Source organism: Alteromonas sp. 5E99-2 (genome assembly GCF_017368475.1).
Classification (GTDB): Bacteria; Pseudomonadota; Gammaproteobacteria; order Enterobacterales; family Alteromonadaceae; genus Alteromonas_F.
Genome location: NZ_JAFNJE010000002.1, coordinates 1 through 230,686, shown reverse-complemented (window position 1 = coordinate 230,686; position 230,686 = coordinate 1). Strand labels below are relative to the sequence as shown.

Below are 230,686 nucleotides of genomic sequence, written 5' to 3'. Positions count from 1 at the left end.
AGGCAGAATTTGCATAAACCGAGCGAGTACCGTTAAATCAACCTTGTATTCTTCAATTAAGGTTTCAATTTGTTGGAAAGCCGCCTCTTTACCTAAAGATTTGAAGTCGACCCAATGAAACGGCACCTTGTACCAATCGGCAAATTGTTTCATTTGCGGGTGGTTACCAATAATGCAGGGGATGTCGCAGTTCAACTCTCCGGTATGCCAGCGATGAAGAATGTCTACCAAGCAATGAGATTCTAAACTAGCGAGTAGGGCAACTTTGGGTTTGTTACCTGAATCAGAAATTTTCCATTGCATGTTGTATTTATTTGCGACAACAGCAAAGGCTTCGACAAACTGTTCGTAATTTAATGCTAAACCATCGGCGTTAATTTCGTGGCGCATAAAAAATTGACCGGTTTTTAAGTCGGTGTGATGGCTCGCTTCAATGATGGAAGCGTTATGCTGAGCTAAAAATTGAGAAACGTGAGCCACAAGACCAATTTGGTCTGGGCAATCAATAACAAGGCGGTAAGTTTGTGACATGCAAAAAAGCAATTCGTGTTTTATTTTACGGTCTGTCTTTTTAACGCCTGACAGCGGTAATGTAAAGCTGATTAACACTGAAATTAGCGATTTTGGTCATGATCTCGCTTTTTAATGGAAATTTTCGGTAGGTCGGTGTCAAAACTATGTAAAAAACGCAGAAATGCCAAACTGAATCTCGTACAAGAGAATGCTAAACTCCTTGTAATGAATAACTCTACGCAAGAATATAGTAGTGACGTTACACTTCCCTGTTGATGATATTTGCCCTCAATTATGTGAAGCATTTAAGCATAAAGATATCGTTTTGAGTGCGCCGCCAGGTGCTGGTAAATCAACACGTGTACCTCTGGCGTTGTTAAAGCAATTTCCTAATAAGCGTTTTTTACTACTTCAGCCAAGGCGAGTGGTGGTAAAACATTTATCCCAGTTTCTTGCAAAGCAATTAAATGAGCCTTTAGGCAAAACTATTGGTTTCCGTATGCGCGGCGAGTCTAATGTTTCGTCCTCTACACGGTTAACCATAGTGACCGAAGGTGTATTAACTCGGATGTTGCAAGACGACCCCGAATTACCGGACGTCGATGGTATCGTATTTGATGAATTTCACGAGCGCAGTGTACATGCAGATTTAGGCTTAGCGTTTGCCATTGAATGCCAGCAACAGCTGAGAGAAGACTTACGCCTTTTGGTTATGTCTGCCACTTTGGATATTAATGCACTGACGTCTTTAATGCCCAGTGCACAAGTACTTTCAAGTGATGGGCGAATGTTCCCAGTGGAAGTTTCTTACAGAGGTGATTGCACATTAGACGACCTATGCCATCGTGTTGTGAGCACAGTTCGCCATGCAATATTGCAACACCCCAAAGGCAATATCTTAGTGTTTTTGCCCTCCGCAAAGTTCATTCGTCAATGCCAGCGATTACTATTGAATGAAGATGTACTTGTTTTATCTTTGCATGGGGGCTTGTCGTTACAAGAACAGTCCGCTGCTATTCAACCCCAGGCTAACCTCCGAAGTGTGATTTTAGCGACCAATATTGCTGAAACCAGTTTAACCATTGAAGGTGTAACTGTGGTGATTGATTCTGGACGAGTGCAAGAAGCAAAATTTGAATCGCTAACTGCGTTGACGGCCTTAACTACGAAAATGGTGTCTCAGCCTTCAACCATTCAGCGCATGGGACGAGCAGGGCGCTTGAGCGACGGTTATTGCTATCGGTTGTGGTCAGCGTCAAGTCAAGAACGCTTAAATAGGACTACGCGTCCAGCAATCAAAGAAGTGGATATTACGGCCCATTTATTAGATGTGCTGGTGTGGGGAACACACTTTGACCAGTTGGCCTTGATTGACCAACCTGATAAAGCACAGCTTGACCGTGCATATCATATTTTGTCCTTATTGGGCTTTTTGAACTGCGACAATGTTCTGACTTCTGCGGGACGAGCCGCTCATCAATCTGGATTTCATCCTCGAGTGGCTGCTATGTTGTTAGCTTCCATACATCATTCGCCTGAAGTGATAGTGGCAAGTTGTGTTGCAGCTTGTTTAATTGAACACGGCAATGATGTGAATATTGAGCTTGATTCTGTTGTTTCTTTGCTTAATTGGGTGCAGTTAAAAGGGACTGTGCAGCGCAGGACATTATTAAAAAGTATTGGGTTTTGTAAGTTAGTATTCGATGGAAATACCCAAGCGATATTAGAAAATTTAACTCTTAGTGATATTGCTGCAAGTTTTGCTATGGCCTATCCAGAGCGAGTGGCTTTTCGACAAAAAGGCAATCAATACAAACTGGCTTTTGGGCCTCGTTTCAATAGCGAAAATCTCCCGTTAACCAGTGAATGGTGTGTGTTAGTAGAAGGTATATATCAATCTACTGGCTCGTTATTGCCTTTTAAAGCCCTGCCTTGCGATGAAACGACACTAAAAGAGCGAGTTCCCACTTTATTTTCAGAGTATCAGTCACTTTCTGTTAACCCCCAAAAAGGTACTATAGAAGCTAGGTTAATTAGTAAGTTTGGTGAAAGTGAGTATTTACATAAGCCGATACAAATTACACCTGATTTCGATTGGGCTGGGGCATGGATAAAAGCAATTCAATCGGGCTCGCTAAATAATGTCCCCGGTGAACTGCCGCTAGATTCAGCAGGAGAGCAATGGCTGTATAGAGCTAAAATAGCGGTGAATTTAACGTTGGAAGGTTTTGAGAACGAAGACTTTTCAAATCAAACACTGTTAGATCGCAGTGAAGAGTGGCTAAATCACTCATTGTCACACTGTAAAACCTTGAAACAGGTTCACGCATTACCTTGGGATCGTATGCTAAATAATATGATTTCATGGCAACAGCAACAGGTACTCGACAGCCAATTGCCCTTGACTTTTAAAGGACCAACGGGTCACCAACACGCCATTGAATACCGCCTTCACACTCAAACAGAACAGGCACACTTTTCAGTGCACTCTTCAGCACGCTGCGGGGTAAAGCTGCAGGCCATGTTTGGTGTTAGGGCGCCGATTATGTTAGCCAATGGCAAATTAACACTTACCGTGGATTTACTGTCTCCAGCAGGTCGACCACTACAAACAACCCAAGATTTAGGTGCGTTTTGGCAAGGTAGCTATCAGGAACTGGCAAAAGAAATGCGCGGCCGCTATCCAAAACACCCTTGGCCGGAAAACCCAGCAGAAACTAAAGCTATGATGGGAACAAAACGGGCTCACGGTATATGAGCCCACAAGGTTAATAACCTGCGCGGCGCATTTCTCGTGTCGCTATTTTTTGCGCCCGATCTAAGGCTTGCTCGACAGTGATTTCACCCTCTAACGCTTTAGTTATTTGCTGCCCTGTGAAGCCTGCAATAGAAACAAACTCGGGAATAGGCACAAATTGAACACCTGAATAGGGCGAGGGTTTAAGCGTATTTTTATTTGGATCTGCACTATTAAGAGCGGCCAGTTCAGCACTCGCAAAATCCCCCACCGTATTTACATAAGCAGGTGTATTATAGGTAGATGAACGGGTACCTGTAGGCACGTTTTCCCACCCATTATTGGCGGCAACTAGTTGTATATAATTTTTTGACGTCGCCCAGTTTATAAAGGTTTGTGCTGCGTCGACGTGTGCTGCTTTTTTCGGAATAGCTAAAGACCACGCCCAGAGCCAACTTGCTCCGTTTGTTGTTTCTTGATACGGAGCTTCAACATATGACCATGAATTGGCAAATTTACTTTGTTGCGGATCAGTTAAGAATGAAGCCGCTACTGACGCATCGACCCACATGCCACATTTACCTTCTCTTGATAACGCGAGTATTTCTGGAAAGCTATTTTGTGCTGGGTTTGGTGGACCGTACTGATTAAGTAGGTCAACATAGAAGTTAACGGCCTTGTTCCATACATTGCTATTGATTTCGGGTTGCCAACTCATATCAAACCAGCGGCCCCCAAAGCTATTAGCAATAGTCGATATTAATGCCATATTGTCTCCCCAACCTGGCTTGCCCCGTAGACAAATTCCATATACGCCATTGGTTGGGTCGTGTATTGCTTCGGCTACTTTTTTGACCTCGGTCCAAGTAGGTCTACTATCAAAAGAAACTCCTGCTTTTTTAATTAAATCCTTACGGTACATTAGCATTGAGCTTTCACCGTAAAAGGGCGCGGCATAGAGGTCATTTTTATATGATAAACCACTGCGAATAGCTGGCAATAAATCGCCTACGTCGTAGTTTTTTTCCAGTTGTAGCGGAATAAGCCAATCGCGCTTAGCCCAAATTGGGGTTTCGTACAAACCGATTGTTACTACGTCGTAGTTGCCTCCCCCAGAAGCAATATCAGCCACAGCTCTCATACGTAAACTGCCCTCGTTGAAGACATGCCATTTTAGCTTAATATCAGGGTATTCCTGTTCAAATTCAGGTGTTAATTTTTGCATTTCTATCATATGCGCATTATTAACAGTGGCGATATTTAGTTCTGTGGACAATGCCGGTTTGCTAAGCCAAATGGACAAAAATGTAGCGATATAAGCAGATGTTTTTTTCATTATTTCAATCCTAAAGGCTTAACAAGCATGTATTTTGTGATAGCAAAAAAGAGCAATATACATCTAAATAATATGTTTTTTAGATAACGTTTGATAAATAATCTAAGTTATTGATCTTTCAAAAGCTGTCAAATTAAATAATCAATACTAATATTAAGAGAGAATTATTTTTTTGCCACTGATTGGCCGAATTATTACACCTAGATGGGAAATAACGTTATGAGCCGTATATTCAATATTAATTTATCAACCAAGATCACCTTGAGTTTTTCTCTAATAGGGGTTCTTTTCATCGCTATGGTGTTATTCAGTTACATTAATGGTAAGCAGGTTATTTCAGGCCTTACACTAATTAACGACGAATCATCTCCAGTTATTCTTTTTTCATCTAAGACAAACGAGTTAGTTAAAGCAACAGAACCATTAGTGCTAAAGTTATTATCAAGTGAATCAGCGGATGAGTACGACATAGCAGCAAAGCAGTTGAACTTGAATAACGAACGCATTGGCTTGTCGTTGTCGGAATTTCAAAGTCTGAGCCTACATGGTGATTTTGCTAATACAGTTAATGGCACTGTTTCACAATTGAAAGTGGAAATGGACAGTGTTGATGAAAGCACAAAGCTGATGATAGCAACTCAACTAGACATAGTTAATGCTATAGAAAAATCACAGAAAATAATTACGACTCTTGATACGTTAAGAGAACAAATTTCGCCACTCCTTTCAGGAATTCTAATTGAACTAGAAGACGAGTCGGTATTGTCTGTAGTTAATGAAATAAACGCGTCAGTTATTTCTGGAATGTTGGTTATTGAGAGAACAGCGAATGCGGAATCAATAGCTACGTTGAACGAAAGTAGAAGTCAATTTGTGAGTTGGCAAAATCAACATTCAAACTTATTACCAGCACTTATCTTTGCATCTGAAGAGGCCCAATTTCAAAATTTCGTTCGTGAATTATCGAAACTAACTTTGTCGTTGTTGAACGCAGTAGAAGGTAATGATGGATTACTAGCAATTCAAAAAAGCAGATTAGAATTAATTGAGCAGCAAAATGAAGACTTTACTAAATTACAAGCGTTAACGAGCAATGGGAGTGGTTTAACTGGGCTACTATTAGAAAAGTCATTTTCTCAAAACCAAGAGCTTTCTACGAGTATCAATAAAAATACAAAAGAACAGAATAACTTAGCGGCTATTGTTGGGATCTGTATTCTTTTGGGTATTATTGCATTGTCTATTTCTATGACTCGCTTTATTAAAAAAGCAATTAGTAAGTTCATGGATGAATTAGATGCGCTATCTAAGGGGGTTTTAAGAACAATGGAGCCTTCTAAATCGAATGATGAGTTTGGTCAATTAAATGGATACCTGATACAGGTCGTGAATAGTTTGAAGCAAACTGTTTTAGACATTGAAAGCTCTTCCCAGAAGGTTGAGGCGTCAGTGGATTTAGTTGTAAATAGTTCTAAAAGTACTCTTACCATAGTAAATCAACAGAAAACAGAGTTAGATATGGTTGCTGCGGCGTTGGTAGAAATGAGCTCTACGGCTAGTGATGTTGCTCAACACACTGAGAAAACACATGAATCAGTCGTCGAGGCAGTAAGTTTAGCAAACGATGGTCGTGACAAAGTTCAGAAAAACTACCACAGCATTGAGCAAGTATCTTCACAAACAAACGAGACGCTTTTAGCTATTCAAAATCTGAACGAAGGTGTTAAAAACATCGAAAGTGTGGTTGATACAATTACCGGAATCGCCGAACAAACTAACCTATTGGCGTTAAATGCCGCTATTGAGGCAGCTCGTGCGGGGGAGCAAGGTAGGGGGTTCTCTGTCGTTGCTGACGAAGTAAGAACATTAGCGACTCGAACCCAAACATCTACTTTAGAGATCCAGCAAAAAATATCCTCAATGGTGTCGGATTCTAAATTGGCAGTAGAAGTGACTGAAAAAAGTGAGGTATTGGTAGATGAGAGCCTGAAGCAAGCTAAACTTGCAGATGAGATTATTGCTAACTTCGAAAGTAAAATGTCAGACGTGCAGGATCTTAGTTTTTTAATTTCAACTGCTGCTGAAGAACAAGCATCGACCGTTAATGAACTTGATAAGAATATTAATCAAATTGCGTGCTTGGCTGATGAAACCAACAACAAAGCAGAATCGGCAAAAAATGAAGCTATATCTCAAATAGCGATTGCTAAGAACTTAGAAGAAAATGTGTCAAAATTCGTTTTTGAACGATGAGTTTAGTGCTTTACAAAATCTTGCTCGTTTCGATCGCCATATGAGTGATCAATTTTCAAAGTGGTAGAGAAAGGGATTGAAGAAGAGTAATTGTCATTATGCCAATATTGCGACGTTGCTCTTCTTTAAGGGGATAATTTTTTAAATCTCTTTGTGAAGCATACTTTAAACCTTATTTTATTCGTTAGGGCATACTAACTTCTTGGCGGGATATTATTTAACCAATAAGCCATATCAATGAACTCACCAGATATTGCACTAATTGAACGAATTCGTACTTTACTTGATTGTTATGAACTGGAATTTGACCAGCATGTTCAATCGTTGTGGAGCGGCTATGGGCAAATCGTAAAGCTTGTAAACCCGACTTCGAAACAGCGCTACATTGTAAAGTGGGTTGCTCCCGATGGGGCTGAAGAACACCCTCGTGGGTGGGATGGGGCTGTGGGTCATGACCGAAAAGTAACGTCTTATCAGATGGAAAGTCATTTTTATCAGTATTATTCCCCACATACTGATTCATACTGTCAGGTCGCTAAATTACACGCTCATGATGTCTGTGGCAGCACTCGATTAATTATTATGGATGACTTAGATGCCGCTGGGTTTTCAATTCGGTTAGCCGAGGCAAACTGGTCACAACTAAAAATAACACTGCGTTGGTTAGCGTATTTTCATGGATGTTTTATGAATACAGATGCCGATGGCTTATGGCCTGTAGGAACCTATTGGCATTTGGCGACTAGGCGAGATGAATGGCAATCTATGACTGATAGTCCATTTAAAAAATATGCTGCTGATATTGATAGTGCATTGAATAATGCGAAATTCCAAACCTTGGTACATGGCGACAGCAAGTTGGCTAATTTTTGTTATCACACAAATAGTAAAGACGTGGCAGCGGTTGATTTTCAATATGTAGGTCGCGGATGTGGCGTAAAAGATCTCGCTTATTTAGTAGGCAGTGCTTTACATGAGGATGACCTTGCGGTTTACGGAGATAGAATTTTAAACGAATATATTCATCAGCTAAAACTGGCTGTGAAACATTACAATATAAATCTCGATATTGATGAATTAGAACAGGAGGTGCGTTTTTTGTATCCAATCGCTTGGGCTGATTTTTATCGCTTTCTTCTTGGGTGGAATCCGAAAAGCTGGAAGATTTGCGGATTTATGAGGCATATGTCCAAGGTTGGCTTGTCTCGTGTAATCTAACTAGATTGCTTTTTACCCAGGGCTGATATTATCGAGCCAAATACGACTAACAAACCACCGCAATAAGCCCATATATCCAGTTCTGGCTGGTGAAAACTTTCTGGCATTATGTTTTCTGCAATTCGCATACTGATATAAGTAAAAATGGGCTGGGTCGCCAAAACAGCACTGACTTTGGACGCATACCAAACGCGAATGGCTTCAGTGAATGCGCCATAAGCAAATAAGGTATTTAGACAGCAAAACACTAACGCGTAAAATTGTATGGAAGATAGTGATGTAATACTACTAAGCTGGCTGAATGGAAGCAGCATTAAAGCGCCGATAGAATAAATAATAACGGTTAACTGTTGCGCGCTTAATGTTTTTAATAGTGGTTTTTGGATAAGAGCGTAACATGCCCAAACGATGGCAGAGCCTACAAAAATAACAATGCCTAGTACGCTTTCAGTTTCTGATTCAAAAATAGCAGGGAGTCTTTGGTTAAAAAATAAAGCTAAACCCGCTATTAACATCAAAGCGCCGATAAGTTGAGGCCGAGTAAAGTGTTCTTTATATAGGATTATGCCACCGAGCATTAAAGAAAAAGGAGCGAGTTGTAATACAACTTGAGCACTCGATGCATTGAGGAAGCGAAGGCCTATGACGTTAGAGATATAATTTGCTAATAAGAAAACCGTTGCACCTGTAATGAGATACAAAGTTCGTTTAGTGAGGATTTCTTTTTTTGGCAATGAGCGTTTTGAAAGTAATACTATAAATACAATTAAAGCTGCAAAGCCAAATCGGAAGAAGGTGATTGTTATACTGTCCATGCCGGATAAGCATAACAATAAACCCAAGGGCAAAAGGCCCCACAAAACGGCGGTTAGTAAAGATAACAGGAAGCCGTATAGGGGGCGTTGGAGTTGGTTCACAAGTGATACTCGTTTAAATAAATCTTATTATCCTTTATCTCTCTTTTGGTTTTCTCCGTGGCCAGGTTCTGGGGCTACGCTTTTGCCTACTATTAAACGAGAAAAGGTGACACTTGAATAGTTGCCGTTGGCTTTATCTTCTTCCCAGTTACCCGTTCCAGGACAAGCAGGATACCAAAAGCCGGGATCGTCTTTTGTACTGCACTGGTTATACGCACCAGCTTTAAAGTAATTATAGTCCAGTGTGTATCCATAGGGGTGGTCGTATTTATCTACATCGCCATAGGCATCAATAGCGTTGCCTAGGTTTATTCTGTATTTCACAGTCTCATGGCCTTCAGCTTCAAAGGTTAAATACATAACGTCTTCGTGCACGTTTACAACGTAACTAAATTCTTCGCCTAGCGAGATACCTTGTTCACCGGGTTCGTTAGGATCTAACCACGTATTACCAAAAACAGGGTAAGCAATGTCTATACGGTTTTCATCGGATTTTGGAAGATTGCGCTCGTAGGTCCAAAAAACCGATCCCTTTTCATGGTTAGGGTGCTTTTTAAAGTAAATTTTGAGAGGTTCGTTTCCCCAGCCAAAGCCTTTAATGGGTTTTTTCCACTTAGTTGCATGTATTTGCCCTACTACTACAGAGTAAGCTGGGCCTTTCTCTGGGTATTTTGCATTTAATGAAACATGGTTCACTTTTAAAGTGGCTTCCATCTTTCCACCAATTCGCTTGAATTTTTTTGCGATAGGGTTACTTGCAATGGTGAAATTATTTTTTGGATCGTGGGTTTTTATCCGTGAGGATTTGCCACGAAGCATGTGACGAAGTTCACTACGAGTATTCGTTGTATTTTTAGTAGTTGTGGCTTTATTTGGAGTAGAAAAGACCATCCCACCATTTTCATCTAGATAGAAAAAATCCGAATGTTCAAATTTTTTGATATCTTTAACAGAAACCTGATCTGGCTGACCGTCGTTATTATCGTCTGAGGGTAAGGTGATATTCCATTCGCTCAAATCAAATTTATCTGCAGGAACATCGGCAATTGCTGTTCCAATCCCGCTGGTTAAAAACACAATGGAAACTGCTATTTTACTGTGCTTTAGGTAATTAGAAAAAGACCTCATAAAACCTCATTTATTTGTTTGAGTTAATACATTGAACACTTCATTTACGTTTTTTAGTTTTGGAACAAGTCAAATTAATATTCTTAGAATTATATTAACAAATAAAACGATATAGCCCTAGCGTCCATTATGCAAAAGCAAAGCGATAGGTGAAATTAGGGGGTATTCATTTCGTATGATTTTTTAGTTCAGAATAGTTTTGAATTCAATCTATATCTCCTTGAGGTGTGGCTTTTAGAGCTTATAACACTGCTTAATATTAATGCTTTAATTAAGCGAAGATTAAGATGAAAGTTTGTCTCGTTATTTGTAATAAACAAAGAAAGTTAAAGACTAATATTGAATAGTTAACTTCAGGAGCAATACGACGGAATGCGAAAAGCCAATAAACTTAGATTGTATCATCTCATATTTGTGGTTTTTATTTATACCTTGGGCTTTCAATATATGCCTACTGAAATTCAAGCTCAATCAGAAAAACTACTTTTTATTTTGTTTTCTATTGCCTTTTTTCTTGTTATTCCGGTGGCACATTGGTTCTGTATAATTAAAACTGGAAAGCAACAGCTGTGGCGGACTATCGTACCCTTTTCGCTGAGTTCTTTCGTTGCTCGATATACATTTCCAGAAGAAATAGCGACCTATTTCGAATTTATTACTTGGTTAAGATACCCTTTAATGGCAATGCTCTTGGCCATAGAGTTTTATCTTATGTATGTTGTTATTAAAGGGTTGTGGCAGGCAAGGCACTTAAAAGGCGACCCTAGAATTATTGCGTTAAGTCAGCATTCTGACGATAAAAAAAGAAGTATGGCATTTATGTTAGCGACGGAGCCTGCCAGCTGGTTTTACGCCATTCCGCGCTTTTCAAAAAATCACCCTGAAGCCTTAGCAAATTTGAACTTATTGTCAGCAAAGCGTTGGCATTTTTTGGGAGTTTGTTTGGCTTTAGTGGCTATCACTTTTATGTCGTACTGGCTTGTTTCTAGTTTTAGTCAATGGGGAGCAGTTGCGCTGGCGGCATTTGTTCTTTATGGCTTAGTACTGCTAACAGCCAACTACCGTATCTCTCGTCACTTCAGTTGTTATATATCGGAATATGACAATCAAGATAAGCAGCTAGTTATCAATAACTCTGTTTGGGGCTTGTTGTGTGTACCGATAGCACAATGTGAAAAAGTAGAGAAAGGCCAATTCGAATCTAAAGACAACCAAGATTCGCTATTTTTAGGACGTGGTGAAATAGCGAATGTAAAAATCACATTTAGTAACGAACAAGTTTATCAAGGAGCGATGGGACAAATACCAGAAGCTATTGAAGAGGTTTTTATACACCTAGATGAGCCGTCGTTCTTATTAAAACGAATTTCGGAATCATCACGACCATAATTAATGCGAAATACGCACAAGTTAAATGCATTTAGGGCCATTTGAAGTGAACTTTGCCTATGGGATATTAGCCGAGTTAACACTCTGCTAGAACTATGGTTCAAACAAACATATATTTAAATTTGATAGGAAAGTAATTATGAAGACGTTAAAACTATTTTGTATTCTGGTGTACATCATAAGCATGCTGATTAGCCCAATGAGTTTTGCAGCTGAGGAAAATCTGCTAGATGAAAATGGGGTGATTTTGCAAGGATATGATACCGTTGCTTATTTTACTAAAAACGAGCCAGTTAAAGGGGATGCAGGTATTTCTGCGCTATATGATGGTGCTATTTACCATTTTAGTTCTGAAAAAAACCGAGACTTGTTTAAATCAAACCCAGCTCAGTATGCGCCTCAATATGGCGGATATTGTGCTTATGGTGCTGCCATTAATAAAAAGTTTCCAATTAATCCCTCTGTGTTTGCAGTTGTTGATGGCAAGCTTTATGTTAATGCCACTGAAGATGTCGCAAAACTATGGGGTGGAAAGCAATCAAGTTTTATTGGCGACGCAGACAAGGCATGGCCAAAAATTCGTGAAATAGCAGCAGATAAACTGTGAATTAGACTGCCCTTCGTGCTTTAGCAAGAAGGGCGTTTTTAACGTCACTTAAAGTCATTTCTTGTTTTGCATGCGTCTCAAAAAATATGAGCATGGAAAATAAACGATTACCGAGTTTGGGTTACAACATCCATAAGATCTTTCGATGGAAAGCCATCAGCGGTTAAATTCAATTTCTGTTGTGCTTGGCGTATACCATTTCGTGTCATTGGACCCATTATGCCGTCTGGCTTACCGACTTCAAATCCTTGTGTATTCAAGTAAGCCTGTAGAGATTTAATGGTTTGACGGGTATATACAGGTAAGTCTGGCAATGTAGCTTTCAAAGGTGAACCACCGATAAGCTGATCGGCCAAATTACCTACAGCAATTGCGTAAAATTCCGAGTTATTCCAGCGCATGATCGTTCGAAAGTTCTTATAGACTAGAAATTTAGGACCTGTATGCCCAGCTGGTACAACTAGATAACCCTCAACGTCGGCATTACCTAGTTCACTGCCATCCGCTTTTTTTAGTCCCAATTTGGCCCATTCGGTAATGCTTTGTTTGTGTTCTCTGCCCATTAAGCCGTAATTAAATTCTTTTGGCAGTTGTACTTCTCTGCCCCAACGCAAACCGGGCGTCCAGCCAAGGTTAGCGAGAAAGTGAGCGGCACTTGCTAGTGCGTCTTGTTCACTATTCCACAAGTCTATTTTATTGTCGCCATCACCATCTATTGCGTAATGCTTGTAAGCTGATGGCATAAATTGCGTGTGGCCCATTGCTCCCGCCCATGAACCCACCATTTGTTCGGTTGTGAGTGATTCTCGTTGCATAAGTTCCAGCGCCACAACAAACTCTTGAGTAAAGTAGCTCGACCTTCTTGGGTCGCAAGCCAAAGTCGCGAGTGAATCGAGAACGGGCATTTTTCCTTTATAATTACCAAAATTTGTTTCTAGTCCCCAAAAAGACAGTATGTAATGGGCAGGTACGCCATACTCGTGAGTTAATGAAGCCAAAAAGGATTTGTGTTTGGCGTACATTTCTTTTCCTTTATTAATACGCCAGTCATTAACTCGCTTAGAAAAATAAGAAGGGAAGGTTTGTACAAATTCTGGTTGTTTGCGGTCAAGCTCGATAACTCTAGCTTGGTACTGTAAACCATCAATAACGGGTGCTGCTAATTGTTCATTTACACCAGCCTGAGTGGCTTTTGATAATAGCTCAGGTTTACACGTGTTGAAGGCGAGTTCAGCTTCGGTTTGCTCCGCACTAACAGAAAAGCAGATAAAAGATACAACAATGGCAGAAAAATAATGACGCATAAATAATCCTGATAATATAGAACCATTGTGGTTCTATTAGAGTCCCGTTTATCATAAGCAAATAAACGCCGTCAGTGAAGTAATACAAGATGTATTGGAAGGAAATATTTTGAGTAAAAAGCCTTGGAAGCGAAAATTGTTTGTTCGATTGTGTATTGTCGGTTTTACATTGTTGGGTGCCTACGGACTGTATTTAGACGCACAAATTAAACATCGCTTTAGTGGCAGTATTTGGCAAGTTCCGGCGCAGGTTTACGCTCGACCAATGCAATTGTCGGTTAATGCCGAAATTACCCGAACTGAAGTTAAAGATGAATTGGCATTATTGGGGTATCGAAAAGCATCAGATGTGACAAGTAGCGGCACTTATTTTTTTACGACCAATACCTTAGTTATTTATCGTAGAGCTTTTCATTTTCCGAATGGCTACGAATCAGCAAGACGTTTAAAGGTGTCCTGGAACGGAAATCGTATTGTCAGTATTGTTGACTTGTCCTCTCAGGTGTCTATTAAACAAACTCAACTGGAACCTTGGCTGGTTTCGCGTCTGATTACTAGTAACAGAGAAGATCGGATGTTGTTAGATCAACAAAGTGTTCCCGAGACGTTAATTGACGCGCTAACACTCACTGAAGACAAAGATTTTTATCATCATCATGGGATAGCACCGAAATCTATCTTACGTGCACTTGTGGCTAATGTGGTTGCAGGTAAAACGGTTCAAGGAGGAAGTACGCTTACTCAACAATTAGCTAAAAACGTGTTTCTTACCAGAGAACGCTCGTTAGTAAGAAAAGCGAAAGAGGCCATGATGGCCATAGCGATTGATGCTAGGTACAGTAAAGATCGCATTCTTACGGCCTATTTAAATGAAGTGTATTTGGGTCAAAATGGCGATAATGCGATACACGGTTTCGGTTTAGCAGCGCATTATTTCTTTGACCGACCTTTAAATGAGTTGCCCATTCAAAATTTAGCGTTACTGGTAGGCATGGTGAAAGGGCCATCTTATTATAATCCTCTGCGTTACCCAGAAAGAGCATTAGAACGAAGAAACTTAGTGTTACGTATTTTGTTCGAGAACAATGCCATTGCTAAAAATGATTATGAGCAAATGATTTTATCGCCTTTAGGTTTAGACCCTTCAGGTACGCTAGCCAGTGGTAAATTTCCTGCTTTTATGGAAAAGGTTCGAAGTGAATTGGCAGATATATTAGCCCAGCCGTCACTTCGGGAATCAGGAGTGAAAGTGTTTACCACTATCGATATCAATGCGCAGCGTAGGGCAGAAAAAGCACTGGTATCTACATTAGATAACAAACAAAGCAGTGTTGGAGTGGAATTAAACGGGGCGATAATCGTTTCTGACAATCAAACAGGCGAAATTCGCGCTATGGTTGGTGGTCGAAGAGTTGGCTTTAAAGGCTTTAATAGAGCCTTAAATGCATATCGACCTATCGGTTCTTTGGCTAAGCCCATTGTATATTTAACCGCGCTTGAAGATCCTATTCAGTATAACCTTGCAACACCTTTAACCGATTCGCCTTTGAGCTTACCTGATAAAGATGGACGAACTTGGCAACCGCAAAATGCAGATAAAAAATTCAGGGGGCGAGTTCCTCTGATAACCGGACTGACTGACTCTTTAAATGTACCTACGGTGCGTTTAGGTGTTGAAATTGGGCTAAAACCGATTATTGATAATTTTTATCGTATGGGCGTGAAAAGCGCCATTCCTAACGTTCCTTCGATTACTTTGGGGGCCATGGCGCTGTCAGTTTTTGAAGTTAATCAGGTATATCAAACGCTTGCGAATGCAGGGGAATACGCACCATTACATACGGTGAATTCCATTGTTTCTGCGAAAAATGCATTATTGTGGAAACACGCTGACTTCAAAGCTCAAGTTGTGGATGAAGACGCAACATATTTGACAAATTATGCGTTACACCAAGTGACTCAAACAGGCACTGCAAAACGCGTTGGGAGCACTTTTGGTAATACCTTTATGGCGGGTAAAACGGGCACAACTAACGATTATAGAGACAGTTGGTTCGCAGGCTTTGACCGCCGAAATGTGGTCACCGTTTGGGTTGGCAATGATGATAACAAAACAATTAACCTGTCCGGCGCGTCAGGTGCAATGCCAGTGTTTATTGCATACCAGAAGCTGCAAGAGCCCAAATCGCTAACCCAGCGCTTCCCTAGTAGCTTGGGCATTGCACATTTTGATTCACACACCGGCGAGCGTATTTTCCCAGGGTGTGGGTCCACATTAAGTGTGCCGGCCATATTAGATGTTCTTCCCACTGAGGCAACGAGTTGTAATGTTTCATCACCGAGCACTAATCATGCAAAGAAAGAAGAGAAGGTTTCGTGGTGGGAAAGAATTTTTGGAAATTAGTTAACCTGAATCCTGTTTAAGGAATGGTGCAAGTGTTTGTTTGAAAGTGCTAATTTTAATCTTGACACTCGGTGCTGTTAGAATTGTGAAGTGCAAGGCGTAAAAGTCACGTAATAGTTATTCTATTGCTGGCTTTTACAACGCAGTAATTCGCAATTCTAGCAGTATTGAGCGCCGTTTCTTAAACAGGATTCAGGTTAGTTAAAAAAAGGCGGGTTGAAAAACCCGCCAAAGCTAGCGTAACGACAGGGAGGCATATGCTAGTAATATGTATATAGCGAAAGTTATGCCATGATGAGAAGATTCTCTAAATTATTGATATTTAACGCTAATTACAAGTTTGTTTATTCTCAAATTTTAAAGCTGATGTTTTTTCGTCAGGAATTTGGCGAATTATTTAGCTTTTTGGTCAAATTTATCATCTATTCTTCTTTGTTGGGTTTCTTTGTTTAAATGCTTGTTAATATAGCTATTAATTTGCTCATTGCTGTTCTTACGACACTTCAACCTACCTCCCGTAAAATTAGATGCAATTGCCAATGCTTTTTTGGCTTTGCTCTGACAATTTATATCAACAGGCTGCGGACGATGTCTATTTTCTAATTGCTCTTGGGTATACCTTGGGGCATTTTCGATAATTTGCGTATCTTGGTTATCAAATTCAGCCTTTTCTTCTTGGTAGATTGATTCGATAGATTCGCTTTGCAAAACAGAAAGCGCATTTCTAGTTGCATCAGCAATGCTTAATTTGGATTTTACTGGTGAAGGCGCAGTCACCTCGGCAGTTGAATTTTCATTTGAAATTTGTTCTTGCTCAAAAGGTTCATCGATTGTGATTTTTTCAGGTAATGGCAAAACAGTTTCAATTGGAGTTTCAGCTTTAGCCTTAGCTTCAGGTACAACAAGCTCAGTATTAGAGGGAACTTCTTCAATATCAAAGGTGGCTTCCTCTGTAATAGTTTCAGGAGGTTCTTGGATATCTTTTGGCACTGAAAGAAAATATAAAACTGCTTTTAAAGGAGACGGTTTTTTTGGCTCCAATGGTATCGTAAGTTCGCTTTTCGCAATGAAAAAAAGAACTACCCCATGAAACAAGAGAGAAAGGGTAATTGGAACCCATTTTTTCATTTTAACTTTGTCCTTAAACTTTTATTAATAGGAGAGCGCAATATGAATGAAAAGTTCAAAGAATTGAACCATAATCGCCATGCTCTATTTTGGTGCAAAATTTTAATTTTGCACTGAGGTGGAGTTAAAATGGTGCGACATTCTCAACATTGTAAATTATAAGTTACGTAATATTACAGCTTGCATTTATGGACTGATAATTGCATTTAGACTCGATTAGTACATAACTACAAGTGCACACTGGAGTAAATAATGAAACTAGTCACAGCAATCATTAAGCCTTTCAAGCTAGATGATGTCCGTGAAGCCATTTCAGAAATAGGTATAGAAGGTCTTACTGTTACTGAAGTTAAAGGTTTCGGACGTCAGAAAGGACACACGGAGCTATATCGCGGTGCGGAATATCAAGTCGATTTCCTGCCTAAAGTTAAATTGGAAATCGCTGTTCAAGACGAGCAAGTCGATCGTCTTGTAGAAGCAATAGTAAGCGCTGCTAAAACCGGAAAAATCGGTGATGGTAAAGTGTTTGTATTTGATTTGGAAGGTGCTGTACGTATCCGTACCGGCGAATCCAACAGTGATGCCTTGTAATTAGGCACAGTTTCCAACCGGAGAGAAATAATGGAAATAACATTTGAACTAGGGTACGCGTTAGATACCTTTTACTTTTTAGTTTGTGGTGCGCTTGTAATGTGGATGGCTGCGGGCTTTGCAATGCTTGAAGCGGGTTTAGTAAGAGCTAAAAATACCACAGAGATTCTTACTAAAAACGTTGCTTTGTATGCAATCGCTTGCACAATGTACATGATTTGCGGTTATGGCATCATGTACGGTGGCGGTGAATGGACTGCATTCCTTGGCGGTATTACTGGTGACGGCGCAACAGGCGTTGCAGCTGATGATGCTGCAACTTATGCTCCTTCAGCTGATTTCTTTTTCCAAGTAGTTTTCGTCGCAACAGCCATGTCAATTGTGTCTGGCGCAGTTGCTGAACGTATGAAGCTTTGGGCTTTCCTTGCATTTGCGGTTGTAATGACTGGTTTCATTTACCCAATGGAAGGTTCTTGGACTTGGGGTGGCGAAGCCGTATTTGGTTTATACACACTAGGTGATCTTGGTTTCTTAGATTTCGCGGGTTCAGGTATTGTACATATGGCTGGTGCAGCGGCTGCGTTAGCAGGTGTTATTGTACTTGGCGCTCGTAAAGGCAAGTACACTGCTGACGGTAAAGTAAATGCAATTCCTGGCTCTAACTTACCTTTAGCTACATTAGGTACATTCATTTTATGGATGGGCTGGTTTGGTTTCAATGGCGGTTCTGTTTTAGCTACAGCAACTGTTGAAAGTGCAAATGCGGTAGCCGTAGTATTTATGAATACTAATGCGGCAGCGGCAGGTGGTTCTATTGCGGCGTTAATTGTTGCGCGTATCTTGTTCCGTAAAGCTGACCTAACAATGGCATTAAACGGTGCTTTAGCTGGTCTAGTTGCCATTACTGCTGGTCCTGATACACCAACTCCTGGTCTAGCTACTTTATTTGGTGCGCTAGGTGGTGTGTTAGTTGTATTTAGTATTATTACTTTAGACAAGTTGAAAATTGATGATCCAGTAGGTGCGATTTCGGTTCACGGTGTAGTGGGTTTACTAGGTCTACTTCTAGTACCAATTACAAACAGTGATGCCAGCTTCAGTGGTCAGATTATTGGTGCGCTTACGATTTTTGCTTGGGTGTTTGTAGCGAGCTTGATTGTTTGGATAGCGATTAAAATGCTTATTGGTGTACGTGTTTCTGAAGAAGAAGAATTCGAAGGCGTAGACATTAGCGAATGTGGTTTGGAAGCATACCCAGACTTCACTAAATAAGATTTTACTTTTCGTAAAATACGTTTTGAAAAAGCCCTGATTTATCGGGGCTTTTTTTTATCTTTCTATATACCTTCAAAGCCAAGTCGATACGGGTTATATTTAAGTTTATTCGTCTCAATCCAATGGTATTTCATGTTTAAAGCTCTTGTTGTTTTACTATTTATCTCTCACATATTTTCAGCTTATGCATATGACAGAGTATCGGGGAAGTTGTTTGCTAGTCGTTCAGAGGTTTATGGGCAAAATGGAATGGCTGCAACAAGTCATCCACTGGCAACACAAACAGCAATTGATGTTTTAAAAAAAGGTGGTACTGCGGTAGACGCAGCAATTGCTGCAAATGCAATGTTAGGGTTAGTTGAACCTACTGGCGCAGGGATTGGTGGGGATCTATTCGCTATAGTCTGGGATGCAAAAGAAAAAAAGCTTCACGGTTTGAATGCATCAGGTCGCTCTCCACAGTCTTTAACGCTTACTGAATTAACTAAGCGAGGGTTGACTAAGATACCCTCTTTTGGCCCGCTTCCAGTTTCTGTACCTGGCGCTGTAGATGGTTGGTACGAACTACACGGTAAATTCGGTAATTTACCTATGGCAGAGCTACTGACACCGAGCATTCATTATGCTAAAAATGGGTTCCCAGTTAGCGAAGTCGTAGCTCATTACTGGAAGTTAAATGCACAACGAGTTGGCCATTACGATGGGTTTGCAGATACCTACCTTATTGATGGAAAAGTCCCTAAAACAGGAGACATATTTAAAAACCCTCACTTAGCTGCAACTTATGAAAAGTTAGCAACGGGGGGGCGGGATGCATTTTATAAAGGCGACATCGCTGCGCGTATTGCTGCCCATTTGAAAGAACAAGGTGGGTTTTTAACTAAAGAAGATCTCGCATCTCATACGTCAGAATGGGTAGAGCCGGTTTCAACAAATTATCGAGGATATGACATTTGGGAACTGCCGCCAAATGGGCAGGGGATCGCAGCGTTACAGATCCTAAATCTGCTTGAAGGGTTTGATATCCGTAACATGGGTTTTGGAAGTACTGAGTATATCCATACCTTTATTGAAGCTAAGAAAGTCGCATTTGCAGATAGAGCTAAGTTTTACGCGGATCCTGCATTTAATAATCTCCCCGTAGAGTCGTTGATTTCAAAAGATTACGCCAATGAACGTCGTGCCCTTATTGATAAAAAGAAAGCGGCTTTGTCTGTTAATGCGGGACCAGTAGATGGGGATACTATCTACCTTACCGTTGCGGATAAAGATGGCAATATGGTGTCGTTAATTCAAAGCAATTATCGCGGTATGGGCTCAGGTATGGTGCCACCAGAATTGGGCTTTATGCTTCAAAATAGGGGGGAGCTGTTTATCCTTGACCCAAGTCACTACAATACTTATGCACCGGGTAAGCGTCCTTTTCACACTATTATTCCAGCATTTGTGACCCAAAATGGTGAGCCGTGGATGAGTTTTGGTGTTATGGGAGGCGCAACACAGCCCCAAATGCATGCACAGATTTTAATAAATATGATAGATTTTGACATGAATGTGCAAGAAGCTGGCGACGCACCTCGAGTGATACATTCAGGCTCATCTAGCCCAACTGGCGGTATGATGATTTCAGGTGGGAAAGTGCATATTGAATCTCAAATACCCATGCAAACCAAACGTGAACTAATAGACAAAGGGCATAAAGTCGAAGAGAGTATTGGGGTGTTTGGTGGGTACCAAGCTATTCGCTATGATGCTGAAAGACAGGTTTATATTGGTGCGTCTGAATCGAGGAAAGATGGATATGCTGCAGGGTATTAATTAATGTCTCAGCCACAAAAAGGTGTATGTGCTGAGCCTAACCTTCATGCGCAATATTTGCTTTTTAATGTTTCAGATGATGACGCAACCGAAGTTAGGGCGAAATTAGCACGTATACTCGATATCTTTGATCATTACGATAAAGAGCATTATGAGGCAATGGTGACGGGAATGATTGCTGTTGGGGAATCGTATTGGCAAGAGTTGTATCCAGGCCCTGTTCCCTCAGAGTTAAGTGCGTTTCCTGATGTGCAATGTGACGATCGCAGTGCACCCGTTACTCAATGTGATTTATTCATACAAATTAGAACTGATCGCGTAGACATATGTTATGCGATCGGTTTAGAAGTAATGGAATTAATGCGACTTCATGCCGAATTAGTGGAGTCTGTGTCTGGTTTTCGCTATTTAGATGGCAGAGATTTGAACGGCTTTGTGTATGGAGCCAATAATCCTCGAGGCCTTAAAAGGCGAGAAATGGCGATTATTGGTGACGAAAACCCTTTGTTTGCTGGAGGAAGTTACATTCACGTTCAGTGTTATAAACACGATCTAAGGCGTTGGCATAGTCTGTCTGAGCGACAACAAGAACAAGTAATGGGAGTTACCAAAGAGCATAACCTTGTTAGTCCTGAATGTTCTGACTCTTCTCATGTCATTAGAGCGGCGACGAATTGGAGCGATGAATCCCATGAAAATTTAATTTTACAAGGGATGCCTTATGGCGATATGACCACCCAAGGTTTGTTTTTCGTATGCTGTGCAAACTCTCCTCGTATTTTTAAATCCCGTCTTTACTCTCAAGTAGTAGGGACCAGTGAGGGGGATTATGATCGCTGGTTAGATTTTACAAGTGCTGAATCCGGTGGAGCCTATTTTGCGCCCTCGGTTACCTTTATTCAGGAAAGTGTTAGCCGTTTCTAAAAAATGGACCAATGGCTTGGTCCATTTATTCTTTTTATGCTTGTTAAGCACCTAGTAGCTTTTCAACGATATCGTTCATTTCTTTAGGCATTTGTCCAAGAATAAGTTGATCACTATTTGCTAGTGTTACTTTTTCTTCAATAAAATTAACGATCTCATTTTTTTCAATGTCAATGATACCACCAAACGCAACAACCTTTTTAACACCTAGTTTAGTTCCTGGAATAGAAAGGCTGCCTTTTGCTGAATCAACGTGTAAAACAATAGCATATTTAAATTGATAATCGTCTGATACCGCGCTGACTTTCTTTAGTGCTGTGGTCAACTCATCAATGGATGATGTTAATTCATCGGCAGAACTGTCCATTGAATATTTTTTCTTCTTAGCTCGTTTGCGCATGCCTTCAGCTAATGAGTAAGACATGTTCCCAACCATACTGTAAAGTTGTTGTGATGAAATCACGGATTTACCATGCTTAGAGGCGACGCCTGCTGTAATTGCAAGACCAACTTCCTGTGAGTCGCCCGGCACGCCGTGGAGCGTGATTGGAAAGATGATGGCGGGAGCTGCCGCATCAACTTCAAGAGGAAAGCTATAATCCGAGTTCTTCTTTAGAGATGCGGCGGATGCAATACTTGAGATAAGAAAAAGAGTGGTTAGTGAAATTATTTTAAGTGTACAGTTTTTCATATTGTGATTTTTTTGTGATAATTTAAAAAAAAGAATTTAGTCCACAAAAGTAAGTTCTGCAATATTAGGCTGTAATACTTAGGTATAAATTTAAATGACTATATATATCGTCTATTTTCTGCTAAAAAACCGAGTAATAAAAAGCTAAAAATAATACTGATACCACGATAAAGGTAAGGGATTAACAGTAAAATATCTTTTATAAAAGGGGTGATAAAAAGCATTAACGCACCATAACCAAATGCACACATGATTACAAAAGCAAAGGTTCGCACAATAAAATGATAGGGGCTGACCATACGTTTAATATGCTTGTTGATTACATCTCCATAAATAACTAATAAGGTTGCTAGTAAGGTGAGTGCAATTTGGCTTATATGAGGCTGACACCATTGACTTAATTGCGACAAAATATCTGTTACAAATTTCATAAACACAGCTTTTTTCAATGAAAATACTTTTGATAAAGTATAGAGGAAACTTCCATAGATCTTTGATATTTTTTATTTATCTTTCAGTGTTAAGTGAATTTGTACTGCTAATTAGCGTCGTTTTAAGCAGGGGAAGTCATCGCGCCATCCCAGTTATCCGGTAGTGCCATGCTTTGGCACCGATGGCACATTTCGATATGATGGATGATCAGGCGATCGTCAGGAGATTTATTTAACGCTGCACTGAAGTAAGTGAGTGCTTGCTCCCAGTCTTTTTTCATGCGACATGCGAGTCCTTTTTCAATATCACTTTTCGTGCAGAGCTTGCTTTGTTTTTGAGCGTCACTGAGATGTTCAAGAACTTCATAAATTTTTACGGGTTTTGACCGACCTTTTACTCGCACAAAATCTAACATTCGATGCTCAACTTGGTAGTCATCTCCTGCAGATTTTAATACTTGTTCGCTGACTAAAATTCCCGCCTGATATTTTGGTGCCAAAGACTCTATTCGAAATGCAACATTCACATTGTCGCCGATAACGGTTGTGTCCATACGATCATCGGATCCCACTGTACCTATGATAACCGAACCATAGTGAATACCAATCCCAACCGATACGGGATCATAGTGGCAATTTTTTCTATGTTCATTGTACAAATTGACCGTTTTTTGCAGGGCTATTGCTGCATTAATCGCATCTTTGGCCTTATCAGATTCAGTTCCCCCAGGGTGATCAAAAAGTGCCATAATGGCGTCACCAATGAACTTATCTATGAAACCATGGTTTTGTTGAATTGGGCCATTCATACGTAAAAAATACGAATTTAAAAAACGCATAAGTTCATGAGGCGTAAGAATCTCAGACATACTGGTAAAGCCTCGTATGTCACAGCACAGAATGGCAACTTCGTCTTCTACCGCATAGCCTAGCTCCAGATTACCCACACCATTTTGTTCGAAATGGTCCATAAATTGGCGAGGTACAAACTTTTGGATGACATTGCTTAAGCGCAGGGCTTCATCTGTTTTTTGTTTAAACGCTTCGTCTTCTGCCGCTTTTAATAATGAATTTGAAAGCGTTAGCTCAGCTCGAGCGCGTTTTGCTTTTTTTACTTTTTCACAGCGTATCAATACTGCGGTCACACCTATTGCGTAAACACTTAAAGGTAATACAATAAAATTTATGACCGCGGTTGCGTCCATGTATGTCCATCCGTTATTTTAGCGTGCTGAAAACCTTATCTGCAGCTCGTAAGGTCAGCTCTACAATTTCTTTGGTATGGGCTTTAGATACAAAGCCAGCTTCATATGACGCTGGTGCCAAATAAACACCTTCATTAAGCATACCATGATAAAATTGATTAAATTGCGTTGTATTGCAATTTATAGCTTGTTGGTAATTAGTAACCTGCTCAACACCGGTAAAGAATAGCCCAAACATACTTCCCGCGATGTTAATTGTCATTGGAATATTATGACTATGGGCAAGGTCGCGGAAACCTTCAGCGAGTAACTGAGTATTTTCAAAAATACTGTCATACAGCGACGCATTTTGTAATTGATTTAGTGCTGCAAGCCCCGCCGCCATGGCAACAGGGTTACCTGATAGTGTACCCGCTTGGTAAACGGGGCCTGTTGGAGCAATATGGGTAAGTATGTCTCTTCTTCCGCCAAATGCACCTACGGGCATGCCACCGCCAATAACTTTACCCAAGCAGGTTAAGTCGGGTTTAACCGAATACTTTTCTTGTGCCCCACCTCTGGCGACGCGAAAGCCGGTCATGACTTCATCAAAAATAAGTACACTATTGTAGTCGTCACAAATACTGCGCAAGCCTTCGAGGAAGCCCGGAACCGGAGGAATACAATTCATATTTCCAGCAACAGGTTCAACAATAATACAGGCGATATCGTCACCGTGTTCATTGAAAGCGTGCCGTACTGATTCCAAATTATTAAATTCCACCGTTAAGGTGTGTTTTGCATAATCTTCAGGTACACCAGGAGAGCTTGGAACACCCAATGTCAACGCGCCAGAGCCTGCTTTTACTAATAACGCATCTGCATGGCCGTGATAACACCCTTCAAACTTCAAAATCTTGTTTTTACTTGTATAGCCACGAGCAAGCCGGATTGCAGACATGGTGGCTTCGGTTCCTGAGTTCACCATGCGAACCATTTCCATTGAAGGCACTAGATCGGTAATTTTTTCCGCCATGATAATTTCGGCTTCAGTAGGTGCGCCAAAACTCAAACCATTTTGTGCCGCCGCAACGACAGCGTCTCGTATGTCATTGTTGTTATGGCCCAACACCATGGGCCCCCATGATTGCACATAATCAATATATTTATTGCCATCTACATCCCAAATGAAGGGGCCATCGGCTTTAGTGATAAATCGGGGTGTTCCACCCACAGCTTTAAATGCACGAACAGGAGAGTTTACGCCTCCAGGGATGGTTTTTTGGGCACGAGCAAAAAGAGTTTCTGACTGAGTCATATTAACCTTGTTCTTTATTGTTAAACCATACGACATCTTTATCGTATTGTTGGACTAAATTCTCAACCCCTAGGGTTAGGGCAAATAATGCCATACGTACTAAAACACCATTGTCGGTTTGTCTGAAAATGGCAAGATTAGGGTTTACGTTCAAATCATTATCTAGTTCATTGGCTTCCATTCGAGAATCTCTTGGAAGCGGGTGCATAATGACAGTTTTGGATTGAAAATGACGGGTATAAATGGCTTGGTTTAAACGAAACTTCCCACGAAATTTATCGGCTTCTTGTTGAGACGGGAAGCGTTCTTCTTGGATGCGAGTTTGATAGCAAATATCGGCATCATGGCTTCCTTCTATTTGTTCTACAATATGCCATTTGTGCCCTGCATTTTCTATGTCGTCCAATACCTTTTGCGGCATTGAAAGCTCGTTTGGCGCTATTAGGGTAAACGTAATATTCTTAAATAGACACAATAACTTCGATAAGGAGTGTACAGTTCTTCCGTAACGCAAATCACCAATCATGGCGATATGCAGACCATCAATGCCTTTCCCATGAAAAGCTAATTCCCTTTCAATGGTAAATAGGTCTAATAATGCCTGAGTAGGGTGTTCATTGGCGCCATCACCACCGTTTATAACGGGAACACGGCTGCCTTTGGCAAATTCTGATACGGATCCCGCGTCTGGGTGACGCATGGCAATAATATCGGAATAACCACTTAATACTCGTGCGGTATCAAACAATGATTCTCCTTTTGCAAGGGCTGAATTTTGCTTACCTGTGGTTTCCCTAACATGACCACCGAGTAAATTAAACGCGGTACCAAAACTGACTCTCGTCCGAGTACTGGGCTCAAAAAACAAGTTACCTAAAATCGCGCCATCTAAAACGGTAGTACGTTTTTGCCTGAGCGCATAGGGCTCCATTTGACGAGCGACATGGAAAATATGGTTGAGTGTTTCTCTGTCGAATTGATCAACGGACAATACGTGTTGGCCAACAAGTTGGTTCATGGTTTAAACGCCGATAAATACACTATGGGTATAGTTTAACAAATGCTGACGCTATGCTGTAGATTATTGATAGGAATAGTTAGAGGATTGAACTTTACAGTCATGGTATTCAAATAGATACCTGTTGTAATTTACCAACTCGTGAGCATCGACTAGTATCTATAGTCTACTTATTTTCTAGTTTCGTGGCTAATTAAAGGATCGTGCTCTGTGAAACGACCTATAAATTTCAAATTGATACTGCTTACTCTAGCTGGATTCGGAGGACTTGCAGGATTAATGGTAACTGCTGGTCTAGGCAATGCGCAATCGATCAACCTTCCTTTGCAGGTTGCCCCAGTTACAGTTAAAAATGTGGTCTTGCAACCTTCGTATAGTTATTCTCAACGGGTTTTAGCGAGAGTTGAAGCACTGCAATCTTCTGCAGTAGGGTTTGATTTAAGCGGGCTTGTTACTCATGTTTATGTTGATGAAGGGAGTGTTGTTAAAAAAGGGGATATCTTAGCAAGACTTGATATTGAACGGTTGGAAGCTAGTAAGAATGAAATAAAAAGCAGCCTTGCACGGGCAAAAGCTGAGCAACGGTTAGCGGAATTGTCGAAGAATCGATTATCGAAAGTTGTCGCAAAAGGCTTAGAGCCTGAACAAGTGCTAGATGAGGCAATGGTTAATCTAGACGTTGCGAAAGCCAGTGTCGCACAAATTAATGCTCAGCTTTTGAGTTTGAATGTTGATATTGAAAAATCTAATTTAGTTGCGGCATTTGATGGCACTATTATTCAGCGTCACCTAGACCCAGGCGTTAGCGTTACTGCAGGGCAAGCGGTGGTTTCGATTCAAAGTGATGGTCAGTTAGAATTAAGAGCCAGCTTACCAATAAATTTAGTGAACTGGTTACAGCGCGGCGACCTTGTGGATTTCGCAGATAACTCACAATCTGCTGTATTGGACCGGTTTATTACGTCTCAGAACACGCAAACTCGAACTCAAGATGCTTTTTTTCGAGTGAATTCATCGTCATGGGAAGGTAGGTCAGGGCAAATTGTTAATTTAGTCGTGCCAGTTAGCCAATCAGCTAATGGTGTTTGGATACCCGTATCAGCACTAAGTGGTGGTATTCGAGGAATGTGGACGGTATATGTTACCGAAGGCGACAATGAACTAAATGTAGTCCCTCGTATTGTAGAAGTTGTTTACTCTGATGAGCAACGAGCATTTGTTAGTGGCGCGTTGCAAAATGGGGATAAACTTATCATTGAGGGCACACAGCGCATTGTGCCAGGACAGCGTGTACGCATAATGGAAGTAGAATAATTAATGGGTGCGTCTTTATTCTTCCGACATGGGCATTTACTTGTCTTGAGCATTTTAGTGCTATTAGTGGCCGGATTTTCAGCGGTTACCAATTTACCTCGACTTGAAGACCCTAGAATAGATTTACGTAATGTATTGGTTCTTACGCCTTATCCCGGTGCATCAGCTGAAAGGGTAGAAGCCCTGATCACCGATGTCATTGAAGATGAATTGCGTACGCTACATGAGATTAAGAAAATTGATTCAACTTCAACGGCTGGCTATTCTTCTATTTCTATCGAGTTGCAAGATTGGACTGATAACTCTACGAACCAGCAAATTTTTGGAAAGATTCGAGATGCTATTGGTGAGGCTTCGGCTAATTTCCCCGTAGGGGCGTCAACGCCCGTTTTAGATGATAAGCGTGGGGCTACTGCGTTTACTCAAGTCGTTGCATTGAAAGCTAAATCTGAGCATAACCTGTCATTGGGTATTGTATCCCGTTTGGCTGATGAATTAGCTGATAGGATAAGGAATATTTCAGGTACTGAATTAGTGCGTATTTTTGGAGCGCCTGAAGAAGAAATTCTGGTGGAAATTGATCCACAACAAATGGCTATGGCAAGGCTGACATTAGCTGAGGTAAGTACATTAATTGGGCAAGCAGACCCAAAACTACCTGCGGGTTCCGTGTTCAGTGAAAGCTATGACATTCGTATTCAAGTCGCCCAAAGTTTGGATACCTTAGACACCATTAGAAACATTCCTTTAGTTAACCAGCAGGGTGACACATTGCGCTTGGGAGATATTGCGCATATTAAAAAGTCATGGTTAATGCCAGAAAGTAGCATTATGTTAGTTAATGGCACTCGTGCAATTTCGGTATCTGCCAGAATGCAAACCAATGTTCGTGTAGATCAATGGACTGAAAAGACAAATGCAGTTATAGCGCAATTTCAGCAAGAATTTGGCCATAGCGTAGAAGTCGAGGTTACCTTTGAACAAAACGAGTATACCGAAACTCGTCTACAGGACTTAACTAACAATTTGTTATTAGGTTCTTTGGTTGTAATGGTGGTAATTCTGTTTTTTATGGGGTTAAAAGCGTCGTTAATTGTTGGTTTGGCGCTTCCTCTTTGTGCTTCTTTTGCGTTGTTTTCACTGAGCTTTTTTGGCGAACAAATTCATCAAATGTCTATTTTCGGCATTATCATCGCTGTGGGCTTGTTAATTGATAATGCCATAGTGATCACTGATGAAATACGTCTTAACTTACTCATTCCCGGAACGAGCCGTATTGATGCAATGAAAAAAAGTGTGAGTCACTTATTTGCTCCCTTGTCGGCGTCAACCATTACTACTGTTCTTGGTTTTATGCCTATATTCCTTTTGAATGGCAACATAGGTGACTTTATTGGGCCCATTGCAATCAGTGTAGTGATGGCCTTGCTTGGGTCATTAGTGATATCACTTACGATCATTGCAGCCTTAGCCGCGCGCTACTTGCCTAAATCTGAGTTTTCACCGAGAGAGAAATACGTTGCAAGAGAGCGGAATCCTAATGCGCAATGGCTGTTTAAGGGAATTGATTTACCTTCTGTTTCTTTTGGCTTTGAATTTTGTGTGCTCTGGGCGGTAAAACATCCTAAACGGGTAATTACAGTTATTCTTTTATTTTGTTTAAGTGGCTTCTTTTTAGCAACGCAGTTGGCCAATGTGTTTTTCCCCAGCGCAGATAGAAATCAGTTTCAAATTTATGTGTGGAGTAACGCAGGTCAGAGTATCCATGAAACTTACGAAGCGGTTAAAAAACTGGATAGTAAGATCGAAGGGTATGAGGGGGTCGAGCAAGTGACTTGGCTGGTTGGTGGATCTGCACCTACTATTTATTACAACCAAGTCATGACCACCGAGAACCAAGCTAACTACGCAAATGGTGTGATTACCACTGATTCTGTTTCAAGAGCTGCTGAACTAACGGCCCAATTGCAGTATGAATTACAAAATACACACCCGGAGTTGCGCATTGTTGTAAGAGGGTTTGGTCAAGGACCTCCTATATTCGCACCAATAGAAATAGAAATATTTGGGCCTGATTTAGCGGTTCTAGACGAATTAGGACAGAAAGTTCGTCTTGCTATGTCAGCAATACCAGGAATAACACAATCAGTGGCGAGTGTGACGTTTTCTGAACCCGAATTTGTTTTGCAGACCGATAGAGACATTTCTGCAACCCTAGGTTTAGGACTCACTGAAATTTCACAACAACTTAATACTGCATTGCGAGGAACAACCAATGGGTCAGTGTTGCAAGGTACCGAAGATATTCCTGTTAGAGTGCGTATCTCAGATGATGAAAGAGGCGCACCTTCTTCCATAGGTGGGTTACCTATTTTGTCTTCTGAAAGAATGGCTCAATGGGCAAGTATAGATACGATTGGCCAGCTTGATTTAAGACCGTCTATTAGTAGCATAACCAGAGAAAACGGAGAGCGCTTAAATCGAATTCAAGCTTATTTATTGCCAGGCGTTCCTGTGATTGACGTTAGTAATCATTTGGAAAAAGAGCTTCGCACTTCATTGGCGTTGCCTCCGGGTTATCATTTGTCATTGTCTGGAGACGCAGATCAGCAAAATCAAGCTATTGGTCAGCTCGCAACTTATTTACCCGTGTTGCTTATTTTAATGGTAACTACACTTATTCTTACCTTTTCCAGTGTCAGACTTGCTGTAGTTATTGGCTCAGTTGCTGTGCTGTCAGTGGGTTTGGGCTTTTTCAGTCTTTGGCTATCTGGGTTACCGTTAGGCTTTAATCCAATACTGGGGAGTGCAGGTTTGATTGGGGTAACCATTAATGGCTCGATTGTAGTGATTGCTGCTATTAAAGCGAATAAAGTAGCAAACAGCGGCGATCATGTGGAAATTGTAAGAGAAACCATGGGGTGTAGTCGCCATATTTTATCAACAACGCTAACTACTGTAGGCGGTTTAATACCTTTGCTACTGTTTGCGGAAGGCTCGTTTTGGCCTCCTCTTGCTGTTGTTATTGCCGGTGGCGTAGGTTTTTCTGTTATTCTATCTTTATTTTTCACACCTGCGGTTGTTGCCTTGATAACGGGTAGTAAAAAAACCGTTCAATGATAAATTAAAGCTTGTGCGTAATAATAATATATTCAAAATACTAGGTCGGATTTTGCATACAGAGTGCCCTCGTTGCCGTCGGATGAGGTTGTATGTTATTTGGACAATTATTATGTTCGTGGTGCTATACGATTATGTCGGGTTCTGAAAAGCAAGTAATACAAGTTCGAGCCAATGCCAAACGCAATGGATTAACCACTTTGTTAATTGGTTTTGGAGTTATTTTAGTGAGTGCCTTATGGTTAGCCTATGGACCTAATGCTCTTAATTTACCCGGTTTTTTTCTTTGCAGTGCAGGGATAGTCACCGTTCTGATTGGATGGTTTAAATTAAGAGAGCCAGATTACAGTATAGAAATAACCCCTCAACACATTACCTACCACCACAGGTTAGGCTTATGGCAGGTGGCATGGGATGATATCGTTCGTTTTGATCAACCTACCGTTACCCACGGAATTGAGTACAAAAAGTTAGACGTAGTGGGTGTTAAAATAAGTAATTACGAAGGGTTTCTAAAGAGTATTTCTCCTCGTTTAGCGACCCACCTTTTGATGGAACAACGACCACTATTATTTCAAGCACCAGATAGAGCTTGCACGTCCGGTAGTTGTGCCGGAGACGATATTTTACACCATACTAAGTTTACTTTACCTTCTGGTAAGGTTTTAACGGGTGTTCAAGCAATGCTAGCGAATAGAATGAAACAACTTCGAGATACACTCGGTTACGATATTTTTATTTCTGCTAGTGAGCTAGATCGCGAACCCGCTGCGTTCATTGGGTTACTTAGAGAATGCCACCAAAGTCGCATGTCACCTTCTTAAATAGAGTATTTAAGAGAGTAAATTCTGACTTTCCCCTTTGAAATCGGCAAGGGCATTGTATAGTTTAGGTAGTAAAGCAATGGCCTTGTCATGTTGTTTTTGCTTTATTTCTATTTCCACTGCTTCAGCCAGTGACTGAATTACCGGTGCTCCTGTGTAGCAGCTGGCACCATGTAGTTTGTGAACTTCGTCTTTTAAACTTTTCATATCAGAACTGGCTACTGCGTTTTCAATAGCGAGCTGAGCCTGAGGTAAATAATGCAGAAAATCATGCATTAGTTTCATTGCAGTTTCTGTATTTTGATTTGTTCGGGAAAGGGCTAAATTCCAGTTGACTGCTAGCTCTTTAATTTCTCTATCAGAGTCAATGCCGTCGCACCATTGTTTGATTGTGTCGATGAGTGCTTCTAAAGATAAAGGTTTGGGCAAATAGTCGTCCATGCCAGATGATAGTAGTCTGTCTTGTTCTTCTTTAAATGCATGAGCGGTGACGGCAATAATGGGCGTACCCATGTTTAGATCTATTTTCCTAATCGCTTTACTTGCTGCGACCCCATCCATATTTGGCATTTGTACATCCATTAGAATGAGATCATATACGTGCTGTTGACACAAGCCTACAGCTTGTTCTCCAGAGTAGGCTTTAGTTAATGAAATAGGTGATGATTTCAACCAAGCATCCAAAAGAGACAGGTTCATAGGCATGTCATCTACGGCCAGCAAGGATATTGCTGGTAGCTCGTCTTGAGGGGAGCTTACATTGTTAGGTGTAGGTATTAATTGATGCTTGCTAGTCGGCATTAAATCAATCGCAATAATTTGGGCCAATCTGCTCGGTGTCGCAGGTAAGCTCATACTTTTATCAAACTCTTCATTGAAATGGGAGACTGTCTTCAGTGGGTCGTCGTTGCAATACCATACAATTTTCGCTTTTGCCTTTATGTTCATTGCACAGCGCATAACATCTATTTCACTGAAAGGTGATTGGTTGGGTAAAAACACCATTAAAAAATTGGGGGCTGTTTGTATTTTCTGCAAATCATCGAGTGTACTCACAGGAACAACAAAGGCGCCTAATGCTTCAAGCATCTTGGTTGTTGCTTGTCTTGATGTAGGGTGTGGGTCGAAGATGACTACGTTAATATTGGATACTTTGTAAGGATATGAAAACGCAGAACGTTGGTTAATATGGCTGGCCCTGACCATAACGGAAAACGTCGTACCTACGCCGGGTTCACTTTTTAATTCGATGGAACCATTCATTAATTTTACTAGTTGTTGGCTAATGACTAAGCCTAAACCAGTGCCCCTGAAGCTTCGATTAGTTGAGTCGTCGACTTGGGAAAATGCAGAGAATAACTTCTTCCTGTCTATTTGGCTTATACCTATGCCCGTGTCGGTAACATCAAAAAAGAGTTCGATAACACCGTGTTGTCTATGTTTAGCAGACACAGTCAATGTAACGCTACCTTTAGAAGTGAATTTAAGTGCATTACCTATCAAATTGGTTAATACCTGCTTGAGGCGAATACTGTCACTGATTATTTTGTCGGGTAAAGGCGATGAATCGAATATGAAATCAAGGTTTTTTGAGTGTGCCGTTTTGGCCATTATGGCGACCATTTCCTCAAAGACTTCAAGAGGAGAGAATGGGGAGTTATTGACGTGTAACTTCCCTGCCTCTATTTTTGAGAAATCGAGCACGTCATTGACAATTAGTAACAAATTTTGCGCTGCGGAGTTTACTATTTTAACTTGTTCGTGTTCTGTTAGTGCTAACCCAGCATTTTCCAATTCACGGCCAAAGCCTAAAATAGCATTGAGCGGGGTTCTTATTTCATGACTCATATTCGCTAAAAATTGAGATTTAATATTACTGGCTTTTATTGCATCTTTTCGCGCTATGTCTAATCTCGCATTTTGTTCTTCTATGACTTCCATATTATTACGCAAATCATTGGTGGCGTGTTCAACGTCGTTTTGCAGTTCACTTTGTGTTTTAGCCATAATGGCGAATGAAAACAGTAGCACTTCAAAAAACACGCCTGCTTGAAAGCAATTAATAGTAATGTTGTTCGATGGTAAAACGCCAATTAAGCTGAACATGCCTGCAATGAGGCCGGTAACAACAAAAGACCATGCAACAATAAAGTATAAAGCGGGTTTAAAGCGATTAAAGAAAGCTTCAAAGCCAGCTGAAATATAAGTGAGCGATGCAATTGAGCCTATATAGTAGACAAGGTTATGTTTTATTACTGGGGGAATAAAGTCGAAGGCTGAAATCACGCCTAATACAAATAAAAAAAAAATAGAAATTTTGACTGCTAAGGACGCTTTAGGCGCATTACTATCGGTATCTAAAAATGACAGAGTAAAAAAACCAGAACTAATACCGATGAGTATAAATATCCACTCAGTATGGGCAACAAACCAGAGGGGTTGACCATCTGTAAAAATTAATTGTATGTGGCCACCCCATACAAACTGCCAAAATATTATGGTACCAATATAGGCGATGTAGCAAAGTATACTGATGTGCCTGACATTATAATATAGCGCGAGGTTATATACGGCTAATATCAATAATGCTCCATAAAAAGCACCCCAGATAATAGTATCTAGTTGTGCTGCAAAAGAAAACGTATCGATGGATTGGAAAAAGGTGGGGACGATAAGTGGTGAAGAGTCACTCTGAACACGAAGATATAAATTTATAGAGTCCCCAGGGTTAGACGAAAATAGTACAGCGGGCATTCTAAAGCCTTGTTCGCCTTGTGACTTTCCCTGTTTACTGGTGGTAACTGAGCCGTTTTCTCTTTGTATGTAAAAATCCACATAGTCGATTTGGCTAAAATTAAGACTCACGGCAAATTGGTTGAGCTGACTTAAGTTGTCAATAGTCACTCTTAACCAAAGGCCCTGTTTTGATAAGCCAAAGTTAGCGTTGTTGTCTGTGTAAGCGGTAAATTCGCCTCTTTGACTTAGCATTTGTTCAAAGGTGAGCTTTCCCTTTGATTCCCAGAGGTATTCGAAGTGTGATGACAGTGGGACTTTGTTCGATTCATTATAATATTGTACGTATGTTTGCCCCAATGCGCTGCTTTGCGATATTGCACCTAACAATACAATATACAAAACGGCTATCCATCTATTTAACACAAGCTAAACCTATACCCTTTATCGTCCACTGGACCACAGTAACTTAAATGATGCCAAAATAACATTTGTAGATAGAATAGTTAAGATTGCAAGCCAACCTTCTTTCCGACACAATGTTATTTAATAAACAAGACACTACGCTGAACTATGACTGATATAACGATTAGCCGCGATGGAACTGAACAACTTCCCATTCGACAATTTACAGAAGATGCTTATCTGAATTACTCCATGTACGTCATTATGGATAGGGCATTGCCTCATATCGGAGATGGGCTAAAACCCGTTCAGCGTCGTATTATTTATGCTATGTCTGATTTGGGCTTGAGCGCCACAGCAAAATATAAAAAGTCAGCACGTACCGTCGGTGATGTATTGGGGAAGTTTCATCCTCATGGTGATTCAGCTTGTTATGAAGCTATGGTGTTAATGGCTCAACCTTTTTCTTATCGTTATCCGCTGGTGGATGGGCAAGGAAACTGGGGAGCGCCAGATGATCCTAAGTCCTTCGCCGCAATGCGTTATACCGAAGCACGTTTAAGCCGTATAAGTGAATTACTATTAAGCGAACTAGGCCAAGGAACCGTTGATTGGCAGCCTAATTTTGACGGTACTATTCAAGAACCTAAAACTTTACCCGCCCGTTTACCGCATATTCTGTTAAACGGCGTAACCGGCATTGCTGTGGGTATGGCAACGGATATTCCGCCGCATAACATGCGGGAACTTGCAAAGGCATGTGAACATCTACTTGATAACAGTAAAGCAGAGCTCAGTGACTTATTAACGTATGTCAAAGGGCCTGATTACCCAACAGACGCAGAGATCATTACTCCTACAGATGATATTGCCAATCTCTATAAAACCGGTAGAGGTTCGGTACGTATGCGTGCAACCTATTTTGATGAAAGTGGTGACATTGTGATCAATGCTTTGCCTCATCAAACCAGTGGCGCAAAAGTATTGGAGCAAATTGCAGGGCAAATGCAAGCCAAAAAATTGCCAATGGTTTCCGATTTGCGAGATGAATCAGATCATGAGAATCCAACTCGCTTAGTGATTACACCGCGTTCCAATCGCGTGGATGTAGAGCAATTAATGCAACATCTATTTGCGACCACTGATCTAGAAAAAAGTTATCGTGTTAATTTGAACATGATTGGGTTAGATGGGCGTCCGCGAGTAAAAGACTTGCGAGAAATCCTTACTGAATGGTTAACTTATAGAAAGCAAACCGTTGTTAATCGGTTACAGTATCGCTTAGACAAAGTGCTGGCTCGTTTACATATTTTAGAAGGTTTACTGATTGCCTTTTTGAATATTGATGAAGTTATTGAGATTATTCGCCACGAAGAAAAACCGAAAGTGGAATTGATGTCTCGCTTTGGTTTAAGCGACACCCAAGCGGAAGCCATTTTAGAGTTAAAATTAAGGCATCTTGCCAAACTAGAAGAAATGCGGATCCGAGGCGAGCAAAATGAATTAGCCGAAGAGCGTGATAAGTTACAACAGTTGTTGGGTTCAGACCGCCGCTTAAAAACACTGATTAAAAAAGAAATATTAAGTGATGCAGATAAATACGGCGACGACAGACGATCGCCCATTGTTTCTCGCGTGGAAGCGAAAGCGTTAAGCGAAAAAGACCTAATGCCATCAGAGCCCGTTACTGTGGTGTTGTCGGAAAAAGGCTGGGCTCGTTGTGCCAAAGGGCATGATGTTGATGTTGAAAAATTAAGTTACAAAGCAGGTGATGAATTCTTAGGCAGTGCAACGGGTCGAAGTAATCAACCTGCCGTCTTCATTGATAGTTCTGGCCGCACTTTTGCGTGCGATGCACACACCTTACCTTCCGCCCGAAGCCAAGGCGAACCTCTTACCGGCCGATTTAATATTGTCGGTGGCGAAAACATAGAGCATGTTTTAATGGCCGATGACGAACAACTTTACTTAGTGGCGTCTGACGCTGGGTATGGCTTTGTTGGAAAGTTTGGTGACATGGTAAGTAAAAATAAAGCGGGCAAGGGGTATTTAAGTTTACCTGCTGGAGCCAAAGCGTTATCACCGTCAGCCATTGCGAAAGTCGACAACGCCAAATGCTTGTGTATTTCCAATGAAGGACGTATGTTACTTTTCCCTCTTGCTGATTTACCTACGTTAGGTAAAGGAAAAGGTAACAAATTAATCAGTATTCCTTCAGCAAAAGCGAAAGCCAGAGAAGAGTTTATTACGCAAATTTTAGTCGTACCTGAAAACGCATCGGTGAAGATTGCTGCGGGTAAACGCGCAATGACATTATCATCATCAGACCTAGAACATTATGTTGGTGAACGAGGACGTAGAGGTAATAAATTGCCCAGAGGTCTACAGAGAGTCGACAGTATTGAAGTAATTACCGTTTAATCTATTAGGAGAAATCAAATGCGCCCACCTTTACCCCCTTTTACCAAAGAATCAGCTGCACAAAAAGTGAGAGCGGCTGAAGATGGATGGAATGGTAAAAATGCAGAAAAAGTATCATTAGCTTACAGTGAAGACAGTGTCTGGCGTAACAGAGATACGTTTGTTTCTGGCCGAGCAGAAATTGTTGAGTTCTTAACAAATAAGTGGAATACCGAGCGAGATTATCGTTTAGTGAAAGAACTTTTTGCCTTTACCGATAATCGAATTGCAGTGCGTTATGCGTACGAATATCAAAATGAACTTGGACAGTGGTTCAGAGCCTATGGCAACGAGAATTGGGAATTTAATGCTGAAGGGTTAATGACTCGCAGATATGCCAGTATTAATGATTTAGCTATTCAGGAATCAGAGCGTTTACTTGTATGGGAAGAGGGCCCTCGACCACAAGATTATGCAAGTTTGAGTGAATTAGGCCTTTAATTAAGAATCTAAATACCCCCAGTAATTGGAACATTCAACTATTGGGGGATTTCATCGGTTAGTATTTTGTTAAATCAGAGCTTAATAATATGTGATTATTTCGCGTTGGTACTTTCAAAAATTTTGTCAGCAGATGCTGCAACAAAACCTTGGTATAAATTACCATCGGCCATTTCGAAGCGCTCTGCAAATTCATAAAAGCAACTGGGTATATCTGCACTGACATCGTTAAATTTCACAGATGCTTTATCTGCCATGGTAGACGATTGTGCCAAATGAACTGCTTTACTGCCTTTTATTTCTCCGCCAGCTGTATTAAGAAGAAAAGCCTCTTGCTTTAGCAAATTATTCACTGCTTGAAGGTTATCAAAGCGGCTTAAATGGTTCACACTAACGGTAAAGTGATTGGCTCTAAACCCCCATGCTGCCATCCAAGCAGCGTATTCACTTTCGCTCAGTAGCGTATCGTAATCTGCTTTATTGATATTCCAGTGGGGGCCAGAATATAAGAAATTAGACTGTTCAACTACTGCCTGATCAATACTTTTCACCATATTTTTAATAATAGTTTGAGCTTGAGCTGACAGCTCTTCAACCCGCAATTCACTAATGAATATTTTAGGCTTAGTTAGATCTGTATGTTGATAGTGTTTGGCGGTGAGCTTTTTGGCTTCAAAGTTGTAGTCACCTTTGGCTTCGTATCCAAGTGACTCAAAATGTGCAGCCAGCTTACTGAGTTTGGTTTGATCTAGGTTAAATGTCCTAAATGCAACATGGTCATTGATCAGTTCTGCATCACCAGATACCGATTTCAGCAGGGAATGTATTTTTTCCGCTGAGGGCGTAATGGTAACGTAATTATCCCATAAATGGGTAAATAGCGTATCGATATCGGTGTGCATAATAGCTCCTTTAAAAAACTAATCCGGGATTTAAGCTTTCTGGCAGCGAAACAGCGTCTAATTCCACAGATGCTACTGGGTAAGCGCAATAGTCGGCGGCATAAAAAGCACTGGCTCTATGGTTTCCACTATCGCCGATACCACCAAAAGGAGCTGCGCCACTTGCACCAGTAATCGGTCGATTCCAATTGACGATACCGGCTCTAATTCGAGCGTAAAAATAGCGGTACTCTTCTTCGCTGTCAGCGAGCAACCCAGCTGATAAACCAAATTTTGTGTTGTTCGCTTCAGCAATGGCATCATTAAAATCATCGTATCGTATAACTTTTAACAAAGGACCAAAATGCTCTTCATCAGGCATTTGCGATAAGCAAGAGGTCATATCAATAATACCTGGTGTGACTAACCCTGTTGAGTCATCAATATGGCGTAAAGGGACTAGAACTTCGCCGCCAATAGAGACCAGTTCATTTTGTACTTCAACCATTTGTTTTGCGGCATGTTTGGAAATCATTGCGCCAATAAAAGGTTGAGGCGTCGCATCATAATGGCCCACATTTATTTTTTTAGTGACTTCAACAAGACGAGCTAAAACTTGATCTCCAAAGGCGCCTTTAGGTAAGAATAATCTTCTGGCACAAGTACAGCGCTGGCCACTACTAATAAATGCAGATTGCACTATGTCGTGAACTGCGCCGTCGATATCATTCAAGGTAGAGACGATAAGCGGGTTGTTACCTCCCATTTCAAGGGCGAGTATTTTACCCGGGTGACCTGCGAACTGCTCGTGCAATAGTTGCCCTGTTCTTGAACTCCCTGTAAAAAACAAACCATCTATATCAGGGTGAGACGCTAAACTTTTACCTGTAGTAACTTCACCTTGAACAAGATTTAGAACGCCTGTTGGAAGACCACTTTTCTCCCATAGTTGAACCATAAATTCAGCCACCGCTGGCGTTAGTTCACTGGGTTTGAATACTATAGTGTTTCCTGCGATTAAGGCGGGAACAATATGACCATTCGGCAAGTGCCCTGGGAAGTTATAAGGGCCAAAAACTGCAACAACACCATGAGGTTTATGTCGAATAAAAGCTTGTCCGACGGGCATTGGATTTTCAGTTGTTCCTGTTCTTTGGAAGTAGGCTTTTTCAGACAGCCCTACTTTCCCAATCATGGCTCCAGCTTCTGTCGCCGTTTCCCATAAAGGTTTACCTGTTTCTTCAGCGATTAATTTGGCTAACGCGTCTTTCTTTTCTTGTAGCTTTTCCGCGTAGGCTTTGATGTACTCTAAGCGAGATTCGACATCCAGCATTGCCCATTGAGGAAGAGCGGCCCTAGCCGCTTGAATTGCACTTTCAATTTGTTCCGCAGACGCACTTTTGCCTGCCCATAAAACGGTATTTTTTGCAGGGTTTATTGATTGAAATGAAGAACCTTCACCTTCCAACCATTGGCCGTTGATGTATTGAGTTTGCATAAAGTAATCCTTAGTCGAATCGAACGGCGGCAGAGAATCGTACTATGTCACCGTTTTGAATATTTAGCGCTGCGGCTGTTTCGTTTGATATAATGGCGTGCTGTGTTTTCTTGCATATAGACAGTGCTGCTGCAACTGCACGGAAATGTTCAACGCTGGTATTAATGATAAAAAATAAATTACCTTCGCTTGCTGCGTCATCGTTAATTGTTACTGGTAAACGCTGACTTTGCTGAGCCGTTCGAATATTGCAAAGATTAGCTTCCACTGTTGGGCCTGCATCAAAGATATCGATATAACCCCTATTTACAAAGCCTTCTTGTTCTAACAGGCGTAGAGCAGGTTTGGTTTTCTCATGTACCTTACCAATTACTTTTTGAGCGTCTTTACTCAACAAGTTGACATAAATTGGGTATTTAGGCATAAGTTCGGCGATGAACACCTTGTTTCCAATTCCGGTAAGGTGATCGGCCGTAGGAAAATCCATAGAAAAAAAGTGCTCGTCTAACCATTCCCAAAAAGGCGACCGGCCTTGCTCGTCACTCACACCACGCATTTCTGCTATGATGGTTTCGGAGAAGCGCTGGTTATGTTCCATCATAAACAAGAATCTTACTTTAGATAAAAATCGACCGTTGATACCAGAACGGGCCGACTCTTTTAAAAACAAGGTGCATATTTCCGATACACCTGTGTAGTCATTGCAGAGGGTTAGCAGCTCTACGGTATTGTGCACTTTTAGTTCTCGTGAAGCGTGTACGACTTTACCCACGTGATAGTGATAAAACGCATCTTCGATACCTACCGATGATTCAATACCGCTAGTCCCTACAACGTTGCCTTTTTCGTCTTCCATTACAAACAGGTAGGAGCCCTGTTTTAATTCTGTATTTGACGGAGAAAAAGAACTAACTGCATTACTAATTTTATTTTCAAGCAGTTTCTTATTGACAGGAAGGGACGTAAATCCCACTCCAGATTCGTTCGCAATTTCGTATAAGGCCGAATAGTCGGCCTCTGAAATGGGTCGAATGATATTCATTGTTTTATTGCTCGCCAATGACTGAACTTATCGCTTGCTCAAAGCGCAATAAACCTTCTTCAATGTCACTATCTGGAATAACTAAAGACGGAGCAAAGCGTATAACATCAGCACCGGCTACAAGGCACATTAATTCTGCCTTGGTTGCCGCAATTAAAAAGTCTTTAGCTCTGCCTTTGTATTTATCATTCAAGGCACAGCCAAGCAGTAACCCTTTACCTCTGATTTCTTCAAAAACGTTATGTTTTTCATTTATCTCGTTCAGTCGAGCCCGGAAAAGTGCTTCTTTTTGTTTAACACCATTAAGGATCTCTGGTGTGTTGATAATGTCTAGGGTACGTTCAGCTATTGCACAACCTAAAGGGTTTCCACCATAGGTAGAACCGTGTGTGCCTACTTTCAGGTGAGATGCAATGGTTTCTGTGGTTAACATCGCGCCAATTGGAAAACCACCGCCAAGAGATTTTGCACTAGTTAGAATGTCGGGTGTTACCCCTAGCCCCATGTAGGCAAATAAATTTCCGGTTCTTCCTGCTCCTGATTGTACTTCATCAAAAATCAGTAGGGCATTATGTTTATCACAAAGCGCCCGAACGCCTTTTACAAATTCTTCTGTTGCCGGAACAATACCGCCTTCGCCTAACATAGGTTCCATCATGACGGCACAGGTTTTACTCGACATGAGGGCTTCAAGTTGAGCTAAGTCGTTATAATCACAGTGGTCGACTTGTCCTGGTTTGGGACCAAAACCATCTGAATACGCAGCTTGGCCACCCACAGTTACTGTGAAGAAGGTGCGACCGTGAAATCCTTTGTTAAACGCAATAATTTGATTTTTTTCTTCGCCATAGGTACCCAGTGCGAAACGGCGAGCTAGCTTAAGTGCTGCTTCATTGGCTTCAGCGCCTGAGTTAGCAAAAAAGACACGCTCAGAAAAAGTGGCATCATTCAGTTTTGTTGCCAACCTTAAAGCAGGTTCATTGGTCATTACATTACTGACATGCCATAACTTACGCCCCTGCTCCTCTAACGCCGAAACAAGTTCAGGATGACAGTGACCTAGTACGTTAACTGCAATACCACCAGCAAAGTCAATGTATTCGACATCGTTTTGATCCCAAACGCGAGAACCTTCACCTCGGACTGGAATAATTTCAGCTGGTGCGTAGTTTGGAACCATTACATCGTTAAATGTTGCGCGTGTTACTTTCATGTCGAATACCTCTATATAAACTGATGGGCGAGTATGCCAGAAACTTGTTCGGCGAACAAAACTCTAATATTTGATATTAGAATGCGTTTATAAAAAGGGTAGTGGAAAAGTCGTTAACTTTCGTACTATTTTATTTACATTATTTACAGGAGTTGACTAGGCTTATACATAGCAGCACTGAAATGATTAGACTTGCATGAGGTTTAATTTAACGTTTTCTAAAGGAATTATGGATGTCTCTAAAATTACGTTTGTTGTTTACTATGGTCTCGACTATCGTGGTCGCTCTAGTTGTAATGGCTTATATGTCAGTTTCTATCGCAGTTAAAGGCTCTACCGAAGCATTAACTAATTCAGTTTCTGAAAGGCTAAGTTCTCAAACTATTCAAACCAAAGCACTTATTTCCGATTACTTTTCGTTTATTGAATCACAGATCAGAGCAAAATCTTACGCCTTAGATACTGTTGAAGCGTCGTCTGCATTTAGTCTGTCATTTTCGGGATATAAAGACGAAAGGGAAGAATTGAGTAATAGTGAGATGCAAACATTAGTGGATTACTACGATGTTGATTTTACCGGCCAATATAACAGCAGCCATAAAATTAAATTGGCAGGTGTCTCTGGGTTAATCGACCAATTCACATCTACAGCTCAAGCCTTGCAACATGATTTTATTGCAGCCTCTCCTTATCCATTGGGAGAAAAAGACAGTTTGATAGACCTAGATAATGATACCTTGTATAGCCAGCATCACAATAAATTCCATGATAGTTTTAGACAATTTTCACAAGAATTTGGTTATTACGATATTTTTATTGTTGATGCAAAAACGGGCAATATTGTCTATAGCGTTTTTAAAGAGTTGGATTTTGCGACTAACTTGATATCGGGGCCTTATGCCGATACAGGAATAGGTCAAGTATTCGCATCTGCTGTCGCTGCCTCAGATCCAAGTGCTGTTTTCTTTAGTGACTTTAAGGTGTACAGACCTTCTTATGATGCGTTAGCCGGATTTGCGTCAACTCAAATCGTTGAGAATGGTGAAGTTACAGGCGTGTTGATTTTTCAAATGCCACTTGACCGAATTAGCCGTATTATGACCCATGAAGGAAAGTGGACGGATAGTGGGTTTGGTGCTTCAGGAGAAACTTACCTTGTGACGAAGGAAGGTAAATTACTCAGTGAAAGCCGGTTCTTCCTAGAAGATAAGCAAGGTTACATAAATGCGATTAAAAACAAATACCCTTTGGCTGCTGACAAAGCAAATGCGTTAGATACATCGGTGGGAGTACAGCCCGTAGAATCGAGTTCTGCAAAAAATGCACTTGCTGGAAAAAGCGGGTTTCATTCTATTCTTGATTATCGAGATATTGAGGTTTTTTCAAATTATACTCAACTAACTATTGGCGGAGTGAATTATGCTTTGATTGCTGAAGTGGATGTAGCAGAAGCATTAGCCCCTGCGAAAGCGTTAGGAAGTAACCTAATAATTAATGCGATAAAGCAATCATTAATATTAATTCTTGTCGGTGTATTACTGTCGTTTTGGTTTTCAGCAAAAATAATTCGGCCATTAAATCAGCTAGCGAAAGCGTGTCATAATTTAACGAAAGGCGAAGGGGATTTAACCGCTAAATTACAATCTTCAAAAATTCCCGAGATTGACAATATATCCACTGAATTTAATCAATTTATTGAGCAAATACGTGTCATCGTCAAACAGATGAAAGATAATGCCAATGCAGTAAAAGTGTCTTCAGGTAAACTTTCTGAAATTACGCTTAAAACTCTTGAAGTAACTAAGCAGCAAAAACAGGAAACGCAAAGTGTGTCAGCTGCAATGAGTGAATTAGTTGCAACAGGTGAAGGTGTACAAAAATCGACAGCAGATTCACGCAAACAAAGTGGTGTAGCATTAGATGGTTTGAATGAGAATATGGAACGAGCTGAGTTAGCTGCGTCGAATATTAAATTACTCATTCAATTAGTTGGCGAGTCCAGTCATGTTATTGACCAACTAAAAGGCGAAGTGCATCAAATCACTTCATCCCTTGGAGTGATAACGAGTATTGCCGATCAAACCAACTTACTGGCGTTAAATGCTGCTATTGAAGCTGCCCGTGCGGGTGAAGCGGGAAGAGGTTTTTCCGTTGTTGCTGATGAAGTAAGAACACTAGCGACTCGATCTCGAGAAAATACCAAGGAAATTGGTAAAGTGGTTGAGGGTATGAACCAGTCATCAAGTAGTTCGGTTGGTGCTATGGAACGAGCCTCTCAAGCTGCTGATGGCGGCGTGCACTTAGTGGACGTGCTAACGACTGCAATGAACGAATTAATGGAAACAATGAACGAAATGCTCGTGTTGACTGAAAATGTTTCAGAAGCGGTAGTGCAACAGACAGCTACATCTAAAGCTGTAGAAGGAAATGTTGTGACGATTGATGGCTTATCAGTGGCTATTGAACAAAGCACCTCGGAAATTAATGAGTCAGCGACCGAACTTCAACGCCTTGGGCAAAGCTCTCATCAACTGATTGAGCGCTTTAAAGTATAGCGAAAGGTGAACATTCAATGTCCAGTATATTGTACTGCGAGTTTGAACAGATCTGTCTTGTTTAGTTCCTCTAACCATTGCAGAGGGAGATTTAAACTCATTAAGTAGTTTTTTGCTTCATCCTTATCAATTAGGCGATAACGAATGAGCATCTTTAATTTGGTGTAACGATGAGCAGACAATAATGCTTGATAGTCTGTACTTTCGCGGTCTTCTAAAGGTCGTAACAAGTTTAACCGCTTGAATGAAAGAAGCTCTAGAGCTTTCACCGTGAGAGCCGGAGCATGCGATTTATAAAGTTGCGCAAGGTCTACAGGCGATGCTTTAGTAGTTTGTAGCGCGCTATAAGACTCTTGATCTTTAGCAGTCATGACTTCTTGGGAATATTCGAGGTGAATTTTATCATAAGCTTTAAAATAGCCTCGAGTACTGGCACATATGCCTAAATTACTTAACATACCCAATAAATACGCATCGAATTTTTTGAGCTCTGCCACTCCAGCTAAATTATGCATAGCGTTAGCTACCCCAAGAGTGTATTCGGTGAGTTTTACTTTAATTTCAGGGTATGGGTCGGTAATTTGAGGAATACAATAACGAAACAGGAAATAGGGGATGAGCATTTTTAAGTTTTCAATACCTATAGTGCTTAATGCTGTGCGTATAGAATCAACGATTATAGGCTTACCGCCGCCATCTATACGTCTATTCTGAGGTGAATTTATATCTTTTAATATTGCTTCGTGTAACCAAGGTAGGCCAGCAACTATTGGCTCTAACAGAGAAACAGAACAGGCCCGAGTTGAGAGTGTATCGAGTAAATGAGTAATATCTTCACTTAGACCTAGAATACTAACAGCTACATTATGATGACTAGAAAACTGGGGAATGAGGGATTCAATGATTCTTTTGTTTAGTTCGTCGCTTACTGCTTTGTGTTTTTTTGCTTGAGTCTCTGCTAAAAGTGCATTTTGCTCTGCAGTAACCTTTTCCACATGTAACAGTCGTCTGCGAGCATCACCTTGTTCCGACTCCTCATAAGTTACTTCTCCAAGAGGGAGTTTGCCGATAACCTGATTAGCAAATTCGGTAGAAATGAGTAGTGCGTCAAACCTTTCTTGTAACGTCGGTTTGCTGTTAGCAAATTGCTTCATATTTTAGCTATTACCCCTTAAGACCATGTTTTACGCTAATGCCATTGTCGATTTTTTTAAGAACTGGCGTAATACGTCATACCCGTATTCTGTCAACAAAGATTCAGGATGAAATTGTACACCCCATGTGGGGTGAGTTCGATGAGAAATACCCATTATTTCTCTTTTCCCTTCCGTAGAAATACACCAAGCATCACGTTGTAAGCATGTTGGGAAGTTTCTTTCTTCCAATACAAGCGAATGATAGCGAGTAACATTATATTGAGTTGGTAGGCCTTCAAAGAGACCGCTACCATTGTGTTGTAACTGGCTTGTTTTACCATGCCTTATTTCTGTGGCATGAGCAACGTTTGCTCCAAAGGTTTGCCCTATTGCTTGATGCCCAAGGCAAACGCCTAACATTGGGATTTGCCCAGAAAACGTTTTAATTGCAGGCAAAGTAATGCCTGCTTCATTGGGGGTGCAAGGTCCTGGGCTGAACACTAATTTAGAAGGTGACAAAGCACGGATATCGTCTATTGATATAGCGTCATTACTTATTACTTCTACTGTTTCACCTAATTCTACGAAATAACGAGCAAGGTTATGAGTAAATGAATCAATATTATCAATCAGTAGTAGCACGTATAATTTCGCTAATGTTATTGTTATTTGGGAATAAATCCGACTGACTCATATACAGATGCAAGGGTTTTATTTGCTCGTAAACTTGCCTTTTCAGCACCTACTTTCATTGTATCGGCTAAGTATTGGCGATCTGAACGCAATTCACTGAATTTCTTTTGAATCGGTTCAAGCAAGGCGACAACAGAATCAGCAACGTCGCCTTTTAAATGGCCATACATTTTATCTTCATACTCTGGTACTAGTGCGTCTATCGACTTTCCAGTTGTTAAAGACAGTAAAGACAACAAATTAGATACGCCTTGTTTTTCTTTTTCGTCATAGTAAATGCGGGCTTGCTCATCTGAATCGGTAACCGCGCGTTTTATTTTTTTTGTTATTTTTTTAGGATCTTCTAATAAACCGATAAAATTATTGGGATTGCTATCAGATTTAGACATTTTTTTATCGGGTTCCTGAAGGCTCATTATGCGCGCGCCTTGCTTAGGAATAAAAGGTTCTGGCATTGTGAGTACGTCGCCATACAAATTGTTAAATCGAGTTGCGATATCACGCGTTAATTCTAAGTGCTGTTTTTGGTCTTCGCCTACAGGCACTTGATTGGCTTGATACAACAGAATGTCGGCAGCTTGAAGTACAGGATAACTGTATAAGCCGACATTTATATTGTTTTCGTTTTTAGCTGACTTATCTTTAAATTGAGTCATTCTGTTTAGCTCACCCATTTGCGCATAGCAATTGAGTACCCAGCTTAATTGAGCATGTTCTGGCACATGAGATTGTAAAAACAATGTACTTTTAGTTGGGTCGATACCACAAGCCATATAAAGGGCTAAGCCATCTAAACACGCTTCTCGTAATGCGCTAGGGTCTTGTCTAACTGTAATAGCGTGAAGATCTACAATCATGTATAAACAATCGTGAGTGTCTTGCATTGACACCCACTGTTTTAGTGCGCCCATGTAGTTTCCGAGAGTAAGTTGACCTGAAGGTTGGCAGCCACTGAGTACGATTGGTTTTTGCATTTTTAGTCCTTAGCCTCACTCAGGGCATTGCGGAGATCTGAGATAGCAGTAGTGTAATTGTCAGCATTGAATATAGCAGAACCTGCAACAAACATTGTTGCGCCAGCGTCTGCTGCGTCGCGGATATTATCTGCTTTTATGCCTCCGTCAACCTCTATCGCAATATTCGCCTGTCTGTCGAAGGCGTATTGCTTCAATTCACGAATTTTATCAAGCATGTGAGGAATAAATTTTTGCCCCCCAAAACCGGGGTTAACCGACATGATTAATACAAAATCGAGCTTGTGAATGACATGATCTAATACGCTAAGCGGTGTACCTGGATTCAATGCCAGACCTGGCTTACAACCTTTATCAATGATGAGTTGAATACTTCTATCAAGGTGTTTCGAAGCTTCCGGGTGAAAGCTAATGTAAGTCGCACCAGCATCGGCAAATGAATGGATGAGGTCATCTACCGGTTCGACCATCAAATGTACGTCTATAGGAGCCTCAATACCGTAATTTCGCAGTGCAGAACAAATCATAGGGCCAAAAGTAAGATTTGGAACATAGTGATTGTCCATCACGTCGAAGTGAACTATGTCGGCACCTGCGTTTAACACCGAAGCAACGTCTTCTCCAAGACGAGCAAAATCGGCTGATAAGATAGACGGTGCTATTAGAAATGACATAAAAGGCCTTAATGGATGCTATAAAACGCGGAGTTTAACGAAAAGTAAGGTATGAAAAAAGAGTGAGGATAAAAAATGTACTACACAGATGAAGAATTGTGATTTATAATTCAGTAAAGTCGCTTTTAGAAAGGAAAATCGATGTTTAGGAACGAACACAATAAAACTTTACCCTTAAGCAACAAAAGACGCATAACGTCACTTTTTTTTATTGGCTTATTGTTAGTTAGCGTTTTTTTGGTTGTTAGTTCTGTCAATGAGCCTACTCAAGTTAATTGGACTTCATGGATTACAGGACAGTCTTTGTCCTCGGACTTTCATTATTTGGACTTGGTCGAATTACTTTTTCGTTTAGGTCAATAGGCGAGAAAAGCGCTAACACTTCCTTTACCCGCGTGCGTTTAGCACCATTTCTACTAATCGTTCTTTTTACTTCGAAACTTTTAACTTTCGCTCCCGTGTAGAGCTTTCTAACATCTGGCGTGTCATGGTTTGAAAGTAATACAGGTACACCTGTTTCTGAAGCCGTTTTTTTTGCGAGATTGGCAAGTTTGGACTGTGACTCGAAGTTAAACCCAGCTTTAGCATATGATGTAAAGGAGGCAGATTGACTTAGAGGGAAGTAGGGGGGATCGCAATAGATCACTTGACCTTTTCTAGCCTGTTTGAAAATGTCTTCAAAGGGCAAACAGGTAAAGGTCGCAGACTTTGATTTTTCTGAAAAATACCACATTTCTTCTTCAGGGAAATAGGGGCGTTTGTAACGCCCAAATGGCACATTAAAACGTCCTTTTGAGCTATATCTACACAACCCGTTGTAACCGTGTCGGTTTAGATAGAGAAAAAGAACAGCTCTCGTCCATGGATCTTGAGTTGTATTAAATTCTTCGCGTAACAAATAATATTGATTTTCTTGGTTGTTAGACGAACAAAAAAGTACTTTTGTTGCCTTTATTAGCTCTGCAGGCTTGTTTTGGATGAATTGGTAAAGAGAGATTAAATCGGGGTTGATATCATTCAATATGTAGCTATCGAAATCGGTGTTAAGAAATACCGAGCCAGCGCCCACAAAAGGTTCAACAAGTTGATCTGCCTTAGGTAAGTTTTTATTAATAGTTTCAGCGAGGCTGTACTTTCCTCCAGCCCACTTTAGAAATGCTCGATGTTTTTTAGTTTTCAATGCTGCCGCTGCGCGTATTATTTTGCAGAGGAGAGTGTATCTGTTGCATCAGCGAGTCTCAACTCTTTGATGATATCGTCAGTCGATTTTATGAAGACATTATTTTTATTTGCAAAATCGGGCAGTGTAGTAATGGCTTCACGAGCTTCAAGCGTTGAATCGAATAATGTAGAGTGGGTGAGCACATACCAATTCCCGCCGTATCGTTTTGTTGTGTAAACAAGGGAAATAGCTTCAAGTTTATTTTCACGGCGAAATGTCACAAGCGCATCTTTATTTTTAAAACCTGCAAATTGAATGACAAAATGCCCCGAAGGATACAATTTGGTATCTGTTAACATTACATCCTTAGGAGTTTGTTCAACCTCTAATGGAGGCTGTTCTTGATTTACAATCTCTGGTTTTACTTCTAATAGAGGTTGAGGCAATGCGGTTTCGGGTTGAACTTCTAGAACCACTGCTGCTGAGTCTATTATCTCTTCAGCATTTAAGGGGTCTTTGGTTCGTTCGATTACATTGTTGCGTGATGGTGTGTTCCCTTGATTGTCCCACTGAGTTACAGTGACTTTTGTTGTGCTAGGTATTACATTTGCAATATCTGAGGCTTGTTCATCTAAAGGCGCAAACAAGGCGGACAATTTGTCACCTTGTTGCCACACAGCGACCCCAATAAGCACACACAATAAAAGTAATACCACTGCAGCCCAAAACGCGCCCATTGCCAGCAATGGGCGTTGCTCAATTTGTTGTTCTTGATGGCGCTCAGTTGGTATGAATGGGTCTGGCGTTTCAGCTTCGGGAGTAAAAGTGTCGTGATCAGCCTGATACAATGACGCTTGTTGCGTACTCAAAAGTAAAGGGGAGCCTGAGTTGTTCTCGGGGAGTTTTCCTTTGGCTTTTTTCGCCCATTGTTTTTCACCGAATAAAATAACATTTAGGTGTTGTTTGTTTCCGGCAAAGCGAGATTGAAGGACGAGTTCCCATAACTCTTGCAGCAACTGTCTTGGTAGTCGCTCTGCTCGAGTGATGGCTATCATTACAGGCCCCTCAAAACTGTTTAGCGAGGCTAAGCATTCATTTAAAGGGCGATGGTAAAAATGGGAATTTTCACCTAGAAGCTGATGACATAACTGTTGTCTTACATCGCTAATTTCCATATTGGGCTCTGCAGCGATATAGGCAATTTCGGTGCTTTCTCCCTGCTGAAAAAGAAAGCCCTCTAATGCTTTTGTTTGTGATGACAGCGTTTCTCCACCCACAAATATAAGTTGGGATGAATAATTAACTAAATAGTTTAGTTTCTCTTGCAAACTTGCTGCCACGTATAATACTCGTCATTAATTTAACACGATTTTTAATACATCATTAGGTACATCGCTTGTGACACAGGCTTTACCAATACCTTGTGGCATAATAAAGCGAATTGCGCCTGCTTGAACCTTTTTATCGTGTTGCATGTGTTTTAAATAGTCATCGTAGCCCATGTTTTTCGGGCCACAAATCGGTAAATTAAATGCGTCGATTAAATTGGTGGCGCGACAAACTTCTGACGCTGTCATCCAATTTAATTGTTCTGATACTTGACAAGCAATAACCATACCTGCACCGACGGCTTCGCCGTGTAACCAGTTGCCATACCCCATCTCTGCTTCTATGGCATGGCCAAAGGTATGTCCTAAATTTAAGAGCGCACGTAGGCCGTGTTCTTTTTCATCTTGAGCTACAATTTCAGCTTTAATCTCACAACAACGCTGTATAGCGTAATTTAATGCTTCGGGGTTAAGTGCAATTAATTCACTGGTATTGTTTTCTAGCCAGCTAAAAAAATCCTTATCGTAAATGATGCCATATTTAATGACTTCGGCCATACCTGCCGCAAATTCTCGCTTTGGTAATGTTGATAAGGTTGTTGAGTCAATAATAACGGCTTTAGGCTGATAAAATGCGCCTATCATGTTTTTACCCAAAGCGTGATTGACTGCGGTTTTCCCACCCACTGATGAGTCTACCTGAGAAAGCAAGGTTGTCGGTATTTGAACAAAAGGAATACCTCGCTGAAAAGTCGATGCTACAAAACCACACAAATCGCCCACTACACCGCCACCTAGAGCAACTAAAGTTGTATCTCTGGCGCAACCAAGTTTAAGCATCTCGCCTATGACAGACTCTAATTGGGTTAGCGTTTTGTACTCTTCACCATCGGGGATGATTATTTCTTTGACGCTAAATTCGCTCAATGATGTTTTTAATTTATCTAAATACAGGGGAGCGATGGTTTCGTTGGTTAAAATAACCAGATTTTTATGTGAGATATTTTGCGTGAAAAGATCTGATTTATCGAGATTTGATTCACCAATATATATAGGGTAGCTTCGCGCCCCTAGCTCTACGGTTAGTCTAGTCATGGGCGCGTACTCCTAAATATTAAAGGCCGATTTTACTAATTATTTGATTTGCTACTGAACGTGCTGATTGGTCATCTGTTTGAACAACATAATCTGCAACTTCTTCGTACATTGGATTGCGTTCGTCAGCCAGATCACGCAATACTTTTTCTGGATCATCGTTTTGCAAAAGAGGACGTCGCTTATCTCTTTGTGTACGTGTAACTTGTTTATCGATTGTCGTTTGAAGATAAACCACAATGCCACGAGCAGAGAGTCTATTTCTAACAGCTTTAGTGACAATAGAACCACCACCGGTTGCTAAAACGATGCCTTGCATGTCAGTGAGATCATTAATGACGGTTTCTTCTCTATTACGGAAACCTTCTTCGCCTTCAAGATCAAAGATCCAACTAATGTCAGCGCCTGTACGCTTTTCTATTTCTTGGTCTGAGTCGAAAAATTCTAAATGAAGTTCGTCTGCTAGGTGGCGACCAATGGTACTTTTACCGGCGCCCATTGGACCTACTAGAAAGATGTTACGTTTTTCAGCCATATTTGCTTGTATCACAACTATTGATGTTTAGGGGGATGTGCAGTGTTTTTATCCGCCCGACTATGTGCTTTATCACTGCTATAACACTTGCAGATAAGCACCCAAAAAAGCCTCGCTAAATTTTCGAGGGCGGGATTATCTCAGGTAATGCAGCTGGTATGCAAGTTTGTTGTTTGTATTATATGTAAATTTGTATTAACTCGACCATTAATTTCTTTAAAATTAATGGTCGAAGACAACATTTATAATGATTCTGTCATTATTTTAGGTGTAACGAAAATCAGTAATTCTCTTTTTTCAACCGTATTTGATGAATTTCTAAATAACGCACCTACAACTGGTAAGTCGCCAAACAAGGGGATTTTATTTACATCACTGGTTGTAATTTGTTGGAAAATACCACCAAGCACAACTGTTTGTCCGTTTTCTACCAGAACTTGGGTTCTAAGTTCTTGGGTATTAATCGCAATTGCGTTACCAGTAGAGGTGGAAACAGTATCGCCTTGAGTATCTTGTGTAACGACTAGATCAAGGATAATTCGATTATCTGGTGTAATTTGTGGTGTAACTAACAAACTCAACACGGCTTTCTTGAATTCAACCGCTGTTGCACCACTTGAAGCTGCTGACACAAAGGGAATTTCCGTACCTTGTTCTATGTAAGCTTCTTGTTGATTGGCAACAGTGATCCTTGGACTGGCAATGATTTCGCCTTTATTTTCAGCTTCTAATGCAGACAGTTCTAAATCTAGAATGGTACCGTTCGCCAAACTGGCAACTTGGAAAGCTAAAAAGCCCGCATTTTCATTTGTAACAGGCAGATTCACATTAAGGCGATTATCTAAGTCCCCCACGAGTCCAGTATTTGCAGTATCAGCCCCTATTAAGGAGCCCGATGTCGCGAAGTCATCTTGCTGGCCAGTAAACCCCCAACGAACGCCTAGCTCTTCATCTACGCTGTCGTTAACCGTGACCATTCTTGATTCGATGAGCACTTGTTTAACGGGCACGTCTAGTAGTTCAACCATTGCCCTAGCGCCATCAATAGATTCAAGTGTATCGCGAAGTAATATAGTATTGGTCCTTTCGTCTACTGTGACAGACCCTCTTCCACTAAGGATCCCACCGTCTTCACTGCTTAGAATGTTGGCTAAATCTATTGCTTTTGCATAGTTCACAGTAATTGTTGTGGTTCTTAAAGACTCTAATTCAGCTACTTGTTGTTTAGCTTCAAGTTCTTGGGTTTCTCTTGCGGTTAGTTCTTCTGCAGGCGCGATAAGTAAAATGTTACCTTGAAGTCTCTTACCAAGGCCTTTGATTTGTAAAATCATATCAAGTGCTTGATCCCAAGGCACTGCGGATAAGCTAATAGTAATATTGCCTGAAACTGTGTCAGTAGTGACTAAGTTGAAGCCGTTGACCTGAGCAATAATTTGTAAGACTTGCCTAACCGGAACATCTTGAAAATCAAGGGAAATTGGAGAACCAGTATAGGCATCTTGTTCCAGTGCTTGCTGCTCAATTTCTCGATTTATTTCAGTAATAGAAACAAGAATTTCATTGTCAGATTGGATAAATCTTGCTGAGACATTTCCGCTATAAGTAAAAACGACTTTGGATGCTGTTTCTTCTTGAAATGTTTCGATTTTTGACACTGGCGTTGCAAAATTTACAACGTCTAACTCTACGTACTGATCTTCCGCTAGTGCCGTGGCGGGTAGCGTTAGGGTTACTTTGCCTTTAGCTTCAATAAGCTGGGGTTTAACAGTACCAGCACTAAGGGTTAATTTAGTCTCTGCGCCGCCATTGGCATTTCGATTAAAGTCAATATTGTCTAGGGTATTGTTGTAGGCACTATTCACTTTTTCATAAGGGTCAACCAGAGCTGGAGATAATGTCTCTTGCGCTGTTGCCGTTATCCCTGAAAGTGCAATGAAAGAAACCAAGCACCGTACCACATTTTTGCATATTAAATTATTATACGTATATCGCTTAAACATTATTGTTTTCTCCAACGCGTGACTTTATTGCCAAGACTGTTTCTTGGCGTTGCCAACATCCAGCGCCATCAGGTACAAGTTCTTCTATTGTTACTTTGGAACCGTCAATTGCAATTATTTTTCCAAAAAATAACCCTAATCTGCTTCCTTGAGTTGCTTTGTGTAACGCACCATCGTTGGAGCTAAATAATACCCAACGAACTCCATTAGAGGTGAAGGTTCCGGTTAAAGACAAAGCATCGATACCAAACTGTTCCAATGGTTGCTTTTTTCGGTCAAAGTTTGGCTGTAAGCAGCTTGACTGACTTTGTGTTTCAACCAAGGTATTTGATTTTCCATTTGGGTTAAACGGGCTTCGTTTATCTTCTGATGTATAAACGAAAGCAGGTTGAGGTTGAAATTTTCGATAAGGTTCTACATTTGCTTTAGGCCGACTTTTAACTTCCTCGGTGTAGGCGATAAGGTCGTCTAGTTTTGGCGTACAAGCTGTCACTATGACACACAATAGGAGCATCAGAGGATAACGCATTTATTGGCCTCCTTCAGAAGTAGTGAGTAGTTCACTATCACGGGACGCTGTTCGATAAGTTTTAGCTTGCATTTCCAAAGATAGCTTAGTGCCCGCTTTGGCTACTGAAAAATTGTGAACTGTAACAATACGAGGAAGATCTGCCATTTTTGAAACAAATTCGCCAAACTCATGATAAGTCCCAGATACCTCTATGCGAATAGGCAGTTCAGTATAAAATTCTTTAGGTACTTCTTGTTGCCAATTCAATAATTTAAATGTTAAGCCTGAGCTCGTTCCTGCGTAGGTTATATCGTCTAAAAGGCCAGGAGTCTCATTACTTGTTGGCAACGATTTTAACATAGTAGAAAAGTCTTCTTCTATGCTGCGTAATTGTTCTTGGTAACCAGCGAGGTTACTCGCGATTCGAGATTTCGCTTCAAACTTCAGCTTGAGCTCACTTTCTTGCAGTTCGGCGGCTTCTAAGTTAGGTAATTTGGGAGTCACTATTAAATAATAACTTAGTGCACCCACTACAATAGCTACAAATAAAGCGACAACGACCTTTACTTCAAAAGGCCAAATTGCTGCTTGCTCGAAGTCTAATTCGTTGAGCTCTTTTAGCTTTTTTACATCAAACTTCACTGAGCTTGCTCCTTCTCAACATGGGCATTGTTATTGAGCCTTACTGTTAATCTGAATGTGCTCACTGCATCGCTTGCGCTGGTATCTGCAACAATTGACGATAATTCAGGATTAATAAATACTTTGCTGTTATCTAGTTGTCTCATGAATTCAGAAAGGCGATTGTTGGAATCGCTAACACCGTCAATTTCAATATTGTTTTCGCTGCGTTGCATTTTTACAAAAGATACGCCATTTGGAATAAGCCTAACCAACTCATCCATAATAATTGGAGTTAGGTTTCGACTAAGCTGCAGTTGCTCAATAAGCGACATGCGTTTTTCAATTTCTTCTTTACTATCTTTAACTTTTTGGATTTCTCCAATGATTGCATCTAGACGGGCAATTTCTGTTTGTAAAAATTGGTTTCGCGCATTTTGGTTACCAATTTGTTGGTCAATCGCTTGCCCAATTAACCAGAATATTGTTGTACAAATAATAGCAGTGCTTGCCAGAATGACTAAATAATCTTGCTTTTTTTTCTGGCGAAGAGACTCTCGCCAAGGCAATAAATTTACATGTGCCATGGTGAAAAACTCCTCGTAGCTAAACCTGCGGCAATACAGAATTGAGGGGCTAAACTATTCACTAGCTCTGTATTAATGTTTTTACCAATAGCAATATTTTTAAAGGGATTAAAGGCACTCACTTCCATATCTAGCTCTTTATCCAATGCGCTTACTAATTCTGGAATGCAAGCACCACCGCCAGTAAGTAGCATCTTTTCTGGGGGAGGTGAATGTGTTGTTGTTGTGTACATTTGTATTGCGCGGTTTATTTGCTGCTGACAATTAGCAAGGAAAATAGGTAGCGTATCTGTCTTCCAAGAATCTGATAAAGAACCATCGATTAACCCTTTTTCAACATCTTGTTTTTCCATCATATGCATCATGGATATATCTTGTAGTAGCATATTCATCCCAAAATTATGTTCTTTGGAATATAGGACTTCATTGTCTTTAACTACACTAACTTGCAATGCTGAAGCGCCTAAATTTATGCAACATATTTGACCTGAATATGATTTGTCATAGAAATGGGATATTGCATTACCTAAAGCATAACCTTCTACATCGACAACCCTAGGTTCAAATGGAATTTCTCTGACTAAAGTTAAGCGGCTATCAACAATATCTTTGTGTGCTGCACTGAGTAGAATATTAACTTTCCCAACATGGGTATTACTTGGCCCAAGTTCTTCAAAGTCGAGATAAACTTCTTCTAGTGGATAAGGAATAAGGCTATCTGCTTCGATCTCAATTTGTGACTCTAATTCAAAATCAGTTTGACCGGGATTCATATATACAATTTTGCTGATAACTGACGACCCAGACACCCCAATTACAACGTCTTTGAGCTTTGTTCTCAAAGATTTTTGGACCTTCCTAAGGGCTAAGCTAACCGCTTCGAAATCTTTTATTTCTCTTTCAGCAAAGGCTTCTTTATGTATAGGTTCGCAGACCGCTGAGTGAACAGTGTATTCGTCTTTCTTCTTCTCGATTACCACAGCTTTTATAAAACGGGTCCCTATATCGAGGCCAATCATCAATGGAACTTTCTTGGACAGCAATCCTTTCATATAAATACCGCTCTTTTTTACTTAGGATAGTTCAAGTCTATATAATTTGGATTTTTTCGAACTTTTTAGTTTTTTTAACCAACTGTAAGTATAGAATATACCATTCTGGCAACATTACACGGCATTCGTCAATTTTGTGAAGTATTTAAAAGCGATTTTTATTTTTACACTGATAAGTTTTGTGATTGGTTTGGCTGCACTTTTTGGCTTGTATCGATACATAGAACCGGATTTACCTAGTGTAGATGTATTAAAAGAAGTTCGATTACAAACGCCCATGCGTATTTATACTCATGATGGCAAGCTTGTGTCGCAATACGGTGTTAAAAGACGAATTCCTGTAAAACTCGACGAAGTGCCAGAGCAGTTAATTCAGGCGATTATTGCAACTGAAGATAGTCGTTTTTATCAGCATGTCGGTATAGATCCTATTGGTTTAACTCGGGCCGTAATTAATCTCCTCATCACTGGCGAAAAACAACAAGGCGCAAGTACCCTTTCAATGCAGTTGGCACGTGGTTTTTTCTTATCTAGAGAAAAAACTTACATAAGAAAAATAAAAGAAATTTTTATTGCGTTGCATATGGAAAGTGAGCTAAGTAAAGATGAAATTCTCGAACTTTATTTGAACAAAGTTGAATTAGGTCATCGCTCATTTGGGGTTGGTGCGGCTGCCCAAGTTTATTATGGAAAGCCTCTAAAAGAATTAACCCTAGCTCAAATTGCCACAATAGCGGGTTTACCTCAAGCGCCTTCGGTGTTGAATCCGATTAGCCGGCCAGAGCGATCTAAACAGCGAAGAAGAATTGTTTTATTGAGAATGCTAGATGAAGGCTTTATTGATCGTGAACAATTCACTCAAGCGTTAAATGCACCTGTAACGGCAAAGCGCCACGGTGCTGAAATAGAAGTAGATGCGCCCTACTTAGCAGATATTATCTACACAGAAATGGTTGGCATATATGGTAAAGAAGAAGCTGAAACTGGGGGGTACCAAGTTTTCTCGACAGCGACTTCATCTATGCAGTTAGCAGCACAACAAGCGACTATTCGAAACTTACACGATTATGATGAACGACATGGTTATCGTGGGCCGATTGGATACCTTTGGAATGCGCCAATTGAAGACGAGAACAACGAGGATGAGCAAACGATCATTGAGGTACCACCTGATGACGAAATCATAGAATACTTACAAGCCGTTCAAAACATAACTCCACTTGTTTCTGGAATAGTGACTCAGGTTGATGAGCTAAGTATTGACGTTTTAGTGGGCTCAGGAGAGCGGATCACAATTTCATGGGAAGGCCTTGATTGGGCGAGAGAATACATTACTGACAGTCGACAAGGAAATGCACCTAAACAAGCTGACGATATCTTGAGAGAAGGGGCGATTGTTTGGATACGTCAACAAGAAGGACAATGGCGCCTTTCACAATTACCTAGTGTAAGCGGTGCTTTTGTGGCGATTGACCCACGGAATGGAGCAGTGCAAGCTGTTGTTGGAGGGTATAATTATTATCAGAGTCAATTTAACCGTGTTACTCAAGCTAAAAGGCAAATTGGCTCAAATGTAAAACCCTTTGTCTATGCTGCGGCATTAGACAACGGGTATACCGTTGCGAGTGTGATCAACGATGCGCCAATTAACCAGTGGAATGCTCGGAGCGGTGTGGCATGGCGCCCACAAAATTCTCCTAATGAATACGACGGCCCAATACGCATGCGAAAGGCTCTGGGACGATCGAAAAACGTCGTTTCAATTCGACTGCTAAGAGGCGTTGGTCTTGATCGAACTGTAGATTACTTAACGAATTTCGGTTTTCTTAGGGATGAAATTCCAAGGGATGAAACCCTGTCTCTTGGTTCAGGCTCCCATACTCCTTTGGAAGTTGTTAGAGCAATGAGTGTTATTGCTAATGGAGGGTTTCTAGTTAATCCTCATTTTATTTCTCATATCGAAAATGAGCTGGGTGAAGAATTGTGGAAAGCAAACCCCGTAGAGGCTTGTAACCCGTGCAACCAAGTTGAAACAGTTCAAGATATAGAAGCTCAATTAGCAGCGGAGCTTGAAGGTGTTAGCTTTGAAGCAAGTGCGGATGAGCGAATACCAGCACCTCAGGTTATTTCACCGCAAACAGCATTTTTAGTGGCTGATATGATGCGTACGGCAGTAAGAGCAAATGGAAATTGGAATAAGAAAACGTATTGGTTAGGGACCGGATGGCGCGCTAGAAATATATTAGGTCGCACAGATATAGGTGGAAAAACAGGGACAACAAATGACGCTAAAGACACTTGGTTTAGTGGCTTTACTCATAACCTAGTGGCAACCTCTTGGGTGGGGTTTGACGACCCAAGTCGTCAATTAGGCAGGGCAACAAGAAACCAAAATATTGTAAATCGAAACCCTGAGAAATTTAATTGGGTTGGGAATGGTCTAATTGGATCGGAAGACGGTGCTAAAGCAGCGCAACCTGCATGGATTCGCTTTATGCAACAAGTGTTAGCTGATAAACCGAACCAGCCTTTAATTGTGCCAGAAGATATTGTTCAGGTACGCGTTGATAGAAATAGTGGCTTCTTGACTAGACGCAGTGACCATACCACACTGTTTGAGTACTTTCGTCGTGGCACTGAGCCTTCGCAGTTTGTAAAAGAAGAAGATATTATTGATCCTGCCACCCTTGGCGATCAGAAAACCGAAGAGTCGGATGATATCTTTTAACGTGTAAATGAGGATAAAATGTCAAAAAATAATAATCAGTTTTTATATATACCTCATGCAGGTCCGGCACTATTAGAAACTCCATTACTTAATAAAGGTAGTGCCTTTACTTCCAGAGAAAGAGAAGCATTTAATCTAAACGGTTTGCTTCCACCGAGATACGAAACAATAGATGAGCAAGTAGAGCGAGCCTACATGCAATACTGTAGCTTCGAAGAAACACTCAATAAGCATATCTATTTGAGAGCGATTCAAGACACCAATGAAACTCTTTTTTATCGATTGATTCACGATCATATCGATGAAATGATGCCTATCATTTACACGCCAACAGTAGGGGATGCTTGCGAACAATTTTCTGATATCTATCGCAGTTCGCGAGGCCTATTTATTTCCTATGAAAATCGCCATCAAATTGATGATATTTTACGTAATGCCACTAAGCAGAAAGTAAAAGTCATTGTGGTTACTGATGGTGAACGCATATTAGGTTTAGGAGATCAGGGAATTGGTGGCATGGGCATTCCTATTGGAAAGCTGAGCTTATACACAGCTTGTGGCGGTATTAGCCCTGCCTACACTATGCCTGTGATGCTTGATGTGGGAACAAACAATGAAAAGTTGTTAAATGATCCTATGTACATGGGGTCAAGGCACCCCCGTATTACAGGCAACGAATACAATGAGTTTGTAGACACTTTCATTCGTGCTGCCCGTAAACGTTGGCCAGAAGTTATGGTGCAGTTTGAAGATTTTGCACAACCCAATGCAATGCCAATATTGAGACGCTACAGAGAAGAAATTTGTTGTTTTAATGATGATATTCAAGGCACGGCAGCGGTCACTCTAGGGACTATACTTGCTGCGTGTAAAGTGAAATGCCGTAAGCTTTCGACTATGAAAGTGGTGTTTGTCGGTGCAGGATCGGCTGGTTGTGGTATTGCTGAAATGCTCATCCAACAAATGGTGAAAGAAGGCTTAGATGATTCCGAAGCACGTAAACAGGTGTTCATGATTGATCGCCATGGTTTAGTGACAGAAGGAATGGAAGAATTACGAGACTTCCAACAAGCGTTACAGCAAAATAAAGATGACTTAATAGAATGGTCTTTTAGTGGTGAATATGCCAGTTTGAACGATGTGGTTAACTGCGCCAAACCGGATATCCTTATTGGCGTTTCAGGTCAGGCTGGACTGTTTACAGAAGAAGTTGTGCGCAATATGAGCAAGCACTGTAAACAGCCTATTATTTTTCCATTAAGTAACCCGTCGAGACAAGTCGAAGCCCGTCCCGAGCAAGTTATTGAATGGACAGATGGAAATGTAGTGATTGCAACGGGAAGCCCTTTTCAACCAGTAGAATATAAAGGTGAAACCTTTACAGTAGCGCAATGTAATAACAGTTACATATTCCCTGGCATAGGTTTAGGTGTACTGGCATCTAAGGCTAAGTTAATTAGTGATGATATGCTAATGGCTGCGAGTAACGCCTTGGCTGATAGCTCGCCTCTGGCTAATTTGGGAAAAGGGGAGTTGCTGCCAAGTTTAGGTAACATAGCTCAGCTCAGTAAAGAAATTGCGTTTGCCGTAGGTAAAGTTGCAATTGATGAAGGCTTGGCGTTACCTATTTCTGACGAAAAACTGCGTGATAAAATTGAGTCCACATTTTGGCTAGCAGAATACCGACCTTATAAACGTGTCAGTATTTAATTTTTTAGAGAGACTCATATTTATTAATGTGAGTCTCTAATTCCGAAAATTTTTTTGAAACTAGATTATATTAGCGGAAGTTATTCTATTCTGTTTGATCCTAAGTAAAGGAATAGTCTATTATCATGTTAATAAAGCATCATTCATTTACTGTATACAGGCGATATGGCTCATTTACCTTCTAACGTTATTTCATGCCATTTTAATAATAAGACCTCATGTGAAAATTGTCGTTTAAATCAGCTTTGTCTACCCATCAGTTTGCAAATCAATGAAATTGATAAATTAGATGCCATTATTAAACGTAAGAGGCCTATTGGTAAAGGGGATGCTGTTTTCCACCTAGGCGAGCGTTTTAGTGCTATTTATGCGGTGAGATCTGGAAGCTTGAAGACAGTAAATGTAACTGTTGATGGGCAAGAGCAAGTGACAGGTTTTTATTTGCCTGGAGAAATTTTCGGTTTAGATGGTTTAGGCAATAATATACATACTAACTCTGCAGTTGCACTAGAAACGTCAGCAATCTGTGAAATTCCATTTTCGAGACTAGAAGAGCTGACAATAAAAATACCTAGTCTCCAGCGACACATTTTCCAAGTTCTAGGTCAAGAAATTGCTTCTGAGCAGTCGCTTATTACTCATTTAAGTACAAGTACTGCCGAAGAACGAGTGGCAGCATTATTAATTAGTATTTCGTCTAGAAATCACCGCCGTCAGCTATCGGGTACAGATTTCCGTTTACCAATGTCTCGCACAGATATGGCGAGTTATTTGGGGGTGACAATAGAAACAGTCAGTCGTATTCTCAGTCATTTCCAAAAAAAGAAGCTTGTTACGATCAAAATGAAAGACATAATCATCACCGATATGCAGGCGTTGAGATCCCTCGCTAAAGTTTCATGACGATTCGCTATTGCTGTAGCGGATTCTGTTCACTAAATTACTTTTAATATTTCATCAAAGAAGGAAGTTGTACTTTATGAAAAGCGAACAATGTCGCCCTGTATTATTTGATCACGACGGGGGAATAGACGATTTACTTTCTCTTTTATTACTTGTGCGTATGCCTAACATCAACTTGTTAGGGGTAACTATTACGCCTGCCGATTGTTATGCCGATGACGCGGTAATCAGCTCCAGAAAATTGCTGGCGATGACAGGGAATAGTCATGTACCTGTTAGCGAAGGAACCATAGCGGGTCCGAACCCTTTTCCACCTGAATGGCGAGCTCAGCCTAAGATGTGTCACGCTATGCCTGTCATGCTGCGTACTGATGAAACGGACGTGCCGGTTAGTACAGATCCTGCTCATGTGTTTATTCAAAAACAATTAGAGCAAAGTGATAAACCCGTAACAGTTTTAATGACCGGGCCTGCGTCTAACCTCGCTCAAGCTTTGAAAGAACGACCTGATTTGATTGAGAAAGTAGAGAAGGTAGTATGGATGGGTGGTGCTGTTGAAGTCAACGGTAACGTTGCCATGCACGACCATAACCGCTCCGCTGAATGGAATGCTTACTGGCATCCTCAGGCAACAAAAGAGCTATTATCTTGCGGTGTAAAGGTGTGTATGGTGCCTTTAGATGCGACCAATGCCTTTCCTGTTGATAGGTCATTGCTACACACACTAGCAGAAAAAAATACGCCTGTTTCCGATTTGGTAGGTCAGTTTTGGGCTGCAACCACAACGGCTATTCCATCCTATGAATTTACCTATTTTTTATGGGATATATTGTCTACGGCAGTGTTAACCATACCGGAAGATAAAATGACTATTGAAACTAGCCTTATTTCCGTTAGCGTGAACACGCCAAACGCGGGACAAACTTATCTTGATGCAGAAAAGGGTAGTTCAGTAAGTTGGTTGAAATCAACGGATGTTGATTATGTGAAGGCCATGGTTGTTCACTATTTAAGTGGTGAATTTCTAGTTCAGCCTGAAAGGTTTTAAAACTATCCTGACTTTAGCAACATTTGAACTTGTCTTCTCAATTATACTTCAACAATATGAAATCTTATTTAAATCAAATGAGAAGTAATGCATTATGAAAAAACACAAACGTATAAAACGAATTATCAAGATCGCTAATGAGTTGAAGTATAGAGTTTTAAAAAGGTGTTGGTACCTGACAATAGCTTTTGCGTTTGGAAATCTCGTATCCAGTAATGGACTATTGAATCAAAATCCACATTTAGTAAATATAGCCAATGTGAACTCTCAATGTGAGCTGATTAGTTCTTCAAAAGATACATGAATAAAGGCTAGCTTAATCTAAAGCTGTGGTGGCATATTCGAACAATGAATGAAAAGCGTCAGTCAAACAGACTATGTCACCATCAACCAACTACAATTGCATATCAAATACTTTGGAGTTGCGCTGGAAGTTGTAGAGCTCTTGTTTCCCTTGAGGAAGGGAATTGATGTTCGCCGGTGTAAAACCTTGCTCTAAAAACCAGTGTGCGGTGACTGTTGTCAGTACGAATAAACGGGTTATCCCTTCTGCTAAAGTCCGAGACTTTATGGCTTCTAGTATGCGTTCACCACGGTTTCCACCGCGATATTCTCTGTGTGTTGCCACGCAGGCGAGCTCGGCACAATTATCCTTTGGATAAAAATTGAGTGCGGCACAACCAATGATCATTCCGTCTCTTTCTATCACAATAAATTGTTCAATTTCTCGTTCTATTCTTTCACGAGAGCGCTTCACCAAAATACCGCTTTCTTCTAACGGCTTAATTAATTTTAAAATACCACCAACATCGTCAATGGTTGCACTGCGCAATTGTTCGTAATCATGCTGAGAAATAAGCGAACCAGCGCCATCTCGGGTAAACAACTCTTGCAACAATGCCCCATCTTGCTGATAACTCACGCAGTGTGCTCTAGGAATACCGGCACTCACGGTTTCGGATAGCGCATAACTGACGGTTTTTTCTATTTCTAATTCGTTGTTGTGTACAAGGGAATTAAATATAGGGATTTCTACATTACGCAGCAATTTCCCATCGTTTTTTAAAACGCCTACGTGTTCAGAAAAGGCGATGAATTTGTCGGCATCAAGAGCGATGGCTGCTTGTGCGGCTACATCTTCATGGCTTAAATTAAACACTTCGCCTGTTGGCGAATATCCAATAGGTGACAGCAGAACTATAGAGCCGTCATTTAAATGATCGTGTACAGCGTCAGTGTCAATGCGTCTGACTACACCGGTATTTTCAAAATCAACCCCTTGCTTAACTCCCATAGGCTGAGCAACCACGTGGTTGCCACCCACAACGCGAATTTGTGCGCCGTGCATAGGGGAGTTAGGCAAGCCCATGGTTAGCAGAGCTTCAATTTGTGCTCTTACTGAACCTGCAGCATCTTTTACCGCTTCTAATGTGGGCTTATCAGTAACACGTACGCCATCAATAAACCGAGACACCATATTGCGTAACGCAACACGTTCATCAATTTGTGGACGGGCGCCATGTACCAACACCAGGCGAACACCCAAAGAGCTTAACAGTGCAATATCGTGAATGATATTGGCAAAGTTATTATGGTCAAAGGCTTCACCACCAAACATTAATACAAAGGTTTTCCCTCTGTGGGCATTAATGTAAGGCGCTGAGCTGCGAAATAACCGTACACTTTGTGATTGTGAAAAATCAGGCATTGCCATGGTGTTACTGAGTCCTTTATTTAGCTTGGGCTTTTAGTGCCGCGTCTAACGCTTGGTTAACCGTTTCTTGCGATGTACCGCCTAACGCGTTGCGTTTACTGATACCGTAGTTGATGTCTAATACAGCATATACATCGTCACCGATATTACTGTTAACAGACTGCATATCAGCAAGAGGCAATGCTTCAAGTGCGCAAGATTTCTCAATGGCTAACATCACGAGCTGGCCCGTTATGTCATGAGCGGTTCTAAATGGAATGCCTTTTTCTACTAAGTAATCCGCTAGCTCAGTTGCGTTAGAATAACCTTGTTGGGCAGCTTCTTTACAGCGTTCCGTATTGAGTTTAGCGCTATCTAAAACGTCAGCGGCAATACGTAAACATATATGCCATTGAGTCACTGCGTCCATTACCCCTTCTTTGTCTTCTTGCATGTCTTTGTTATACGCAAGAGGAAGGCCTTTAAGGGTAACTAACATACCTTGCAGGTGGCCGAATACACGACCACATTTGCCTCGCATTAGCTCTAGTGCATCGGGGTTTTTTTTCTGCGGCATAAGCGAAGAACCCGAGGTCACTGTATCGCCTAGCTGCATAAACCCAGCTTCACCTGTGTTATAGAAAATTAAATCTTCTGCCATGCGAGACATGTGCATCATGCTGGTACTGGCACAATACAAAAGGTCCAGTACGAAATCTCGGTCTGAAACCGCGTCTAAACTGTTCAAGCAAGGTCCGTCAAAGCCTAAATCTGATGCAATTTGATGGCGATCTACAGGGTAGGTGGTACCGGCTAGAGCGCCACTGCCTAAAGGACATTGGTTTAAACGTTTTATAGCATCGGTTAAGCGAGAAATATCGCGATTAAACATTTCAACATAGGCTAAGCACCAATGGGGCCATAAAACAGGCTGAGCCCGCTGCAAATGGGTATAACCCGGTAAAATCGCCTGTTGATATTTGCTTGCGCAGTTCAATAAGCTTTTTGTTAAATGGTTTAAGTCTTCTAGCAACTCTTCAGCATGACGACGGCACCACAATCTAAAGTCTGTGGCAACTTGATCGTTTCTGCTGCGACCTGTGTGGAGTTTTCGTCCGATATCACCTAGTTTTTCGGTGAGAAGAGCCTCTACTACAGAATGAATATCTTCTTCGTCTACGGTTGATACGTCTAACTGACCGTTTTCGACTTGTGCGATCATATCAGTCAACGTGTCTTCCAACTGCTTTTGTTCATCAGCGGTAAGCACATTCACTGATAACAATGCACGGGACCAAACGATAGATCCGGTCATGTCATCGACTGCCATGACGTTGTCAAACGGTAAAGAATCATTTACTTGGCGAAAAAGGCCACTGCTGCCTTGGCTAAAACGTCCACCCCACAAAGCCATTACTTAGACTCCTCGCCTTTCATTGCCGCAATACGGCTAGACAAGCTGAACAAACGGATAAAGCCTTCAGCGTGTTTTTGGTCGTATACGTCGTCTGCTCCAAATGTAGCAAAATCTTCTGAATACAAGCTATTTGGTGATTGACGTTGAACAACGGTAGCATTGCCTTTGTATAGTTTAATCACTATATCACCAGTGATACCTGCACTTAGCGATTCAGCACCGGCTAACAAAGCTTGGCTTAGTTGAGTAAACCAACGGCCGTCATACATTACATGAGAGAACTCTAAACCTAATTGTTCACGGTATTTCAGTGCCGCTTTATCAAGTACTAGTGCTTCTAGTGCTTTGTAGGCTTTCATAATAACTGTGCCGCCCGGTGTTTCGTAACAACCACGGCTTTTCATTCCTACTAAACGGTTTTCAACAATATCGATACGGCCAACACCGTGGGCTGCAGCGATGGTGTTTAGTTCTACTAATGCTTGATAGGGAGATAAGGCTTTACCGTTTACTGAAACTAGCTCGCCTTTATCAAATGACACACTCACGAGTTCAGAGGCATCAGGTGCTTGCTCTGGTGATACCGTCATTGTCCAGATTTGGTCAGTAGGTGCTTGCCACGGATCTTCTAGCTCGCCACCTTCGTGAGAAATATGCCATGCGTTTGCATCACGGCTATAAATTTTAGTCGCTGAAGCGGTTGTTGGGATGTCACGTTCTGCTAAATAAGCCAGTAAGTCTTCTCGTGAAACCATATCCCATTCACGCCAAGGTGCAATAACCGTAAGCTCAGGAGCAAGGGCTGCAAAAGTACCTTCAAAACGCACTTGATCGTTACCTTTACCAGTACAACCGTGGCAGAGTGCATCAGCACCTACTTTACGTGCTATTTCTACTTGTGCTTTGGCAATAACAGGGCGAGCCATAGACGTACCCAATAAATACTCACCTTCGTATACCGCACCAGTTTTAATGGTTGGATAGATGTATTCTTTTACGAATTCTTCTTTTAAGTCAACAATGTGGCACTCAGATGCACCTGATGCGATTGCTTTTTCGTGAAGACCTTCTAATTCTTCATCACCTTGACCAACGTCAGCGGCAAAAGCAACAACTTCACAGTTATAGTTTTCTTTTAACCACGGCACGATCGCCGAGGTGTCTAGTCCGCCAGAATAGGCTAGAACAACTTTTTTAATATCAGACATAAACTTTCCTTTAAGCGAATAATGTAGTGAGTACAGCGTTTTGAGCGTGCATGCGATTTTCGGCTTGAAGCATAAGTAAAGACTTCTCGCCGTCAATCAACTCACTGGTAATTTCTAAATCTCTATGGGCGGGTTGGCAATGCATAACATGGCTCGCCCCGGTTAACTTCATCATGGCTGAATTGACTTGGTAGGGCATAAAACGCGCCTTAATTTTTTCAAGAGGGGTGTCGTCACCCATTGATAACCAAGTATCAGCATAGATAATATCTGCGCCCTTTGCGGCGTCGACATCGTTACTTGTTGTAATTGTTGTTTGGGTTTGTTCAGCTAATGAACGAGCATGAGCTAGAATATCCTCATCCACTTCGTGACCCTCAGGTGTTACCACGACTTGATGGCAACCCAATAGTGCGCCTAATAGAAGAAGGGAATGAGTCACATTGTTACCGTCGCCTACGTATGCGAGGGTTTTCCCTTTTACGGTGCCAAAAGTTTCATACATCGACAGGTAATCAGCAATCGCCTGGCACGGGTGGTATTTGTCGCAAAGCGCATTAACCACAGGTACAGAGGCATTTTCCACAAAGGTTTCTAACGTAGTGTGGGAAAATACACGGGCTACAATACCGTCGGCCCAGCAACTCATATTGGCAGCCATATCTACAGCGTCTTCACGCCCACTTAATTTACTTGATGCAGTATCAACATAAATAAAATGACCACCTAGTTTTTGCACACCGATATCAAAACTGAGACGTGTGCGCAGTGATGGCTTTTCAAAATAACCAATGATATTTTTACCACGTAAAACGTCAGTGTAATCTTGGGGCTGCTGCTTTACTTTTAATGCAAGCTCCAGCAATGATTGCGCCTGTTCAGGCGTCCAATTTGAAAATGTAAGCAAGCTGTTCATATTAAAGGTCCTTTATGAGCATGAACTTGCGTACCAAGCCGCCCATTGATAATGTCATTTATATTGTCTTTCCAACCCGCGATTGTAACGCTTCTATTGGTTTTTTGCGCTGTGTCCATAGCCGATTCAACTTTTACTTTCATTCCTTCAACGATAACTTTTGCATTAATTAGCTCTTGCATATCGTTGGGCGAAATAGTGGCTATGCGCTCTTTGTTTTCGTTTAGCACCGACGATACATCCGATAACAAAACTAGCGGGCATACCATGGCTACAGCTAGCGCTGACGCTGCGTGGTCGGCATTGATATTCAATAGTTGCCCTTTACTGTCAGAGCCAATGGAAGAAACAATAGGAAGCCAATTATTTTCAACGAGCTCAGATACAAGTTTAGGATTTACTGTGGTCGGAGCGCCAACGCACCCAAGGGATTCACTTACTCGCTCACAGTGCATTAAATTGCCATCTAAAATACTAATTCCCACGGCTTTGCACGATTTAGCCTGAGCCATAGCAACAAGTTGTTTATTGACTGAACCCGCTAAAACACCTGCAACTACAGGCATATGTGCATCGGGAGTGATACGCATGCCTAAGTGTTTCTGTGAAGTAAAGCCAAGGTCTTTTAACATGGCTTGTACTTGTGCGCCGCCACCATGTACAACTATGGGATTTACACCTTTTAGTAAACTAAGCTGGGTAAAAAATTGAGACGCAGCTGATTCTGACTCTAGTAACGCGCCACCTACTTTTATAATAATCGGTTTTGTCATGCAACACCGCCAACGAGACCGGTTTGGTCAGGCCAACCATGACTTAAATTAACGCACTGAATTGCTTGTGTAGCAGCGCCTTTTAACACGTTGTCGATTGCGCTAGACACAATGATATAACCTTTTGATGTATCAATATGCCAATGTAAATCGCAAAACGGTGTATTTACCACGTCGTCCAATTTAGGGTTAGTGGCTTGTAATCTAACAATGGGATTATTTTGATAATACTGAGTAAATATCTCATTTACCTGCTCGGCTGTTACATCCGGTGATAATTTTGCAGTAATCGTAGCCAAAATACCCCGTTTGAAGTTACCTAAGTGAGGCGTAAAAATTACATCTTGACCCAAGTGTTGAGATATTTCTGGCGTGTGCCTGTGTGAAAACACACCATAAGCTTGCAAGCTAACTTCACAAAAGCTATTGCTAAGCGCTGCTTTTCTTCCTGCTCCACTAACACCGGACACTGCGTTAATAATAGGAGGAATAGTACTGTCGAGTACTCCGGCTTTTTTTAGAGGTAATAAGCCGCACAATGAAGCTGTCGGGTAGCATCCCGGAACAGCAACTAACTTTGCATTAGCAATAGCATCAGTATTGTGTTCCGCTAAGCCATATATAGCCTTGTCTAGCCATTGTGTGTGTTGGTGTTTGAAACCGTAAAAGTTTTCGTAATCTTCGCTACTTGCTAGACGAAACGCGCCCGACAAATCAAAAACTCTGGCCTTGCCATTGAGAAGATGAGGGGTCCAGTCGTGGCTTGCTTCGTGAGGCGTCGCAAGCAGAATAACGTCGTTTTCATTGGCGATATCGGCTAGCATCGATTCATCAGCCGCAATTAAGGTATGGGACGACAAATGAGACAAGCTAGGATGCAATGATGCGATAGTTTTCCCTGCATCGTTACTGTTTGTAGATACATAAAGATTATTCAGCTCTAAAAAAGGGTGCTGAATGACTTTTTCTACGAGTGCTGCGCCTGTGTATCCACTGGCACCAAATATTGCTGTTTTAACCATGAAAAACTATTTATGCTATAGGCAATTAAAAATAAGCAGACGAGTTTAACCTTATAGAATATTTATGCAATAAAAATGTATAAATATTTTCAATGGGAGGTGGTTTTATTAAAACACTAGCATTAGTTGCCCACGATCATAAAAAAGAAGCGTTAATTGACTGGGCTAACCAACATAAAGATATGTTGTTAAAACACAATATCATAGCCACCGGAACTACGGGTAAACGGCTTCAAGACGAAGTAGGGCTTACGGTAACTCGGTTAAAGAGTGGACCTTTAGGTGGCGACCAGCAAATTGGCGCACTTATCGCTGAGGAAAAGCTATCAGCTTTGTTTTTCTTTTGGGATCCTCTAAGTGCTCAACCACATGATCCTGATGTAAAAGCGCTTTTGCGTCTTTGTTCTGTATACGATACACCCGTCGCTTGCTCTCGGGCGACAGCAAATTTAATTGTGACTTCACCCTTATTTTTGGCAGATTAATGATTTTTCATTCACTTTTATTAGAATTTAATTCAAAGGACTTTATTTAATGGCAGAACGTAACCCTCTTGTTATCGCGAATTGGAAACTGAATGGCGGTATTGATTTACTTTGTACGTCAGTAGCGGCGTTTATTGGTAAACATTTTGAAACTGACATCGCGATATGCCCGCCTTATATCTATATGCGAGACATGCTGAATTTTCTTCAGCATTCAGAAATTATTGTTGGTAGTCAAAATATCAGTAAATACGCTTCTGGGGCATATACCGGAGAGACTTCAGCAAAAATGGTAAAACAAGCCGGCGGTGGTTTGTGTTTGATTGGTCACTCTGAGCGTCGCCAAATGTTTGGTGAAAGCAATGCGAGTTGCCAGATTAAAGTCAACCAAGCTCTTGAAGTCAATTTAATGCCAATATTGTGTATTGGTGAAAATCTACAGCAAAGAGACGCAGGTGTTACAAAAGATGTCTTATTCAAGCAATTAGAAGAAACCTTGGGCGAAATTGAGTGTTCAGGAGAGCAACTTTGTGTGGCTTATGAACCCGTATGGGCCATTGGCACAGGTAAGGCCGCTAGCCCTGATGATGCGCAGAATATTCATGCTTATATTCGTTGCCAATTGGCATCAATTAAAGGGGAAGATTTTGCTGAAAAAGTGCGTATTTTGTATGGCGGAAGTGTAAACAAAGACAATGCAGCAGATTTGTTGAAAAATAAGGACATTGATGGGTTGCTGGTTGGTGGCGCGAGCTTAGATGCAGAACACTTTATGCAAATCTGTAAAGTAGCCGATGCAAATTAATTAAACTTTGCGTAGTGCACTAGCTCATAAATATAGTGATTGAGCCCTGAGCGTGTTGAACTTTGCTGTGAGAATACACAAACAAGTTCAATACGCCCTAGCTCAAATGTTCTAACTGTGTTTTTTGTTCTTTGGTTTCTTTTTCTGCATTCCACGTTTAATTTTTAGTTGCTGCTGCTCATCCAGTGCTAAGTAAATTTGATGCATATTTGTTGCAAATGCGGTGGCGTTAGTTTTCATTTGCGTTGCGTTAGTATTGAATTGCGTTAACCAGGCTTCGGCATCAAATGTTTCTTGATTTAGTAAGTTCTTTTCGAACTCTTTAAACGTCTTACGTTGCTCTCGAGCGACTTGATGAAGGGCGTCGAGTTCAGCTAGCTCAGTTTGTATTGAGTCTAATTGTGCCTCAGTCAGCGCTAACCGTTTCGTAAGTTTTTGCTCTAAAGAAGACTTTTCAGAGCGAGAGCTTCGTTTTTCCAGTTGTTTTTCTTCTAGCTGTTGTTTTTGCTCATCAGTGAGAATGGCAAGCACAGCATGCTTTCTTTTAGCAGAAGCGAGCCCCTGATGCTTTTTAACTGCAATATTTGCCTCAACAGCCAGAACTAATTGTTGTTCATCTAACTCAGAAGTGAAGGCAATGGGAGCAAAGTACTTGAATGGGCTGCCTTTACGTTTATGCTTCATTGGTGAGCGACCAATATCGTTAATCTGTGATTCTTGTTCGGCGCTCAACGATAGACTTTGTAGAGGGTTAGCATGGCTGCGCTTTTGATGTTCCTTTGCAAATGCGGTTTGAGAAACCAAAAGTGTATAGCTAATACATGCTGTAAGTAAGATTGGCTTAATGGATAACGACATAACAATGGTACCTTTTATTTTGAGTTCAAATAAATAGTACACAATGCAGTGCAAAGGAGTGTGTGTAACACGTAAAGTTTATGTAAAGTGATCTTGTTACTGCATTAGTCTTAGTTATGATTCGATGTGTCGAATATGTAGAGGTAAAAAAATGGCTAAAGCGACAATATTAATTATTGATGATGACGCTGAACTGACGTCCATGTTAGAAGAATATCTATCTTCAATGGATTTTGATGTGGTAGTCACTTCGGATGGGGAGGAGGGGTTAGCCCATGCGTTGTCAGATCACTCTTTTGATATGATCTTACTCGATGTAATGATGCCTAAAAAAGATGGTTTTGAAGTCTTAAAATCACTCCGAGAAACCAAAGTTACCCCTGTCATTATGCTAACGGCGAGAGGCGATGATTATGACCGTGTTCTAGGTTTAGAATTTGGCGCGGATGATTATTTACCTAAACCTTTTAACCACAGAGAGCTGATTGCTAGAATTAATGCAATTATACGTCGTAGAACTCAATATGATGATAAAGCAGCAAATTCAGAAATAACGGCAGGGGAGATTACTATTAATGTGGCTTCTCACAGTGCACATTATTGCAGCGAACAACTTAACCTTACTGGAACCGAGTTTGCGACGTTAAAATTACTTGCTCAGAACCATGGAACATTAGTGAGTAAGAATCAAATCAGCGAAGATGTGCTAGGTAAAAAATTAATGGAATACGATCGAAGCATTGATATGCATGTTAGTAACATTAGGAAAAAAATGTCTACCATCAACGAAGAAAACAAAATAAAAACAGTACGAGGCGCTGGGTATATTTTATTATGCGACTAACAGCTAAACTCGCTTCAAGTGTTGGATTTCGTTTACTAGCAGGGTTTTGGGTAACAATTGCTCTGGCTCTATTATGCGTATGGTTAATTAGTCGTTGGTCCATACTGGAACTAGGGATTGCCAATGCAGAACAGGACAATATTGACCGTTTATCTCGAGTAGTGAAACGAGTAGAAAGAGAATACGCTCAGCATATGCCATTGGCAAGGTTAGTTCGTCCTATAGGAGGGCGAGGCGATGCGTCAGCTGTTTTAGTGGATATTGAAAAAGACAAAGTGATAGGCAGAAGAGGGCCTTTTCGCGAGCGTATTCAAAGAGACGTTTCACTTTTGTCAGGTCAGTCTCTCCCTCAAGTACTTAAACGACGGCAGTACACTATTATTGGACCACAGCGAGTCCAGCTAGGTAGCGATAATTACCTTTTATTTATTTTGGAAAATACACCAAATCGGCGTAATTCGAATTTTATGATTGCGGCGCTATTGTTAGCATTGTTTGGATTGTCACTGGTTTTTAGTGTTATTTTTACCAAGTCGTTATTGCGCCCTATTCGTGCTCTAAGGCATACCGCCCTAGAGCTAACGAATGGGCAGTGGGATGCGAGAGTTGATGAAAAAGTCATTCAAAGTGATGAATTAGGCGAGTTGGCCAATACATTTAATTCTATGGCTAAAAAGATTGAAGATAATTGGCATTCACAAAGAAGATTATTAGCCGATGTTTCTCATGAGCTTAGGTCTCCGTTAGCGAGATTGAATATGGCAGTGGCCTTAGCTGAAAATGCTACGAAAGAATCTACTTCTGCCCAGCAGTCTTTACAAAGAATTGAAAAAGAAACCCAAAAAATGGATTACCTTATTCGGGATGTCCTTACTTTATCGAGGACAGAAGCCGGTATGGCTGCAAAAACTAAGATAAGTGTAGAAGCGTTACTCGATGAAGTTATTCAAAATGGAAAGTTTGAAGCCAGTCAAACTGGCGTCGAGCTTAAGGTCGCAGGTTTGCCTACAATGGATGTTTTGGTACAAGTTGATGCGATGGAAAGTGCGATTGAGAATATACTAAGAAATGCTATTCGATATGCTTATGCCCACGTTGAATTCAGTGTTATTCATAGTTCATCGAGCTTGAAATTCATAATATCTGACGATGGCCCGGGTTTGCCAGAAAGTGATTTAACCGCGATTTTTGCTCCGTTTTTCCGCGCTGATAGTGCTAGAAATAGTGAAACTGGTGGTATAGGTTTAGGGCTAGCTATAGCAAAAGCCGCAGTGAGTATTCACGACGGGCAAATTGAAGCAAAAAACAACCCTGAAAAAGGGTTGCAAGTGGTGGTGACGATACCGGTATTATCGCTGTGATAAATACGAAGCAATCATGGAAAGTGAGCGGTGAAAATGAAGGTGTTCACTCTCTTGATAGTGAAGCCCAAAGTTTTTGGGCTAGTTCTGTTAATATGGGCGTTTTTTCTGGTGTAGGCGGCGTACCGATTGCCTACGCGTGGACTATTCCAGCCAATGCTCATAGCGCAATAGTATTGTTGAATGGCAGAGTTGAAACCTTTTTAAAATACAAAGATGTTATCTTTGATTTGTTTAATAATGGATTTGCCGTATTTACTTTAGATCACCGAGGCCAAGGGCTTTCTGGAAGAATGACCGCAGATACACAACAAGGATATGTTGAACACTTCGATGATTACGTTGATGATGCGCTTTGCTTTATACAAGAACATGTCATCAAGTATTGGCACAAACCATTATCCTTGATGTGTCATTCTATGGGTGGAGCCATTGGTACTTTGGCATTATTGAGGGAACCGCATTTATTTCAGTCTGCTGTTCTGTGTTCACCCATGTTTGGCATTCGCCCTGCGTTACCGAACACTTTGGCAAATATATTGATACGTGCTGGGCTGAAAAAAAGCCAGCTGAAAAACAAATCCAGTGATTATTTTTTCGGTCAAGGTCGCTATAGAGTTCACCCATTTAAGCTCAATGTGCTGACCCACAGTAAAGTACGATATCAGTCAATCTTAAGTTTATATGCTGAACAAAAGCACTTACGCTTAGGTGGCGTTACATCACAATGGTTAGCTGCGGCGTATCAGGCAATGGATACCATTGAGAACAATGCTGAACGTATCACCTGTCCCATGTTAGTATTAAGCTCTGGAGACGATAAGGTGATAGACAATAAACGTCAACATCGCGTAGTTCATCAATTTCAAAATGCAGAGTATGTGGTCGTTGATGGTGCTTATCATGAATTACTATGCGAGTCAGACTCCTATCGGCAATATACCTTGCTTAAGAGTATGCAATTTTTTACAGAGTCATTTTCATAAATGTTAGATATCGTATTGTATGAACCTGAAATTCCACCGAATACAGGTAATATTATTCGCCTCTGCGCGAATACGGGCTTTCACCTTCACTTGATTGAACCTTTAGGGTTTGAATGGGACGATAAACGTGTGCGCCGTGCCGGTTTGGATTATCATGAGTTTGCAAATGTGGTGCGCCATAAGTGTCTCGAGGACTATGTTCAACACTATTTAAAAGGCACGTTATACGCCTGTGAAACAACGGGGACCTTAGCGCATTCTGATGCACAATACCAAGAAGGTGATGCGATTCTATTTGGGCCTGAAACTAGAGGGTTACCGCAATCACTAACTGATAGTATGGCCACAGACCATCAAGTTCGAATTCCTATGTTAGCTGGAAGTCGAAGCATGAATTTATCGAATGCAGTATCTGTATGTGTTTATGAAGCGTGGAGACAACTAGGTTACCCTTCGGGAACCTAGTAGATTGGTGTTATTCGCTTTTCATGTCTCTACCTAAAAGAGCCAGTGCAGCTTCTTTTGGCGGTTTATCTTGATAAAGAACAGAATATATTTGGTCGCAAATCGGCATTTCTATTCCGTAGCGTTCGGATAGTGTTTTTACTTGTTGTGTATTGCGATAACCTTCCACTACTTGGCCAATTTCTTCAATGGCTTGTTCAACGTTATTACCTTTGCCTAGAGCTAAACCAAAACGTCTATTCCTAGATTGGTTATCAGTACAGGTTAATACCAAGTCGCCTAAGCCCGCCATACCCATAAAGGTTTCAGCTTGCGCACCTAGAGCACTTCCTAAACGTACCATCTCTGCTAGGCCACGGGTTATTAACGCTGTACGAGCATTTGCACCAAAGCCTAAGCCATCAGCTAAGCCTGCGCCAATGGCAATAACATTTTTAACAGCGCCGCCGAGTTGAACGCCTTTGATATCCGCGTTCTTATATACCCGAAACGTCTGTTTACAGTGTAATTTTTTAGCAAGGCTATCAATGAGCTCTTGATTGTCTGAAGACAGGGAAATCGCAGTCGGTAATCCTGCGGCCATTTCTTTTGCGAACGTCGGCCCTGATAATACCGCTAACGGGTAAGCTGTGCCTAAGACATCTTGTGCGACTTCTTCAAGTAATCGGCTGGTTCCCGGCTCTAGCCCCTTGGACGCCCAAGTAATGGTATGTTGAGGGGTAAGAAATGGGCTGATTTGTTCCAACATTGTTTTGAAGCTATGGCTAGGTACAACAATCAAAATGTCATTGGCTTTTGAGACGGCTTCTTGTAAATCACAAACCGGTATTAACGATTCAGGAAATTTGAATCCGGGTAAGTATTTACTATTTTCTCGTTCATCTTGAAGTGATTTTACATGTGAATCTGAGCGCCCCCACAAGAACGTAGGGACCTCATTTCGCGATAAACAAAATGCTAATGCGGTGCCGTAGGAACCTGCTCCTAAAACTGCAACCGATCTTTGAATATCGCGATTACTCATGGCTAAACCTTATGCGTCTAGCTTAGGGGCAGCTTCTTTTTGAGCTTCAGCTTGTTGTTTACGTTTTTGTACATAAGCTGCAAAAATCGCATCGAAATTAACCGGTGCTAAGTTTAAAGGAGGGAAAGTGCCTTTATTTACCAAATTAGCGATAGTTTCACGAGCATAAGGAAACAGTACATTAGGGCAGTATGAACCTATCATGTGTGCAATGTTTGCCTCTGGCATCTGGCCAATAGCAAAGATACCCGCTTGCTGAACTTCACATAAGAAGGCAGTTTCGCCTTCAACTGTCGCAGTTGCAGTAATGGCTAAAACAACTTCAAATACGTTTTCATCGAGTTTGTTTGAACGGGTGTCTAAATCAAGCTTTACATCAGGCTTCCATTCTTTAGAAAAGATTTTCGGAGAATTTGGAGTTTCAAATGAAATATCTTTTGTATAAATACGCTGGATTTGAAATTGTTGTTGTACTGCACCTTCAGGTGCTGCTTTTTGCTCTTCAGCCATTACTGTTTTCCTTTTTTCTTGCTCTTAACCGTTAAGAAGAGCGTCTAATTTATCTTTTTGTTCTAGTGCGAACATATCGTCGCAGCCACCAATGTGCTTATCGTTGATGAAAATTTGAGGAACGGTTGAACCGCCATTTGCTCGCTTAATCATCTTGTCTCTAAGTTCTGGCTGCTTGTCGATTGGGTACTCAATGTACTCAACGCCTTTATCTGCTAACAACGCTTTTGCTCTCATGCAATATGGGCAATAACCTTTGCTGTAAATTTCTACTTTACTCATAATAATCCTATTTACTGACAGGAAGACCAGCAGCTTCCCAAGTGCTCATGCCACCTTGTAAAATACTGGTCTTTTCAAACCCTTGCTGTATAAGCTCATTCGCAGTGCTTTTAGATAGATTGCCTAATGCACATACTAGAATAATGGGTTTATCTTTAAATTTTTCAAGCGATCCAAATTGTTTGTTTTTAATCACTTCCGGTTTTAAGTGCTTAGCACCTAATATATGACCTGTGTTGTACGCTTTTACTTCGCGCATGTCCAAAATAACAGCATCTTCGTTATTCATGAGTAAGGTTGCTTCATGGGTACTTAGTGCTTTTACCGGTGACATAGCTGCGGTGACATAGCTGTATGCTATTAGCAGGAAGATGACGATCCAAGCAGCAGATAGAAGTAAATGGTTACTTATAAATTCCATAAATTGTTGCATTTCATATCTCTCACTGAAACCTAAAACAGCGCAGAGTATAGCGATTTTGATGATGAAAACCAGTGGTATTGATGTCTTGCTTTGTTACACTGAGGTTCATTGACAACAGATTCTATATTCAAGGCTGACTCTATTTTGAAATTTGTGTTGCTAACACTTTTGATTTTCAGTTCTATTTTTTGTGTTCAAGCGCAAACCAGCGACGCATCACAGTCTGAAAAACTAAAAGCATTACAAAATGAATTGGCTGAGCGTCAAAGAAAACTTCAATCTAATTTAACGTCTGCTGAAGAACTCAAAGCGATTTTAAAACGGTCTGAGTTAGCCATTGCTGCCACAGCTAAGGCGTTGAACAATACCCAAAATGAATTGAGTCACAACAGTAAAGAACAAGCTTCACTAAAGGTACAAGCTGAGAATTTAAAGGAAAGAGTGGCACAACAGCAAAGCCAACTTGCTGCCCAAGTGAGAAGTGCCTATATGGCGGGTAATTATGACTATGCCAAAATGGTTTTAAACCAAGATGATGCGCTTCGATTCGAACGAGTCCTTACCTATTACCAGTATTTTAATAAAGCCAGACAAAGCGCAATTTCTCAATTTCGAAGCGATATTCAACAATTAGAATCTATTAATAAGAGATTAGAAGAAGCTGCTGTAAAGCTTAAGGCGTTATTGAAAGCACAAACGTCGCAAACAGAAGAGTTAAAAGCGCGAAAGGAAGATAGACAAATTACGTTAGCAAAACTTAACTCTGCCATTTCATCTCAGTCTGACGAAATAGCAGTATTACTACAAAATGAAGAAGCGTTAATCAAAGCGATAAATGAAGCCGAGGAAGCTCGTCAGCGGGCTCGTGAAAACGACCTGTCTCTCAACGGCCTATCAAAATTCAAAGGCACTTTACTTGTACCTGCTAAAGGTCGAGTTCAAAAGCTCTATGGCAAGCGAAGACAAGGACAAGTTAGGTGGAAGGGCATTATTATTGAAGGTGCTGAAGGTGGGGCTGTGAATGCAATTCATCAAGGTCGCGTGCTCTATGCGGATTGGCTCAAAGGGTTTGGCTTGGTGATAATTATTGATCATGGCGAAGGTTATATGAGCGTATATGGGCACAATCAAGCATTGCTCAAGAAAGCCGGTGATACAGTGCGCTCAGGTGAAGCAATGGCGTTATTGGGTCAAAGCGGAGGTCAAGCTTATCCCAATTTATATTTTGAAATTAGACACAAAGGCAAAGCGTTAAATCCAATGCAATGGGTCGACTTTTAGTTTCACTAAAATGTGAAATTTGTTAAGATTTTTATCATGGGCACGATGGTGTGATTCACGTGTTCTGTTCATTTTGAAGTTATCTAATAAACAGTAATAAAGGTGTTTTGTTGAGCCCAGTTAGGTTGTTCTTTTTCTTGTTTATTTTATGTGGAACAACTCTGTTCGCCAGTGAACGTTCTGCTAGTTCTGATGCTAACCTTGGCAAGGTTATTATCGTATTAGATGATATTGGCTATAATCTTAGTGAAGTCGATGCACTATCACTACCCGTGGAAGTTGCATTTTCTGTATTGCCCCAAACACCCCACGGAAAATTGTTTGCCAAATTAGCCCATGAACAAGGGCGAGATGTGATGTTGCATTTACCTATGTCGTCTAATCGCAATGCAAATCAAGGCCCTGGGGGCCTCACTGTGAATATGTACAAAGAGGATATCGAGCGCAAAGTTTCCGACGCGCTGGTCAATATTCCCTATGTTATTGGTGTGAATAATCATATGGGTAGCTACCTTACTGCGCAGTCGGATACCATGTCAGATTTAATGCACGCATTAAAACAACGCTCACTCTTTTTTTTAGACAGCCGGACTAGCGCTAGTTCTATTGCGTATGAAACGGCAAAAGAAGTAGGGATACCGACAGATAAAAGGCATGTATTCTTAGATCATCAACAATCCGTCGAGTTTTATGAGAAGCAATTAGCGCGGTTGATAAGAATTGCGAAAAAGCACGGACGCGCTATTGGCATCGCTCATCCTTACCCAAGTTCAGTAGCCTATTTGGCTGAAGCATTAAAAAACATTGAAGATGAAGGGGTTATGCTTTACTCCGTCAGTGATTACTTTTCTTCATTACCCACGAATGAGAAAAGCCTTGCCTTAGACCTAGAAGTGGCGACTGCGCCTGAGTAACAATTAATCAATATAATGCTGTCAAACATTACAGTAATGTTATATTATCTCGCCCCAAATTTTTACACGTAGTAATGTATGCACGAAGCAAAGGCACAATCTAACTTCCTTGACCGCTGTGGTATTTGGATTTCCACTTTGTGTGCAATCCATTGCTTATCCTTACCCGTGTTAATACCCTTACTTCCTCTTGTGGCCAGTTCTTTTTTTGCAGAAGTCTGGTTTGAACGACTTATTTTGGTTAGTTCAATGAGCATGGGGGCGATAGCTATGGCAATAGGCCTTTTACGTCATCACGGTAGTGCTATTCCTTTAATTTTGCTGTGTTTAGGCGGTGTAATCTATTGGTATAAAGATATCTTTGGCCCCATGGGTGAGCCCTTTACTATTTTCGTCGGTGCCATGTTGCTGATTAGTGGGCACACTCGTAACATCAAGCTGATGCGCCAGTGTAGAGGGTGTGAAACTAGCGAAAATGACTCAAAGTTAGTAAAAAAAACTGAATCAACGAATACGGCTTGCTCTTAAAGGGTAATTGGTAAAGATACCGTCTACCCCCATTTTTTTACATTCGGCAATATCATCGATGTGATTTACAGTATAAACCAACACCTTCTTATTGTTTCTGTGGGCAGCTAGCACCATTTCTTTATCTAATACATCTAGTGCAACATTTAATGTCGAGGCGGGTATTGATTGGATGTAGCTATCTAAATTTTGCGGGTAATGAGCAATTAAATAAGCCAAGGGGAGCGTTGGAAATTGCTGAGAGATTTGGTTCAACCAACCATGATGAAAAGATGAAACAAGCAGCTGGCTGATATCGATATTGTGGTTGCTTATTATCTGTTTTAATTGGCTACAAAATAAAACAGAGTCAGTAAGGTATTTTAGTTCAATATTGCAAAGCGTGTTTGCAGGAAGCCAGTTTAACAACGCATCCATTGTAGGTATGCTTTCGTTATTTCCGGCATCTAATACCATTAATTCTTGATGACTGAAGTTGATTAACTTTCCTGTGGCATTGGTTGTTCTGTCTAACCTATGGTCGTGGATTATGTAGCATTGGGTGTCGTGCTGAATGAGATCACACTCTATACCGTCAGCGCCATGTTCTATGGCGAGTTGAAATGCTTGCAACGTATTTTCAGGCGCATCTCCACAGGCACCTCTGTGACCCAATATCAACATGCATGATTACTTACTTGATTTGTGTGTGATTACGGTCTCATAAATTGCAGCCGCAGTCACTAGTAGACCGCCTATTAAAGTCTGAATGCTAGGCGATTCGTGTAATATTAAAATTGAAAGTAACACGCCATAAAAGGGCTGCATTGAGGCAATCAAAGAAAATGTGGCTGCTCTTAGGTGTTGCAAAGAATGGGCGACCAAGGCATGGGGTAGTGCGGTGAAAACGGTACCTAGAATTAGCAAATAAAGCCAATCTATTTGCTTTGCATCGATCAGCTCTACGCTGCCGAAAGGCAGTAAAACTACACAGATTACTGCGGTTTGCCATGTCATGGCTTTCACACCGCTGTAGTGTGAAAAATGTTTTCTGTGAAGTAAATTTCTAAGTGAATACAAAATAGCCGAAGCAACACCTACTGTTACACCAAGTGTGATTTCATTGGTTAGATCTGGCGTTGGAACAATTAAAACGATACCGGTTAATACTGTTATGGCACTTACAACGTCCCGTAGGTGTAAACGTTTTTTTTCAAATAGAGGCTCTAAGAAAACGGTAATAACAGGGAAAGTAAATAGCGCAATAATCCCTACAGAGACACCAGCGTATTGCATTGCAGCAAAATATGTCACCCAATGAGCGGCCATTAAGCTACCTAATAAGAAGGCAAATCCATAGTCTTTGGGCTTATCGAGCATTACTCGTTCTTTTCCGAGTAAGGTAATGAACAACAATATACCAAATGCAAAGAGAGAACGACCCAAGGTGATGTTTAGCGCAGGCAGGGCGATTATTTGAGAAAATAACGCCGTACCCCCTAGCAAGACCATTGTAATATGTAAGCCGATTAGGCTTTTTTTAATGGGATCCATAAATAAGGCTAGTTATTTTCCGCAGTATTTATGGTCGCAAAATGAGTGCCTAAGCGGGTAGGCTGGCCTTCAGTAAGTGCGGCTAAAGTGACAGCATCAGGTTCAAAACACACTACAATTGTTGAACCTAATTTAAAGCGTCCCATTTCATCGCCTTTTTTAAGTGAAACTTGCTCTTCTTTGTCGTAACGCCAGTGAACCACTTGTTTTGTTGCAGGTGGTGTAACTGTTCCTGCCCAGACAGTTTCGATACTCGCAACAATAGTTGCGCCAACGAGTACCATCGCCATTTTACCCACTGGAGTGTCAAATAAGGCCACAACTCGTTCGTTTCGAGCAAATAATCCGGGTACATTTTGGGCGGTAAGCGGATTCACTGAAAAAAGCTCTCCGGGTACATAAATCATATCTGTAACCGTGCCATCGACTGGCATATGAATACGGTGGTAGTCTCTGGGAGATAAATAAATCGTAGCAAACTGACCATTTTTAAATGGCGTTGCTAAATCAGGAAAGCCTCCGAGTAAGGCTGTTAGACTAAACGAATGACCTTTTGCTTGAAATACACTGTCATTATCAATGGGTCCAGCTTGACTCACTGCTCCGTCTACCGCGTGAATAATAGACTGTTCATTGTCGTCTATTGGACGGGCTTCGGGTTTTAATGGGCGAGTAAAAAAAGCGTTGAAAGTGTCGTAGTCTTCGGCGTTTTCATGCACAGCTTCCGTCATGTCGACTTTAAAGGCTTTTATGAAAACTTTAATTAACCCTGTGGTTAATGCACCACATTTAGCACTGGCGAGTAATCCAACTAGCCTAGATAAAGCATGCTTAGGAAGAATGTATTGAAGATTAACCTTGAACCAATTGAGCACCGACCGCCTCCATTATAAAAACACGGATAGTGTACCTTAGAACATGATGTAAATGGCAGAAATTAACGTTTGTCATAGATATGAGGGTTTTTGTTCAGACATGGAAGTGATTATTCTATGGTAGCTGTCGAAGCGCTGTTGGCTAATCTCCCCTTTTTCCACCGCCGCTCGAATAATGCAGCCGGGATCATTTAAATGCTTACAATCGCGGAATTTACACCCGCCGACTAAATCTCTGAATTCCCGAAATCCCCAAGTCACTTTTTCTTCGGGGAGGTGCCACAAGCCAAATTCTCTTACGCCGGGGCTGTCAATTAATTCACCTCCTGAAGGCAGGCTAAGTAATTTTGAAGCAGTGGTTGTATGTTGGCCCAAACCTGAATTGTCTGAAATATCGCCAACGAGTTCATCGGCATTGGGTAATACTTGATTGATTAAACTGGATTTTCCAACACCTGATTGACCAACAAAAATGCTGGTTTGGTTATCAAGTAATTCGGTTAAAGCATTCAAACCTTCTTTGGTTTTACAGCTGGTCATTACCACGTGATAGCCTAAAGACTGATAACTCTCCATTGTTGTTTTAATGCTGTGCTGCTCTTCTTCATTGGCAAGCTCAAACTTATTCACCAATAAAATTGGGGAAATGCCAATGTCTTCACATGCCACTAAATAACGATCAATGATGTGAGGAGAAAACTCAGGTAAGACCGAGCTGACAACGATGATTTGATCGACATTTGCCGCTACGGGTTTTACACCATCGTAAAAATCAGGGCGAGACAATACATTTACTCTGTCGTGAACAAGCTCAATAATGCCTTGTATTTTTGCGTCACTATCATTTTCGCGAGACACCAAAACGCTATCACCGCAGACAACTGAGTCAATGGTTCGGCGAATATGGCAACGCATAAGTCCGTTATCGGTTTCAACATTTGCTTGTTTTCCGAAGCGGCCAACGACCCGCCCTTTGATTGCATCGTCTAAATTCGATGCATCGTTAGATAGGCGTTTTTTTCTGTTTTGAGCAACACGCAACTTTTGTTGCCGTGTAAGTTTGGGTTTTTTAGCCACAATTTGCCATTCTATATGAACTTAGGTGTATCATACGCGTCAACTCTACAACGCGCCAGCAAAGCGAAATGGACATAGGACTTATTCAATGAAAAACGATTTAAACCTTGTGTGGATAGACATGGAAATGACGGGCTTAGATCCAGAAACATGTGTTGTTATGGAAATTGCCACAATTGTTACCGATTCTCAGCTCAATGTGTTGGCAGAAGGCCCTGTCATTGCTATTCATCAGCCCGACGAAATTTTAGATGGAATGGATGAGTGGTGTACTGCAACCCATGGTAAAACGGGTTTAACACAGCGCTGCCGTGACAGCCTTGTTAGTGAAGCCGAAGCCGAAGCTAAGACTATTGAATTTTTACAAGGCTTTGTGGGCAAGGGGAAGTCCCCCTTGTGTGGAAACACCATAGGGCAAGATAGACGTTTCATGGTCAAATACATGCCGGTATTAGAGGAATATTTTCACTATCGCAATATAGATGTAAGCACAATTAAAGAATTGGTGAAAAGGTGGCAGCCTTCAGCAGCTGAAGGGTTTAAGAAAAAAGGAGTGCACTTAGCGCTAGATGATATTAGGGAATCTATTGAAGAAATGCGCTTTTATCGCGAAAAAGTGTTCAATATTTAGCCCAGTAGAAAAAAAGTTTAAAATAGGGGTTGCGTGTTGAAATCTTTTCTATACAATGCGCTCCACTCTTCGACGAGGCAGAAACAATTTTGCTTTAACGAACGAATCTTATGCGGGAATAGCTCAGCTGGTAGAGCACAACCTTGCCAAGGTTGGGGTCGCGAGTTCGAATCTCGTTTCCCGCTCCAAATCTCTTAATTTAGCTTTATCAAGCTAAACTATATTCATTTTTAGTTTAATTAGTTTCTATTTGAATGAAATACACTCATAATTTTTAGAAATTGTACCTATAAAAATATTTCCCTAATGTAGTTCTTTCTCTTTTTGAGTGAAAATTCCTAAAAAAGGAAATAAATAGTTTGATTTTAGTTATTTCATCCTAACTTTTACTATATATAGGATAAATATCTCGCTTTTTCTGTTTTACTTGTTTAATTCTACTAATCTGTCCGTTATTATGCGCTCCTATATTAATTTAGTCCTATATTAGGAGAATTACCGTGAAGATGATGTCCGGTGCAGCCATGGTTGTGGAAGCGCTAAAAGACGTAGGTGTTGAGCTTGTTTTTGGGTATCCTGGAGGCGCTGTTCTAGACATTTATGATGCGCTTTTTGCACAAGATAACGTAAAACATGTATTGGTACGCCATGAGCAGGCCGCTGCTCACATGGCTGATGGTTATGCTCGTTCGACGGGGAAAACAGGGACCGTGCTGGTCACCTCTGGCCCGGGTGCTACGAATACGCTAACAGGTATCGCTACTGCTTATATGGACTCTATTCCGATGGTTGTCTTGTCTGGACAAGTACCTTCTTCCTTAATAGGTGAGGACGCTTTCCAAGAAACTGATATGGTGGGTTGTTCTAGACCTATAGTAAAACACAGCTTCTTAGTTAAGCGTGCTGTTGATATTCCTAAAGCCATTGCACAAGCTTACTATATTGCAAACACAGGTCGACCTGGCCCTGTTGTAGTTGACCTGCCTAAAGATTTGGTGAATGTTGCTGATTCTCATCCTTATGTTTTTCCTGATGATGTAACAATGCGCTCGTACCAACCCACACACAAAGGTCACCCTAAGCAAATTAAAAAAGCGCTTGATGCTCTGTTGTCAGCAAAGCAACCGATCCTTTATGTCGGTGGCGGAGCAATAACCGCAAACGCAGAATCAAGTGTTATAGCCCTTGCAGAAAAATTGAACCTACCTGTGACGAATACCCTTATGGGGTTAGGTGTATTTCCAGGCCAACATGAACAATGCGTAGGCATGCTAGGAATGCACGGCACGTTTGAGGCAAATAAAGCCATGCATAACGCCGATTGTATCGTTGCACTGGGCGCAAGGTTTGATGATCGGGTAACTAACAATGTTGCTAAATTTTGTCCTGATGCCACCATTGTGCATGTAGATATTGACCCTGCGTCAATTTCTAAGACAATTAAAGCGCATATTCCAGTGGTAGGTTCTGTTGATAGCGTACTAGAGCAACTTAATGCTGCTATGCCTGAAATAGACGAAGCTGCTCAAAAAGAAAAGCTTGCCGATTGGTGGGTAAAAATTAATGAGTGGAAAGCTAAAGGGTGTTTGAATTACGCTAAAAGCGATGAAATCATCAAACCGCAACAAGTTATTGAATCACTGTATAAGCATACTGACGGCAAAGCTTATGTGAGTTCTGATGTTGGTCAGCACCAGATGTTTGCTGCTTTGTATTACCCTTTCGCCAAGCCGCGTCAATGGATTAATTCTGGTGGTTTAGGAACCATGGGGTTTGGTTTACCTGCCGCTATGGGCGTTCAGTTTGCGCACCCAGAAGCAGTATCTACTGTGGTGACCGGTGACGGCAGTATTCAAATGAACATTCAGGAATTGTCTACCTGTTTACAGTACAACTTGCCAATTAAGATTATTTCTTTGAATAACCGTGCGTTAGGTATGGTACGTCAATGGCAAGATATGATTTACAAAGGAAGACATTCATCTTCTTATATGGAATCAATGCCGGATTTCGTTAAGTTAGCTGAGGCATATGGCCATATTGGTATTCGTGTCGAGCATCCCGATCAACTAGATGAAGCAATGAAAGAGTGCTTCTCTCATAAACATAAACTGGTCTTTATGGATATCGCAGTAGATCAAAATGAACATGTTTACCCCATGCAAATTAAGTTTGGTGCTATGGATGATATACGCTTGAGTAAAACGGAGAGAACATAATGAGACGAATTATTTCTGTTTTAATGGAAAATGCACCAGGTGCTCTTTCTCGTATCGTAGGGTTGTTTTCACAAAGAGCTTACAATGTTGATTCGCTTTGTGTTGCACCAACAGATGACGAAAGTTTATCTCGTTTGACGATTATTACTCATGGCGATGACAAGGCTATTGAGCAAATCACTAAACAAGTGAATAAACTTGTGGACGTGCTTCGTGTGGTTGACCTGACTGAAAATACACATATCGAGCGTGAGTTAATGTTGCTTAAAGTGGCAACCCCTTCTGATGCAATAAGAGCAGAAGTAAAACGCAATGTGGATATTTTCCGAGCACGTATTGTTGATGTGCACGCTGCGAATTATACCGTAGAGGTAACGGGGACATCTGAGAAATTAGATGCGTTTGCTAATACGATGAAACTAAGTGCAGAGATTATTGAGTCGTCAAGAACGGGTGTATGTGGTCTTGCTAGAGGCGAACGAGCACTGAGAGTGTAAGTTTTTAATTAAAACTGTTTTGAAAAAGGCTAGCTAATTTTTATTGCTGGCCTTTTTTATTTGTCTCGAATTTATATCATTATTAACAAAATGCGGTAAACTCATCGCTGTTTTAGTGAATTTAAATACGGGGAACGTCCTATGGGCATCAGTATGCCAAGTCTAATTATTATTCTCGTTATCGTAGTGCTGTTGTTTGGAACAAAGCGCTTGAAGTCTATTGGTACCGATTTAGGCGGAGCACTCAAAGGATTTAAAAAAGCGGTAAGCGACGAAGACGCCACTTTTTCAGAAGACAAAAAGCAAGTCAGTGATGCGTCTTCAGACAGTGTAGAGCAGCCGGAAAAAAAGGCAGTTAAAGAAGACTAGCCCTTATGTTTGATGTAGGTTTTTGGGAAATACTCGTAATTGGCGTTTTAGCTTTGGTTGTACTTGGACCAGAACGTTTGCCGGGTGCATTAAGAAGTACGATAAAAGCGATACGCACTGTTAAAAACACCGCAAATGGCTTTAAAAACGAAGTAGAGCGTCAGTTGCGTGTACATGAACTTCATGAAAACTTAAAGCAAGCCGAAGAAAAAAGCTTAGAAGACCTTTCCCCAGATTTAAAACGCAGTGTCGAAGAACTCAAAGAAGCGGCCGAATCGGTGACCCAACCCTATAAAAAAGAAAATGATGTCTGACTCTCAATCGTTAATTTCTCATTTGATTGATTTACGCAATAGTATGCTAAAAGGTATTGGGTGTATTCTTGTTATTTTTTGTGGCTTAGCTTTTTTTGCTCAAGATTTGTATCAGTGGCTGGCCGAGCCTCTTTTGGCATCACTGCCTGAAAATGCGACCATGATAGCAACTGATGTTGCTTCGCCGTTTTTTGCGCCATTTAAATTAACGTTGGTGGTTTCGTTTTTTGTCGCAATTCCTTATGTGCTTTACCAGGTGTGGAGTTTTGTTGCTCCGGGCCTTTATAAAAATGAGAAAAGACTCATTGCTCCTCTGATGTTTTCGAGTACGTTATTGTTTTATGCAGGTGTCGCATTTGCGTATTTTGTGGTTTTCCCATTAGCTTTTACTTTTTTCGCAAATGTTGCTCCTGAAGGAGTGGTGATGAATACGGATATCAATAGTTATTTGAGTTTCGTATTAAAAATATTTTTTGCATTTGGGCTGTCATTTGAAATTCCAGTAGCGATTATATTGCTTTGCTGGACTGGTGTAACGTCGGCTGAAAGCCTCAGAACTAAAAGGCCCTATGTTATTGTAGGCGCATTCATTATGGGTATGTTGCTTACACCGCCAGATGTGATTTCTCAAATATTACTAGCTATACCCATGTGGATACTGTTTGAAGTGGGGATTGTGATTGGTAGTATGTATGCTAGTCGAAATCAATCATCAGATAATTCAGAACAAAAAATAGGATAATTTAAGTTATGTTACGAATTTCATTGCGTTTAATAATTCAAGCAGCGTTATGCCTTTGCCTTGTTTCCTTTACGTCGCAGGCCAAAACACTTTCTAAAGCAATTGAAGATTGCACTGACGTCGATAACAGCTTAAAGCGTTTAGTCTGCTTTGATAACGTTGCCAAGACATTGAATGGTTATTCTGAGAAAAATCAAGAATTACCAGTAGTGACAGTAAAAGCAGCGCCTTCATCAGTCGCTACTGTGAAAAAAGAAAACACCAAACAAGCGCCTCAAAAACGTACCAAAAATGATGAAGTAGAAAATTTTGGTAAACCAAAGCCTAGCGTAACAAGTTCGTACATTGATGGCGATGCCTTAATAGGCAAAGTCTCCGCAGTTAAAAAACTGGGCAATAAAAAAGTGATTGTAACATTGGATGATGGGCAAGAATGGTTACAAACAAGTTCTGAAAAAGTGGGTCAACCTAAAACAGGCGATACTGTGGTTATTACAAATGGCGCATTAAGCTCGTTTTTCATGAAAGTTGAGGGCAGTAAGCGACGTATCAGGGTAAAGCGGATTAACTAATGCCTTGGTTTGATGCTGGGGTTAATTTACTTGATGCGCGTTTTGATGCTGCTGAGGTAATTCAGAATGCCAAAAACGCGGATGTACAAAAACTGTGTGTGATCACTACGTCTCCAGACGAATGGGATACTGCAGCAAAGTTATATGAAAGCTACCCCGAATCTATCGTTTATACACTAGGCATTCACCCCCACTATGCAAAAGATGTCTCAGACGTCGATCTGAGTCGGCTGGAAACTCTAGTCCATAAGCCTGGTGTTGTTGCGATTGGAGAGTGTGGGTTAGATTTTAATCGAAATTTTTCACCTCCAGAAATACAAATAAAAGTTTTTGAAGCACAATTAGCAATAGCTAAAAAGCAGAATAAGCCGGTCTATTTGCATGAAAGATATGCATTTGAAGAGCAAATTTCGAGTATCAAACAGGTTTTTGACACTGCGAATATTCGCGGCCTTGCCCATTGCTTTACTGGTAGTGCAGAGCAAATGAATACCTATTTAAATTTAGGTTTATACATTGGGATTACAGGTTGGTTATGTGATCCGAAGCGCGGTAATGATTTGAGGGAAAGTATTATTCATTTACCCTTAGACAGATTGATTTTTGAAACAGATTCCCCTTATCTTTTTCCCAAAAATGTGAGGCCGAGAAAACGAATAAATGAGCCTAGCTTACTTCCTAATATTGCTGAAGTATTCGCAGAAATTACCCAGCAAAATATCTCCATGTTGCAACAAATCAGCTACACTAATTGTAATCATGTTTTTGAGATCTAATTAGCTTAATGCAGTTTCCCGTCGTTCGAGAAAAGATACGTCAAAAGTGGATTATATTTGCTGCTGTATTCGTACTTTCTATTTATTTATTATTCACGTTCGCTTTAACTAGCCTTCCTGTTGAATCTTATAATGTCGACTCTGTGTATATTTTACATGGGGAGTCGGAGAGTCTGGGGATTGATGACGTGCGTCAAGTACCAAGTCAGTCTTGGGCTATGGTTGCTACCCCAGTGAACCTAGGTATGAATCAAGGCACTTATTGGTTAAAGTTCCACATCCCCGAGAATTCCAGTGACGACGATGATCGTTTATTTGAGATTACTTACCCGTTATTAGATAAAGTCGACATATGGCTCTATTCATCAGCTGAAAGTGATGTGAGTTTAGATGTGCTTTCGTTTGGAGATAGTTACCCTTTTGACTCTCGTTTGTTTGACTACGAATCCTTTATTGTTGATTTTTCAAAGTACGCAACTTCACCTCGCTTTGGTATTATGCGAGTGCATGCATCCGGAAGCATGAAAGTGCCTATGCGCCTGTGGCAGCCAAAAGAATTCATCGAATTTTCATCTCATCACCATCTGGTTGTAGGGTGTTTGTTTGGCTTTCTTGTAGCTATGGCATTGAGTAATCTCTTTTTCTTTGTCACAACAAATAGTGTTAGTTTTATTTTTTATACTGGACATGTCCTTTGTTTTTCTTTGGTTTGTGCTGCTTTGTTTGGTTTTGGTTACGAATACATTTGGCCAAATCAAGTGTGGCTTCAGGAAAGAGCAATAGGTATCTTTTCAAGTGGAGCTATGCTGTTTGCAATGCTCTTCTCTAACGTTTTGTTAGATCTAAAAAATCACAGTGCACACCTATCTGCTATTGCTAAAGGGATGGGAGCGGCCTTTTTTGTCAATATACTGCTGTCTTTCTTTCTACCTTTAAATTTATTAATGTCTATTTTTTTCTTAGTTTTAGTTTTGTCTGTTTTTTTCATACTTTCTGTTTGTATTTGGTTATCGTGGAAAAAAGTGGTGGTAGCGCGTTATTATTCTATCGCTTGGCTATTGCTTCTTATTAGTGGTGTGGGAGCGATTTTCGAAAATATAGGCATTTTAAATTTACCTGGGGGAATTAGTGGACTCTTATTATTTGGTATTTCAGGTGAAACTTTTTTCTTGGCATTTGTTTTAGCACTTAGTTATCGCAGCCAACGACAAGCATTAGATGAATCACGAAAAATGGCGCTTCGAGTGGGTAAGGAGTCAGCCGATGCCAAAGATAAGCTTATTGCTTTAGAGCAAAAAGCGAAAGATGACCTCGAATACAAGGTACAAGAGCGCACATTAGAGCTGGAAATTACATTGAGAGAGTTATCAGAAGCCAACAGCGAATTAGAGCAGCTGAATACCATTGACCCTCTCACTAGTATTCGCAATAGGCGTTATTTTGATAAGCGTATTGTGGCAGAAGGTAGGCGAAGCCGTCGGGAACAAACAACCTTGTGTTTAGTCATGTTAGATATCGATTTTTTCAAGCGCATAAACGATGAATACGGTCATGATGTGGGTGACGAATGCCTTAAACACGTTTCTACTTTAGCTAAGAGCTTTATAAAGCGGCCCAGTGATGACATTTGCCGTTATGGGGGGGAGGAGTTTGCGTTTATTCTGCCTCAAACTCCTGAAGAAGGAGCGAAAAAATTTGTTAACTCTATTCGAGAGAAAATTGAAGCTACACCCTATAACGATGGCAATACTTGTGTCGCTATGACCATAAGTGCAGGCGTGGCATCAGGTGTTGTAAACCATGAAGATGGTGAAAAAGATATATTGAAATTAGCCGATAGAGCTTTGTATTTAGCGAAAGAAAGTGGCCGTAATCAAATTTGTACTGCGGCCGATTTGGAGAAGTAAATGTACACATCGAGTGATTTTCCGTTTCAGCGACCGAGGAGATTGAGAAAATCTTCCGCAATATTAAATATGGTCACTGAAAATACCCTTTCGCCTTCAGACCTAATTTATCCTATGTTTGTATTACCAGGTCAAAATACATCGGAAAGTATCGATTCTATGCCTGGGGTGTCTCGTTTATCACAAGATTTGTTGCTCAGAGAAGTTGAATCCTGTATTGACTTAGGTATCCCGTCTATCGCTTTGTTTCCCGTAACTCCTCTCGAGTGTAAATCTTTACATGCAGAAGAAGCATTTAACTCTGAAGGCATAGCACAAAAAGCGGTAAGGGCGATAAAAGCGGAATTTGGCAATGATGTTGCAGTAATTACTGATGTTGCATTAGACCCTTTCACTGTTCACGGACAAGACGGTATTATTGATGAATCTGGCTATGTACTGAACGACCAAACTATTGATGTATTGGTCAAGCAGGCACTATCTCATGCAGAAGCTGGAGCCGATATTGTCGCACCGTCAGATATGATGGATGGACGTATTGGTGAAATTCGCCGTGAACTCGAAAATGCAGGGCATGAGTTAACCTGTATTATGGCTTATTCAGCGAAATATGCGTCTAGTTACTACGGACCTTTTAGAGATGCGGTGGGATCTGCCGGTAATATTAAAGGCGGAAAGAAAACCACATACCAAATGAATCCGGCAAATACAGATGAAGCCTTAACTGAAATTGCGCTAGATATAAAAGAAGGCGCAGATATGGTTATGGTAAAACCGGGTATGCCCTATTTGGATGTAGTTCACAGGTGTAAGCAATCCTTTGGCGTGCCTACATTTGCGTATCAAGTTAGCGGTGAATACGCAATGCATTGCGCTGCGTTTGAAAATGGCTGGCTCAATCGCAATGAGGTCATATTGGAATCGTTACTCGCCTTTAAACGTGCCGGAGCAGATGGAATATTGACGTATTTTGCCAAAGAAGCTGCATTACTAATGAAAAAGAAGGGCTAAATTAACTTTAAAGGCCAGCCTACTTTATGTTGTAACCAGGTTTCGTTGGTCAGCTCCGCTTTTATAAGTGGATGCTCTCGTAACCAGTTTTTAGGAAATGTTAAAGTCCATTCGTGCTCTTTGATGCCGAGTGTAATCTCCGGTAAATCAGGAGAGTTGCGGCGTATACACAAAACTGTGGATAGTCGTAGAATGCGAACTAACCCCAGTAACATCGGTTTGATATCTTCGTGGTAATTGTCGAATATGGATAAATCGAGCTTGCCTCTGTGGCTACGAACTAGATCTCTAATCGCGGATTTTTGAAGCTTTGTAAAGCCAGGTAAGTTGATATAGTCGAGAATATAGGCGCCATGCTTGTGGTATCGCTTATATTCAATGTGGAGTCCAATTTCGTGCAATAGTGCTGAAGCACCAAGTACAGCTTTGGTATCTAAATGACAGACATTCGATTGAGCACATAATTGTTTGCAAAAGGCTAATGATATGGTTTTAACCGCTTTAGCGTGATTCTTTTCAATGTGATAACGGTTCATTGCCACATTTAAGGTTTGGCTCTGGCGGTCGCTATCGTTGACGTTATCGAGCATTCCGTAAATCAAGCCTTCCCTAAGTGCTCCTCCTGAAATATTCATTTCTTTGATTTGGAGACATTCGAAAAGGCCAATTAATATAGCTAGACCGCTAGGAAAAATAGCTTTTCGAGATTCTTCTAAGCCGGTTACATCTAATGCGTCAATATGTGCACACGCAATACACTCTTGTTCTAGTTTATATAAATAATCCAATCGAATGGCATCGCTAATGCCTCTAGATACCAATATTTCGGTTATCGCTTGAGGTGTGCCTGAGGCACCCAAACAATAAGACCAGTCAAAGCACAGAATAGACTGAGACACGCCTGAGATAAGAGATTTTGCGTGGCGTTTTGCCTGCTCAAAATTAGCTGCGGTGATAGTGCCATTTAGAAAGAAGCGATCCATTACGGTCACGCAACCCATATCAAGGCTACGCAGGTATATTGGGTGCATATCGTTACCGAGAATGATTTCAGTACTTGCACCGCCGATATCTATGACTAGCATGTTGCCTTGGTTGGCAGAGGTATAGGCGACACCTAAATAAATTTGTCGGGCTTCTTCTTCCCCACTAATGACTCTGAGTTTATGGTTTAAGATCGTTTCTGCTCGATCAATGAAGGTCCCAGCATTCCTAGCTAATCGCAAAGTGGCAGTTGCTACGACTTTTATATTTGAAGAAGGGATATCTTGTAGCCTTTCTGAAAAGGTTTCTAAGCAGCTTAATCCTCTGCTCATGCTTTCTTCCGATAAAACCATTTCATTATCTAAGCCTGATGCTAAACGGACTTTTTGTTTTATCTTGCTAACAATTTGTACGTTGCCACTGACAACGTGTACTACCACCATATGGAAGCTATTAGAGCCCAAATCTACCGCAGCGAAATACTCACCGTTGCGGTAGTGTTCAGAAAGAGAAGGAGCGTTTTTCATCATCTATTGGGTTTGTGTTTCGGTCTTCTATTCCCAGAACGCGTATTGTTTCCTGGGCGGTTACCATTATTCCGTCGACGTTGCACAGGCTTAGGAGCTTTTATGTCTTCTAATAAAGAATCAGACTCATAATCGGTCACAGGGATGACATGTTGGATGTACGTCTCTATTTGAGGTAAATTCATCGCATATCTTTCACAGGCAAAACTAATAGCATGGCCGCTTTGTCCCGCACGACCTGTTCGTCCAATTCTGTGAACATAGTCTTCTGCATCGTCAGGTAAATCATAGTTGAATACGTGAGTTACAGCATCAATATGCAAACCTCGCGCTGCAACGTCAGTTGCAACGAGTATATCAAGTTGGCCTTTGGTGAAGTCTTCTAATATACCTAAACGTTTATTTTGAGGCACGTCACCACTGAGCATCCCAACGCGGTGGCCATCAGCTTTCAACCAAGCTTCTACGGTTTCACAGCCGTATTTTGTATTGGCGAAAACGATGGCTTTTTCAGGCCATTCTTCTTCCAATAAGGTCAGTAACAGACGCATTTTGTCTTTGTCTGAGGGATAGAATAACTCTTCTACAACACGGCTTGCTGTACGTTGTTTAGGCTCTATTTGTACATGAGTTGGGTTATCCATGTGCTCGTAGGCCAATTCTTGTACGCGATAACTTAAAGTTGCAGAAAATAACATGCTGAGCCGTTTGTCCGCAGGAGGCATACGATTAAACAAAAAGCGTATATCCTTGATAAAACCTAAATCGAACATGCGATCGGCTTCATCTAGAACAGCAACTTGAATGTTTTTTAAAGAAAACACGTTTTGTTTATAGTAGTCGAGGATGCGACCAGTTGTACCAATAATAATATCAACACCTTGTTCTAAGGTTTCACGTTGACTTTGGTATCCTTCGCCCCCATAGATTAAACCTAAGGTTAATCCAGTGTGTTTACTTAGCAGTGCAGCATCGTTGTAAATTTGTACTGCAAGTTCCCGAGTAGGTGCCATAATTATGGCTCTAGGGTCGTTGGATTTACCTTCTGAAGGCGTTTTTAACAAGTGATGAAAGGTCGCAACAAGAAAAGCAATAGTTTTGCCTGTTCCTGTTTGCGCTTGACCCGCAATGTCTAAACCTTCTAATAAAGGTGGCAGACTCATCGCTTGAATTGGCGTGCAGTTATTAAAATTAGCTGCGTCGAGGGCTTTGACTACATCGTTGTGTAACGGTAAGTCAGAAAAATGGGTTTCAGTTAAGTGAGTAGTTTGCATAGCTTATAGCTTTCTGTACTTGCATAAATAACGGTTTCTATATAACACTATAGGTAAAGCTGAATAAATCAGCGTCAGTACCTTATCGGAGAAAAGAATGAGCGACAAAATTATCCAGTTATCTGATGATAAATTCGAGGCGGATGTTATCAATGCAAATGGTCCTGTGCTGGTTGACTTCTGGGCGGAATGGTGTGGCCCATGTAAGATGATTGCCCCAATCTTGGAAGAGATTGCAAGCGACTATGATGGAAAGTTAACAGTTGGGAAGTTGAATGTCGATGAAAATAACGAAACTCCACCAAAATATGGTATTCGAGGTATCCCTACTTTGTTGCTATTTAAAGATGGAAACGTTGTTGCGACTAAGGTTGGCGCCTTGTCTAAGAGTCAACTAGAAGACTTTCTAAACGAAAATATTTAATTATTCTTTGTTTATTAATTTTTTTAAAAAGTCGGCTTCAAATGCCGACTTTTTTATTTATTTAAAAATATGCGTGATTTTTATGCGCTAAAGCTGGACGTAACCAGTATATGGTGCTAACTTTCTATCTGGTTACTACCTGAACCACCATGCTAGTCCGAAAAGGACTTTCAGCGAGCAATCCCTAAAATAAATAGCATTAATTTAATCAACAACATGTACGTTCCTATGTGAACTAAGCACAAAGACCCACCGATATGAATTTAACCGAATTGAAGAACAAGCCGATCAGTGAACTCGTTGCATTGGCAGAAGAAATGGGCCTCGAAAATATGGCCCGTGCACGCAAACAAGATATTATCTTTTCTATTTTAAAATCTCATGCTAAAAGTGGCGAAGATATCTTCGGCGATGGCGTGCTAGAAATTCTCCAAGATGGCTTTGGTTTTTTACGATCAGCTGACTCGTCGTATTTAGCTGGTCCTGATGATATCTATGTTTCTCCTAGCCAAATTCGCCGATTTAACTTGCGAACAGGCGACACTATTGCGGGAAAAATTCGCCCGCCAAAAGACAGTGAACGTTATTTTGCGTTATTAAAAATCCGCGAAGTGAATTTTGATAAACCAGAAAATTCACGTAATAAAATTTTATTTGAAAACCTTACACCGTTACATGCCAATGAAAGAATGCGCATGGAACGAGGTAATGGTTCTTCAGAAGATATTACCGCACGTGTTCTAGACTTAGCATCACCTATTGGTAAAGGCCAACGTGGCTTAATCGTTGCTCCGCCAAAGGCCGGTAAAACACTACTACTACAGAATATTGCACAATCAATCGCTGCGAATCACCCAGATTGTGAGTTGATGGTATTGCTAATTGACGAGCGTCCGGAAGAAGTAACAGAAATGCACCGCCTTGTAAGAGGTGAAGTTGTTGCGTCGACCTTTGATGAACCAGCGAGTCGTCACGTACAAGTTGCTGAAATGGTAATTGAAAAAGCGAAACGTCTTGTTGAGCACAAAAAAGACGTTGTTATATTACTTGATTCAATTACTCGTTTAGCCCGTGCATACAACACAGTTATTCCTTCATCGGGTAAGGTGTTAACTGGTGGTGTAGACGCAAACGCTTTGCATAAGCCGAAACGCTTTTTTGGTGCGGCGAGAAATGTTGAAGAAGGCGGTAGCTTAACTATTATTGCAACTGCGCTTATTGATACTGGCTCTAAAATGGATGAAGTTATTTACGAAGAGTTCAAAGGCACAGGTAATATGGAATTGCACTTGAATCGTAAAATAGCGGAAAAACGCGTATTCCCAGCGATAGACTTTAATCGCTCAGGTACGCGAAGAGAAGAGCTATTAGCTGCAAAAGACGAGCTACAGAAAATGTGGATTTTGCGCAAAATTGTCCATGAAATGTCTGAAATTGACGCCATTGAATTCCTGATTAATAAATTGTCGATGACAAAAACCAATGATGAATTCTTTAGCGCAATGAGACGCCAAAAAAGCTAACTCTAATTATAAAAGGTGATTCATGAAATTAAAATTACTGGCTCTATCGTTATTGATCCCGACGCTGTCCCATGGGGGAACTGTGTCGCCGTCTGTTGTTGATAAAATGGCAGATGAGATCGAACCTCATGTCATTGCGTTACGCCATCATTTTCATGAATTTCCTGAGTTATCTAACCGCGAATTTGATACGGCTAAACGGGTTGCACAAGAGCTAAGAAAATTAGGCCTTGAGGTGCAAACCGGCGTTGCTAAAACAGGGGTTGTTGCTATTTTGGATAGTGGTAGACCGGGTCCTGTTGTTGCGCTTCGTGCGGATATGGACGCTTTACCAGTTAAAGAAATTCTTGATTTGCCTTTTAAATCTGAAGTCGTCGGTGAATACAACGGGCAACCTGTGCCTGTTATGCATGCTTGTGGTCATGATACCCATATGGCTATGCTATTGGGCGCAGCTAAAATTCTGACTGATTTGAAAGACCAGCTTCACGGTAAAGTGAAGTTTATCTTTCAACCTGCTGAAGAGGGGGCGCCTGCAGGTGAAGTTGGCGGTGCAGAAGTCATGGTACAAGAAGGCGTGTTAGATAACCCTTCTGTTGATGTGATTTTTGGTTTACATATTAGCTCGAATGCTGATGTGGGTACAGTGAGATACCGCCCAGGTGGCATGATGGCTGCTGTTGACCCATTCAAAATTGAAATTGAAGGTAAACAAGCCCACGGCGCTTACCCATGGAAAAGCGTCGACCCAATTACAACGTCAGCGCAAATGGTTATGGCTTTACAAACGATTGTTAGCCGAGAAGTACGCCTTATCGACGATGCGGCAGTGGTGACAATCGGGTCTATTCATGGTGGTAATCGCTCTAATATCATTCCAGAAAAAGTTGAATTAGTCGGAACTATTCGCACTTTGAATAAACAAGCTAGAGACCTTATGTATGAAGCTGTGCCTCGAAAAGTTCAAGGCATTGCTGACAGTATGGGAGCTGAAGCTACATTAACTTTACCTTTAGATTATAGCTACCCTGTTACTTTCAATGATCCAGATTTGACTGCAGCTATGGTTCCAACCTTAGAAAGAACCGCTGGCGCAAAGAACGCAATCATCGCGAAGCCAGCCACAGGTGCAGAAGATTTTTCATTTTTCCAAGAAAAAGTACCAGGCCTATATATGTGGGTTGGAGGAAAACCTTTAGATGTTGCTGAAGTGGATTCACCCGCTCATCACACCCCTGAGTTTTTTGTCGATGATAGTGGTATGAAGCTGGGTGTTAAGCTACTAACAAATTTAACTCTCGACTACATGGATGCAAATCAGTAACTAGGTTTATTGGGTTGAATAAGGTAAACTTCTGCGCCTTATTTGCTCATTCAATAAACTGAAGGTTACATACTATGGCAAAAGTCGCCATCGTGATGGGGTCAACGTCTGATTGGCCCACTATGGAACAAGCGGCAATAATGTTAGAAACGCTAGGCGTTGACTACGACGCTTCTGTGGTTTCTGCTCATCGAACGCCAGCACTACTTACTGATTTTGCAACGTCGGCTCATGAGAATGGCTATGATGTTATTATTGCAGGTGCCGGTGGAGCAGCTCATTTACCGGGAATGATAGCTGCTCATACACATCTACCTGTATTTGGTTGCCCTATTAAATCGAAAGCGTTAAGCGGTGTTGATTCTCTTTACTCAATTGTGCAAATGCCTAAAGGGGTTGCTGTTGGTACGTTAGCCATAGGTGAAGCGGGTGCTGCTAATGCTGGCTTGCTTGCAGCGCAGGTGATTGCTCTTCACGACGACAATGTCAGAGAGAAAATTATTCAGTTCCGTGAAAACCAAACTCAAGCAGTACTAGATAACGCAACTTTGGAGCGTAGTTAATGCAAGTGTTGGTGTATGGAGCAGGTCAACTTGCTCGTATGATGTATTTAGCGGGTGCGCCGTTAGGCACTGAAGTGTGGGCTGTGGACGTTGCAAATGAAACTGTGGTTCACCCTGTATCTAAAGTCATCAGTGACCGCACTTTAGCCCAAGCTATAGATACTGCCGATGTGTTAACTGTTGAATTTGAACATGTGCCAGAACATTTACTCGCTGAAGCAGATAAAACCGGTAAGTTATACCCTTCTATGGAAGCCATTTTGGTAGGTGCTGACCGCGTAAAAGAAAAAAATTTATTAACGTCACTTAATATACCTAACTGCCCGTACAAGGTTGTAACTGACCTAAATGAATTAGATGACTGCGTCGCTGAGCTTGGCGAGAGCTTGATAATCAAGGCAAGTCGAGATGGCTACGATGGTTATGGTCAGTGGCGTATGAAAAGTGCGACTGAACTTGATAGCTTAAAGCAAGCACTTGCAAATCTTGATTTGAATACAGTGCCCTTAGTTGTTGAGCAGTGCCTGGAGTTTGATCGAGAGCTATCTATTATTGGTGCTCGAAATCAAGATGGGCAAACCGTCATATACCCATTAGCTCAAAATCGTCACCACGAAGGTCAGCTGCATGTGTCAATCGCACCAGCGCCTCGTATGTCTGATGCACTTCAAGCCCAAGCAGACAAAATATTTGAAACATTGGCTAATGGTTTACAATATACCGGCGTGTTAGCTGTTGAATTGTTTCAAGTAGGCAATGAATTATTAGTCAATGAAATAGCCCCTCGAGTACATAATTCAGGACACTGGACGTTACACGGTGCCGATACTGACCAATTTGACAACCACTTACGAGCGATTCTTGGCCTTGCTCTTGGTAGCACCAGACCATTGGGTGTTTCAGCTATGGTGAATATTATAGGTTGTAGTAGTTTCTCGAGAGACTTATTGAGCTTACCTGGTTGCCATATGCATTGGTACGGTAAATCGGTAAGAGAGAAGCGGAAAATGGGACACATTAATGTGTTAGCTGAAAGCACCTTAGCTCTAGGTTCAACATTAGAAAAATTGTCGCAGTTTTTGCCATTAGAACATTTTCCTGTACTACTATCAGAAGCTGAAGATATTTAAAACTATGATGTCTTTGATTTTCCCGCATGCTTAGTGTGTATGGGCTAAGAAAGTGGTTTCAGTTATAAAAAATATAAATTTAGGAGCAAGGTATGTCTCAGATCGATATTGGAATAACGCTAGCAGATAGAGAAGCTGTTGCACATGGGTTAAAAAAGCTACTCGCAGATTCATACACTTTGTATCTTCAAACCCATAATTTTCATTGGAATGTGGAAGGTCCGCAATTCCGTGAACTGCATTTGATGTTTGAAGAACACTATACTGAACTTTCCACAGCGGTAGATGAAATTGCTGAGCGTATTCGTACTTTAGGCGTTGCAGCTCCGGGTACTTATAAGTCTTTTGCAGAATTAAGTTCTATTAAAGAAGTTGAAGGTGTTCCGACGGCTTCTGAAATGGTGGCATTGTTAAACTCTGCTCATGAGCAAGTGGTTAAAACTTGCCGTGAAGTATTGAAAGTAGCACAAGACGCCGACGATGAATCTACTGCCGCTGTGGTCTCTGATCGTATGCGTGTGCATGAAAAAACGGCGTGGATGTTAAGAGCGTCATTGCCTAAAGCATAAAAGAAATTTATCTAGTTCTATTGAACGCATATTAAAAAGCCGCTCTACGCATTTGCGTTAGGCGGCTTTCTTCATTCATTCAGTCACTCACTTTTCTTCGGTTTTATACTTATCAAACCACGCAATAATATTTCCTACCTTTTGCATTAGTCGGGTAGGGCGCGAGGCAATACCATGAGATGCTCCGGGTAATCTAACCATAGCTGACTCTATTCCGTTAAGCTTTAGCGCTTGATAATACTGTTCAGTTTCACTAATAGGCGTCCTGTAATCTGATTCACCGGTTAATAGCATTGTCGGCGTAGACACATTACCTACCAGTGACAATGGTGAATGTTGCCACAATGTTTCGTGGTTATTCCACGGCATTTTTTCCATCCAATACTGGGTGAAATAAGGGTAAGCGTCTGCTGTTAGCGAGAAGCTAATCCAATTGATTACTGGCTTGGCGACAACCGCAGCTTTAAATCGGTTTGTTTTACCTATGCTCCAAGCGGTTAAGGTTCCGCCACCAGAACCACCGGTAATAAAGAGATTTTCTTTGTCCACATAAGACGCCGCTGCTGCAACATCAACCACGTCCATCAAATCGTTATAATCTTTAGACGGATAATCATGGTGGATTAAATTTCCGAACTCACTTCCGTACGAGGAGCTACCTCTTGGGTTTGACCATACAACGACATAGCCTTTGGCCGCCATCAATTGTATTTCCATAGCAAATTGAGGGCCGTAAGCAGCATGGGGGCCACCGTGAATTTCTAAAATCAGTGGGTAGGTTTTATTGGGATCGAAATTAGGTGGTGTTGCTACCCACGCATCGATAGTAATTCCGTCAATTGAAGATGTAACAGCTAAGGGTTGCACGTCGGCCAATGTTCTTTGAGTTAGCCAATCGCGGTTCATGTTGGTTATAGGAGAAACTTTGTTATTTGCGTTCAACAACTCTAGTTCAGCAGGGCGTTGACTGGAGCTACTAGTAAACGCGATATCACCTTTATTAGAAACAGTAAATTCACCTGAAGTATATGGGCGGCCTAACGATTGCCCACCTAATTCAACGGGAAGGCCAATAATATCACCGTCTAATTTCGCTTTAGCTAAGCGTGTTTTACCTGCGTCTAAATAAGACATAACAAGGTGCTTGCTGTCAGGTGACCAAGCCAAATCTTGAATACTGCGATCTAAAGCGACGGAAAGCTTACGCTCTTTCCCATTTTTTAGTGAATGAATAACAAGTTCAGGGAATTGGTAAGATAGTTTTTGATCTTCAATATACAAATAAGCCAACCATTTTCCATCGGGACTGATATGGGGCGATACTTCACTGCCGAGTTGTTCCGTGACTTGTTTAAATTCTGCTGTTTGAACATCGTAGCTAACAATGTCGTCGCCGAAGGGGACAAGTTCAGGCTCTTCAGCTAAGTTTGCCGAAGTAAATAATGTGGTTCCGTCATTGGAAAACTCGATAGAACCAGAATGAGGAACACCTTCTTTGCCTAATTGCTTCGCAATTCCACCTTCAGCACTTATTAGAAATACGCTGGTATAACCTGGTTTTGTATAACCACCGCCATCAGCACGATATTGTATATGGTCGATAACTTTTGCGGTATCTGCCCATTTAGCGCCTTTAGGTGCCGCTGGCATGCCTTTAAAAAAGCTAGGCGTAGCGTGTTCTACACGCATAAAAAACGCGAGAGACTCGCCTGAAGGTGACCAGGTTATACCAAACGGGCTTTTTTCTAGCTGGGTCAACTGTACTGTTTTGTTTTCAGCAAGGTAATGCATGAACAATTGAGGGCCACTGCTTGACCGTGCTGTATACGCAATGCGATCGCCCTGAGGAGATACACGATAAGAGATGAGTCCTGCAACATCGGCTAGTACAGGAGTATTGTTGTGTTTTTCAAGTGAATGTTTCCAAACTTGGCTTACACTGGAGTCGGTCATTTTGTCCATACTGCGTTTTACGTAGTATAGCGTGTCGCCATTATTGCTAAATTGAGGTGACGCAGGGTATTCCAATGCAAATACGTCACTGTAATCCACAGCTGGTTTGTTATCTGCAAACGTATAGCAGGATACTAAACTCACTAGTAAACTAGAGAGCAACGAGGGCTTAAATCGACTTGATTTCATTATGGTGCCTTTTTATAAACTAATTTTACCAATCAAAATATCTTTGAACATGACCCAATCACCAAGGAGGCTATAAAAAGGGTGCTTAAAGGTGGCCGGTTTGTTGTGCTCAAAGAAAAAATGTCCCACCCACGCAAAACCATACCCTGCTATTGGAAGTGCCCATAAGGCCAGCCAAGTTTGGGTAATAATCGCAAATGCGGCAATTGCTATAACTAAAAGTGAACCAGCAAAATGAAGACGTCTACAGATGGGGTTTGTATGCTCTGCTAAATAATAAGGATAAAAAGCTTGGAAGGATTCAAAACGCTGCATAGTTTTCATTTTTGTTGATACACAATTGCCCAGATTAACAAATACAAAATTTTACGCAAACCTATTACTTCTCGAAGTAATAGTCTTGTAAATCTCTCAATACACCCTATATATACACAGGAAATAGCAATTAAATGAGAACATTATGGAACAGTTAACAGGCCCTACTATTGTCGATATTACACTAGACAATTTCCAAAGCGTTATCCTTGAAGCGTCAATGGAAAAGTTGGTCATGGTGGACTTTTGGGCCGATTGGTGCGCACCGTGTAAAGACTTGTTTCCTATTTTAGAAAAACTTGCTGGTGACTATGCTGAACATATGATTTTGGCAAAAGTGAACTGCGAGGAGCAACAGCAAATTGCTGCACAATTTGGGGTACAAAATTTACCAACCGTTATTTTAGTTCAGCAAGGGCAACCTGTAGATGGTTTTGCTGGTGTTCAAACGGAAAGCACAATTCGAGAATTGTTACAGAAGTATTTACCTAGTCCTGAAGATGCCTTTATTGCCCAAGCGCAAGAATTTATTGCTCAAGGAGATTATCAAAGTGCATTTGCGCCTGCAAAACAAGCGTTAGACGCCAATAATGATAATATTGATGCACGATACTTGTTCATTGATTGTGCCATCGAAAATGGCTCTATTGAGCAAGCAAAAGGCTTGCTAGGCGAAATTAAATTGGTAGACCAAGATGGTCGCTATCAAGCTTTGTTAGGTAAAATTGAATTGGCTGAGCAAGCTGCAGAAACACCAGAAATTAAAGCGTTACAGCAGTTAGTTGAAAATGAACCTGACAATGACCAAGTAAAAATTGATTTAGCCATACAATTACAGCAAGCAAATAAACCGGAAGATGCACTGAATCTTTTACTTGCGGTATTGCGCAAAGATCTCAATTTTGGCGATGGGAAAAAAATAATGTTAGACATGCTGAATGCGCTCCCGGATGGAGAGCCATTGAAATCAGCATATCGACGTAAACTTTACTCTCTTTTGTACTAAGAGATAACTAAATTGCGGGTGTAATTCTGTTCAAATTTTTGTAGAATCCACGCCTAATTTTTTATCAGCTTTAGACTATGGCTAAGAATGTTGTTGTGCTCGGTACCCAATGGGGTGACGAGGGTAAAGGTAAGGTTGTCGATTTACTTACAGATCGCGCCAAATACGTAGTGCGTTATCAAGGTGGTCACAATGCGGGACACACGTTAGTTATTGATGGCGAAAAAACAGTACTCCACCTCATTCCATCAGGCATATTACGCGATAACGTTACCTGTATTATAGGTAACGGTGTTGTGCTTAGCCCTGAAGCGCTTATGAAAGAAACCGCAATGCTTGAAGAGCGCGGGGTTCCAGTAAAAGAGCGTTTAAAAATCAGTGAAGCATGCCCCCTTATTTTGCCTTATCACATTGCATTAGACGTCGCCCGTGAAAAAGCCAGAGGCAGTAAAGCTATCGGGACTACGGGTCGAGGCATTGGTCCTGCGTATGAAGATAAAGTGGCTAGACGCGGCGTACGAGTGGGTGATCTGTTTGATCCTGAAAGCTTCGCGTTGAAGTTAAAAGAAGTTATGGAAGTACATAATTTCACGTTAACTGAGTACTACAAAGAAGAGGCCGTGGATTACGACAAAACACTGGCTGATGCGCTTGCTATTGCTGATACATTGAAAGCTATGGTTGTTGATGTAACCGATGAATTGGATAAAGCCAATCAAGCAGGTCAACAAATCATGTTTGAAGGTGCACAAGGTACTTTACTTGATATCGATCACGGAACCTATCCTTATGTTACCTCATCAAATACTACCGTAGGTGGTGTTGCTACAGGTGCTGGTTTTGGCCCAATGCACTTAGATTACGTGCTGGGTATAGTGAAAGCGTATACTACTCGCGTAGGATCGGGCCCATTCCCAACTGAACTAGACGACGAAGTCGGTCAGCACTTAGGGGTAAAAGGCCATGAATTTGGCGCGACGACGGGTAGAAAACGTCGTACAGGTTGGTTTGATGCGGTTGCGATGAAACGCGCGGTACAAATTAATTCTATTACCGGCTTCTGCCTGACTAAACTAGACGTATTAGACGGTCTTGAAACTATCAAAATATGTGTTGGTTATAAGCATAAATGTGGTGAAATCAAAGATGTGCCGCCTATGGCTGCAGAAGGGTATGATGAAGTTACACCGGTTTACGAAGAAATGCCGGGTTGGTCTGCCACTACATTTGGTGTTCAAGATTACGACAAGCTTCCAGTCGAAGCGCAAAACTATATTCGTCGTCTTGAAGCAATCACGGGTGTTCCAGTTGATATCGTTTCAACAGGACCAGACCGTGTAGAAACCATTGTACTAAGACACCCTTACGACGCGTAAGGGGTTTTCTACTTAGTCGGATTCAGGTATGGTGCTGCTATTCTGTATCTGGTCCGACGCTATAATATGCATACTTTAGAAGACATCGAGTCTACTCTTCTTTCCTTAAAAAATACATTTGCAACAGGTAAAACCAAAGCATACCAATGGCGTATTGAACAGCTTAATGGGTTAATGCGTTTATGCGAAGTTCACGAAAAAGACATTTGTGAAGCCTTGAGCCTCGACTTGCGTAAGTGTTACACCGAAGCCTATCTCCAAGAAGTGGGCTATGTAAAAGCCGATATTAAACACACCCAAAAAAAGCTTAAAAAGTGGATGAAACCACGGCGAGTTAGCACACCGTTATTGGCCTTTCCCGCAAAAAGCTTTCATCAGCCAGAGCCTTTAGGCGTGGTGTTTATTATGGGGGCGTGGAATTTTCCATTTCAACTCGTACTTGCGCCTTTAGTTGCCGCGATTGGCGCAGGGAATTGTGCTGTAATGAAGCCCTCAGAGCTGACACCACACACATCTAAACTCATCGCCAAGTTGGTCCCTCAGTATCTTGATAGCGACGCTTTCGCTGTAGTGGAAGGTGGAAAAGAGGTGAGCACCGATTTATTGAAGCAGCGCTTTGATCACATCTTTTATACCGGTGGAGAGGTTGTTGGGAAAATTGTTATGAAAGCGGCTTCTCAATATTTAACGCCTGTGACGTTAGAATTGGGTGGAAAAAGCCCCTGCATTGTTGATAAAGAGTGTAATTTACTTGTGGCGGCACGGCGTATTGTGTGGGGCAAGTGGAGCAATGCCGGGCAAATTTGCATTGCGCCAGATTATTTATTAGTACACGAAGACATTAAGAATGAATTTGTTGATACGTTAAAGCAAGTCTTATTAGAGCAGTTTGGCGATGACCCAAGTCAAAGTAAAGACTATGGGCGTATTATTAACGACGCACATTTTAAACGTCTTTTAGCTTATATCGAAACTAGTCAGTGTGATGTTATTGGCGGTAAACATGATACAGATAGCAGATTTATAGAGCCTACTTTGTTAGTAGAACCAAAAAATAGTGCCTTAGTGATGCAAGAAGAAATCTTCGGGCCAATTTTACCTGTTATCAGCTTTTCAGATCACCAAGACGCCTTGGATAAAATTAATCAAGGTGAGAAGCCTTTGGCGCTGTATTTGTTTACAGGAAATGATGACGTACAACAGCGATATTTGCTCAACACCAGTAGTGGCAATGTATGCATTAACGATACTATGATATTTATGTCAAATTCAAATTTAGCGTTTGGTGGTGTGGGTAATAGCGGTATGGGTCGTTACCACGGGCAGTCGGGTTTTGATTTGCTTAGCAATGTGAAAGCCGTGATGATAAGGCCTTTTATCTTAGATGTGTTTATTCGTTACGCACCGTTTAATAAATTCAAACTGACATTACTTAAATTTTTACAGTGAGGTAAATAGGGTGAGCCCTTTTCATCTAGCAATTCCAGTGACATCATTATCTGATGCCGATGGTTTTTATGGAACAATTTTAGGCTGTGAAAAAGGGCGCAGTGATGCGTGCTGGATAGACTAGAATTTAAAGCCTTTCGAAATAAGGATGATATTTTTGCGACTTAAGCACTTCGTTAAGCTTGTTCTAACTGGTTTCGCCTTTGTTATCGCCACTAGGTTTGTTTTCGCTGAAGAAGAGTTAACGTTAAGTTTATCAAAGGAACAGCTTCAACGTATTGGTGAGAAAATTTATCTTAATGAAACTGGTGGTAATGACGAACACCTTGTTGCTTGGAACCAAGGTGAAGCTTTTGCAAGTTTAGGTATAGGTCACTTTATTTGGTTTCCGGCAGATTTAGAGAGCCCTTTTACTGAGTCCTTTCCTTCGTTACTGGCTTTTTTGCAACGAAGTGGTATTGATTTGCCCTTAGGGTTAACACCACACACTGATGCTTACTGGCAATCGAAAGCTGATTTCGATGGCGCCAAAAGAAGAAAACACACTCAATCATTAAAAGCGTTTTTAAAAAGTACATCAGGTTTACAGGTACAATTCATTGTTCAGCGTTTGGAGAAAGCATTACCATCAATGCTGGAAGTAGAGCCCATCGATGATGAAAAAATAAGGATCAGTCAAAGCTTTCACCGTCTGTTAAAAACGGAATTGGGGGTGTATGCATTAATCGACTATGTGAACTTTAAAGGTGAAGGAACATCACTCACAGAGAGATACAATGATTTGGGCTGGGGATTATTGCAAGTATTAAAAAAAATGCCAGATGACCCACAGAATATTCATCACGCTTTTAGCCAATCCTGTAAGCAGGTGCTTACTTTTAGAGTTGACAATTCACCTCAGCCAGATGTCGAAATACGCTGGTTAAAAGGATGGTTAAAACGCTGCGATACCTACCAGCAGCCACTCAATTAGCTTCGTTTATCGCATTGCGTAAATACCCTTTTTGAGCACAGAGCAATGTTTTAGCTTCAGTTACATCTAAACCCGTTAATACTATTAAAATGGCTAACTTAGCTTGGTTGTTCGATTGTTGTAATGCGTGTTGAGCAATGTCTTTGGTACATTCAGTGGCTTGCATGACAATGCGAACGGCCCTTGCTTCCAATTTGGCATTGGTGGCGTTAACGTCGACCATCAGGTTGCCATAGGTTTTACCCAGTTTCACCATGGTTGCTGTACTGAGCATGTTCAAAATAAGTTTTTGAGCTGTGCCTGCCTTCATTCTAGTTGAGCCAGTGAGTACTTCGGGCCCCACATCGGCAAGAATGGCTATATCTGCTGCCATTAATAATTGAGAATTTTGATTACAGCTGATACCCGCAGTTTTACAGCCTAGCGATTGCGCATAATGTAATGCACCTAATACATAGGGTGTGCGACCACTTGCAGCAATCCCTACGAGGGTATCTTTTGCACTAAGCGATAGAGCTTTTAAATCAGTTATACCTTGCTCTGTATTGTCTTCTGCACCTTCTACAGCGTGTTGAATTGCAGTGTTACCTCCGGCTATTACACCTACAACAAGGTTATCAGGGACACTAAAAGTGGGACGGCATTCTGCAGCATCAAGTATTCCTAAGCGGCCACTGGTTCCAGCGCCAATATAAATCAGTCTTCCACCCTGCTGAATTGATTTTACGGCTTCGTCTACACATGCGGCAATGGAAGGTAAAACTTGGCTGATTGCAGGTGCGACCTTGTGATCTTCTCGGTTGATTAAGGCAACGAGATCAAGGGTTGTGAGTATGTCCAACTCGTTGCTTTCAGGATTTACTTGCTCTGAAGACATAGCTTGTAATTCATTAATAATATTATCAACAGTGAGAGAGTCAGAAGGTGAGGACATAAATCAACGACAAGATGAGTAATAGACTAATCATATTGTGTTTCGGGAATAAACGCCAAAATATAGCGGGCTTTATTTAAAAAAATGTGACTTTTTAGGTTCGTAATCGTTATAGGTAGGTACACCGTTTTAAGCGGCGTTTAAATATTCTATTACACGCACAAAAGGTTTTATCATGAAAACGAAAAAACACCTTAAAAATTTATTTAATTGGCCTGAGCCAGAAAATAATAATTCGTCTCGCGATGACAAAAATGCTAATAACTCAATGAACAATTTTAATTGGTTTGCCCGATATGACTTGCCCCAGAAAGACGCACCTACAGGAGAGCAATGAAACACGAGTAAAACTGTTATTTAGACTAAGTTAAGCCATATCTAGTTTAGATATTCCCCAGTAGCCATTGTCTTTTTCAGATAGTTGCCAACCTTTAGTGACTAAATACTTTCGAATATGTAGGTTAGAAAATCCGTGACCAACCGCTGCCACTGTACCGTGTTTTTCTGCCAAAGAAATTAAATAGTCGGCTGAATCTTTCACTCTCGTTTTAGCCTCACTATAGGACTCAAATTTTCCTTTTTTGCCTAACATCCATAGCAAACGACTTAGATATACCCAGGTCCAGGTTTTCAGAGTAAAAGGAAGCAAATAACGAGGAATATCCATTTCACGGAAATTAGATAAGTATTCTGAAGGTTGTCGATCAAATGCAATAAAAGCCGATTGCTTTGCACGTTTTAATGAGCTGGATACCAAATATGCTTCGGATAACTGTTTATCCATAGGCCAATGAGGGCGACTACTAGCAAGAACGTCGGAGTGATTGTAGCGCTTTACCCAATAAGCAAAACCAATTGCGTCAACACGCTCATTTGTTGCGGATACAGGTTCGCCATGGCGAATTAAAATAATATTCATTGACTATTTAAATATCGAAACGCCTTCGTTGTAAATAATCCAATTCAACATTCATTTCGTGGAGTATTTTCGTTTCTTCTACATGAATACTGTCATGCATTGATTTTCGGTAAGCTTCGTATTCTGCAGACATAGTAATACTCTGAGCATTGCGATAGGCTAATTCGTCAGGCCATTGCGCATAGGCAATAAAAGCGCCATTTTGGTTTCTGTGCAGCCGAGAGCCCAAACTACCTTTGAATACATAAATACCTTGGGTCGTTTTTGCCCAAGTTTCTAAAAATTGTTCTTCAAACCCGGGTTTAACAACGAATTCGAACATGACCACGAACATATAATCTCTAATTCCTTTTTAGTTTTAAAAATTGCCAATGCAAAGCATATTATCTTTGCATTGGCCTGAGCTAACCTGAGTAGGGTTATTTAGGCTTACGGAATTTCAATGTCATACGGTGAGATTCACCAATAGCTTTTAGAGCAATGCTTTTTGCTGAGCCATCTGAGAAATCTCCACTTGGTGCAAGGCGCCATACGTTATCACCTTCAGTTGCCTGATCTTTAGCATTGGCGTTGATGTCACTTGAGCCGACAAATTCAAAACCAGCAGCTTTCATTTTTTTGATAACAAAACTTTTCTTCAAATAACCATTATTGCCGTCAGCCCAGTCATCTGGGCGATCTTCACGAGCTTGGTGTTGTACTACACCTACAATGCCGCCTGGTTTTAATGACTGAAACGCTTCAGCAAGACTTTTATCTAGAAATCCGTTTTTTTCATTAAACCGGGCAAGGTTATGCAGTGCTCTAATAAACAAAACGGCATCTAATGTGCCTTCTACATCCTGTGGCATTTGCTGTAGCGCATAAGCATTGAGGCTTGGCCCTTTTTCTCCGGCAAGCTCTGTGGTTAAAGTAACCCAATCCGCTGCCCAAGTTTCTTTGGCTTTAATTCTCTCTGGTGTCATGAAACCAAAGTTAGACCACAAGTCAATTGGATAATCCATTCCTACTAATTGACCTTCGCTGCCGATATAAGGAAGTAATACCTTGGTATACCAACCATTATTACCGGGTAAAACTTCGCCTACGCTCATACCGGGCTCAATACCGAAAAATGCTAATGTTTCATGAGGGTTACGAAATTCGTAGCGGGCCTTTTGCTCGTCGCTTAACGATTCAAGTACAGTTGTTAGTTGCTTGTCTGCACTGCCACTAATATGACCATCGGTTGCGCTGTACGCAAAGCTTGTGAAAGTAGCGAAAATAAGGCTGGTTAATGTTACTGAAGTACGTTTTAAAAATTGCTTTTTTAGTGCGAGTCGTTTCGTCATTGTCAGTTCCAAATTTGTAGTATGAGTGTTTAACGAGTCCATGAGATGGGTTAAGACTACTGTTGCATAAAAGCAATTGCGACTGTTTAATGATTTTTCTTTATCTTTCAAAGTAAACTAGCCTATACAAAAGGGCGAAATTTAAGCAATTTTCTGAGTTAAGTTAGTAAATTCGCCTTTGACTATTTGCTTTAAATCTAGCGGCGAAAGTTCAATTTCTAACCCTCGGCGGCCACCACTGATAAATATACTGGAATGGCTTAGTGCAGAGTCATCAATCAATACTCTTAATGCCTTTTTAAGTCCAATCGGACTAATTCCACCAACTACATAGCCTGTTGAACCTTGTACTTCTACTTTATCTGCCATTGTAGCCTTTTTCGCATTATGGGCTTTCGCCACAGCTTTCATGCTCAACTGGGAAGTTACTGGGATCACGTTTACCACGAGTTCACTGTTATTTAATTTCACCACCAAAGTCTTAAATATCGCTTCTGCCGCCACGTTCATTTTTTCACTTGCTTCTTTACCATATGAGTCTGAGGTTGTGTCGTGGTCATATTCGTGTAATTGATAGCGAATGTTGTTTTTGTTTAGGATTGAAACTGCTGGAGTCATAATGGCAATATTATTTTGAGTAAAAAATATTTATTGGGATGTTATATCCCAACTAATTGATTAATTTGGTAAAAAATGTAACTTATGATACGTTATCATTTATATGCTTTGGCATGTTATCGTACTATATCCGCCAAAAGAAAGTGGTTATTAGTTAAAGTTTGCCATGAATTCTACTGTTAGGTGCTGTATTGAAAATAATAAGGCTGTATGCAGAGCTATATTGTTTACTATGACACAACAGATAAAATAGAAAGAAATTAAACGTTTAATACATTTTTTATGCTCAAAAGTATGGAACAAGGTTTGTTTCAGCGATATTTGTCGCTACTCACTTTATTGCTTTTTTCGCACACTCTGGCTGCCGACCCGAAGTTCAGATTCAATGGTTTTGGAACTCTCGCAATAACTTATGAGGGATCTGATGAGCTTGGTTTTAGCCGCTCATATATTAATAGAGAACGAAATGACATTTCTCTGCTTCCTGATTCAATTATTGGTTTTCAAGCTGATTGGGTTATCAATGATAAATGGGATGTTTTTTCGCAAATTGTTTTAGAAGATAACAACAAACGAAGTCTTGATAATTTATTAGCGATTGGTTTTTTACGCTACCGAGCTTCTCGGAAAATAGATTTAATGGCTGGCAGAATTAATCCGAATATTTATTTGTTATCTGATCACAAAAATGTCAGTCATGGTTATTTGTGGGCAAGGCCGCCAATAGAGTTTTACGCGCAATCTGTGATTGTTGATTCAGTAGATGGTGTTGGCGTGAACTTTAAAACTGATATTGCCGGTGGATATACGAAAATACGTTCTGTGTTTGGGCGCAGTGTTACGGAACAAGGAAATCGAGTTCAAAATACTGACATTATTGCATCAGATATTTTTTCTATCAGCGCAGAATGGTCTAAGCAAAACTTTGTTTTGTTTACGGGTTATACATCAGCAAAAGTAAAGCTTAATGCAGGTAGTGGCTTTTTAGGAGTTGCAAATACGCTTGCGGATACTCCACCTGCAATTCTTCCCAACGCTCAAAACTTAGCAAGAAGGTTCGGCCTAAACAATGAGTCGGTTAGCTATATCTCTGTTGGTGCGAAATATGACGGTTACCCCTTTGTCGTACAAGCTGAGTTTGCTTCTTCTGATTTGAACTGGTTGATAACGCCTCCTACTTACACTGGCTATTTGTCAATTGGTTATAAAATTAACGACTTTACACCTTATATTCTCGCTGCTTTTTCTGAACCCAAAGATGATGTTGTAGCGTTTAATTTTAATGGTGATTTAACTGAAATTAACCAAGGAAATGAACCTGATTTTCAGAGGTTAATGAACATGGCAGATCAAATCATCTTAGCAACCAGAATTGACCAACGTACTATTTCAACGGGGATACGTTACGATTGGACTTCGTCTCTAGCGCTTAAATTTCAATATGATCATGTTATGTTGGACAGTACCGGAAGCGTGACTTTGTTTCCTACAAACAACAACAGTAATTCATTGTCTGAGGCAAACGTAAACCTTCTTCACCTAAGTGTGAATTGGGTATTTTAAAAATGCTTCGAACTCTTTTGTACAAATATACTCAACTGTTTATTGTCGTGATTTTTTTATCGACATCAGTGGCGGCTGACGAAAACAAACTGGTCGTTGTTGTTAATGTAAATAGCAATGAAATGGCACTGACTAAGAAGCAATTAACAGATATCTATATGGGACGTTATCAGAATTTCCCCAGTGGAGGTTCAGCGTTCCCCGTAGATTTTCCCGATAACTCAAGAATCAAGCAAACGTTTTATAAGTTGCTCGTTAAGCAAACTGAAAAACGCATTAATTCCTATTGGTCTCGGCTGTTGTTCTCAGGCAGTGCTCGTCCACCTCACAAAGCAGAAGGGATAGACGATGTGGTTTCAATTGTAGAGCAAAATGAAAAGGCAATTGCTTACCTTCCGGTTGGACATGTTAGTAAAAAAATGCGAGTCGTCTATCGTTTTGAATAACATCAGACTCGCACTAAAATTATTCCTTAGGTTTTCTTAACCCATTTGCCAATAAATACAAACCAAACACTAAGAAAGGTATGCTAAGCCATTGCCCTGTATTTATTGCTAACCCTGTTTCATAGCCAGCTTGTTTCACTTTTACAAACTCTAATGCAAAACGGCTAGAAAAGATTAAGGTTAAGAATAAACCAAAAAGTACACCGTTTTTTTGCTGTATTTGGGTAAACCGATAACACAGCATTAAAATAACGAATATGCACAAATAGGCTATGGCTTCGTATAGTTGAGCTGGATGGCGAGGTAGCATATCAATTCGCTGAAATATAATTGCCCAAGGTACATCGGTTGGTTTTCCCACAATTTCAGAATTGATAAAATTAGCACTGCGGACAAATAAGCCGAAAATGGCTGTGGCAATACTTAATCGGTCAAATAACCAGAGTAAGTTTACGCCGTGCTTTTTATGATAAAAAAACATGCCGATAATGACACCTAACCCACCGCCGTGACTGGCTAATCCGCCTTCCCAAATAGCGAGTATTTTTAATGGGTTTGATAAGTAATAACTAGGGTCGTAAAACAAGCAATGTCCTAATCGAGCACCGACAACAATACCAACAACAGCATAGATAAGCTGATTATCTAATGCGTCTAAACTGATGTTTTCTCGTGTATAAATCCATTTCATTACATAAAATCCAGCGGTAATTGCGCTGGCAAATAAGATGCCGTACCAATGAATCGTTAACCCTGCAAAAGAAAGAGCAATAGGGTCTATGTTCCAAATAAAGTGTTCCAAAAAGTCTTCTCTCAATGTGATGTCATAAAATTACATTTAGCTTTACGGCCAAATCAAACGCTATAGATAACCATATTATACGAAGACTGCATATTAAGGAATTTAACGATCACATAACGAATGGCTAAAAGTGAAATTGTGGCTATTTCGAAAGAAGCGTTAACTGGATTTAGTTTGGTACATACGATTATCGGCAATGGTTAACAATTGGTCCAAAGTTTGCGCTTGTTCGGGAAAGGACACAACTCCCATACTGGATGAAACGCGCAAATTAAGATTACATACCGACATTGTCTCACATAGTTTCTCTTGCAATCGACCAAGGTATTTATCTATATGGGAGAGATTTCCCGAGTCATCTTGATGTTTTAGCAATATACAAAACTCGTCACCACCTAGGCGTGCTGATACATCATCTTGCTTGATATTGGCTTTCAGTCTTTTCGCAAACACCTGTAAAACTTGGTCGCCACAAAGATGACCATATGTATCATTAATCGATTTGAATTTATTTAAATCAATAAAGACTAAAAGAAAAGGTTGCTGCTGTTCGATTAACTTCTCTGCTTTTTTTTCAAATCCTCTTCGATTCAAAATATCCGTAAGTTGGTCATAATAGGCTTGCCGGCGAATAACCTTTTTACTGGCAATATGGGAAACAATTTCGTTTTCTAGCTTAATTTCATTTTGTATTGCGAGAATAGAAATTTTGTAACTAAATAGTGATTTTTGTAGTACAAAAAAATGGCCAAAAATAATACAGCAAATATAAATTATAGACTCGTCTATACCTAGTGAATAAGGGTGTAATAATAAGTAAGCAGTGATAGAACTGACAGTGACTAGGCAATACAGCATGTAGAGAATAGGGAACATTTGAAAGCCGATCACAACTGTACAGCTAAATGCCACTGCCATTGTCATGATTAACATGCGATCAAAAATGCCTGCACTGTCGGGTAATAGAAAATGTATGGCGCCAAAACACCCTGCAGTAAGCATTGCACAGCAAATTCGTAACCGGAACCAAATCATTTTTTGCGTATAGCTTTTTGCAAATTTGGTCAGTGTGAAATCCACTAAGTTAGAAAAAACTTGTACCAACAAAAAAGTGCACAGCCAAATAACCACAATGTATCTAGGAACGCTAAAAAGTACACACAATATCAAAGCAGCAACACCACCAAAAGCGGTGAGCAGGTTATTCTTAAATGCCTGCATTTTATATTGTTCGATGCGCTTAATAAAAATTAAATTGTGCGGGCTGTCAGCAAAAGAGTCATTGTTAGTCATATAAATCGAGCCGCTAGCATACCTTTTATTTTTGGTCTGAAATTATTATACACACAGTTTTCTAACTAAACCTAAGGTATTGTTTAAAAATGAAATATTACATTCACATAAAGTAAGCGCAACTTCTGAGGTTAGGGGATCAGCTATTGTCGTTTAATTGAAAAAAGACGAGTGAATGAGTCGATTAATAGAAGGCTACTTAACAGAAGAGTAAAAACTGCGAGGCCATTTATTGTGTTTTGATAGCACTTGTGTGTTTGTATACTTTGAAATAGGGTGAATATACTTTACGATGGCGCCATACTCACTTAGTAATTTTCATTTTATAATGACTTTTAACTCAATCAAATTTCGCTTGTTCTTAATGGCACTTGTCTGTGTACTAGGAATGGGAACCATTGTTGTAAGTCAACACAGAGTCAACCTTAAATTATCAGCGTTAAGCCAGCAAAAAGAACTGCTGCAGCAATTGAGTGTTGAGTTGCTGCAATTGCGTCGACATGAGAAGGATTTCTTGTTGAGAGGCAACATGCGCTATGTCGGATTGTTTGGGGACAGAATAAAAGAATTTAGAGCAAAGCTAGATGATATCGAACCCTTATATAGCGGTTATGGCTTAGATATAAACAAAACTTCAGAGCTTGCGCAAACCATTCAGCGATATGATGAACTGTTTAATGAAGTGGTTTTTATTCATCGAGTGATTGGTTTGTCAGCGACTCAAGGCTTAAGAGGAAGCTTTAATGAGGTTGTTACTCGTTTAACTATGGCGGCTTCATCGGAGCGTGCAAAGTTGCTACTCGCAAAAGCGATTGTCGCAAATCGTGATTTTTTATTAAATTATGAAATGGAATCTGAATATGAGTTTAAAAGCGTCATTAAACAATTAACCTCAGATGATTTTTCGAGCGAAGAAGCAAAAACTGATTTACAAACCTTGCAAGCTCTTTTTGACAAGCTGTCTGAATCTATACAAAAAATGGGTGAAACAGAAAGCGAAGGACTCAGAGGTGAGTTTAGGCGACAGGCGCACTTGGTTGAATCTCGTTTAGCAAGCATCGAAGAAAAATTACAGCCACTTATTCAGGAACAAGGCGAGCAGATTCGTTTAAACAGCTTATTAGTGGCTATTGTGACCTGTATAGCCATGATCAGTATATTGCTAAAGAGCTTTGCTACTTTTCACCGTGCATTTTCCTATTTTGTTATGTTTTTTTACCAGTGCAAGCGAGAATTTCACCGTCTTGATCCCAAAAAACTTGGTTTTGCAGAATTTAAATCACTAGCTGAATTAGCTAACGATATGGTTGAGGCAAGGCGAGATGCTGAGCAACAGTTAGAAGAAGCAAAACATCAATTAAAAGAAATCAAAGAGCAACAAGGATTTTAACTTATGCAATATAACCCTTTAGGCACAAGTGGTCTTTCGGTATCAGATGTGTGCTTAGGCACAATGACGTGGGGCATTCAAAACGTTCAAAGCGAAGCCGACGCTCAATTATCAATGGCGCTAGAAGCGGGCATTAACTTTATTGACACTGCGGAAATGTACCCTGTTCCTCCGAACGAATCTACCTATGGTGACACAGAGAGAATCTTAGGTAATTGGTTAGCAAGAAATACCGACAAGCGCAGCGATCTGGTCGTAATGACGAAAGTTGTGGGCCCAGGATTTGAGTACATTCGAAATGGGGACCCAATTACGCCAGCTGCTATTGATATAGCGTTAGATGATTCCTTGAAAAGATTACATACTGATTATGTGGATGTATACCAACTCCATTGGCCGAATCGTCCAGGCCCGCATTTTGCTAAACACTGGCCTTGGCGCACTGACCCAACTCAGGTTGATGTGAAGAAAGAAAAAGCTGAGATGGCTGATATCGTTTTAAAACTCGGAGAAAAAATCAAAGAAGGTAAAATACGTCATTGGGGTTTATCTGATGATACCCCTTGGGGGATTCATACGTATTTGTCTTTGTGCGATGAATTAGGCGTACCTAAACCTGTTTCTATTCAAAACGAATTTAGCTTGTTACACGCAAAAGATTGGCCGTATTTGATTGAAACTTGTGCGTTTGAAGACGTTGCTTATTTACCTTGGTCTTCGCTTGCTGCGGGCATGCTAACCGGCAAATATTTAGATGGCGCTAGACCAAAAGGGTCTCGTTGGACAATGGAACAACGCCAAGGCTTGTTTAGAGACACTAAAGCGGCTCAAAACGCGACTAAAGCCTATATCTTAGTTGCAGAAAAACACGGGATCACGCCTGCTCAGCTTGCTTTGAAATGGGTGCAACAAGTTAGCGGAGTTACATCCACTATCATCGGCGCAACCAATACTGTTCAACTAAAAGAAGACATCGATGCGTTTGTATCTCCAACTAGCGAAGAGCTAGTTGATGATATTCACGATGTGTTTAAACAGTACCCGGTACCCTTTTAGTCATATATCTGTAATAAAGGAGACATATCATTTAGGCAAATTATTTTGCGAAATGTGCTATGTCTCTTAAGAATGAACATATCCAAGCACCACCTAAAGATCTAGATAGCACCATAAAGTTAGTCTTTAAATGGGTTTCATTGGCTTTTCTTGTCTTTTTAATGCTACAAGCCGTTAGCTTGATAGGTGGTGGCTTTAAACTAGCTACTGCTGATCACGCCAAAGCCTTGTTTGACTTTGCTTCCAATCCTATTATGGGATTGATTATAGGGATGGTGTGTACTGCGCTAATTCAGTCATCTTCAACAGTGAGTTCTATTATTGTGGCTATGGTTGCAGGTGGATTACCCATCACCATTGCCGTGCCTATGATGATGGGCGCAAATATTGGTACGAGTATTACCAATACCATTGTTAGCTTAGGACATGTAGCCAAAAAAGAAGAATTCCAAAGAGCCTTCAATGCAGCAACCATTCACGACTTTTTCAATTTGTTGTCCGTGATGATTTTCTTACCCTTAGAAATCATGTTTGGTTTACTTGAAAAGCTGAGTGCTCAAATGGCGTCGTTTTTCACTACAGGTGCTACGGCAGATGTAAATTCATTTAATCCTATTAAAGCACTGACTTCGCCGTTTAATGACTTTGTTGGCCATGCATTAGCGTCCCTACCACCTATATATTTAGGCATGGTAAAAGCTGTGATAGGGATTGTTTTGATTGTAGCTGCCATTACCTATATGGGAAAAATAATGAAGTCGTTAATGGTAGGTAAAGCAAAAGATGTGTTGCACAGAAGTGTAGGTAAAGGGCCTATTACGGGTATTACTTCAGGCACGTTAGTGACAATTTTAGTGCAATCTTCTTCAACAACCACGTCCTTAATGGTGCCTTTAGTAGGAACGGGAGTGTTGAAAGCGAGAGATATTTATCCTTTCACATTGGGTGCAAATATCGGTACTACGATCACAGCAATTATTGCGGCATTAGGTGTTACAGGAATTAACGCGTCTTTTGCACTACAAATTGCTTTGGTACATTTTTTATACAACGCTCTAGCTGTACTTCTTATTTATGGCGTGCCCTTTTTAAGAGAAATCCCTCCTAACCTTTCATACAAGTTATCTATTAAAGTGTCTGAAAAGAAAGTGTTTGGCTTAGGATATATCCTTGGCTTATTTTTCGTGATCCCTTTGAGCGCAATTTTGATTAGTAATTAGTTTATTAAGCTTCAATTGAAACCGTTTCCATAAACGAATTTACTATGGGCATTTTCGGCTTGAGGTTTAATTATTCACATAGCCTAACGAGCGAGCTTGGTTTTATACCTTTGTGATTTTTATTTTGATTTATATGTGATTATATAGGGACGTGAAGATATTCATAATATCAATGCAACAAGCAATGTTTTTTAATTTTTGAAGATAAGAAAAGGATTTCTAATGGTTATTGATCTTCGTGATGGTTTATCCAAACTTACTTATACTCTTTTACCTGTTTTTAGCATAACGCTGTTGTTTTCTGGTTGCAGTATTTCTCCAAGCACATCTACTTTGGAAGCTGATAGCAAAAGTGACCTTGCCATTTCACTAAAAGCTAAGTACGAAATAAATAAGAAATTTGGTGCATCAGCTAACTTCATCGCTCAATCTGGTGATACTTCACAAGTGTTTGAAGGCGGGGGCGAAATAAATGAACAAGGCCAAAGAGTGGAAGCTATTCAAATTAATGGAACTAGGCTAATAGCGAGTGAAGGTGCCCCTTTAGATGTGAGCTACGATTTTGACTTCCGTACTACTTCTGTTTTGTTTGATTGGTATGCCGTTAATGGTGATTTTTATAAATTAACTGTATCACCCGGTGTTTCTTTAGCCAACTATAGTACAGATATACAAATTAATAATTTGGCATTTGACGTGTCAGAAAGTCAATTTCTGTTTGGGCTCCGATTAGAACAAGATTTTAAATTAACCGAAAAGTTGAATATCAGCTTAGATATCGCTCGATTTGAAGCAAATAATAGCAATTTATTTCAACTTGGTGGGGCATTAAATTACCAACTTACTAAAAGGCTCTCTGTTTCAGCCGGCTACCAATTTCAGATGTTTAGTGATAGTGAATCAGATAATCGAGATGGTTGTTTAGCGAATGATTTGGCTAATGAATGTGATAATTCTGATCTGGAATTGGCAACAGAAGGCTTTTTATTGGGCTTGGAAGTTAAATTCTAAAATACTTTCTAAGTACAATTATTTGTTTCCATGTTGAAGCATCCAATCTAATAAAGGTTAATAATGGGTCGTAGTATTTTTATCGTCTTATATGGTTTAACGTTTTTCTTTTTTTCCAATCTAGCGTTAGCAAATTCAAGTACTCTAAATCAATTACCAACTGATTCGAGGGTATACAGTCGATTACCCAAATTTACCGATGTGCATTTGTCACCCTCTGGAGATTCTGTTGCTTTTGTTCAGAATTTTTTACAGCCAGAAATTGCTCTGCTGCAAGTTTTTAATATTCGAAGTGGCAAGACGGTAGATCTGCTTAAAACAGATAATGAAAATATAAAAATTAATTGGTTTCACTGGGCTAATGAAGAAACGTTAATTGTCAGCGCTTTATTTTCAATGGAGAGAAATGGCGTAAATACATATGAAACACGTTTATTGGCCACCGACATTACAACCAAAAAATCAAGACTGATTGTGAAACAAAGCCGCTTGTCCAATAAGACAGGGGTCCGTTCGCAATTTCAGGATCAGGTCATTGATTTTTTACCCGAAGACCCTGAACATATCTTAATTGCTTTGGATTCGGATGTACTGCATGAACCTTCAGTCTTTAAGTTAAATATTAATACAGGAAAGCAAAAAAGAATTGAGAAAGGTAAGTTAAGAATTCGAACTTGGATGACAGACAGGCAGAGTAATTTGAGGCTAGGGCATGCTTTAAATTATAAAACAGGGGAAACGAAAATTTGGGTGAAACGTGGGCCTACTTCAAAAAAGTGGGAAACATTATTTGAATATAACGCCCTTGACGATTTAAGTCAGCAAATCATCCCTGCGGGGTTTTCTCATAGTGGAAATACACTTTATTACCAGAAATATTTGAACGATAAATTGGCATTATTTAAGGTTAATCTAGAAACAAACCACAGTGAACTTGTTTATTCCGACCCCAAGTTCGATGTAAATGGAGGCCTTGTTTACTCCAAAATGTCACAACAGGTTATTGGCGTGAGACACAGTAACTCTCCGTCTGGGGTTGTATACTGGGGAGGAACTAGAGACAAGTTACAAAAGGGGTTAGATCTCGCGTTTCCAGACACGTCAAACTATGTGACTAGCTTTAATCAAGATGAAAACGTTTATCTGTCCTACTCTGAATCTGATCATATTCCTGGTCGTTATTATTTAGGTGATCGTAAAACAGGCTCTCTCAACCATTTATTTTTAACCTATCCCGAAATTACGGCTGATACTTTGATAGAGCACAAAAAAATCACGTATAAAGCAAGGGATGGACTTGAAATAGAGGCTTTCCTTACGTTACCTCACAACAGTAAAACTAACCTTCCTACTATTCTTTATCCTCACGGTGGACCTGGTTCGAGAACCTTTTCAGGCTTTGATTATTGGACTTCTTTTTTTGTTAGTCGTGGCTTTGCTGTGCTGCGTCCTAACTTTAGAGGGTCTGAAGGGTTTGGATTTGAATTTGCTCAAAGTCAGGTTGGCGCTTGGGGACTGCAAATGCAAGATGATTTGACCGATGCAACTCACTGGATGATAGATGAGGGAATTAGTAACCCAGAAAAAGTATGCATAGTTGGCGCCAGCTATGGAGGCTATGCGGCTTTGATGGCTACAGTGAAAACCCCTGATTTATTTAAATGTGCAATTAGTTTTGCTGGGGTGAGTGATTTGTCGTTACTTGTTCGCGAGAGCAAAAGGTTCTTAAACGCAAAGTTTGTGAAGCAACAAATTGGTTCTGAACGCTCAGATCTTAAAGCGCGTTCTCCTTATCACAATGTAGACAAAATTATTACACCCATTTTGCTACTGCACGGTGAAGAAGATGCGACTGTAGATATAAAACATAGCGAAATCATGTATAAAGCACTTAAAAAACAAGATAAGAGTGTGAAGTATGTTGAACTGGAGAACGGTGATCACTTTCTTTCTATTCAACGCAATCGACGGGAACTGTTTGATGAAATGGATGCCTTCTTACGTGAGCACATAGGCATTTAAATCAATCAGAAGCTAAGGCGTTAAGGTAGACGCCTTAGCTAGATGTTTACTTAGAAATTGTATCTCGCAGAGAACTGTAACCGATTTAAATCACCTTCCAAATCACCTTCGGTTTCACGGCTTGCAAAACCGTACTCAGCACCCACGGTTAAGCGCTTAGTTGGTGAGTAAAGTAAATTCACTCTAGAACTATAGGATGACTCAGTAACGCCTGTACCTGTGAGTACTGGGTCATTATCAATACTGTTGGCAGAAAAGGTCACTGTACTTCTGAGCACTTCAGTCCATTTATGGCGATAAGCTAGGGTAAAGCCAGTGCTATCAATAGCGTCTAAATTGTTATTTGCGTCTAGCGCAGCGCCATTGGCAACGTTAAGTGCGAAATAACGGCCTAGGCCAGAACCAGTTACAAAAGATAGTCGTAAATCATCACCATTGGAGAATAAGATTTTACTGGAAATGTTAATACCAAAACCGGTTTCTGAATCGTCAATTTCAGCACCATTGTCAAATGCCAACTGACGAGCGATACCTGCAGCTTTGATATATCCCCAGTCTTGTTTGTAGGTGTAAGTTACCACGGCGTCAGGTAGGAAGTTATCGTCACTTACAATACGGCTACCGCCGCCAAAGGGAGTGATTGTTGATTCTGGATTTTCTAAAGCAAATTGCCAATTACCAGAAGAATAGCGAATTTGTGGTTGGCGAGCAAAGGCTACACCGTCAGTCACACCAATGAAATCCAGTGTTTCAGGTAATATACTGGTATCCATAAAGGTGGACCATTGTTGTCCAATCAACCAGTTCTTATATTCGATATAAGCATGGCGAACACGGGGCGTAAACGAGTTACTTACCCTTTCATTTCCACCATCGGTGACTAAGAAGTCTATTTCAACAACGGCATTTAATTTATCTCCTGATTCTGTAGGAGTAGATGATGTTAGTCGTAATCTAGACTGCCTTATATGAAAATCAAGTTGTGGCCCTTCATCGCCTCCAGATACCGGAGTTAAGCTGGGTATATAAAAATCCCGTGTAAGGCTGCCCGATGCAGGCGCACCTTCCGAATAATCACTGACTAAAGCGTCAAATTTTACATATCCGCTTAAAGAAAACTGGGTGTCGCCAATTGAAACAGCATTTGCATGCGTGCCACTAACAGCAGAAGCTATACCGAAAGAGATTATTACTGGACGAAATAAGCGTTTAGTTATTTTCATTAGTCTATTCCAAGTGTTTTAGTGTGTGCTATTGATACAGTTACTCTTGCGGATCTCAACGGAAAAGCCAATCAAGAAATGCAAACTTGAGACTAAAGTATTAACAAATATTTAACTTTAATCGAATTAATACCAAGGTCGAATGTTATTTAATGTTAGATAGAGGGTAAAATTTATGTAATATTCAATGTGTGAACCATCTTTTTAGAGAGTTAATTATGAATGAGACCGTTTTCCCTGTTCCTGAGTCTGTCTCCGCCCGTGCTTTGTGTACACCTGAAGACTATCAGTCTATGTATCATGCCTCTATTGCTAACCCCGATAAATTCTGGGGTGAACAAGCGTCTATTTTGGAATGGTTCAAAGCGCCTACAAAAATAAGTAACGCTCAATTTTCTTCAAATGATGTGAGTATCAAATGGTTTGAGGATGGCGAGCTCAATGCCTGCTATAACTGTGTTGATCGCCATTTAGAAAAAAATGCCAATAAAACAGCTATTTTGTGGGAAGGGGATTCACCCGAAAATCATAAAGAAATTACCTATCAAGAAGTACACGATGAAGTGTGCAAATTGGCTAATGGCTTGTTGAAGCGTGGAGTGACAAAAGGCGACCGTGTGGCTATTTATATGCCAATGGTACCTGAAGCTGCCTATGCCATGTTAGCGTGTGCGAGAATTGGTGCGGTACACAGTGTTATTTTTGGTGGTTTCTCGCCAAATGCCTTAGCCGACAGAATTAAAGACAGTGAAGCAAAGGCGGTATTGACCGCTGATGAAGGTCGCAGGAGTGGCAGAACTATTCCTCTAAAAGCGAATGTAGACGCTGCCTTAAATAAACCGGGTTGCGAGTCAGTTACCAGCGTGATCACTTTAAAAGTCACAGGAGCTGAAATAAATTGGAACCCTGTAGATGTGTGCTGGAAAACTTTGACTGAAAGCTGTGAAGCAAAGTGCGAAGCTGCGGTTATGAATGCAGAAGACCCTTTGTTTATTCTTTATACTTCTGGCTCAACAGGCACGCCCAAAGGTGTAGTACATACTACCGGTGGGTACTTGTTATATACCGCGCTTACGTTTAAATATATTTTCGATTATCAAGAGGGCGACACTTATTGGTGTACAGCTGATGTAGGCTGGATTACAGGTCATAGTTATATGGTGTATGGGCCTATGATTAACGGAGCAACACAAGTATTTTTTGAAGGCGTACCTACCTATCCAGATGTACGCAGAATCGCTCAAATTGTTGAAAAGTATAAGGTCACCTCTTTGTATACTGCCCCTACCGCAATTAGAGCATTAATGGCCCATGGAGATAAGCCTACTGAAGGCTGCGATGTATCGTCGCTTAAATTCTTAGGTTCAGTTGGAGAGCCTATAAATCCAGAAGCATGGCTTTGGTATCACAAACAGTATGGTGCCAATACATGCCCTATTATGGATACTTGGTGGCAAACTGAAACAGGGGGGGTGATGATTACTCCTTTACCTGGCGTAACAGATTTAAAACCCGGCTCAGCATCAAGGCCATTTTTTGGTATTCAACCTGCTTTGTTTGACGCAGAAGGGAAGGAGTTAGAAGGCGAGAGCGAAGGTAATTTGATTATTAAAAACAGTTGGCCATCCCAAGCTCGTACTGTTTACGGTGATCATCAACGGTTTATCAGTACCTATTTTAGCGCCTACCCTGGGGTGTACTTTACGGGAGACGGCGCTCGTAGAGACAAAGACGGTTATTACTGGATAACTGGTCGTGTTGATGACGTGCTTAATGTATCTGGACACAGGTTGGGTACCGCAGAAATTGAAAGCGCATTGGTTGCTCATGAGAAAGTATCCGAAGCTGCAGTAGTTGGTTTTCCTCATGATATTAAAGGCCAAGGCATTTATGTGTATGTAACGGTTAATGAAGGTGTTGAGGCTAACGACGAGTTGCGCACAGAGCTTGTTAAGTCGGTACGCTCAGAGCTAAGTCCCATTGCGGTACCAGACAAATTACAATGGGCTCCAGGGTTACCAAAAACGCGCTCAGGAAAAATAATGCGTCGGATTTTGCGTAAAATTGCAGCGAATGAACACGATCAATTAGGCGATACGTCTACTTTGGCCGACCCCAGTGTGGTCGATACCCTAGTTAACGAAAGATTAATTCGATAAGGCTTGTTACTTGACTACATTACTTATAGCCGATGATCATCCACTTTATCGGGAGGCACTTAAAGGAATTTTGCACAGTGCCTTCGATGAGCTTGATATTATTGAAGCATCGGACTTGGCTAATACCGTATTAGCTTTGGATGAGCAGGATGTAGATTTGTTACTGTTAGATTTACATATGCCAGGAAGTCATGATTTATTTGGCTTACTGCACATATGTAAATTGCATCCGGAAGTACCTATCGCTGTAGTTTCGGGAATAGAAGACAAAAAATTAATAGCTAAAATTATGAGTGTAGGGGCACTTGGCTTTATTCCCAAAACGGCTAGCAGGCAAGACATTAAAGAAGGCGTCAGTGCGATTTTGGAGGGAGATATCTGGTTACCTGATAATTTATCCAATCAGTTGCTAGAAGCCGATAACGAGTTTTCTGAACTTGCCAATAATGTTGCCTCGTTAACTCCCTCCCAATACAAAGTGCTGTGTCACCTTAAAGATGGTCTTTTGAATAAACAAATTGGTTATAATTTGAATATTGCTGAGGCAACCGTTAAAGCCCACGTTACCGCTATATTTAAGAAATTAAAAATTAATAACCGCACGCAAGCAGTATTAATCGCATCTCAACTCGAGCTGGAAACTCCCGACCCTACTTATTGATTAGGCACCTTTTGCAGTAGGGCTCTGAGTTTTACGGGCTTTAAGGGTTTATGAAGTAAATGAATCCTACTGTCTTCGCAGGTTTGCTTGAGTCCTTCCTCATGACTCGCGGTAATCAGTACGGCGAAAATTGTCCGGTTTAAACTCGCTCTAATTTGTTTTATTAAGGCAATGCCATTTCTATTCGAACTCAATTGGTAATCTACTAAAAGCACATGAGGTATAAAGCCGCCTAGCGCTGCGAGGGCATCAGAGGCATTGGTGCAGGTGTGTGAGGAAACTTGCCATTTATTAAGTAAAGTGGTCAGCGCTTTTAGGTTTTGCGTATCATCGTCAATGCACAGAGCTCTTAAACCACTCAAGCTGTATACTTCAGGGGATTTTTGAGTGGGTAATGCTGGCTGAGATAGTTGCAGTGGCAAGGTAAAACGAAATTGAGTGCCTTTATTTTTGTTTGATTCCACAGACAAGTTGATCCCCAATAGTGTGCATAGCCTTTTTACGACTCCAAGCCCTAAACCGACACCTGACTCTGAGTGATCTTCTCCTCGATAAAAATCGTCAAAGATGTGTGAAAGTTCACTGTCAGAAAGTCCTATTCCTGTATCTACAAACAGAAACTGAGCTGTGTCATTGCAACTTGAAATACGCACAATAACCCGTCCTGACTCTGTGTACTTAATGGCATTTGAGAGTAGATTCTGGACTATTCTGTACAAAAACTTTGCGTCACTCAGCACATAGATAGAATGAATGCAGTAGCTGAGCTTTAGCCCTTTTTCTTTAGCTACCATAGAGAAGCTAGCTAAAAGAGGCTGTAATAAACTACGTAACTCGATTGGCTCTATGTGTGCTTCCATTTTACTTTGGTCTAGCCGAGCAATATCTAGTAGTGTACTAATGAGTGATTCCCCCGCATCTAGACTTTGAGCGAGCTTGGAGACAATGTCTTTTTGTTCCTTGGGTAAGGCAAACTCTTGTAATGTACTTGTATATAAACTGGCGGCATTTAAAGGTTGAATAATGTCGTGGCTAGCTAAGGCTAGGAAGCGGGTTTTGCTTTTGTTTGCTTCTTCAGCAATTTCTCGTGCTTGAATGAGTTCAAGCTCCACCGTTTTTCGTTTATCAATTTCCCTTCGCAGCGAGGCATTAATAGATTGTACTTCTTGAGTTTGCTTACTAATTCTATCTTCAAGGTTAACTTTAGCTTCCTCTAGCACTTTTTGTGTTTCTATAAAGCTTGTAATATCAGTAAATATGGTAACAAAGCCACCTCCGGGAAGCGGTGTTCCAATCATTTCAATAACACGACCATCAGCCCGTTGGCGTTTAAATTTATGATAATGTCCGGCTCTTAAATGTTCCATACGCTTTTCGATATGAGTTTCTGGGTCTCCAGCACCAAATTCACCTTTTTCTGCATTGTAGCGAATGACTTTTTCTACCGGAGTTCCGGCAACTAATAGCTCGTCAGGAATGGAATAGAGTTTTGCGTATTTTTTATTCCAAGCAACTAAACATAAGTTCTTATCGATAACGCTCATCCCTTGGTCGATATTTTCTAGCGACGTAATTAACGCAGTCATGTTTTGCTGCATGGTTTGCGCTGTGTCATCAAAAAAGTGGATCACATCGGTGAAATCTAATTTTCTACCGCTTATTACACTATCTATAAGGGTTTTAGCACTAGAGGCACCAATAACACCACCAAGAGCACGCTCACAAAAAACAAGAAAGTGGGTACTAGGGTCATCGGCGTCATTTACAGTGAGCTTGTGTTGTTTTTCGTAGTTAGAAATCAATTGAAGGCAACGGCCTTTTCCTAAAAAAGTAGTCAGCAAGGTAATTAGGTCACTGTTTGTTATGTCTACTCCAAGGGCCTTTTGCGTGGCGGTTTGCCGTGTTTCAGAAGGAGACACAAAGGCAATGGCTTGAAGCTTATCAATTAGCCTGTGCTTGGCCGTTACAGAAAACAACCAATAGGCGATACAATTCACTGATAAGCTAAGAATGGCAGCTTCACTTAAGGTTCGGTTTGTGTATTCACTTTCTCCACCGCTAGCGATAACAGGTAACACTAACCAAGCAAACCAAATAGCGACACCACCAATTAAACCTGCATAAACGCCGTGAGCGTGCCCCCTGTGCCAATATAGACCTCCTACAATGGATGGGAGCAATTGAATAACAAGGGAAAAGGCAACCAAGCCGATTGAATGTAATGAACTGGTATGGGTAAGTTGCTGGTGATACAAAAACGCCAAAAACAAAATGAATGCTACAACTAGACGACGAATTACTCTAATTTTCTTAGCCAGGTTGGTTGTTTTTATTTGGGAGGTGGAATTGAACAGGCGAGGCAAGATTACGTCGTTTGATAGCATAGTACTGAGCGCTAACGTTGCTACTATAATCATTGCCGTAGCAGCTGATAAGCCACCAAGAAAAGCAATTAATTTAATAATAAAGGTATCTGTGTACATTGCCAAAGCGAGCACATAGTTATCAGATTCTACATCACCGCTGATGAACACCGCTTTACCTGTGGCTGCAATAATAGGAATAGCTATGATCATAATGACTAAATACAAGGGAAAGAGCCAACGAGCTGTAGCTAGGTGATTCAATTTTAGATTGTCGACAATAGCAATATGGAATTGGCGAGGTAAACATACAATGGCGGCAGCGGCCATTATTGTTTGCGCAATAAAGTTAAAATTAAATAGGTTTGAGGTTATGTCTATTGGATAAATTTCGGCAATTGTTGGTGTTAGTCCTTGAGAACGCCATACCAACAAACCTACAAAAGCCAGTGATACAAGGGCGATTAATTTTATACATGATTCAAATGCTACCGCTAAAATGAGCCCGTGTCGATATTCTGTTACATCGGATTTTCGGGTGCCGAAATACATTGCAAACAAGGCGATGGCTAAGGTGGTCACAATAGTGATTGTATCTGCATTGTCGCTATTGGTCAGAGTAATGAACATTGTGCCGATGGCTTTAATTTGTAAAGCGATATAAGGCACAGTAGCCAATAACGCCAGCAAGGTAACACACAAGGCAACGGGTTGACGCTTCCCATATCGAGACGCAATGAAATCAGAAATCGTATTTATATGTAATTTTTTACTTACGAGAGTGAGTTTAAATATGAATCGATACCCCAAGGTGTAAACCAATATAGGGCCTAACAATATGGGTAAAAAAGCCCAGTTTTCTCTGGCAGCTTGACCTACGGAACCAAAAAATGTCCACGCAGTGCAGTAAATCGCCAATGCGAGTGCATAAACTGCAGGGTGAGAGGTGATTTTGCGAGAGAAATACGCATTTTTATCTCCCCACGACGCTATGTAAAACAACAGTGTTAAATAACACAGCGCCAGAATTGGCCACACTATAGACATAATATTGAATACATACTTTTAACATTTTTACTCAATATAACCACGAAAAACACATCAGCACCATATTTATCACCTTCTTTTTATTGATTTTTCTAATTGTTAAGCACCAATCAAAATGGTGAGATGAGACTAAAGTTTTATATTAAATATTTAACATCTCTGTAAACTTTTTAATGGGTGATGAGTTTTGACTTGACCAAATAACGCTGGTTTCTCCGAATTCATCTCGATTCTGATAACACAAATCTACGCTACCTAAAGGGTACGTAGCCTTCAAAACGGGAGAAGTTTATGGAGAATCAACAAACATATTGGAAAGATAACGTTCGCCTAATTTTAGTGTGTTTAGCTATTTGGTTTACGGTGTCGTTTGGGTTTGGCTTATTACTTGTAGAGCCTTTGAATACTATTCGCCTAGGTGGTTACAAACTTGGTTTTTGGTTTGCTCAACAAGGCTCAATTTATACCTTCCTCGCACTTGTTTTCTGGTACGCAAAGAAAATGAATGATCTTGATAAAAAATACAAAGTAGAGGAAAAATAATGGATGAGTTAAAGCTATATACCTATATTGCCGTTTTTAGCACCTTTGCAGTTTACTTTGGTATTGCATGGTGGGCTCGAGCTAGTTCAACCAGCGACTTTTATGCCGCAGGTGGTGGTGTTGGCCCTATTCAAAATGGTATGGCAATTGGCGCTGATTGGATGTCGGCCGCGTCCTTTATTTCAATGGCTGGTTTAATCGCGTTTTTGGGTTACGGTGGTTCTGTTTTCTTAATGGGATGGACCGGCGGTTACGTGTTACTTGCTATGTGCCTAGCACCGTACATGAGAAAACACGGTAAATTTACCGTACCTGAATTCATTGGCGATAGATTCTACTCAGATGGTGCCCGTATTGTTGCCATTGCGTGTTTAATTATTGCGTCGGTCACATACATCATTGGGCAAATGAAAGGGGTGGGCGTTGCTTTTTCTCGGTTCTTAGATTTGCCTTATGAAGTGGGTTTGTATGTCGGTATGGGCGTGGTTTTTGTTTATGCGGTACTAGGTGGAATGAAAGGGATCACTTACACCCAAATTGCTCAATACGTAGTACTTATTTCAGCCTATACAATTCCCGCTATCTTTATATCCTTACAGTTAACCGGTAACCCTATTCCTCAAATTGGTTTGGGCTCGACATTAGCTGATGGTAGCGGCGTGTTTTTACTCGACAGGCTCGATGCGGTCGTCACCGACTTAGGTTTTAAAGAATATACTACGGCCAAACTGGGTAACTCGTTAAATATGTTTGCCTATACCTTATCGTTGATGATAGGTACTGCGGGCTTACCACACGTTATCATGCGCTTCTTTACCGTGCCTTCAGTACAGGCTGCGAGAGCATCAGCGGGCTACGCCTTGGTATTTATCGCGTTGCTTTATACTGTGGCACCAGCCGTGGGTGCGATGGCAAGATTTAACCTAATCAACACCATAGAGCCAGTTGCAGGAGAGCAATTAGAATACGAAAAACGTCCTCAGTGGTTTAAAGATTGGGAAAAAACCGGCTTATTGAAGTTTGAAGACAAAAATGGCGATGGAAAAATTCAATATGTTGCTGATGCTGAGAAAAATGAAATGGTTACTGTAGACCGTGACATTATGGTGTTGGCGAACCCGTCTATTGCAAACTTGCCGAACTGGGTTGTTGCTTTAGTGGCTGCCGGTGGCCTAGCCGCAGCGCTTTCCACTGCTGCGGGTTTGTTGTTGGCTATTTCCTCGTCAATTTCTCATGACTTAATGAAAAGCGTGCTAACGCCAAACATGTCAGAGAAAAAGGAGCTATTGGTTGGGCGTATCACTATGACCATTGCAATTCTCTTTGCGGGCTACTTGGGACTTCATCCGCCAGGGTTTGCTGCTGGAACTGTGGCATTGGCATTTGGGCTTGCTGCGTCATCAATATTCCCTGCGCTTATGATGGGGATTTTCTCAAGAACCATGAGTAACAAAGGCGCTATTGCCGGTATGAGCTCAGGTATTGGCGTGACTATGCTGTATGTATTTCAACATAAGGGCATTATGTTCATTCCTGGAACGTCGTTCCTTGGTGATATGAGCGCAAATTGGTTCTTTGGCATTTCGCCTGAAGCCTTTGGTGTTGTAGGGGCGCTGGTTAACTTTTCAGTAGCCTTTATTGTACTGAAAATGGGTGAGCCAGCACCGAAAGAAATTGAAGATATGGTTGATAACTTCCGCTCACCTCACGGAGAGATAAAAGCGGCACATGATCATTAATTCGTTTTGTTATTGAAATCAAACACCTCAACTAAAGTTGGGGTGTTTACATTTATTTGGAGTTTTCTATGTACCAGGCTTTTTTAAAACTCAGTCGGCATACTAAAATTGCACTGTGTGTTGCGCCAATTCTAATAATTCTAGGATGGGCAGCATCTGATATATGGGCCGAAAGCCAAGCTATGAAGCCGCGATTTTATGAAATGAAACTCAGTAAGCAAGGGTGTGACTTAGTCAGCAAAAATTGCGTATTGGGCTCCGGTGAATTTGAATTAAATTTATATCAAGAAGGCAATGTCACTACATTGAATTCAAGTTTTCCTTTAGACACAGCCACCTTGTTTTTGGTTGATAAGTACGATGAATCAGCTGTTTTTCGTATGGGTATGAAAGACTCTCCTTACTATTGGCACAGAGAGACCCCTTTGAGTGAGTTTGTGAAGGGCACCGGATCACAACAAAAAATACGATTAATCGCGACGGTTAAAGGTGGGCGATATGTTGGAGAATTTATAACTAATAACAGAGTAAACTGAGGTCTTTATTGAATCGCCCCTTCATAGTGTTTATCCTTTCAGCTTATGCCCTTTTTAAATAGCATTAGCGTTGTACTATGAACTACGATATTCCCGTTTTGAATTTAAAAGATCAAGTTTCTGATGCTGAATGGCAAACTCGAGTCGAGCTTGCAGCTGCATATCGCTTAATGGTTATGCACCAATGGGACGATCTTATCCATACCCATATTTCCGCCCGTATTCCAGGGACAGAAGATATATTAATAAACGCATTTGGTTTAGCGTTTGAAGAGGTCACTGCGTCCAATTTAGTGAAAATCGATATTCACGGTAATATTATTCAGCCAAATTGCCCTTTTGAAATAAACCCAGCGGGTTTTACTATTCACAGCGCCGTACATATTGCTCGGCCAGAGGCTCAGTGTTGTTTGCACTTACACAATGCAGATGCCATTGCTGTATCAAACAACCCTCAAGGCTTAAAGCCTTATAGCCAATATTCAGCATTTGCTTTAGCCAGTATGAGTTACCATGAATATGAAGGCTTAGCCGTAGATCACGATGAAATCGCACGTATACAAGGGGATTTAGGCTCTGCTAATTTCATGTTGTTGCGCAACCATGGAGCGTTAACCATGGGAGTGACTATTGGCGACGCTTTCATGCACATGTATGACCTGCTTCGGGCCTGTGAAATTCAAGTTAAAATGCAATGCACTACAGATGAGCCATTCATTGAAATTAGCCAAAGTGTTATTGATGGAATTAAAGCACAAGCAAATATAGTACATACGGGGCAAACCGGCGGACAAAAAGCGTGGCCGGCCATGATGCGCAGAGTTAAGCGCGCATACCCTGATTTCGATCAATAGTCTTAAACCTAATAACCCACGAGTGTTAAATGAAAATTACCCATGTAGAAATTTTTGATATTCATTGTCCTGAGCGCCCGCCTTGGAATCCTATTTTTGTTCGTATCCATACTGATGAGGGTATTCATGGTGTAGGTGAAGCCGGACTTGCCTACGATTGGGGGCATAGCGCTGCAGCTGCAATGATTAAAGAAATCGCAGAGGCGGTTTTAATTGGTTTTGACCCGTTTAAGACAGAGCAACTTTGGTCTCGTATGTTACGTGAAAGCTTTTGGGGCTTAGGTGGTGGACCTATTTTGTATTCAGCGATGAGCGCAATTGATACAGCCTTATGGGATATTAAAGGTAAAGCACTGAATGTACCTGTGTACCAATTACTTGGAGGTAAAACCAACGATAACCTGCGCACGTATGCTAGTCAGTTGCAGTTTGATTGGTCCCAAGATTGCGTAAAAATGCTCACCCCTGAAGACTATGCTCGTTCTGCCGCAAAGGCGATGGCAGAAGGTTATGACGCGGTTAAGGTAGATCCTATTGTTTATGACGAAAACGGTGATTCTAGCTTCGATCGAACAAAACTGTTCACACCTAAGCAGATGCGCTTGTTTGGCGATAGGTTAAGAGCCATTCGCCAAGAAGTCGGTGATGATGTTGATATTATCTTTGAAGCCCATTCATTAATGGGCTGTGCCTCAGCCATTCAAATGGGGGAAGTCATCAAAGAAGTGGGCTGTATGATGTTTGAAGAGCCTGTGAACTACTTAAATTCAGCAGTGCATAAAAAGGTATCGGATCGCGTCAACGTGCCTATCGCTGGTGGAGAGCGCTTATACCACCGCTGGGATGTTAGGCCGTATTTTGAATCGCAAAGTATTGATATCTTACAACCTGATGTAGGCTTGTGCGGTGGCTTTACTGAAGCGAAAAAAGTGTGTGATTACGCAGATGTTTACGACATACGCATACAGGCTCATGTTTGTGGTGGTCCAGTTGCCACAGCGGCATCATTACAACTAGAAGCCGCAATTCCAAACTTTCTAATTCATGAACACCATACCTACGCGATAAAATCATGGAACCGTGAATTATGTATCCAAGATTACCAGCCTAAAAATGGCGTATTTAAGGTACCGGACTTACCCGGTATTGGCATTGAGTTAAATGACGATTTGGTCAAACGCTCACCTCATGTGACGGTGAAATAGGCGCGAAAACCTGACTTTTATACAGGCGCATAATTAAATTTCATCTATTACTATTTAACTATCGAATTCACCGTTTTGTGGTGTTTTTGATAGTATTTATACAAATAATCGCGTTTTAATGAGGTTTTCACTTGGTTATAGGTAACATAACTAAAGTTCATCTCATTCACTTTTAACGGAATGCTAGTCGTCGAGCTCAATAACTCTAAAGATTAGCTTTAAGATGGAATATAACTTTATGTATGAATTAAGTCTAAATGAAATTCAAGAAGTAAATGGCGGTAAGTTTTCGTGGTCCGGTTTAGCTGGTGCCACGGCTGGTGGTGCAGTTGTAGGAGGAGCCTTCGGTTCTCTAGTCGGAGGCGTTGGTTTTGGACCGGGATTACTAGCTGGTGGTTTAAGTGGTGGTGGTGGCTACCTTGTTAATGAACTAATTCAATATGCTCTCGATGACCAGTAAAAAAGCAGGCTATATTTTCTTAGTAATCATAACATCTCTGTTTGGCATTGCGGTGAGTAAGTTTAACCCAGCGTTGTGGATAATTGCTATTTCTTCTATCGCTATTGGTTTACTCAGTGGGTTTATTTTTAATAAATTCAATAAAAAATGAGTGTTTTAAAATACTAAGAATTCAGAGTCTGATTTGTGACTTGTGCTCGCACTAAAGATAAAGCCACTGGTAAAGAGGGGGACTGACAACTTAGCTGTTGGAATAAGCCTCTCTTTTTTATACATTCAAATTATTAGACAAAGCCTATAGTCCGTAGGTTCTGATAGCATTTGAATACAGTAGTACTTCTGTATTTAATTTTAACTCTTTAGTTAAGTCATACATGTTTTGCCAATAGGTTTCATAGCGCGAAGAAAAAAGCACGAGTGGAAAGTTACTCGCAAACATGACTCTTCTTTCGCCAAATATGTCGATAACATCTTGTACTGAACGTGCTACATAGTCATGACTATAGTCTTTGTCATTCATTTCCCAGCCCGAACATTTAATGCAAAGGTTCGGGTAAGCGGATAACCGTTTAAGGGCGAGTTTCCAACTAGTTCGTTGTGCTGATAACGACAATGCTGGAGGAAATCCGCCATGGTTAATAACCATATTTAAGTCAGGCGCGGCATCTATTTGCTGGCACAATTTATTTAGTGTTTCTTTACCTATTTTTCCTAAATCTAATTGAAGCTCAAAGGTAAGTGAGTGTTTACTTAATAATTGAAAGTTAAGACCTGTATTGGTGTGAGCAAGTATATGAAATGCATCGTCATCGAGAATATGCCTGACGCCACGAAAAGAAGACTGCTTGCTTAATTGGCCTAGAGCGCTGGTAAAGTCACTGGGTGATAAGGTTAAATCGACACAGCCAATTGAGCCTAACAGTAACGATGAAGGAGCGACGGCGGTTTCTACCATCTGTATTTCACGCCAAGAAGCGTGATTGTCAAACCCTGCTTCTATATGCACTACACCCTTTAATTTAAATTTTGAGGGCAGGGATAAATCATCCACTGTAAAACTTCTAGCAATGAGTTCTTGTTCCTGTTTAGAAAGCGAAGACCACCACTTGTATTGTCCTTGTTCTTTGTTGAATAAATGAATGTGGGGGTCGATTATACTAACGGGCACAATACCCGCCATCCATTAACTGTAATGTCCCGGTTATAAAGCTGGCGTCTGGAGTACTAAGAAAATAAGCAAAACCGGCAACTTCTTTAGATGTACCAATTCTACCTAAAGGCTGTGCAGAGGCTTCTTCTGCGTGAATTTTTTGTTTGTTCGCTCCGGTGCGAGCACAGTATTTATTGATTGCATTGTGATAAAGCGGAGTATCTATGGTACCCGGACACAAGGCATTGGCTCGAATGTTATATTGAGCGTAATCAATGGCTGTGGTTTTTGCCATAGAAGCCAGTGCGTGTTTTGTCAGGTTGTAGGCAAAGGAGTTCGCTTTCGCAACTTGGGCTTGGTCAGAAGCAATATAAATTATACTTCCCCCCGCATTTTTCATTGCAGGTAATGAAGCCTGGGTAGCCGAAAACGCGCCTTTAACATTTAAGTTAAAGAGGTGTTGTAATGTGTGTTCGTCAGTTTCTTCGATATTCGCTGAAAGATGGACTCCTGCGTTGCATATGAGCACATCAATAGGCCCGTTAGCACTAATATCGCTTATACATTGCCTGACCTTATTGTGATCAGCGACATCGCAGTGAATAAAGTTTGCTGTGTGCTCTTCTTGAATATCAAGATTGAACACGTCATCACCTTTGGATATAAACCGCTCTACAATGGCTAGGCCTATGCCTGAGCTTCCTCCGGTAACGACGACTCTGCGTTTATTGCTTGGCACTAGATTACGCCAAGCTCTTTGAGACGCTCTTCTAGGTATGATCCCGCAGTATGACGTTCAGACAAAACAACATCTGCTCGTGGGTGTAAAAACAAAGGCAAGCTTACTCGTGCTTTTTTCATGTTTGTGCCCGCAGGGTTAATCACTCTGTGGGTTGTAGAAGGATAATAGCCGTTCGAAGCTTCTTGCAACATGTCGCCAATGTTCACTATAAGGTTACCAAAATCGCAAGGAACGTCTAACCAGCCACCGTCTTTGTCTTTTACTTGTAAGCCGGGCTCATTGGCAGCGGGTAAGATAGTGATTAAATTAATGTCTTCATGAGCTGCAGCGCGTATGGCATTAGGTTGCTCATCACCCAAAAATGCAGGGTAATGTAACACTCTTAAAAGAGAGCGATCACTACCGTTAATCATATTGGAAAGAGGTTCGTTAAAGCCTTTGTTTACGTCTTCAGGGGCATTGTCTTGGATCCAACCTAATAACTCAGCGGCTAATGTATTAGCTTGTTCATAGTAGCTTGCTAATAGAGGTCTAAGTTCTTCAGGACAGCGCCCCCACGGGTAAAAATGATAATACTCTTTAATGTCTTTTACCGTATGACCTTTGGCTACTTCAGAAACCGATTGTGGGAAAAAACCATCCTGAGTTTCTTTATCGTATAAGAAGTCGTGTTTTGTTTCACTGTTAAAAAATACTTCCGCCGCAGCGTATATTTCGCTGACTTTAGACTGCAAAATAGGGTGGTTAGTTAATACACCAAACCCAGTTTCACGAAGTGATGTTGCAAATTTAACGGCTGCGTCAGATGCTTGATAGTCAACTGCTTCTAATTTCATAGTTACCTCTTAAAACGATAAAAATAAGCCAGCTAATGAAGCACTCATTAAATTGGACAGGGTTGCTGCAAGCACGGCTTTTAGTCCTAATTGCGCTATTTCTTTACGGCGAGTTGGAGCCATAGCTCCTATTCCGCCCATTAGTATGGCTATAGATGATAAGTTTGCGAATCCGCACAAAGCAAAAGTGATAATGGCTTGTGATGATTCAGACAACTGGTCTTTGTTCTCAAGAAAATCGATGTAGGCTACAAATTCATTGACTGCGAATTTCTGACCAATAAAGCTGCCGGCAAGCTGAGCTTCTTCCCAAGGTACGCCAATAGCCCAAGCTAAAGGTTGTAAAATGAAGCCCAAAATAGCTTGGAAAGTGAGACCTTCATAACCTAAAAGTCCGCCTATCCATCCTATGCCGCCGTTTAGCATGGCAATAAGCGCTACGAAAGCGAGTAACATAGCACCTACGTTTAGGGCTAGTTGTAAACCGTTGCTTGCACCACTGGCGGCGGCATCAAAGACGTTGGCATAGGTGTTTTTATCATCGATTTGGTCTAAATTATTTTTTGGCGTCTCGGTTTCTGGCAGCATGATTTTTGCCATTAATAAGCCACCTGGTGCAGCCATAAAACTCGCTGCTAGCAAATATTTCAATTCAATGCCTAAACCGGCATAACCCGCCATTACTGAGCCAGCTATAGACGCGAGCCCGCCGACCATAATGGCAAATAATTCTGAGCGAGTCATATGGGGAATAAAAGGCTTTACTACTAATGGTGCTTCGGTTTGCCCTACAAAAATATTGGCTGCCGCAGACATAGATTCTGGTTTGCTGGTTCCTAACGTTTTTTGTAGAGCTCCACCAATTATTTGAATGATCCAGTTCATTATTTTTAAGTGATAAAGCACGGCGATTAACGAAGAGAAAAAGATAATTACAGGCAAAACGTTGAATGCGAAAATGAAGCCTAAGGATGTATTTCCCACTGCGCCAAAGACGAAGTTAATCCCTTCTTGGCTAAAACCAATGACACTGGCTACGCCTTCAGATATTTTTAATAGTAATTGTTTTCCTGGCTCGAAATACAATATAAATGCGCCAATGGCGGCTTGGATCGCAAATGCACCACCTACTGTGCGCCAGTTTATTGAACGCTTTGCGCTTGAAAAAGCGAACGCCAATAATAAAAGTACGATAATACCGATTACACTCATGAACAGCGGACCTCTACAGCAATGTTTGTTGGATATGTGACTTGATTACGTCAAGTGCGATTTGGTTTTTCCCGCCTTGTGTAACAACTACATCGGCTGTAAATCGGCTGGGTTCAATAAACGAATGATACATGGGTTTTACTGTCGCTTCATATTGCCTAGCGACAGATTCAATGTTTCTGCCTCTTTCTTTAACATCCCGCATCATTCGTCGCATTAAGCAAATATCTAAAGGCGTGTCGATAAAAATTTTAACATTGAATAAAGGCAACAACTCTGGACGGGCAAGCAACATGATCCCTTCTAAAATAATCACAGGAGCAGGTTGTAGGGTTTCTGATTCTGGTAGTCTAGTATGGGTTTTAAAGCAGTAGTGCGGATATTCAATGGGCTCACCGCTACGCAATTGATTTAAGTGCTCTTGAAGTAGTTCATGCTCAAATGCATTGGGGTGATCGTAATTAGTTTTCTCTCGCGCCTCTTTTGGTAAATGATCTTGCGCACGATAATAGTGATCTTCTCTGAGCACTTGTACGGGGCGACCTTGTTCTGAGAATGCATTGAGCAAGTTCTCAGTGAAAAGAGATTTACCGGAACCTGAGGCTCCAGAGATAGCAATAATAAGTGGGGAATGCATGGGTACACTATTTAATTCTGCGCGACTAACCTAAAAAGATACGCTGTTGGCGCCCGCGAATCAAATATGATGTTAATACCCTATGAAAATGAGTGATTTTTCATCAAGTGACTCGATTGCATAAGAGTGTTTCTTAGTTCTTGACCCTTCACCTTGCGCTTTTGGCGGGTAAAATTGATTTTTTTCTAATGGACACGTTTCAAATACTTCATCTAGCGCTGCGCGTATTTCACTTAGGGTTTTATCTAGATTATTTGAAAAATCCGGCTGTCTGCGTTTGGTATGACCTAAATCCATCAACTTTTTAAATGTGGAATCTGCATAGTCCAACAATAGTTCAGGTATGGGCTCGTGATGTACTAAAGGTTCACGGTTGTCAGATATACAGACTTTAATAAGTGCAATGTAAAAACAAAAAGGTTTGTTTGAGAGTTGTACAGGAGATGTTTCCCCGTGTGTATTTAGATAGAGCGCTTTTTGCTTGAGATCAATAACTAACTTTTGAGATTCACAATGCTCGTTTTCGTTAATCGGTGTTGGAAGTAAAGTTGATTTGACTTCTGCTTCTTGTTTTTTGTCGTCGTCTTTGTCGCTAGACAGTACGATATAAATTAACCCACAGAATATAGCTAGGATACTAAAAGGGAAGGAATTGAGTAATTTCAAACCCACTAATTCGATTTGTACAAATTCATCATTTGTTGATAATTTCATTATACTTACACGGCTATATTCTTCGCTTATTGATGGCTCGACAATACTATCAATGCTCTTGACTCTTACGGGAAAAGACTGATTGGCAAGGTAGTCGTTTAAATAAGCTATATAGCGTAAAATACCTTCTTTGTTGGCAACGGATACCTGGTTTTCTTTGCCCAAATCTAGGGTTGCTACATCAAGGCTAATTCGGTGCTTTACTTCATCTGCAGCCCTTTCTTGAGCGAGATAATTTGCTGAGATTAAACTGACTATCGCTGTGAGTTGAATAAAAACAGTAATCGAAGCTGCAATTAGCATCCTTTTTTTCATAACGAAGAAACCTCATCTGGTTGGCAAGGGGTAACCCATTGAGGTGATATGTAATAGCTAGAGGGTATTGCTTTTCCTGCTTTTTCAACTGCATTTTGAATAGCACATAACAAGTCAGGATTTTTGTCAGCATTTTTCAAATACCAACGAACACCGCTGTAGGTTTGTTTTATTTCGGTTATATAAGATTTTGATAATTGGTTGCTATCATTCTCACTCCAATAAGAAGCTATCACATCAACCTCCCCTGATATTAACTTTTCCCTGAGTTCCGAGTGAGAATTATAGTAGTACAGAGATAAAGCATTTTCGTTTAAATTGAGCGATTGAAATGCTGATTTGGGAGCGATGTGGCCAGAGCGGCTAGAAGGGTAATCTAAAAGACCAATTTTCTTATCGAGAAAATACTCTTTTACCAATTCGGGCTTTTCTTGTTTCGCTATGAAAAAAGCTTGGTAATCGGAGTAAGATCCAATCTGTTGTAGACCAAATGCCGCGCTTGCATTAAACGCGTTGGCGATATGATCTTTCATCAATGCGAGATCGGCAATGCCGTAATTAATGTACTTAAAGGTGTCGTAATCACTTTGTCCAATAATCAATGAAATATTGCCGTACTGCTTTGCAATAGACTTGGATTGACAGAAATGTTTCATTGCTTCTAAGCCCATAGAGGCATCAGTAACAAAAACGATGAGCTCGTCAGAATTGTTGGAAATTTGAGCGGGGCAAGTGATTTTTTTCTTTTCCAGCGGTGGAATTGCAGAAAAAATTGTCTTTTGCGAAAAAAAATTAAAATAAATTTCAACACACACAAAAAAAACAATAAATAACCCAATTATCCAGTTTTTAGTTATCTGCATTACGTGGACTACCTAAATTTTTAGCAAATATGTTTTCAATTTCATTGCGTATTCAATAAATAAGTTTACTTATAAACGCTGTGAAAACATATCTTAGCATAATTACAAAGGGCTAGAGCAATAAATCAAATTTCATCAGAGTAAAAATTTAATATTTTAAATCAATTAAACTACAAAATTACTTGATTCTCATAAGCAGTTTAATTTGAATAAAGTAGCACTTATATTAAGTGAAATTGAATCGATAATGATTAAGCAAATTCGAATTTTGATTTCATCATACTCGTTTTTACTTTTTCGCGTTCGTATATCATTTCTACTACATTTTACTCTAATGGTATATTTACCCATAGTTGTCGAGTCGGTAAAGTGTTAGCTGTAATATTTTAAAAACTGATGACAATTAAGAGCTAGTAATTACTATAGTTGAACTTTTAATTGTCTATTTTTAAAACGATTTCATTTGAAAATGCAGTAAATAAAAAAATTATAGCGAAAATAATAAGAAAAATGACATTGATTTTATCGAATAAAACTTAGGTTTTTTAACTTTTTTTTTACAATTGTCGTAAAATGCATAATCAGTTAGATAAAATGATTAAAACAGTTAAGTAACTTTATTTAATAAATAGTTTTTTAGGTTTGCCCCTTTATATTTAAGCAATATAAATAAGTAAAACTGAATGGTTGCTAATGAACTAGAATCAACAAAGCTGGGGTTTATGTCACTACACGAATCAGTTTAAATGAAAAATGTAAACAAATAGGCATACTTTAGTCAGCAAGTTAACTGAAAAGTTCACCATTGGTTAAAATTAGTTCTCGATTTGATTTTAAAATTGTAATAAAACTGTCACGGATTAACGAAAAAATAGACGTATTAGTGGTTTACTGTTGAATGGCTATATTCAGATGAGTTTTGCTGAAAAGACTTGTTGATATTTTGCCAAATCGTAGCGCTAAGCATATACGTTAAATACATATATTTGAAATATAGGAAAACACACATGAACGTTAAATCAAAACTCAATCGTGTAGCGGTTGCAGTTGCTATATCTGTTGGTCTTTCAACAGCCGCGGTTGCTCAGGAAACATCGTCTGCTATTCGCGGTGTTGTTGAGAGCACTGCTGGACAAGTGGTTTCTAATGCAAAGATTACCATTACAGATACGAGAACAAATATTTCTCGTGAGTTTTCAACATCTGATACAGGCGCGTTTACTGCACGTGGTTTGAGAGTTGGTGGGCCTTACACAGTTGTAGTTGAAGATGAGCTGGGCTCTAGAACAATTACTGACGTTTATACTAACTTAGGCGAAAGCTCTAGTTTGAATATTGAGCTTGTTTCAGAGTCAGATGTTGAAAGAATCAGTATTACGGGTAGTAGCACAGGCGTAGCTACAGAAGCTATAGGCCCAGGCTCTAACTACTCATTCACTGACTTACAATACCAGCCTAGCATAAATAGAGATATAAAAGATATTATTCAGACCGATCCTAGAGTATCAATAGACCCTACGAACTCTGACTCTATTCAATGTGCGGGTGTAAATAACCGTTTTAACAGTCTTACTGTTGATGGTGTCCAACAAAATGACAACTTCGGCCTAAACAATAATGGATTTCCTACCGAAGGTTTGCCATTCCCATTCGACGCGATAGATCAAGTTGACGTGCAGCTTGCTCCATTTGATGTTACCTATGGTGGGTTTACTGGTTGTAACATTAACGCAGTTTTCCGTTCTGGTGAAAATGATGTATTTGGTACAGTATTCTACGATTACACTGATGATTCATTACAGGGAGATTCGACATCTGAAGGTGATTTCGATGTTCCTGCATTTAATCAAAGCCGATACGGATTTGCAGTGGGTGCGCCAATTATCAAAGATAAGTTATTTATTTTTGCTGCGTACGAAAAGGATAATCCAACGGAAATTTTTGAAAACGGCCCTGAAGGTGCGGGTTTTGCGCAACCTATTGAGGGTTTAACCACAGATTTACTGGCTGATATCGCATCGATTGCGAGCTCTGTATATGGTTATGACGTAGGTGATATTGCTAATTCTGGTGATAACACCGATGAAAAATTACTTGTTAAACTTGATTGGCAAATTAATGAAGCACACAGAGCGGCTTTAACGTACCAAGATACAGAAAGTGCAACAGCAGTATCTACAGGTCTAGGTACAAATTCATTTGCTTTTAATGATAGATTTTACGAACGTGCAAATGACTTACAAACTTTAGCCCTATCAGTATATTCAGACTGGACTGATTCGTTTTTTACTGAATTTCGTATTTCACGTACAGACGTTGATAACGGACAAGTAGCAAATTCATCTAACTCAAGTTTTGGTGACTTTACAATCAATGATGCGATTGACGGTGTTGATGTTAGGTTTGGTGCTGATGAATTTAGACAAGCCAATGTCCTAAATTATGAAACTGAAAATTACAAATTTGCGGGCACGTATTATACAGGTGATCACGAAATTACTGCAGGTGTAGAGTACCAATCAAACGAAGTATTTAACTTGTTTGTACCTGGTAGCCAAGGTGTATTTGAATTTAATGGCTTAGAGAACTTTAGAAACCAACTTGCTGATTCCATCGAGTTTAGTATTCCAGGCTCTTTGGATCCTAATGACGGTGCTGCTGAATTTGAATTCCGTCAGTTTACTCTATATGCCCAAGATAGATGGTTAGTGAACGACAATCTTACTCTTACCTTTGGTTTAAGATATGATTCATGGGATGCCGATAGAGATCCAATTGCGAATGATAACTTCTTTGCGCGTTATGGCATAACTAACGCTACGGGCCCTGACTTTGATTTGGTACAGCCTAGAATTGGATTCAACTACGTTGTAAGTGACGATACCTTCGTTTACGGTGGTTTAGGTCTATTTGCTGGTGGCAACCCGAATGTATGGTTGTCTAATAATTATTCCAATAATGGTGTAACCATTCTCAGTTCAGAAGTTGAAAGAGAAGATGATGGAAGTAACTCTGCCGCTGAACTTGCAGCGCTAGATGGTGCAAATACGGCTAACTTTGGTTTGGAAGTTCCTGATTTCCTAATAAACGGATTGGAAGGTGGCGACGGTGCAGTTAATGCATTAGACCCTGATTTTGAAATACCTTCGTTATATAAGTTTAACGTTGGTGTTCAACATGAATTTGGGGAAGGTTATATCGCGTCTGCAGATGTGATTTACACTAAAGAAAAGAACGCACCAAATACTAGACCACTAAACACTGTACAAATAGGCACTGCGGCAGATGGGCGTCCTATTTACACAGATGTAGATTTACTTGATGCAGATTGCCGAGCTGATGCGACAAGTGCTGATTGTAGTGGAAGAAGCGGAACAGATTATATTCTTGAAAATGCAAACGAAGACGGTGATGGCTTAATCTTAACTACAACGCTTCAAAAAACTTGGGACAATGGTATTTCCATTAACGCTGGTTATACTTATCAAGATATAGAGCAAGGTAACCCTCAGAACAGCTCAACTGCATCGTCTAACTTTGGTAATTTATCAGTTTCTGATTTAAACGATCCTGGTATCGCGACGAGTAGTTTTGAAGTTCGTCACCGCTTTGTACTTAACTTGTCTTACGTGAAGCAGTTCTATAAAGACTACGATACTAGAATTAACCTATTCTGGAATAGACAATCTGGCCGTCCATTTAGTTTCAACTTTGATGGAGACCCAGGGTTTGGTGATGAGCGTGGATTCGAAGATCGTAATTTACTTTACGTACCTACACTTGATGATCCAAATGTAGCCTACGGAGATGATTTTGATTTAGCCGCTTTCAATCAGTTCATTTCGGATTCAGGACTTGAAGGTTCACGAGGCACAATACTTTCTCGCAACTCTCAACGAAGCAGTTGGAATGGCCGCATTGATATGCGTATTTCTCAAGAGTTCCCAGGAATTAAAGAAAGCCACCGTGGTGAATTCTTCATCGTAGTTCGCAATTTAGCTAATTTACTTAATGACGATTGGGGTAACTTTAGTCAAGTGAACTTTGAGTTTAATAACCCTGTTGTAGATGCAGAGTTACAGAGTGATGGAACTTATTTGTTTACTAACTTTGATGGAGATCAAGGTGAGAGTTTAGACGTAGGCGCATCAGTTTGGTCTGCTAGAATTGGTGTTAAGTACACTTTCTAATTGAACTTGTGTAAGTATGTTTAATAAAAAGCCTGTTTGTTAACAGGCTTTTTTTTGATGAAATATTTTTGGTAGTTATGATTTAGCTGACTTAAGATTAGTTACACATTCTCAAACAAGGCTTCAACCTTTTTCTGCAACTCGTCAATGTTGTCAATGTTCGCAGGGGCAATAAAAATAGTGTCGTCTCCCGCTATGGTACCCAATACGCCATCTTTCTGACTTAAGGAGTCTAGTAGTCGTGCGATTAATTGAGCAGCACCAGGACTGGTTCTAATTATCAGCATTACTTTGTTGTGGGAAATATCTAGAACCAACTGCTTTAACGGGCTCTTAGCCGTAGGCATACCCAGTTCAGGAGGCAAACAATACACCATGTCTCCTTTCGCATTGCGGGTTCTTACTGCACCAAATCGACTTAACATACGAGAAATTTTCGATTGGCTAATATTGTCGAAACCTTGATTTTTTAACAAGGTCACGATTTCACTTTGAGAGCCTGCATCTTCAGTTTTTAAAATGTCTTTGAAGGCTTTTATTAATTGTTCTTGCTTTGGACTTGCCATAGTTATTTAATTCTGTCGGTATTATAATTATTTTGTCACAGTGTGCTACACAGAAGGATTTTAATCAATTATTTATGCATAAACATTCATTTTTGTGCATAAATTGCAGGCTTTTATTGAGTTTTGTTCTGTCTTAGCGTACTGTGTCGTCCTCTTCACAAAGACGAAAATTCACAGGAGATTCGTAATGAAAGTAGCCGTACTTGGTGCTGCAGGTGGTATTGGTCAAGCATTATCATTATTGCTTAAAACTCAACTTCCAGCTGGAACTACATTGTCATTATACGACGTTGCCCCAGTTGTTCCTGGTGTAGCGGTTGATCTAAGCCATATTCCTACTGATGTAAAAGTAACAGGTTATGGAAAAGATGACCTTGCTGTTGCACTTGAAGGTTGTGATATCGTACTTATTCCTGCTGGTGTTCCTCGTAAGCCTGGCATGGACCGTTCAGATTTATTTAACATCAATGCAGGTATTGTTAAAAACCTAGTTGAAGCGGTAGCGGACAATTGTCCTAAAGCGTGTTTAGGTATTATTACTAACCCTGTAAATACTACCGTTGCTATTGCTGCGGAAACATTGAAAGCAAAAGGCGTTTACGACAAAAATAAATTGTTTGGTGTAACGACTCTTGATGTTATCCGTTCAGAAACCTTCGTAGCTGAATTGAAAGGCTTAGATGTAGCAAGTGTTCATGTTCCAGTTATTGGTGGTCACTCAGGTACTACAATTCTTCCACTTCTTTCTCAAGTTAAAGGCGTTTCTTTTACTGATGAAGAAGTTGCAAGCTTAACTCCACGTATCCAAAACGCGGGTACTGAAGTTGTTGAAGCTAAGGCCGGCGGCGGTTCTGCTACCTTGTCTATGGGTCAAGCGGCTGCGCGTTTCTGCTTGTCACTTGTAGCAGCAATGAAAGGCGAGAACGTTGTTGAGTACACCTATGTACAAACTGACGACAGCGACGATGCTGCGTTCTTTGCACACCCTGTAAGACTTGGCGTAAATGGCGTAGAAGAAATTCTACCTTATGGCGAACTAAGTGCCTTTGAGCAAGCTGCGAAAGAATCTATGCTTGAAGGTTTACGTGGTGACATCAAACTTGGTGTTGATTTCGTTAACCAGTAAACATCTTATTGCGAATCCTTTATTGGATTTTCGATAGTAAAAAGCCCCTACTTTTTAGGGGCTTTTTTGTGCTTTGAAAAGCGCTATTTGCGTTTGTGGTTATCAGGAACCGCAACCAACTGATCTTCGATGTAAATGCAAGTTGCAGCCACGTCGTCACCATTTCGACCGGCAAAGCTAACTGCTTCATTTTCAGATTTATCGACACAAGCATCAATAGCTTCTTGAGGAGGCTGCCTTGGTGGACCTCGTCGCTCGTCGTTATCATCACCTCTGCTCTGCGCAGCAAAACTGAGCGTGGATGTCACTAATAACATAAAAAATAGACTGATTAATTTCATATCTTATCCTCTTTTTCGATTTCATTTTAAAAGCTAAATTAATGTTAAACCAATATTGTGCAGAATGTGCGGAGATTGAGGTTACATTAAGTGGAACTTCTCAATAGATGTAGAGCTAAAGTGCGCACTTAGTTACACTTGGTATATGAAAATTTCTCAAAAACTATTTTTAACCTTTATCGGCTACACTGCAGTTGTGTTAATTGTGGCCTTGCTATTGGCTCGTTGGAGCTTTCAGCAAGGCTTCTTTGAATTCACAAAAGGCCTTGAGGAGCAACGTTTACAGCGCCTAGCTGATGATTTAATTTTTCGTTATCGTCAAAATGATGAAAGTTGGCAGTTTATTCGGGCAAACTCGTTAGGTGAGTCGTTATCAGATTCACATCACCCAGGACCACCTAGAGGGCCTATAGGGGGCCAAAATAGAAGGCCACCTCCTAGAGGTGTGCCTGAACATAGGAATAGAGATTCACAAATAGGGCCTTTGATTACGCTTTACAGTAATGAAGGTGATTGGTTGTCAGGCGTAAAAGACAAAAGACGGGTTGATGCAATGCTGGTTCATCCTATTTTACTCAACGGCAAACCAATTGGCGAGCTTGTAAGCTGGCCTCCAGCTAAAGAATCTGATGATTTATCTTCGCGCTTTCTCCAACAGCAACTGAATACTAACCTGTTAATTGGTTCGATTTGTCTGCTGATTGCTGGGCTAATTGCATGGGCCTTAACTCTATTTTTGTTGAGGCCCATTCGCGAGCTTCAGACAAGTATATCTACACTAGCAAATGGTCAATATAAGTTACCCGAGTTTAATGGACGAAATGACGAGCTAGGCAATTTGATGAAGAATGTCGAGCATTTAGCGGATACGTTGCACAAAACCAGAGAAGCTAAGAATGAATGGTTTGCTTCAATTTCTCATGAATTAAGAACACCGCTTACTGTATTAATGGGTGAAATTGAAGTGCTGCAAGCCGGCATTCGACCTTTTGACAAAAGTACGTTGTCTTCCCTAGAGCAAGAAATCAAAATGTTAGAAAGACTCGTGGGTGACTTATATCAATTGTCTTTGTCTGATATTGGTGGTTTGAAATATACTTTTGAGTTAATCAATTTTAGCGAAGTAGTACAGGGGGCGTGTGATTCTTTATCTACAAAATATGAATCAAAAGGCTTACTGTTAATTAGACCAAAATGTGGTGACATAATGTGTATGGGGGACCCGACACGCTTGTTGCAGCTAGTGGTAAATATTCTTAATAATTCATTGTTGTATACGGATGCTCCTGGGCAAACTCGGCTGACACTAGAACAACAAAGAGACACTATTTGCTTGCAAATAGAGGATTCAGCTCCTGGGGTTCAGTTGTCTGATTGTTCAGCTTTATTCGAGCCGTTATTTCGACTCGATACCGCAAGAACTCGAAAAGGAAGCGGTGCTGGCTTAGGTTTGGCAATATGTCGCAATATAGTGAAAGCACATCGAGGAAAAATTACGGCATCGCCTAGTGAACAAGGTGGGTTGAAAATAGTAGTGACAATACCGCAAGAAGGGATAAATTATGAATGAAGCGCATACAATACTGATTGTTGAAGATGAGCCTAAAATTGCTCAAATATTGGTGGATTTTCTTACTCTCGAAGGGTTTCAAACTAAGGTTCTTCACGATGGTAAGGATGTTATTGATGTAGTAAAGCAAATATCCCCTGACTTTGTTGTGTTAGATATCATGTTACCTCACAAAGATGGCTTAACCTTGTGCAAAGAAATACGTCAATTTTCGGATGTGCCTATTTTAATGCTAACCGCTCGGGTGGAAGAAATAGATAGGCTAATGGGACTAGGATTCGGCGCTGACGATTATGTTTGTAAACCGTTTTCTGCTAGGGAAGTTGTGGCGCGTATACAAGCAATTCTGCGACGAGTTAGCGCGCCTATAAGTAAAGATGATGAAGATAACTTGTTGGTGTACCGAAGTATCGAGTTAAATATGGAGAAACATATTTGCAAGACTGCAGGTAATACCTTGAACCTAACACCTGTGGAATTTCGTCTTTTGACAGCGTTAATTAAAAAACCTGGTGTGGTATTCTCTAGAGATCAGTTGATGAACGCATGTTATGACGATGGACGGGTTGTCAGTGGCAGAACCATAGATAGTCATATGAAAAATTTACGCCAAAAACTCTCAGTAACCAACCCAGACGACGAGATATTACACGCCGTCTATGGGGTAGGTTATAAAGTAGATTAATTACATATTAACCAGTATTACGCATACCTATTGCAATACCAGCAATGGTAACCATCATTGCTCTTTCAAGTTCGCTTTGACCGGATTCATCGTCTTGCTGTCGGCTGCGTTTTAGCAGCTCAATTTGCAAATAATGAAGCGGCTCTAAGTAGGACGCTCGAATGTTCATCGATTCGCGGCCTTGAGGATCACTTTCCATTATGGTTGATTGTCCTGTGATGGACTTGTGAGCGTCAATACTGAATGTAAGCTCTTCTCGTAATGCATCACCAAAGTGTTTCAGTGAATCAGGTACGAGATGATCATCATAAGCCGCGCAAATACGAGGATCAGCTTTATGGAAAACCATATCTAGCATAGACAAGCGAGAGTAGAAAAACGGCCAGTTAGTATACATGTCATCAATAATGCCGTTGTCATCATTGTCTTTGACAGTTTTTATGGCTTTCATCACGCCTAACCAAGCAGGCAATACCATACGAGTCTGTGCCCATGCGAAAATCCAAGGAATTGCGCGAAGGCTTTCTATTCCGCCAGTAGGTTTACGCTTAGCTGGACGACTACCCAAAGGCAATTTGCCTAATTCTTGCTCAGGTGTGGCAACTCTGAAATAAGGAACAAAATCTTTATGATCGCGCACAATTGAACGGTAATTGTCTCGGCCTGCATTTGCCATTTCGGTCATTTTTTCTCGCCACTCTTGCTTGGGCGAAGGTGGTGGCAGAACCATGGCTTCTAAAATTGCACTTGCGTAAATGCTCAGGCTTCGTTTCGCTAATGACGGCATTCCAAACTTATAACGAATGGTTTCACCTTGTTCAGTCACCCTAAACCCACCATCAAGTGAGCCTGGAGGCTGAGAGTGAATAGCGGCATGTGCAGGTAAACCACCACGACCAATTGTACCACCGCGGCCGTGGAACAGAGTAAGCGTTACGTCTTTTTCTTGTGCTACTGCAACTAGGGCTTCTTGTGATTCATACTGGGCCCAACCTGCAGCAAGTGCACCAGCATCTTTCGCAGAGTCACTGTAGCCAATCATGACGTATTGACGGTCATTGATATACTCGCGATACCAATCAATACTCAATAAGCTTTTCATAACCGTAGGGCTATGATTCAAATCATCGAGAGTTTCGAATAAAGGGGCAACAGGCATTGGCCAGCTAACGCCCATTTCTTGCAGCAATAGCTGTACAGCAAGCACATCTGATGCTTCGCTTGCCATCGAAATAATGTAGATCCCGAACCCTTCTTTTCCGTATTTCGCAATGGTTTTGCAGGTATCTAGCACTTCTTTTACATCGGCGCTAGGGTTCCATTGCTTAGGGAAAAGCGGACGCTTAGAGCTAAGTTCTTTCAGTAAGAAAGCTTGCTTGTCTTGTTCAGACCACTCGCCATAGTCACCTAAATCTAGATAACGAGTAATTTCGCTGAATACATCTGAATGACGCTCTGAATCTTGACGAACATCAAGGCGCAATAGATGAATACCAAAGCAGTATACACGACGTATTGTATCTAACAGCGCGCCGTTAGCGGTAATACTCATACCGCATTGAGATAATGAATCATAACAAAGTTGTAAAGGTGCCAATAATTCTTCATTTGATTCAAGCCAAACACTTTCATCAGTTTGTTGTTTCTTCAAGCGAGCTGCTAAACCATCTCTTGTTTTACGCAGTTTGGCTTGTAGAGGACGCAGTAATTCGCGGTAGGGTTCTTTCGTTTCACCCACTTGGCTCGCAAGTGACTCACTGCAATCGCGCATAGAAAGTTCAACAATAAGCTTTTCTATGTCACTCGCAAACAACTTTGCAGCGCGATGACGAGAAAGAAGTAGCACACTTTCAGTGATTTTAGCGGTAACATTTGGATTTCCGTCTCTATCACCCCCCATCCATGAGCTGAAGTGAACTGGAGCGGCATCTAACGGAAGACCTGTTTCGAAGTGCTCGGTGAGTTTGTCGTCTAATTCACGCAAGAAGTCTGGTACGGCTTCCCAAAGTGAGTTTTCTATTACCGCAAAGCCCCATTTGGCTTCATCTACGGGGGTTGGGCGAACAGAGCGTATTTCTTCGGTGTGCCATGCTTGGCTAATAAGGTCTGCAATTCGGTACTCTACGCGATTGCGTTCGTATTTTGATAATGATGGCTTGTGTAGTTCTTGTAAGCAGGTGGCAAGTTGCCCGTGTTTATGAATAAGTGTTCTACGTGTCACTTCAGTTGGGTGGGCGGTTAGCACTAAATCAATGTCGAGTTTACTCAGTGCTTTTTCCAGATCCTGCTTTTCAATTTTTTTATTTGCATTGTCTGCGAGGTGCTCAAAAACTTGCTCAAGGGCGGAATCTGTATCTAAATTTCCGTTAAATTCTTGTTCCGCAATATTGCCAAGGTTTAAAAATTGAGCGAAAGCACGACCAATAGTCAATAACTTATCGTCGCTGAGTTCGCTAAAAATTTCAGTTAATGCGGTGCTTGCTTGAGTGTCACCTTGATAGGATGCTCTGCCTGTTTTTCTGATAGTTTCGATACGCTCTAACCAGTCTTCCCCTAGTTCATTGAGGATGGTTTCACCAAGTGTTCGGCCTAGATATCGCACTGTATCTTTCAATTCAACATCATAATGTTGTGACATGCAGTTCTCTCTCTTTTTGCAATTAGACTGTCATTTTCTTTCAGAACAGTACCAAATTACAAGTGCAAACCACTCGATTTTACCGACTTTCAGTATAAAGTTTGTGTTAACATTCCCCAATCTAAAGCAATTTTGTAATAATATGACAGGAGTTAACGTGTCAGAAAAATTTTCAACAGTAGAAACGCAGGCCAGTTATGGCATAGGTTTTCAAATGGGCGAGCAGCTTAAATCTAACCCATTTGATGGATTAGCGTTAGACGCAGTTCTAGAAGGGCTAAAAGATGCGTTTGAAGGAACGGAATCAAAAGTAAGTAATGATGATTTGCGCAATTCATTCAACGCTATTCACGAACGTATGCAAGCGGCAAAAACGGAACAATTCCAAGAAGCTATTCAGGCTGGTGAAGCGTTTCTAGCTGAAAATGCGAAAAAAGACGGTATTACTACTACTGAAAGTGGTCTTCAATATGAAGTGATTACTGAAGGTTCTGGCGAAAAACCAACAGGCTCTAGCACAGTAAGAACCCATTATCACGGCACTTTGGTGAGTGGTGATGTATTTGATAGTTCATATGATCGCGGTGAACCAGCGGAATTCCCAGTGAATGGCGTAATTAAAGGTTGGACTGAAGCGTTGCAATTAATGCCTGTGGGATCGAAATGGCGTTTGTATGTACCTCATGACCTTGCCTACGGAGAGCAAGGTGCTGGTGGTGCAATTCAACCTTACTCAACGTTAATTTTCGATGTAGAGTTGTTAGATATCATCGCATAATGTTGATGATTTAGTTTATGTACTCTTGCGCGTTGGGTTGTATAATACTGCGCGCAATGTTCCAACCCGCAATGGAAATGATTATGATCATTAAACCTAAAATTCGAGGATTCATTTGTACCAATGCACACCCAAAAGGATGTGAATCTTTGGTTGGATCTCAAATCGATTATATTAAATCTCAGTCTTTCGACACGTCTGCTGCACCTAAAAACGTATTGGTACTAGGTTGCTCCACCGGATATGGACTGGCTAGCCGCATAACAGCCGCATATGGTTATGGGGCGTCAACACTTGGTGTGTGTTTTGAAAAAGTGCCTACGACTAAGAGGACAGGAACCGCTGGGTGGTATAACACGGCTGCGTTTCATAAATTCGCACAAGATAGCGAATTACAAGCACACACCATTAATGGCGATGCGTTTAGCGACGAAATAAAGCAAGAAGTTATTGAATACGCAAGATCAAAAGGGGTTACATTCGATTTAGTTGTGTATAGCTTGGCATCTCCTCGCCGTACTGACCCAGACACAGGTGTTGTCTATAAATCAACCCTTAAACCAGTTGGCAGCAGTTATAGTACAAAAACCTATGACACAGACAAAGACTTAGTTCACAGCATCGATTTGACGCCGGCATCTGAAGAAGAAATTCAAGACACGGTGAAAGTCATGGGCGGTGAAGATTGGGAACGTTGGATGACCCAGCTTGCCCAAGCTAAGGTTTTATCATCGGGTTGTAAAACTACTGCATATACTTATATCGGTAAAGAACTGACCTGGCCTATTTATGGTCAAGCGACCATTGGTAAAGCGAAAGAAGATTTAGATCGCGCGGCAACTGCGATTATTTCCTCTCTTGATTCTCTTAAGGTAGAAGCGAATGTATCTTCATTGAAAGCCTTAGTAACGCAAGCGAGTTCTGCTATTCCAGTTATGCCGTTATATATTTCATTGATATACCGGGTTATGAAGGACCAAGGTACCCACGAAGGCTGTATCGAGCAAATCAAAGGCTTGTTTAGCTCGTGTCTTTACAGTGACAATGCCGATGTTGATGAACTCAATCGTTATAGAATGGATGGCATTGAGACTAATGATGATACTCAAGCGTTAATTAAAGCGTTATGGGATCAAGTGACCCAAGATAATTTCCATCAATTGAGTGATTACGAAGGCTATCATCAGGACTTTTTGAACCTGTTTGGTTTTGGTGTTGCTGATGTTGATTATGATGCAGACATTGCGCCAGATGTAAGCTGGTAAAATTGTAACGGTTTTTTCCAGCTCTATTGGTATAAATTTACAGTTAAGGCATCTTATTCATAGCGCAAAATACTTTCTTAGTGCTAAAATTAGAGGGATATGCCATTTTGCTTGTCAAAATGGCATATCAGCCTAATTTCTAAGCTACAAAAATAATAAAATCATATAATAAAAACAGACAATATCATTTGCATAGCGAAACCTTTATTCCGAGCGCCGCGTATAGAGCGTTATGCAAATGATATTTTAATTACAGAGTAGTGCGATAAGTATGATAAAAATCAAAAAAGGTCTCGACCTTCCTATTGCAGGAGCGCCCGAGCAACGCATTGATAAAGGTGCGTTGGTGACACGGGTTGCCTTGTTAGGGGAAGAGTTCGTGGGAATGCGTCCTACCATGCATGTGCAGGTGGGTGATAAAGTTAAAAAGGGTCAGCTTGTTTTTGAAGACAAAAAAAACCCAGGAGTAAAGTTTACTGCTTCTGCTGCGGGTGAAATTGTTGAAATTAACAGGGGTGCTAAACGGGTTCTACAGTCTGTTGTTATCAAAAAAGACGGTGATGACAAAGAACTGTTTCCAACGTTTGACGAAGCGAGCTTAAGCCAAGCAAGTCGTGAAGCTGTTGAAGCGGTTTTAGTTGACTCGGGCGCATGGACTGGGCTTCGTACTCGTCCTTTTAGTAAGGTGCCGGCATTGGGTAGTGAAGCTAAGGCGATCTTCGTTAACGCCATGGATACTAATCCATTAGCAGCAGAACCGAGTGTTATTATTGCTGAAAGAGAGCAGGATTTCGTCCACGGATTACGAGCACTTCGGGTTTTAACTGAAGGCGATGTCTTTGTTTGTAGTGCTCCTGACGTAAATATTCCTACAGGCGATGTGAAAGTTGTTCGCGAAACCTTTAGCGGGCCACACCCTGCAGGTTTAGTGGGTACTCATATCCATCATTTGTGTTCAGCTGGAGTGAATAGAACAGTTTGGCATGTGAGTTATCAAGACGTTATCGCTATTGGTAGTTTACTTAAAACTGGTGAAGTTGACTCTAGTAGAGTTGTTGCATTAGCTGGTCCAGCAGCATCTAAGCCGCGTTTAGTTGCTACTGAGCTTGGTGCCGATCTCGCTGAACTTACCGCATCAGAAACCGCCATTGAAAACGTTCGAGTTATCTCCGGTTCTGTGCTTAGAGGTACTAATGCACACGGTGTTCACGGATTTTTAGGTCGCTATCACATACAAGTTTCACTTATTAAAGAAGACCGTGAGAAAAAACTATTTGGATGGATTACTCCAGGTGGTGATAAACATTCGGTTACTCGTGCTTACCTTGGTCATTTATCAGGAAGTAAATCCTTTGATATGACTTCTACAACTAATGGTTCAGATCGTTCTATGGTGCCAATTGGCAATTACGAACGAGTAATGCCACTTGATATTCTACCTACATTATTACTGAGAGATATTTTATCTGGTGATACTGATGGAGCTCAATCTTTGGGCTGCTTAGAGTTGGATGAAGAAGATTTAGCATTGTGTAGTTATGTGTGTCCCGGTAAATACGATTACGATACCGTGCTACGAGAATGCTTGAATACTATAGAAAAGGAAGGGTAATCCATGAGCTTAAAAGATTACTTAGAAAAAATTGAACCAGATTTTGAGCCCGGTGGCCGTTTTGAAAAATGGTATGCCTTGTATGAAGCCGCTGCGACGGTTTTCTATACGCCAGGACTGGTAAATAAATCGACGACCCATGTTAAAGACAGTATCGATTTAAAACGTATTATGATCATGGTGTGGATGGCGACATTCCCAGCTATGTTTTACGGTATGTACAACGTTGGTGTACAAGCCAATAGCGCGATTGTTGCTGGTGCCGGAACGCTGCCAGATACATGGCAGGCAGGTTTATTTTCATTACTTGGCGGAACTTTAGGCGCGGATGCAGGACTATTTACCTTGTTCCTTTACGGTGCTTGCTTCTTCTTACCTATCTACGCCGTTGTTTTCGTTGTTGGTGGATTTTGGGAAGTATTGTTTGCTTCAATTCGAAAACACGAAGTCAATGAAGGTTTCTTTGTTACCTCTGTGTTATTCGCGTTAACGCTGCCAGCGACCATTCCTTTATGGCAAGTGGCATTAGGTATCACCTTTGGTGTGGTTATCGCTAAAGAAGTCTTTGGTGGTACAGGGCGGAACTTCTTGAACCCTGCTTTGGCTGGTCGAGCGTTTTTATTCTTCGCTTATCCTGCACAAATTTCGGGTAATACGGTTTGGACTGCTGCGGATGGTTTTTCTGGCGCTACAATGCTTGGACAAGCTGCATCAGGTGAGTTGGACTATACCAATATGACACTTTGGTGGGATGCATTCTTCGGTAACATCCAAGGTTCTGTTGGTGAAGTATCAACACTTGCACTTATGCTTGGTGGTTTAGCTATCATTTATATGCGTATTGCATCTTGGCGCATTGTACTAGGTGTATTAGGCGGAATGGCTGCATTTAGTACTTTGTTGAACTTCATCGGTAGTGATACTAACCCTATGTTCGCCATGCCGTTTTATTGGCATTTGGTAACAGGTGGCTTTGCCTTCGGTCTATTTTTTATGGCAACAGATCCAGTATCTGCGTCGTTTACGAATAAAGGTAAATGGTCATTTGGTATCTTGATTGGCTTTATGGTGGTGTTAATTCGAGTGATTAACCCTGCGTTTCCTGAAGGCATGATGCTAGCAATTTTATTCGCAAATTTATGGGCGCCGTTGTTCGACTTCTTTGTTGCACAAGGCAATATTAAGAGGAGGGCTGCTCGTGGCTGCTAAAGAATCTATCGGTAAAACAGTCGGTGTTGTTGTTGCTGTTTGCTTAGTGTGTTCGATTATTGTGTCGGGCTCAGCAATTGGTTTAAGAGACAAGCAACAAGAAAACGCTAGACTGGATGTTCGCACCAATATTTTGGATGCTGCGGGCGTTCTATCTAAAGCTGAAGGTCAAATTAGTACTTATTTTGATGACAACATCGAAACAAAGTATTTAGAACTTAAAACGGGCCAGTTTGTTGATATGCCAGTGGGCTACACAACTATTGAAGCTGCCGCACGTGACCCAGAAACCAGTCATAAACCTGAAGACGACTTTGCAAAACTGTTGCGTCAACCTAATGTTGTTCCCGTGTATTTTGCGAAAGACGACAACGGAAACTTAGACACCATTGTTGTTCCTGTATACGGAGCTGGGCTTTGGGGCATAATGCGTGCTTTCTTGGCTGTGGATGTTGACGGTGTAACCACCAAAAACTTGGTTTATTACGAGCACTCAGAAACTCCGGGATTAGGCGCAGAAGTTTTGAATCCTAAGTGGAAAGCACTTTGGGATGGCAAAAAACTGTATGACGAAAACGGTAATACGGCTATTAAAATAGTTAAAGGTGGCGCACAACCTGGCGATGTTTTTGGCGTTGATGCTTTATCTGGTGCGACATTGACGAGTAATGGTGTTCAATCCACGCTTGATTATTGGTTAGGTAACAATGGTTACCAAGCTTTCTTCGCAAATAAACCTTGGAAGTCATAAGGGGCTCATCATGGCAGACACTAAAGAAATGAAAAAGGTGTTAACTGGCCCTGTGCTAGATAATAACCCTATTGCCTTGCAAATCCTCGGAGTTTGCTCGGCATTAGCCGTAACAACAAAGTTAGATAAAGCTGTGGTAATGGCGCTGGCGGTAATTTCAGTTACCGCTTTATCAAACTTTTTTATCTCATTAATACGCAACCAAATACCTTCATCTGTTCGAATTATTGTTCAAATGACGGTAATTGCATCTCTGGTTATAGTTGTTGACCAAGTGCTTAAAGCATACAACTACGGCATGTCTAAAGAGTTATCCGTATTTGTTGGTCTTATTATTACAAACTGTATCGTAATGGGACGTGCCGAAGCTTTTGCAATGAAAAGCACACCGGGAATTGCTTTCCTCGATGGTATAGGTAACGGACTAGGTTATGGTTTTGTACTTGTTGTTGTTGGCTTCTTTAAAGAGTTATTAGGTTTCGGTACCTTGTTTGGATTTGAAATATTCCAAACAGTACAGAATGGGGGCTGGTATCAACCAAATGGCTTGCTTATTTTGCCATTTAGCTCGTTCTTCTTAATTGGCTTGTTAGTGTGGGCAATTCGTACCGCTAAAACAGACCAAGTAGAGCCTAAGGGATAATTATGGAACATTATTTAAGTTTATTAGTTCGCTCTATTTTCATTGAAAATATGGCCCTTACATTCTTTTTAGGAATGTGTACTTTCTTAGCGGTATCTAAGAAAGTGAAAACGTCTATGGGACTAGGTGTGGCTGTTATTGTGGTTTTAACCATTTCAGTACCTGCTAACCAAGTTATTTATAGTGCAGTACTTGCTCCTGGCGCTTTAGACTGGCTTGGATTTCCTGATGCTGATTTAAGCTTCTTGCAATTCTTAACCTTCATTGGGGTTATCGCTGCGTTAGTACAAATATTAGAAATGGCGTTAGATAAGTTCTTCCCGCCTTTGTACAACGCTTTGGGTATTTTCCTGCCTTTGATTACGGTGAACTGCGCAATATTTGGTGGCGTTGCCTTCATGGTGCAACGCGATTACAACTTTACTGAGAGTATTGTATACGGGTTCGGTAGTGGCTGTGGTTGGGCGTTAGCAATTGTGCTTTTAGCTGCAGTACGAGAAAAACTAAAGTATGCAGATATGCCAGAAGGCATTCGTGGTCTGGGCTCAGTGTTTATTACCGCAGGATTGATGGCTTTTGGTTTTCAGTCATTCAGCGGCATTGCGCTGTAACTATTAGCAGTAAGGAATAATTGATTATGAACCCAGAAATTTTACTCGGTGTCGGTATGTTTGTTGCCATCGTTTTGGTGCTGGTTTTTGTGATTCTTTTCGCAAAATCTCGTTTAGTGCCTAGCGGTGAAGTTACAATTTTAATTAATAACGATCCAGAAAAAGCAATAAAAGCTCAACCTGGAGACAAGTTGCTTGGCGCATTAGCCAATGCAGGCATATTTGTTTCTTCAGCGTGTGGTGGTGGTGGTTCTTGTGGCCAATGTCGCGTTGATATACACGACGGTGGTGGTGAGATATTACCAACAGAACTTGATCACATTAGTAAGAAAGAAGCAAAAGAAGGTTGTCGTTTATCTTGTCAGGTTGCTATCAAGCAAGATATGAATATTGAGCTTGAAGAAGAAATCTTTGGTGTTAAAAAATGGGAATGTGAAGTTATCTCTAACGATAACAAAGCGACCTTTATCAAAGAATTCAAAATAGCCATTCCTGATGGTGAAAGTGTTCCTTTTAAAGCCGGTGGTTATATTCAAATTGAAGCGCCCGCTCACCATGTTAAATATAAAGAATTTGATATTCCTGAAGAGTATCGCGGTGATTGGGAGCATTTCGGCTTCTTTGACGTTGAATCTAAAGTAGACGAAGAAACCATTCGTGCCTACTCAATGGCGAACTACCCTGAAGAAGAAGGTATTATTATGCTGAACGTGCGTATCGCTACGCCGCCGCCTAATAATTTAACCTTACCTGCAGGTAAAATGTCATCTTATATCTGGAACTGTAAGCCAGGTGACAAAGTGACTATCTCTGGACCTTTCGGAGAGTTCTTTGCGAAAGAGACTGAAAATGAAATGGTCTTCGTTGGTGGTGGTGCTGGTATGGCGCCAATGCGTTCACATATTTTCGACCAACTTCGTCGATTAAAATCAAAGCGTAAGATGAGCTTTTGGTACGGTGCTCGTTCTGCTCGTGAAATGTTCTATGTTGAAGATTTCGATATGCTTGCAAAAGAAAACGAAAACTTTGATTGGCATGTGGCGTTGTCAGATCCGCAAAAAGAAGATAACTGGGAAGGGTACACAGGGTTTATTCATAACGTATTGTTAGAGAATTACCTTAAAGATCACCCTGCGCCAGAAGAATGTGAATTCTATATGTGTGGTCCTCCTATGATGAACGCAGCCGTTATTGGCATGCTAAAAGACTTAGGTGTGGAAGACGAAAACATCATGCTAGATGATTTCGGTGGATAACATCGGGTTTAATTATTAAAAAAGGGGCGTTGGCCCCTTTTTTGTTGAAACTATTAGCGGAGTTGTGGTTTGAATTTTAAGTCTGTATTGAATGCTGTGTTTGTTCTATTGCTGTTAGGTTGCAGTAAAGAACCACAACATACTGAGCTACATATAAGCGGCGCGACTATGGGGACTCAATACAATATCAAGTTTCCCGAAAACGAAGATATTGATGTCGAGGTGTTTAAAGCAGATGTCACTAAGCGTTTATTTGAAATTAATAAATTGATGTCTACTTATGACCCAGAGTCCGAACTGTCCCGTTTAAATCAGTATCGATATACCAAGCCTTTTCCTATATCTGAAGAAACCGCACTGGTTCTTGAAGAAGCGATTAGGCTGGGGGAGTTAAGTGATGGTGTTCTTGATGTTACCGTTGGGCCGCTGGTTAATTTGTGGGGATTTGGTCCGACGAAAAGGCCAGAAACGATTCCTACTGATGAAGCGGTAAAACAAATACGCGAGTATGTTGGGTTAGATAAATTCAGGTTGTCAGGTAACTCGGTAACTAAGTTACATTCTTTGCTTTATATTGATTTATCTACCATTGCTAAAGGTTATGCCGTCGACGAACTAGCTCGACTGTTAGAACAAGCTAATGTGACTAATTATTTGGTCGAAATTGGTGGTGAAATGCGCGTCAGCGGGAAAAAGTCCAGCGGTAAAGCGTGGAGTATCGCCGTTGAAAAACCCATTACTCAAGGTCGTGCTGTTCAACGTATTATCTCAATTGGCAATAATGCAATTGCGACCTCAGGAGATTATCGTAACTATTATGAAGAGGATGGTGTTCGCTATTCTCATTTAATTAATCCAAAAACGGGAAAGCCAATACAACATAACACGGTCTCTGTAGCTGTTGTGCACCCATCGTCAATGGTTGCTGATGGGTTGGCGACCGCATTTAATGTAATGGGTGTGGAAAAGGCACTGGCCCTTGCCAATGAAAATGATATTGCTGCTTTAGTTATAGTGAAAAACGGCGACAAATTTGAAGAACTAACCTCGTCGACATTTGACGACGTGGTAGAGACTTATTAGGTGAAATGATGTCTACATTTATTTTAGCGTTCGCGCTATTTCTTATTGTTATTGTGGCAATGGCATTAGGTTACATACTGCAAAGCAAATCTATTGCGGGTTCATGTGGTGGTTTGGGAGCGGTAGGAATAGAAAAAGCTTGTGATTGTCCTGAACCCTGTGATCGGAAAAAATCCCGTATGGAGCGGGATGAACTTCGGCAAAGCAAGCTGGATGAATGGAAAAAGAATCAAATTCTTTAAGACCTTGCGATAATTCACGGTGCAAAGAAAAATTGCGCATATCGACATGGATGCATTTTATGTGTCGGTGGAAATTAGAGACAACCCCAGCTTAGCGGGAAAACCCGTTGCAGTTGGGGGAAAATCGGACAGGCGGGGAGTGTTATCTACCTGTAACTACATTGCCAGAAAATTTGGTGTGAGCTCCGCTATGCCTACCGCTATGGCAATAAAAAAGTGTCCGCACCTTGTTGTTGTTCCTGGTCGAATGGATGTTTACGTTGCGGTAAGTAAGCAAATACGAAGTGTATTTGAACGATTTACCGAAAAAATAGAGCCTTTATCATTAGATGAAGCCTATTTAGATTTAACCGAGTGCAGTTTTCATCATGGCTCGGCGACCCTGATTGCTCAGCAAATTCGACAAGACATTTTCCATGCGACAGGACTTACGGCGTCGGCGGGTATTGCGCCTATAAAGTACCTTGCAAAAATTGCCTCAGATATGAACAAGCCCAATGGGCAATTCACTATAGCGCCAAACGACGTCACCGCTTTCATTGACACAATGAAGCTAAATAAGATCCCAGGTGTTGGTAAGGTAACCAATGAGAAATTAAAGCACCTTGGTTTGTTTACAGGGCGTGACGTTGTAAAGAGTGACATTGAATTTTTAACCAAGCATTTTGGGAAAATGGGCGCTGTTTTATGGGACCGGTGCCACGGTATCGACCCGCGGGAAGTGGAAGTGTCTAGGATCAGAAAATCTGTGGGTGTAGAGCAGACGTTTTCTGAAGATATTCATTCCTTACCCGAATTACAGCGTATTGTGAGCGAGGTCTTATTACCGCAACTCATTAGGCGAGTTGAACCTCACCTTAAAACAAGAGAGATAGATAAACTAGGTGTGAAAGTTAAATTTCAAGATTTTCATATCACCACCAAAGAACAAAAGCACAGCGACATAGACGACACTCTTATTTTTCAGTTATTAGCACAAGCTATTGAACGAGGGAAAGGTAAGTCAGTACGCCTACTCGGGTTGCATGTCGCCTTTACTGATAATTCACACAACTTTAAACAATTACCATTAGATTTTGACGATAAACACAGGACAATATAATGTTAGAAAAAGGCATTTACGCTCACTATAAAGGTCCACAGTATCAGGTACATGATGTTGCGAAGCACAGTGAAACAGAAGAATGGATGGTGGTATATTCACCTTTGTATGGTGACGAAGCAAGTCGACATTTGTGGGTTAGGCCTTTAACTATGTTTACAGAAAGCGTAGAAATTGATGGTGTGGCCCAACCTAGATTTAAATTGATTGAATCTTAAACGCAATTTATAAATTGCCATTGTTAGTCTTACTATAACGAGAGAAAAAAGAATGATAATAAAAAATAAATTTGCTGTATTTGCGCTAGGTGTAGCTTTAATTAGCAGTTCAGTTCAGGCGCAAAATACCTTAGACGAAGTGAAAGTGACGTCGAAGACGCTACGAGGCTCAGTTAATGCCATTCATGGCGCAGGTGGTAATATCGGTGTGTCGGCAGGAAAAGACGGCGTACTCATTATTGATGACCAATATGCCCCGCTTGCTGAAAAGATAGCATCGGCATTAGGTGAACTTGGCAGCGACAAACCTAAGTATATCGTCAACACTCATTTTCACGGCGATCATACAGGTTCAAATGCCTTTTTCCGCGAGCAAAAAGACGCCACTATTTTTGCCCATGCCAATGTACGCATTCGCCTAGCCAGTGGGGAAAATGTTAACCCTGCGAGCTTGCCCGTTGTAACTTATGAATCTGGTATTCAATTCCATTTTAACGATGAAACCATTCATGTTTTTCACTTACCTAGCGCACATACGGATGGCGACAGTGCAGTATGGTTTGAACAACCCGATGTGTTACATGCAGGTGATGTATTTTTTAATGGGCTTTTTCCGTTTATTGATTTAGATGGCGGTGGTTCAGTTCCTGGGTATATTGCTGCTGTAGAAACATTGTTGAACAAAGTCGATGATGACACCATCATCATTCCCGGCCACGGCGAAATCGCAGACAAAGCAGATTTAGAAGCCTTTTTAACCATGATTAAAGTGACAAATACTAAAGTTGATGCACTGAAAGCCTCTGGTATGTCTGAAGATGATGTGGTGAAGACTGGACTAGGTGAAGAGTGGAAAAGTTGGGATTGGAATTTTATTAGTGAAGAACGCTGGATACGTACACTTTATCAAAGTTGATTTTTAAATTAGTGATGTACTCGCGGTCTATTTTTTAATTTACACCGCGAGTACTTTATTATTAATTTTGATTGCGGTACTTTTCTTCTCCAGCAATCCACGTACTTTGTACTTCTAGTTTCCACAAATCTTGTTTTGAAATCTTAAACGGGTCTTGATCGACTAAAATAAAGTCTGCCCAAAAGCCCGGCGCTAAACGGCCAACCTTATCTTCCATATGAGATGCGTAAGCCGCAGTTCGGGTAAATCCATCTAAAGCCTGCTCTAGAGTAAGCGCTTCGTTGGCATACCAGCCTTCAACCGGTTGATTTTCTCTACTTTGGCGAGTTACCGCAGCGTGAATACCATAGAATGGATTCGCCAGCTCTACTGGAAAGTCGGAACCTAATGGCAGGCGTGAACCCAACTTGATTAGGGTTTGCCATGCGTATGCGCCTTTTATTCGTTCATGACCTACACGGGACTCTGCCATATTCATATCACTGGTAGCATGGGTTGGTTGCATTGAAGGCAACACACCTAAGGAAGGGAAACGAGCAAGGTCGTCAACATTGATCACTTGGGCGTGTTCCACGCGGTGGCGGTATTCTTTGCCACCTTGTTTTTTAAATACGGCCTCAAAGGTATCTAAAGCGAGTCGATTCGCACGATCACCGATAGCGTGGTAGTTAATTTGAAATTTATTGGCCGCAATATGACTAAACAAATCGAACATTTTATCTTCAGGAGTAAGGAGCAACCCTTGTTCGCTTGGTTTGTCTGAATAGGGTGTAAGCAAGGCGGCACCTCTGCTGCCTAGTGCGCCATCACCATACACTTTCACCGAACGAATAGACAGCATGTCTTCTGCATCTTGGATGTATCCGTTGGACAACATCTTTTCTATATCTGGGTCTGTGGCCGCTACCATAGCGTAAATACGAATAGGTAATTGGTTCTGAGCGGCTTTAATAATATAAAACTCGTATTGGTCTCGTGTAATACCTGCGTCGTGCATACCTGTAACACCTTGAGACAGCAAATGCTCACTGGCGAGTGTGAGTTGCTGGTGCATTGTCGAAAAGTCCACTTCGGGAAGCACAGCGCGAATGAGGTTCATAGCTTTATCGATAAGCACACCTGTAGGTTCACCGTTTTCGTCTTTAACAATAATGCCACCTTCTGGATTGGGGGTGTCTTTGGTAATTTGCGCGACAGCAAGGGCTTTAGAATTGACCCACATAGCGTGACCGTCTACACGCATTAACATCATAGGTAAGGGCGAATCGACGTCGTCTAAAGAATGTCGAGTAGGAAATGATTTACTTGACCACAGTTCTTGGTTCCACCCTCTGCCTAATAGCCACGATGCACCCAAGCTATTTTTTGCCACTTGTTTTACTCTCGATACCGAGTCAGCTTCTGAAGTTGTTCCACGTAAGTTCACTTGTCTGAGCTGGTCGCCTAACCCCAGTAAGTGACCATGGGCGTCGATCAATCCGGGTAGCATGACTTTACCTTTGCCATCAATTTTTTTCTCTGCTTGGGCAATGTCTGATGGTGACGGGTTAAGTGAAACTACCTTGCCGTTATCGACAAGTAAACTTTGAAAACCCACTGTTTTGCCGTTTTCATCTAATGTGTAACCTGTCACATTGGTTACTACTAAATCAAAAGCAAAACTCGGTAGTGAGATCAATACAAAAAGAAGCGTGCTGATAGCTTTCATAGCGTTCCTTGTTAAAGTGATGGTAGTTCAGATAAGTGGTCTTGTTGCCAAATATTAGCCATAGTCGTATGGCTAATATTTCCGCCTGATAATAACACCAGTGCGCGGCTATTTTTTGGTGCTGATTTAGCCCATTGGAATACGGCTTCCATACTCATTGCACTTGTTGGCTCTACATGTATTTTTAAAAGGTGTTGCAACCATTGAGTCCAATAAGCAATACGGGTTTCAGTAACATCCACAAACCCATCTAATTTTTTTAGGTGTGGAAATGTGTGCTCGCCGATAGCCGGAGTCGCTGCGCCATCAGCTAAGGTATTAGGCGTTGATGTTAAGCTAACAATTTCTCCAGACTGCAAAGAGCGGAGTGCATCGTTTGCATTGTGAGGTTCCGCCCCTATGACTTTGGCGTTTGGAATTAACCCATGAGTAACCACTTGGGTCCCTGATAGCAAGCCGCCGCCACCGCAAGGGGCAAATACCGCATCAATATCAGTACCCAATTCGTTTATCGCGTCGAGTGCTACCGTGCCTTGTCCGGCTATTACATCTGGGTGATTGAACGGAGGAACCCACAATGTGTCTGGTTGCTTACTTGCCGCTTCAACTGCAGCGTCAGCTTCTGGTCTCGAATTAAAGGTTTTTAATGTCGCCCCATAAGATTGAGTTGCCGCTGCCTTAATAGGCGATATAGTGTTATTTGCGTAAATAGTCGAAGTAAGCTGAAGTTTATTAGCGATATAAGCAACAGCTTGAGCATGGTTGCCTGAACTATTGGCGACTATGTGTTTAAGAGATGGATTATTCGCTTTAGCTTTTACAATGTAACTCGCCGCGCCTCTAATTTTGAATGCACCGGTTTTTTGCAAGCATTCGCATTTAAAGTAGATATTTTGTTTTAGCAGTGCGTTGAGAATGGACGAACTGTAAATGGGGGTTTTTTGTATGTGAGGCGCAATGCGATCGGCGGCATCGTAAATATCGCTAAGGGTAATCATGGTACGTCGCGTAGTGTTGGTTTGATATGCAGTTTACCCGACATTAATCTCCATGGTAAATACTAAACCGGTATTGTTAGCTGGAATGCTATTTATTCGGGTTGCTTTACACGCTACTCGCCTTCGATGTTTTATTTCAACTATGTTATAAAGCGGTGAAATTTCAAAGGACAATTGAAAAACCATGGGATTTCGTTGTAAACAGTTCTTTATCGATGATACTGAATGTGGGATGAAAGTATCGACGGATGCATTGATGCTGGGAAGCTGGGCGCAGCCGAATGACGCCATAAATATTCTGGATCTTGGTTGTGGTAGCGGAATATTGACGTTAATGATGTTACAAAAATCTGTGGCTACGGCACGTGTTCATGCAATAGACATAGACGAAGGCGCGGTCGTACAGACGCAAAAAAATATAGCAATTAGCCCTTGGGAAAAAAAGGGCAAAGCCGAACATCTAGATGCCGGTTTATTAGTAAGAGGAGATAGAGGGTATGATTTCATTATTGCTAACCCTCCCTATTTTGCTGAAGAAAAGAGTGATATGAATGCTGGTATGGAAAGCGCTCGACGCTTAGCAAGGCACCAGCAGAGCTTTTCATATGACGATCTGTTTAAGGTTTGTCAGCGTGTTGCCAATAGTCGCGCAAGATTAGTCGTAATGTATCCACATTCGTTGTTTAAGCAGGTTGTTGATAGTGCATTGGCGTATCATTGGCATTTGGAGCGGTATCAAGATGTGCAAAGTAAACCTAATACAACACCCTATTTAACCTTGCTAGAATTTTCAAATGTTGAAGTGGGGAGTGTTTCGAACAAGGAAAATTTGATTATTCAGGATAAAGCTGACTATACATCTGGGTTTAAACACCTGTGCCAAGACTTTTATTTACGTTTTTAATTTAACCTAGGGCGTGCTGTTTTTATGGGAATTTTTGCTGAGGCACTAGGTGCACTGGCGTTGGTCATTAACTTTATCGGATATCGACAAAATGATATGAACCGATATCGAATTATATCTGCTGTTGCTTTGGCGGTTGTAAGTACTCACTTTTTCCTTTTGGGAGCAATGGCAGCAGGGATTGGATGTGGTTTAGCGTCACTGAGAAATATCGTTGCCTTACGGTACCGAAGAAGTGAAGTTGTATTGCTCTTTGTAGCAGTTAATCTGGGCTTTTTATTCTACGAGTGGTTTGCGTTACAGCACGCTTGGATAATTGCTATCGCCTATACGTCGTCATTAGTTTTCACCATAGGTAGTTTTGTTCTAAAAAGCGCGACACGTATTCGGCAGTGGTTTATTTTGGCGGAATTATTAGGGCTGACTTACGCCATTTTAGTTGGCAGTATATTTGGTAGTATTTTCAACATCAGTAATTTGGTGAGTATTTTTATAAAACTGAAACAAGATTACAGACATAAAAAAACCGATTGAATATGTTCAATCGGTTTTTCATTATTTCAAATAAACTATTAGTCTTTTTTAACCAGAACCGATACTTGTTCGATACCTGCTATTTTCGCTTGGTTCATTACTTCGACAACAATGCCGTGCTCTGTATCTTCGTGAGCTTGAATTGCCGCTGATGTTGTTGGTGTATTTGCTAAATAAGTTTGTACGTTTGCAATTACACGGCGAATATCCACTTCACGCCCATTCATCTGAATTACACCATCGGCATCAATTCGAATAGAAAGCGCTTGTGACGGATTTTGGTTTTGATTTTGGTTGTCTTCTGGACGATTAACGCCAAGACCTTTTTCTTTAACGAATGACGTTGTTACGATAAAGAAAATCAACATGATGAACACAATGTCCAACATTGGCGTCATGTCAACTTGAGCCTCGTCATCGCCACTAGTATGCTTTTTTCTTTTCATTTCAGACTCTTTGCCTTTTATATACTTCACTAACTTGGCGCACAATAATTACTCTGCACCGATACGATATTCTCATTGTTAAAAAAAAATAAGGCTTTGTCTATTATTTTATTGATAATGTTTTAACTTAATGCAAAAACGTCATTTTTCCATAACCGAACCTAGCGCATTAAAATAAGCGAAGAGAGCACTCGATACGCGTTTTAAGTGAGTACCATTTGGGTATAAACCCACTTTTGCCTCGGTTGTTTGTTTTGTGCCTTGCACTAAAAACGCATTTTTTAGCCAGTGATCTTGAATACACGCTTCAAACGCCCGAGCGGCCATTTCTTGAGGCAGAGCGAAGTAGTGCATTTTCATGGCTTTATCTGCACGTACACTGGCGTCAACAAACTGATTTATATCTTCGCCATCGTCGTTAAGAAAAAGAGCTTCGAAACTTTTAGATAAAAGTTGATTTAATGGATGTGAATTGACGTTTTGGTTGTGCAACCAAGCTTCACTGGCAAAACTAAAACCTTGACTAGGCAAAAACATACGAGAATAGATATAGTGATCAAAGGCGTGAAACCATTCATGTGCGAGTGCTCCACCTCCGGCATTTTTAGCCAGAGATAAGCGATGGCGAGATACATCGTAGTGAGCACTAGAGTTTTTATTACCGCCCACGCCAAACGCTAAGTGAAGAGTGCCTCGCAAAGAGATAACTTCCGTGTTCACTTTTAATATATCGCAAAGGTCACAGAGCGCATCGAAAAACAAATTTGCCGCTATTTGTTGTTCTTGTTTGGTTACCCATTTCCCAATTTGTATTGAGGGAAAGTTGAACATTTTTCGAATGTCAGAAAATGACACATCAGCGCCATCTCTATGGGATGGACCGTTGCGGTAGTAGGGTTTAGTGAGCCGAGGTTGATTCACGTCATTTCGGTTAGCAATTGGTCGCACCAATCAGCGATACGTTGGTCTGTAAGGTCGTATTGATTTTCGTCATCTAGAGACAGACCCACAAAATATTGTTTGTCTTCGGTTAACGCCTTGGATTCATTAAAATCGTAACCTTGATTTGGCCAATAGCCAATGATGTTACATTCTGTAGGAATAAGTGCGTCGTGCAACATACCAAGGGCATCTTGAAACCATTCGGCGTATCCAGCTTGGTCGCCTAAAGCAAACAGAGCCACTGTTTTGCCTTTTAATGCTAATCCGTGCACTTCACCCCAGTGGCTTTCCCAATCTTCTTGTAGCTCGCCAAAATCCCAAGTGGATATACCAAAAATCACCATGTCGTAATGGGCGGTTTTACTTAAGCTTTCCGATTCAATATTGTGCATTGTCACTATATCTGCGTCGAACAGGCTGTTAAGTCTGGCTTGAATTTTTTCGGCGGCCATTTCTGTGTAGCAAGTGGTTGAGCCAAAAAACAGGCCAATGGAAAATTCTGAATCACTCATTAAGTTATCTATTCACACTTATAGTCTTATTTTTTGGATATCGAGCTATTACAGCAGACTTCCAAATTAAGAACAGGATATTAAAAATAAACAGTGTGGAGAATTGTACGATGTGTGGCGGGTTTTTCCAGTGATAAATGTGAGCAAAGCGCACTGTTTGCCTTGCTCACCCTTAGTTTACCACTTTAGTGTTAAAGTGATTTAAGCAGTTCCTTCACCGAACGCTCGAGTTGAGGGTCGATACCCTGTGCTTTGTAAGCGGGTGGATTGAACACTTCTATGTCAGGCACTGCTGGTCCTAATTCCATGTTTTTATTTGTCTTTTTAACCCACCAACCTCTAAATGGCATTCTAACAATTGAGCCATCGACAAGTTGATATGCGCCGGTACTGATAACGGCACCAAAGGTTGGCCTGCCTACAACTTTACCTAACCCCAAAGACTGGTACGCATGGGAAAAGATTTCTGCATTGGAGTAACTATTTTCGTTACTCATGGCAATAGAAGGTTTTGTCCAAGCTGAAAGAGGTAACCGTTCAGAATAAGGATAAAAATCTTCAAACTTCTTATGATTTTTTTCTATATCATCTGTTGCGCCACGAGGAATAGTGTAAGCGTGCTGCTTCACATTTAGCACAGCCATAAGGTAATCGGTTGTCCAACCGCCACCATTGTAACGCACGTCTATTACAATGCCTTCTTTACCGTGACCCACGGCCATTAGTTCTCGTTCAAAACGCTCAAAGCTGGTCCAGTTCATACCGCGGATATGTAAATAACCTAACTTGCCTTTAGAATACTTGTCAGTAAGCCCACGACGTGTCTCAACCCAGTGGTCGTAGTTTTCGGCATTTAGACTAGCGGTTGGCCAAATAACAATATCAGACGAGGTTACGTCGTTTGTATTGGATTGATTTACGGTTAACAGCACAGGCGTGTCGATTTGCCCGTTTAGATGTGCATATATGTTAGCTTCTGCAACGGCTTCTTGGTTGATATGAGTAATGATATCACCGACCGCCAGCTGACTTTCTTCTCGGTCCGCAGGACTGTTTGGCAAAATGGATGTGATTTTAAATCCTGAGTCTACCTGTTGCCCTTCAATACCCAGTAAACCTGTGCGCTGGCGTTGGGTTTGTTTAGGGTTTTCTCCTCTGAATAACCCCATATGGCTGGCGTTAAGCTGTCCTAGCATAAGGTTAAAGACGGTTTGAAAATCTTCTTTGGTGGACGCAGAGAGCGCGAGTGGCTTGTATTGAGCTTTCAGTGCACTCCAATCATTGTTGTGAAATTCAGGGTCGTAAAAGCCTGCATCTAGAGCTCGCCACGCGTCTTCAAAAATTTGGTCGTATTCAGCAATGCGATCAATTTTTTGTTGGGATACGGTTTTGATGTTTTCTACTTTATCACTTTTGGTGATGACTCGCGTTAATGTTCCACCTTTGGTGAGGGAATATATGTATTTTCCATTGTCAGCTAGTGAGAGGTTTTGCGGCTCCTTGTCACCACTGATAATGGCTTTTTTATCTTCACCATCCCACTTTATTTTGTAAAGATTACGCTCAGCTTCGTAATTTTGACGACCCGCTCTTCCCGATGTGAAATAAACGGTTTCACCGTCTTCAGAGAACAAGGGATCAAGTTCGTTACCTGCGTATCGAGTTACTTGTTCTAAACGTTTATAAATTCCGTCAAAATCTATATTTACGACAATGTCTGCGCTTTTTTCTTCGCTGCTTTCGGCTTTATTGTCATCTTTATCTTTGTTCTTCGTTTTTTTCTCGCTGTTGGTATCTTCTTTGGCTAAACGACGCCATTGTTCTTTTGAACGTTGATAGTCTTTGTTAGTTAGCCATACAAACCAAATGTCCATGTCGCCATTATTGCGCATAGACGTAAATCCTAATTTGCTGCCATCCGGGCTCCATACCGGGTTTCTATCGTATTTGGGATGCATACTAATATTCACAGGCTCAGAACTATTATCTGCTGCGTGAATATAAACTTCTTCGTTGAAGTTTAAGTCAGATAAAGAATACGCTAACCAGCGGCTGTCTGGAGACCAGCTTATTCCCGATGGCGTATCCCAGCCATCAAGCAATTGCTGAGGCGATGTTATCTCTCCGGTTTCTGAAATATTCGCTGACACCAGTTTGCCTCTACCTAGGGTGTAGGCGATGTGTTCACTGTTGGGCGAAATGACCGGAGAACGTTCGTCTTCTGGCGTTGTGGTGATAGCTTTGGTTAGATGTTTGAGGGACTTAAACAGGTCTGGTTGATCTGGGTCGGCAGACGTTAACGTGTATAAATCGTTATTGCCTGTTTTGTCCGAGGCAAATACTAGGGTATGGTCATTTAACCATACTGGGTCTCTGTCTCTGGAGGCTCCTTGGGTTAAACGTACACTTCGGCTGTCTTCTTTGTCGTTTCGAGTAACATAAATATCGCCTCTTACTACGTAAGCTGAGAGCTTACCGTTGGGAGATACCGCGTACTCGTCGAGATCGTTAGTCACTTTTTTAGCGATTTGAGGGTCAAATCGGAAGTCACTTGCTACATTAATATCAACGGGAACATAAGCGCCGTTTGACGGTGTCATCTTCACTATTTTGTCGCCAGCTTGGTAGACAATGGCATCACCACTGGTTGTAGTACTGAAGTGCGTAATACCAAATTCTTTTTCGCTAGTGAGCTGCTTGTCTTTGCCTTTTAAGGTGATTTTATGGACGTTGTATTTGCCACTTTTAGGCGAAAGGTAATACAAGGTATTGTTATCAACCCAATGAGGACTAATATCGGCGCCTTCGTGTTTAGTAAGTTGTTTGTAACTCTTATCTTTTACTGAGTAAATCCAAATGTTGCGGTTAGCAGGGCCACGGTAATCTTCTCTTGACGTTCTTGCTGTGCCTCTGACGAAAGCTATCATACTCCCGTCGGGAGAAACCGTTGCGTCAAAGCCTAATGCGTCCATAAAGCGAGATTCTGTTGCTGTTGCATTGGCTGAAACAGTTAATACTTCGGGTTCACGCTCTACTTGAGCGTATAAACGACGACTATTAAACAGAACATGGTCGTTTTGAAACCCTAGAACAGTATCGTTTGCCGAATGGTAAGTAAGTCGGGTGGGTTGTCCGCCTGACTCAGCCATTACAAAAACATCATTATTTCCATAACGGTCACTTGAAAAAGCAATTTTTGATGCGTCAGCATTCCATTTGGGAGAGCTTTCGTAACCTTCGTGAATGGTTAGCCGATCTGCTCGTCCTCCAGAAGCGTTTACTTTCCAAATATCCCCTTGATAGGAAAAGGCAATGTTATTACCATCAGGGCTGATTTCTGGCTGCATAATTAATGGTGCTGCGAGACTGTATTTGCTTAACAGGAGTAAGCTAAAAATACTGAGTTTTTTCATGTCGTATGTATGGAACTTTATAATTTTTAGGAGCTAAAACTATTGCACTTCATGTTATTTAGTAACATGAATATTCGATAAAACTGCTGAATTTAGAGTTGATATCCACTTCGTTGTTAAAATAGTCCGCTACTGCTCTTGTTCGAAGCGAATACACTCGCCTTTGGCAGTTAAAAGCTCGCAGCTGACTTGGTCGCTGTGCGAGGATATTTTCACTACGCCAATAGCTGGCGTATTTAGCAGGGAGCGTTTATTGTTTGTATTTGGCCTGCGTGTTTTGATTTTCATCCTACGGCGCTTAGTAAACCAGTTTAGTGGTGAGCGACTTGCGTATAGCAATTGGTTTATTTTATCTAAAATGGCCAACAAGGTTGCTGGGAATTCATTTTTAATACCACTTGCGGTGAACTGGACAATGTTGGGGGAGTTTCGTCTGTGTTTTATACTGATGTCATAAACAAAATTATAGTGCACATCACCGGACAGAATAATGAATTGGGGTGGCGTGTGAGTATGCTTAAATATGTTTAGCATGACATTGGCGGTCCCTTTGTGCGCCATCCAGTTTTCTGCATCCACAGTGAGAGCCTTGCCAAAAAACGTAAATACTTTTTGAATAGCTTCAATTAGTTTCACCCCAAATATGGGCGCTGGACTTACAACTATAACCCGTTGTTTGTTCATTATTGTGTTTTGGAACTCACACAAGGCTTCCCAATCGAGTAAACCCGAGGGTTTATTTTTGTTTGATTCAGAACGCCATCGCCGTGTTCTACTATCCATTACATACACAAAGGGTTCGGTATCTAAGCAAAAACACCAGTTCTCCCAGCTTAGTAGTTGGTCTATTAACTGATTTTGTTTAGGTAGTTGCGGCTCGAATACTTTATCCGCATTGGTATAAATAGACTCAAATTTTTCGGGTTCGTTTCCCCATCCTTGGCACAACCAATAGGCGATAAGAGCATTGCCAATGACTCTTTTTGAAAATGGATGCCCATAGACAATTTCTTCCCAGCCCCGAGTCAAATTCCAATCGTCGGTGACGTCGTGATCATCAAAAATCATATAGGTTGGAATGTGAGCAAGCACTCGCTGAACTTTTGGTAAGCCTTGCTTAAAATGGTTTATCTGTTCGAGTTCTTGGTTGAATAATAGATGGTGTTTTTGCTCCTGAATATCGTTGCTTAAATTGACGAAATCCCAACATTTTGGAGACCAAACGAGCAAGTACATGGCGAGCATTTCTGCCAAGGATATTAAATGGTTTTTGGCATTGACCGAAGTGAAAATGGGTTTCTCTTTTGCACCAAAAAACGTATCGAGTAGAGTGTCGTTGTGCTCAAATTTCGGCAGCAAGGTTTCCCGTTTATAGAGCAAGTCTTGTTTGTGTTTCAATTCAGATGAACAAGACAGGGTGGCACCTTCAAGAGACTCTTCATATAAGCCAAGCATATCGATAACTTGATGAATAGCATTCAGCATGGGGCCGGCAACATCATCGACATAAACTTGATCGCCAGATAGCAATAATACATCGGGCCGAAACTCGTTTTCGATCCCATCGGCACGGGTAAATTGTGCATCGAGTGCTACAAGCGCATCATCGCCTGGGTAGTGGGGTTTTCGGCACGACCCATGGGCAACGTGAGTCAAGTGTTGCTGCCATCGAAAATGCAGTGGTTTTTCATCATAATGTAGATAGGCTTCGCTGCACAATGAAGACCTATCTGTAGTGAGAACATCGTAGTGATACTCGTGATTGGCGGTAATTTTCTGTTCAGGAATAAAGCTCAACAACTGAATATGAGCATGAAGGCCAATTTGAACACTCTTTTGGTCAGTTGTTCCTTCAACAGGACTATTTCCGTCAGAAACAGATAAATTTAATGTTTGAGCGCTGCTGGTTACTAACCATACACTCATGTTTTTAGCGTCAACTCGTCGTAAAATTGGGCCGGCTAATAGACTGGGAAGGGGTATTTTTTCTTGCATTGGTATACTATAAACACTGACTTAGGCTTTTGGCAATATCGCGCTCACAAAGGTTTACAATTTTAGGATAGCAAGTATGAAGCATATAACTATTGCAGTGGTGTTAGTCATTGGGCTGACTTCTGGCTGTGGTCGTTCAGTAGAAAGCAGTGAATCAGTTACCGCCTCATCCAGTACGAATTCACCTGCAACTTTGGTTGGGAAATGGATAACTGAAGCTGATGGCAGTGTCATGATCGATCCGCAAACGTCTGGACTGGCAGTGTGGAGAGAGCAACTATTGAGTATATCTGATGGTAGCGCTCATGAAACGCAAAGAAGACGAATTCACGTTGTAAATCCAACAACGGCACAGTTACAACCAAAGCCTGCGGTTATGGCAATGTCATCAAGAGTGAGAAGAAGTTGCTTTGTGAATTACCTTTCCGGGCAACCTGATTTAGAAGCTCTGGTTGTTGATCCAGAAAATGACAATGTGTTTTACACGGTTACTGAAGATGCCACTCGCAGCGGCGCGTTATCTCCGCGATGTCAGAAAAAATACGAAAATAGTGGCTCTACGGATTACCCTACGGTTTTAGTTAGAGTAGAGCAAAGTGAGTCGGGACGGGCTACTATGACGCACGCTAGAGCGCTTAAATTTGATACCGAATTCGGTGTAGGTAATTTCCCTAACGACGGTATCGAAGGTATGGCAATTACGCCAGAAAAGTTACTTTATTTAGGTTTAGAAAAAGACAAGCAAGGTAAAGCTAGAATTTTTAGTGTACAGCTCAACGATGAGTTTTGGGCAACCTCAGAATTTGCAGAAGTAAGTGAACCCAATTTACAGTTGCCGACCTTTTTAGAAGGTAACCATCCTATAAATGCCCTAACTCGCTATGCACCAAATGGTCAACCTGGCGTGCTTATCGCTGCCGCTAGAAACGATAATGAAATATGGATTATTGACGAACAAGGAAATAAGCCAGCGAAACGAGTGGAATTTAATTTCGCGGTTGAAATCATGGGTAACAGTGAGTGTGGTGACACTGAAATAATGGACAATGCGTCTATTGAAGGGATTGCAGTAATTGACCATACGCTATGGTTAGTTAACGACCCTTGGAAGCGGAATTACCTTAAAAATATTCAGTGCCCAGATAATGCTGAGCACTATAATGCGATGGCGCCAGTGTTGTTTTCCACGCCAATTCCTAAGGAATGGCTACTTTAACCTGCTCGCGAAATTCTTTTTGAATTTGGCTAATTTAGGTCCAACGACCATAGCGCAATATTGATTTTCAGGATTATTATCAAAGTATTCTTGGTGATAATCCTCTGCTTCGTAATAGTTATTTAACGCAACGACTTCAGTGACAATAGGTTCTGGCCATGTGTTGTCAGCAGTCATCTCAGCAATAATGGCTTCTGCAGATTGTTTTTGAGCTTCATCATGGAAGAAAATCGCACTTCGATACTGGGTACCAATATCGTTGCCTTGACGATTTAATTGAGTTGGGTCATGTAGTGCAAAGAATATTTCTAATACATCTCTGTAAGTCATAAGTTCAGGGTCGTATTCCACACGCACAACTTCAGCATGACCTGTTGTGCCCGAGCACACTTGTTTGTATGTGGGATTGTCTACTTCGCCTCCGGCATAAGCACTTTTTGCAGAGACAACGCCGTGCAGCTTATTAAATGCACTTTCAATGCACCAAAAACACCCGCCAGCTAGGGTTGCGCTTTCTAATTTAGACATTTAATCTCACTCACTATTCATAATAAGGTTATTTCAATATTGAATAAGTATGACCACTTTAACTTATTCTCAAGTCATCCGAGTTGAATTTTTTAGCGTAACTAAGGTTATCAGCCAATTTGAGTTAACACAGTTAACAGTGCCCCATGACAAAAGTAACTAAACTAACGGTGTTTTACGATAGCTACTGTCCACTTTGTATGATTGAGATGCGTCATTTGAGTAAACGTAATACATTGAACAATATCGTATTTGAAGATATCAATGATAGTGATTTTGACGAACGATACCCAGAATTAAATTTTCAAAAATTGTACGCTCGTATCCACGGGTTAACCAATACAGGAGACTTGATAACGGGCCTCGACGTAACCTACCACGCTTGGCGCTTAGTGGGACAAGGTTGGATATATGCGCCACTGCGTTGGCCCATTGTAAAACCGATTGCTGATAGAGCGTATAACGTATTTGCTCGTCATCGCAACACCTTATCTTATTGGCTAACAGGTAAACCTCGCTGCTCGCAGTGTAAGGAAAACCTATGACGGTCAAAGCGGTTTTAGTTATTGGTGCTGGTGGAGGGATAGGCCAGGCTTTGGTCTCGCAGTTTGCTAATTTTTACCCATCAGCAACTGTTTATGCGGTATCCAGATCCCAGCTTGATTTCTCACAAGCCAATGTAATTCATTCGACGCTAAACTCGGATGTTGATGCTGACGTTTTAAAATGGTTGAAGTCACAGGATGTTCAATTTGATTTGGTTATTGGCGCTATGGGATTGCTACACGGAGAGTATAACGGCACACCTGTGATGCCAGAAAAAAAACTAGAAGATATTATCACGGCTCAAATGCAGGCCTATTTCCATATTAATACCATAGTGCCCAGTATATGGATAAAGCACTTGGTTAAATATATGAATACCCAAAAATCCATAGTGTGTTTTCTATCCGCTCGGGTTGGCAGTATTGAAGATAACCGCATGGGAGGCTGGTACGGTTATCGAGCATCAAAGGCCGCGTTGAACATGATAATGAAAACCGCAAGCATCGAATATCGTCGACGTACAAAGCATACTGCTTTTGTTAGTTATCATCCTGGTACTGTTGATTCAAACTTATCTAAGCCATTTCAAGCCAATGTTAAACCCGAAAAGTTGTTCTCCGCAGAGTATACCGCGGCTCGCTTATGCACTATTTTAACTGAAATAAATGTAGAAGAAGGCCCTTATTTTCTGGATTGGGACAATAAACCCGTTTCTTGGTAGTAAATATAAGACCACTAATTGGGCTAAGCTAAAGACAATTCTCATAGGCACTGATAAACTCGAATCAAAATAATTAATATAATAATAAATAGACAGAAGGTGTGTTATGAGTGGCAATAGAGAGCAGTTTGGGTCTCGGCTCGGATTCGTTTTAGCGGCGGCTGGATCTGCGGTAGGTATTGGTAATCTCGTTGGTTTTCCGGTCGGGGCTGCAAAAAATGGTGGTGGTGCATTTTTGCTGATGTACGCTATTTTCGTATTTGCAATTTGTTTGCCTGTGATGATGGCGGAAATGAGTGTAGGCAGGTTCGCCAAAAAAGACCCTTTAGGGGCTTATAGCTCAATGACTGGAAATGCAAAGCATTGGAAACTTGCTGGATGGCTTTCCATTATTACTCCTTTTATGATTGCCGTATTTTATTTGGTCATTACGGTTTGGATATTCGGTTATTTAGTTCAATCGGTAATGGGGAACTTAGACGCGCTCGCTAACCCTGAAACCTTCGGTAGTTTTATTCAGTCTCCTGTTCTGTTTGCTTATATGGCCATTGTTTTAGGTGTTATTTATCTGATCCTTCAAGGCGGAGTGAAGGAAGGCATAGAAAAAGCGGCGAAAGTACTAATGCCCGCATTGTTTTTTATGCTGGTTTTATTGGTCATTTTTGTTCTGACTCGAGACAACGCAATGGCTGGCGTTAAGTATTACTTGATCCCTGATTTTTCAAAAATAAATGGCAATGTGATTAACGGCGCACTGTCACAAGCCTTCTTCTCGCTTTCGTTGGGAATGGGGATTATGATCACTTATGGTAGTTATATTGATAGCCGATCAGATTTACCGGGTTCAGCAAAAATGGTCGCTTTAATGGATACCGCAGTGGCGTTTGCCGCAGGCTTGATGATATTGCCAGCGATTTTCTCGTTTAATCCAGACACTGACCCTTCTCAATTAAGTGAATCGTCTATTGGAATGTTGTTTACTTTCCTGCCTAAAATATTTTTAGCACTACAAGCTAGTATTGGCTATATCGGGGCCAGTATTGTTGCAAGCTCATTCTTTTTGTTGATTTTCTTTGCTGCAATTACGTCTATTGTGTCTATATTCGAAGTGCCGGTGGCGGCTTTGATGGACGAAAAAAACATGAAGCGTAAAAAGGCCTTAGTACTAATGGGTGTGCTACTTGTTGTGCTAGGTTCGATGAGTGCGGTGTCGTTTGGGATGAGTGATTTCTTTAGCGCATTTACCCATTATGCCGGAGCAGACAAGAGCTTTTTCGACTTAGTGATCGATATTTTTTACGACACTATTCTACCTTTAAATGGTTTCCTAATTTGTATTTTTGTAATTTACCGATGGAAAAAGGCGAATTTTAGTGCAGCTTTGTCGGAAGGTGCACAAGAGTATGGGAATGGATGGTTTGCGAAATACGTTAATTTCTCGGTAGGTACTTTTATTCCAGTTATCCTATTGGTGATATTTATCAATACGGTGGCAGCGAAGTACTTTGGTGTAACCTTGATTGGTTAGAATTGGCGTTTCTTAAACAGGATTCAGGTTATTTAGGTAACATGTCGTAAGGCGATGGGTAAGTTGGGGTTAGCCCCAACATTGCCCAAGATTTTTCCCCGTTAACTCTCTTTCCTATATCTTCTAAATCATCACTATCAGGTGAAAAGCTTGCCGGCACTAGGTTAAATGCGTTGGCGCTTTGGTCGTAGTAGGCTTTTCTCTGAGGATGGCTGGTGCTACAAAAAAGAAGTGGAAGGCGAGTTGGACCTAAGTTGACTAAGGCTAGTAGCCCAGCTACCACATCGTGGCTATGGACTAGGTTGGTTATTTTGTTGGGCGCGGTTAATGCTCTGCCACTAAGGCTTTTAATTGGGTGTCTGTCAGGCCCAATGAGCCCTGCAAGACGTACAATGGATACATTGTCTTGATAGTGCTGTTGTAAGTAAAGCTCGACTTTCACATGGGCTTTCGCGGATGTAGTTTCAGGGCACAATGAAGAGGCTTCTGTTATTTCCCCATTGTGGCTATCGCCATAGACAGATGTGCTACTAATGAAAATGATATGGGCAATATTGGCGTCAATAAGCTCAGATATTAAGGCTAATATATTGGTTTCCCATTGCTCGATATTGCCATTTTTTCGACCTGGCGGCAGCATGATTATTGCCGTTGTATCTTCACAATTAGGCACGAGACTCACTGGAAATGTACCACCGAGTTCATAGTGACATGCTGTGGCACCTTTTTTATTTAAGTCGTTAATTTTTTGCTTGTTACGGCGGGTTGCGTAAACCTGTATTCTTTGGCTAATGGCGGGGGAAAGTAGCTGGTAACCCAACCAGCCACAACCACAAAGTAAAAGGTTTTTTGTCATTATTTTTTAATGTACAGAATATTAAGGTTTGCCAAGTCAACTGAAGTGCTTTGCAAGGCGTTTTCAGCAGTGTCTGCTTGTTTTAAAAGTTCGCACAACGCAATGGATTTTTCTTCTAGCAAGGCGGCTTTTTCTTCAATGACGGCTTCCATATCGGCTTCAAAATTTTCCAGTTTGGATAATGTTTCTGAGGCTTCTTTATCGCCTGAAATGAAAAGTGTGCCTAATTTTAAAGTCAGTTTTCCTAATGCCTGAGTAAGGATGCCATCCACTTTCTGCTCAAAGTTTTCTTCCCACTGACTGTTTACCCAGCCATCGCTACTGATATCTGAGCCAGTAATAACAAAGGCACCATTATCATCATGGAAGTGCTCATTGATATGACTATGTAAATCGCTCACTAAATCTTGGGTTTCAGTTACAATCTCATCATCGTTACCAAACAAACTCCCCAACACTTGGGTAATGGCATCATTGGCAATGGCAACACCGTCATCGGCGATCTCAACGGTTAATGGAACGGCGGAATTGATAGCATTGGCATAATTGGAAACATGCTTTTGCTGCGATGGGTTTAAGGAAAGCTGCGTACCGTTTACTGAAATAGTGTTTTGTGCATCAATAACAATAGTATCTTGTTCTTCTGTGTTTATGGTGATCTTCTTGTCTAGAATATGCAGGTTTCCATCAAGTGTGACGTTACATTGTGAATCTATTTCTACTGCTGCAAGAGCGGAAAAGTTAGCTGATAGTAATAGTGATGATATCAGCAGAGTAAAACGTGTTCTCATAACGTGTTCCTAGTAATGTTGAAGTAGATGAACGTTGAATTGATAACAGCAGCTCTTATGCCAACTCTTTAACCAATTGATTATTATATGTTTTATCTGTTTTTAGTTTGTCAGTAAGTGAAATTAACCACACTGCGTTAGTTACTCTAGCAAAAAATTAGTTAAATTGATTACTAGTATGCTTTGAACGAATCAAATCAGCATCTCGTTGATACGCCCTCAACTGAAACACGGGGAGCATGGCCATAATGTGGTCAAAAATATCAGCTTGTATTTTTTCGTACTCGATCCAGCGCTTATCGCAGCTAAAGCAATAAATTTCTAGCGGAATACCCAACTCAGAGGGGGCGCGGTGCCTTACCATAGTTGTCATGTCGGTATTTATCATTGGGTGGTGTATTAAATAAGATTCAAGGTAGGCCCTGAATGTACCAATGTTGGTGAGTTGACGGCTATTTAGCAAGTCTTGTTGATCAATGTGGTTGTCACAGTGGTACTGGGCTAATTCTTGACGTTTTTTTTCTATGTAAGGCGTGATGTATTTTATTTTTGATAGTGTAGCTAGCATGTCTTCATCACATAAACGAACACAATGAATATCAAGGTAAATTGAACGCTTTATGCGTCTTCCTCCTGACTCGTTCATGCCTCGCCAATTTTTTACCGCTTCGTTGGTCAATGCATAGGTTGGCAAGGTCGAAATTGTGTTATCCCAATTTTGTACTTTGGCGTTGGTTAAACCTATTTCGATAATTTCACCATCGACGCCAAACTTTTCCATGACGATCCAGTCACCAGTATTGAACATTTGATTAGCGGCAATTTGAATACCCGACACAAAACCTAAAATGGTGTCTCTGAATATAAGTAGTAAAACGGCGGCAACGGCAGTTAGTCCGGATAAAAGCAGAAGCGGACTTTTTCCTATGAGTATTGAAATGCAAAACAGTAAAGTTACGATTGAAAAGAGCAGTTTCCCAATTTGAATAAATCCTGTAATGGAGGCTTTTTCCGCTAAATTAGATAAGGAATATAAATGCTCAATGGTATTGAAGATGGCATAAATTACACTTAGGCCTACTGCCAACATGTAAAGCTTAGACAAGCCCATCAGAAATGAGTAAAGAGCGGTTTCTGGTGAAAATAGTGAATAGGTGCCAACGGAGATAATAATAGCCGGCATTAAATGGGCAAAACGGCTAAACACCTTGTGGGAGTGCAGTGATTGATCCCAATTTTTAAGGCGGCCCAATAGCCACTTTGTAGTGGTTTTATTTAGAATTAAGCGAACCCCAATTAGAGATATACCAGCCATAATAAACAAAATAGCCGTTACAACGGTTAGGTACATTGTACTTTCAGGGTTGTTATTGATACCTAAAACCGATAGACCCGTATCCACCCATTCTTTTAGCAATGAGCTTACTTGTTGAACAGGGTGAGTACTGTCGTCCATTTTCTACTTGTCTCCAGAGGGTTGATGCATAAGCTTGAGTTGTTCGTTCTTATCAACCCAAACTGAATTTAACCAAGTATGGAACCGAGCACGCTGTTTTGAATCGGTGAAATAGTCCATGCTAAAGATTTTTTCCTCGAATAAGGTAGCGATAGAATGGGTGCTAACCTTGACTTGTACATTGTTGACGCGGCCGCATGCAAAGTCCCAAAATGTGGGAACACCTTCAGGGTAATAAATAGTCACATCAACAACTTTGTTGAGTTGTTCACCCATGGCAGATAATACAAATGCAATTCCCCCAGCCTTAGGGCGAAGTAGGTGTTCGAAAGCAGAGTTTTGTTTTTTCTTTTTTTGTTCATCAAAACGCGTGCCTTCTACAAAGTTCATTACACTAACTGGTTTGGTTCTGAATTTTTCGCAGGCTTTTCGCGTCGTTTCCATATCTTTGCCCTTCATATGAGGGTTTTTCGCTAAATAGGATTTACTGTAACGGCGCATAAATGGAAAATCTAATGCCCACCAGGCGATGCCTAAAAAAGGCACCCAAATTAATTCTTGCTTAAGGAAGAACTTTAAAAAAGGAATTTTACGATTAAAAATGCGCTGAAGTACGAGGATATCTACCCAAGACTGATGATTTGAAATAACGAGATACCAATCATCTAATGTGAGTTCTTCTAGCCCGGATACCTCTATTTCTGTACGGCTGAAAAGTGCTTGAATAGCACTATTTACACTAATCCAATTTGTCGCACAGGCATCTAAAGGGTATGAGATGAGTCGTTGCCATGCTTGCCAAGGGATCACTTTGATAAAAGAAAGCAAAACAATAGGTATAACCCAGAATACGGTGTTTAGGAGATAAAAAATAACCGATAACGAGCCAATGATAGGGCGAAATAAAGCGTTGAACATCTAATTCCTTCATGAGTTAAAGAGCGATATTGTATACGATACCGCTTACATTGCCACCCGTTCATGAAGGGGCATTTTAATGAAAGGTTAAAGTCGATGAGCCTCATTAAAAGACGTAATGAATTAAATTAGTAGCATTTGCTTTTTTTGTAGTATTATTGAAATTCACTTGACGAAAGGCTGGCTATGCATAAGCGCGTATCTAAAACAGTTTTAGTTTTCATTATTTGCTTCTCTTTTGTAAGTCAGGCAATTGCGTCTAACGTTATGTCGTACAAAATGATGAGCATGTCAGTGGCGGCTCAAGCCTTAGATGTTCATGCAGATATGCCAAACTGTGATATGTCTAAAGAAGAAAGCGACTCAAGCAGTTCATGTTGTAACTGTTCTAGTTTGTGTTGCATTAGCTTCTTTGTTTTTATGTCTACTCCGTTAGAAAATAAAGCGTTTAGCAATTCGTCTCTAAAGCTAAGTTTTACCCTTAACAGGGTACAAAACCCGTCTCTCAACTCCCTTTATAAGCCTCCAATTATTAGCTGATTACAGTATTTTTGCGCCCAAATTTTGGTGCATTTATTTATTTTTATACTGTGTTAATTAGGTAACTCGTTCGCGTATTTTTATACGCTTTATAGAGTACTTAGTTCGTTTGCGATTCCTTGTTATCCCTATTGGAGGGGTTATGTTTTTCTTTCAAATAAAGAGTAAAAAGTGCGTTTTACTCTTAGTGACCTTATTTTTCAGTTTTTATGTCAATGGTTCTTCACTGCCAACGAATCAAATAGCCATGACGTTTGATAACACCATACGTATTGCGCAGCAAAATGACCCTTGGCTGTCAGGTAATGAGCACGAACAACGTTCTATTGAATTAAAAAGTGTTTCTGCAAACACTTTACCTGACCCTAAAGTGTCAATCGATTTTATTAACAACCCCACAGACGGTTTTGACTTTAATCAAGAAGGGATGACGCAAACAAAAGTGGGAGTGGCACAAGTTCTTCCTAGAGGCCGTTCATTAAAATTAAAGAGCCAGCAATTGCAAGCGCAAAGCCAAGGGTTTCCATTTCAACGTAAAGACCGACAAGCTAAGGTCGCGGTTACTGTAGGCAAATTGTGGTTAGACTTATATCGAGTACAAAACACAATCAAATTAATTGAGAAGCATGAGCCTTTGTTTGAGCAGCTCATTTCTGTTTCAGAAAAAAGCTATGGCTCGGCGTTAACGAATAGCCGTCAACAAGATATTGTTGGCGCGCAAATAGAGCTAACGCGTTTGGAAGACCGCTTAGATCAACTCGTGCAACACAAACAAGGTTATGAAGGGCAGTTGTTACAATGGTTGGCATATTTGCCAACAGGGGACAGTGAAACTGAAAATTTGAGTGTAAGTTCGAACCAGTTTCACAACATGACGTTAAGCGAAAATCTTCCTCTTGTTCCTTTACTCAATTGCGCTGTAGTTAATGACAATGACTGGGCTGAGCCAGAAAAACTTATTCGCCATTTTGAACGTCATCCCGGGGTGATTGCCATCGATAAGAAAGTGAATGCCACTGTATTGGGCGTTGAGCTGGCTAGGCAAAAATATAAGCCTGAGTGGGAGTTAAAAGCCAGCTATGGTCACAGAAGAGATGATTTGCTTGGAAGAAACCGAGCAGATCTACTTTCTGTGGGTGTCTCTTTTGATCTTCCCTTGTTTACTGAAAATAAACAAGACAAAGACGTTCAATCGGCCATTGCTTATTCAGAATCTATTAAAGTTGAAAAATACCTAATAATGCGAGAGTTTTTAGGTTCTTTCTCCAGTGCGAAAGGCCGCTTGCAGCGTTTAAAAAGAAGAAAGTTGCGTTACGAAAACCAGCTACTGCCGCAATTGCGAGAACACGCACAAACCTTGTTAACGGCCTATACCAATGAAAGCAGTTCTTTTTCTGAAGCTGTAAAAGCCCATATTGCCGTTTTACACGCAGAGATTGACCAATTAACCATTCAGGTAGAAGAGCAAAAGCTACACCTTGAATTGAATTATCTATTTGTTGATGGTTATACACCGAGTTCTGTGTATTTGTCGGACACAATTTCGAAGAAGCCCAATCAGGTTTCGACTTCTGGAGAATTGTAATGAGTAACACTATTAAGTTTATTTTATTTGGGACTGCGTTTGGTATAGCGATTTCTTTTGTCGCTTATTGTGTTTTTACGCCAGAGCACGCTGACAGCTCAACTTATAAACCGACAATGGAAAACGAACCGCTTTATTGGGTTGCGCCGATGGACCCTGATTTTCGCAAAGATGAACCTGGAAAATCCCCTATGGGAATGGATTTAGTACCTGTTTATGGCAATAGTCATCAAGACGCTCAGGATGATAAAGGCACTATTCGTATATCGCCAGACGTTGTTAATAACATAGGTGTACGCACTGCGAAGGTTGGCTTTCAAAGGTTTAATACTGACATCACAACAGTAGGGTATGTTGGCTATGATGAAGAAAAAATAGTCCATATTCATCCAAGGGTAACGGGGTGGATAGAAACCTTGCATGTTAAAGCGCAAGGTAACTTAGTGAGCAAAGGAGACCCTTTATATACCATTTACTCTCCTGAACTGGTGAATGCCCAAGAAGAGTTGTTACTCGCTTTAGAGCGTAAAAACACGCCATTAATCAAAGCTGCGGAAAACCGTCTAAGGGCCTTACAACTACCTGAAACGGCACTTAAACAGTTAAAAACCACTAAGCAATTGATGCAAAACGTTACGTTTTTCTCGCCTCAAAGCGGGATCGTTAAGGCGTTAAATATCAGAGAAGGCTTTTACGCTAATCTCAGCGATGAGCTGATGTCCATTGCCGATTTATCTACGGTTTGGGTGAATGCGGAACTCTTTGAGCAACAAACTCAACAGGTGGGTGTAGGTGATGACGTTACTATGACCCTCAGTTCTGGGCCTAGAAAAACGTGGAGAGGAAAGGTTGATTATCTTTATCCTACTCTTGATATGCACACTCGCACCTTAAAAGTGAGGCTGCGTTTTAACAACGGAGCTGGCGAGCTAAGACCGAACATGTTTGCTGATGTAACCCTTCATTCTCGTCGAGACGAAAAAGCCTTAGTGATCCCAAAAGAAGCTGTGATTAGGACAGGGTTTCAAGATCGTGTTGTTTTAGCTTTAGGTGATGGGCAGTTTAAATCTATTGAAGTTATTGTTGGCAGGTACAACAGCAATCATGCTGAAATCTTATATGGATTGGAGCAAGGCGAAGAAGTAGTGACTTCGGCACAATTTTTATTAGACTCTGAATCCAGTAAATCATCTGATTTTCAACGCATGTCTCACGCAAATGTAGTGCGTTCAGCTCATGCATCTGGCGTTATCAAAACCATCACTGATATACCTGTTTCTAAACACAGCATGGGGCAGAGTTCAATGAAAGATAAGACAGCAGCCCCCCTGATCACGATCCACACTGACGCAATAGAAAAATGGAACAGGCCTGCACAAGTTCTTGATTTCAGCGTAGCTAAAGGCGTAAATCTAACTAATTTGAAAGTGGGGATGAAGGTCAATTTCACCATACAGATTCACAGCGGAATTTTAACGTTAAGCCATATCGAACCTGTGAACAAAACTAAGGTTATGGCTGCTGATACAATGGAGTCGGCATTATGATTGTATCGGTTATTCGTTGGTCTGTGGGCCATCGTTTTCTTGTATTATTCGCCACTATTGCCATCGTTATCGCTGGCCTGTACTCAATTAAACACACGCCAGTAGATGCCTTACCTGATTTATCAGACGTACAAGTTATCATAAAAACCAGCTACCCCGGTCAAGCCCCTCAAGTTATAGAAGATCAAGTGACTTACCCTATTAGCAGTGCCATGCTTTCGGTGCCCGGAGCGGTAACAGTAAGAGGTTTTTCATTTTTTGGTGATTCTTATGTGTATGTGATTTTTAATGAAGAGACCGATATCTATTGGGCTCGTTCGAGGGTGTTGGAATACCTCAATCAAGTCTCGCCTCAATTACCCAATAATGTTGTGCCGCAGCTTGGGCCAGACGCGTCAGGCGTAGGTTGGGTTTACTTGTATGCTTTAACTGATAAAACGGGACAACATGACTTAAGTCAATTGCGAAGCCTTCAAGATTGGTTTTTAAAATATGAATTGCAAACAGTTGACGGTGTTTCTGAAGTTGCGCCATTAGGAGGGGTAGTTAAACAATATCAAGTGCAAGTGGACCCTGAGCGTTTGCGTGCTTTTAATATTCCGTTATCTCACATTCAAAATGCCATGCAACGGGGCAATCAAGAAATTGGCGCATCGGTAATTGAAATGGCCGAGGCCGAATATATGGTTCGTGTTACTGGCTATATTGAAAGTATTGATGACTTGGCCCAAATCCCATTGGGCACTAATAAAAATGGAGTCCCTTTAAGGCTCAAAGACGTCGCAGAGATTGTTACCGGTCCTCAAATGCGTCGCGGTGTAGCTGAGCTTAATGGTGAGGGCGAAACTGTTGGGGGTATTATTGTGATGCGCTATGGCGAAAATGCGCAACAGGTTATTGAAGGGGTAAAGCAAAAGCTTGAAGAATTGAAAAAAGGGTTACCAAAAGGCGTCGAAATTGTGCCCGTTTATGACCGTTCTAGGTTAATCGAAAATGCAGTTAGTAACTTAGTTCATAAGCTTCTAGAAGAGTTTGCGGTTGTCGCACTGGTGTGTGTGGTGTTCTTATTTCATGTACGCTCATCTTTAGTAGCAATCATTAGTTTACCTGTGGGAATTTTCGTAGCCTTTATCATAATGTCGATACAAGGGCTTAACGCAAATATTATGTCTCTAGGCGGCATAGCGATTGCGATTGGCGCTATGATTGACGGTGCTATAGTGATGATAGAAAACATGCACAAGCATATGGAGGCTATGCCCTTAACTAAAGAAAATCGGTGGCAATTGGTTACACAATCAGCCAGTGAAGTGGGGCCTGCATTATTTTTTAGCTTACTAATTATTACGGTGAGTTTTCTGCCTATTTTTACGTTAGAAGCCCAAGAAGGCCGAATGTTTGCACCTCTGGCGTTTACTAAAACCTATGCAATGGCCGCATCTGCCGCGCTGGCGGTAACATTGGTGCCTGTGTTAATGGGCTATTTCATCCGCGGTAAAGTACTACCCGAACATAAAAACCCAATAAATCGTTTGTTAACCTTTGTTTATATGCCTCTGCTACAAAGGGTTTTGCGTTTTCCAAAAACCACCTTAGTGTCAGCGTTAATTGTACTTTGTCTGGGTATGTACCCAATCAACAAAATAGGCAGTGAATTCATTCCCCCCCTTGATGAAGGCGACTTAATGTACATGCCAACCACTTACTCAGGTATTTCAATAGGACAAGCAAGGCAGTTACTTCAACAAACCGACAAGCTAATCCGAACCCTTCCTGAGGTGAAAACCGTGTTAGGCAAAGTGGGTAGAGCAGAAACCGCAACGGACCCTGCGCCTTTAACTATGATTGAAACCTTTATTCAACTTAAACCTAAAGAACAATGGAGACCGGGCGTGAGTTCTGAAAGCTTGCGAAAAGAGCTCGACGAATTAATACGCTTCCCTGGTGTGACGAATACTTGGGTGATGCCCATAAAAACCCGTATTGATATGCTAGCAACAGGAATAAAAACACCGGTAGGCATAAAGATAGCGGGGCCTGATTTATCGACGATACAGAAGATAGGTCAACAATTAGAAGTGATTTTAAGGGATGTGCCCGGTACCGCTTCGGTTTATTCTGAAAGAGTGAGCGGGGGCAGGTACATCAATATAGATATTCAGCGGGAAGAGGCTGCTCGTTACGGGCTCAATATCAGTGACGTACAACAAGTGATCGCCACTGCCATTGGCGGTGTTAATGTTACCCAAGCTGTAGAAGGTTTAGAGCGCTACCCTGTGAATTTACGTTATCCGCAAGATTATCGTAATTCGCCAGAGCAATTATCTGTGTTGCCTATTGTCACTCCTACTGGGCAGCGAATTTCCTTAGGTGATCTTGCCTATGTGTATGTTGAAGATGGTCCCAACGGGATTAAATCAGAAAATGCACGACTGAACGGTTGGTCGTTAATTGATATAGAAGATATTGATGTTGGAACCTATGTTGAACGCGCACAGCAGGTTGTGAGCGACAATATCGTGTTACCCGTTGGATATTCGATCACTTGGGCAGGGCAGTATGAGTATATGCAGCGGGCTAAAGCTAAGTTGGCGTATGTTATTCCGCTGACGTTGTGCATTATTGTCATTTTATTGTATTTGAATTTTAAACGTTTTTTTGAAGTTGCCATTATTATGGGGACACTGCCGTTCGCTATGGTTGGTAGTGTTTGGTTAATTTATCTAGCCGATTTCCATTTTTCTGTGGCAGTAGGTGTTGGCTTTATTGCTTTAGCTGGAGTTGCGGTAGAAATTGGCGTGATCATGCTGGTGTATTTGAATAAAGCCTACGATGAATTATTGCATGACCATAAAACAAAGAATGTACCTTTGACTAACGCCCATTTGATTAAGGCCATTGAACGTGGGGCGGGTCTGCGTATTCGTCCTGTAATGATGACTGCTGCGGCGATTATCGTGGGGTTATTGCCCATTTTATTTGGTTCAGGAACGGGCTCGGAAGTGATGAGCCGGATTGCAGCGCCTATGGTTGGGGGAATGTTGAGTGCTGTTCTTTTAACCTTGTTTGTAATACCTGCCGCGTTTTATTTATGGCGTTCTGGCTCTAAAAATAAAACGAATATCTAAACATGTGTGCGTCACCCATTTGCTTTAGCAAAGTAATGACAAAATAGTTGATAAAAACGCGTTATGTGAATGGGCTTTTCACCTTTGTACTGATGTAAAAAATAAAAATGCCACGCTCGACCGCGAAAGCGTGGTAAAACTCGAACCATTCGCCCATTGGCTAAATAAGAGGTTGCCAAAAACTCGGGAAATAAAGCGACACCAACATCATTTAGTATCATTTCTAAGGCGGTGGTTACTGTGTTTACCTTAGCGTAATGTTCAACTTCAAACAGTTGTTTATTGTTCTGCTGATTATCAAAAAGCTGCAATGTGCCGTGTTGCCAAGCAGTCGCAATGAATTTGTGATCAGACAAATCGGCAAAGTGATTTAATTCACCGTGCTGTTTTATATAACGAGGTGATGCACAAAATATTTCCGATACTTTTCCTATGGATAACGCCCGATAGTCGCAATCTTTTATATCCCCACCAAAAATAGCTGCATCTAATTGGTTGTCGATGAGATCTTGCCATTCTCCTGCAATCACCACTTCTGGTTTTAATTTAGGGAATTCTAAACAGAACTGTTTTAACGCAGGAATAACAATATCGTTTTCAAAAAAGGGCGGAATGGATATTTTGAAAGCCCCACTGGGTTGCTCTTTGGCACTGTCTAGTTCTGTTAGGGTCATGTTAAGTTGCTCACTAAGCAACTCACTACGAGCAAGTAATGCTTCTCCTACTGCTGTTAGCACGACACCGCGGGTATTGCGTATTAATAGCTGCTGTCCGGTAGCCTCTTCCAAACGTTTAATTTGCTGGCTAATGGCGGATTTACTTAATCTTAATTTTTTAGCCGCCGCCGTATACGAGCGTTTATGGGCTACTTCAACAAAAATAAGTAACAAAGGAGCTAATTTTATGCTGTTCATATTTTTAAACAAAGAGTTAATTTATTGGTTGTTGTTCAATTTACTTAACAGGCTTAATCTGTGTCAACTAAATTAACCCATGGTTCATAAGTCAGGAAAAGAACATGAAAACACTCATCATCGTTGATCTAACCCCAGTTAACAAAACATCTCTCACTGAATACAGTGCCCTTGCCGCGGACACATTAAAGCTTTTCAATGGTGAGTTTATTGCGAAAGGCGCGACAGAGTCATTGCATGGTGAATTGACTCACTCAATGAAAGCAGTTATCGAATTTCCGGACAAAAAAAGTGCGACAGACTGGTATAACAGTGCAGAATACCAAGCTATTATTCCTTTGCGCGAAGAAGGAATGAAAAGCCAATTCCATCTAGTCTAATTACGGACCAACATTAAAACGTCTATTTTTACAGTTGGGCATACTCGAAAAGTTTAAAATGGATGGTCTAATAATACGGTTGGGTTAGGTATCGTTGTGCGATTGTTTCCAAGGTCATAATGATATCTAATCAACTGAGATTGATAACGGCATTTTGAGTAAAACTTACATGTTAGCACTCGCTTGTAAACACATCGTATTGAGGTGATTCATTTGCGGTGTCGGGGGCAATATAATCTAAGCGGCATTCTATTTGGTTTGAATCTGGGCCTCGGTCTGTATCTATTCTGCGACCGAAAAAAATGCGAGTTACCAATTCACCAGCAATGGTATCTAAATCATAAATGAAGTCAGGCACTTCATCTGCCGAGCATAAATTGCCATTTCTTTGATGATGACAAATGTCTACATTTAGCACACTAATCAAACTATCTCCTCCGGTGGTATTGTTATCGAAGGTGATGTAACCAAAACGAGTGGAAAGCATAGTGCCATCGTCTAATTCTATGCTTCCATCTTCTAGGTTTTCTTGCCCTTGTAATATCGCTTGGGCTCTAATTAATTGATTGGTTGACACTAATGCAGAAGTAAAGCCATTTAATGCTGCGGCTTCTGCGTCGGCTTGCAAACTAATAAATCTTGGAGCTGCCACTACAGCAAGCACACCTAGTATCACGATTACAATAATAAGCTCTACAAGTGTAAAACCATTTTTCGTATGTCGAAATGACAAGCTGCTTCTTCCTACTCGTTGTTTTTATTGTGTATTGATATAACAGACTAGCAGACCAATGCGCTTTCGCCATTTTTATTGCCGTAACGGTCGGTATTAGTTTGATTATTAATGAAACAAAACACATTGATGAATTGGCGTCTGAAAAAACAATTAAATGTTTGAAATTCGTTGTAGGCACTGCGGCTAAAGCGCTTTTCTCGTTGGCACAACCACATTAGCAAATATGAGCCCGGCGATAAGCGACATTAAGATAATAAAGGTCTCTTGGCCGATATGGTCTGCTTTAATGAATTCTTGCCCAGATATGAGTGAATTCAAACCAATATAAGTTTTTGAGCCAGGTACGAGTACGATCAAACCGTGCATAGCGACAATGGTCGAGGGCGCATTGGCAAAACGAGAAAATACATTGGCGAACACACCAAGGGCGAAAGAGCCAAAAAATGCGCCCATGCCGTTGGCTAAAAATGTCGAAGCATAAAAAGAGGTTCCATAGGCAATAAAGGTAGAGCATATTGCAAAAGGAACGTGTTTAAGCCGAGTTCGAAATATTGCAACTAGCCCTACGCTAAGCAAAAACACACCAACCCAATTGATCCACAATGGTAGTGTTTCAGCTTGGGCTAGCTCTTGTTTACCAAATATAAAATACCCCACGGTCACGCCCAAAAACGCACCAAAGTAGAGTTTAAATAATTGCATAACGGCATCCATAAATCGTGCCGTACCCGATACTGGGTTGCGAGAAGATAGCTCTGCTAACCCTATGGTTAACGACAGCCCTGGAACTAAAATAATTAATGAAGATAAGATAATAAGCCAAACATTTAGCTCATAACTTAAAAAGTAGCTTATCGCACAGGCACCCAAACCCACAGTAAACGACGCTACTGGTTCAAGCATTAAATTGACACGTTTTGAGCGAAGAGCCCAAAGTCGCCAGATATATACCACAATCCCAAGTACCCCAGACCACAGTATTTCTTGCCAACCTGCGCCCATCAGTGTTGAAAACGCGCTAGTTGAAAGCCCAAAAGCACCGCCGGTTAGCAAGGTGCCATATGGGCTAGGAAGTTCATCTATCTCATCGAGTTTTTTGTCTGCGTCTTCAAGGCTAATATCACCAGAAATTAAGCTTACTGCTAGTTCATCGGTCAGTGACAAAGAGTTCATATCCAATTCACCAGGCTCAATACGTGCGCAGTGATTGTATTCGTCTTCGTGGCCATCGCTCCATAATACAATGGTGAGTGAGGTCGGGGTGGATACAAAAGACGACCTGACCCCCAAAGACGTGGCAACTTCACTTAAATACGTTTCGAGTCGAAACGAAGGCGAGCCATACTTATGAAGCATCTTGCCTAGTTTCAATATAAAGCGGCGTATTTGGATAAATTCAAAAGTATTCATGTTGGCCTGTTTAAGCTTGTATCACGTGTTTGGAGTACTTTGTTTAAAAAACGCGCGAAGTGTAAAGAGTTGAGCCTGTCTGCACAAGTTAAATTATCGTTCTTCTTAGCCCAATTACGACCATTTCAGTGTAATGACGCTGAGAAGCAGTGACAAGCGATAGTTTTCTTCTTTATCTTCATTTTTTGGGTGCGACAATTTGTCACACTTATTCACAAATTCATTCTGATATTCTAACAAAATAATCCGTTTTGTTAGATTTGCTATGAGAAAATTCCATTATTTATTTTTTACATTGTTATCTTTTAATGCTCTTGCTGATTCTGAAGGTAGTCCTTCGGTTTCAACCGTCGATCATCACGCTCCCATAGGGGTAATGGGGGATCATACCCATGCCAAAGGTGAGTGGATGATTTCGTATCGTTACATGACGATGGATATGCAAGATAACCAGTTAGGTTCTTCAAGTATTACACCTGAAGAAATAGTAACAACGATAGCAAATCGATTTGCCAATCCTCCAGCAATGCCACCAACATTACGGGTGGTACCTTTGTCTATGACTACACAAATGCATATGGTTGGAATGATGTATGCACCTAGTGATACAGTCACGCTAATGACTATGGTGAGTTACCTTGATAAAGAAATGGACCATGTGACATTTAGCGGGGCATCGGGTACTGAACGTTTAGGTGAATTTACCACCCATGTTTCAGGTGTGGGAGATACGAAAATAGGCGCTTTGGTAAATATCCTTAGTGGTAAAAAACATAACCTTCATTTAAATATAGGGATGAGTTTACCAACAGGTGATATTGACAATGAAGATGAAGTATTAACCCCTATGAATACACAAACTACCTTACGCCTGCCTTATCCTATGCAATTGGGATCTGGTACCTTTGATATTGAACCCGGTATTACTTATCGTGGTTTTCATGGAAAACTAGGCTGGGGAAGTCAATTAAAGGCTGTTATTCGTACGGGGGAAAATAGTGAAGACTATACACTCGGTGATAAGTTTACTCTCGCTAACTGGGGGAGTTACCGTTTCACTGATAATGTTAGTGGCTCGTTACGATTAACTTATACTGATACAGATAGTATTGAGGGTATTGACCCACAAATTCAAGCTCCTGTACAAACAGCGGATCCTGATAACCAAGGCGGAACTATGTGGGATGTAGGTGCAGGAATTAACGTTATTACGTCTTCTGGGCATCGTTTTGCACTAGAATATACTTATGTTATTGATCAAGATGTCAATGGTGTGCAGTTAGTAATGCAAGACATGCTTAGCATCGGATATCAATACGCGTTTTAGGTCGCAACCTAAGGGCTGGGGTTTACTAAAAAGTCACCTTGTTGTAAAACTCAGCCTAAGCTTACCGGCCGTCCATTTTTTCTATGCCTTCAATAATACACTTTAGTGTAGTGCCGTGGCGCGTTGCATATTCCCTATAAATAAGGTCATTTCAGTACCCTTCAAGCACCTTAGTGAAGTACAATAGACGCTTGTTTATTGTTAAGGCTTTTTAAAATGTCGATTCATTGGTATCCGGGGCATATGCACAAAGCCCAAAAAGAAATGAAAGAAGTGCTTCCGTCAGTGGATTTGTTGATTGAAGTACTTGATGCTCGGATACCGTATTCCAGTAAAATGTCGAGCCTTGATGCTCTACAACCCACTAAACCTTGTATTAAGGTGCTAACGAAAACGGACTTAGCCGATCCTGAATCAACGGAGCTGTGGCAAAGACATTTTGAACAAAACTCCCATGTTAAAACGCTTGCTACAACCACTGATGAACCCGGAAAAACGAAATCCATTATCGATTTATGCCGCCAAATGTTACCGGAGAAGAACGCGAGCGTTAAAAAAATAAACGCCATGATTTACGGTATACCCAACGTGGGTAAATCAACACTGATTAACATTTTATCAGATCGCATTATTGCAAAAACAGGCAATGAGCCTGCAGTAACAAAAAGTCAGCAACGTATCGATATTGGTAATGGCATCATGCTATTAGATACGCCAGGGGTGTTGAAACCTAAAATAGTCAATCCAAACAGCGGATATCGTTTGGCTGCGTGTGCGGCAATTAAAGACACGGCTATTGATTATGAAGACATAGGTTTTTACGTTGCTGAGTTTTTAATAAAAGCCTATCCCGAATTGATAGCCGAGCGTTTTAAACTTGATCATATTCCAGACACAGAAATTGAATTTTTGGAAATGGCGGCGGCCAATCGAGGTGCGCTTCGTTCAGGTGGGCGCGCAAATTTACATAAAATATGTGAAGTGCTCATTAATGAATTTCGTTCGGGAAAACTAGGTCGTATCACTCTTGAATTACCTAGCATGATAGAGCAAGAAGAAGAGCTTATTGCCATTGAAGAACAGAAAAAGAAAGATGCCGATGCTGCGCGTAAAGCACGTTTTAAGCAAGGCAAAAAAGGCATGAGTAAACACGATATTAAAACAGAGCAACGTAAAATTAGAAAAGAAAAACTTGCCAATAAAAGACAAAGGTAAGGCACACATATTATGAATATTCATCTGTGAAAGAGTGCAATCAATGTGGTAAGTGCTGTGTGAAATACGGCAATGGGCGCTTATCGGTTACAGCTGATGAAGTTGATATGTGGGTATTGTTTAGTCCAGATATCGCAGACTATGTAGCCAAAGGAAAAATTTGGGCATCACCTGATACAGGAAAGCTACTTGATTACTGTCCTTGGTTACGTAAAAACCCAATTAGCGGTTTACACACGTGTGATATTTATTACGACCGACCCAGCGATTGCCGCTATTACCCCGTCACCGTTCAGCAAATGATACAAGACGAATGCGAAATGCTGGAAAAGAACGACTTAATTAACCCCGTTAAGACCCAAGCTGCTTTAGATAAATTGATGGAAGACAGTCGTCCTTCATTTGATTAATCAAAGGGTTTCACCCGTTTCGATTTAACACACCTATTATGAGGGGTATATTTTCATATACCTATGTATCTTCTAAGATTCCTACAATGTAGTAAATTAAATTGAAGTCTCTCTTTTTAAAAACTACATTGTAGTAAATTTATGGAGGCAATTATGAATCAAAAAACATTAGGTGAATTTGAAAACGTCGTTTTACTCGCATTGTTGCGATTAGAGTCTAACGCTTACGGGGCAAGGATACGCCAATTTTTACAGGCTGAGATTAACAAAGATGTTGCTTTAGGTGCGTTGTATTCAACGTTGGATCGAATGGAAAAAAAAGGGTTGGTAGTGTCTAAACTTGGAGAATCAACTGCTCAACGTGGCGGTAGGCCTAAGCGTTTTTTTTCAGTAACGGCTGAAGGTAAAGCAGCGCTCAAGCATGCTAAACACGTGATGGATACTATGTGGAAAGGTGTTGTTCTTCGCGAAGAAGGAGCACATCATGCCTAAACTTAATCTAGCTGAAAGACAAACTAGTATTTACAAGTTAGCGGTTTGGTTGTTGTCTCGACTCGCTAACCCTGCTTATCGAAATGAACTGATTGGTGACTTAGAAGAAGAATACACACAACGCCAACAGACGAACCAAGATGCCAACCACTGGCTTTTTCGACAAACGATGTTGGCTATTTGGGACGGCCAAAAAACAATGGTAAAAAGCACAGGTTTCGTAAAAGGTTTGAGTCTAGTCTTATGTGTTTTGCTGTTACCAACGATTGCATTATTCGTAGGTTGGTTATCAAATATGAATCAGCCTTCAGAGCAGCTTTGGCGGTTATTACTGGCAGGTGAAGTACATTTGATTTTATTTAACAGCGAGTATTGGACAATTGCGTGGAATGAGGTTGGTATATCGCGTATTGATATTCATATGTTTATCAATACCCCATCGATTGTTTGGGCTATGTTGTTTGCAGCTTCCAGCCATTTATTTTTGAAACATATTAATCCATCAATTTGGTTTTTTTGCGGATTTGTTTTGATATATATGTTGTTGCCTTACTTGTTTGGCCATACGTTAATTAGTTTGATAGAGCCGATCCCTCAAAAAGTGGGGCCTATCTTAGCGTTTATGATATTGGCACCATTTTGGTCTTTACCCTTGTTCTTGCTCTTTTTGTTTAAAGGGTTTTCAAGGTGAATCTTTTGTAGTGCATAGTACCGGCTTGATGTCGGTATTACATCAATACGCGCTCATGCAAAGTGGCGCTTCCTGCAAGAATAACAAAGTGTTGTATTTGCAATTCAATATTGGCATTAAGCGCGGCCATTTGTGCCCGAGTAAAATTGGTTTCTCGGGCATTAAGAATAAACAAATCGCTTGCTCCCGCGTCAAACCGGTTTTGTTCTTCTTTCATTAAGCGCTCAGCAACGTTGGCTTGGGCTTCGCGAATATCCCTTAACTGAGTTAGATTTGTTAGTGCGGTAAAGGCCTGATTCAGCTGTATATCTATTGATTCCAAGGTTTCTTGCTTTTTGGCTTGTACTTCTAACAATTTAGCTTTGGTTTGTGCGGCCTTTCCTTTTGCGACTCTTTGTCCGATTGGAAGCGAAAAATCGACACTAACATAAGACTCAACGCCCTCTAAGGTACCTGATCGGTCGCCTCTACCACCAATATCGTTGGCTAATAACACAGATACATCTAATTTGGGTAGAACACTATTTTCATTGAGTTGTAACTTAGCGCGTATTTGATTTATTTCTTGCTCTAGCTTTACCAATTGAGGGTGTGCTTTTAGTGTGTTGAGTAAGTCTAATTTCTCTGGATGTTTTGATAGTGGCCCTGCTAACTTGTAACTTGCATAGGCATTCTCAGGCAACGATTTGGGCTTTCCTTCGTTGTCTCGCAAAAACATGGATAAACCAATGGTATGTTTTTGTAAAACTTGTTTATTGGCGAGTAATTCAGCTTTGCGTTGAAGTAAGGTAACTTGATATTCAGTAATGCTAATTTGAGCTATTTCACCGGCTTTAACTTGTTTTTCAATACCTTCTAGCCGGGTTTCGGCGAGTGCTAATAACTTTTCAAGGATCACTTTTCTTTCGCTAACCCTTTTCCATTCTAAGTATTGTAGCGTTGCATTAAGTAAAAGGTCGTTAAGAATTAATTTTTGTTGTTCCTGAGCAATATCCGCATCGAAATCGGCGTTAATAATGTCGGCTCTATTTTTATCTATTTCTCTGTCTTTAAGTAATGACAGGCTTGCTTTTATATAAGTCTCACCACCTGCTAAGGTGTTATTGATGTTCTCATAGATGGGGAATTCACCATCAGAAATACGATATCCCGCACTGACTTTTGCATTTGCGAAGGGGAGGGCTTTCGACACACTTTGATCTAAAATTGCACCATCAAAAAAGCCACCAGTTCGCACAAAACTATTTTGATCAACTTGCCAATCGAACACACCTTGAGATTGGAGTTGCTTAGCTTGAGCCTGTTGCTGTTGGCTTAAGGCTTGGGCCACTCTTGGGTGATGCTTTAGAGTACTTTTCAATACATCATCTAAAGAAATAGCGACACCTGTTTGAGCACTTGTTGAAAGGCTTGTAACAGCACTAACCGCAATTAAAAATAACCTACACATTCGATTCATCGTAAAACGCGTTATTCCGTAATAATGTCTTGAGGGTAGTTAGGCGGGAAGTTATTAAGCTGACGCCACATTTCGTAACCCAATTTCACTTCTTCCAGCAGTACCCAAGCTCTAGCTTGGCTACCTAATCTAACGTATTGTTCATCCGGCCAAGCGCCATTTTCTGGATCCTCATCAATCCAGACATTGAAGGTGCCATCGGGGTTTGCCATAGGTTCAACAAAGTTAACTTTGCCGCCAAAGGTACCCACAGCAATTGAAGGCCAACCACTAAATTGGAAAACAGGCCAACCATCAAACTGCAATCGAACATCTCTTCCTGGTTGCACTAAAGGCGCGTCTAAGCCGTTAATTTTAATGACCACAGAGCGTTTAACCGATTTTGGAATAAACCGTGCTAGTACGTCACCTTCACTAACGATAGTGGCGACACCAGCCGATAATAATTGTGTAATGACACCGGCTTGAGGTGCCGTTTTTGTTTGTCTTGATTGTCTAGCTAACCTTGTTTCTGCTTGATTAATAGCAGCTTCAGTCGACGCTAACTTGGCTTTCGCTTCTTGTAGTTTTATTTGATTTTGGTCTCTTTGGCGAGGAGAGACTAATCCCTGCTCTAATAAATTTTGTTGCCGTGTAAAATCTAATTCAGCTGCATTTAGTGCGATTTCTGCGGCTTGCATTTCTTGTTGTTTTGAAATGAGCTCTGCGTGTAATCGGGCTATAAGTTCGCTGTCTTGATCTCTCAAGGTAACTATGGGGTCGCCTTTGTTAACAAATTGACCTTCTTGTACGTGCCATTTTTCAATTTGTCCTGACACTAAAGCTGAAATAGCTTGGCGTCTATCTTCTGGCGATACCGTACTGACAATACCAAAACCTTGTGCTGTTTGTACCCAAGGGGTTAAGTGCAACATAGCGACACTTACTACAATTAAACCTAAAATAATAAAGGTGACGACTCTGCCTATACCCGATGGAGCCAAACATTTCAGCGTGCCCATGTTGTTCATGTAATCGTGATACAAAGACATTACAGTGGACTCCTGAGTTTGTCTAAATCTAAACAAAAATCGAATGCTTCGAATTCAGGGTGATTGGTGAAGTACAAGACGCTGAAGGGTTGTTCATTTAGCATAAGTAAGAGGTTTGTTCTTTCTTTGTGTGAAAGGTTGTCAAAGTTCTGAGTAAAAAGGATTACTTTAGGTTGATATAACAAAGCCGCAGCTACTTTTAGAAGCACAAACTGGGTGGGCTGTAATGGCGCGCCTAGTACTGAAAGTTTGGTATCCCAGCTGTCTTTCAAGTTATATATTACATCTTCAATCCCCACTTTCATTACCGCGTCTTGGATATCAGCAAAGCTGGCGTTTGGTGCACTTAATTTCATAAATTCTTGAATGGTGCATTCAATAATAGGCGAGCGATTTATTACACTGACTGGTGGGTTGTTAAATTGTAGTTTTTTGTATTCAGTTAGGTCGTATTCGCCTAACCTCACACGACCTTTACCCGGGGTGTCATATGCGTGAAATAGAGTGATGAATTCCCGCTTTAACCAAGCTTGCTCTGTGGTAATAAACACTTTTGCACTTTCTGGTATGTCGAAGTCAAGTTCATACATACAGGTTTCGTTGCTAAGTTGTACCTGGTTAAAGGTTAATAGGCCGCTTTGCGGCTCTAGGGTTTTTTCACTGCTCATATCTGAATTTAAGGGGATATCTAACACAATACCTAGTTCGTCTGCTGCGCCACACAATTCGTAATACAATTTCAGATAACTACTGGCTTGCGAAAGACCAAAAAAGATGGCTGTTAAGATGAGTTCGGCTGCCACAAGCTGACCAATAGAAAGTTGGCCTTGTACTACTAAATACCCACCTAGCCCTAGTAATCCACTGCTTGCGGCTGCATACAAAAGTAACAATGCAATATATTGGGTAAACGTGTACTTAAAGTGCCTTTCGTGAGCTCGAATGTATAGGCGTGTAGATTGATCGGTTTTCTCTCTGGCATAGTCAATATGGCTGCCTGATTTGAAAAAGCTATGAGCTGTTGCGATGTCCCCTAACCATTTAGCTGTAGCATACTTTTTATGGGAAATTTCTAGTGCTGAATCTATGGCTTGGCGAGACCAGAATGACCATATTAAATAAAGGCAGAATACGACTAAAAGACAAAATGCCATAAACATTGGATGATAAAAAGAAACCAATGTAAAACCCACGATTAGCTGTAAACACAATGCGAATCCGTCTATCACCAATGGAGGAATGTTCTTTTGGAATATATTGATGTCAAAGTAACGGTTAGGTACATCTACATTGCGTCTACCAGAAAAATAGCTATGCTCAGCCATTAAAGTACGAATGCTAATATCAGCAGTAAGTCGAGCATAAATATGACGTTCGTATCTTTCCATAACATAGGTACGCAGCGAGCTTAGTAAACCTGAAATAGAAAGAGTTATAAACAATAATATCGCTAACGTAATCACCGCTCTCACAGATGCAATATTGACCACTGTGTTTATTAAAGTTTGTACGGCAATAGGGACAGCTAGTGTTAGCAAGCTGATGGCTAAACCATAAACAATCGCTAAATGAATGAATTTTCGTTCTGGATAAATAAGCTGTTTGACGAGCTGCCTAGCCTGTTTAATTTGAGAAGTGCTAGCATTGGCCATAGTTAAAAATTTTACTCACTTAGTTTGTTGTATCAATGAATGGAGTAGAACATAAATATCGTCATACAATAAACAGTATTTAACGGAATTTAGATCAGTATTTTATTGGGCAAAATGACTCTCTAAAACATAGAAAATCAGTGTAAACCATCTTTTGGGGCTACGTCTGTTAATTAAATATTGCGCCTATGTAACAAGTTTTTTGTTTTCCCTGACTTTTAGGGAGAATTTAGGCTTTAAAAAGGTGTGTTAACCGCTTTTCAAGTATTATAATTTGTGTACTATATGCGGCCCTCGAAAGCCATGAATTTAACGTGGTTTTTTAAGTTTTGATTTTTATGATTGGTTAAATGTTATGAACGAATGGAACCCAGATAAAAGTGCTAATTTGTACGGTATTTCATACTGGGGCGCGGACTATTTTTCGGTAGATACTGATGGGCAAGTCTGCGCTATTGCCAAGCCGAATGGCACTGAACACCATGTTCCTTTAACTGATATTATGTCTGGTTTGGAAGAACGAGGCCATGCAATGCCTGTTTTACTGCGTATTGAGAATATTCTCGATCGTAGAATTTCACAAATAAACCAAGGGTTTGCCAAAGCAATTTCACAAGTGGGCTATCAAGGTGAGTACCGAGGTGTATTCCCAATTAAAGTAAACCAACAATGTCACGTCATTGAAGAGATCACTAAATTTGGTCGCCAATATCACCATGGTTTAGAAGCGGGGAGTAAGGCAGAATTAATTATTGCCATGTCTCATCTTGAAGACCGAGAAGCTTGCATAGTCTGCAATGGTTATAAAGATTCGGAATTTATTCAGTTGGGGTTACACGCAGTTCAGCTTGGTATGAAGTGCTTTTTCGTTGTAGAAACGCCGTCTGAAATTGGTATTATCATAGAGCAAAGCCGTAATATGGGCATTGAACCTCTTATTGGTGTACGGGTTAAATTGTCTTCAAAAGTTGAAGGACATTGGTTTGAGGACAGTGGTGATCGTTCGTTATTTGGTTTATCAGCTATTCAATTAGTAGATGTTATCGACCAGCTTAAAACTGCCAATATGTTGCATTGCCTACAATTAATGCATTGCCATATTGGTTCGCAAATTCCCAATATCAGAAATATTCGCTCTGGTGTACAAGAGGCTTGTCGTTATTATATCGATATGATTAACGAAGGCGCGCCCCTTGGTTATATGGACTTAGGCGGTGGTTTGGCAGTGGATTATACTGGGGCGAGTACAAATGAAACACACAGTAAAAATTACAGCTTAGATGAATATTGTGTCGATATTGTTGAGACATTATCGGAGGCACTTAGCGCCCATGATATTAGCCACCCAACTATCATCACTGAATCAGGCAGAGCCACTGTGGCTTATTCTTCAGTGTTGTTGTTTAACGTGTTAGACGTAAGTCATTTTAAAGCAAAGAATTTACCCGACTCTTTACCTGAAGGGTGTAGCGAATTTACCGAAAATATTTGGGACAGTTTACAACGTCTTTCACCCAGTAATATTCAAGAAATATGTAATGACGCGGTGCACTACCGTGAAGAGTTACGTCGAATGTTCCGTCAAGGGCTAGTGGGTTTACGAGAAATGAGTTTAAACGAGAGTATTTATCTCGAAATTCTGCAAAGGGCTAAAGTACTGTTGCCTACGTTGCGCCGTATTCCTCCTGAGCTACAAAATTTAGACGAGTCATTGGCCGATATCTATTACGGTAATTTTAGCCTATTTCAGTCTCTTCCAGATGCATGGGCTATTGATCAAATTTTTCCTGTAATGCCTGTTCATCGATTGAATGAAGAGCCCAAAAACCAAGCGGTTATTGCTGACATAACCTGTGATTCCGATGGCAAAATCGATTTATTCACCAGTGGTGACGGCGAATCTAGGATGATTCCATTACACGATGTAAACGAAGGTGAAGAATACTATTTAGGAGTATTCTTAGTCGGTGCTTACCAAGAAACCCTCGGCGATTTGCATAATTTATTTGGCGATACCAATGTTGTTAGTGTGCGAATTGATGAACAAGGTAAATTAGAATACGTTGAAGAAATTGAAGGTGATTCTATTGGCGATGTATTGAGTTACGTGGAATACAACCCGAAAGAAATGTTTGAGCTATTTCGGATACAAGCGGAAGCGGCAGTAAAAGCGGGTACAATTTCAGTAGGTCAGCGAAGAGCTATGCTAAACACATTTAGAACCAGTTTAGCGGGCTACACTTATTTTGAACGCGAAGAATAACGCGTAGTTTTTATAAATTTAAAAGTTGAGACGACAAATGGCAAAAGTATTAATTATAGGTGCAGGTGGCGTTGGTGGTGTTGTTGCACATAAATGTGCGCAGATCGCGGAAGTGTTCGACGATATCGTGTTAGCAAGCCGCACTGAATCTAAGTGTAGAAAAATTGCAGAGCAAATAAAAAGTAAAACTGGCGTTAGTATTGAAACTGCTCAAGTAGACGCTGATAACGTGCCTGAACTTGTTGCGTTAATGAAATCTGTTGAGCCTAAATTGGTGATTAACGTTGCGCTTCCGTATCAAGATTTAACTATCATGGACGCGTGCTTGGAAGCGGGTGTGCATTACATGGACACAGCAAATTATGAGCCGTTAGATACAGCAAAGTTTGAATATCACTGGCAGTGGGCATACCAAGAAAAGTTTGAGAAAGCTGGACTCATGGCGCTATTAGGTTCAGGGTTTGATCCAGGTGCAACCAATGTGTTTACCGCGTATATTGCCAAACATTATTTCGATGAAATTCACTATTTAGACATTATTGACGTGAATGGCGGTGACCATGGTTACCCCTTTGCAACGAATTTCAATCCTGAAATTAATATCCGTGAAGTAACAGCAGAATGTCGACATTGGGAAGACGGTGAGTTTGTAGAAACGCCGGCTATGTCTGTAAAACAAACTTTCACCTGTCCTGAAGAGGTGGGTACGTATTCTATTTACCGTATGTACCACGAAGAACTTGAATCTTTAACAAAACATTTTCCGTCAATTAAAAAAGCTCAGTTTTGGATGAGCTTTGGTGATAGTTATCTGAAACATTTAGAAGTGTTGGGTAATGTGGGAATGACGGGGATTGATCCTATCGAGTTTAATGGTCAACAAATTGTACCTATACAGTTTTTAAAGCAATTGCTGCCAGACCCATCAACCCTTGGACCTCGCACAGTAGGCCGTACCTGCATTGGTAGCGTTGTACGTGGCTTAAAAGAAGGTAAAGAGCGTACCGTATATGTATACAACACATGCGACCACCAAGCTTGTTATCAAGAAGTGGAGTCTCAAGCTATCTCTTATACCACAGGGGTACCTGCAATGATTGGTGCGAAAATGATGCTTGAGGGTAAGTGGATGAAACCTGGGGTATGGAATATGGAACAGCTAAACCCCGATCCATTTATGGAAGATATGAATAAATACGGTTTGTCTTGGAAAGTGATTGAAGAGCCCGGTTTTGATTTACTCTAATAGTTTTGAGCATTTTGATACATCGCGAGTGCCATCGCCCTGTTATGTGGTGGATGAAGTTGTATTTGAAAACAACTTAAAAATACTCGCAGATGTGCAGCAACGCAGTGGTGCAAAGGTACTTGCTGCGTTGAAAGCCTTTTCGATGTGGCATTTGGCACCTTTGGTTTCTAAATACCTAAGCGGTGTGTGCGCTAGTGGTATTAATGAAGCTCGATTGGGTAATGAATTCTACAGTGGAGAATTACACGTATTTTCTGCCGCTTATTCTAAGGGTGATATAGAGTCCTTGTTGCCCATTACTGATCATTTAGTTTTAAACTCGATACCTCAATGGCAACGATTCAAAGAGAAACTACTAAGTCATAAACAAAAAAATACTGATTTTAGTGTTGGTTTAAGAATTAATCCTGAGCACTCAGAAGGGGATATTGAAATTTATGACCCTTGTGCTCCGTGCTCACGCCTAGGTATTCCTGTTTCTCAATTAGAGGGGCATGACCTTACTGGCATAGATGGTTTGCACTTTCATACTCTATGTGAACAAGGGGTTGAACCTCTCGCTCGTACTTTGGCTGCGGTAGAAGAAAAATTTGCGTCTTATTTACCTCATATGAAATGGATTAATTTTGGCGGTGGTCACCACATTACTAAGCCAGATTATGATAGAGAAAAGCTCATTGAGTTGATAAAAAACTTTGCCAGCAAATACGACGTAAATGTATACATTGAACCTGGTGAAGCATTGGCTATACACACAGGTGTGTTGGTGGCTGAAGTACTGGATATTGCCGAAAATCAAAAGCAATTAGCCATACTGGATACGTCAGCGACGTGCCATATGCCCGATACGTTAGAAATGCCTTATCGCGCTGAAATACATGGTGCTGGTGAAGAGAACGAAAAAGAGCACAGTTATCGCCTGGGAGGAATGACTTGCCTTGCCGGCGATATTATTGGCGACTATAGCTTTGACACGCCTTTAGAAGTTGGGCAACGTTTGATGTTTGACGACATGGCTCACTATACCATGGTTAAAACCAGCACGTTTAATGGTATCGGCTTGCCTGCTATTGCTGTTTGGAATAGCAAAACTGATACGGTGAATGTGGTTAAGCAGTTTGGTTATCAAGATTTTAAAGAGCGATTAAGCTGATATGAACGACGAAATAGATATTCACGATCCTAAAAATTACCCTCACTTTCTTGGTTCTGAAATCGAACAGGGAGGAGATGACGCATTTTTCCACGTTATCCCTGTGCCTTATGAACGTTCAGTGAGTTATGGTGTTGGTACTGCTTATGGGCCAGCAAAGTTACTGGATGCGTCATGGCAGTTAGAAATGTGGGATGGTAAAAGCCGACCTTGTGATTTGGGGATTAACACTTTACCTCCTGTAGATTGCCAGGGAGATGGAGCCACCGCAGTAGAGCGTATTGCAAAAGCAACTGCATCGGTAGCCGCCAAAGGCGGGTTTCCTATTGCTCTGGGTGGTGAACATACGGTTACCGGTGGTGTGATAAAAGGCTTAATTGACGCAGGTATAACTGATTTTGGGGTTGTGCAAATAGATGCTCACGCCGATTTACGTCATGCGTATGAAGATAATTTGCTTAGTCATGCTTCAGTAATGAAGCGAGTTGTAGAGAAGGGAATACCTTTGTTTCAGCTTGGAATTCGTGCTTTCTGTGAAGAAGAAATTGAAGCAAGAAAAGAATTCAATGTAAGGCACCTAGACGCAGAGGTTTTGGTGCCAAACAATATCAATGAGTTTACTTTGCCAGAGGATTTTCCAGAAAATGTCTTTTTTACGCTAGATATAGATGGAATGGACCCTTCTGTATTCCCTTCTACCGGCACGCCAGTTCCCGGCGGACTAGGTTGGTATCAAACCCTGTCGTTATTTGAAAGTGTGGCAAAACAGCGCAAGATTATTGGATTCGACATTATGGAGTTTGCACCCATTCCCGGTTTTCACGCATACGAGTTTGCTGCATCTCAATTGACTTATAAAATGATGGGAATAGTGCAGCGTTATCGCTAGCCTATTTGAGCTGTAGATTATTCTTAGATTCGCTCTTGGTAAGCTTTCATATAGAATAGCCACAACTAAGCTAATGAGTAAATTTGATGATTAAACACAGTGAATATTTTGAAGGTCAGGTTCAGTCTTTATCAGTTGAGGGGCATGATAAGCCAGCAACCCTTGGTGTGATGTCAGTAGGCGATTATAAATTTGGCACCGACTTACCTGAATTAATGAGTGTGATATCTGGAGAGTTACAAATTCAATTGGCTGGAAGTACGCAATGGAATACGTATAAAAAAGGTGAATCCTTTAATGTGGATGGCGATAGTTCCTTTTTGGTGAAAGTACCTGTGACTACCGCTTATTATTGTATTTATGGCTAGGCATATACTTAAATATGCTTAAGTCATAAAACTCAAAGGCTTGATAATTTTAAATCAAGCCTTTGGTATTTTTACAACTCTATTTCTATTTTGTCACTGCCTTCAGCAGGTAGTGCGCAACAGGTAACAATTTCATCGTTACTGGTTTCGAATGTGGGGACTTGTTTATAAGCCACGTCGCCTTGCTTTAACTTTACCACACACTCGCCACAAAGGCCGTTGCGGCAGGCGTAATTAGGCTTTAGTCCATGGTTCTCAGCTAAATCTAGTAAGGAGCCTTCTTTTGGCGTCCATGTTTGTTCTACCTTAGATTTAGAAAAACCAACTAGTGCTTGCTCTGCGGGTTTATTTTTACTGCGAGTGAGAGCCACTTCATCGATTTTCTTTTGTCGCTTTAACGATGCTGGACCAAAGCTTTCCGCGTGTATGTATTTGTCTTCAATGCCTAATGAAATCAAATTATCATAGGTGCTTTGCATAAATTCGCTCGGACCGCAAAGGTACAGTTCGCATAGCTCATCGGGTAACATCGCTTTTAATTTATCAGCATTTAACCGCCCTTGATAATCGAAGTCATAAGGTGCTTGTTTGTTAAATTCTGGTTGGCTTATTACAGAAAAATACCGCGTGGGATAAGTAATTTTTCTTTTAAGATCATCAAACTCATTTTTAAACACCAAGTTACTGGTTTTTTTCGCGGCTTGAATAACCGTTACAGAGCGAGATTGTCCAAAACGGTGTACTGCATTTGCAAAATGTCGGTACATGGAAATAACAGGAGTAATACCTACGCCAGCCCCTATTAAAACAACAGGCCGTTGAGTTTTTGTATCTAACACGAACTGGCCTGAAGGCCCTTTAGCTTCGATAACCGAACCTATTTCTAAATCATTATGCAACGCATTTGAAGCCAGACCTGAAGGGATGTTGTCATAAGCATCTTCTCGCTTAACTGAAATACGGTAATGAGGATCAGAAGGTGAAGACGATACGGTATAGGTGCGTTCAATAAGCTCGCCACTGCTTGGATTTTTTAAACGTATAGAAAGAAACTGCCCAGCTTTAAAAGGCAAAAGGCTTTGGTTTGCTTGCGGTTTCAAGTAAAACGAGCGAATGTATTCATCTTCGTCCACAATGTTAACAACGTCATAAGAAAACCATTCTTTACGCTGAGCCTGTAATGCCATGGTTTTTTTCGCGTCTTGCCAATTACCTGTTTTCAACGAGGTTGGGGCGAAGGAGCCAAAATGCGTGCGCATAGGCGCTGCTTGTTTTAAATGTATCCCTTGAGTCAAGGTAAAGCGCCATGCTCTATCAGCACCTTGAAAGGCTTCAACTTCGGGGTGATCTTCCCACAATATTTCTGTAGTACCGGTTAAATAAATTAAATCGCCACTTTCAAAGTCGATAAATAATAATCCCGCTTTGGGATTAACAATGAAATTACCTAAAGTGTTAAACAAATAATTACCAGAATAGTCGGGAATGGTGAGTACATTTCCTTCAACATTGACAAACCCAGGTTGGCCACCTCTGTGGTTTACATCAACACCACCTGTGTCGTTTTGATCATCTTGATGATTGTGACTGGCCACAAAAAAAGTGTCTGAAGTGCGAATTATATTTGCAACTGCTGAAGGTAGTGCTGAAAAAGTGTCTTTTTCATATTTGGATGGTGCATCAGGTTCGCGAGTAAATTCAAAATCTCGCGTTTGAATATATTTAGGGCAATTCCCGAAAGAATGCACTACCAGAGCTGTAAAACGTCCATCGTAGGAGGACGTCGCTGTCATATTCACTCTATTTCGGCGTCTGCTTGCAGGCTCAATGCCTAAAAACGAAAGAGGCTTATCTGGAGCAATATTATTAATGAGTGGGTCGTCGGCAAATAACTGAGTATCAAATTGCAACGTTTTTTCATCTGGTGTTGATATAAACCCCGGTTGTCCGAAGATAATAGAAGCCCAAGGTTGTCCTTGTTTATCGACACTACCAATAATGGAAAAAGGAAGCTGTGAAAAAAAATCGCGATGTTGATCTGGCATGAAAGGGCGCATTAACATTTTACCCATGGCTTCCTGCTGCTCTTTTAAGCCGCAACGCTCTTGAATAAATTGCTCGCCTTCGTGAAACGGAGATGTTTCTTTTCCCCAACCTGCCAGTTCAATCATGATTGTTTCCAAATAGTTTTGTTGAGTTTAAGCGTCAGCAGCATGTGGCATTTGTTCAAAGCCATCTAAACTTTCTACGCGAACCAGCCATGCTCTAATATTAGGATAGTTTTCTAAACTTACTTCACCTTCATTTACTCGAGCAATGTAACTGTAGTTAGCAATATCGGCGATAGTTGGCGCGTTACCCACTAACCATTCATTATTTTCAAAATGAGGTTCAAACAGAGTAGTAAAAACCGTATGGGCTTTTTCAACAGCCTGAGCGTGATCAGCTTGATAACCAAACAGCTTAATTAAGCGGCTTACACAAGGTCCATCAAACACTTCGTGAACACTGACCGACAGCCATGATTGAACAAGGGCGGCTAATGCTGGATCTTCAGGTAACCATTGTCGTTTGTCGTCATATTTTAATGCAAGGTACGTTAAAATTGCTGTTGAATCTCTTAGTACCACGTCGCCATCAGTAAGAGTGGGCACTTGTCCTAACGGATTAATGGCTAAAAATTCAGGGGTTTTATGTTCACCGTTGGCTAAATCCATCACATGGTGATCATAGTCAACATTTAGCAAACTTAGCATTGCTCTTGCGCGGTGGGCATGGCCTGAAAGGGGAAAGTCATAAAGTTTCATAAAAGATCTCCGTTATGCATTGGTTTTAGTTAGGGCACATTTTGTTATTTATCAATATAGATTAGACTATTGAATAAGAAAACATGCGTAAAGCAATCACAGTGTTCGGAATATTAAACAATGAAAAATGACTATTTCAACGAGTTGTCTGTATTTATCGAAGTTGCCCGTGAAGGTGGGTTTAGAGCTGCATCAAGCAAGTTGCAAATGAGTCCGGGTTCTATTAGTGAGGCGATTAAGCGCTTAGAAGATAAATTAAATGTCCGCTTGTTTGAACGTACTACGCGGAAAATATCCTTAACCCATGATGGCGTTGCGTTGTTTCAGCGTAGCTTACCGGCCATTGTGGATTTAGAAAATGCAGTGAGGGGAGTGAGTGATAATCACACTGATGTGTCTGGGAAATTACGACTTAGTGCACCTCCAAGCAGTGGACCTCTTTTTTTAAACGAACTCATTATGGAGTATGTTGCTAAATACCCCAATGTGGATGTTGAAGTCATTTACGATGCTCATAAAGTCAACTTAGTCACTGCTGGAGTCGATGGGACCATTCGGGCAAATTCTTTATTAGAGCCTGATACTTATGCTATTGCTATAGGGCCAGTGATAACTATGTCAGTAGTGGCATCGCCTTGTTATTTAAAGCGAATAGGAATACCTGAAACACCCAGTGAACTTTGTGATCACCAAGGTATTTGTTATGCCTTTGGCAGTGCTGAAACCCTTGCAGAATGGAAGTTCATAGGTGAAGACGGTGAGTATTCGGTTAAACCCCACGCCAAAGTTGTAGTGAATGACTTGAAGAATATTACTAAATACGCAGAAGCAGGATTAGGAGTGATTTACACCTATTCTGAATTTGTAGAGCAGGAAATAAATAAAGGAACATTAGTGCCTATTCTTCAACCTTTTATCGCGCCATTACCTCGGTATACGTTAAATTACCTGACCAAACGACACATGCCAAACCGGTTAAAAGCGCTTATTGAGTTGGCAAAACATAAAGCGTATCCCTAGCCAATACGTGTTGTAGCGATGAAGACATTCATGGATGCGAACTAAAGTGGTAAACTAATCACTTAATGAACGCACTTGTAAGCTATTTCAACAGTTAGGCCACCATGACTTCTTCTTCAATAAATCGTACTTTCTCCGTCGCTCCTATGCTTGATTGGACCGATCGTCATTGTCGTTATTTCTATCGATTAATGACAAAGCAAACCTTGTTGTATACCGAGATGGTGACCACGGGCGCGATTATTTTTGGCAAAGGCGATTACCTTGGATACAACAACGAAGAACATCCTGTTGCTTTGCAACTTGGTGGTAGCGATATAGAAGCCATGACTAAATGTGCAGTGATTGCACAAGAAAGAGGTTATGACGAAGTGAATATCAATGTTGGTTGTCCCTCTGACAGAGTACAAAATGGGATGTTTGGAGCATGCTTGATGGCGAATGCCGAATTGGTTGGGCAAAATGTCTCTGCGATGCAAAGGGAAGTTGATATACCGGTAACGGTAAAGTGTCGAATTGGCATTGATGAAATGGACGAAGATCGTGACTTTCAACATTTTATTCAAACCGTCGCTGACGCTGGGTGTAATACCTTTATTGTTCACGCGAGAAAAGCGTGGCTGCAAGGTTTAAGCCCAAAGCAAAATCGCGATGTTCCACCACTGAACTACCCGCGAGTGTATGGTTTAAAAGAGAACATGCCTCACCTTCATGTCTCTATCAATGGTGGCGTTACGTCAATAGAACAAGCCAAAGAGCATCTGCGCCATGTTGATGGAGTAATGATGGGCAGAGAAGTGTATTCAAACCCTTATATTTTGAGTCAAGTAGACCGAGAGTTATTCACGTGTTCTAACTATAGCTGTGCTTCTCGTGACGACATAGTTTTGCAGATGAATGATTACATTCAACGTCAAGGAGATGAATGGTTTAGGCCTTGGCATGCCATTAGGCATATGCTCGGGTTATATCAAGGTGAGCCTGGAGGGAAGGTATGGAGACGGTATTTAAGTGAAAACGGTACGGGCAAAAATGCCCGGCCTAATGTGCTAATTGAGTCTTTAGCTGTGGTGAAAGAGGCACGAGAAAAGGTTGTAAAGATTTAGTGTGGTTAAAATAACCAAATTTTAGTTAAAAGGTGTTTCGATGTGGTTTTATTCACAACCCTAGTAATCGATGGTTTTGTTTGATTTTCTATTTATTTCTTTTATATCAGTATCTTATGTGTTTTTTAATTATTGGCATTGTTTTGGCAATAGATAATGTGTAGTTACTTTGAATCAATTAAATAAATGAGGTTTACAATGAAAACACGCACTTTAATCGCCACAGCTGCTATTACACTTGGTTTGTCTGCTTCAGCTAATGCTGCTCCTGCAGGTATTGATAAGTTTCTTTCTCATGTGGTTTCAGCTGCGATTGAAGCCACGACATCAGAAATTCAAAATGAAATTTCAGAATCTATTTTGAATAGCGCTCATCACGTTAGTGCTAGTGATATAACGACAAGAGTTGAAATTACAGATACTACCACTGACGAAGAAGAGTAGGAGGAAAGGGAATGACACCTTTCCCATTAACCATCATTATGTTTTTACCTGTTGTGGTGTTTGTATGTGTTGCAGCAATGGTTTCGATGTCGGAATCATTGCTAAACAACAAGAAACCATTTGCTCAAGATAAATAAGGAATTGGAACTGTGAAATCATCATTTTGTACAGAAAGACTTCATAGAGATATGAACAATGCGGTAATTAGTGGATTGTGTGCAGGTGTTGCACGCCAAGCAAACGTTGACACCCTATGGGTACGAACTGCAGCGGTACTAGGGTTGGTTTTTGCTCCGCCTCTGTTTTTAGCAAGTTATTTTATTGGCGCAATATTAGTTCCGAAAAGCTGAGTGATTACGGCGTGGAATGTGTGTTACGATAAATTTCCAGAACTATTGTGTAGGTAAAAGCTAGATGCAACAGATCTCTAAACGAATGATAGGAAGTGCCGCCCTTGCAATTGTTGTAATTGGTTGGTTACTTGGGTGGTATTGGAGCAGAGAGCCAGATACGTTTGATGTGGTTGCCGTTGCAAAAGAACAGCTAGAAACCAATGAGTTAGTGTCTGGCCAAGTCGTATCAACCGCTTTAATTGAAGTGACGGATACCTTGCTTCACAAACCGGGAGGGTATTTGTCTAATGATGTTATTCCTCCTAGCGTCTTTTTAGACAATATGCCAGCGTGGGAGTTTGGTGCATTAGAGATGGTTCGCGATCTAGCTTTGGCAATGCGCAAAGACTTTAGCCGTTCTCAATCACAGTCTGTAGAAGACGGACTACTAATTAAAGCGCAACCGAAATTAAACATCGACAGCCAAGCGTGGGTAATGCCGTCTGCTGAAGGTGAATATGAAGATGCTATTCAATTATTAAAACAATACAGGTTGGAATTAGCCAATAAGGGCGCTGACTCAAGCCAGTTCCATACTCGCTCTGATAATTTGCGGGATTGGTTAAAGCAAGTTGAAAAACGCATGGGAAGCTTATCTCAGAAATTAAGTGCTAGCGTTGGCGCTAACAGAGAAAATACTAATTTGGCGGGTGACCCTTCTGCAATGCAATCTACCCCATCACCAACTATTTTTTATACTCGTACTAGCTGGTGGAAAATCGATGACAATTTTTATGAAGCTCGGGGTGCTACATGGGCATTGATTCATTTTTTAAAGGCCGTTGAGGTTGATTTTGCAGATGTGCTAGAGAAAAAAAATGCGCAAGTGAGCTTGCGTCAAATTATTCGAGAACTAGAATCTACTCAAGAGACTGTTTGGAGTCCTATGATACTTAATGGTGATGGTTTTGGTATGCTAGCAAATCATTCCTTGGTTATGGCGAATTATATATCAAGAGCAAATGCCGCGCTTATTGAGTTGTCTGAACTTTTAAATCAAGGGTAATAAATGAAATTTCCAACGCTTTTAGGGCTGGCACTTGCAGGAGCAAGTATTAATACGCATGCTGATACGGTTCTGGGTGTCTACGCAGGTGCCCAAGTTTGGTACGCTGAAACAGACGGAACCTTTTTTGATGAAACATCTTCAGATTTGCAAATTCAAGGGTTTAACTTCGACGATGAAACGCAAGGTTCGTTTTATGTTGCGTTTGAGCACTTTGCTCCTTTAATCCCCAACGTAAAAATTAACCATACTCAACTTGCAACAAGTGGTACTACAGAACTTAGTTCCGCATTTACGTTTAATAATGAAGTCTTTGACATTGATGCTTCCGTGTTTACTGATGTAGATATTGCTACCACTGATTTTATTTTGTATTACGAAATTTTCGATAATGACTTGTTCAGTATTGATTTAGGCTTGAATGGTAAACGTATAGCGGGTGATTTAATCATTACTGACGACGTTTCTGGTTTGCAAAGTGAAGAATCTTTTTCAGGTATTATTCCTTTATTGTATTCTCGAGTTGAATTTAATTTACCTTTTTCTGGCGTAGGTGTTTACGCCGAAGGAAATTACATTGATATTGATGGAAACGCTTTGTCAGATTTCCAAGCTGGTATTAAATATGATGTAATTCGTAGCTTAGGGCTAGATCTTACATTGCAAGCAGGGTACCGTGATATTTCTATCGAATTAGACGATGTAGACAATATTTCTAGTGATTTAAGCTTTAGTGGACTTTATGCAGGTGTAGAAATTCACTTTTAAATACTTACATTTAGATTTTTAAGCACATTAAGTAATAAAAAAGTTTTATTAATTCTTTCCTATTCTAACGAACACTCGTTATCCTTACTATATCAAAATAAGGCTAACGAGTTATGTCGAATCAAAATCAAACCCCAAAGAATGGGAATACTCTTGGTGTTGTAGCGCCACAGCAGCTTTCTGTAATTGCACAAGCAGTTGCCGGCTTAGATGCAAGTCAACTGACATGGGTCAGCGGGTATCTTGCGGGATTAGCGCAAGCCGGTGGCAGTGTTTCTGCTCAGCCTGCAAATCAGGTGGCGGCCGCGGGTGAACAAAAAACATTTACCATCTTATACGGCTCTCAAACTGGTAATGCAAAAGGTGTCGCTGCACAGCTTCATTCTGCTGCGGAGGCCAAAGGTATTACGTGTAAATTGGTTTCAATGGCGGATTATAAAGCTCGCCAAATTAAAAATGAAACCCACTTGGCGGTTGTTGTCAGTACTCATGGTGAAGGCGAAGCGCCTGATGATGCCATGGAGTTACATGAATTTTTGGCCAGTAAAAAAGCACCTAAATTAGCGAATACGCAATATGCAGTATTAGGTTTGGGTGACACTAGCTATGAATTCTTCTGTCAAACAGCAAAAGATTTTGATCAACGTTTAGAAAAGTTAGGTGCAAAAGCAGCCTTACCGCGTGTTGATTGTGATGTCGATTATGAAACAGCCTCTGCTACTTGGATTGAAGAGCTACTCTCTAAAATTCAAGACGAGCTAAAAGCCGAGTCTAGTGCTCCTGTCGCTGCTGCGACTTCTGTAAGCGGGGCTGATGCTGTTCAAACGTATACTAAAAAAGCGCCATTTGCCGCAAGTTTAGCAACCGTTCAAAAGATTACTGGACGTGATAGTGTTAAAGACATTCAGCATATTGAAATTAGCCTTGAAGACAGTGGAATTCAATATCAAGCTGGCGATGCCTTAGGCGTATGGTTTAAAAATGATGCAGCAATTGTTGCTGAAATTATTGAGCTAACTAAAACAAATGGCGATGATAGCGTGACCGTTGCTGGTAGTGAATTAAGTTTAACCGAAGCATTAACGGCTAAGTTGGAACTTACTTTGAGTTACCCAGGTTTTGTCACTGCTTACCAAGACATTATTAAAAACGACGCATTGCAAGATATTATTAGCGACAAAGCTAAGTTGAGAACGTACTTAGATGACCGTCAGATTATTGATGTTGTAAGAGAGTACCCAGGTCAGTTAACTGCTGAACAATTAGCAAGTGCTCTTCGTCCTCTTACTCCGCGTCTCTATTCTATTGCGTCTAGTCAAGCTGAAGTGGAAGATGAAGTTCATTTAACTATTGCTCATGTTGATTATACAGCGTTTGATAAGCGTCACCAAGGCGGTGCATCAGGTTACTTGTGTAGTAGGCTAGAAGAAGGCGATACGGTTGAAGTTTATATTGAACCCAATCAACACTTCAGGTTACCTGAAAACCCAGAAACGCCGATTATTATGGTAGGTCCAGGTACTGGTATCGCACCATTTAGGTCCTTTATTCAAGACAGAGATGCACAAGGCGCATCAGGTGAAAACTGGTTGTTCTTTGGTAACCCTAGTTTTACCCAAGATTTCTTGTATCAAACAGAATGGCAAGGTTATAAAAAATCCGGTTTATTAACTCGATTAACGTTAGCGTTTAGCCGTGATCAAGAACAGAAAATTTACGTTCAACACAGACTCGCAGAACATGGCGAAGAAGTGTATAAGTGGCTAGAAAAAGGTGCACATTTCTATGTTTGTGGCGATGCTAATCATATGGCGAAAGATGTAGAACAAGCATTAATTGATCTGGTTGCAAAGTACGGCAATAAATCTGATGAAGAAGCGAAACAATATGTAGTAGCACTTCGAAAAGCAAAACGTTATCAGAAGGATGTTTACTAATGAGTAAAGCTAATGGCCCTCTAATTGTTGAAGGGAAACTTGCAGACAATGAACGTCTTAAATCGCAAAGTAAGCATTTGCGAGGCACCATTGAACAAGATTTATCTGATGATATTACCGGTGGGTTTACTGCAGATAATTTTCAACTAATTCGTTTTCACGGCATGTATCAGCAAGATGACCGTGACATTAGAAATGAAAGAACGAAGCAGAAACTTGAACCTATGCACAACGTTATGTTACGTGCACGGTTGCCAGGTGGTGTGATTATGCCAGACCAATGGTTAGCCATTGATAAATTTGCTGAAGAAAGTTCAATTTACGGAAGTATTCGTTTAACAACACGTCAAACGTTTCAGTTTCATGGTGTATTAAAGCCGCATATTAAAGGTATGCATCAAATGCTAAATAGGGCCGGTATTGATTCTATCGCCACAGCAGGAGACGTAAACAGAAACGTATTATGTACCTCTAATCCAGTAGAATCAGTATTGCATAAACAAGCTTGGGATTGGGCTACAAAGATAAGTGAGCATTTACTTCCTAAAACTAAAGCGTATGCTGAAATATGGTTAGATGGTGAGAAAGTAGAAACTACTGAAGAACCCATTTTAGGTGACTGCTATTTACCGCGTAAATTTAAAACCACGGTTGTTATACCTCCGCAAAATGACATCGATGTTCATGCCAATGATTTGAACTTTGTTGCCATTTCTGAAAACGGAGAGTTGGTAGGTTTCAATGTGCTTGTGGGTGGTGGCTTAGCTATGACTCACGGTGATGAAACAACTTACCCAAGAAAAGCAGATAACTTTGGTTTTATTCCTCTATCTCATACGTTAGCCGTTGCTGAAGCCGTTGTAACAACTCAACGAGATTGGGGTAACAGGGTTAATCGTAAGAATGCGAAAACTAAATATACGCTAGAAAGAGTCGGTGTTGACACTTTTAAACAAGAAGTTGAACGCAGAGCAGGCATTGCTTTTGAAGAAAGCCGAGCGTTCGAATTTACTGGACGTGGTGACCGCTTTGGATGGGTAGAAGGTATCGATGGTAAACATCACCTAACACTCTATATCGAAAATGGCCGTATTTTAGATTTTAAAGATAAACCACTTAAAACGGGTTGTCGTGAGATAGCGAAAGTACACCAAGGTGATTTTCGTATGACAGCGAACCAAAACTTAATTGTTGCTGGTGTACCTGCAGAGCAAAAGGCAGCAATTGAAAAACTTGCTGTGGATCACGGTTTAATGAACGCGTCTGTATCTAATCAAAGGTTAGAGTCTATGGCATGTGTAGCATTACCTACATGCCCTCTCGCGATGGCGGAAGCAGAACGTTACTTACCTAGTGCTGTCGATGAACTAGAAACCATTCTAGATAAACACGGTATTCCAGAAAAGAGCATCATCTATCGAGTAACTGGCTGCCCCAATGGTTGTGGTAGAGCCATGCTTGCAGAAGTCGGGTTAGTTGGTAAAGGACCTGGTAAATATAACTTCTATCTGGGTGGCAACCAAGCGGGTACTCGCATACCCAGAATGTATCGCGAGAATATTAGCCACGCAGAAATCATGTCATTGTTAGATGAGTTGATTGGCAACTGGGCTACATCTGGTGAAGAAAACGAAGGGTTCGGAGACTTTGTTATTCGTACCGGCGTTGTTAAACCTGTAATCGATTCTGCACGAGATTTCTATGACTCAGCTAGCTGAAAACGTAGATTTTGCGAACTTTAGGGTTGACGAAAATGTCGACCCTAGTGTGCTCGTAGAGTTGAACCAGTACTTAGAAACCCTTTCCGCAGTAGAAAGGGTTAAGTGGGCACTTAAAAATTTACCTAGCCAACATATAGTGTCTTCCAGTTTTGGCGCTCAGTCGGCGGTAATGCTGCATATGTTGACTGCTGAAGCACCTGCTATTCCAGTTGTATTGACGGACACAGGTTATTTATTTGCAGAAACCTACGAATTTATTGACCAGCTTTCCGGTTCGCTAAACTTAAATTTGCATGTGTATTGCTCCAAACGCTCTCCTGCTTGGCAAGAAGCTATTGATGGAAAACGTTGGGAGCAAGGTGTTGCAGGTATAGAAAGCTACAATAAAGAGAATAAAGTTGAACCTATGCGTCGGGCGTTAAAAGAGTTGAAAGCCGGAACATGGTTTGCAGGGTTACGACGTAGTCAGTCAGACTCTCGCGAAAAGTTACCTGTTTTGCAAAAGATCGGTAAGCAATTTAAGCTTTATCCCATTATTGACTGGACCAATAGAGATCTGCATATGTACCTTAAGCAGTTTAATCTGCCATACCATCCTTTATGGGATAAGGGATATGTATCAATTGGTGACTGGCACACGACACGTTCTCTTGAAGACGGAATGAGCGAACAAGATACTCGCTTTTTTGGCTTAAAAAGAGAGTGCGGGCTACATGAATTTGGCGATGGTATTTAACTTACTTTTATTTTAAACACCATCGACAAAGCTTGAACAAGGGCGTTAACGTAATCTTTATTTTCTTGTCTGCGAGACAACAAAAATAACTCAGAGCCCACGGTGCTGAATTTGTAATAAACTAAAACAACGCCGTGCTTCTTCGCTTCAATATCTAACTTCGATTCTCCACATTTAAACTGAATAGATTGATCTAATGGCAATTCTGCACTTTCTATTTCAGATGGCATAATCAACCCCAAGTCAATAAGTGTAAGAAGCGATGGGTACGAAAGGCCAAAATGACCTAAATTGATAGGCTTTGATTTTGTATTAAAAAACAACGTAGATAGTGTTTTACGTTGGTGATAGTGAGAAATTATTTGAGGTACAGTATCACCAGATTTTCTACTCGCTAGTTTACACGCTTTGGCAAATAATAAAGCATCCCGTTGAGTTAGTTTTCTTAATGTTTCTAAACTTCTAAGAGAGAAACTACCTGGTCGACTAACTTCAACGGCAAGTATTTTTCCCCAAACTTCCTGCATCTCAGGTGTGTAAATGTTCTCCGCAAGATCAATAAATGCATAAAACCAATCTGGGTCAATATTTTCTTCTGATACATCTGCGACTGCTACATTGGTTGCTAGTGACATTATGGTATTTAGGTTTTCAATACGTTTAACTTTTCGTATATCTTGGTGGCGTCGTGCAGCTACAGATTTTGCATTGTAGTCAACATATTCAGCATTCGAAGATAAACCAATAGGCGCAAACCATCGATTAATTTTTTGAGCAATTTTATCCGAAGATTTAGTTGCAGTACGAGGCCCACGAGAAGGCTCATTTGATTTTTGTTTGGGCTCGACTGATTTCGCAGTTGTTTTAACTGTGAAATTAACAGTGCTATTAGGTTCAATTTTCATCAATAGATCATACTAATAGAGTAAATAATTTTAAGTAAGTATTAGAGTTTAACGCTATTAACGTTAAAACAATGCTAATTAATTGGTTTTTTAATCTTACTACGATACGATAACTCAGTTCATAATGAAAGAGTTTGGCTAATGGCTGCAGATGACTATGAGAACGATAGGTTAGTATTTTTAGAGGATACTCACTACTCGAGTGATGCCCCTGGGCTAGATAAGCCTTGGAAGCTTCTTATAGTTGATGATGATGAAGAAATTCACGCAGTAACACGTTTAGCGCTTTCTGATATGGTGTTTAATAACAGACAGCTTGAATTTTTGCATGCTTATTCGGAAAGTGAAGCTAAAAGCATCATTGATGAATTAGGTAATGAGCTCGCTATTATTCTTTTAGATGTTGTGATGGAAACAGATGATTCTGGTTTCCATGTTATTCAATATCTTCGCGACACTCTCCATTTACACGAACCCAGAATTATACTTCGAACTGGGCAACCTGGTTTTGCTCCAGAAGAAGATGTCATTAAAAATTACGACATCAACGACTATAAAACGAAAACCGAGCTGACACGTGCTAAATTGATGACGTCAGTTATTTCATGTCTGCGTTCCTATCGTCAAATCATCACCATCAATCAAAGTCGTGTTGGATTAAAGAAGATCATTGAATCTTCTGCAAATGTATTAGAAGAACATTCAGTGAAAGGGTTTTGTGAAGGGGCTATCACACAAATTACGTCTTTAATTGGTTTGGAAGCTGAAGGTCTTGTGTGCGCGCAGGCTGGACGAATTTTAGATCGGTCAGATGATGAGATCTACATATTAGGAGCTGCTGGTGATTACGCAGCTTATATTAATGAACCAATTCAGCGTATAGTTGATAAACGCATTTCAGATTCAATAACACGGTGTTTGAAGATAAAAAGCCATGTATATGAAAATTCGTTTACTGCATTGTATTTGAATGGAGCTGGATATGAAGCAGCGGTTTATCTAAAGACTACTCATGAACTCAATGATATAGATAGGAGTTTAATTGAAGTATTTATATCAAGTATTTCTGTGGGGTATGAAAATGTTTATTTATTTCAAGAATTGAGAAATGCGGCGTTTAAGGATTGGTTGACAAAATTACCCAATCGCACTCAGTTCATTAATTCGTTAGATAGCCTCAAAGCGTACAACTCTGAAATATTTAATATCGCACTCGTTGATATTAACCATTTTTCCGATATTAATAATGGTTTGGGGCAAGACTCAGGTAACAAGTTATTACAAGCAGTAGCGGAAAAGTTGAGAGAAACGTTTGATGAGTCTGTCATCGTTGCTAGGATCAGCGCTGATATTTACGGTCTTGTAGGCCTTGCAGAGAAAGTTAATCAGGTAGAGATTGATCGTGTTTTTCAGCATGCTTTTGTAGCGGGAGACTATACGCTTCCAATCAATGTGAAAATTGGTTTATGTGAATACAAAAATGATAAACAAGAAGGCACTACGCTTTTAAAACGAGCCAATATTGCTTTGAATATTGCGAAGGAAAGCTTAAGTGATAGTTATGCTATTTTCGTTCCTGAAGTTGAACAAGAAACTTCGTATCGTATTAATTTGATACGCCGGCTTAGAGATGAATTTGCAGAACGTAGGTTGCAGCTATGGTTCCAGCCACAAGTAGATTTGTCCACTGAAAAAATTATAGGGATGGAAGGCTTACTGCGCTGGCCTGATGGTGAGGGCAGTTATATTCCTCCGGTGGTTTTCGTTCCCTTGGCTGAATACTCAGGCCTTATTGTTGAAATTGGCCAGTGGGTATTAGAAGAATCTTGTCGTAGGTTGTTAGAACTGTCTGAAGCCGGTTTCGGTGATTTGCGAGTAGCGGTGAACGTATCTATCCCTCAATTTAGAGACAAGCTGTTCGTAGAAAAAGTGCTCTCGACTTTAGCTCGATACAATTGTAAACCAGAGCAACTGGAACTTGAAATAACAGAATCAGTGGTAATGGATGAACCTCAACTTGTCGTTGATGCGTTAAGGAAGCTGAAGAGTCATGGAATAGCAATTGCTGTAGATGATTTTGGTACGGGGTTTTCATCAATGAGCTATTTACAGAAATTTCCTTTAGATCGATTAAAAGTCGATCGTTCTTTCGTTGGTGAAATCAAAAGTGGAAATGCGGCATTTATTGCTGAAACCATAGTTTCATTAGGAAATAAGCTAGGTCTGAGTACCATTGCTGAAGGTGTAGAAACCAGAGAACAAGCAAATACTATGATTAAATTAGGCTGTGATGAAGCGCAAGGTTACTTATTTGCGAAGCCAATGCCTTTTAATGACGTAATGGCGCTGCTAAAAGAACAAAAATAAAGTTGCAAGCCGGTGCAGCACCGGCGTGCGTTTATTAGGTTGCAGTCGCGTGAGATTGAACAAGTAGCTCCTGCCAGTGTTGTTTTTGAACAAGCAGCGCTTTTTTCAATTCTTTCAATTTTTCATCTAGTTCTAATTTCTCGACAGAGATCTTCAGTTCACTATGTCGCTGAGTAAGTATTTTTCGCTTTGTCGAATAATACTCCACAAGCTGTACGCAGAGTTGTTCATATTCTGCTTGGAGTTTACTTTTTATCAATTCTGAATTAGGAAGTTGTAAAACTCTCGCTTGTGCTTTTTTGAGCTGCAACGCTGCTTTAGCTTTTTCAATGCGTTCTTCAGGGCATTTACGCAAATTAAAAGTTAAATTTATAAAAGAGAGTCCGCGAATCATCCATTTTGTTGGATCGTATTGCCACCAACGAATGCCATTCCTGTAGTCATATTCGAAAATATGATGGTAATTATGGTATCCCTCGCCAAAAGTAAAAAACGCCAATATGCCATTATCTCTAGCAGTATTACTTTCTGTGTAGGGTCGTTTACCCCAATAATGAGCTAAGGAGTTGATGAAAAATGTGACATGATGAACAGCGACAAGTCTAAATACACCAGCCAATAAAACCATACTTAGCACGTTGCCATTTAACCAACCGAGTAGTGCAGTAATACCAAAATTTGCAACAAGTACTATTGCGATATAATGGTTGTGCTGCCACATGACAACTTTATCTTTTTGTAAGTCTTTACAGTTTTCGTAATTAGTGTGCTTATTTGTATGATATTCCCGTAGCATCCAACCAATATGGGAAAACCATAGGCCTTTTTTAGCTGAGTAAGGGTCTTTATCTACATCATCCACGTACCTGTGATGTATTCTATGATCTGAGCTCCAATGCAAAATACTATTTTGGAGTGCCATCGCACCGCCAATGGCGTAAACGACTTTTACAATAGGATGCGCATCGTAGGTTTTATGTGACCACAGTCGGTGATAACCACCAGTAATCGACATTCCAGTAAAGAAAAACAGGAAAATAGCTGTTAGGATTTCTATGGAGTCAAAACCCGCAGTCATGGCCCAATAAGGCACGAAAAATAAAGATATGAAACCAGTTATAGTAAAAATGGCTACATTGAGTTTCAATAAAGGGGGTTTTGGCATAATTTATTTATTTCAGCTTACAAGTGTGCGCTAATTTAACTGTTAGTTACGTTTTGTGCAACTAATTAGGGTTGAAATTGACACTATTGTGATAAGTTAACTGTAATGAGTAGACAAGAACAGAAACAAAAAACACGACAAAAAATCATCAGCGCGGCTTTTGTGTTACTAGATGAAAATAAAAGTTTATCGGCAATAAGCTTAAGAGAAGTTGCACGTGAAGCTGGTATCGCGCCTACTTCTTTTTATCGTCATTTCAAAGATATCGACGAGCTTGGGTTAACATTAGTTGACGAAGCCGGCCTTGCACTGCGCCAGCTTATGCGTCAAGCCAGGCGCCGTATTGCTACTGGTGGAGGTGTAGTCAGTATTTCAGTAGATACTTTTATGGAATTTATTTCTGCCAACAAGAATGTATTTAGAGTGTTGCTTCGAGAGCATACAGGAACGTCACCAGCATACCGTTTAGCGGTATCACGGGAAATTCAACATTTTATTGATGAGTTGACTGACTATACCATCGAGAAACAAAAGGTTTCGCGACATTTAGCGTACTTGCAAGCTGAAGCCATGGTTAAACTAGTGTTTAGTGCGGGTGCTGAAGCTTTAGAAGCAGATAAAGAGACGCGTAAACAAATAGGGTTACGCGTTAAAAATCAACTTAGATTCGTTTTATTAGGGGCTAGTGCAGCGAGAATTTAGAGTTTCATTTTCTCGTTAAAAATACACCAGACTCCATATGGTGAGTAAAGGGAAATTGATCAAACAGTGCTGCATGTTTTATATCATGGGTAACGCATAAGGTTTTTAAATTCTCAATAAGCGTGTCTGGGTTGCATGAAATATAAAAAATATTGTCGAAATCTTGGATATAGCTAAGTGTTTGTTCATCTAGCCCTGCTCTAGGAGGGTCGACTAAAACGGTTTCAAATTTAAATTCAGACAAGTCAACATGAGCGAGACGTCTAAACGTGCGCTGTCCTTTTAATGCTTGCACAAACTCTTCTGCTGACAAACGGACGATATCCAGGTTTGTCACCTTATTCATTTCAATATTGTATTGCGCTGCGTCTACTGAAGGCTTTGCAATTTCGGTTCCTATCACACGATGGAAATCTTCAGACAAGGGAATACTGAAGTTTCCTGCACCACAATAGAGTTCTAGCAAATCACCACTACAAGTAGCAGCTATGCTTTTTGCCCACTCAATCATTTTAATATTTACATTGGCGTTAGGCTGAGTGAAGCTATTTTCAATATGTTTGAATAAATATGGCGTATTGCTAATCTCAAGTTTCTCGGTGATGTAGTCTTGTTCAATGACTATTTTTTGTTTTTTTGCACGGCCGATAAAATTGATTGGAAGTGTTGATTCTAAGCTTTCCTTTAAAATGCGAATTTCTCTTTCCCATTCTTCATCTAATTTTCTGTGGTACAACAAACTAACCACAAGCTCACCGCTTAGACCTGATAGGTAATCAATCTGGAATAGTTTTTTACGCAGTACCCAATTTGTTCTTAAATAACGGATTAACACATCCATGGCTTTATTTATTTGAACACAAGCGGGAGGGAACTGATCTACGCGATATTGCGATTTAGTCTGTTTATCAAACATTATGTGATAGAGATCATCACCTTCATGCCAAACTCTAAATTCTGCACGCATTCTGTAATGCTCTGGTGCAGATTCATGCACTGAAAGCTGCGGTGCAGAAAATTGACTTAATAGATGACTGAGCGTTTCCGCTTTTTCCGTCAATTGTTCTGTATAAGGCGACATACCAACTTCATTTGCCATAAAACGCTTCTTAATATTTATTTCGGCGGGTATTTTAATGTTTGTAGAACAGTCTGCAAACTAAAAAAATTAAACATTACAGTGAGAAGGTCGATATATAGTTGAGGGTAATGAGGAGTATTTTATGAGTATCGGCGACATTAAGTCTTTTCTTGGTAGCCAAGCAGCAGTATCGCCAGACCAAGCCATAGACAAACAACTTCAAGAATCAGGTTTACGCCAAGCACGTGAATTTAATGCGAATATAGAAAGCACATTAAGTTCTAAGTACACAGTGGCGTTTACTGCATTGTCACAATCTTTTGAACGTAACTTGGAAATCGATGAACAACGGCCGCAGCGCTCTTCTGTGTCTGAAGAGCAAGAAAGTGATTCTTTGTTTGATTTCGAAGAAGTTGTCGATAACGTATTTGGTTTTGTGAGCCGGGTTATTCAAAATGCTGCTCGCTCAGGCACAGATGATGAAGAGTTGAATAGTTTGTTTGAACAGGCGTCTTCAGGCATTAGCCGTGGTATATCAGCAGCTCGCAACGACCTATCTGGTGTTTTAGATGATGAGCTATCTGCTGGAATTGACAATGTTGAGCGCTCTCTTGGTGACAAAATAGACCAATTGAGAGAAACGGTATTTTCTCCCATCGATGTAGTCGAAGAAAGTGTTAGTTCTTTTTCCAGTGCCGATGTTTCTATACGTACTAGAGACGGAGATAACGTTACTATCAATTTTGCTCAAGCTCGCAGTGCTACTTCTTCATCGGAAAGTATAAGTAACCTAGATTCCGATCAAACAGATATTCGCCAGACGGTAAGTAACTTTGAAAGATTAGGAATAGAAATTTCAGTTAGCGGCAGTTTAGAAGAAGACGAGCTATTTGCGATAAATGATTTGGTTGGACAAATAGCGAACGTAGCTGATGAATTCTTTAACGGCGATATTGTTAACGCATTTGAACAAGCATTAGAGCTTGGGTTTGATCAGCAAGAGCTCTCTACGTTTTCGGTGCAATTAACTCGCGGACAATCAGTATCCTCAGTACAAGCCTATGAAAATGTTCAAAACTACAATGAAGACAACTTAGCGGATTCATCTGAGCAGCGGCCAGTAAGGCAATACATTGCTGATTTATTACAATCTATTGATCAATCTCGCCAGTTATTGGAAACAGGAGATGACTATTCAAATATAGTTAATGGAATAGTTAATACATTAGGGGAAGAAGTGAGAACGCCTGATCTGATTTCGGCTATCAATGAATTCAATCAATTTAATAATCGAATTATAGGTGGCCTTAATTAAGGCCACCTCAACGAAATGTGATTAGCCTTCTACTTTATCTTTAGCTGGGCGAACTTTTAATGTTCTTTCTTGAAATACGATATCGTTCAATTTATCTATTGCACCATCAACGTTATTCGTAACAACTTCTATAAAACCATATCCTTTACGCTTTCCTGTCCTTTTATCTTTCATTAAGCGAACGGAGTGGACCGAAACATGAGTATCAAAAAACTGTCTAACAGCCTCTTCATTCGCCTTATAAGGAAGGTTACCTACATATAATGTAGTTGTTTCAGTATCTGAATCATTACTTTGTTCTGATGGTAACGACTTATTTACAGTTAACGATGTAAAGGTAACAATTAGACAAGCTAATAAAACGTATATGCCAATACTGGAAGATTTGGCGGGTACTACTTCTGGAAAAAGTAATCCAGCACCAATTGCAAAAACGGTGCTTAGGATTACAGCTAATATAACTCGAGTATTCATTTTTTTTACCTATTATGTTTGTTATTGATGAATAGCAGCAAATGTAGTTTACGCATTTGTAACAATATGAACAATATTCTATTACAAATATTACGGTATTAGTCTACAAACTTCCAACTCACTATGAATTGTAGTTGCAAATTGGTGTTATCTGCCAGTTGTATTAATAAGATTACGCTATTTTAATATTTATTAAATAATAAGGTTGACGCCTCCCATATATTCTGTAGAATGCGCCTCCGCTTCGACAGGTAAATGACTCAACGAGTTGGGTTTAGGGATCAGTCAAGCAAGTAAG

208 protein-coding genes, 1 tRNA gene and 1 pseudogene (1 of these 210 cut by a window edge) are annotated in these 230,686 nt (G+C 40.8%); 119 read left to right on the top strand and 91 right to left on the bottom strand.

The window, feature by feature from the left end; translation table 11 throughout:
* Window positions 1-531, bottom strand: partial view of a formyltetrahydrofolate deformylase gene (purU, locus tag J3L16_RS03130; RefSeq protein WP_207611428.1) — the 5' portion only. The gene continues 324 nt to the left of window position 1, outside the view; the window shows 531 of its 855 coding nt (coding positions 1-531); its start codon is at window positions 529-531; its stop codon lies beyond the left edge, outside the window.
* A gap of 235 nt (window positions 532-766) precedes the next feature.
* On the opposite strand from purU, the gene hrpB reads away from it, so the two are divergent.
* Window positions 767-3,271 carry an ATP-dependent helicase HrpB gene (gene hrpB, locus J3L16_RS03125; RefSeq protein WP_207611427.1) on the top strand — a complete coding sequence of 835 codons (2,505 nt, stop codon included), beginning with the start codon at window positions 767-769 and terminating at the stop codon, window positions 3,269-3,271.
* A gap of 10 nt (window positions 3,272-3,281) precedes the next feature.
* Here hrpB and J3L16_RS03120 read toward each other — a convergent pair whose 3' ends face one another.
* Window positions 3,282-4,586 carry a sugar ABC transporter substrate-binding protein gene (locus J3L16_RS03120; protein ID WP_207611426.1) on the bottom strand — a complete coding sequence of 435 codons (1,305 nt, stop codon included), beginning with the start codon at window positions 4,584-4,586 and terminating at the stop codon, window positions 3,282-3,284.
* A gap of 219 nt (window positions 4,587-4,805) precedes the next feature.
* On the opposite strand from J3L16_RS03120, the gene J3L16_RS03115 reads away from it, so the two are divergent.
* Window positions 4,806-6,839 (top strand): methyl-accepting chemotaxis protein, encoded by a 2,034-nt coding sequence (locus J3L16_RS03115; RefSeq protein ID WP_207611425.1) that lies wholly within the window; start codon window positions 4,806-4,808, stop codon window positions 6,837-6,839.
* Window positions 6,840-7,076: 237 nt separating this feature from the next.
* On the top strand, window positions 7,077-8,057 hold the full coding sequence (locus J3L16_RS03110) for a DUF1679 domain-containing protein (RefSeq protein ID WP_207611424.1): 981 nt from the start codon (window positions 7,077-7,079) through the stop codon (window positions 8,055-8,057).
* On the opposite strand, the gene J3L16_RS03105 is transcribed toward J3L16_RS03110, so the two are convergent.
* Both J3L16_RS03105 and J3L16_RS03100 read right to left on the bottom strand, forming a co-directional pair.
* Window positions 8,054-8,974 carry a DMT family transporter gene (locus J3L16_RS03105; protein ID WP_347564634.1) on the bottom strand — a complete coding sequence of 307 codons (921 nt, stop codon included), beginning with the start codon at window positions 8,972-8,974 and terminating at the stop codon, window positions 8,054-8,056. The two genes, J3L16_RS03110 and J3L16_RS03105, sit on opposite strands and share 4 nt — an antisense overlap.
* Before the next feature lie 27 nt (window positions 8,975-9,001).
* The gene (locus J3L16_RS03100; protein ID WP_207611423.1) at window positions 9,002-10,102 is read right to left on the bottom strand and encodes a polysaccharide lyase family 7 protein; all 1,101 of its coding nucleotides are present in this window, start codon (window positions 10,100-10,102) and stop codon (window positions 9,002-9,004) included.
* Between the two features lie 372 nt (window positions 10,103-10,474).
* Between J3L16_RS03100 and J3L16_RS03095 the strand changes: the two genes are divergently transcribed.
* Entirely contained in the window at window positions 10,475-11,491 is a 1,017-nt protein-coding gene (locus J3L16_RS03095) for a hypothetical protein (protein ID WP_207611422.1), read from the top strand.
* Window positions 11,492-11,630: 139 nt separating this feature from the next.
* Window positions 11,631-12,098, top strand: coding sequence for a YHS domain-containing (seleno)protein (locus tag J3L16_RS03090; protein WP_207611421.1), 468 nt, complete (start codon window positions 11,631-11,633; stop codon window positions 12,096-12,098).
* Window positions 12,099-12,205: 107 nt separating this feature from the next.
* On the opposite strand, the gene J3L16_RS03085 is transcribed toward J3L16_RS03090, so the two are convergent.
* Complete coding sequence (locus J3L16_RS03085) at window positions 12,206-13,402, bottom strand: lytic murein transglycosylase (protein WP_207611420.1); 1,197 nt, start codon at window positions 13,400-13,402, stop codon at window positions 12,206-12,208.
* Window positions 13,403-13,511: 109 nt separating this feature from the next.
* Between J3L16_RS03085 and mrcB the strand changes: the two genes are divergently transcribed.
* On the top strand, window positions 13,512-15,806 hold the full coding sequence (mrcB, locus tag J3L16_RS03080) for a penicillin-binding protein 1B (RefSeq protein ID WP_242698627.1): 2,295 nt from the start codon (window positions 13,512-13,514) through the stop codon (window positions 15,804-15,806).
* Between the two features lie 393 nt (window positions 15,807-16,199).
* Here the strand turns inward: mrcB and J3L16_RS03075 are convergent, their stop codons facing one another.
* Entirely contained in the window at window positions 16,200-16,934 is a 735-nt protein-coding gene (locus J3L16_RS03075; RefSeq protein ID WP_207611419.1) for a hypothetical protein, read from the bottom strand.
* Between the two features lie 252 nt (window positions 16,935-17,186).
* Here J3L16_RS03075 and glnK point away from each other — a divergent pair, with 252 nt between their 5' ends.
* From glnK to J3L16_RS03055, 4 genes are all read left to right on the top strand, one after another.
* Window positions 17,187-17,525, top strand: coding sequence for a P-II family nitrogen regulator (glnK, locus tag J3L16_RS03070; RefSeq protein ID WP_207611418.1), 339 nt, complete (start codon window positions 17,187-17,189; stop codon window positions 17,523-17,525).
* A gap of 30 nt (window positions 17,526-17,555) precedes the next feature.
* Window positions 17,556-18,797: an ammonium transporter gene (locus tag J3L16_RS03065; protein ID WP_207611417.1), complete on the top strand. Its 1,242-nt coding sequence runs from the start codon at window positions 17,556-17,558 to the stop codon at window positions 18,795-18,797.
* A gap of 135 nt (window positions 18,798-18,932) precedes the next feature.
* Window positions 18,933-20,618: a gamma-glutamyltransferase gene (gene ggt / locus J3L16_RS03060; protein ID WP_207611416.1), complete on the top strand. Its 1,686-nt coding sequence runs from the start codon at window positions 18,933-18,935 to the stop codon at window positions 20,616-20,618.
* Window positions 20,619-20,621: 3 nt separating this feature from the next.
* Window positions 20,622-21,542, top strand: coding sequence for a Dyp-type peroxidase (locus J3L16_RS03055; RefSeq protein ID WP_207611415.1), 921 nt, complete (start codon window positions 20,622-20,624; stop codon window positions 21,540-21,542).
* 43 nt (window positions 21,543-21,585) lie between these two features.
* On the opposite strand, the gene J3L16_RS03050 is transcribed toward J3L16_RS03055, so the two are convergent.
* The 5 genes from J3L16_RS03050 to J3L16_RS03030 all read right to left on the bottom strand — a co-directional run bounded on the left by J3L16_RS03050 (window position 21,586) and on the right by J3L16_RS03030 (window position 26,184).
* A complete protein-coding gene (locus J3L16_RS03050; RefSeq protein WP_207611414.1) occupies window positions 21,586-22,233 on the bottom strand; it encodes a hypothetical protein in 648 nt (215 codons plus the stop codon).
* A 98-nt stretch (window positions 22,234-22,331) separates the two neighbouring features.
* Entirely contained in the window at window positions 22,332-22,664 is a 333-nt protein-coding gene (locus tag J3L16_RS03045; RefSeq protein WP_207611413.1) for a DUF3392 family protein, read from the bottom strand.
* A 122-nt stretch (window positions 22,665-22,786) separates the two neighbouring features.
* Window positions 22,787-23,869 carry an adenylate/guanylate cyclase domain-containing protein gene (locus J3L16_RS03040; RefSeq protein WP_207611412.1) on the bottom strand — a complete coding sequence of 361 codons (1,083 nt, stop codon included), beginning with the start codon at window positions 23,867-23,869 and terminating at the stop codon, window positions 22,787-22,789.
* A 13-nt stretch (window positions 23,870-23,882) separates the two neighbouring features.
* Window positions 23,883-25,166: a glutamate-1-semialdehyde 2,1-aminomutase gene (hemL, locus tag J3L16_RS03035; protein ID WP_207611411.1), complete on the bottom strand. Its 1,284-nt coding sequence runs from the start codon at window positions 25,164-25,166 to the stop codon at window positions 23,883-23,885.
* Window position 25,167: 1 nt separating this feature from the next.
* On the bottom strand, window positions 25,168-26,184 hold the full coding sequence (locus tag J3L16_RS03030) for an aspartate carbamoyltransferase (protein WP_207611410.1): 1,017 nt from the start codon (window positions 26,182-26,184) through the stop codon (window positions 25,168-25,170).
* A gap of 210 nt (window positions 26,185-26,394) precedes the next feature.
* On the opposite strand from J3L16_RS03030, the gene J3L16_RS03025 reads away from it, so the two are divergent.
* The 3 genes from J3L16_RS03025 (at window position 26,395) to J3L16_RS03015 (ending at window position 31,442) form a co-directional block, all read left to right on the top strand.
* Window positions 26,395-27,498 (top strand): efflux RND transporter periplasmic adaptor subunit, encoded by a 1,104-nt coding sequence (locus J3L16_RS03025; protein ID WP_207611409.1) that lies wholly within the window; start codon window positions 26,395-26,397, stop codon window positions 27,496-27,498.
* Window positions 27,499-27,501: 3 nt separating this feature from the next.
* Window positions 27,502-30,618: an efflux RND transporter permease subunit gene (locus tag J3L16_RS03020; protein ID WP_207611408.1), complete on the top strand. Its 3,117-nt coding sequence runs from the start codon at window positions 27,502-27,504 to the stop codon at window positions 30,616-30,618.
* A gap of 134 nt (window positions 30,619-30,752) precedes the next feature.
* Complete coding sequence (locus J3L16_RS03015; RefSeq protein ID WP_207611407.1) at window positions 30,753-31,442, top strand: DUF2982 domain-containing protein; 690 nt, start codon at window positions 30,753-30,755, stop codon at window positions 31,440-31,442.
* 9 nt (window positions 31,443-31,451) lie between these two features.
* Here J3L16_RS03015 and J3L16_RS03010 read toward each other — a convergent pair whose 3' ends face one another.
* Window positions 31,452-34,601 (bottom strand): hybrid sensor histidine kinase/response regulator, encoded by a 3,150-nt coding sequence (locus J3L16_RS03010; protein WP_207611406.1) that lies wholly within the window; start codon window positions 34,599-34,601, stop codon window positions 31,452-31,454.
* Between the two features lie 147 nt (window positions 34,602-34,748).
* Between J3L16_RS03010 and parC the strand changes: the two genes are divergently transcribed.
* Both parC and J3L16_RS03000 read left to right on the top strand, forming a co-directional pair.
* Window positions 34,749-37,001, top strand: a complete 2,253-nt coding sequence (gene parC, locus J3L16_RS03005; RefSeq protein ID WP_207611405.1) for a DNA topoisomerase IV subunit A — start codon at window positions 34,749-34,751, stop codon at window positions 36,999-37,001.
* A gap of 18 nt (window positions 37,002-37,019) precedes the next feature.
* Window positions 37,020-37,481: a nuclear transport factor 2 family protein gene (locus J3L16_RS03000; protein WP_207611404.1), complete on the top strand. Its 462-nt coding sequence runs from the start codon at window positions 37,020-37,022 to the stop codon at window positions 37,479-37,481.
* A 95-nt stretch (window positions 37,482-37,576) separates the two neighbouring features.
* On the opposite strand, the gene J3L16_RS02995 is transcribed toward J3L16_RS03000, so the two are convergent.
* The 4 genes from J3L16_RS02995 to J3L16_RS02980 are packed head-to-tail and all read right to left on the bottom strand — an operon-like array spanning window position 37,577 to window position 42,115.
* Window positions 37,577-38,383 carry a DUF1338 domain-containing protein gene (locus J3L16_RS02995; protein ID WP_207611403.1) on the bottom strand — a complete coding sequence of 269 codons (807 nt, stop codon included), beginning with the start codon at window positions 38,381-38,383 and terminating at the stop codon, window positions 37,577-37,579.
* A gap of 10 nt (window positions 38,384-38,393) precedes the next feature.
* Window positions 38,394-39,860, bottom strand: coding sequence for a succinylglutamate-semialdehyde dehydrogenase (gene astD, locus J3L16_RS02990; protein WP_207611402.1), 1,467 nt, complete (start codon window positions 39,858-39,860; stop codon window positions 38,394-38,396).
* 10 nt (window positions 39,861-39,870) lie between these two features.
* Window positions 39,871-40,902: an arginine N-succinyltransferase gene (gene astA, locus J3L16_RS02985; RefSeq protein WP_207611401.1), complete on the bottom strand. Its 1,032-nt coding sequence runs from the start codon at window positions 40,900-40,902 to the stop codon at window positions 39,871-39,873.
* A 4-nt stretch (window positions 40,903-40,906) separates the two neighbouring features.
* Window positions 40,907-42,115 carry an aspartate aminotransferase family protein gene (locus tag J3L16_RS02980; RefSeq protein ID WP_207611400.1) on the bottom strand — a complete coding sequence of 403 codons (1,209 nt, stop codon included), beginning with the start codon at window positions 42,113-42,115 and terminating at the stop codon, window positions 40,907-40,909.
* Between the two features lie 233 nt (window positions 42,116-42,348).
* Between J3L16_RS02980 and J3L16_RS02975 the strand changes: the two genes are divergently transcribed.
* On the top strand, window positions 42,349-44,670 hold the full coding sequence (locus J3L16_RS02975; RefSeq protein ID WP_207611399.1) for a methyl-accepting chemotaxis protein: 2,322 nt from the start codon (window positions 42,349-42,351) through the stop codon (window positions 44,668-44,670).
* Between the two features lie 14 nt (window positions 44,671-44,684).
* Here the strand turns inward: J3L16_RS02975 and J3L16_RS02970 are convergent, their stop codons facing one another.
* The 13 genes from J3L16_RS02970 to pilM all read right to left on the bottom strand — a co-directional run bounded on the left by J3L16_RS02970 (window position 44,685) and on the right by pilM (window position 57,038).
* Window positions 44,685-45,824 (bottom strand): HDOD domain-containing protein, encoded by a 1,140-nt coding sequence (locus J3L16_RS02970; RefSeq protein WP_207611398.1) that lies wholly within the window; start codon window positions 45,822-45,824, stop codon window positions 44,685-44,687.
* Window positions 45,825-45,854: 30 nt separating this feature from the next.
* Window positions 45,855-46,448, bottom strand: coding sequence for an aminodeoxychorismate/anthranilate synthase component II (locus tag J3L16_RS02965; protein ID WP_207611397.1), 594 nt, complete (start codon window positions 46,446-46,448; stop codon window positions 45,855-45,857).
* Between the two features lie 23 nt (window positions 46,449-46,471).
* On the bottom strand, window positions 46,472-47,473 hold the full coding sequence (gene trpS / locus J3L16_RS02960) for a tryptophan--tRNA ligase (protein ID WP_207611396.1): 1,002 nt from the start codon (window positions 47,471-47,473) through the stop codon (window positions 46,472-46,474).
* A gap of 2 nt (window positions 47,474-47,475) precedes the next feature.
* Complete coding sequence (rpe, locus tag J3L16_RS02955; RefSeq protein WP_207611395.1) at window positions 47,476-48,147, bottom strand: ribulose-phosphate 3-epimerase; 672 nt, start codon at window positions 48,145-48,147, stop codon at window positions 47,476-47,478.
* A gap of 289 nt (window positions 48,148-48,436) precedes the next feature.
* Window positions 48,437-49,327, bottom strand: a complete 891-nt coding sequence (locus tag J3L16_RS02950; RefSeq protein ID WP_207611394.1) for a Dam family site-specific DNA-(adenine-N6)-methyltransferase — start codon at window positions 49,325-49,327, stop codon at window positions 48,437-48,439.
* Between the two features lie 17 nt (window positions 49,328-49,344).
* Window positions 49,345-50,649 (bottom strand): SPOR domain-containing protein, encoded by a 1,305-nt coding sequence (locus J3L16_RS02945; RefSeq protein ID WP_207611393.1) that lies wholly within the window; start codon window positions 50,647-50,649, stop codon window positions 49,345-49,347.
* A gap of 15 nt (window positions 50,650-50,664) precedes the next feature.
* Window positions 50,665-51,732, bottom strand: coding sequence for a 3-dehydroquinate synthase (gene aroB, locus J3L16_RS02940; protein WP_207611392.1), 1,068 nt, complete (start codon window positions 51,730-51,732; stop codon window positions 50,665-50,667).
* A 19-nt stretch (window positions 51,733-51,751) separates the two neighbouring features.
* Entirely contained in the window at window positions 51,752-52,267 is a 516-nt protein-coding gene (gene aroK, locus J3L16_RS02935; protein WP_207611391.1) for a shikimate kinase AroK, read from the bottom strand.
* A gap of 242 nt (window positions 52,268-52,509) precedes the next feature.
* Window positions 52,510-54,267, bottom strand: a complete 1,758-nt coding sequence (locus J3L16_RS02930) for a type IV pilus secretin PilQ family protein (protein WP_207611390.1) — start codon at window positions 54,265-54,267, stop codon at window positions 52,510-52,512.
* The gene (locus tag J3L16_RS02925; RefSeq protein WP_207611389.1) at window positions 54,260-54,796 is read right to left on the bottom strand and encodes a pilus assembly protein PilP; all 537 of its coding nucleotides are present in this window, start codon (window positions 54,794-54,796) and stop codon (window positions 54,260-54,262) included. Before J3L16_RS02925 ends, J3L16_RS02930 begins: the two co-directional genes overlap by 8 nt.
* Complete coding sequence (locus J3L16_RS02920) at window positions 54,797-55,420, bottom strand: type 4a pilus biogenesis protein PilO (protein ID WP_207611388.1); 624 nt, start codon at window positions 55,418-55,420, stop codon at window positions 54,797-54,799. It lies immediately after the preceding gene.
* A complete protein-coding gene (locus tag J3L16_RS02915; protein ID WP_207611387.1) occupies window positions 55,417-55,986 on the bottom strand; it encodes a PilN domain-containing protein in 570 nt (189 codons plus the stop codon). The genes J3L16_RS02920 and J3L16_RS02915 overlap by 4 nt, the downstream gene beginning before the upstream one ends.
* Window positions 55,974-57,038: a type IV pilus assembly protein PilM gene (gene pilM / locus J3L16_RS02910; RefSeq protein WP_207611386.1), complete on the bottom strand. Its 1,065-nt coding sequence runs from the start codon at window positions 57,036-57,038 to the stop codon at window positions 55,974-55,976. Before pilM ends, J3L16_RS02915 begins: the two co-directional genes overlap by 13 nt.
* 136 nt (window positions 57,039-57,174) lie before the next feature.
* Here pilM and J3L16_RS02905 point away from each other — a divergent pair, with 136 nt between their 5' ends.
* From J3L16_RS02905 to J3L16_RS02890, 4 genes are all read left to right on the top strand, one after another.
* Window positions 57,175-59,766, top strand: coding sequence for a penicillin-binding protein 1A (locus J3L16_RS02905; RefSeq protein ID WP_207611385.1), 2,592 nt, complete (start codon window positions 57,175-57,177; stop codon window positions 59,764-59,766).
* Window positions 59,767-59,784: 18 nt separating this feature from the next.
* The gene (locus J3L16_RS02900) at window positions 59,785-61,476 is read left to right on the top strand and encodes an NAD-dependent malic enzyme (RefSeq protein ID WP_207611384.1); all 1,692 of its coding nucleotides are present in this window, start codon (window positions 59,785-59,787) and stop codon (window positions 61,474-61,476) included.
* Window positions 61,477-61,641: 165 nt separating this feature from the next.
* Entirely contained in the window at window positions 61,642-62,379 is a 738-nt protein-coding gene (gene fnr / locus J3L16_RS02895; protein WP_207611383.1) for a fumarate/nitrate reduction transcriptional regulator Fnr, read from the top strand.
* A 76-nt stretch (window positions 62,380-62,455) separates the two neighbouring features.
* Window positions 62,456-63,427 (top strand): nucleoside hydrolase, encoded by a 972-nt coding sequence (locus J3L16_RS02890; RefSeq protein WP_207611382.1) that lies wholly within the window; start codon window positions 62,456-62,458, stop codon window positions 63,425-63,427.
* Between the two features lie 394 nt (window positions 63,428-63,821).
* On the opposite strand, the gene argA is transcribed toward J3L16_RS02890, so the two are convergent.
* Genes argA through argC form a run of 6 tightly spaced genes read right to left on the bottom strand, consistent with a single transcriptional unit; the run spans window position 63,822 to window position 70,456 of the window.
* Window positions 63,822-65,141 carry an amino-acid N-acetyltransferase gene (gene argA / locus J3L16_RS02885; protein WP_207611381.1) on the bottom strand — a complete coding sequence of 440 codons (1,320 nt, stop codon included), beginning with the start codon at window positions 65,139-65,141 and terminating at the stop codon, window positions 63,822-63,824.
* A gap of 16 nt (window positions 65,142-65,157) precedes the next feature.
* A complete protein-coding gene (gene argH, locus J3L16_RS02880) occupies window positions 65,158-66,534 on the bottom strand; it encodes an argininosuccinate lyase (RefSeq protein ID WP_207611380.1) in 1,377 nt (458 codons plus the stop codon).
* The gene (locus J3L16_RS02875; protein WP_207611379.1) at window positions 66,534-67,745 is read right to left on the bottom strand and encodes an argininosuccinate synthase; all 1,212 of its coding nucleotides are present in this window, start codon (window positions 67,743-67,745) and stop codon (window positions 66,534-66,536) included. The genes argH and J3L16_RS02875 overlap by 1 nt, the downstream gene beginning before the upstream one ends.
* A 10-nt stretch (window positions 67,746-67,755) precedes the next feature.
* Window positions 67,756-68,661, bottom strand: a complete 906-nt coding sequence (locus tag J3L16_RS02870) for an ornithine carbamoyltransferase (RefSeq protein ID WP_207611378.1) — start codon at window positions 68,659-68,661, stop codon at window positions 67,756-67,758.
* Window positions 68,658-69,434 (bottom strand): acetylglutamate kinase, encoded by a 777-nt coding sequence (gene argB / locus J3L16_RS02865; protein ID WP_207611377.1) that lies wholly within the window; start codon window positions 69,432-69,434, stop codon window positions 68,658-68,660. The genes J3L16_RS02870 and argB overlap by 4 nt, the downstream gene beginning before the upstream one ends.
* A complete protein-coding gene (gene argC, locus J3L16_RS02860; RefSeq protein WP_207611376.1) occupies window positions 69,431-70,456 on the bottom strand; it encodes an N-acetyl-gamma-glutamyl-phosphate reductase in 1,026 nt (341 codons plus the stop codon). Before argC ends, argB begins: the two co-directional genes overlap by 4 nt.
* 92 nt (window positions 70,457-70,548) lie before the next feature.
* Between argC and J3L16_RS02855 the strand changes: the two genes are divergently transcribed.
* On the top strand, window positions 70,549-70,941 hold the full coding sequence (locus J3L16_RS02855) for a methylglyoxal synthase (protein ID WP_207611375.1): 393 nt from the start codon (window positions 70,549-70,551) through the stop codon (window positions 70,939-70,941).
* Window positions 70,942-70,990: 49 nt separating this feature from the next.
* Window positions 70,991-71,746 carry a triose-phosphate isomerase gene (gene tpiA, locus J3L16_RS02850; RefSeq protein WP_207611374.1) on the top strand — a complete coding sequence of 252 codons (756 nt, stop codon included), beginning with the start codon at window positions 70,991-70,993 and terminating at the stop codon, window positions 71,744-71,746.
* 111 nt (window positions 71,747-71,857) lie between these two features.
* On the opposite strand, the gene J3L16_RS02845 is transcribed toward tpiA, so the two are convergent.
* The gene (locus tag J3L16_RS02845) at window positions 71,858-72,604 is read right to left on the bottom strand and encodes a hypothetical protein (protein ID WP_207611373.1); all 747 of its coding nucleotides are present in this window, start codon (window positions 72,602-72,604) and stop codon (window positions 71,858-71,860) included.
* A gap of 151 nt (window positions 72,605-72,755) precedes the next feature.
* Here J3L16_RS02845 and J3L16_RS02840 point away from each other — a divergent pair, with 151 nt between their 5' ends.
* Genes J3L16_RS02840 through trmL form a run of 4 tightly spaced genes read left to right on the top strand, consistent with a single transcriptional unit; the run spans window position 72,756 to window position 76,260 of the window.
* Window positions 72,756-73,448: a response regulator gene (locus J3L16_RS02840; protein ID WP_207611372.1), complete on the top strand. Its 693-nt coding sequence runs from the start codon at window positions 72,756-72,758 to the stop codon at window positions 73,446-73,448.
* Window positions 73,439-74,809 (top strand): ATP-binding protein, encoded by a 1,371-nt coding sequence (locus J3L16_RS02835; protein ID WP_207611371.1) that lies wholly within the window; start codon window positions 73,439-73,441, stop codon window positions 74,807-74,809. Before J3L16_RS02840 ends, J3L16_RS02835 begins: the two co-directional genes overlap by 10 nt.
* Window positions 74,806-75,795, top strand: coding sequence for an alpha/beta fold hydrolase (locus J3L16_RS02830; RefSeq protein ID WP_207611370.1), 990 nt, complete (start codon window positions 74,806-74,808; stop codon window positions 75,793-75,795). Before J3L16_RS02835 ends, J3L16_RS02830 begins: the two co-directional genes overlap by 4 nt.
* Complete coding sequence (gene trmL, locus J3L16_RS02825; protein WP_207611369.1) at window positions 75,796-76,260, top strand: tRNA (uridine(34)/cytosine(34)/5-carboxymethylaminomethyluridine(34)-2'-O)-methyltransferase TrmL; 465 nt, start codon at window positions 75,796-75,798, stop codon at window positions 76,258-76,260. It abuts the gene before it with no gap.
* Window positions 76,261-76,270: 10 nt separating this feature from the next.
* On the opposite strand, the gene gpsA is transcribed toward trmL, so the two are convergent.
* Genes gpsA through J3L16_RS02805 form a run of 4 tightly spaced genes read right to left on the bottom strand, consistent with a single transcriptional unit; the run spans window position 76,271 to window position 78,509 of the window.
* Entirely contained in the window at window positions 76,271-77,284 is a 1,014-nt protein-coding gene (gene gpsA / locus J3L16_RS02820; protein WP_207611368.1) for an NAD(P)H-dependent glycerol-3-phosphate dehydrogenase, read from the bottom strand.
* A gap of 9 nt (window positions 77,285-77,293) precedes the next feature.
* Window positions 77,294-77,794 carry a protein-export chaperone SecB gene (gene secB, locus J3L16_RS02815; protein WP_207611367.1) on the bottom strand — a complete coding sequence of 167 codons (501 nt, stop codon included), beginning with the start codon at window positions 77,792-77,794 and terminating at the stop codon, window positions 77,294-77,296.
* 24 nt (window positions 77,795-77,818) lie between these two features.
* The gene (grxC, locus tag J3L16_RS02810) at window positions 77,819-78,076 is read right to left on the bottom strand and encodes a glutaredoxin 3 (protein WP_207611366.1); all 258 of its coding nucleotides are present in this window, start codon (window positions 78,074-78,076) and stop codon (window positions 77,819-77,821) included.
* A 7-nt stretch (window positions 78,077-78,083) separates the two neighbouring features.
* On the bottom strand, window positions 78,084-78,509 hold the full coding sequence (locus J3L16_RS02805; RefSeq protein ID WP_207611365.1) for a rhodanese-like domain-containing protein: 426 nt from the start codon (window positions 78,507-78,509) through the stop codon (window positions 78,084-78,086).
* Between the two features lie 144 nt (window positions 78,510-78,653).
* On the opposite strand from J3L16_RS02805, the gene J3L16_RS02800 reads away from it, so the two are divergent.
* The 3 genes from J3L16_RS02800 (at window position 78,654) to J3L16_RS02790 (ending at window position 81,223) form a co-directional block, all read left to right on the top strand.
* Window positions 78,654-79,781 carry a peptidoglycan DD-metalloendopeptidase family protein gene (locus J3L16_RS02800; protein WP_347564637.1) on the top strand — a complete coding sequence of 376 codons (1,128 nt, stop codon included), beginning with the start codon at window positions 78,654-78,656 and terminating at the stop codon, window positions 79,779-79,781.
* Between the two features lie 110 nt (window positions 79,782-79,891).
* Window positions 79,892-80,695, top strand: a complete 804-nt coding sequence (locus J3L16_RS02795) for a divergent polysaccharide deacetylase family protein (RefSeq protein ID WP_207611364.1) — start codon at window positions 79,892-79,894, stop codon at window positions 80,693-80,695.
* 78 nt (window positions 80,696-80,773) lie between these two features.
* Entirely contained in the window at window positions 80,774-81,223 is a 450-nt protein-coding gene (locus J3L16_RS02790; protein ID WP_207611363.1) for a MerC domain-containing protein, read from the top strand.
* On the opposite strand, the gene J3L16_RS02785 is transcribed toward J3L16_RS02790, so the two are convergent.
* The 4 genes from J3L16_RS02785 to rsgA all read right to left on the bottom strand — a co-directional run bounded on the left by J3L16_RS02785 (window position 81,200) and on the right by rsgA (window position 84,708).
* Window positions 81,200-81,886 carry a glycerophosphodiester phosphodiesterase family protein gene (locus tag J3L16_RS02785; RefSeq protein ID WP_207611362.1) on the bottom strand — a complete coding sequence of 229 codons (687 nt, stop codon included), beginning with the start codon at window positions 81,884-81,886 and terminating at the stop codon, window positions 81,200-81,202. The genes J3L16_RS02790 and J3L16_RS02785 overlap by 24 nt on opposite strands.
* Window positions 81,887-81,892: 6 nt before the next feature.
* Window positions 81,893-82,756, bottom strand: a complete 864-nt coding sequence (locus J3L16_RS02780) for a DMT family transporter (RefSeq protein WP_207611361.1) — start codon at window positions 82,754-82,756, stop codon at window positions 81,893-81,895.
* Window positions 82,757-82,764: 8 nt separating this feature from the next.
* Entirely contained in the window at window positions 82,765-83,631 is an 867-nt protein-coding gene (asd, locus tag J3L16_RS02775; RefSeq protein ID WP_207611360.1) for an archaetidylserine decarboxylase, read from the bottom strand.
* 72 nt (window positions 83,632-83,703) lie between these two features.
* Window positions 83,704-84,708, bottom strand: coding sequence for a small ribosomal subunit biogenesis GTPase RsgA (rsgA, locus tag J3L16_RS02770; RefSeq protein WP_207611359.1), 1,005 nt, complete (start codon window positions 84,706-84,708; stop codon window positions 83,704-83,706).
* Between the two features lie 88 nt (window positions 84,709-84,796).
* Here rsgA and orn point away from each other — a divergent pair, with 88 nt between their 5' ends.
* The 11 genes from orn (at window position 84,797) to hemB (ending at window position 93,746) form a co-directional block, all read left to right on the top strand.
* On the top strand, window positions 84,797-85,339 hold the full coding sequence (gene orn, locus J3L16_RS02765) for an oligoribonuclease (RefSeq protein WP_207611358.1): 543 nt from the start codon (window positions 84,797-84,799) through the stop codon (window positions 85,337-85,339).
* Between the two features lie 112 nt (window positions 85,340-85,451).
* Window positions 85,452-85,527 (top strand) — tRNA-Gly (locus J3L16_RS02760).
* A 312-nt stretch (window positions 85,528-85,839) separates the two neighbouring features.
* Window positions 85,840-87,558 carry an acetolactate synthase 3 large subunit gene (locus J3L16_RS02755; RefSeq protein ID WP_207611357.1) on the top strand — a complete coding sequence of 573 codons (1,719 nt, stop codon included), beginning with the start codon at window positions 85,840-85,842 and terminating at the stop codon, window positions 87,556-87,558.
* Window positions 87,558-88,055 carry an acetolactate synthase small subunit gene (ilvN, locus tag J3L16_RS02750; protein WP_207611356.1) on the top strand — a complete coding sequence of 166 codons (498 nt, stop codon included), beginning with the start codon at window positions 87,558-87,560 and terminating at the stop codon, window positions 88,053-88,055. The genes J3L16_RS02755 and ilvN overlap by 1 nt, the downstream gene beginning before the upstream one ends.
* A 141-nt stretch (window positions 88,056-88,196) precedes the next feature.
* Window positions 88,197-88,424: a twin-arginine translocase TatA/TatE family subunit gene (gene tatA, locus J3L16_RS02745; RefSeq protein WP_207611355.1), complete on the top strand. Its 228-nt coding sequence runs from the start codon at window positions 88,197-88,199 to the stop codon at window positions 88,422-88,424.
* 5 nt (window positions 88,425-88,429) lie between these two features.
* Window positions 88,430-88,738: a Sec-independent protein translocase protein TatB gene (tatB, locus tag J3L16_RS02740; protein WP_207611354.1), complete on the top strand. Its 309-nt coding sequence runs from the start codon at window positions 88,430-88,432 to the stop codon at window positions 88,736-88,738.
* On the top strand, window positions 88,731-89,480 hold the full coding sequence (gene tatC, locus J3L16_RS02735; RefSeq protein WP_207611353.1) for a twin-arginine translocase subunit TatC: 750 nt from the start codon (window positions 88,731-88,733) through the stop codon (window positions 89,478-89,480). Before tatB ends, tatC begins: the two co-directional genes overlap by 8 nt.
* A gap of 8 nt (window positions 89,481-89,488) precedes the next feature.
* Window positions 89,489-90,052: a hypothetical protein gene (locus J3L16_RS02730; RefSeq protein WP_207611352.1), complete on the top strand. Its 564-nt coding sequence runs from the start codon at window positions 89,489-89,491 to the stop codon at window positions 90,050-90,052.
* Window positions 90,052-90,828 carry a TatD family hydrolase gene (locus J3L16_RS02725; protein ID WP_207611351.1) on the top strand — a complete coding sequence of 259 codons (777 nt, stop codon included), beginning with the start codon at window positions 90,052-90,054 and terminating at the stop codon, window positions 90,826-90,828. Before J3L16_RS02730 ends, J3L16_RS02725 begins: the two co-directional genes overlap by 1 nt.
* Before the next feature lie 8 nt (window positions 90,829-90,836).
* Window positions 90,837-92,735 (top strand): diguanylate cyclase, encoded by a 1,899-nt coding sequence (locus J3L16_RS02720; protein ID WP_207611350.1) that lies wholly within the window; start codon window positions 90,837-90,839, stop codon window positions 92,733-92,735.
* The gene (gene hemB, locus J3L16_RS02715) at window positions 92,736-93,746 is read left to right on the top strand and encodes a porphobilinogen synthase (RefSeq protein ID WP_207611349.1); all 1,011 of its coding nucleotides are present in this window, start codon (window positions 92,736-92,738) and stop codon (window positions 93,744-93,746) included.
* Here the strand turns inward: hemB and J3L16_RS02710 are convergent.
* Both J3L16_RS02710 and rhlB read right to left on the bottom strand, forming a co-directional pair.
* The gene (locus J3L16_RS02710) at window positions 93,743-95,257 is read right to left on the bottom strand and encodes a guanosine-5'-triphosphate,3'-diphosphate pyrophosphatase (RefSeq protein ID WP_207611348.1); all 1,515 of its coding nucleotides are present in this window, start codon (window positions 95,255-95,257) and stop codon (window positions 93,743-93,745) included. The genes hemB and J3L16_RS02710 overlap by 4 nt on opposite strands.
* Complete coding sequence (gene rhlB / locus J3L16_RS02705) at window positions 95,257-96,531, bottom strand: ATP-dependent RNA helicase RhlB (RefSeq protein WP_207611347.1); 1,275 nt, start codon at window positions 96,529-96,531, stop codon at window positions 95,257-95,259. Before rhlB ends, J3L16_RS02710 begins: the two co-directional genes overlap by 1 nt.
* 97 nt (window positions 96,532-96,628) lie before the next feature.
* Here rhlB and trxA (J3L16_RS02700) point away from each other — a divergent pair, with 97 nt between their 5' ends.
* The 6 genes from trxA (J3L16_RS02700) to J3L16_RS02675 all read left to right on the top strand — a co-directional run bounded on the left by trxA (J3L16_RS02700) (window position 96,629) and on the right by J3L16_RS02675 (window position 102,064).
* Window positions 96,629-96,955 (top strand): thioredoxin TrxA, encoded by a 327-nt coding sequence (trxA, locus tag J3L16_RS02700; protein ID WP_207611346.1) that lies wholly within the window; start codon window positions 96,629-96,631, stop codon window positions 96,953-96,955.
* Window positions 96,956-97,212: 257 nt separating this feature from the next.
* Window positions 97,213-98,478: a transcription termination factor Rho gene (gene rho, locus J3L16_RS02695; RefSeq protein WP_207611345.1), complete on the top strand. Its 1,266-nt coding sequence runs from the start codon at window positions 97,213-97,215 to the stop codon at window positions 98,476-98,478.
* 106 nt (window positions 98,479-98,584) lie between these two features.
* A complete protein-coding gene (locus J3L16_RS02690) occupies window positions 98,585-99,802 on the top strand; it encodes an amidohydrolase (protein ID WP_242698635.1) in 1,218 nt (405 codons plus the stop codon).
* A gap of 74 nt (window positions 99,803-99,876) precedes the next feature.
* Window positions 99,877-100,365: a 5-(carboxyamino)imidazole ribonucleotide mutase gene (purE, locus tag J3L16_RS02685; protein WP_207611343.1), complete on the top strand. Its 489-nt coding sequence runs from the start codon at window positions 99,877-99,879 to the stop codon at window positions 100,363-100,365.
* Window positions 100,365-101,495, top strand: coding sequence for a 5-(carboxyamino)imidazole ribonucleotide synthase (locus J3L16_RS02680; protein ID WP_207611342.1), 1,131 nt, complete (start codon window positions 100,365-100,367; stop codon window positions 101,493-101,495). The genes purE and J3L16_RS02680 overlap by 1 nt, the downstream gene beginning before the upstream one ends.
* A gap of 92 nt (window positions 101,496-101,587) precedes the next feature.
* The gene (locus J3L16_RS02675; protein ID WP_207611341.1) at window positions 101,588-102,064 is read left to right on the top strand and encodes a Dps family protein; all 477 of its coding nucleotides are present in this window, start codon (window positions 101,588-101,590) and stop codon (window positions 102,062-102,064) included.
* 87 nt (window positions 102,065-102,151) lie between these two features.
* On the opposite strand, the gene J3L16_RS02670 is transcribed toward J3L16_RS02675, so the two are convergent.
* Together J3L16_RS02670 and J3L16_RS02665 are read right to left on the bottom strand one after the other, a co-directional pair.
* The gene (locus J3L16_RS02670) at window positions 102,152-104,206 is read right to left on the bottom strand and encodes a S9 family peptidase (protein WP_207611340.1); all 2,055 of its coding nucleotides are present in this window, start codon (window positions 104,204-104,206) and stop codon (window positions 102,152-102,154) included.
* Between the two features lie 12 nt (window positions 104,207-104,218).
* Complete coding sequence (locus J3L16_RS02665) at window positions 104,219-104,530, bottom strand: DUF962 domain-containing protein (protein ID WP_207611339.1); 312 nt, start codon at window positions 104,528-104,530, stop codon at window positions 104,219-104,221.
* 136 nt (window positions 104,531-104,666) lie between these two features.
* Here J3L16_RS02665 and trxA (J3L16_RS02660) point away from each other — a divergent pair, with 136 nt between their 5' ends.
* From trxA (J3L16_RS02660) to J3L16_RS02640, 5 genes and pseudogenes are all read left to right on the top strand, one after another.
* Window positions 104,667-105,527, top strand: a complete 861-nt coding sequence (gene trxA, locus J3L16_RS02660; RefSeq protein WP_207611338.1) for a thioredoxin — start codon at window positions 104,667-104,669, stop codon at window positions 105,525-105,527.
* 77 nt (window positions 105,528-105,604) lie between these two features.
* Entirely contained in the window at window positions 105,605-106,903 is a 1,299-nt protein-coding gene (locus J3L16_RS02655; protein ID WP_207611337.1) for an adenylosuccinate synthase, read from the top strand.
* Between the two features lie 66 nt (window positions 106,904-106,969).
* Window positions 106,970-108,352 carry an aldehyde dehydrogenase family protein gene (locus J3L16_RS02650; protein ID WP_207611336.1) on the top strand — a complete coding sequence of 461 codons (1,383 nt, stop codon included), beginning with the start codon at window positions 106,970-106,972 and terminating at the stop codon, window positions 108,350-108,352.
* 10 nt (window positions 108,353-108,362) lie between these two features.
* Window positions 108,363-108,473, top strand: a pseudogene (locus J3L16_RS02645) (glyoxalase); the annotation flags it as partial.
* 36 nt (window positions 108,474-108,509) lie between these two features.
* A complete protein-coding gene (locus tag J3L16_RS02640; RefSeq protein ID WP_207611335.1) occupies window positions 108,510-109,325 on the top strand; it encodes a hypothetical protein in 816 nt (271 codons plus the stop codon).
* On the opposite strand, the gene murQ is transcribed toward J3L16_RS02640, so the two are convergent.
* Window positions 109,318-110,259 (bottom strand): N-acetylmuramic acid 6-phosphate etherase, encoded by a 942-nt coding sequence (gene murQ, locus J3L16_RS02635; protein ID WP_207611334.1) that lies wholly within the window; start codon window positions 110,257-110,259, stop codon window positions 109,318-109,320. The two genes, J3L16_RS02640 and murQ, sit on opposite strands and share 8 nt — an antisense overlap.
* A 175-nt stretch (window positions 110,260-110,434) precedes the next feature.
* Here murQ and J3L16_RS02630 point away from each other — a divergent pair, with 175 nt between their 5' ends.
* Window positions 110,435-110,596, top strand: a complete 162-nt coding sequence (locus J3L16_RS02630; RefSeq protein WP_207611333.1) for a hypothetical protein — start codon at window positions 110,435-110,437, stop codon at window positions 110,594-110,596.
* A 30-nt stretch (window positions 110,597-110,626) separates the two neighbouring features.
* On the opposite strand, the gene J3L16_RS02625 is transcribed toward J3L16_RS02630, so the two are convergent.
* The 4 genes from J3L16_RS02625 to ybaK form a co-directional block, all read right to left on the bottom strand.
* Window positions 110,627-111,178, bottom strand: coding sequence for a histidine phosphatase family protein (locus J3L16_RS02625; protein WP_207611332.1), 552 nt, complete (start codon window positions 111,176-111,178; stop codon window positions 110,627-110,629).
* Between the two features lie 7 nt (window positions 111,179-111,185).
* Window positions 111,186-111,512, bottom strand: coding sequence for an antibiotic biosynthesis monooxygenase (locus J3L16_RS02620; protein ID WP_207611331.1), 327 nt, complete (start codon window positions 111,510-111,512; stop codon window positions 111,186-111,188).
* Window positions 111,513-111,597: 85 nt separating this feature from the next.
* Window positions 111,598-112,509 (bottom strand): class I SAM-dependent methyltransferase, encoded by a 912-nt coding sequence (locus tag J3L16_RS02615; protein ID WP_207611330.1) that lies wholly within the window; start codon window positions 112,507-112,509, stop codon window positions 111,598-111,600.
* Window positions 112,510-112,650: 141 nt separating this feature from the next.
* A complete protein-coding gene (ybaK, locus tag J3L16_RS02610; RefSeq protein WP_207611329.1) occupies window positions 112,651-113,127 on the bottom strand; it encodes a Cys-tRNA(Pro) deacylase in 477 nt (158 codons plus the stop codon).
* A gap of 282 nt (window positions 113,128-113,409) precedes the next feature.
* Here ybaK and J3L16_RS02605 point away from each other — a divergent pair, with 282 nt between their 5' ends.
* Together J3L16_RS02605 and J3L16_RS02600 are read left to right on the top strand one after the other, a co-directional pair.
* Window positions 113,410-114,690 carry a hypothetical protein gene (locus tag J3L16_RS02605; RefSeq protein ID WP_207611328.1) on the top strand — a complete coding sequence of 427 codons (1,281 nt, stop codon included), beginning with the start codon at window positions 113,410-113,412 and terminating at the stop codon, window positions 114,688-114,690.
* A 2-nt stretch (window positions 114,691-114,692) separates the two neighbouring features.
* Window positions 114,693-115,136: a hypothetical protein gene (locus J3L16_RS02600; RefSeq protein ID WP_207611327.1), complete on the top strand. Its 444-nt coding sequence runs from the start codon at window positions 114,693-114,695 to the stop codon at window positions 115,134-115,136.
* A gap of 19 nt (window positions 115,137-115,155) precedes the next feature.
* Here J3L16_RS02600 and lgt read toward each other — a convergent pair whose 3' ends face one another.
* Together lgt and J3L16_RS02590 are read right to left on the bottom strand one after the other, a co-directional pair.
* A complete protein-coding gene (gene lgt / locus J3L16_RS02595; protein WP_207611326.1) occupies window positions 115,156-115,938 on the bottom strand; it encodes a prolipoprotein diacylglyceryl transferase in 783 nt (260 codons plus the stop codon).
* Window positions 115,939-116,097: 159 nt separating this feature from the next.
* Entirely contained in the window at window positions 116,098-117,231 is a 1,134-nt protein-coding gene (locus tag J3L16_RS02590) for a GGDEF domain-containing protein (RefSeq protein WP_207611325.1), read from the bottom strand.
* A 364-nt stretch (window positions 117,232-117,595) separates the two neighbouring features.
* Here J3L16_RS02590 and J3L16_RS02585 point away from each other — a divergent pair, with 364 nt between their 5' ends.
* The 5 genes from J3L16_RS02585 (at window position 117,596) to J3L16_RS02565 (ending at window position 123,930) form a co-directional block, all read left to right on the top strand.
* Window positions 117,596-118,621, top strand: a complete 1,026-nt coding sequence (locus J3L16_RS02585) for a chemotaxis protein (protein WP_207611324.1) — start codon at window positions 117,596-117,598, stop codon at window positions 118,619-118,621.
* A 3-nt stretch (window positions 118,622-118,624) separates the two neighbouring features.
* Entirely contained in the window at window positions 118,625-119,677 is a 1,053-nt protein-coding gene (locus J3L16_RS02580; protein WP_207611323.1) for an aldo/keto reductase, read from the top strand.
* A gap of 59 nt (window positions 119,678-119,736) precedes the next feature.
* Window positions 119,737-120,897 (top strand): Na/Pi symporter, encoded by a 1,161-nt coding sequence (locus tag J3L16_RS02575; RefSeq protein WP_207611322.1) that lies wholly within the window; start codon window positions 119,737-119,739, stop codon window positions 120,895-120,897.
* 222 nt (window positions 120,898-121,119) lie between these two features.
* Entirely contained in the window at window positions 121,120-121,908 is a 789-nt protein-coding gene (locus tag J3L16_RS02570) for a hypothetical protein (RefSeq protein WP_207611321.1), read from the top strand.
* Between the two features lie 63 nt (window positions 121,909-121,971).
* Window positions 121,972-123,930 carry a S9 family peptidase gene (locus J3L16_RS02565; protein WP_207611320.1) on the top strand — a complete coding sequence of 653 codons (1,959 nt, stop codon included), beginning with the start codon at window positions 121,972-121,974 and terminating at the stop codon, window positions 123,928-123,930.
* 50 nt (window positions 123,931-123,980) lie between these two features.
* On the opposite strand, the gene J3L16_RS02560 is transcribed toward J3L16_RS02565, so the two are convergent.
* Entirely contained in the window at window positions 123,981-125,153 is a 1,173-nt protein-coding gene (locus J3L16_RS02560; RefSeq protein WP_207611319.1) for a DcaP family trimeric outer membrane transporter, read from the bottom strand.
* 218 nt (window positions 125,154-125,371) lie between these two features.
* Here J3L16_RS02560 and acs point away from each other — a divergent pair, with 218 nt between their 5' ends.
* Window positions 125,372-127,312 (top strand): acetate--CoA ligase, encoded by a 1,941-nt coding sequence (acs, locus tag J3L16_RS02555; RefSeq protein WP_207611318.1) that lies wholly within the window; start codon window positions 125,372-125,374, stop codon window positions 127,310-127,312.
* Between the two features lie 10 nt (window positions 127,313-127,322).
* On the top strand, window positions 127,323-127,973 hold the full coding sequence (locus tag J3L16_RS02550; protein ID WP_207611317.1) for a response regulator transcription factor: 651 nt from the start codon (window positions 127,323-127,325) through the stop codon (window positions 127,971-127,973).
* Here J3L16_RS02550 and J3L16_RS02545 read toward each other — a convergent pair.
* Window positions 127,967-131,383, bottom strand: a complete 3,417-nt coding sequence (locus tag J3L16_RS02545; RefSeq protein WP_207611316.1) for a PAS-domain containing protein — start codon at window positions 131,381-131,383, stop codon at window positions 127,967-127,969. The two genes, J3L16_RS02550 and J3L16_RS02545, sit on opposite strands and share 7 nt — an antisense overlap.
* Before the next feature lie 291 nt (window positions 131,384-131,674).
* Between J3L16_RS02545 and J3L16_RS02540 the strand changes: the two genes are divergently transcribed.
* The 7 genes from J3L16_RS02540 (at window position 131,675) to J3L16_RS02510 (ending at window position 136,871) form a co-directional block, all read left to right on the top strand.
* Window positions 131,675-131,926, top strand: a complete 252-nt coding sequence (locus J3L16_RS02540) for a DUF4212 domain-containing protein (protein WP_207611315.1) — start codon at window positions 131,675-131,677, stop codon at window positions 131,924-131,926.
* Window positions 131,926-133,665 (top strand): sodium:solute symporter family protein, encoded by a 1,740-nt coding sequence (locus J3L16_RS02535; protein WP_207611314.1) that lies wholly within the window; start codon window positions 131,926-131,928, stop codon window positions 133,663-133,665. Before J3L16_RS02540 ends, J3L16_RS02535 begins: the two co-directional genes overlap by 1 nt.
* 68 nt (window positions 133,666-133,733) lie before the next feature.
* A complete protein-coding gene (locus J3L16_RS02530) occupies window positions 133,734-134,201 on the top strand; it encodes a hypothetical protein (RefSeq protein WP_207611313.1) in 468 nt (155 codons plus the stop codon).
* 77 nt (window positions 134,202-134,278) lie between these two features.
* Window positions 134,279-135,055 (top strand): class II aldolase/adducin family protein, encoded by a 777-nt coding sequence (locus J3L16_RS02525; RefSeq protein WP_207611312.1) that lies wholly within the window; start codon window positions 134,279-134,281, stop codon window positions 135,053-135,055.
* Between the two features lie 29 nt (window positions 135,056-135,084).
* On the top strand, window positions 135,085-136,260 hold the full coding sequence (locus J3L16_RS02520) for a mandelate racemase/muconate lactonizing enzyme family protein (RefSeq protein ID WP_207611311.1): 1,176 nt from the start codon (window positions 135,085-135,087) through the stop codon (window positions 136,258-136,260).
* 223 nt (window positions 136,261-136,483) lie between these two features.
* The gene (locus J3L16_RS02515; protein ID WP_207611310.1) at window positions 136,484-136,720 is read left to right on the top strand and encodes a hypothetical protein; all 237 of its coding nucleotides are present in this window, start codon (window positions 136,484-136,486) and stop codon (window positions 136,718-136,720) included.
* Complete coding sequence (locus J3L16_RS02510) at window positions 136,710-136,871, top strand: hypothetical protein (RefSeq protein WP_207611309.1); 162 nt, start codon at window positions 136,710-136,712, stop codon at window positions 136,869-136,871. Before J3L16_RS02515 ends, J3L16_RS02510 begins: the two co-directional genes overlap by 11 nt.
* A gap of 144 nt (window positions 136,872-137,015) precedes the next feature.
* Here the strand turns inward: J3L16_RS02510 and J3L16_RS02505 are convergent, their stop codons facing one another.
* The 7 genes from J3L16_RS02505 to J3L16_RS02475 all read right to left on the bottom strand — a co-directional run bounded on the left by J3L16_RS02505 (window position 137,016) and on the right by J3L16_RS02475 (window position 143,189).
* Complete coding sequence (locus tag J3L16_RS02505) at window positions 137,016-137,888, bottom strand: amidohydrolase family protein (protein WP_207611308.1); 873 nt, start codon at window positions 137,886-137,888, stop codon at window positions 137,016-137,018.
* Window positions 137,878-138,609 carry an SDR family oxidoreductase gene (locus J3L16_RS02500; protein ID WP_207611307.1) on the bottom strand — a complete coding sequence of 244 codons (732 nt, stop codon included), beginning with the start codon at window positions 138,607-138,609 and terminating at the stop codon, window positions 137,878-137,880. Before J3L16_RS02500 ends, J3L16_RS02505 begins: the two co-directional genes overlap by 11 nt.
* A complete protein-coding gene (locus J3L16_RS02495; protein WP_207611306.1) occupies window positions 138,609-139,448 on the bottom strand; it encodes an isopenicillin N synthase family oxygenase in 840 nt (279 codons plus the stop codon). The genes J3L16_RS02500 and J3L16_RS02495 overlap by 1 nt, the downstream gene beginning before the upstream one ends.
* Before the next feature lie 9 nt (window positions 139,449-139,457).
* The gene (locus J3L16_RS02490; protein WP_207611305.1) at window positions 139,458-140,660 is read right to left on the bottom strand and encodes a NupC/NupG family nucleoside CNT transporter; all 1,203 of its coding nucleotides are present in this window, start codon (window positions 140,658-140,660) and stop codon (window positions 139,458-139,460) included.
* Between the two features lie 13 nt (window positions 140,661-140,673).
* Window positions 140,674-141,297, bottom strand: a complete 624-nt coding sequence (gene udk / locus J3L16_RS02485) for a uridine kinase (protein WP_207611304.1) — start codon at window positions 141,295-141,297, stop codon at window positions 140,674-140,676.
* 72 nt (window positions 141,298-141,369) lie between these two features.
* Window positions 141,370-142,326, bottom strand: coding sequence for a hypothetical protein (locus J3L16_RS02480; protein ID WP_207611303.1), 957 nt, complete (start codon window positions 142,324-142,326; stop codon window positions 141,370-141,372).
* Window positions 142,323-143,189, bottom strand: coding sequence for a hypothetical protein (locus J3L16_RS02475; protein ID WP_207611302.1), 867 nt, complete (start codon window positions 143,187-143,189; stop codon window positions 142,323-142,325). The genes J3L16_RS02480 and J3L16_RS02475 overlap by 4 nt, the downstream gene beginning before the upstream one ends.
* A 1,007-nt stretch (window positions 143,190-144,196) precedes the next feature.
* Between J3L16_RS02475 and J3L16_RS02470 the strand changes: the two genes are divergently transcribed.
* Complete coding sequence (locus J3L16_RS02470; protein WP_207611301.1) at window positions 144,197-147,379, top strand: TonB-dependent receptor; 3,183 nt, start codon at window positions 144,197-144,199, stop codon at window positions 147,377-147,379.
* Between the two features lie 101 nt (window positions 147,380-147,480).
* Here J3L16_RS02470 and argR read toward each other — a convergent pair whose 3' ends face one another.
* The gene (gene argR, locus J3L16_RS02465; protein WP_207611300.1) at window positions 147,481-147,945 is read right to left on the bottom strand and encodes a transcriptional regulator ArgR; all 465 of its coding nucleotides are present in this window, start codon (window positions 147,943-147,945) and stop codon (window positions 147,481-147,483) included.
* 187 nt (window positions 147,946-148,132) lie between these two features.
* Between argR and mdh the strand changes: the two genes are divergently transcribed.
* Window positions 148,133-149,071 carry a malate dehydrogenase gene (mdh, locus tag J3L16_RS02460; RefSeq protein ID WP_207611299.1) on the top strand — a complete coding sequence of 313 codons (939 nt, stop codon included), beginning with the start codon at window positions 148,133-148,135 and terminating at the stop codon, window positions 149,069-149,071.
* An 83-nt stretch (window positions 149,072-149,154) separates the two neighbouring features.
* Here mdh and J3L16_RS02455 read toward each other — a convergent pair whose 3' ends face one another.
* The gene (locus J3L16_RS02455) at window positions 149,155-149,412 is read right to left on the bottom strand and encodes a hypothetical protein (RefSeq protein WP_207611298.1); all 258 of its coding nucleotides are present in this window, start codon (window positions 149,410-149,412) and stop codon (window positions 149,155-149,157) included.
* A gap of 145 nt (window positions 149,413-149,557) precedes the next feature.
* On the opposite strand from J3L16_RS02455, the gene J3L16_RS02450 reads away from it, so the two are divergent.
* A complete protein-coding gene (locus J3L16_RS02450) occupies window positions 149,558-150,982 on the top strand; it encodes an ATP-binding protein (RefSeq protein WP_207611297.1) in 1,425 nt (474 codons plus the stop codon).
* The gene (locus J3L16_RS02445; RefSeq protein WP_207611296.1) at window positions 150,975-151,667 is read left to right on the top strand and encodes a response regulator; all 693 of its coding nucleotides are present in this window, start codon (window positions 150,975-150,977) and stop codon (window positions 151,665-151,667) included. The genes J3L16_RS02450 and J3L16_RS02445 overlap by 8 nt, the downstream gene beginning before the upstream one ends.
* Window positions 151,668-151,674: 7 nt before the next feature.
* On the opposite strand, the gene ppc is transcribed toward J3L16_RS02445, so the two are convergent.
* The gene (ppc, locus tag J3L16_RS02440; protein ID WP_207611295.1) at window positions 151,675-154,305 is read right to left on the bottom strand and encodes a phosphoenolpyruvate carboxylase; all 2,631 of its coding nucleotides are present in this window, start codon (window positions 154,303-154,305) and stop codon (window positions 151,675-151,677) included.
* Window positions 154,306-154,462: 157 nt separating this feature from the next.
* Between ppc and J3L16_RS02435 the strand changes: the two genes are divergently transcribed.
* From J3L16_RS02435 to J3L16_RS02375, 13 genes are all read left to right on the top strand, one after another.
* The gene (locus tag J3L16_RS02435) at window positions 154,463-155,083 is read left to right on the top strand and encodes an FKBP-type peptidyl-prolyl cis-trans isomerase (RefSeq protein WP_347564633.1); all 621 of its coding nucleotides are present in this window, start codon (window positions 154,463-154,465) and stop codon (window positions 155,081-155,083) included.
* A gap of 83 nt (window positions 155,084-155,166) precedes the next feature.
* The gene (gene fabV / locus J3L16_RS02430; protein ID WP_207611293.1) at window positions 155,167-156,348 is read left to right on the top strand and encodes an enoyl-ACP reductase FabV; all 1,182 of its coding nucleotides are present in this window, start codon (window positions 155,167-155,169) and stop codon (window positions 156,346-156,348) included.
* A gap of 271 nt (window positions 156,349-156,619) precedes the next feature.
* Window positions 156,620-157,960 (top strand): Na(+)-translocating NADH-quinone reductase subunit A, encoded by a 1,341-nt coding sequence (locus J3L16_RS02425; protein WP_207611292.1) that lies wholly within the window; start codon window positions 156,620-156,622, stop codon window positions 157,958-157,960.
* Window positions 157,961-157,963: 3 nt separating this feature from the next.
* Window positions 157,964-159,169 carry an NADH:ubiquinone reductase (Na(+)-transporting) subunit B gene (locus J3L16_RS02420; protein ID WP_207611291.1) on the top strand — a complete coding sequence of 402 codons (1,206 nt, stop codon included), beginning with the start codon at window positions 157,964-157,966 and terminating at the stop codon, window positions 159,167-159,169.
* A complete protein-coding gene (locus J3L16_RS02415; protein ID WP_347564632.1) occupies window positions 159,159-159,920 on the top strand; it encodes a Na(+)-translocating NADH-quinone reductase subunit C in 762 nt (253 codons plus the stop codon). The genes J3L16_RS02420 and J3L16_RS02415 overlap by 11 nt, the downstream gene beginning before the upstream one ends.
* A 10-nt stretch (window positions 159,921-159,930) precedes the next feature.
* On the top strand, window positions 159,931-160,563 hold the full coding sequence (locus J3L16_RS02410; RefSeq protein ID WP_207611290.1) for an NADH:ubiquinone reductase (Na(+)-transporting) subunit D: 633 nt from the start codon (window positions 159,931-159,933) through the stop codon (window positions 160,561-160,563).
* Between the two features lie 2 nt (window positions 160,564-160,565).
* Window positions 160,566-161,174, top strand: a complete 609-nt coding sequence (gene nqrE / locus J3L16_RS02405; RefSeq protein WP_207611289.1) for an NADH:ubiquinone reductase (Na(+)-transporting) subunit E — start codon at window positions 160,566-160,568, stop codon at window positions 161,172-161,174.
* Between the two features lie 26 nt (window positions 161,175-161,200).
* Window positions 161,201-162,430 (top strand): NADH:ubiquinone reductase (Na(+)-transporting) subunit F, encoded by a 1,230-nt coding sequence (gene nqrF / locus J3L16_RS02400; protein ID WP_207611288.1) that lies wholly within the window; start codon window positions 161,201-161,203, stop codon window positions 162,428-162,430.
* A 69-nt stretch (window positions 162,431-162,499) separates the two neighbouring features.
* A complete protein-coding gene (locus J3L16_RS02395; RefSeq protein WP_242698623.1) occupies window positions 162,500-163,513 on the top strand; it encodes an FAD:protein FMN transferase in 1,014 nt (337 codons plus the stop codon).
* Between the two features lie 8 nt (window positions 163,514-163,521).
* Window positions 163,522-163,755 carry a (Na+)-NQR maturation NqrM gene (nqrM, locus tag J3L16_RS02390; RefSeq protein WP_207611287.1) on the top strand — a complete coding sequence of 78 codons (234 nt, stop codon included), beginning with the start codon at window positions 163,522-163,524 and terminating at the stop codon, window positions 163,753-163,755.
* 19 nt (window positions 163,756-163,774) lie between these two features.
* Entirely contained in the window at window positions 163,775-164,857 is a 1,083-nt protein-coding gene (gene dinB / locus J3L16_RS02385) for a DNA polymerase IV (protein ID WP_207611286.1), read from the top strand.
* Complete coding sequence (locus tag J3L16_RS02380; protein WP_207611571.1) at window positions 164,854-165,075, top strand: DUF1653 domain-containing protein; 222 nt, start codon at window positions 164,854-164,856, stop codon at window positions 165,073-165,075. Before dinB ends, J3L16_RS02380 begins: the two co-directional genes overlap by 4 nt.
* A 52-nt stretch (window positions 165,076-165,127) precedes the next feature.
* The gene (locus J3L16_RS02375) at window positions 165,128-165,991 is read left to right on the top strand and encodes an MBL fold metallo-hydrolase (RefSeq protein ID WP_207611285.1); all 864 of its coding nucleotides are present in this window, start codon (window positions 165,128-165,130) and stop codon (window positions 165,989-165,991) included.
* Between the two features lie 61 nt (window positions 165,992-166,052).
* Here J3L16_RS02375 and J3L16_RS02370 read toward each other — a convergent pair whose 3' ends face one another.
* Both J3L16_RS02370 and J3L16_RS02365 read right to left on the bottom strand, forming a co-directional pair.
* Window positions 166,053-167,699, bottom strand: coding sequence for an amidohydrolase (locus J3L16_RS02370; RefSeq protein ID WP_207611284.1), 1,647 nt, complete (start codon window positions 167,697-167,699; stop codon window positions 166,053-166,055).
* An 11-nt stretch (window positions 167,700-167,710) separates the two neighbouring features.
* Window positions 167,711-168,697 carry a serine/threonine dehydratase gene (locus tag J3L16_RS02365; RefSeq protein WP_207611283.1) on the bottom strand — a complete coding sequence of 329 codons (987 nt, stop codon included), beginning with the start codon at window positions 168,695-168,697 and terminating at the stop codon, window positions 167,711-167,713.
* A gap of 184 nt (window positions 168,698-168,881) precedes the next feature.
* On the opposite strand from J3L16_RS02365, the gene J3L16_RS02360 reads away from it, so the two are divergent.
* Both J3L16_RS02360 and J3L16_RS02355 read left to right on the top strand, forming a co-directional pair.
* Window positions 168,882-169,601: a methyltransferase gene (locus tag J3L16_RS02360; protein ID WP_207611282.1), complete on the top strand. Its 720-nt coding sequence runs from the start codon at window positions 168,882-168,884 to the stop codon at window positions 169,599-169,601.
* Between the two features lie 24 nt (window positions 169,602-169,625).
* Window positions 169,626-170,135, top strand: a complete 510-nt coding sequence (locus J3L16_RS02355) for a YgjV family protein (RefSeq protein ID WP_207611281.1) — start codon at window positions 169,626-169,628, stop codon at window positions 170,133-170,135.
* Window positions 170,136-170,173: 38 nt separating this feature from the next.
* On the opposite strand, the gene J3L16_RS02350 is transcribed toward J3L16_RS02355, so the two are convergent.
* The 5 genes from J3L16_RS02350 to J3L16_RS02330 form a co-directional block, all read right to left on the bottom strand.
* Window positions 170,174-170,581 carry a biopolymer transporter ExbD gene (locus tag J3L16_RS02350; protein WP_207611280.1) on the bottom strand — a complete coding sequence of 136 codons (408 nt, stop codon included), beginning with the start codon at window positions 170,579-170,581 and terminating at the stop codon, window positions 170,174-170,176.
* Window positions 170,582-170,722: 141 nt separating this feature from the next.
* Window positions 170,723-171,502, bottom strand: coding sequence for a CLCA_X family protein (locus J3L16_RS02345; RefSeq protein ID WP_347564631.1), 780 nt, complete (start codon window positions 171,500-171,502; stop codon window positions 170,723-170,725).
* Window positions 171,499-172,035: a flavodoxin FldB gene (gene fldB, locus J3L16_RS02340; RefSeq protein WP_207611279.1), complete on the bottom strand. Its 537-nt coding sequence runs from the start codon at window positions 172,033-172,035 to the stop codon at window positions 171,499-171,501. The genes J3L16_RS02345 and fldB overlap by 4 nt, the downstream gene beginning before the upstream one ends.
* Before the next feature lie 191 nt (window positions 172,036-172,226).
* Complete coding sequence (locus tag J3L16_RS02335; RefSeq protein WP_242698620.1) at window positions 172,227-175,382, bottom strand: S41 family peptidase; 3,156 nt, start codon at window positions 175,380-175,382, stop codon at window positions 172,227-172,229.
* A gap of 195 nt (window positions 175,383-175,577) precedes the next feature.
* The gene (locus J3L16_RS02330; RefSeq protein WP_207611277.1) at window positions 175,578-177,443 is read right to left on the bottom strand and encodes an alkaline phosphatase family protein; all 1,866 of its coding nucleotides are present in this window, start codon (window positions 177,441-177,443) and stop codon (window positions 175,578-175,580) included.
* 76 nt (window positions 177,444-177,519) lie between these two features.
* Between J3L16_RS02330 and J3L16_RS02325 the strand changes: the two genes are divergently transcribed.
* Window positions 177,520-178,659, top strand: a complete 1,140-nt coding sequence (locus J3L16_RS02325) for an esterase-like activity of phytase family protein (RefSeq protein ID WP_207611276.1) — start codon at window positions 177,520-177,522, stop codon at window positions 178,657-178,659.
* Here J3L16_RS02325 and msrA read toward each other — a convergent pair.
* Entirely contained in the window at window positions 178,651-179,187 is a 537-nt protein-coding gene (gene msrA, locus J3L16_RS02320; RefSeq protein WP_207611275.1) for a peptide-methionine (S)-S-oxide reductase MsrA, read from the bottom strand. The two genes, J3L16_RS02325 and msrA, sit on opposite strands and share 9 nt — an antisense overlap.
* A gap of 146 nt (window positions 179,188-179,333) precedes the next feature.
* Between msrA and J3L16_RS02315 the strand changes: the two genes are divergently transcribed.
* The 3 genes from J3L16_RS02315 to J3L16_RS02305 all read left to right on the top strand — a co-directional run bounded on the left by J3L16_RS02315 (window position 179,334) and on the right by J3L16_RS02305 (window position 181,982).
* A complete protein-coding gene (locus J3L16_RS02315) occupies window positions 179,334-179,732 on the top strand; it encodes a DUF393 domain-containing protein (protein ID WP_207611274.1) in 399 nt (132 codons plus the stop codon).
* Complete coding sequence (locus J3L16_RS02310) at window positions 179,729-180,454, top strand: SDR family NAD(P)-dependent oxidoreductase (protein WP_207611273.1); 726 nt, start codon at window positions 179,729-179,731, stop codon at window positions 180,452-180,454. The genes J3L16_RS02315 and J3L16_RS02310 overlap by 4 nt, the downstream gene beginning before the upstream one ends.
* Before the next feature lie 106 nt (window positions 180,455-180,560).
* Window positions 180,561-181,982 carry a sodium-dependent transporter gene (locus tag J3L16_RS02305; RefSeq protein ID WP_207611272.1) on the top strand — a complete coding sequence of 474 codons (1,422 nt, stop codon included), beginning with the start codon at window positions 180,561-180,563 and terminating at the stop codon, window positions 181,980-181,982.
* Window positions 181,983-182,010: 28 nt separating this feature from the next.
* Here J3L16_RS02305 and J3L16_RS02300 read toward each other — a convergent pair whose 3' ends face one another.
* The 4 genes from J3L16_RS02300 to J3L16_RS02285 form a co-directional block, all read right to left on the bottom strand.
* Window positions 182,011-182,838, bottom strand: coding sequence for an NAD(P)H-binding protein (locus J3L16_RS02300; RefSeq protein WP_207611271.1), 828 nt, complete (start codon window positions 182,836-182,838; stop codon window positions 182,011-182,013).
* On the bottom strand, window positions 182,838-183,629 hold the full coding sequence (locus tag J3L16_RS02295) for a DUF2884 family protein (protein WP_207611270.1): 792 nt from the start codon (window positions 183,627-183,629) through the stop codon (window positions 182,838-182,840). Before J3L16_RS02295 ends, J3L16_RS02300 begins: the two co-directional genes overlap by 1 nt.
* Before the next feature lie 157 nt (window positions 183,630-183,786).
* Window positions 183,787-185,085 (bottom strand): mechanosensitive ion channel family protein, encoded by a 1,299-nt coding sequence (locus J3L16_RS02290; protein ID WP_242698619.1) that lies wholly within the window; start codon window positions 185,083-185,085, stop codon window positions 183,787-183,789.
* A gap of 3 nt (window positions 185,086-185,088) precedes the next feature.
* On the bottom strand, window positions 185,089-186,003 hold the full coding sequence (locus J3L16_RS02285) for an acyltransferase (RefSeq protein WP_207611269.1): 915 nt from the start codon (window positions 186,001-186,003) through the stop codon (window positions 185,089-185,091).
* A gap of 186 nt (window positions 186,004-186,189) precedes the next feature.
* On the opposite strand from J3L16_RS02285, the gene J3L16_RS02280 reads away from it, so the two are divergent.
* The 4 genes from J3L16_RS02280 (at window position 186,190) to J3L16_RS02265 (ending at window position 192,803) form a co-directional block, all read left to right on the top strand.
* A complete protein-coding gene (locus tag J3L16_RS02280) occupies window positions 186,190-186,543 on the top strand; it encodes a hypothetical protein (protein ID WP_207611268.1) in 354 nt (117 codons plus the stop codon).
* 142 nt (window positions 186,544-186,685) lie between these two features.
* A complete protein-coding gene (locus J3L16_RS02275; protein ID WP_207611267.1) occupies window positions 186,686-188,128 on the top strand; it encodes a TolC family protein in 1,443 nt (480 codons plus the stop codon).
* Complete coding sequence (locus J3L16_RS02270; protein ID WP_207611266.1) at window positions 188,128-189,675, top strand: efflux RND transporter periplasmic adaptor subunit; 1,548 nt, start codon at window positions 188,128-188,130, stop codon at window positions 189,673-189,675. Before J3L16_RS02275 ends, J3L16_RS02270 begins: the two co-directional genes overlap by 1 nt.
* Window positions 189,672-192,803 carry an efflux RND transporter permease subunit gene (locus J3L16_RS02265; protein ID WP_207611265.1) on the top strand — a complete coding sequence of 1,044 codons (3,132 nt, stop codon included), beginning with the start codon at window positions 189,672-189,674 and terminating at the stop codon, window positions 192,801-192,803. Before J3L16_RS02270 ends, J3L16_RS02265 begins: the two co-directional genes overlap by 4 nt.
* 11 nt (window positions 192,804-192,814) lie before the next feature.
* On the opposite strand, the gene J3L16_RS02260 is transcribed toward J3L16_RS02265, so the two are convergent.
* Window positions 192,815-193,717 carry a LysR family transcriptional regulator gene (locus J3L16_RS02260; protein ID WP_207611264.1) on the bottom strand — a complete coding sequence of 301 codons (903 nt, stop codon included), beginning with the start codon at window positions 193,715-193,717 and terminating at the stop codon, window positions 192,815-192,817.
* 104 nt (window positions 193,718-193,821) lie between these two features.
* On the opposite strand from J3L16_RS02260, the gene J3L16_RS02255 reads away from it, so the two are divergent.
* Complete coding sequence (locus J3L16_RS02255) at window positions 193,822-194,097, top strand: DUF1330 domain-containing protein (protein ID WP_207611263.1); 276 nt, start codon at window positions 193,822-193,824, stop codon at window positions 194,095-194,097.
* Between the two features lie 172 nt (window positions 194,098-194,269).
* On the opposite strand, the gene J3L16_RS16390 is transcribed toward J3L16_RS02255, so the two are convergent.
* Both J3L16_RS16390 and J3L16_RS02245 read right to left on the bottom strand, forming a co-directional pair.
* Window positions 194,270-194,830 (bottom strand): prepilin-type N-terminal cleavage/methylation domain-containing protein, encoded by a 561-nt coding sequence (locus J3L16_RS16390; RefSeq protein WP_207611262.1) that lies wholly within the window; start codon window positions 194,828-194,830, stop codon window positions 194,270-194,272.
* A 186-nt stretch (window positions 194,831-195,016) separates the two neighbouring features.
* Window positions 195,017-196,243, bottom strand: a complete 1,227-nt coding sequence (locus J3L16_RS02245) for a threonine/serine exporter family protein (protein ID WP_207611261.1) — start codon at window positions 196,241-196,243, stop codon at window positions 195,017-195,019.
* 265 nt (window positions 196,244-196,508) lie between these two features.
* Here J3L16_RS02245 and J3L16_RS02240 point away from each other — a divergent pair, with 265 nt between their 5' ends.
* The 5 genes from J3L16_RS02240 (at window position 196,509) to J3L16_RS02220 (ending at window position 200,378) form a co-directional block, all read left to right on the top strand.
* Window positions 196,509-197,570, top strand: a complete 1,062-nt coding sequence (locus J3L16_RS02240; protein WP_207611260.1) for a transporter — start codon at window positions 196,509-196,511, stop codon at window positions 197,568-197,570.
* A gap of 216 nt (window positions 197,571-197,786) precedes the next feature.
* The gene (ylqF, locus tag J3L16_RS02235; protein WP_207611259.1) at window positions 197,787-198,785 is read left to right on the top strand and encodes a ribosome biogenesis GTPase YlqF; all 999 of its coding nucleotides are present in this window, start codon (window positions 197,787-197,789) and stop codon (window positions 198,783-198,785) included.
* A gap of 26 nt (window positions 198,786-198,811) precedes the next feature.
* Complete coding sequence (locus tag J3L16_RS02230; protein WP_207611258.1) at window positions 198,812-199,195, top strand: YkgJ family cysteine cluster protein; 384 nt, start codon at window positions 198,812-198,814, stop codon at window positions 199,193-199,195.
* Between the two features lie 153 nt (window positions 199,196-199,348).
* Window positions 199,349-199,687, top strand: coding sequence for a helix-turn-helix transcriptional regulator (locus J3L16_RS02225; RefSeq protein ID WP_207611257.1), 339 nt, complete (start codon window positions 199,349-199,351; stop codon window positions 199,685-199,687).
* Window positions 199,680-200,378: a hypothetical protein gene (locus J3L16_RS02220; protein ID WP_207611256.1), complete on the top strand. Its 699-nt coding sequence runs from the start codon at window positions 199,680-199,682 to the stop codon at window positions 200,376-200,378. The genes J3L16_RS02225 and J3L16_RS02220 overlap by 8 nt, the downstream gene beginning before the upstream one ends.
* Before the next feature lie 37 nt (window positions 200,379-200,415).
* Here J3L16_RS02220 and J3L16_RS02215 read toward each other — a convergent pair whose 3' ends face one another.
* The 3 genes from J3L16_RS02215 to J3L16_RS02205 are packed head-to-tail and all read right to left on the bottom strand — an operon-like array spanning window position 200,416 to window position 204,520.
* Window positions 200,416-201,837, bottom strand: coding sequence for a TolC family protein (locus tag J3L16_RS02215; protein WP_207611255.1), 1,422 nt, complete (start codon window positions 201,835-201,837; stop codon window positions 200,416-200,418).
* Window positions 201,838-201,848: 11 nt separating this feature from the next.
* Complete coding sequence (locus J3L16_RS02210) at window positions 201,849-202,868, bottom strand: HlyD family efflux transporter periplasmic adaptor subunit (RefSeq protein ID WP_207611254.1); 1,020 nt, start codon at window positions 202,866-202,868, stop codon at window positions 201,849-201,851.
* Window positions 202,868-204,520 (bottom strand): ABC transporter transmembrane domain-containing protein, encoded by a 1,653-nt coding sequence (locus tag J3L16_RS02205; RefSeq protein ID WP_207611253.1) that lies wholly within the window; start codon window positions 204,518-204,520, stop codon window positions 202,868-202,870. Before J3L16_RS02205 ends, J3L16_RS02210 begins: the two co-directional genes overlap by 1 nt.
* A 355-nt stretch (window positions 204,521-204,875) precedes the next feature.
* Here J3L16_RS02205 and speA point away from each other — a divergent pair, with 355 nt between their 5' ends.
* The 5 genes from speA to J3L16_RS02180 all read left to right on the top strand — a co-directional run bounded on the left by speA (window position 204,876) and on the right by J3L16_RS02180 (window position 210,442).
* The gene (gene speA, locus J3L16_RS02200) at window positions 204,876-206,783 is read left to right on the top strand and encodes a biosynthetic arginine decarboxylase (protein WP_207611252.1); all 1,908 of its coding nucleotides are present in this window, start codon (window positions 204,876-204,878) and stop codon (window positions 206,781-206,783) included.
* 37 nt (window positions 206,784-206,820) lie between these two features.
* Window positions 206,821-208,029: a saccharopine dehydrogenase family protein gene (locus tag J3L16_RS02195; RefSeq protein WP_207611251.1), complete on the top strand. Its 1,209-nt coding sequence runs from the start codon at window positions 206,821-206,823 to the stop codon at window positions 208,027-208,029.
* A complete protein-coding gene (gene nspC, locus J3L16_RS02190) occupies window positions 208,016-209,185 on the top strand; it encodes a carboxynorspermidine decarboxylase (RefSeq protein WP_207611250.1) in 1,170 nt (389 codons plus the stop codon). The genes J3L16_RS02195 and nspC overlap by 14 nt, the downstream gene beginning before the upstream one ends.
* 1 nt (window position 209,186) lies before the next feature.
* A complete protein-coding gene (speB, locus tag J3L16_RS02185) occupies window positions 209,187-210,074 on the top strand; it encodes an agmatinase (protein WP_207611249.1) in 888 nt (295 codons plus the stop codon).
* An 86-nt stretch (window positions 210,075-210,160) separates the two neighbouring features.
* Window positions 210,161-210,442, top strand: a complete 282-nt coding sequence (locus J3L16_RS02180; protein ID WP_207611248.1) for a pyrimidine/purine nucleoside phosphorylase — start codon at window positions 210,161-210,163, stop codon at window positions 210,440-210,442.
* Between the two features lie 71 nt (window positions 210,443-210,513).
* On the opposite strand, the gene J3L16_RS02175 is transcribed toward J3L16_RS02180, so the two are convergent.
* Both J3L16_RS02175 and J3L16_RS02170 read right to left on the bottom strand, forming a co-directional pair.
* Entirely contained in the window at window positions 210,514-212,613 is a 2,100-nt protein-coding gene (locus J3L16_RS02175) for a pyridoxamine 5'-phosphate oxidase family protein (protein WP_207611247.1), read from the bottom strand.
* A 27-nt stretch (window positions 212,614-212,640) separates the two neighbouring features.
* On the bottom strand, window positions 212,641-213,249 hold the full coding sequence (locus J3L16_RS02170; protein ID WP_207611246.1) for a glutathione S-transferase family protein: 609 nt from the start codon (window positions 213,247-213,249) through the stop codon (window positions 212,641-212,643).
* Window positions 213,250-213,369: 120 nt separating this feature from the next.
* On the opposite strand from J3L16_RS02170, the gene J3L16_RS02165 reads away from it, so the two are divergent.
* The 10 genes from J3L16_RS02165 to J3L16_RS02125 all read left to right on the top strand — a co-directional run bounded on the left by J3L16_RS02165 (window position 213,370) and on the right by J3L16_RS02125 (window position 222,379).
* Window positions 213,370-214,269 carry a LysR family transcriptional regulator gene (locus J3L16_RS02165; RefSeq protein ID WP_207611245.1) on the top strand — a complete coding sequence of 300 codons (900 nt, stop codon included), beginning with the start codon at window positions 213,370-213,372 and terminating at the stop codon, window positions 214,267-214,269.
* A 104-nt stretch (window positions 214,270-214,373) separates the two neighbouring features.
* Window positions 214,374-215,375: a tRNA dihydrouridine(20/20a) synthase DusA gene (gene dusA, locus J3L16_RS02160; RefSeq protein WP_207611244.1), complete on the top strand. Its 1,002-nt coding sequence runs from the start codon at window positions 214,374-214,376 to the stop codon at window positions 215,373-215,375.
* Window positions 215,376-215,573: 198 nt separating this feature from the next.
* Window positions 215,574-215,819, top strand: coding sequence for a hypothetical protein (locus J3L16_RS02155; RefSeq protein ID WP_207611243.1), 246 nt, complete (start codon window positions 215,574-215,576; stop codon window positions 215,817-215,819).
* Between the two features lie 11 nt (window positions 215,820-215,830).
* Window positions 215,831-215,956 (top strand): hypothetical protein, encoded by a 126-nt coding sequence (locus J3L16_RS16385; protein ID WP_278252747.1) that lies wholly within the window; start codon window positions 215,831-215,833, stop codon window positions 215,954-215,956.
* Between the two features lie 12 nt (window positions 215,957-215,968).
* Window positions 215,969-216,169 (top strand): PspC domain-containing protein, encoded by a 201-nt coding sequence (locus J3L16_RS02150; RefSeq protein WP_347564630.1) that lies wholly within the window; start codon window positions 215,969-215,971, stop codon window positions 216,167-216,169.
* A gap of 64 nt (window positions 216,170-216,233) precedes the next feature.
* On the top strand, window positions 216,234-217,217 hold the full coding sequence (locus J3L16_RS02145; RefSeq protein WP_207611242.1) for a DUF2333 family protein: 984 nt from the start codon (window positions 216,234-216,236) through the stop codon (window positions 217,215-217,217).
* A gap of 3 nt (window positions 217,218-217,220) precedes the next feature.
* The gene (locus J3L16_RS02140; RefSeq protein ID WP_207611241.1) at window positions 217,221-217,985 is read left to right on the top strand and encodes a TIGR04219 family outer membrane beta-barrel protein; all 765 of its coding nucleotides are present in this window, start codon (window positions 217,221-217,223) and stop codon (window positions 217,983-217,985) included.
* 113 nt (window positions 217,986-218,098) lie between these two features.
* Entirely contained in the window at window positions 218,099-219,922 is a 1,824-nt protein-coding gene (locus J3L16_RS02135) for an assimilatory sulfite reductase (NADPH) flavoprotein subunit (protein WP_207611240.1), read from the top strand.
* Entirely contained in the window at window positions 219,922-221,640 is a 1,719-nt protein-coding gene (gene cysI / locus J3L16_RS02130) for an assimilatory sulfite reductase (NADPH) hemoprotein subunit (protein ID WP_207611239.1), read from the top strand. Before J3L16_RS02135 ends, cysI begins: the two co-directional genes overlap by 1 nt.
* Window positions 221,624-222,379 carry a phosphoadenylyl-sulfate reductase gene (locus tag J3L16_RS02125; RefSeq protein ID WP_207611238.1) on the top strand — a complete coding sequence of 252 codons (756 nt, stop codon included), beginning with the start codon at window positions 221,624-221,626 and terminating at the stop codon, window positions 222,377-222,379. Before cysI ends, J3L16_RS02125 begins: the two co-directional genes overlap by 17 nt.
* Here the strand turns inward: J3L16_RS02125 and J3L16_RS02120 are convergent.
* Entirely contained in the window at window positions 222,376-223,284 is a 909-nt protein-coding gene (locus J3L16_RS02120; RefSeq protein WP_207611237.1) for a TIGR03899 family protein, read from the bottom strand. The genes J3L16_RS02125 and J3L16_RS02120 overlap by 4 nt on opposite strands.
* Before the next feature lie 141 nt (window positions 223,285-223,425).
* Between J3L16_RS02120 and J3L16_RS02115 the strand changes: the two genes are divergently transcribed.
* Window positions 223,426-225,651, top strand: coding sequence for an EAL domain-containing protein (locus J3L16_RS02115; RefSeq protein ID WP_207611236.1), 2,226 nt, complete (start codon window positions 223,426-223,428; stop codon window positions 225,649-225,651).
* 34 nt (window positions 225,652-225,685) lie between these two features.
* Here J3L16_RS02115 and J3L16_RS02110 read toward each other — a convergent pair whose 3' ends face one another.
* On the bottom strand, window positions 225,686-226,816 hold the full coding sequence (locus tag J3L16_RS02110) for a fatty acid desaturase (RefSeq protein ID WP_207611235.1): 1,131 nt from the start codon (window positions 226,814-226,816) through the stop codon (window positions 225,686-225,688).
* 105 nt (window positions 226,817-226,921) lie between these two features.
* On the opposite strand from J3L16_RS02110, the gene fabR reads away from it, so the two are divergent.
* Entirely contained in the window at window positions 226,922-227,518 is a 597-nt protein-coding gene (gene fabR, locus J3L16_RS02105) for an HTH-type transcriptional repressor FabR (RefSeq protein ID WP_207611234.1), read from the top strand.
* A gap of 4 nt (window positions 227,519-227,522) precedes the next feature.
* Here fabR and trmA read toward each other — a convergent pair whose 3' ends face one another.
* Window positions 227,523-228,617, bottom strand: a complete 1,095-nt coding sequence (gene trmA / locus J3L16_RS02100; RefSeq protein WP_207611233.1) for a tRNA (uridine(54)-C5)-methyltransferase TrmA — start codon at window positions 228,615-228,617, stop codon at window positions 227,523-227,525.
* Between the two features lie 124 nt (window positions 228,618-228,741).
* Here trmA and J3L16_RS02095 point away from each other — a divergent pair, with 124 nt between their 5' ends.
* On the top strand, window positions 228,742-229,914 hold the full coding sequence (locus J3L16_RS02095) for a DUF5610 domain-containing protein (protein WP_207611232.1): 1,173 nt from the start codon (window positions 228,742-228,744) through the stop codon (window positions 229,912-229,914).
* A gap of 21 nt (window positions 229,915-229,935) precedes the next feature.
* Here J3L16_RS02095 and J3L16_RS02090 read toward each other — a convergent pair whose 3' ends face one another.
* Window positions 229,936-230,388 carry an RNA-binding protein gene (locus J3L16_RS02090; protein WP_207611231.1) on the bottom strand — a complete coding sequence of 151 codons (453 nt, stop codon included), beginning with the start codon at window positions 230,386-230,388 and terminating at the stop codon, window positions 229,936-229,938.
* Between the last annotated feature and the right edge of the window lie 298 nt (window positions 230,389-230,686).

Coding starts and splice junctions, on each gene's coding strand:
- J3L16_RS03055 (WP_207611415.1), top strand. CDS start 20,622: ATGTCTCAGCCACAAAAAGGTGTATGTGCTGAGCCTAACCTTCATGCG.
- rho (WP_207611345.1), top strand. CDS start 97,213: ATGAATTTAACCGAATTGAAGAACAAGCCGATCAGTGAACTCGTTGCA.
- J3L16_RS02280 (WP_207611268.1), top strand. CDS start 186,190: ATGCATAAGCGCGTATCTAAAACAGTTTTAGTTTTCATTATTTGCTTC.
- acs (WP_207611318.1), top strand. CDS start 125,372: ATGAATGAGACCGTTTTCCCTGTTCCTGAGTCTGTCTCCGCCCGTGCT.
- J3L16_RS02225 (WP_207611257.1), top strand. CDS start 199,349: ATGAATCAAAAAACATTAGGTGAATTTGAAAACGTCGTTTTACTCGCA.
- J3L16_RS02840 (WP_207611372.1), top strand. CDS start 72,756: ATGGCTAAAGCGACAATATTAATTATTGATGATGACGCTGAACTGACG.
- tatA (WP_207611355.1), top strand. CDS start 88,197: ATGGGCATCAGTATGCCAAGTCTAATTATTATTCTCGTTATCGTAGTG.
- J3L16_RS02870 (WP_207611378.1), bottom strand. CDS start 68,661: ATGAACAGCTTGCTTACATTTTCAAATTGGACGCCTGAACAGGCGCAA.
- ggt (WP_207611416.1), top strand. CDS start 18,933: ATGTTTAAAGCTCTTGTTGTTTTACTATTTATCTCTCACATATTTTCA.
- J3L16_RS03000 (WP_207611404.1), top strand. CDS start 37,020: ATGCGCCCACCTTTACCCCCTTTTACCAAAGAATCAGCTGCACAAAAA.
- fnr (WP_207611383.1), top strand. CDS start 61,642: ATGGCTCATTTACCTTCTAACGTTATTTCATGCCATTTTAATAATAAG.
- argH (WP_207611380.1), bottom strand. CDS start 66,534: ATGGCTTTGTGGGGTGGACGTTTTAGCCAAGGCAGCAGTGGCCTTTTT.
- glnK (WP_207611418.1), top strand. CDS start 17,187: ATGAAACTAGTCACAGCAATCATTAAGCCTTTCAAGCTAGATGATGTC.
- J3L16_RS02125 (WP_207611238.1), top strand. CDS start 221,624: ATGACTCAGCTAGCTGAAAACGTAGATTTTGCGAACTTTAGGGTTGAC.
- J3L16_RS02585 (WP_207611324.1), top strand. CDS start 117,596: ATGGCACTTGTCTGTGTACTAGGAATGGGAACCATTGTTGTAAGTCAA.
- J3L16_RS02450 (WP_207611297.1), top strand. CDS start 149,558: ATGAAAATTTCTCAAAAACTATTTTTAACCTTTATCGGCTACACTGCA.
- J3L16_RS03050 (WP_207611414.1), bottom strand. CDS start 22,233: ATGAAAAACTGTACACTTAAAATAATTTCACTAACCACTCTTTTTCTT.
- J3L16_RS02495 (WP_207611306.1), bottom strand. CDS start 139,448: ATGAAATTAGAAGCAGTTGACTATCAAGCATCTGACGCAGCCGTTAAA.
- J3L16_RS02560 (WP_207611319.1), bottom strand. CDS start 125,153: ATGAAAATAACTAAACGCTTATTTCGTCCAGTAATAATCTCTTTCGGT.
- J3L16_RS02710 (WP_207611348.1), bottom strand. CDS start 95,257: ATGAAAAACGCTCCTTCTCTTTCTGAACACTACCGCAACGGTGAGTAT.
- J3L16_RS02630 (WP_207611333.1), top strand. CDS start 110,435: ATGAAAACGAAAAAACACCTTAAAAATTTATTTAATTGGCCTGAGCCA.
- J3L16_RS02350 (WP_207611280.1), bottom strand. CDS start 170,581: ATGAAAAGAAAAAAGCATACTAGTGGCGATGACGAGGCTCAAGTTGAC.
- J3L16_RS03065 (WP_207611417.1), top strand. CDS start 17,556: ATGGAAATAACATTTGAACTAGGGTACGCGTTAGATACCTTTTACTTT.
- J3L16_RS03090 (WP_207611421.1), top strand. CDS start 11,631: ATGAAGACGTTAAAACTATTTTGTATTCTGGTGTACATCATAAGCATG.
- J3L16_RS03100 (WP_207611423.1), bottom strand. CDS start 10,102: ATGAGGTCTTTTTCTAATTACCTAAAGCACAGTAAAATAGCAGTTTCC.
- trmA (WP_207611233.1), bottom strand. CDS start 228,617: ATGGCAAATGAAGTTGGTATGTCGCCTTATACAGAACAATTGACGGAA.
- J3L16_RS02475 (WP_207611302.1), bottom strand. CDS start 143,189: ATGCAGATAACTAAAAACTGGATAATTGGGTTATTTATTGTTTTTTTT.
- speB (WP_207611249.1), top strand. CDS start 209,187: ATGAACGACGAAATAGATATTCACGATCCTAAAAATTACCCTCACTTT.
- aroB (WP_207611392.1), bottom strand. CDS start 51,732: ATGACTAGACTAACCGTAGAGCTAGGGGCGCGAAGCTACCCTATATAT.
- pilM (WP_207611386.1), bottom strand. CDS start 57,038: ATGAAAGGATTGCTGTCCAAGAAAGTTCCATTGATGATTGGCCTCGAT.
- tpiA (WP_207611374.1), top strand. CDS start 70,991: ATGGCAGAACGTAACCCTCTTGTTATCGCGAATTGGAAACTGAATGGC.
- J3L16_RS03110 (WP_207611424.1), top strand. CDS start 7,077: ATGAACTCACCAGATATTGCACTAATTGAACGAATTCGTACTTTACTT.
- J3L16_RS03045 (WP_207611413.1), bottom strand. CDS start 22,664: ATGAAATTTGTAACAGATATTTTGTCGCAATTAAGTCAATGGTGTCAG.
- J3L16_RS02545 (WP_207611316.1), bottom strand. CDS start 131,383: ATGTCTATAGTGTGGCCAATTCTGGCGCTGTGTTATTTAACACTGTTG.
- J3L16_RS02215 (WP_207611255.1), bottom strand. CDS start 201,837: ATGAATCGAATGTGTAGGTTATTTTTAATTGCGGTTAGTGCTGTTACA.
- J3L16_RS02570 (WP_207611321.1), top strand. CDS start 121,120: ATGGTTATTGATCTTCGTGATGGTTTATCCAAACTTACTTATACTCTT.
- J3L16_RS02665 (WP_207611339.1), bottom strand. CDS start 104,530: ATGAAAACTATGCAGCGTTTTGAATCCTTCCAAGCTTTTTATCCTTAT.
- J3L16_RS02730 (WP_207611352.1), top strand. CDS start 89,489: ATGTTACGAATTTCATTGCGTTTAATAATTCAAGCAGCGTTATGCCTT.
- J3L16_RS02675 (WP_207611341.1), top strand. CDS start 101,588: ATGTCTCAGATCGATATTGGAATAACGCTAGCAGATAGAGAAGCTGTT.
- J3L16_RS02310 (WP_207611273.1), top strand. CDS start 179,729: ATGACGGTCAAAGCGGTTTTAGTTATTGGTGCTGGTGGAGGGATAGGC.
- J3L16_RS02540 (WP_207611315.1), top strand. CDS start 131,675: ATGGAGAATCAACAAACATATTGGAAAGATAACGTTCGCCTAATTTTA.
- J3L16_RS02995 (WP_207611403.1), bottom strand. CDS start 38,383: ATGCACACCGATATCGATACGCTATTTACCCATTTATGGGATAATTAC.
- J3L16_RS02205 (WP_207611253.1), bottom strand. CDS start 204,520: ATGGCCAATGCTAGCACTTCTCAAATTAAACAGGCTAGGCAGCTCGTC.
- J3L16_RS02515 (WP_207611310.1), top strand. CDS start 136,484: ATGGAATATAACTTTATGTATGAATTAAGTCTAAATGAAATTCAAGAA.
- rpe (WP_207611395.1), bottom strand. CDS start 48,147: ATGTCATTTCTAATAGCACCGTCTATCTTATCAGCCGATTTTGCTCGT.
- tatC (WP_207611353.1), top strand. CDS start 88,731: ATGTCTGACTCTCAATCGTTAATTTCTCATTTGATTGATTTACGCAAT.
- secB (WP_207611367.1), bottom strand. CDS start 77,794: ATGGCTGAAGAGCAAAAAGCAGCACCTGAAGGTGCAGTACAACAACAA.
- J3L16_RS02300 (WP_207611271.1), bottom strand. CDS start 182,838: ATGACAAAAAACCTTTTACTTTGTGGTTGTGGCTGGTTGGGTTACCAG.
- J3L16_RS02140 (WP_207611241.1), top strand. CDS start 217,221: ATGAAATTTCCAACGCTTTTAGGGCTGGCACTTGCAGGAGCAAGTATT.
- J3L16_RS03095 (WP_207611422.1), top strand. CDS start 10,475: ATGCGAAAAGCCAATAAACTTAGATTGTATCATCTCATATTTGTGGTT.
- ppc (WP_207611295.1), bottom strand. CDS start 154,305: ATGTCACAACATTATGATGTTGAATTGAAAGATACAGTGCGATATCTA.
- J3L16_RS02605 (WP_207611328.1), top strand. CDS start 113,410: ATGCTCAAAAGTATGGAACAAGGTTTGTTTCAGCGATATTTGTCGCTA.
- J3L16_RS02360 (WP_207611282.1), top strand. CDS start 168,882: ATGGGATTTCGTTGTAAACAGTTCTTTATCGATGATACTGAATGTGGG.
- nqrE (WP_207611289.1), top strand. CDS start 160,566: ATGGAACATTATTTAAGTTTATTAGTTCGCTCTATTTTCATTGAAAAT.
- nqrF (WP_207611288.1), top strand. CDS start 161,201: ATGAACCCAGAAATTTTACTCGGTGTCGGTATGTTTGTTGCCATCGTT.
- J3L16_RS02270 (WP_207611266.1), top strand. CDS start 188,128: ATGAGTAACACTATTAAGTTTATTTTATTTGGGACTGCGTTTGGTATA.
- trxA (WP_207611346.1), top strand. CDS start 96,629: ATGAGCGACAAAATTATCCAGTTATCTGATGATAAATTCGAGGCGGAT.
- J3L16_RS02510 (WP_207611309.1), top strand. CDS start 136,710: ATGACCAGTAAAAAAGCAGGCTATATTTTCTTAGTAATCATAACATCT.
- J3L16_RS02335 (WP_242698620.1), bottom strand. CDS start 175,382: ATGCAGCCAGAAATCAGCCCTGATGGTAATAACATTGCCTTTTCCTAT.
- J3L16_RS02535 (WP_207611314.1), top strand. CDS start 131,926: ATGGATGAGTTAAAGCTATATACCTATATTGCCGTTTTTAGCACCTTT.
- J3L16_RS03040 (WP_207611412.1), bottom strand. CDS start 23,869: ATGGACGCAACCGCGGTCATAAATTTTATTGTATTACCTTTAAGTGTT.
- J3L16_RS02370 (WP_207611284.1), bottom strand. CDS start 167,699: ATGAAAGCTATCAGCACGCTTCTTTTTGTATTGATCTCACTACCGAGT.
- J3L16_RS02690 (WP_242698635.1), top strand. CDS start 98,585: ATGGCAGATGAGATCGAACCTCATGTCATTGCGTTACGCCATCATTTT.
- astA (WP_207611401.1), bottom strand. CDS start 40,902: ATGAATATCATTCGACCCATTTCAGAGGCCGACTATTCGGCCTTATAC.
- fldB (WP_207611279.1), bottom strand. CDS start 172,035: ATGAGTGATTCAGAATTTTCCATTGGCCTGTTTTTTGGCTCAACCACT.
- cysI (WP_207611239.1), top strand. CDS start 219,922: ATGAGTAAAGCTAATGGCCCTCTAATTGTTGAAGGGAAACTTGCAGAC.
- J3L16_RS02315 (WP_207611274.1), top strand. CDS start 179,334: ATGACAAAAGTAACTAAACTAACGGTGTTTTACGATAGCTACTGTCCA.
- J3L16_RS16385 (WP_278252747.1), top strand. CDS start 215,831: ATGACACCTTTCCCATTAACCATCATTATGTTTTTACCTGTTGTGGTG.
- J3L16_RS02145 (WP_207611242.1), top strand. CDS start 216,234: ATGCAACAGATCTCTAAACGAATGATAGGAAGTGCCGCCCTTGCAATT.
- grxC (WP_207611366.1), bottom strand. CDS start 78,076: ATGAGTAAAGTAGAAATTTACAGCAAAGGTTATTGCCCATATTGCATG.
- J3L16_RS02195 (WP_207611251.1), top strand. CDS start 206,821: ATGGCAAAAGTATTAATTATAGGTGCAGGTGGCGTTGGTGGTGTTGTT.
- J3L16_RS02725 (WP_207611351.1), top strand. CDS start 90,052: ATGCCTTGGTTTGATGCTGGGGTTAATTTACTTGATGCGCGTTTTGAT.
- J3L16_RS02805 (WP_207611365.1), bottom strand. CDS start 78,509: ATGCAACAATTTATGGAATTTATAAGTAACCATTTACTTCTATCTGCT.
- argA (WP_207611381.1), bottom strand. CDS start 65,141: ATGGCAATGCCTGATTTTTCACAATCACAAAGTGTACGGTTATTTCGC.
- J3L16_RS02575 (WP_207611322.1), top strand. CDS start 119,737: ATGTCTCTTAAGAATGAACATATCCAAGCACCACCTAAAGATCTAGAT.
- J3L16_RS02115 (WP_207611236.1), top strand. CDS start 223,426: ATGGCTGCAGATGACTATGAGAACGATAGGTTAGTATTTTTAGAGGAT.
- J3L16_RS02285 (WP_207611269.1), bottom strand. CDS start 186,003: ATGTTCAACGCTTTATTTCGCCCTATCATTGGCTCGTTATCGGTTATT.
- nqrM (WP_207611287.1), top strand. CDS start 163,522: ATGTCTACATTTATTTTAGCGTTCGCGCTATTTCTTATTGTTATTGTG.
- J3L16_RS02900 (WP_207611384.1), top strand. CDS start 59,785: ATGTCAAAAAATAATAATCAGTTTTTATATATACCTCATGCAGGTCCG.
- J3L16_RS03075 (WP_207611419.1), bottom strand. CDS start 16,934: ATGAAAAAATGGGTTCCAATTACCCTTTCTCTCTTGTTTCATGGGGTA.
- J3L16_RS03115 (WP_207611425.1), top strand. CDS start 4,806: ATGAGCCGTATATTCAATATTAATTTATCAACCAAGATCACCTTGAGT.
- dusA (WP_207611244.1), top strand. CDS start 214,374: ATGACTTCTTCTTCAATAAATCGTACTTTCTCCGTCGCTCCTATGCTT.
- argR (WP_207611300.1), bottom strand. CDS start 147,945: ATGGCAAGTCCAAAGCAAGAACAATTAATAAAAGCCTTCAAAGACATT.
- J3L16_RS02290 (WP_242698619.1), bottom strand. CDS start 185,085: ATGGACGACAGTACTCACCCTGTTCAACAAGTAAGCTCATTGCTAAAA.
- J3L16_RS02970 (WP_207611398.1), bottom strand. CDS start 45,824: ATGAAGCAATTTGCTAACAGCAAACCGACGTTACAAGAAAGGTTTGAC.
- J3L16_RS02780 (WP_207611361.1), bottom strand. CDS start 82,756: ATGGATCCCATTAAAAAAAGCCTAATCGGCTTACATATTACAATGGTC.
- J3L16_RS02365 (WP_207611283.1), bottom strand. CDS start 168,697: ATGATTACCCTTAGCGATATTTACGATGCCGCCGATCGCATTGCGCCT.
- argB (WP_207611377.1), bottom strand. CDS start 69,434: ATGACAAAACCGATTATTATAAAAGTAGGTGGCGCGTTACTAGAGTCA.
- J3L16_RS02265 (WP_207611265.1), top strand. CDS start 189,672: ATGATTGTATCGGTTATTCGTTGGTCTGTGGGCCATCGTTTTCTTGTA.
- J3L16_RS02375 (WP_207611285.1), top strand. CDS start 165,128: ATGATAATAAAAAATAAATTTGCTGTATTTGCGCTAGGTGTAGCTTTA.
- J3L16_RS02090 (WP_207611231.1), bottom strand. CDS start 230,388: ATGAATACTCGAGTTATATTAGCTGTAATCCTAAGCACCGTTTTTGCA.
- udk (WP_207611304.1), bottom strand. CDS start 141,297: ATGCATTCCCCACTTATTATTGCTATCTCTGGAGCCTCAGGTTCCGGT.
- J3L16_RS02845 (WP_207611373.1), bottom strand. CDS start 72,604: ATGTCGTTATCCATTAAGCCAATCTTACTTACAGCATGTATTAGCTAT.
- J3L16_RS02275 (WP_207611267.1), top strand. CDS start 186,686: ATGTTTTTCTTTCAAATAAAGAGTAAAAAGTGCGTTTTACTCTTAGTG.
- hemB (WP_207611349.1), top strand. CDS start 92,736: ATGTACACATCGAGTGATTTTCCGTTTCAGCGACCGAGGAGATTGAGA.
- fabV (WP_207611293.1), top strand. CDS start 155,167: ATGATCATTAAACCTAAAATTCGAGGATTCATTTGTACCAATGCACAC.
- msrA (WP_207611275.1), bottom strand. CDS start 179,187: ATGTCTAAATTAGAAAGCGCAACCCTAGCTGGCGGGTGTTTTTGGTGC.
- J3L16_RS02580 (WP_207611323.1), top strand. CDS start 118,625: ATGCAATATAACCCTTTAGGCACAAGTGGTCTTTCGGTATCAGATGTG.
- trxA (WP_207611338.1), top strand. CDS start 104,667: ATGGAACAGTTAACAGGCCCTACTATTGTCGATATTACACTAGACAAT.
- parC (WP_207611405.1), top strand. CDS start 34,749: ATGACTGATATAACGATTAGCCGCGATGGAACTGAACAACTTCCCATT.
- J3L16_RS02120 (WP_207611237.1), bottom strand. CDS start 223,284: ATGAAAATTGAACCTAATAGCACTGTTAATTTCACAGTTAAAACAACT.
- trmL (WP_207611369.1), top strand. CDS start 75,796: ATGTTAGATATCGTATTGTATGAACCTGAAATTCCACCGAATACAGGT.
- J3L16_RS03015 (WP_207611407.1), top strand. CDS start 30,753: ATGTCGGGTTCTGAAAAGCAAGTAATACAAGTTCGAGCCAATGCCAAA.
- J3L16_RS02980 (WP_207611400.1), bottom strand. CDS start 42,115: ATGAAAGTAACACGCGCAACATTTAACGATGTAATGGTTCCAAACTAC.
- J3L16_RS03085 (WP_207611420.1), bottom strand. CDS start 13,402: ATGCGTCATTATTTTTCTGCCATTGTTGTATCTTTTATCTGCTTTTCT.
- fabR (WP_207611234.1), top strand. CDS start 226,922: ATGAGTAGACAAGAACAGAAACAAAAAACACGACAAAAAATCATCAGC.
- J3L16_RS02925 (WP_207611389.1), bottom strand. CDS start 54,796: ATGCGTTATCCTCTGATGCTCCTATTGTGTGTCATAGTGACAGCTTGT.
- J3L16_RS02855 (WP_207611375.1), top strand. CDS start 70,549: ATGGGAGGTGGTTTTATTAAAACACTAGCATTAGTTGCCCACGATCAT.
- J3L16_RS02445 (WP_207611296.1), top strand. CDS start 150,975: ATGAATGAAGCGCATACAATACTGATTGTTGAAGATGAGCCTAAAATT.
- J3L16_RS02425 (WP_207611292.1), top strand. CDS start 156,620: ATGATAAAAATCAAAAAAGGTCTCGACCTTCCTATTGCAGGAGCGCCC.
- J3L16_RS02650 (WP_207611336.1), top strand. CDS start 106,970: ATGCATACTTTAGAAGACATCGAGTCTACTCTTCTTTCCTTAAAAAAT.
- J3L16_RS02930 (WP_207611390.1), bottom strand. CDS start 54,267: ATGTTTAAGCGATATACGTATAATAATTTAATATGCAAAAATGTGGTA.
- argC (WP_207611376.1), bottom strand. CDS start 70,456: ATGGTTAAAACAGCAATATTTGGTGCCAGTGGATACACAGGCGCAGCA.
- tatB (WP_207611354.1), top strand. CDS start 88,430: ATGTTTGATGTAGGTTTTTGGGAAATACTCGTAATTGGCGTTTTAGCT.
- J3L16_RS02625 (WP_207611332.1), bottom strand. CDS start 111,178: ATGAATATTATTTTAATTCGCCATGGCGAACCTGTATCCGCAACAAAT.
- orn (WP_207611358.1), top strand. CDS start 84,797: ATGAAAAACGATTTAAACCTTGTGTGGATAGACATGGAAATGACGGGC.
- ilvN (WP_207611356.1), top strand. CDS start 87,558: ATGAGACGAATTATTTCTGTTTTAATGGAAAATGCACCAGGTGCTCTT.
- J3L16_RS02790 (WP_207611363.1), top strand. CDS start 80,774: ATGCACGAAGCAAAGGCACAATCTAACTTCCTTGACCGCTGTGGTATT.
- J3L16_RS02355 (WP_207611281.1), top strand. CDS start 169,626: ATGGGAATTTTTGCTGAGGCACTAGGTGCACTGGCGTTGGTCATTAAC.
- hemL (WP_207611411.1), bottom strand. CDS start 25,166: ATGACTCAGTCAGAAACTCTTTTTGCTCGTGCCCAAAAAACCATCCCT.
- J3L16_RS02875 (WP_207611379.1), bottom strand. CDS start 67,745: ATGTCTGATATTAAAAAAGTTGTTCTAGCCTATTCTGGCGGACTAGAC.
- J3L16_RS03120 (WP_207611426.1), bottom strand. CDS start 4,586: ATGAAAAAAACATCTGCTTATATCGCTACATTTTTGTCCATTTGGCTT.
- J3L16_RS02260 (WP_207611264.1), bottom strand. CDS start 193,717: ATGAACAGCATAAAATTAGCTCCTTTGTTACTTATTTTTGTTGAAGTA.
- J3L16_RS02255 (WP_207611263.1), top strand. CDS start 193,822: ATGAAAACACTCATCATCGTTGATCTAACCCCAGTTAACAAAACATCT.
- J3L16_RS02620 (WP_207611331.1), bottom strand. CDS start 111,512: ATGTTCGTGGTCATGTTCGAATTCGTTGTTAAACCCGGGTTTGAAGAA.
- J3L16_RS02680 (WP_207611342.1), top strand. CDS start 100,365: ATGCAAGTGTTGGTGTATGGAGCAGGTCAACTTGCTCGTATGATGTAT.
- J3L16_RS02210 (WP_207611254.1), bottom strand. CDS start 202,868: ATGTCTTTGTATCACGATTACATGAACAACATGGGCACGCTGAAATGT.
- J3L16_RS02720 (WP_207611350.1), top strand. CDS start 90,837: ATGCAGTTTCCCGTCGTTCGAGAAAAGATACGTCAAAAGTGGATTATA.
- J3L16_RS02890 (WP_207611382.1), top strand. CDS start 62,456: ATGAAAAGCGAACAATGTCGCCCTGTATTATTTGATCACGACGGGGGA.
- purE (WP_207611343.1), top strand. CDS start 99,877: ATGGCAAAAGTCGCCATCGTGATGGGGTCAACGTCTGATTGGCCCACT.
- J3L16_RS02470 (WP_207611301.1), top strand. CDS start 144,197: ATGAACGTTAAATCAAAACTCAATCGTGTAGCGGTTGCAGTTGCTATA.
- astD (WP_207611402.1), bottom strand. CDS start 39,860: ATGCAAACTCAATACATCAACGGCCAATGGTTGGAAGGTGAAGGTTCT.
- J3L16_RS02410 (WP_207611290.1), top strand. CDS start 159,931: ATGGCAGACACTAAAGAAATGAAAAAGGTGTTAACTGGCCCTGTGCTA.
- J3L16_RS02490 (WP_207611305.1), bottom strand. CDS start 140,660: ATGAGTGTAATCGGTATTATCGTACTTTTATTATTGGCGTTCGCTTTT.
- J3L16_RS02135 (WP_207611240.1), top strand. CDS start 218,099: ATGTCGAATCAAAATCAAACCCCAAAGAATGGGAATACTCTTGGTGTT.
- J3L16_RS02835 (WP_207611371.1), top strand. CDS start 73,439: ATGCGACTAACAGCTAAACTCGCTTCAAGTGTTGGATTTCGTTTACTA.
- rhlB (WP_207611347.1), bottom strand. CDS start 96,531: ATGCAAACTACTCACTTAACTGAAACCCATTTTTCTGACTTACCGTTA.
- J3L16_RS03020 (WP_207611408.1), top strand. CDS start 27,502: ATGGGTGCGTCTTTATTCTTCCGACATGGGCATTTACTTGTCTTGAGC.
- J3L16_RS02325 (WP_207611276.1), top strand. CDS start 177,520: ATGAAGCATATAACTATTGCAGTGGTGTTAGTCATTGGGCTGACTTCT.
- J3L16_RS02615 (WP_207611330.1), bottom strand. CDS start 112,509: ATGACGAAACGACTCGCACTAAAAAAGCAATTTTTAAAACGTACTTCA.
- J3L16_RS02245 (WP_207611261.1), bottom strand. CDS start 196,243: ATGAATACTTTTGAATTTATCCAAATACGCCGCTTTATATTGAAACTA.
- J3L16_RS02110 (WP_207611235.1), bottom strand. CDS start 226,816: ATGCCAAAACCCCCTTTATTGAAACTCAATGTAGCCATTTTTACTATA.
- J3L16_RS02170 (WP_207611246.1), bottom strand. CDS start 213,249: ATGAAACTTTATGACTTTCCCCTTTCAGGCCATGCCCACCGCGCAAGA.
- J3L16_RS02305 (WP_207611272.1), top strand. CDS start 180,561: ATGAGTGGCAATAGAGAGCAGTTTGGGTCTCGGCTCGGATTCGTTTTA.
- ylqF (WP_207611259.1), top strand. CDS start 197,787: ATGTCGATTCATTGGTATCCGGGGCATATGCACAAAGCCCAAAAAGAA.
- J3L16_RS02975 (WP_207611399.1), top strand. CDS start 42,349: ATGTCTCTAAAATTACGTTTGTTGTTTACTATGGTCTCGACTATCGTG.
- J3L16_RS02600 (WP_207611327.1), top strand. CDS start 114,693: ATGCTTCGAACTCTTTTGTACAAATATACTCAACTGTTTATTGTCGTG.
- J3L16_RS02330 (WP_207611277.1), bottom strand. CDS start 177,443: ATGCAAGAAAAAATACCCCTTCCCAGTCTATTAGCCGGCCCAATTTTA.
- J3L16_RS02175 (WP_207611247.1), bottom strand. CDS start 212,613: ATGATTGAACTGGCAGGTTGGGGAAAAGAAACATCTCCGTTTCACGAA.
- J3L16_RS02180 (WP_207611248.1), top strand. CDS start 210,161: ATGATTAAACACAGTGAATATTTTGAAGGTCAGGTTCAGTCTTTATCA.
- J3L16_RS02095 (WP_207611232.1), top strand. CDS start 228,742: ATGAGTATCGGCGACATTAAGTCTTTTCTTGGTAGCCAAGCAGCAGTA.
- J3L16_RS02480 (WP_207611303.1), bottom strand. CDS start 142,326: ATGAAAAAAAGGATGCTAATTGCAGCTTCGATTACTGTTTTTATTCAA.
- J3L16_RS02670 (WP_207611340.1), bottom strand. CDS start 104,206: ATGAAATCAAGTCGATTTAAGCCCTCGTTGCTCTCTAGTTTACTAGTG.
- trpS (WP_207611396.1), bottom strand. CDS start 47,473: ATGCAAAAACCAATCGTACTCAGTGGCTGCCAACCTTCAGGTCAACTT.
- aroK (WP_207611391.1), bottom strand. CDS start 52,267: ATGGCTGAAAAACGTAACATCTTTCTAGTAGGTCCAATGGGCGCCGGT.
- J3L16_RS02240 (WP_207611260.1), top strand. CDS start 196,509: ATGAGAAAATTCCATTATTTATTTTTTACATTGTTATCTTTTAATGCT.
- J3L16_RS02295 (WP_207611270.1), bottom strand. CDS start 183,629: ATGAGAACACGTTTTACTCTGCTGATATCATCACTATTACTATCAGCT.
- J3L16_RS02155 (WP_207611243.1), top strand. CDS start 215,574: ATGAAAACACGCACTTTAATCGCCACAGCTGCTATTACACTTGGTTTG.
- J3L16_RS02455 (WP_207611298.1), bottom strand. CDS start 149,412: ATGAAATTAATCAGTCTATTTTTTATGTTATTAGTGACATCCACGCTC.
- J3L16_RS02420 (WP_207611291.1), top strand. CDS start 157,964: ATGAGCTTAAAAGATTACTTAGAAAAAATTGAACCAGATTTTGAGCCC.
- gpsA (WP_207611368.1), bottom strand. CDS start 77,284: ATGAGTAATCGCGATATTCAAAGATCGGTTGCAGTTTTAGGAGCAGGT.
- J3L16_RS02785 (WP_207611362.1), bottom strand. CDS start 81,886: ATGTTGATATTGGGTCACAGAGGTGCCTGTGGAGATGCGCCTGAAAAT.
- mdh (WP_207611299.1), top strand. CDS start 148,133: ATGAAAGTAGCCGTACTTGGTGCTGCAGGTGGTATTGGTCAAGCATTA.
- J3L16_RS02590 (WP_207611325.1), bottom strand. CDS start 117,231: ATGACTAACAATGACTCTTTTGCTGACAGCCCGCACAATTTAATTTTT.
- J3L16_RS02220 (WP_207611256.1), top strand. CDS start 199,680: ATGCCTAAACTTAATCTAGCTGAAAGACAAACTAGTATTTACAAGTTA.
- murQ (WP_207611334.1), bottom strand. CDS start 110,259: ATGTCCTCACCTTCTGACTCTCTCACTGTTGATAATATTATTAATGAA.
- J3L16_RS02520 (WP_207611311.1), top strand. CDS start 135,085: ATGAAAATTACCCATGTAGAAATTTTTGATATTCATTGTCCTGAGCGC.
- J3L16_RS03030 (WP_207611410.1), bottom strand. CDS start 26,184: ATGAACCAACTTGTTGGCCAACACGTATTGTCCGTTGATCAATTCGAC.
- J3L16_RS02655 (WP_207611337.1), top strand. CDS start 105,605: ATGGCTAAGAATGTTGTTGTGCTCGGTACCCAATGGGGTGACGAGGGT.
- ybaK (WP_207611329.1), bottom strand. CDS start 113,127: ATGACTCCAGCAGTTTCAATCCTAAACAAAAACAACATTCGCTATCAA.
- J3L16_RS02915 (WP_207611387.1), bottom strand. CDS start 55,986: ATGGCACATGTAAATTTATTGCCTTGGCGAGAGTCTCTTCGCCAGAAA.
- J3L16_RS02525 (WP_207611312.1), top strand. CDS start 134,279: ATGAACTACGATATTCCCGTTTTGAATTTAAAAGATCAAGTTTCTGAT.
- speA (WP_207611252.1), top strand. CDS start 204,876: ATGAACGAATGGAACCCAGATAAAAGTGCTAATTTGTACGGTATTTCA.
- J3L16_RS02530 (WP_207611313.1), top strand. CDS start 133,734: ATGTACCAGGCTTTTTTAAAACTCAGTCGGCATACTAAAATTGCACTG.
- J3L16_RS02165 (WP_207611245.1), top strand. CDS start 213,370: ATGAAAAATGACTATTTCAACGAGTTGTCTGTATTTATCGAAGTTGCC.
- J3L16_RS02565 (WP_207611320.1), top strand. CDS start 121,972: ATGGGTCGTAGTATTTTTATCGTCTTATATGGTTTAACGTTTTTCTTT.